Source organism: Phycisphaerales bacterium (assembly GCA_016699835.1).
In the GTDB taxonomy this organism is placed as follows: domain Bacteria; phylum Planctomycetota; class Phycisphaerae; order Phycisphaerales; family UBA1924.
Window position 1 is genome coordinate 1,671,391 of record CP064987.1, and the last position, 230,686, is coordinate 1,902,076.

At 64.5% G+C, this 230,686-nt stretch carries 181 protein-coding genes and 3 tRNA genes (2 of these 184 running past the window's edge); 90 read left to right on the forward strand and 94 right to left on the reverse strand.

What is annotated here, in order from left to right:
• The 8 genes from IPK69_07020 to IPK69_07055 all read right to left on the reverse strand — a co-directional run.
• Window positions 1-319: the 5' portion of a hypothetical protein gene (locus tag IPK69_07020; GenBank protein ID QQS10365.1), read on the reverse strand. Its footprint begins 38 nt before the window's first position; the window shows 319 of its 357 coding nt (coding positions 1-319); it begins with the start codon at window positions 317-319; its stop codon lies beyond the left edge, outside the window.
• Window positions 316-2,154, reverse strand: a complete 1,839-nt coding sequence (locus IPK69_07025; protein ID QQS10366.1) for an ABC transporter ATP-binding protein — start codon at window positions 2,152-2,154, stop codon at window positions 316-318. Before IPK69_07025 ends, IPK69_07020 begins: the two co-directional genes overlap by 4 nt.
• 80 nt (window positions 2,155-2,234) lie before the next feature.
• Window positions 2,235-2,840: a transcription termination/antitermination factor NusG gene (gene nusG, locus IPK69_07030; GenBank protein QQS10367.1), complete on the reverse strand. Its 606-nt coding sequence runs from the start codon at window positions 2,838-2,840 to the stop codon at window positions 2,235-2,237.
• A gap of 41 nt (window positions 2,841-2,881) precedes the next feature.
• A complete protein-coding gene (gene secE / locus IPK69_07035; protein ID QQS10368.1) occupies window positions 2,882-3,577 on the reverse strand; it encodes a preprotein translocase subunit SecE in 696 nt (231 codons plus the stop codon).
• Between the two features lie 131 nt (window positions 3,578-3,708).
• Window positions 3,709-3,781: transfer RNA gene (locus IPK69_07040), tRNA-Trp, on the reverse strand.
• A gap of 97 nt (window positions 3,782-3,878) precedes the next feature.
• Entirely contained in the window at window positions 3,879-4,061 is a 183-nt protein-coding gene (rpmG, locus tag IPK69_07045) for a 50S ribosomal protein L33 (GenBank protein ID QQS10369.1), read from the reverse strand.
• 316 nt (window positions 4,062-4,377) lie between these two features.
• Window positions 4,378-5,580 (reverse strand): elongation factor Tu, encoded by a 1,203-nt coding sequence (gene tuf, locus IPK69_07050; protein QQS10370.1) that lies wholly within the window; start codon window positions 5,578-5,580, stop codon window positions 4,378-4,380.
• Between the two features lie 127 nt (window positions 5,581-5,707).
• Window positions 5,708-5,779, reverse strand: a tRNA-Thr gene (locus IPK69_07055).
• Window positions 5,780-5,980: 201 nt separating this feature from the next.
• Here IPK69_07055 and IPK69_07060 point away from each other — a divergent pair.
• On the forward strand, window positions 5,981-6,670 hold the full coding sequence (locus IPK69_07060; protein QQS10371.1) for an RNA polymerase sigma factor: 690 nt from the start codon (window positions 5,981-5,983) through the stop codon (window positions 6,668-6,670).
• 5 nt (window positions 6,671-6,675) lie between these two features.
• Window positions 6,676-7,872: a hypothetical protein gene (locus tag IPK69_07065; GenBank protein ID QQS07774.1), complete on the forward strand. Its 1,197-nt coding sequence runs from the start codon at window positions 6,676-6,678 to the stop codon at window positions 7,870-7,872.
• A gap of 34 nt (window positions 7,873-7,906) precedes the next feature.
• On the opposite strand, the gene IPK69_07070 is transcribed toward IPK69_07065, so the two are convergent.
• From IPK69_07070 to IPK69_07085, 4 genes are all read right to left on the reverse strand, one after another.
• Complete coding sequence (locus IPK69_07070) at window positions 7,907-10,816, reverse strand: leucine--tRNA ligase (GenBank protein ID QQS07775.1); 2,910 nt, start codon at window positions 10,814-10,816, stop codon at window positions 7,907-7,909.
• 222 nt (window positions 10,817-11,038) lie between these two features.
• Complete coding sequence (locus IPK69_07075) at window positions 11,039-12,499, reverse strand: bifunctional folylpolyglutamate synthase/dihydrofolate synthase (GenBank protein QQS07776.1); 1,461 nt, start codon at window positions 12,497-12,499, stop codon at window positions 11,039-11,041.
• 180 nt (window positions 12,500-12,679) lie between these two features.
• Window positions 12,680-12,973 (reverse strand): hypothetical protein, encoded by a 294-nt coding sequence (locus tag IPK69_07080; protein QQS07777.1) that lies wholly within the window; start codon window positions 12,971-12,973, stop codon window positions 12,680-12,682.
• A 210-nt stretch (window positions 12,974-13,183) separates the two neighbouring features.
• The gene (locus IPK69_07085; protein QQS07778.1) at window positions 13,184-13,978 is read right to left on the reverse strand and encodes a pyridoxine 5'-phosphate synthase; all 795 of its coding nucleotides are present in this window, start codon (window positions 13,976-13,978) and stop codon (window positions 13,184-13,186) included.
• Window positions 13,979-14,973: 995 nt separating this feature from the next.
• Between IPK69_07085 and IPK69_07090 the strand changes: the two genes are divergently transcribed.
• Window positions 14,974-15,525: a TlpA family protein disulfide reductase gene (locus tag IPK69_07090; GenBank protein ID QQS10439.1), complete on the forward strand. Its 552-nt coding sequence runs from the start codon at window positions 14,974-14,976 to the stop codon at window positions 15,523-15,525.
• Between the two features lie 22 nt (window positions 15,526-15,547).
• Here IPK69_07090 and IPK69_07095 read toward each other — a convergent pair whose 3' ends face one another.
• Window positions 15,548-17,551: a hypothetical protein gene (locus IPK69_07095; GenBank protein QQS07779.1), complete on the reverse strand. Its 2,004-nt coding sequence runs from the start codon at window positions 17,549-17,551 to the stop codon at window positions 15,548-15,550.
• A gap of 78 nt (window positions 17,552-17,629) precedes the next feature.
• Here IPK69_07095 and IPK69_07100 point away from each other — a divergent pair, with 78 nt between their 5' ends.
• Window positions 17,630-18,589 carry a hypothetical protein gene (locus IPK69_07100; protein ID QQS07780.1) on the forward strand — a complete coding sequence of 320 codons (960 nt, stop codon included), beginning with the start codon at window positions 17,630-17,632 and terminating at the stop codon, window positions 18,587-18,589.
• Here IPK69_07100 and IPK69_07105 read toward each other — a convergent pair.
• Together IPK69_07105 and IPK69_07110 are read right to left on the reverse strand one after the other, a co-directional pair.
• Window positions 18,543-21,104: a ComEC/Rec2 family competence protein gene (locus IPK69_07105; protein QQS07781.1), complete on the reverse strand. Its 2,562-nt coding sequence runs from the start codon at window positions 21,102-21,104 to the stop codon at window positions 18,543-18,545. The two genes, IPK69_07100 and IPK69_07105, sit on opposite strands and share 47 nt — an antisense overlap.
• A 117-nt stretch (window positions 21,105-21,221) precedes the next feature.
• Entirely contained in the window at window positions 21,222-22,280 is a 1,059-nt protein-coding gene (locus IPK69_07110; GenBank protein ID QQS07782.1) for a prepilin-type N-terminal cleavage/methylation domain-containing protein, read from the reverse strand.
• A gap of 342 nt (window positions 22,281-22,622) precedes the next feature.
• Here IPK69_07110 and IPK69_07115 point away from each other — a divergent pair, with 342 nt between their 5' ends.
• A complete protein-coding gene (locus tag IPK69_07115) occupies window positions 22,623-23,789 on the forward strand; it encodes a hypothetical protein (GenBank protein QQS07783.1) in 1,167 nt (388 codons plus the stop codon).
• Entirely contained in the window at window positions 23,786-24,250 is a 465-nt protein-coding gene (rpiB, locus tag IPK69_07120; GenBank protein QQS07784.1) for a ribose 5-phosphate isomerase B, read from the forward strand. Before IPK69_07115 ends, rpiB begins: the two co-directional genes overlap by 4 nt.
• Before the next feature lie 6 nt (window positions 24,251-24,256).
• Here the strand turns inward: rpiB and IPK69_07125 are convergent, their stop codons facing one another.
• A complete protein-coding gene (locus tag IPK69_07125; protein QQS07785.1) occupies window positions 24,257-28,621 on the reverse strand; it encodes a PQQ-binding-like beta-propeller repeat protein in 4,365 nt (1,454 codons plus the stop codon).
• A 107-nt stretch (window positions 28,622-28,728) separates the two neighbouring features.
• Here IPK69_07125 and IPK69_07130 point away from each other — a divergent pair, with 107 nt between their 5' ends.
• Together IPK69_07130 and IPK69_07135 are read left to right on the forward strand one after the other, a co-directional pair.
• The gene (locus tag IPK69_07130) at window positions 28,729-29,172 is read left to right on the forward strand and encodes a hypothetical protein (GenBank protein ID QQS07786.1); all 444 of its coding nucleotides are present in this window, start codon (window positions 28,729-28,731) and stop codon (window positions 29,170-29,172) included.
• 31 nt (window positions 29,173-29,203) lie between these two features.
• Window positions 29,204-29,737 carry an LEA type 2 family protein gene (locus IPK69_07135; protein QQS07787.1) on the forward strand — a complete coding sequence of 178 codons (534 nt, stop codon included), beginning with the start codon at window positions 29,204-29,206 and terminating at the stop codon, window positions 29,735-29,737.
• Between the two features lie 1,467 nt (window positions 29,738-31,204).
• Here the strand turns inward: IPK69_07135 and IPK69_07140 are convergent.
• From IPK69_07140 to IPK69_07150, 3 genes are all read right to left on the reverse strand, one after another.
• Window positions 31,205-33,094: an NF038122 family metalloprotease gene (locus tag IPK69_07140; GenBank protein QQS07788.1), complete on the reverse strand. Its 1,890-nt coding sequence runs from the start codon at window positions 33,092-33,094 to the stop codon at window positions 31,205-31,207.
• A 510-nt stretch (window positions 33,095-33,604) separates the two neighbouring features.
• Window positions 33,605-34,288, reverse strand: a complete 684-nt coding sequence (locus IPK69_07145; protein ID QQS07789.1) for a hypothetical protein — start codon at window positions 34,286-34,288, stop codon at window positions 33,605-33,607.
• A gap of 344 nt (window positions 34,289-34,632) precedes the next feature.
• The gene (locus IPK69_07150) at window positions 34,633-35,796 is read right to left on the reverse strand and encodes a Nif3-like dinuclear metal center hexameric protein (protein ID QQS07790.1); all 1,164 of its coding nucleotides are present in this window, start codon (window positions 35,794-35,796) and stop codon (window positions 34,633-34,635) included.
• Between the two features lie 161 nt (window positions 35,797-35,957).
• Between IPK69_07150 and IPK69_07155 the strand changes: the two genes are divergently transcribed.
• The 4 genes from IPK69_07155 to IPK69_07170 all read left to right on the forward strand — a co-directional run bounded on the left by IPK69_07155 (window position 35,958) and on the right by IPK69_07170 (window position 41,067).
• A complete protein-coding gene (locus IPK69_07155) occupies window positions 35,958-37,034 on the forward strand; it encodes a hypothetical protein (GenBank protein ID QQS07791.1) in 1,077 nt (358 codons plus the stop codon).
• 64 nt (window positions 37,035-37,098) lie between these two features.
• Window positions 37,099-38,055, forward strand: a complete 957-nt coding sequence (locus IPK69_07160; GenBank protein QQS07792.1) for an ROK family protein — start codon at window positions 37,099-37,101, stop codon at window positions 38,053-38,055.
• Between the two features lie 69 nt (window positions 38,056-38,124).
• On the forward strand, window positions 38,125-39,894 hold the full coding sequence (locus IPK69_07165; GenBank protein QQS07793.1) for a hypothetical protein: 1,770 nt from the start codon (window positions 38,125-38,127) through the stop codon (window positions 39,892-39,894).
• A gap of 408 nt (window positions 39,895-40,302) precedes the next feature.
• Complete coding sequence (locus tag IPK69_07170) at window positions 40,303-41,067, forward strand: glycosyltransferase (protein QQS07794.1); 765 nt, start codon at window positions 40,303-40,305, stop codon at window positions 41,065-41,067.
• Window positions 41,068-41,211: 144 nt separating this feature from the next.
• Here IPK69_07170 and IPK69_07175 read toward each other — a convergent pair whose 3' ends face one another.
• Window positions 41,212-41,877, reverse strand: a complete 666-nt coding sequence (locus IPK69_07175) for a class I SAM-dependent methyltransferase (protein QQS07795.1) — start codon at window positions 41,875-41,877, stop codon at window positions 41,212-41,214.
• 20 nt (window positions 41,878-41,897) lie between these two features.
• Between IPK69_07175 and IPK69_07180 the strand changes: the two genes are divergently transcribed.
• The 3 genes from IPK69_07180 (at window position 41,898) to IPK69_07190 (ending at window position 45,713) form a co-directional block, all read left to right on the forward strand.
• The gene (locus tag IPK69_07180; GenBank protein ID QQS07796.1) at window positions 41,898-42,893 is read left to right on the forward strand and encodes a GDP-L-fucose synthase; all 996 of its coding nucleotides are present in this window, start codon (window positions 41,898-41,900) and stop codon (window positions 42,891-42,893) included.
• 296 nt (window positions 42,894-43,189) lie between these two features.
• Window positions 43,190-44,428 carry an NAD-dependent epimerase/dehydratase family protein gene (locus IPK69_07185; protein ID QQS07797.1) on the forward strand — a complete coding sequence of 413 codons (1,239 nt, stop codon included), beginning with the start codon at window positions 43,190-43,192 and terminating at the stop codon, window positions 44,426-44,428.
• Window positions 44,429-44,459: 31 nt separating this feature from the next.
• Window positions 44,460-45,713 (forward strand): glycosyltransferase family 4 protein, encoded by a 1,254-nt coding sequence (locus tag IPK69_07190; GenBank protein ID QQS07798.1) that lies wholly within the window; start codon window positions 44,460-44,462, stop codon window positions 45,711-45,713.
• Here the strand turns inward: IPK69_07190 and IPK69_07195 are convergent.
• Together IPK69_07195 and IPK69_07200 are read right to left on the reverse strand one after the other, a co-directional pair.
• Window positions 45,670-47,511: a glycosyltransferase gene (locus IPK69_07195; protein ID QQS07799.1), complete on the reverse strand. Its 1,842-nt coding sequence runs from the start codon at window positions 47,509-47,511 to the stop codon at window positions 45,670-45,672. The two genes, IPK69_07190 and IPK69_07195, sit on opposite strands and share 44 nt — an antisense overlap.
• A gap of 5 nt (window positions 47,512-47,516) precedes the next feature.
• Window positions 47,517-48,140, reverse strand: a complete 624-nt coding sequence (locus IPK69_07200; GenBank protein ID QQS07800.1) for a putative colanic acid biosynthesis acetyltransferase — start codon at window positions 48,138-48,140, stop codon at window positions 47,517-47,519.
• Window positions 48,141-48,256: 116 nt separating this feature from the next.
• Here IPK69_07200 and IPK69_07205 point away from each other — a divergent pair, with 116 nt between their 5' ends.
• The 4 genes from IPK69_07205 to IPK69_07220 all read left to right on the forward strand — a co-directional run bounded on the left by IPK69_07205 (window position 48,257) and on the right by IPK69_07220 (window position 53,548).
• Window positions 48,257-49,456 (forward strand): glycosyltransferase, encoded by a 1,200-nt coding sequence (locus tag IPK69_07205; protein ID QQS07801.1) that lies wholly within the window; start codon window positions 48,257-48,259, stop codon window positions 49,454-49,456.
• Between the two features lie 109 nt (window positions 49,457-49,565).
• Window positions 49,566-50,777: a glycosyltransferase gene (locus IPK69_07210; protein ID QQS07802.1), complete on the forward strand. Its 1,212-nt coding sequence runs from the start codon at window positions 49,566-49,568 to the stop codon at window positions 50,775-50,777.
• Window positions 50,778-51,006: 229 nt separating this feature from the next.
• Window positions 51,007-52,260 (forward strand): glycosyltransferase, encoded by a 1,254-nt coding sequence (locus IPK69_07215; protein ID QQS07803.1) that lies wholly within the window; start codon window positions 51,007-51,009, stop codon window positions 52,258-52,260.
• A 124-nt stretch (window positions 52,261-52,384) separates the two neighbouring features.
• The gene (locus IPK69_07220) at window positions 52,385-53,548 is read left to right on the forward strand and encodes a glycosyltransferase (GenBank protein QQS07804.1); all 1,164 of its coding nucleotides are present in this window, start codon (window positions 52,385-52,387) and stop codon (window positions 53,546-53,548) included.
• Window positions 53,549-53,558: 10 nt separating this feature from the next.
• On the opposite strand, the gene IPK69_07225 is transcribed toward IPK69_07220, so the two are convergent.
• Window positions 53,559-54,842 carry a hypothetical protein gene (locus IPK69_07225; GenBank protein ID QQS07805.1) on the reverse strand — a complete coding sequence of 428 codons (1,284 nt, stop codon included), beginning with the start codon at window positions 54,840-54,842 and terminating at the stop codon, window positions 53,559-53,561.
• Between the two features lie 242 nt (window positions 54,843-55,084).
• Here IPK69_07225 and IPK69_07230 point away from each other — a divergent pair, with 242 nt between their 5' ends.
• Window positions 55,085-56,458: a hypothetical protein gene (locus IPK69_07230; protein ID QQS07806.1), complete on the forward strand. Its 1,374-nt coding sequence runs from the start codon at window positions 55,085-55,087 to the stop codon at window positions 56,456-56,458.
• A gap of 22 nt (window positions 56,459-56,480) precedes the next feature.
• Here IPK69_07230 and IPK69_07235 read toward each other — a convergent pair whose 3' ends face one another.
• Window positions 56,481-57,920: a 3-deoxy-7-phosphoheptulonate synthase gene (locus IPK69_07235; GenBank protein ID QQS07807.1), complete on the reverse strand. Its 1,440-nt coding sequence runs from the start codon at window positions 57,918-57,920 to the stop codon at window positions 56,481-56,483.
• 267 nt (window positions 57,921-58,187) lie between these two features.
• On the opposite strand from IPK69_07235, the gene IPK69_07240 reads away from it, so the two are divergent.
• The gene (locus tag IPK69_07240) at window positions 58,188-58,553 is read left to right on the forward strand and encodes a hypothetical protein (GenBank protein ID QQS07808.1); all 366 of its coding nucleotides are present in this window, start codon (window positions 58,188-58,190) and stop codon (window positions 58,551-58,553) included.
• 106 nt (window positions 58,554-58,659) lie between these two features.
• On the opposite strand, the gene IPK69_07245 is transcribed toward IPK69_07240, so the two are convergent.
• On the reverse strand, window positions 58,660-61,194 hold the full coding sequence (locus tag IPK69_07245) for a glycosyltransferase (GenBank protein QQS07809.1): 2,535 nt from the start codon (window positions 61,192-61,194) through the stop codon (window positions 58,660-58,662).
• Window positions 61,195-61,598: 404 nt separating this feature from the next.
• Between IPK69_07245 and IPK69_07250 the strand changes: the two genes are divergently transcribed.
• From IPK69_07250 to coaD, 3 genes are all read left to right on the forward strand, one after another.
• Window positions 61,599-62,174: a TetR/AcrR family transcriptional regulator gene (locus IPK69_07250; GenBank protein ID QQS07810.1), complete on the forward strand. Its 576-nt coding sequence runs from the start codon at window positions 61,599-61,601 to the stop codon at window positions 62,172-62,174.
• Between the two features lie 77 nt (window positions 62,175-62,251).
• On the forward strand, window positions 62,252-62,917 hold the full coding sequence (locus IPK69_07255; GenBank protein QQS07811.1) for a hypothetical protein: 666 nt from the start codon (window positions 62,252-62,254) through the stop codon (window positions 62,915-62,917).
• A 49-nt stretch (window positions 62,918-62,966) separates the two neighbouring features.
• On the forward strand, window positions 62,967-63,536 hold the full coding sequence (coaD, locus tag IPK69_07260) for a pantetheine-phosphate adenylyltransferase (GenBank protein ID QQS07812.1): 570 nt from the start codon (window positions 62,967-62,969) through the stop codon (window positions 63,534-63,536).
• Between the two features lie 129 nt (window positions 63,537-63,665).
• Here the strand turns inward: coaD and IPK69_07265 are convergent, their stop codons facing one another.
• The gene (locus IPK69_07265; protein ID QQS07813.1) at window positions 63,666-64,898 is read right to left on the reverse strand and encodes a VWA domain-containing protein; all 1,233 of its coding nucleotides are present in this window, start codon (window positions 64,896-64,898) and stop codon (window positions 63,666-63,668) included.
• 200 nt (window positions 64,899-65,098) lie between these two features.
• Here IPK69_07265 and IPK69_07270 point away from each other — a divergent pair, with 200 nt between their 5' ends.
• Window positions 65,099-65,797 (forward strand): MBL fold metallo-hydrolase, encoded by a 699-nt coding sequence (locus IPK69_07270; protein QQS07814.1) that lies wholly within the window; start codon window positions 65,099-65,101, stop codon window positions 65,795-65,797.
• A gap of 123 nt (window positions 65,798-65,920) precedes the next feature.
• On the opposite strand, the gene IPK69_07275 is transcribed toward IPK69_07270, so the two are convergent.
• Window positions 65,921-67,576 carry a redoxin family protein gene (locus IPK69_07275; protein QQS07815.1) on the reverse strand — a complete coding sequence of 552 codons (1,656 nt, stop codon included), beginning with the start codon at window positions 67,574-67,576 and terminating at the stop codon, window positions 65,921-65,923.
• A 255-nt stretch (window positions 67,577-67,831) separates the two neighbouring features.
• On the opposite strand from IPK69_07275, the gene IPK69_07280 reads away from it, so the two are divergent.
• The 16 genes from IPK69_07280 (at window position 67,832) to IPK69_07355 (ending at window position 90,202) form a co-directional block, all read left to right on the forward strand.
• Window positions 67,832-68,356: an HIT family protein gene (locus IPK69_07280; protein ID QQS07816.1), complete on the forward strand. Its 525-nt coding sequence runs from the start codon at window positions 67,832-67,834 to the stop codon at window positions 68,354-68,356.
• A 389-nt stretch (window positions 68,357-68,745) separates the two neighbouring features.
• The gene (locus IPK69_07285; GenBank protein QQS07817.1) at window positions 68,746-71,094 is read left to right on the forward strand and encodes a hypothetical protein; all 2,349 of its coding nucleotides are present in this window, start codon (window positions 68,746-68,748) and stop codon (window positions 71,092-71,094) included.
• Between the two features lie 285 nt (window positions 71,095-71,379).
• A complete protein-coding gene (locus IPK69_07290) occupies window positions 71,380-73,266 on the forward strand; it encodes a PLP-dependent transferase (GenBank protein QQS07818.1) in 1,887 nt (628 codons plus the stop codon).
• Window positions 73,267-73,452: 186 nt separating this feature from the next.
• Entirely contained in the window at window positions 73,453-75,483 is a 2,031-nt protein-coding gene (locus IPK69_07295; GenBank protein ID QQS07819.1) for a hypothetical protein, read from the forward strand.
• Window positions 75,484-75,518: 35 nt separating this feature from the next.
• Complete coding sequence (locus tag IPK69_07300; protein QQS07820.1) at window positions 75,519-76,886, forward strand: hypothetical protein; 1,368 nt, start codon at window positions 75,519-75,521, stop codon at window positions 76,884-76,886.
• A gap of 174 nt (window positions 76,887-77,060) precedes the next feature.
• Window positions 77,061-78,278, forward strand: a complete 1,218-nt coding sequence (locus IPK69_07305; GenBank protein QQS07821.1) for a right-handed parallel beta-helix repeat-containing protein — start codon at window positions 77,061-77,063, stop codon at window positions 78,276-78,278.
• Between the two features lie 38 nt (window positions 78,279-78,316).
• Window positions 78,317-79,537 (forward strand): hypothetical protein, encoded by a 1,221-nt coding sequence (locus IPK69_07310; protein ID QQS07822.1) that lies wholly within the window; start codon window positions 78,317-78,319, stop codon window positions 79,535-79,537.
• Window positions 79,538-79,590: 53 nt separating this feature from the next.
• Window positions 79,591-80,808, forward strand: a complete 1,218-nt coding sequence (locus tag IPK69_07315; GenBank protein ID QQS07823.1) for a right-handed parallel beta-helix repeat-containing protein — start codon at window positions 79,591-79,593, stop codon at window positions 80,806-80,808.
• Between the two features lie 46 nt (window positions 80,809-80,854).
• Window positions 80,855-82,108, forward strand: a complete 1,254-nt coding sequence (locus IPK69_07320; GenBank protein ID QQS07824.1) for a right-handed parallel beta-helix repeat-containing protein — start codon at window positions 80,855-80,857, stop codon at window positions 82,106-82,108.
• A gap of 53 nt (window positions 82,109-82,161) precedes the next feature.
• Window positions 82,162-83,289, forward strand: coding sequence for a right-handed parallel beta-helix repeat-containing protein (locus IPK69_07325; GenBank protein QQS07825.1), 1,128 nt, complete (start codon window positions 82,162-82,164; stop codon window positions 83,287-83,289).
• Between the two features lie 53 nt (window positions 83,290-83,342).
• Entirely contained in the window at window positions 83,343-84,542 is a 1,200-nt protein-coding gene (locus IPK69_07330; GenBank protein ID QQS07826.1) for a right-handed parallel beta-helix repeat-containing protein, read from the forward strand.
• A gap of 63 nt (window positions 84,543-84,605) precedes the next feature.
• Window positions 84,606-85,298, forward strand: coding sequence for a hypothetical protein (locus IPK69_07335; protein QQS07827.1), 693 nt, complete (start codon window positions 84,606-84,608; stop codon window positions 85,296-85,298).
• Window positions 85,299-85,545: 247 nt separating this feature from the next.
• A complete protein-coding gene (locus IPK69_07340) occupies window positions 85,546-86,520 on the forward strand; it encodes a hypothetical protein (protein QQS07828.1) in 975 nt (324 codons plus the stop codon).
• Between the two features lie 775 nt (window positions 86,521-87,295).
• The gene (locus IPK69_07345; protein QQS07829.1) at window positions 87,296-88,144 is read left to right on the forward strand and encodes a lamin tail domain-containing protein; all 849 of its coding nucleotides are present in this window, start codon (window positions 87,296-87,298) and stop codon (window positions 88,142-88,144) included.
• A complete protein-coding gene (locus IPK69_07350) occupies window positions 88,141-89,394 on the forward strand; it encodes a lamin tail domain-containing protein (GenBank protein QQS07830.1) in 1,254 nt (417 codons plus the stop codon). Before IPK69_07345 ends, IPK69_07350 begins: the two co-directional genes overlap by 4 nt.
• A 415-nt stretch (window positions 89,395-89,809) precedes the next feature.
• Window positions 89,810-90,202: an RNA-binding protein gene (locus IPK69_07355; protein ID QQS07831.1), complete on the forward strand. Its 393-nt coding sequence runs from the start codon at window positions 89,810-89,812 to the stop codon at window positions 90,200-90,202.
• 69 nt (window positions 90,203-90,271) lie between these two features.
• Here the strand turns inward: IPK69_07355 and IPK69_07360 are convergent, their stop codons facing one another.
• Window positions 90,272-91,354 (reverse strand): alpha/beta fold hydrolase, encoded by a 1,083-nt coding sequence (locus IPK69_07360; protein QQS07832.1) that lies wholly within the window; start codon window positions 91,352-91,354, stop codon window positions 90,272-90,274.
• A 381-nt stretch (window positions 91,355-91,735) separates the two neighbouring features.
• Here IPK69_07360 and IPK69_07365 point away from each other — a divergent pair, with 381 nt between their 5' ends.
• The 4 genes from IPK69_07365 (at window position 91,736) to IPK69_07380 (ending at window position 96,205) form a co-directional block, all read left to right on the forward strand.
• Complete coding sequence (locus tag IPK69_07365; GenBank protein ID QQS07833.1) at window positions 91,736-92,437, forward strand: hypothetical protein; 702 nt, start codon at window positions 91,736-91,738, stop codon at window positions 92,435-92,437.
• A 134-nt stretch (window positions 92,438-92,571) separates the two neighbouring features.
• Entirely contained in the window at window positions 92,572-94,287 is a 1,716-nt protein-coding gene (locus IPK69_07370) for a hypothetical protein (GenBank protein QQS07834.1), read from the forward strand.
• 95 nt (window positions 94,288-94,382) lie between these two features.
• Window positions 94,383-95,216 carry a hypothetical protein gene (locus IPK69_07375; GenBank protein QQS07835.1) on the forward strand — a complete coding sequence of 278 codons (834 nt, stop codon included), beginning with the start codon at window positions 94,383-94,385 and terminating at the stop codon, window positions 95,214-95,216.
• Window positions 95,217-95,350: 134 nt separating this feature from the next.
• Window positions 95,351-96,205, forward strand: coding sequence for a PEP-CTERM sorting domain-containing protein (locus IPK69_07380; protein ID QQS07836.1), 855 nt, complete (start codon window positions 95,351-95,353; stop codon window positions 96,203-96,205).
• A gap of 48 nt (window positions 96,206-96,253) precedes the next feature.
• On the opposite strand, the gene otsB is transcribed toward IPK69_07380, so the two are convergent.
• From otsB to IPK69_07395, 3 genes are all read right to left on the reverse strand, one after another.
• Entirely contained in the window at window positions 96,254-98,821 is a 2,568-nt protein-coding gene (gene otsB / locus IPK69_07385; GenBank protein ID QQS07837.1) for a trehalose-phosphatase, read from the reverse strand.
• Window positions 98,822-98,835: 14 nt separating this feature from the next.
• Window positions 98,836-100,215: a trehalose-6-phosphate synthase gene (locus tag IPK69_07390; GenBank protein ID QQS07838.1), complete on the reverse strand. Its 1,380-nt coding sequence runs from the start codon at window positions 100,213-100,215 to the stop codon at window positions 98,836-98,838.
• A 96-nt stretch (window positions 100,216-100,311) separates the two neighbouring features.
• Window positions 100,312-100,839, reverse strand: a complete 528-nt coding sequence (locus tag IPK69_07395; GenBank protein QQS07839.1) for a hypothetical protein — start codon at window positions 100,837-100,839, stop codon at window positions 100,312-100,314.
• A gap of 343 nt (window positions 100,840-101,182) precedes the next feature.
• Here IPK69_07395 and recR point away from each other — a divergent pair, with 343 nt between their 5' ends.
• Together recR and rpoN are read left to right on the forward strand one after the other, a co-directional pair.
• Window positions 101,183-101,875, forward strand: a complete 693-nt coding sequence (gene recR / locus IPK69_07400) for a recombination protein RecR (GenBank protein QQS07840.1) — start codon at window positions 101,183-101,185, stop codon at window positions 101,873-101,875.
• Between the two features lie 42 nt (window positions 101,876-101,917).
• Entirely contained in the window at window positions 101,918-103,534 is a 1,617-nt protein-coding gene (gene rpoN, locus IPK69_07405; GenBank protein ID QQS07841.1) for an RNA polymerase factor sigma-54, read from the forward strand.
• Between the two features lie 92 nt (window positions 103,535-103,626).
• Here the strand turns inward: rpoN and IPK69_07410 are convergent, their stop codons facing one another.
• Window positions 103,627-105,474: an ABC transporter permease subunit gene (locus IPK69_07410; GenBank protein ID QQS07842.1), complete on the reverse strand. Its 1,848-nt coding sequence runs from the start codon at window positions 105,472-105,474 to the stop codon at window positions 103,627-103,629.
• Window positions 105,475-105,735: 261 nt separating this feature from the next.
• Here IPK69_07410 and IPK69_07415 point away from each other — a divergent pair.
• The 3 genes from IPK69_07415 to IPK69_07425 all read left to right on the forward strand — a co-directional run bounded on the left by IPK69_07415 (window position 105,736) and on the right by IPK69_07425 (window position 107,367).
• Window positions 105,736-105,823: transfer RNA gene (locus tag IPK69_07415), tRNA-Ser, on the forward strand.
• 59 nt (window positions 105,824-105,882) lie between these two features.
• Window positions 105,883-106,575 carry a hypothetical protein gene (locus tag IPK69_07420; GenBank protein QQS07843.1) on the forward strand — a complete coding sequence of 231 codons (693 nt, stop codon included), beginning with the start codon at window positions 105,883-105,885 and terminating at the stop codon, window positions 106,573-106,575.
• Window positions 106,576-106,893: 318 nt separating this feature from the next.
• A complete protein-coding gene (locus IPK69_07425) occupies window positions 106,894-107,367 on the forward strand; it encodes a hypothetical protein (GenBank protein ID QQS07844.1) in 474 nt (157 codons plus the stop codon).
• 16 nt (window positions 107,368-107,383) lie between these two features.
• On the opposite strand, the gene pyrE is transcribed toward IPK69_07425, so the two are convergent.
• On the reverse strand, window positions 107,384-107,938 hold the full coding sequence (gene pyrE, locus IPK69_07430; GenBank protein ID QQS10440.1) for an orotate phosphoribosyltransferase: 555 nt from the start codon (window positions 107,936-107,938) through the stop codon (window positions 107,384-107,386).
• A gap of 238 nt (window positions 107,939-108,176) precedes the next feature.
• On the opposite strand from pyrE, the gene IPK69_07435 reads away from it, so the two are divergent.
• Together IPK69_07435 and IPK69_07440 are read left to right on the forward strand one after the other, a co-directional pair.
• A complete protein-coding gene (locus tag IPK69_07435) occupies window positions 108,177-109,193 on the forward strand; it encodes a hypothetical protein (protein ID QQS07845.1) in 1,017 nt (338 codons plus the stop codon).
• A 257-nt stretch (window positions 109,194-109,450) separates the two neighbouring features.
• Window positions 109,451-110,386 (forward strand): hypothetical protein, encoded by a 936-nt coding sequence (locus IPK69_07440; GenBank protein ID QQS07846.1) that lies wholly within the window; start codon window positions 109,451-109,453, stop codon window positions 110,384-110,386.
• Between the two features lie 64 nt (window positions 110,387-110,450).
• Here the strand turns inward: IPK69_07440 and lysS are convergent, their stop codons facing one another.
• The 9 genes from lysS to IPK69_07485 form a co-directional block, all read right to left on the reverse strand.
• Window positions 110,451-112,049 carry a lysine--tRNA ligase gene (gene lysS / locus IPK69_07445; GenBank protein QQS07847.1) on the reverse strand — a complete coding sequence of 533 codons (1,599 nt, stop codon included), beginning with the start codon at window positions 112,047-112,049 and terminating at the stop codon, window positions 110,451-110,453.
• Window positions 112,050-112,205: 156 nt separating this feature from the next.
• Window positions 112,206-114,173, reverse strand: coding sequence for a hypothetical protein (locus IPK69_07450; protein QQS07848.1), 1,968 nt, complete (start codon window positions 114,171-114,173; stop codon window positions 112,206-112,208).
• Window positions 114,174-114,377: 204 nt separating this feature from the next.
• On the reverse strand, window positions 114,378-114,839 hold the full coding sequence (locus tag IPK69_07455) for an Rrf2 family transcriptional regulator (GenBank protein ID QQS10441.1): 462 nt from the start codon (window positions 114,837-114,839) through the stop codon (window positions 114,378-114,380).
• A gap of 60 nt (window positions 114,840-114,899) precedes the next feature.
• Entirely contained in the window at window positions 114,900-116,993 is a 2,094-nt protein-coding gene (locus IPK69_07460) for a heavy metal translocating P-type ATPase (protein ID QQS07849.1), read from the reverse strand.
• Window positions 116,990-117,934 carry an AAA family ATPase gene (locus IPK69_07465; protein ID QQS10442.1) on the reverse strand — a complete coding sequence of 315 codons (945 nt, stop codon included), beginning with the start codon at window positions 117,932-117,934 and terminating at the stop codon, window positions 116,990-116,992. Before IPK69_07465 ends, IPK69_07460 begins: the two co-directional genes overlap by 4 nt.
• 327 nt (window positions 117,935-118,261) lie before the next feature.
• Window positions 118,262-119,392 (reverse strand): hypothetical protein, encoded by a 1,131-nt coding sequence (locus tag IPK69_07470; GenBank protein ID QQS07850.1) that lies wholly within the window; start codon window positions 119,390-119,392, stop codon window positions 118,262-118,264.
• Window positions 119,393-119,443: 51 nt separating this feature from the next.
• The gene (locus IPK69_07475) at window positions 119,444-120,694 is read right to left on the reverse strand and encodes a PDZ domain-containing protein (protein QQS07851.1); all 1,251 of its coding nucleotides are present in this window, start codon (window positions 120,692-120,694) and stop codon (window positions 119,444-119,446) included.
• 123 nt (window positions 120,695-120,817) lie between these two features.
• Window positions 120,818-121,516 carry a hypothetical protein gene (locus IPK69_07480; GenBank protein ID QQS07852.1) on the reverse strand — a complete coding sequence of 233 codons (699 nt, stop codon included), beginning with the start codon at window positions 121,514-121,516 and terminating at the stop codon, window positions 120,818-120,820.
• A 149-nt stretch (window positions 121,517-121,665) separates the two neighbouring features.
• Window positions 121,666-122,310 (reverse strand): sigma-70 family RNA polymerase sigma factor, encoded by a 645-nt coding sequence (locus IPK69_07485; protein QQS07853.1) that lies wholly within the window; start codon window positions 122,308-122,310, stop codon window positions 121,666-121,668.
• 201 nt (window positions 122,311-122,511) lie between these two features.
• Here IPK69_07485 and IPK69_07490 point away from each other — a divergent pair, with 201 nt between their 5' ends.
• Both IPK69_07490 and IPK69_07495 read left to right on the forward strand, forming a co-directional pair.
• Window positions 122,512-123,534, forward strand: a complete 1,023-nt coding sequence (locus tag IPK69_07490; GenBank protein ID QQS07854.1) for a preprotein translocase subunit TatC — start codon at window positions 122,512-122,514, stop codon at window positions 123,532-123,534.
• A 193-nt stretch (window positions 123,535-123,727) separates the two neighbouring features.
• On the forward strand, window positions 123,728-124,180 hold the full coding sequence (locus tag IPK69_07495) for a nucleoside deaminase (GenBank protein QQS10443.1): 453 nt from the start codon (window positions 123,728-123,730) through the stop codon (window positions 124,178-124,180).
• On the opposite strand, the gene IPK69_07500 is transcribed toward IPK69_07495, so the two are convergent.
• Window positions 124,134-126,194 (reverse strand): S9 family peptidase, encoded by a 2,061-nt coding sequence (locus IPK69_07500; protein QQS07855.1) that lies wholly within the window; start codon window positions 126,192-126,194, stop codon window positions 124,134-124,136. The two genes, IPK69_07495 and IPK69_07500, sit on opposite strands and share 47 nt — an antisense overlap.
• Window positions 126,195-126,226: 32 nt before the next feature.
• A complete protein-coding gene (locus tag IPK69_07505) occupies window positions 126,227-126,481 on the reverse strand; it encodes a hypothetical protein (protein ID QQS07856.1) in 255 nt (84 codons plus the stop codon).
• 30 nt (window positions 126,482-126,511) lie between these two features.
• On the opposite strand from IPK69_07505, the gene crcB reads away from it, so the two are divergent.
• From crcB to IPK69_07525, 4 genes are all read left to right on the forward strand, one after another.
• Window positions 126,512-126,901, forward strand: a complete 390-nt coding sequence (gene crcB, locus IPK69_07510; GenBank protein QQS07857.1) for a fluoride efflux transporter CrcB — start codon at window positions 126,512-126,514, stop codon at window positions 126,899-126,901.
• 18 nt (window positions 126,902-126,919) lie between these two features.
• Window positions 126,920-127,951, forward strand: a complete 1,032-nt coding sequence (locus IPK69_07515) for an aldo/keto reductase (GenBank protein ID QQS07858.1) — start codon at window positions 126,920-126,922, stop codon at window positions 127,949-127,951.
• A 193-nt stretch (window positions 127,952-128,144) separates the two neighbouring features.
• Complete coding sequence (locus IPK69_07520) at window positions 128,145-128,627, forward strand: hypothetical protein (protein ID QQS07859.1); 483 nt, start codon at window positions 128,145-128,147, stop codon at window positions 128,625-128,627.
• Between the two features lie 114 nt (window positions 128,628-128,741).
• Window positions 128,742-129,701, forward strand: coding sequence for a hypothetical protein (locus IPK69_07525; protein ID QQS07860.1), 960 nt, complete (start codon window positions 128,742-128,744; stop codon window positions 129,699-129,701).
• Window positions 129,702-129,921: 220 nt separating this feature from the next.
• Here the strand turns inward: IPK69_07525 and IPK69_07530 are convergent, their stop codons facing one another.
• The 3 genes from IPK69_07530 to IPK69_07540 form a co-directional block, all read right to left on the reverse strand.
• Window positions 129,922-130,230 (reverse strand): type II toxin-antitoxin system RelE/ParE family toxin, encoded by a 309-nt coding sequence (locus IPK69_07530; GenBank protein QQS07861.1) that lies wholly within the window; start codon window positions 130,228-130,230, stop codon window positions 129,922-129,924.
• Complete coding sequence (locus IPK69_07535; protein ID QQS07862.1) at window positions 130,227-130,520, reverse strand: type II toxin-antitoxin system Phd/YefM family antitoxin; 294 nt, start codon at window positions 130,518-130,520, stop codon at window positions 130,227-130,229. The genes IPK69_07530 and IPK69_07535 overlap by 4 nt, the downstream gene beginning before the upstream one ends.
• 164 nt (window positions 130,521-130,684) lie before the next feature.
• Complete coding sequence (locus IPK69_07540) at window positions 130,685-132,211, reverse strand: SpoVR family protein (protein QQS07863.1); 1,527 nt, start codon at window positions 132,209-132,211, stop codon at window positions 130,685-130,687.
• Between the two features lie 226 nt (window positions 132,212-132,437).
• On the opposite strand from IPK69_07540, the gene IPK69_07545 reads away from it, so the two are divergent.
• Window positions 132,438-134,492 (forward strand): methyl-accepting chemotaxis protein, encoded by a 2,055-nt coding sequence (locus IPK69_07545; protein QQS07864.1) that lies wholly within the window; start codon window positions 132,438-132,440, stop codon window positions 134,490-134,492.
• Between the two features lie 96 nt (window positions 134,493-134,588).
• Here IPK69_07545 and IPK69_07550 read toward each other — a convergent pair whose 3' ends face one another.
• Window positions 134,589-134,963 carry a DUF721 domain-containing protein gene (locus IPK69_07550; GenBank protein ID QQS07865.1) on the reverse strand — a complete coding sequence of 125 codons (375 nt, stop codon included), beginning with the start codon at window positions 134,961-134,963 and terminating at the stop codon, window positions 134,589-134,591.
• Between the two features lie 170 nt (window positions 134,964-135,133).
• On the opposite strand from IPK69_07550, the gene IPK69_07555 reads away from it, so the two are divergent.
• Window positions 135,134-136,270: an ABC transporter ATP-binding protein gene (locus IPK69_07555; GenBank protein ID QQS07866.1), complete on the forward strand. Its 1,137-nt coding sequence runs from the start codon at window positions 135,134-135,136 to the stop codon at window positions 136,268-136,270.
• A gap of 67 nt (window positions 136,271-136,337) precedes the next feature.
• Here IPK69_07555 and IPK69_07560 read toward each other — a convergent pair whose 3' ends face one another.
• From IPK69_07560 to IPK69_07570, 3 genes are all read right to left on the reverse strand, one after another.
• A complete protein-coding gene (locus IPK69_07560) occupies window positions 136,338-136,697 on the reverse strand; it encodes a 4a-hydroxytetrahydrobiopterin dehydratase (protein ID QQS07867.1) in 360 nt (119 codons plus the stop codon).
• Window positions 136,698-139,439 carry a DNA gyrase subunit A gene (gyrA, locus tag IPK69_07565; protein ID QQS07868.1) on the reverse strand — a complete coding sequence of 914 codons (2,742 nt, stop codon included), beginning with the start codon at window positions 139,437-139,439 and terminating at the stop codon, window positions 136,698-136,700. It abuts the gene before it with no gap.
• Between the two features lie 155 nt (window positions 139,440-139,594).
• Window positions 139,595-141,496: a hypothetical protein gene (locus tag IPK69_07570; protein QQS07869.1), complete on the reverse strand. Its 1,902-nt coding sequence runs from the start codon at window positions 141,494-141,496 to the stop codon at window positions 139,595-139,597.
• An 823-nt stretch (window positions 141,497-142,319) separates the two neighbouring features.
• Here IPK69_07570 and IPK69_07575 point away from each other — a divergent pair.
• Complete coding sequence (locus tag IPK69_07575; GenBank protein ID QQS07870.1) at window positions 142,320-144,020, forward strand: tail fiber domain-containing protein; 1,701 nt, start codon at window positions 142,320-142,322, stop codon at window positions 144,018-144,020.
• Between the two features lie 106 nt (window positions 144,021-144,126).
• Here the strand turns inward: IPK69_07575 and dnaE are convergent, their stop codons facing one another.
• Window positions 144,127-148,089 (reverse strand): DNA polymerase III subunit alpha, encoded by a 3,963-nt coding sequence (gene dnaE / locus IPK69_07580; GenBank protein QQS07871.1) that lies wholly within the window; start codon window positions 148,087-148,089, stop codon window positions 144,127-144,129.
• A 166-nt stretch (window positions 148,090-148,255) separates the two neighbouring features.
• Here dnaE and IPK69_07585 point away from each other — a divergent pair, with 166 nt between their 5' ends.
• Complete coding sequence (locus IPK69_07585) at window positions 148,256-148,552, forward strand: hypothetical protein (protein ID QQS07872.1); 297 nt, start codon at window positions 148,256-148,258, stop codon at window positions 148,550-148,552.
• Window positions 148,553-148,570: 18 nt separating this feature from the next.
• On the opposite strand, the gene IPK69_07590 is transcribed toward IPK69_07585, so the two are convergent.
• From IPK69_07590 to IPK69_07610, 5 genes are all read right to left on the reverse strand, one after another.
• Window positions 148,571-149,719 carry a mechanosensitive ion channel family protein gene (locus IPK69_07590; GenBank protein ID QQS07873.1) on the reverse strand — a complete coding sequence of 383 codons (1,149 nt, stop codon included), beginning with the start codon at window positions 149,717-149,719 and terminating at the stop codon, window positions 148,571-148,573.
• Window positions 149,720-149,800: 81 nt separating this feature from the next.
• A complete protein-coding gene (locus tag IPK69_07595) occupies window positions 149,801-150,787 on the reverse strand; it encodes an aminotransferase class IV family protein (protein ID QQS07874.1) in 987 nt (328 codons plus the stop codon).
• A gap of 169 nt (window positions 150,788-150,956) precedes the next feature.
• Complete coding sequence (gene nhaA, locus IPK69_07600; GenBank protein ID QQS07875.1) at window positions 150,957-152,357, reverse strand: Na+/H+ antiporter NhaA; 1,401 nt, start codon at window positions 152,355-152,357, stop codon at window positions 150,957-150,959.
• Window positions 152,358-152,469: 112 nt separating this feature from the next.
• Window positions 152,470-155,199, reverse strand: coding sequence for an AAA family ATPase (locus IPK69_07605; protein QQS07876.1), 2,730 nt, complete (start codon window positions 155,197-155,199; stop codon window positions 152,470-152,472).
• Window positions 155,200-155,533: 334 nt separating this feature from the next.
• Window positions 155,534-155,719, reverse strand: coding sequence for a YjfB family protein (locus IPK69_07610; GenBank protein ID QQS07877.1), 186 nt, complete (start codon window positions 155,717-155,719; stop codon window positions 155,534-155,536).
• A 167-nt stretch (window positions 155,720-155,886) separates the two neighbouring features.
• On the opposite strand from IPK69_07610, the gene IPK69_07615 reads away from it, so the two are divergent.
• Both IPK69_07615 and IPK69_07620 read left to right on the forward strand, forming a co-directional pair.
• Window positions 155,887-156,159 (forward strand): hypothetical protein, encoded by a 273-nt coding sequence (locus tag IPK69_07615; GenBank protein QQS07878.1) that lies wholly within the window; start codon window positions 155,887-155,889, stop codon window positions 156,157-156,159.
• Between the two features lie 132 nt (window positions 156,160-156,291).
• Entirely contained in the window at window positions 156,292-156,666 is a 375-nt protein-coding gene (locus tag IPK69_07620) for a TfoX/Sxy family protein (protein QQS07879.1), read from the forward strand.
• Window positions 156,667-156,764: 98 nt separating this feature from the next.
• On the opposite strand, the gene IPK69_07625 is transcribed toward IPK69_07620, so the two are convergent.
• Window positions 156,765-157,238 (reverse strand): hypothetical protein, encoded by a 474-nt coding sequence (locus IPK69_07625; protein QQS07880.1) that lies wholly within the window; start codon window positions 157,236-157,238, stop codon window positions 156,765-156,767.
• Between the two features lie 287 nt (window positions 157,239-157,525).
• A complete protein-coding gene (locus IPK69_07630) occupies window positions 157,526-158,389 on the reverse strand; it encodes a ParB/RepB/Spo0J family partition protein (GenBank protein ID QQS07881.1) in 864 nt (287 codons plus the stop codon).
• A 171-nt stretch (window positions 158,390-158,560) separates the two neighbouring features.
• Between IPK69_07630 and IPK69_07635 the strand changes: the two genes are divergently transcribed.
• From IPK69_07635 to IPK69_07645, 3 genes are read left to right on the forward strand one after another with little or no spacing between them, the layout of a single operon-like run.
• Entirely contained in the window at window positions 158,561-159,016 is a 456-nt protein-coding gene (locus IPK69_07635) for an NUDIX domain-containing protein (protein ID QQS07882.1), read from the forward strand.
• A gap of 26 nt (window positions 159,017-159,042) precedes the next feature.
• Window positions 159,043-159,861 carry a hypothetical protein gene (locus tag IPK69_07640; protein ID QQS07883.1) on the forward strand — a complete coding sequence of 273 codons (819 nt, stop codon included), beginning with the start codon at window positions 159,043-159,045 and terminating at the stop codon, window positions 159,859-159,861.
• A gap of 36 nt (window positions 159,862-159,897) precedes the next feature.
• The gene (locus IPK69_07645) at window positions 159,898-161,421 is read left to right on the forward strand and encodes a PQQ-dependent sugar dehydrogenase (protein ID QQS07884.1); all 1,524 of its coding nucleotides are present in this window, start codon (window positions 159,898-159,900) and stop codon (window positions 161,419-161,421) included.
• Between the two features lie 199 nt (window positions 161,422-161,620).
• Here IPK69_07645 and IPK69_07650 read toward each other — a convergent pair whose 3' ends face one another.
• The gene (locus tag IPK69_07650) at window positions 161,621-162,298 is read right to left on the reverse strand and encodes a methyltransferase domain-containing protein (GenBank protein QQS07885.1); all 678 of its coding nucleotides are present in this window, start codon (window positions 162,296-162,298) and stop codon (window positions 161,621-161,623) included.
• Between the two features lie 328 nt (window positions 162,299-162,626).
• On the opposite strand from IPK69_07650, the gene atpD reads away from it, so the two are divergent.
• On the forward strand, window positions 162,627-164,066 hold the full coding sequence (gene atpD, locus IPK69_07655) for a F0F1 ATP synthase subunit beta (GenBank protein QQS07886.1): 1,440 nt from the start codon (window positions 162,627-162,629) through the stop codon (window positions 164,064-164,066).
• Window positions 164,067-164,182: 116 nt separating this feature from the next.
• Here the strand turns inward: atpD and IPK69_07660 are convergent, their stop codons facing one another.
• The 3 genes from IPK69_07660 to IPK69_07670 all read right to left on the reverse strand — a co-directional run bounded on the left by IPK69_07660 (window position 164,183) and on the right by IPK69_07670 (window position 167,173).
• Window positions 164,183-165,328, reverse strand: coding sequence for a Gfo/Idh/MocA family oxidoreductase (locus IPK69_07660; protein ID QQS07887.1), 1,146 nt, complete (start codon window positions 165,326-165,328; stop codon window positions 164,183-164,185).
• A gap of 207 nt (window positions 165,329-165,535) precedes the next feature.
• Complete coding sequence (locus IPK69_07665) at window positions 165,536-166,384, reverse strand: transporter (GenBank protein QQS07888.1); 849 nt, start codon at window positions 166,382-166,384, stop codon at window positions 165,536-165,538.
• 120 nt (window positions 166,385-166,504) lie between these two features.
• Window positions 166,505-167,173 (reverse strand): UbiX family flavin prenyltransferase, encoded by a 669-nt coding sequence (locus IPK69_07670; protein ID QQS07889.1) that lies wholly within the window; start codon window positions 167,171-167,173, stop codon window positions 166,505-166,507.
• A gap of 171 nt (window positions 167,174-167,344) precedes the next feature.
• On the opposite strand from IPK69_07670, the gene IPK69_07675 reads away from it, so the two are divergent.
• A complete protein-coding gene (locus tag IPK69_07675) occupies window positions 167,345-168,088 on the forward strand; it encodes a hypothetical protein (protein QQS07890.1) in 744 nt (247 codons plus the stop codon).
• Between the two features lie 51 nt (window positions 168,089-168,139).
• On the forward strand, window positions 168,140-169,129 hold the full coding sequence (locus IPK69_07680; protein QQS10444.1) for an aspartate carbamoyltransferase catalytic subunit: 990 nt from the start codon (window positions 168,140-168,142) through the stop codon (window positions 169,127-169,129).
• Between the two features lie 7 nt (window positions 169,130-169,136).
• Here IPK69_07680 and IPK69_07685 read toward each other — a convergent pair whose 3' ends face one another.
• Both IPK69_07685 and IPK69_07690 read right to left on the reverse strand, forming a co-directional pair.
• A complete protein-coding gene (locus tag IPK69_07685; protein ID QQS07891.1) occupies window positions 169,137-171,338 on the reverse strand; it encodes a multicopper oxidase domain-containing protein in 2,202 nt (733 codons plus the stop codon).
• A gap of 175 nt (window positions 171,339-171,513) precedes the next feature.
• Window positions 171,514-171,981: a nucleoside deaminase gene (locus IPK69_07690; protein ID QQS07892.1), complete on the reverse strand. Its 468-nt coding sequence runs from the start codon at window positions 171,979-171,981 to the stop codon at window positions 171,514-171,516.
• A gap of 121 nt (window positions 171,982-172,102) precedes the next feature.
• On the opposite strand from IPK69_07690, the gene IPK69_07695 reads away from it, so the two are divergent.
• Window positions 172,103-172,702, forward strand: coding sequence for a hypothetical protein (locus IPK69_07695; protein ID QQS07893.1), 600 nt, complete (start codon window positions 172,103-172,105; stop codon window positions 172,700-172,702).
• Between the two features lie 17 nt (window positions 172,703-172,719).
• On the opposite strand, the gene sucD is transcribed toward IPK69_07695, so the two are convergent.
• Entirely contained in the window at window positions 172,720-173,706 is a 987-nt protein-coding gene (gene sucD, locus IPK69_07700; protein ID QQS07894.1) for a succinate--CoA ligase subunit alpha, read from the reverse strand.
• Window positions 173,707-173,804: 98 nt separating this feature from the next.
• Between sucD and gatB the strand changes: the two genes are divergently transcribed.
• Entirely contained in the window at window positions 173,805-175,400 is a 1,596-nt protein-coding gene (gene gatB / locus IPK69_07705) for an Asp-tRNA(Asn)/Glu-tRNA(Gln) amidotransferase subunit GatB (protein ID QQS07895.1), read from the forward strand.
• Between the two features lie 17 nt (window positions 175,401-175,417).
• Complete coding sequence (gene gmk, locus IPK69_07710; protein QQS07896.1) at window positions 175,418-176,065, forward strand: guanylate kinase; 648 nt, start codon at window positions 175,418-175,420, stop codon at window positions 176,063-176,065.
• 113 nt (window positions 176,066-176,178) lie between these two features.
• Here gmk and IPK69_07715 read toward each other — a convergent pair whose 3' ends face one another.
• The 3 genes from IPK69_07715 to IPK69_07725 form a co-directional block, all read right to left on the reverse strand.
• Window positions 176,179-176,667 carry a nuclear transport factor 2 family protein gene (locus IPK69_07715; protein ID QQS07897.1) on the reverse strand — a complete coding sequence of 163 codons (489 nt, stop codon included), beginning with the start codon at window positions 176,665-176,667 and terminating at the stop codon, window positions 176,179-176,181.
• A 120-nt stretch (window positions 176,668-176,787) separates the two neighbouring features.
• Window positions 176,788-177,900: a hypothetical protein gene (locus IPK69_07720; GenBank protein ID QQS07898.1), complete on the reverse strand. Its 1,113-nt coding sequence runs from the start codon at window positions 177,898-177,900 to the stop codon at window positions 176,788-176,790.
• 228 nt (window positions 177,901-178,128) lie between these two features.
• Entirely contained in the window at window positions 178,129-179,043 is a 915-nt protein-coding gene (locus IPK69_07725) for an Mrp/NBP35 family ATP-binding protein (GenBank protein ID QQS10445.1), read from the reverse strand.
• Window positions 179,044-179,535: 492 nt separating this feature from the next.
• Between IPK69_07725 and IPK69_07730 the strand changes: the two genes are divergently transcribed.
• Together IPK69_07730 and IPK69_07735 are read left to right on the forward strand one after the other, a co-directional pair.
• Complete coding sequence (locus IPK69_07730) at window positions 179,536-180,510, forward strand: hypothetical protein (protein ID QQS07899.1); 975 nt, start codon at window positions 179,536-179,538, stop codon at window positions 180,508-180,510.
• 285 nt (window positions 180,511-180,795) lie between these two features.
• Complete coding sequence (locus IPK69_07735; GenBank protein ID QQS07900.1) at window positions 180,796-181,773, forward strand: SDR family NAD(P)-dependent oxidoreductase; 978 nt, start codon at window positions 180,796-180,798, stop codon at window positions 181,771-181,773.
• A 23-nt stretch (window positions 181,774-181,796) separates the two neighbouring features.
• Here IPK69_07735 and IPK69_07740 read toward each other — a convergent pair whose 3' ends face one another.
• On the reverse strand, window positions 181,797-182,087 hold the full coding sequence (locus IPK69_07740) for a flagellar biosynthesis anti-sigma factor FlgM (protein ID QQS07901.1): 291 nt from the start codon (window positions 182,085-182,087) through the stop codon (window positions 181,797-181,799).
• A 334-nt stretch (window positions 182,088-182,421) separates the two neighbouring features.
• Between IPK69_07740 and IPK69_07745 the strand changes: the two genes are divergently transcribed.
• Complete coding sequence (locus IPK69_07745; protein ID QQS07902.1) at window positions 182,422-183,294, forward strand: hypothetical protein; 873 nt, start codon at window positions 182,422-182,424, stop codon at window positions 183,292-183,294.
• A 9-nt stretch (window positions 183,295-183,303) separates the two neighbouring features.
• Here IPK69_07745 and IPK69_07750 read toward each other — a convergent pair whose 3' ends face one another.
• On the reverse strand, window positions 183,304-184,941 hold the full coding sequence (locus IPK69_07750) for a hypothetical protein (GenBank protein QQS07903.1): 1,638 nt from the start codon (window positions 184,939-184,941) through the stop codon (window positions 183,304-183,306).
• A 125-nt stretch (window positions 184,942-185,066) separates the two neighbouring features.
• On the opposite strand from IPK69_07750, the gene IPK69_07755 reads away from it, so the two are divergent.
• On the forward strand, window positions 185,067-185,369 hold the full coding sequence (locus IPK69_07755; protein QQS07904.1) for a DUF167 domain-containing protein: 303 nt from the start codon (window positions 185,067-185,069) through the stop codon (window positions 185,367-185,369).
• Window positions 185,370-185,386: 17 nt separating this feature from the next.
• Here the strand turns inward: IPK69_07755 and IPK69_07760 are convergent, their stop codons facing one another.
• From IPK69_07760 to IPK69_07775, 4 genes are read right to left on the reverse strand one after another with little or no spacing between them, the layout of a single operon-like run.
• Window positions 185,387-186,589: a DUF4340 domain-containing protein gene (locus IPK69_07760; protein ID QQS07905.1), complete on the reverse strand. Its 1,203-nt coding sequence runs from the start codon at window positions 186,587-186,589 to the stop codon at window positions 185,387-185,389.
• Between the two features lie 52 nt (window positions 186,590-186,641).
• Window positions 186,642-188,603, reverse strand: coding sequence for a Gldg family protein (locus IPK69_07765; GenBank protein ID QQS07906.1), 1,962 nt, complete (start codon window positions 188,601-188,603; stop codon window positions 186,642-186,644).
• 4 nt (window positions 188,604-188,607) lie between these two features.
• Entirely contained in the window at window positions 188,608-189,348 is a 741-nt protein-coding gene (locus IPK69_07770) for an ABC transporter permease subunit (protein ID QQS07907.1), read from the reverse strand.
• Window positions 189,345-190,358 (reverse strand): ABC transporter ATP-binding protein, encoded by a 1,014-nt coding sequence (locus tag IPK69_07775; protein ID QQS07908.1) that lies wholly within the window; start codon window positions 190,356-190,358, stop codon window positions 189,345-189,347. Before IPK69_07775 ends, IPK69_07770 begins: the two co-directional genes overlap by 4 nt.
• 297 nt (window positions 190,359-190,655) lie before the next feature.
• On the opposite strand from IPK69_07775, the gene IPK69_07780 reads away from it, so the two are divergent.
• Window positions 190,656-192,800, forward strand: a complete 2,145-nt coding sequence (locus tag IPK69_07780) for a S8 family serine peptidase (GenBank protein ID QQS07909.1) — start codon at window positions 190,656-190,658, stop codon at window positions 192,798-192,800.
• A gap of 3 nt (window positions 192,801-192,803) precedes the next feature.
• Here the strand turns inward: IPK69_07780 and IPK69_07785 are convergent, their stop codons facing one another.
• Both IPK69_07785 and IPK69_07790 read right to left on the reverse strand, forming a co-directional pair.
• Window positions 192,804-193,292, reverse strand: a complete 489-nt coding sequence (locus IPK69_07785) for a hypothetical protein (protein QQS07910.1) — start codon at window positions 193,290-193,292, stop codon at window positions 192,804-192,806.
• 168 nt (window positions 193,293-193,460) lie between these two features.
• Window positions 193,461-194,525 (reverse strand): site-specific DNA-methyltransferase, encoded by a 1,065-nt coding sequence (locus IPK69_07790; protein ID QQS07911.1) that lies wholly within the window; start codon window positions 194,523-194,525, stop codon window positions 193,461-193,463.
• Window positions 194,526-194,679: 154 nt separating this feature from the next.
• Here IPK69_07790 and IPK69_07795 point away from each other — a divergent pair, with 154 nt between their 5' ends.
• The 4 genes from IPK69_07795 to IPK69_07810 all read left to right on the forward strand — a co-directional run bounded on the left by IPK69_07795 (window position 194,680) and on the right by IPK69_07810 (window position 200,336).
• Window positions 194,680-196,248, forward strand: a complete 1,569-nt coding sequence (locus IPK69_07795) for a DEAD/DEAH box helicase (protein QQS07912.1) — start codon at window positions 194,680-194,682, stop codon at window positions 196,246-196,248.
• A gap of 39 nt (window positions 196,249-196,287) precedes the next feature.
• Window positions 196,288-197,841, forward strand: coding sequence for an adenylosuccinate lyase (locus tag IPK69_07800; protein ID QQS07913.1), 1,554 nt, complete (start codon window positions 196,288-196,290; stop codon window positions 197,839-197,841).
• A gap of 200 nt (window positions 197,842-198,041) precedes the next feature.
• Complete coding sequence (gene neuC / locus IPK69_07805; protein ID QQS07914.1) at window positions 198,042-199,241, forward strand: UDP-N-acetylglucosamine 2-epimerase (hydrolyzing); 1,200 nt, start codon at window positions 198,042-198,044, stop codon at window positions 199,239-199,241.
• A 210-nt stretch (window positions 199,242-199,451) separates the two neighbouring features.
• Window positions 199,452-200,336 carry an HDOD domain-containing protein gene (locus IPK69_07810; protein QQS07915.1) on the forward strand — a complete coding sequence of 295 codons (885 nt, stop codon included), beginning with the start codon at window positions 199,452-199,454 and terminating at the stop codon, window positions 200,334-200,336.
• Window positions 200,337-200,590: 254 nt separating this feature from the next.
• On the opposite strand, the gene surE is transcribed toward IPK69_07810, so the two are convergent.
• Window positions 200,591-201,409 (reverse strand): 5'/3'-nucleotidase SurE, encoded by an 819-nt coding sequence (gene surE / locus IPK69_07815; protein ID QQS07916.1) that lies wholly within the window; start codon window positions 201,407-201,409, stop codon window positions 200,591-200,593.
• Between the two features lie 51 nt (window positions 201,410-201,460).
• On the opposite strand from surE, the gene mutM reads away from it, so the two are divergent.
• Window positions 201,461-202,354, forward strand: a complete 894-nt coding sequence (gene mutM / locus IPK69_07820; protein QQS07917.1) for a bifunctional DNA-formamidopyrimidine glycosylase/DNA-(apurinic or apyrimidinic site) lyase — start codon at window positions 201,461-201,463, stop codon at window positions 202,352-202,354.
• 416 nt (window positions 202,355-202,770) lie between these two features.
• Here mutM and dnaA read toward each other — a convergent pair whose 3' ends face one another.
• A complete protein-coding gene (dnaA, locus tag IPK69_07825; protein QQS07918.1) occupies window positions 202,771-204,255 on the reverse strand; it encodes a chromosomal replication initiator protein DnaA in 1,485 nt (494 codons plus the stop codon).
• 516 nt (window positions 204,256-204,771) lie between these two features.
• A complete protein-coding gene (locus tag IPK69_07830; protein ID QQS07919.1) occupies window positions 204,772-205,713 on the reverse strand; it encodes a hypothetical protein in 942 nt (313 codons plus the stop codon).
• Window positions 205,714-205,941: 228 nt separating this feature from the next.
• Here IPK69_07830 and IPK69_07835 point away from each other — a divergent pair, with 228 nt between their 5' ends.
• The gene (locus IPK69_07835) at window positions 205,942-206,688 is read left to right on the forward strand and encodes a TVP38/TMEM64 family protein (protein ID QQS07920.1); all 747 of its coding nucleotides are present in this window, start codon (window positions 205,942-205,944) and stop codon (window positions 206,686-206,688) included.
• Window positions 206,689-206,702: 14 nt separating this feature from the next.
• Here IPK69_07835 and IPK69_07840 read toward each other — a convergent pair whose 3' ends face one another.
• The 3 genes from IPK69_07840 to rplM form a co-directional block, all read right to left on the reverse strand.
• Window positions 206,703-207,578 carry a hypothetical protein gene (locus IPK69_07840; protein ID QQS07921.1) on the reverse strand — a complete coding sequence of 292 codons (876 nt, stop codon included), beginning with the start codon at window positions 207,576-207,578 and terminating at the stop codon, window positions 206,703-206,705.
• Window positions 207,579-207,582: 4 nt separating this feature from the next.
• Window positions 207,583-208,017 carry a 30S ribosomal protein S9 gene (rpsI, locus tag IPK69_07845; protein ID QQS10446.1) on the reverse strand — a complete coding sequence of 145 codons (435 nt, stop codon included), beginning with the start codon at window positions 208,015-208,017 and terminating at the stop codon, window positions 207,583-207,585.
• A 113-nt stretch (window positions 208,018-208,130) separates the two neighbouring features.
• Window positions 208,131-208,592 carry a 50S ribosomal protein L13 gene (rplM, locus tag IPK69_07850; protein ID QQS07922.1) on the reverse strand — a complete coding sequence of 154 codons (462 nt, stop codon included), beginning with the start codon at window positions 208,590-208,592 and terminating at the stop codon, window positions 208,131-208,133.
• Between the two features lie 264 nt (window positions 208,593-208,856).
• On the opposite strand from rplM, the gene IPK69_07855 reads away from it, so the two are divergent.
• Window positions 208,857-210,362, forward strand: coding sequence for a CPBP family intramembrane metalloprotease (locus IPK69_07855; protein QQS07923.1), 1,506 nt, complete (start codon window positions 208,857-208,859; stop codon window positions 210,360-210,362).
• 25 nt (window positions 210,363-210,387) lie between these two features.
• Here the strand turns inward: IPK69_07855 and gatA are convergent, their stop codons facing one another.
• Window positions 210,388-211,872 (reverse strand): Asp-tRNA(Asn)/Glu-tRNA(Gln) amidotransferase subunit GatA, encoded by a 1,485-nt coding sequence (gene gatA, locus IPK69_07860; GenBank protein ID QQS07924.1) that lies wholly within the window; start codon window positions 211,870-211,872, stop codon window positions 210,388-210,390.
• Complete coding sequence (gene gatC / locus IPK69_07865) at window positions 211,869-212,225, reverse strand: Asp-tRNA(Asn)/Glu-tRNA(Gln) amidotransferase subunit GatC (protein QQS07925.1); 357 nt, start codon at window positions 212,223-212,225, stop codon at window positions 211,869-211,871. Before gatC ends, gatA begins: the two co-directional genes overlap by 4 nt.
• A gap of 547 nt (window positions 212,226-212,772) precedes the next feature.
• Here gatC and IPK69_07870 point away from each other — a divergent pair.
• Window positions 212,773-213,054 (forward strand): hypothetical protein, encoded by a 282-nt coding sequence (locus IPK69_07870; protein QQS07926.1) that lies wholly within the window; start codon window positions 212,773-212,775, stop codon window positions 213,052-213,054.
• A 6-nt stretch (window positions 213,055-213,060) separates the two neighbouring features.
• Here IPK69_07870 and IPK69_07875 read toward each other — a convergent pair whose 3' ends face one another.
• From IPK69_07875 to bamA, 7 genes are all read right to left on the reverse strand, one after another.
• Window positions 213,061-213,963 carry a hypothetical protein gene (locus IPK69_07875; GenBank protein QQS07927.1) on the reverse strand — a complete coding sequence of 301 codons (903 nt, stop codon included), beginning with the start codon at window positions 213,961-213,963 and terminating at the stop codon, window positions 213,061-213,063.
• On the reverse strand, window positions 213,960-214,763 hold the full coding sequence (locus IPK69_07880) for a prepilin-type N-terminal cleavage/methylation domain-containing protein (GenBank protein QQS07928.1): 804 nt from the start codon (window positions 214,761-214,763) through the stop codon (window positions 213,960-213,962). Before IPK69_07880 ends, IPK69_07875 begins: the two co-directional genes overlap by 4 nt.
• A gap of 74 nt (window positions 214,764-214,837) precedes the next feature.
• Window positions 214,838-215,443, reverse strand: a complete 606-nt coding sequence (locus tag IPK69_07885) for a hypothetical protein (GenBank protein ID QQS07929.1) — start codon at window positions 215,441-215,443, stop codon at window positions 214,838-214,840.
• A 204-nt stretch (window positions 215,444-215,647) separates the two neighbouring features.
• Window positions 215,648-216,571, reverse strand: coding sequence for a UDP-3-O-acyl-N-acetylglucosamine deacetylase (locus IPK69_07890; GenBank protein QQS07930.1), 924 nt, complete (start codon window positions 216,569-216,571; stop codon window positions 215,648-215,650).
• The gene (gene lpxD / locus IPK69_07895) at window positions 216,568-217,686 is read right to left on the reverse strand and encodes a UDP-3-O-(3-hydroxymyristoyl)glucosamine N-acyltransferase (GenBank protein QQS07931.1); all 1,119 of its coding nucleotides are present in this window, start codon (window positions 217,684-217,686) and stop codon (window positions 216,568-216,570) included. Before lpxD ends, IPK69_07890 begins: the two co-directional genes overlap by 4 nt.
• 21 nt (window positions 217,687-217,707) lie before the next feature.
• Window positions 217,708-218,343, reverse strand: a complete 636-nt coding sequence (locus IPK69_07900) for an OmpH family outer membrane protein (protein ID QQS07932.1) — start codon at window positions 218,341-218,343, stop codon at window positions 217,708-217,710.
• 88 nt (window positions 218,344-218,431) lie between these two features.
• Entirely contained in the window at window positions 218,432-220,870 is a 2,439-nt protein-coding gene (bamA, locus tag IPK69_07905) for an outer membrane protein assembly factor BamA (protein ID QQS07933.1), read from the reverse strand.
• A gap of 310 nt (window positions 220,871-221,180) precedes the next feature.
• Between bamA and IPK69_07910 the strand changes: the two genes are divergently transcribed.
• Complete coding sequence (locus tag IPK69_07910) at window positions 221,181-221,603, forward strand: hypothetical protein (protein QQS07934.1); 423 nt, start codon at window positions 221,181-221,183, stop codon at window positions 221,601-221,603.
• Here the strand turns inward: IPK69_07910 and IPK69_07915 are convergent.
• Together IPK69_07915 and lpdA are read right to left on the reverse strand one after the other, a co-directional pair.
• On the reverse strand, window positions 221,587-223,131 hold the full coding sequence (locus IPK69_07915) for a PKD domain-containing protein (protein QQS07935.1): 1,545 nt from the start codon (window positions 223,129-223,131) through the stop codon (window positions 221,587-221,589). The genes IPK69_07910 and IPK69_07915 overlap by 17 nt on opposite strands.
• A 166-nt stretch (window positions 223,132-223,297) precedes the next feature.
• A complete protein-coding gene (gene lpdA, locus IPK69_07920; protein QQS07936.1) occupies window positions 223,298-224,857 on the reverse strand; it encodes a dihydrolipoyl dehydrogenase in 1,560 nt (519 codons plus the stop codon).
• Window positions 224,858-225,217: 360 nt separating this feature from the next.
• Here lpdA and IPK69_07925 point away from each other — a divergent pair, with 360 nt between their 5' ends.
• The 3 genes from IPK69_07925 to IPK69_07935 all read left to right on the forward strand — a co-directional run.
• Window positions 225,218-227,710, forward strand: a complete 2,493-nt coding sequence (locus IPK69_07925) for a matrixin family metalloprotease (GenBank protein ID QQS07937.1) — start codon at window positions 225,218-225,220, stop codon at window positions 227,708-227,710.
• Window positions 227,711-227,756: 46 nt separating this feature from the next.
• Window positions 227,757-229,922, forward strand: a complete 2,166-nt coding sequence (locus tag IPK69_07930) for a hypothetical protein (GenBank protein ID QQS07938.1) — start codon at window positions 227,757-227,759, stop codon at window positions 229,920-229,922.
• A 74-nt stretch (window positions 229,923-229,996) separates the two neighbouring features.
• Window positions 229,997-230,686: the 5' portion of a glycosyltransferase family 2 protein gene (locus IPK69_07935; protein ID QQS07939.1), read on the forward strand. Its footprint extends 231 nt past the window's final position; only the first 690 of its 921 coding nucleotides appear in the window; it begins with the start codon at window positions 229,997-229,999; its stop codon lies off the right edge, out of view.

Below are 230,686 nucleotides of genomic sequence, written 5' to 3' on the forward strand. Positions count from 1 at the left end.
GGTCGCGCTCGAGCATGACGACCGATTGCTTTGCGCAGCGCTTGCACACGAGCGAGGCATTCATCGGCGAGGCCCACGCGGGGTCATCCCGTCGCTCGAGGCACAGAACGCAGGTCGATCCCTCGGGGATCGGCTCGCCCGCGAGCCGGTTCCAGAGTTCGTCGTAGGCGAGCGTGAGGCACTTGGCGCAGATCAGGCTGCCGCGATGGCCCTCGACCATCGGCCGATCCTCGGCCCAGCACTGCCCGCAGAAATCACAGAGGAAGTCCTCGGCCGTGGCGTTCTCGGGATTGATGCCCTCGCGATGCATGATGTTCACACGCTCTCGCCGATGATGCGACGATAGACCTCGCAACGATCCATGAGTTCGGCATGCCGCCCATCGTCGACGACGCGCCCGGCATCGAGGACCACGATGCGCTCGGCGTTCAGGATCGTCTGGGCGCGGTGGGCCACGGTGATGGTCGTTCGACCCTTGGAAAACTCGGCGAGTGCCTCTGCGATCGCGTGCTCGGACTCGGTGTCGATCATGCTCGTCGCCTCGTCGAGGAGGAGGATCCGCGGGTTGCGAAGGATGGCCCGCGCGATGGAGATCCGCTGGCGCTGCCCGCCCGAGAGGCCGGCGCCTTGCTCAGACAGGAGCGTCTCGTAGTCATTCGGTAATGCGCTGATGAACTCGTGGGCCCGCGCCTTGGTGGCGGCGGCGACGATGTCGGCGTCGGTCACGCCCTCGGCGCCATACGCGATGTTCGCGGCGATCGTGTCGGCGAAGAGCACGACGTCTTGCGTCACCGCGGCGATCTGCGAGCGCAGCGAACGGATCGAAACACTCTTCACGTCCACGCCATCAACCAGGACCACGCCCGAGTCGGGGTCGTAGAGCCGCGGGAGGAGCGAGAGGAGCGTTGTCTTGCCCGAGCCGTTCGGGCCCACGACGACCAATCGCTGGGCGTGGGGCACCGCGATCGACACGTCGCGGAGCGCGGGCGCCGGCGCACCGGGATATGTGAAAGTGAGGCTCTTGAACTCGATGGACCTGGAATGCGGCGGCAACTTGGGGAGCCGGCGATCGTGGCCGGACTCACGCTCGACGCCCAGCATCATCTGCAAACGATCGGCGGCGGGAGAGGCTGACTGGATGTCATTCACGATCCCCGTGAGCGGCTTGAGTGAGGCGCCCGCGACACCCAGCGCCATGAGTGCGAGCAGGAAGTTCCCCGGTGGGACGTTCTGGCGCTGCATGTACCACGCCGCGAGGAGCACCAGGGCGCAGAGCAGGAAGATCGAGAGCATCTCCGTGAGCGGGCTGGCGAGGGATCGGACGGTGCGCACGCGGTTCATCTCACGCATGACGTCCTTGTTGATGCGGTGGAATCGCCCGGACTCGCGGCGTTCGGCGTTGTTGAGTTTCACGACGCGGAGCGCCTGGAGCGACTGCTGGGCCGTGTGCAGCATCCGGGCCTGGGATTGGAGCGCGGCCCCGGCGGCCCGTCGGATGCGCTTGCCCAGTTTGCGGATGATCGTGTAGAGCACCGGCGCGACGAGGATCGCGCCGAGCGTGGCGCGCCAGTCGAAGTACAGCGCGACCACCATCGCGGCGACGCCCTTGAAGACCTGGAGCACGGCTTTGGAAAGGAGTTGGTTGAATCCGCCGCCGAGCGATTGGACGTCGTTGACGATGCGGCTCACCCAATCGCTCGTGCCATCCTTGACCGCCCGGCTGAGCGGGGCGCGGATGACGCTGTGGAAGGCGTCGCGCCGGATGTCGGTCATCACGCGGTGGACGATCGTCAGCGAGAAGTAGGCGTGGAAGAAGTTGGCGATCGAGCCTATGACCGCGAGCACGGCGAGCGAGGCCATGATCCAGACGAGGCCTGTGAAGTGGTTCGTGGGGAGTTGATCGATCCAGGTTTGGGGGATCTGAATGCCTCCCAACGCCTTGATGATCGTGTTGGTTGCGAGCGCCGTGTTGAGATCGAGGGCGAGGTCGGGGAGGGCCTTGGTGCCGCCGAGCAGGCCGTCGAGAATAGGCTTAGCCCCGGCGAGCCCGACGCCGAGGGTGAGGGACGAGACGCCGACCATAGAGAACGTGCCGAGCAGCATCGCCCGATGGCGGAGCATGCTCTTGGCGAATGTCCAGAAGGCGGATGGCATGGGGATTCAGGCACCAGGGATCGGGCGACAGGCATCAGGCGGACGAACCGATGCCCGATTCCTGATCCCCGATGCTTCTCTCACACGTTCTCGGCCTTGCCGATCTGCCACTCTTCGAGTTCGACGGGCGCCTGGCGGCCGAAGATCGTGACGAGGACGCGGACGAGACCCTTCTCGGGGAGGAGTTCGTCCACGGTCCCCTCGTAGCCCTGGAAGGGACCTTCCTTGATGAGAACGTGCTCGCCCTTGGCGAAGACGAGTTTGACGATCGGCTCGTCCTCGGGCTTGCGCGAGTCCTTGAGCATCTTCTCGATCTCGTGGTCGGCCATGGGCGTGGGGCGCCCCGCCGGACCAACGAAGTCGCCGACGCCGGTCGTCTCCTTGATGAGGAAGAAGACGTCCTGGAGGATTCGGCCATCGGGCTCGAGGCGCATCTCGACGAAGACATAGCCCGGGTAGAGCTTGGTCTCGGTGATCTTCTGCTTGCCGGCCTTGATGGTCTTGGTCTTCTCGGTGGGGACGAGGATGCGCCCGACGAGGTGGGTCATGCCCTCGATCTGGACCTTGCGGAGGAGCGTCTCGCGGACCGACGATTCCTTGTTGGACGCGACGCGGAGGACGAACCAGTTCATCCCCTCCTGGCGGAGCGGCTCGTCGTGGGTCAGGGTGCCGGTGGTCTCGGTCATGGGTCGTCCTTACGGGCGGGTCGTTCGGGAACGGGCGCGGACTACTTGGGCAGGAGGCCGATCAACTGGTACACGGTCGAGAAGGTCCAGTCGGCGACAAAGAGGAAGCCGGCAATGATGAACGTGGCGCCGACCACAACGATCGTCGAGTCCTTGATGGTCTTGTACGTCGACCAGTGTACACGCTTCATCTCCTCATCAACGGCGACGAGGAAGTCCACGCTGTGGTGCTTCCTGCCGACGTAGTAGAAGATCAGGACCACGCCCAGGATGAGCACGAGCGAGGCGCCGCCTACCGAGAGATAGGTCGGGTTGAGGAGCGGTATCCCCACGGGGTTGCGGACTGAGGCCGAGAGACCTGGCCCCGACAACGCACGGGCGTCCGTCACGGCGTGGTTCTTGTCGGCGAGCACGATGTCGCGGATGACGAGTTCACCCTCGGCTCGCTGGGTCGAGACCGAGGCGACGCGGTCGATGACGGCATCGGCGATCTTGAGCGGCGGCTCGGCCCGGTTGTCCACCAGTTCGATCGCCGCACCGGGTGCAGGCTCACCCTTGAGCGCCCCGAGCGTGATGCGCCACGTGGGCTTGGGGAGAAAGTTCGCCTGGGCGTTGATCTGCCCCGCGATCCACATGGAGGCGGCCACGACCAGGAGCCCGGCGAACGCGGCCGTGAGGACGCGAACCCAGTATCCCTGCCCGAATCGATAGAGTCCGTGCTCGACTTTCGTGCTCATGCGTCGATCCAACTCACTCTTTCGCCGACGGACCCGTGCCGGCGATGAAAACTCAATCACTCCACTCGTGACCACATCACTCGTGGCCAGTGCTCGCCTGGCGTCGGCCGCCAGGCCGCGCTGGATTCCAACACGCCGGGAGGGACTTGAACCCGCAACCTGCGGATTTGGAATCCGCTGCTCTACCAATTGAGCTACCGGCGTTCGACCTGTCGGGGCACGGACGCCCCACCAATCCTTCGATGCGGCGTGCCGCTCCGGGGTCCGATCGTGAACCGCCCGAGTCGCCGTGCACGATCGATTACTTGCGCTTGATCTTGTGCTTGGTGTGCTTGCGCAGCCGCGGTGAGTACTTCAGGAGGCCCTCCTTGAGGCCCTCGGGAAGGCCACCCTTCACGTTGACGCTGGTGCGGTAGTTGAGGTCGCCGGTCTCGGTGCACTGGAGCCAGATGTACTCACGCGCTAGAGATTTCTTCTTGGCCATGGGATGTTCCCGCTTTCAGAATCCGCGAAATCACAAAGAAAAGACCCACCACCAAGGCACCACGCGCTCCCGAACGTCCCGGCCGCCGAGCCCATCGGTCAACCCTGAACAACCGTCTTCCAGCCACCGGAAGTCGTTTTCTGAGTCGGCCGAGCCATCGGCACGGGGGTGCCGAGGGATGGGTGCCGGGTTCGGACCGCGTGGTCCCTTGTTGAAAGCGCCGTCCGGACCCATGTGGATCCGGACGGCGTCAGAGAACAGTAGGCGGGGCGAGGCCTCGGCTTGTGCCGACGCCGATCGCCCGGGCGTTCGGGGTTTAGTCGAGGATCTCGGTCACAACGCCGGAGCCGATCGTTCGCCCGCCCTCACGGACGGCGAAGCGGAGGCCCTTTTCCATGGCGATGGGCTTGCCCATGAGGTCGACTTCCATCTGGATGTTGTCGCCGGGCATGCACATCTCGGCGCCGCCGAGGAGTTTGGTCGTCCCGGTGACGTCGGTGGTGCGGAAGTAGAACTGGGGGCGGTAGCCGGAGAAGAACGGCGTGTGGCGCCCGCCCTCTTCCTTGGTGAGGATGTAGACCTCGCCCTTGAACTTGGCGTGGGGGGTGATGCTCTTGGGCTTGCAGAGGACCTGCCCGCGCTCGATGTCGTTCTTTTCGACGCCACGGAGCAGGGCGCCGACGTTGTCGCCGGCGATGCCGCGGTCGAGGGTCTTCTGGAACATCTCGACGCCGGTGACGACGGTGGGCTTGACCTCCTTGGTCAGGCCGACGATCTCGACGGTGTCGCCGACCTTCACCTCGCCGCGGTCGATACGACCGGTGGCGACGGTACCACGACCCTTGATCGAGAAGACGTCCTCGATGGACATGAGGAAGGGCTTGTCGATGTCGCGGACGGGCTCGGGGATGAAGGTGTCGATCGCGGTGAAGAGCTCATCGATCGGCTTGCAGATCGCGTCGTCCTTGGGGTTCTCGAGGGCGGCCTTGGACTGCCCACGAATGACGGGAGTCTCATCGCCGGGGAAGTTGTACTTCTTGAGGAGTTCACGGACCTCGAGTTCCACGAGATCGAGGAGTTCGGGGTCGTCGACGAGGTCGACCTTGTTGAGGAAGACGACGATGTGGGGGACGCCGACCTGGCGGGCGAGCAGGACGTGCTCGCGCGTCTGGGGCATGGGGCCGTCCGCCGCGGACACGACCAGGATCGCGCCGTCCATCTGGGCGGCACCGGTGATCATGTTCTTGACGAAGTCGGCGTGGCCCGGGCAGTCGACGTGGGCGTAGTGGCGCTTCTCGGTCTCGTACTCGGTGTGAGACGAGGCGATCGTGACGGTCTTGTTGGCGTCACGGACGGTACCACCCTTGGTGATGTCCGCGTACGACTTGATGATGCCGCCGAATCGGGCGGCCGAGCGAGCCGACAGGGCCGCGGTGAGGGTCGACTTACCGTGGTCGATGTGACCGATCGTGCCGACGTTCACGTGGGGCTTTGTGCGCTTGAACTCACCTTTGGCCATGACCAGAAACCTCCGAAACCAGTGGCCCGCCACCGCGGACCGATTCCACACTCCGCCGCTTCGTCGCACTCTCCAGCCCGGACTCCAAGCGCCAGGCGAGCCGACACGGCGGTCGATCACAAAGACAAGCCGCTGGTGGGATTTGAACCCACGACCTCACCCTTACCAAGGGTGCGCTCTACCACTGAGCTACAGCGGCCAGAGCTCCCGTTGAGGACTGTTGGGGAGGCCCCATCGGCGAGCGAACCGCGCACCGGCATTGCGGCTGGCGAACGGGCCAACATAATAGACCGCGCCACTTTCCGGTCAATCCTCCCCAACTCTCACCTTGAAACACGATCCGACCACTCCATTCCGCCGTTTCACCCCAACTCCCCCTGGCGTTCGATAGGATTGGGTCTTGCACTCCTCGAAGCCCAACTCCGAACGCTCTCCAGAGGCCACTCCGGCCCCGCTTCCCATCGAAGACGCACGCGAGCAGCACCTCGTCGCCGCCGCCCAGAAGGGAGACCAGTCGGTCTGGCCCGAGCTCATCCGGATGTACCAGTCTCGAATGTTCGGGTTGTGTTTGAAGATGGTTCATAACCGGGACATGGCCGCCGACCTGACCCAGGATGCGTTTCTCAAGATCATCAAGGGCCTGGACACATATGACGGGCGGAGCAAGTTCTCGACCTGGGCTTACCGGATCACGATGAATGTCTGCCTCTCGAAACTTCGGTCCGAGAAACTCCGTCGCCACGCGAGCCTGGATGCGCCGGGCAAGGACGTGGAAGGGGCGGCCGGGGCGGCCAGTTGGGGCGCCTCGATGATCCAGGAGCGGGAACTCTCGCCCGGCTCAGGTGTCGAAAGACAAGACGAGCGACGCCTTTTGTCGGCCGGGCTCCAGACGCTGGACCCGGAGCAACGGGCGATCCTCATCCTTCGGGACGGTCGGGATTTGGACTACGAGCAGATCGCGGAAACACTCGGGATCGCGGTCGGGACGGTGAAGAGCAGACTCTTTCGGGCGCGTGTCGCGCTCCGCGAGGCCATCGAGGCGATGCAGAAGCACGGGATCGGCGAGGTAGACGCCGACGGGGAATCGTGAGGCGTATGGCAGAGAGCCGGGCCAATCCGAACTTTGGACCATCGCTCGATGAGGGCGTGATGCTCGCGTGGATCGAGGGCGAACTCGCCCCTGACCGCCAGGCCGAGTTGGCCCGCGTCCATCCGGACATGGCGAGGGTCGTGGGTCGGATGCGTCGCGATCGCGCGATGCTCGCCGAGGCCTGCAACGAGCCGGCCCCCGCCGGATTGGCCGAGGGCATTCTGGCGGCGTTGGAGCGCGAGGCGCTCTTCGATGACACCCGGCCTGCCGCGCCACGCGGAACACACCGCGGCCTGGTCGAGCCGGAGACCGACTTCATTCCGGTCTCGCAGGTGCAGGTGGTCCGTGGTCCCGGGGTGCTCGCGCGGATCGGGCGGGCGCCGCGGGCGGTGATGGCCGCCGGTATCGCGCTGCTTCTTGGCGCGGGGGCGATGTGGGGCTACTTCGTGATGAATAGGGCCGGCCCGCTCCAGTTCCCGGGCAAGGGCACGATCGTCGCCGACGCGAACGATCAGAATCGCCTCAATCAGAACACCGATGGCATGACCATCGCGAACGCCGAGACCACGGACATGAGCCCAGTGGATGGGTTGCTCGGGCACGCCGACGCGGCGATGGTCCCCGCTCCTGCTGCCATGATCGCCGATTTCGGTCCTGTGGCGTCGATCGGGTTCGATGAGGCCGTGGACCTCGCGACGCGTGGGCGACTGGCCCTCCGCGTCGTCGGCGTGGACGCGTCGAAACTGCTCAAGAGCGCGAATCTCTCGCTCGCCGGCGGCGGCACCATGCGGTGGACCAACTCGATCTCGCCGACGACCCACGACGCGGTCGTCGCCTGGCTTGCCCAGCACGCGCCTCTCGCCCGCGTGGCAAAAGAGGCGTCAACGCCCGCCGATCCGGTGGTCGTCTCGCTCGGGCCTGGCTTGCCCCCGATCGTGCTCCCGAGGCACGAGGCGCCCCGTGCCGCGTTCGCTCCCGCCACGCCTCTCACGGCATCTGTCGAGATGTCGCCAACGCCAGAGTCGCTGCAGGCGCTCGCCGAGGCCTTGGCGCTCGAGGGTGCGGTCACGGTCGAACTCACAGAACTCCCGATTGCTGCCGAGGGCCCGCAGGACCTCGACGCCGAGTCGGTTTTCTGGTGGACGCGTCCGAGCGCTGAGTGGACGCCGAAGGTCACGATCCCGGTCATCTTTGAGCCCTGAGCACGAACACTGGGTCGCGGTGATTCCGTCGCGCTCACCCCGTCACGATATTCACCATCTTGCCCGGCACGACGATCACCTTCTTGATCGCCTTGCCTTCGATTTGTTTCTGGATCGCGGCGTCGGCGAGGGCCACCGCCTCCATTGTTCTCGCGTCGGCATCCGCCGGCACAACGACGCGCGAGCGCACCTTCCCCAGCACCGAGACGGGAATCTCGATCGATGAGTCCTTGAGCTTTGCCGGGTCGTGGATGGGCCATGGCGCGAGCGAGCAGCACGATGTATTGTCGTTCTCAAACCCGGCACGCTGCCAGATCTCCTCGGCCAGGTGCGGCGCAAAGGGACACAGCACCCGCACGAAGACACCGATCTGATCACGCGTGAGCGATCCCGAGCCGGAATCGGCCGACGTCGCGGCGTTCACGAACTCGATCATCGCGGCGATCGGCGTGTTGAAGGCCAGGCGATCGACGTCGCTCTCGACCTTGGCGATCAGGCGGTGGAGTTTGCGGTCCAGATCATCGCTCGAACCCTTGATGGCACGAATCTCACCCGTCTCCTCGTTCACGATGAGTCGCCACGCCCGTTGCAGGAACCGGAAGAGCCCCGTTATATCTCGTGGGTTCCAGGGCTTGGTCGCCTCGAGCGGGCCCATGTACATCTCATACAGGCGGAACGTGTCGGCCCCGAACTCGGCGATCACGTCGTCGGGATTCACGACGTTCTTCAGGCTCTTGGACATCTTCGCCGTGATCTGCGTGACGCGCTCGCCGGTGGAGCGCTCCACGAATGTGCCCTCGGGCGTCTCGTCCACGAGATCGACCGCGACGAGGCTCTTGTCGGATCGCTGGTACGCGAAACTCGTGATCAGCCCCTGGTGGAAGAGTGTGTGGAACGGCTCGCGGCAGGGAACCACGCCCAGATCGAAGAGCGCGTTGGTCCAGAACCGCGAGTACAGCAGGTGGCCCACGGCGTGCTCGCTCCCGCCGACGTACAGGTCCACGCCCTTCTCGCCCATCCACGCTTCGAGCGCGGCACGAGACGCGGGCGCGTTCTTGTTCTTCGCGTCGCAGTAGCGCAGAAAGTACCAACTGCTCCCGGCGCTCCCGGGCATGGTGTTGCACTCGCGCGTGACGGGCGTGTCGGGCGGCAGGAGCGCCGGATCGACGCCTGCTTCCTTCGCGGTGAGACGCGCCCAATCCGTCGCCTTCGCGAGTAGCGGCTTGGGGTCGTCGCTCTCGATGGGCGCATAGTCGGCGAGGTCCGGCAGGCGCACGGGCAGGTGCGAGTCCATCACGGGGTAGTGGTTGCCCGCGTCATCGAAAACGATGGGGAACGGCTCGCCCCAGTATCGCTGGCGCGAGAAGGTCCAGTCGCGCAGGCGATAGTTCACGCGGCGCGTGCCCCGGCCCGTGCGCTCGAGCCACTCGATCACGCTTCTCTTGGCATCGGCGGTTGTTAGACCGGTGATGGAGAACTCCGGGCCGGAGGAGTTCACCGAGAGCCCCTCGCCGCTGAAGCACTCGTCGGGCTTGAGAGGTCTAGAGCGTGCCGCGTCGCCCGCGGGCTCGACAACTCGAACCACGGGCAGGCTGAATACCTTGGCGAACTCGAAATCGCGTTCGTCGCCGCTGGGCACGGCCATGATCGCGCCCGTGCCATACCCGATGAGGACGTAGTCGGCGACCCAGATCGGGATGCGCGTGCCCGTCGCGGGGTTGACCGCGTTGAGACCGAGATCGACGCCCGTCTTGGTCTTGCTCTCCATTCGCTCGATGTCGGAACGATTGCGGGCGGCCTCGACGTACGCACGGACCTTGGAGACGTCGGTGCGTTCGCCGGGCGCGGCCAGCACGCTCTCGACGAGCGGATGCTCGGGAGCGACGACCATGTATGTCGCGCCGAAGAGGGTGTCGGGGCGGGTGGTGAAGACGCGGAGGGTGGGTGCGCCTGGCACCTCAAACTCGATCTCCGCGCCCTCGCTCTTGCCGATCCACTCGCGTTGCATCGCCTTGGTGCTCTCGGGCCAGTCAAGATCGTCGAGTTGGCGGAGCAGGCGCTCGGCATAGGCCGTGATGCGGAACATCCACTGGCGTAGCGGCTTTCGCACGACGGGATAGCCGCCGCGTTCACTGCGACCGTCGATGACCTCGTCGTTCGCGAGGACCGTGCCGAGTTTCGGGCACCAGTTGACCGTCGTCTCGCCGACGTAGGCGAGGCGATACGAGTTGATCACCTCACGCCTCGATTCGGCATCGAGCGACGCCCACTCGCCCAGGCCGGTCTTCGGCGATTGGGACTCGCGTCGTTCCTTGGAAATCTCGTCGGCGGCGGGGTTGAAACGGACGACACGCGCCCCTGACTCGAACTCGCGCACGAGGTCTTCGATCGGGCGTGCCGAACCCTTCGCCTCGTCGAACCACGCGTCGTACAGGCGCAGGAAGATCCACTGTGTCCAGTGGTAGTACTCCGGATCGATCGTGCCGAACTCTCGCGACCAGTCGTAACTGAAGCCGAAGCGCTGGAGTTGGCGGCGGAAGTTGTCGATCGCGCCGCGCGTGGTCTTCGCAGGGTGGACGCCGGTCTGGATCGCGTACTGCTCCGCGGGGAGACCAAACGCGTCCCAGCCCATCGGGTGAAGGACGTTCTGGCCCTTCATTCGGCGGAAGCGTGAGATGATGTCGGTCGCGGTGTATCCCTCGGGATGCCCGACGTGAAGCCCAGCGCCGCTGGGATACGGGAACATGTCGAGGCAGTAGAACTTGGGCCGAGACGCGTCGAAGCCCGGCTCACCCGGGTTGGGGGCGCGGAAGGTGTTGTGGTCACGCCAGAACGATTGCCATCGCGTCTCGATCTCGTCGGCGAGTCGCGCGGTGTATCGGAAGGGATTCTCCGCACGCGGCGCAGAGTCATGAGTGGGGCGTGGCAAGGATGTGTCGGTCATGGCGGGTCTCGATTCGGCGTTGGCGGGTATTCGAATAGCGAACTGGCAAGAAAAAACATGGCCCCGACGAGCGGGGCCTGATGTGGTCATAGGCGTGTGGGCCGCGTGCGTCAGTGCTGGAACGTGAGGCGCAGAAGCAGCGAGCGAGGCACCCCGAACCTCGGGCCGGCGTTGCGGCAATACGTTGTGCGTGCGGGGTGCGTCATGATGCCCACAGGATAGTCACGCGGTTCGCTTGGGCGGGCGCTCGCTCGGGTTTGTCGCCCCGGGCTTGGTCTCGGCGATCGTGTTCGGGTTTTCCGGTGGCCTCCGCTCGGCCTCGGCCTTGGATCGCTGCTCGAGCACGATCTGCTTGGCCTCTCCCGCGACATAGAACGACCCGGTGACGAGGATCACGTCGTTCTTGGTGATCGCCTTGGTCGCCAGGGCGAGCGCCTCGCGGACGGTGGGCGCGATTTGGGCGGATCGCCCGCCGAGTTCCTGGAGTTTCTTCGCGAGGTCCTTGGGGTCGCTCGCGCGCGGGTTGTGGGCGCTCCTGGTCAGGATGATCTTGTCGGCGCCAAGCCCAAGGTTCTTGAGCATGCCTCCTGCGTCCTTGTCGCTGGCGCAGCCGAAGATCGCCACGAGCGTGTCGGCGGAGGCGTGCGTGCCCAGGGCGCGCACCGTCGCCTCGATCGATTCGGGATTGTGCGCACCATCGACATAGATTGGCGGCGAGTCGCACACGCGCTCCAGGCGCCCGTGCCTGGGGGTGGACATCAGCCCATCGATCAGGCGATCGTCGGGGATCGAGAGGCCCTTCTGCGCGAGCACGTTCAGCGTCGCGAGCACCATCCCGCAGTTCCAGGCCTGGTGCTCACCGTCGAGGGGAACGGGGATGTGGTCGTAGGCCTTGCCGGTCGTGTTGAGCACGACCTGGTATCGCCGCCCGTGGTGGGCGCTGTGCTGGAAACTGTAGTTGAACTCGAGGGTCTCGCCGACGACGTGGAGCGTCGAGCCGCATCGCGTCGCGGTTTCCTGGAGCACGGCCATCGCCTCGGGCGCCTGCGGGCAGGTCACGACGGGAACGCCTTGCTTGATGATCCCGGCTTTTTCGCGGGCGATCTGGTCGAGCGTCGTGCCGAGCAACGCCGTGTGCTCGAGTTGGAGCGCGGTGATGATGCTCACCTCCGGGCGGATGACATTGGTGCAGTCCAGCCGCCCGCCCAGCCCGGTCTCGATGACGGCGATGTCGACGGCCTGCTCCTGGAAGTACAGGAACGCCACCGCCGTTACGACCTCGAAGTACGTCGGCGGGCCATGCTCCTTCTCGAGCGCCTTGCAGACCCGCGCCACACGCTCGGTGAGATGGCGCAGCGTCTCGGCGTCGATGGGCGTGTGGTTGATGCGGAACCGCTCGCGGATGTCGATCAGGTGGGGGCTTGTGTACAGACCCACGGTCAGCCCGCCGCCGATGAGCGTGGCGGCCGTCATCTCGCAGACGCTCCCCTTGCCCTTGCTCCCAGCGACATGGATGCTGCGGAACGTCCGGTGCGGCTCGCCGAGCGCTTCGAGGATGGCCTGGGTGCGCGTGAGTTTGAACTCGTGGCTGGCCTGCGTCGGCCGAACCCGCTCGAAGTTCGTCAGGCCGAAGAGATACTCAAGGGCGGCGTCGTAGGTCTCAAACTCAACGCGCGTGGACAACACCGCCCCCATCGGATTGGAAGGTGTTTGCTCTTTACTCGCGTCCTGTCCGGATCTCTCTCTCGCCACGGTCGTTCAGTATACCAGCGTTCTAAACAATCCCCAAATACTTTGATCCCTTCGCCCCGGCGAATCACGCGGTTCCAGACGCCACAGTTGCATCGCGGAACTTCGTATCGATCACAACTCTCGGCGTGTCATGAGGATCGCGTCGGTGTCCGCGCGCGTCCCGCCGGCCTCGACAACCAGCCGCGCGACCTGACCCCGGTGGTAGGTCGAGTGATTGAAGACGTGCGTCAGGATCTCGTGGAGCGTGCTCACAAATCGTCGGCCCTCAGAACTGGAATACATCACCTCGCGTTCGCCGCCATCCGTCGCGAGCGACGCCACCACGCCCGACCACGCGCCATCAAGACGTTTCGCCTCGGCCCGGATCCGCTCGGTCGTCCACGAGGGAAACCAGTCCTTGGGCATGTCGTACGCGGCACCCTGACCCTCGAATGCCAGACGTGCCTGGCGATCTGGACGTGGGCCATGATCTGGATCGCCCGAACGGCCTGGGGCGATGATCGGCGTGCCTCGGGGATCGAGTCGATCGAGACCAGCGTCCGATCCGTCGCCCAGAGGTCGTACTCCTGAAACCAATGGAAGTGTTCGGCGATGCCGATGCTCATTGTGTCGTCCTCACGCGTGCTCGCCACCGAGATCCATCAGGTGCGCGTCCTCGGCATGTTGGAGCAGCGCCTTCATCTCCCGCACCGACTCCCGCAGCCCCACGAAGACCGCCCGGCTGACGATCGCATGCCCGATGTGCAACTCCGCCACGCCCGGCAAGGCCGCAATCGGCGTGACGTTCGCGTGATTCAGCGCGTGCCCGGCGTTGAAGCGCATCCCCGCCGCCCCGATCTCACCTCCCGTGATCGCCACCGACTCGAGTTCCACGAGGAGCGCCTCGTTCAGGAGATCGCCGCCCGCCGCCCGGAATGCCCGGGCATACGGGCCGGTGTGGACCTCGCACACATCGAATCCCGCGTCGTGAGCCGCCTCAACCTGGCGCAGGTCCGCGTCGATGAACGCCGAAACGACGCACCCCGCGTCCTTCAATCGCTTCACGACCGTGGTCAGCGTCTTCTTATGCTTCACGACGTTCAGGCCCCCTTCGGTCGTGACCTCCATGCGTCCCTCGGGGACGAGCATCGCGGTGTGGGGCTTGATCTTCTTCGCGATGGCGACCATCTCGCTCGTCGCCGCCATCTCGAGATTGAACTTCACGCGGACGAACTCGCGGAGCCTCGCCACGTCGGCGTCGATCATGTGCCGCCGATCCTCGCGGAGGTGGACGGTGATGCCGTCGGCCCCGCCGAGTTCCGCCTCGTGGGCCGCACGCGCCACATCCGGCTCGCCATAGTCCTTGTCGTGGCGATATCGCGCCTGCCGGAGTGTCGCGACGTGATCGATGTTCACACAGAGTTGCGGCATGCTGAAACAGTATCCTGCCCCACTCGACGGTTGTGACACAACACCATGCCCACTCGACTACGCTCATGGGCAATCGCGCGACAATGGTGACTTCCATCGCAGGAACGCCACTCGCCAGGCGGCCTCATCCACTCAATGCCCCGGAGATCGAATCGATGCATCCACACGTTCTCGCCCTGACGGCTGCGGCCTTGCTGATCGTGAACCCTGGCGCACTCGCCCAGGAAGCCGCGCTGAAGCCCGCGCCCGCCGGCACGAAAGCCGACGAACCCAAGGTGAGCGTCGACAAAGTCGGCAGGGATCTCCTCGCGGCCATGCTCGAGGCGACCGGCAAGACGCGAACGATCGCCTGCAGCGTGGTCACAACCTCAACCCTCACGCCCAAGCCCGGCACGACTCCGCCCGCCGACGATCCCGCGGCCTTACCCCCAAAGCCCAAGACCAACGAGCACCGCGCCACCATCGTGCTCGGCGAGCATGTCGAGAATGGTGAGGGGCTCTTCGCCCGGAAGTTCCTCGTCACCGGCACGATCCCCGATATCGAGACGGGCGACTTCTCCAAGGCCCTCCCCATCCACACCGCCTTCGATGGCACGACCATCTTCGAGTTCAAGGATGAGTCCAAGGTCGTCCAGACCGCGGCCTTCTCGCCCGACAAGGTGCGCTTCGCCTTCCTCCCCGCGATGTTCGCCGTCCCCGGGGTGCTCGTGGGCGCCGAGGGTTCGATGCTCGCCCCGCCCGACGCGAGCGTGATGGTGCCCGGGCCGACGACGATCGATGGCGTCGAGTGCGACGTCGTCGAGGTCCACATCTCGGTTCCAGGCGATCTGGAGCCACTCACTACGGATGACGCGGCAGGTACAGACCCGGTCGTCAAGCAGAAGATGGAGACGCTCGTCTTCCGCTACACTATCGGCAGGAAGGACCACATCCTCCGCCGCCTCGACTACCCCGAGTTCGACATGCCCGAGGGGGCGATGGCCACGTCGATCGCCATGAAGGACCTCGTGATCGACGGCGCGGTCGACGCGAAGACGTTCTCGCCCGCGACGCCCGAGGGGTACAAGGCCGAGGAGTTGGTGCTCGATGATCCCTCGATGGGCATGCCCAAACTCGCTTTCGACGTCGGCGATACACCTGCCGATTTCACCCTCAAGGACGCGTCGGGCAAGGAGCACACGCTCTCGTCCTACAAGGGCAAGGTCGTCATGCTCGACTTCTGGGCCACATGGTGCCCGCCCTGCAAGGAGGCGATGCCCTACATCCAGAAGATGCACGAGGATCTCGCCAAGGTCGGGCTGGTCGTGCTGGGCATCGCCGTGGACAACCAGGGCGACCCCGCGAAGTTCATGGAGAAGAAGGGCTTCACCTACACGGGTCTGCTCGAGGGCGGCAAGGTCTCCAACACCTATGGCATCTCGGGCATCCCGCAACTCTACATCATCGGACGCGACGGCAAGGTCGCCTTCCAGGAGACGGGCTTCACCAGGGACAACGTGGTGAAGATCCGCGAGGCCGTGGAGACCGCGCTCAAGGCCAAGCCCTGAGCGTTGCCGCCTGCTCCGTCGCTCATGGCCCCATCTTCTTGAGGACCGCGTCGGCTCCATCACGCACGCTCGGCACTTTCGCGTGATCGCGAACACCCTGCAGCATCTGCACGGCGTCGTCCTTGCCATGCGCCGAACGCCACATCGACGCGAGTTCCGCGGCATCGCGCTCGGCCTGCTCGGGGCGAATGTTGTCGCGCAGCAGGCGGAGCAACTCGTCCTCGGGCCGCCTGGCGTCGTCGGCTCGGAACGACTTCAGCCAGAGCGCATCGCGGTGCATGCCGTCCGCCGCGTCGTTGGGCTTCAACTTCGCATAAACCCCTGTCAGGGTCTTCAGGTCCCCCGCGCGGAAGACCGGCATGACCGCCTCGGCCGCCACATCCTCGGTCAACTCCTCGGGCTTGTTCGCGATCATCGACGCCACCAATCGCTGCACGTCGGCGTCACGACCCATGACCGTCAGGATCCGCAGCACGTGGAAAAACTCGCGGCGTTCCACGCGGATCTGCAGCATCTCTTCCAGCGGCGTGCCGCCGGCGAGCGCGATTGGCGCCTCGCGCGTCTCGATCGGCGGGCCGAGCGTCACGAGCGGATCGCCCAGCGTCGCGATCTTCCACACTGGTCCATCGTCGAATCGCACCGCAACACCGAACGGCATGCCCGACGCGAGCCGTCGGGCGACCATCGGCGTGGGCACGAAGCCCTGCAAATACGGCTCCTCGACCGACCCCGCGTACGCGTACGCCCCACGCTCCAGCCAGCGACCTGCGACCGAGTTTCGGTTCGACGGACTCTGCGCCGACCACGAATGAACGAAGTGCACGATTGCCGGAATCTTGAGGAATGGCACATCGCCGGGCTTGCCCGTGCCCGGCTCGAGGTCGAAGAAGTCCGAGTTGCCCTTGGAGTTCACGAGGATCACGCCCGCGTCGATCATCCCCGCAGCCCGCGACCGCCACGTCGTGAGCGATTGGTCGGGCGTGTCATCGACAACGACCGAGAGCCCGCGATCGCGGAGGATCTTCGCCGCCTCGCTCGCGTCATAAGTGTTCCATGGTTTGGTGTCCGGGTAGCCATCGAAGCACCACGCCGACGAGGGAATCAGGAAGATCGCCGACATAGCGCGATACGACGCCACCGACGAGTTGCCGATGATCTCGCCGCTCCACGCCCAGCGTTTGGTCTGCTCCTTCGAATCCCGCCCCACGCGATCGGTAAGGGCGGCGACGTGCTTCTCACCCACGTCGAATCGCGCGGGCGCGTTGAGGCACAGGGTCACCGCTTCGATCTCGTCGCCCTGCTCACGCCACGAAAGACCCGTCGCCTCGCAGGCGCGCTCGATCTCGGCGCAGAGCGCACTGGCGTCGCTCGCACTCATCACGTCGCCGACGTTCCCCTTCACGCTCACGAGGGCGAGCGGCTGGCTACGTCCCGCAGCGAGCGCCACCGCCGCCGTCCACGCCGGGTCTTGAAGATCCGAGATCACAAGACCGGGGGACTGGACCCGCGCGTAGTACGCGCCGAGTTTGCCCGTCTCGCCAGGCCCAAAGCCGGCGCTCATCGCCAACACCACATCAATCTCGCCACGGGTCGGGCGATACGACCTCGCGTCCGCGGGCGCCTCGGCGGCGGCATCATCCCACGCGATGACCTGTCTGGGCTTGTACGCCCGCACGAATCGCGCGATGTTCTCCCGCGCGTCGCGCGTGCCATCATCCAGCAGCACGGGAAACTTCACGCCGGGCGTCCACGCGCCGATCGCCTTGAGATACGACCACCCGTTCCGCACGATCACGACCGTCGAGGCATGCGTGAACGACGCGCGCGTGCGATCCACGCGATACCCAAGCCGAACCTGCGGCGGCAGCGCCGCAGGGTCCGGAAGCGCCCCACCGTTCGTGCCAGGGGGCGTTTCGGGCGACTGGCCACGAGCAAGATCCGTGCCGACGTGAACCCCGACACCGAGGACCAATACCAGGAACCAATCTCGCATTGACGTGGCAACTTGAGTCGAACGCGTGCCCATGGCCCATCGTATCTCTATGGAGCACGCGACCAGCCGCGAAACCGACCATCACTCGCCGCATGGCGCTAGCCTTCAAAGGTGCCACGTCTCATGGTCCTCATCACCGAGCCCATCGACCCCGCCTGTGTCGCGTGGCTTCGCGAGCGCACAGACATCGTCGAGGCCAGCGTCGGAACAAGCGAGTTCCAAACCTCGCTTGCGAATGCTCAGGCGATGGTCGTGCGCACGTACACCATCGTCGGCCAGGAGTTGCTCGTGAGCGCCCCGAAACTCAAGGTCATCGGACGGGCGGGCGTCGGCGTGGACAACATCGACCTTGTCGCCTGTGCGGATCGGGGCATCCGAGTCGTTCACACCCCCGACGCGAACTCAACAGCCGTCGCCGAGTATGTCTTCGCCTCGCTCCTCGCGGCCACGCGTGCGATTCCCACGGTGATCCACGCCCCGCGCGATCGTGCCGAGTGGACGGACCTCCGGCGTGACGCGATCGCTCGCCGCGAACTCGGCGAGATGACCCTGGGCCTCGTCGGCCTGGGCCGCGTGGGCCGTCGCGTCGCCCGCATCGCCCGAGCCTTTGGCATGCGCACGCTCTACACCGATCTCCTCGATCTTCCAGAACCTGATCGCGAGGGGGCCGAGCCGGCGTCCATTGACCGAGTCCTCGCCGAGTGCGATGTCGTCTCGCTCCACGTGGACGACCGCCCGGGCAATCGCCACCTCATCAACGATCGCGCCCTCCAACGAATCAAGCCCGACGCCATCCTCATCAACACCTCGCGAGGCTTCGTCGTCGACGCGCAGTCACTCGCCGCATTCCTCCGCACGAACAAGGCCGCTCGCGCAATCCTCGATGTCCATGATCCCGAACCGATCTGCCCGGATTCACCACTGCTGGGCCTTCCCAACGCGATCCTCACGCCACACGTCGCCGCCGCCACCGCCGCCGCCCACGCGCGCATGAGTTGGGTCGTCCGCGATGTCTGGCGCGTCCTCACGGGCGAGGAGCCGCACCATCCGGCACCGACCGTTCACCGCTGATCACGCCCCCCGCCACAATCGATCCATCACGCCGAACCTCGGCCCACGAGGCCCCGTCCACGCTCGTGCACAGCCACGCACACCGCGACCGCACGACCTCCCACCGCGGATCATTCACGCGGAGGCTCCCTGTGGATTGCAGCGTCACACGAGGCCGAAGCCCCGCCACCCACGCGATCGAGTCCGTCGCCGCGGATCCATGATGCGGCACCTCCACGATCTGCGCCGACAGCGATGGATGCGCCGCTGTCATGTGCCGCACGCCCTCGCCCTGCAGATCGCCCGTCAGGAGCATGAGACACTCCGACACCGAACCACCCGGTCTGCGGATCGCCGCCACGATCGAGTGCTCGTTGTCGACCGCCCACGCCACGCCTCCCGGCGGCGAGAGGATCGCCATGTCCACCTCGCCCAGACGCATCACCTCGCCTGCCTTGAGCACGCGCACCACCACGCCCGCTCGCTCGAACGCCGCCATCGCCACGCCCGCGGCTCCATCAGGTCTCTCGCGCGCCTGTTCCACGAACCGCTCGCCCGTGCACACCTCGCGTACGCCAAGCGGCCTCAACAACTCGGGCAACTCGCCGAAGTGATCGAGATCCGGATGCGTCACGACAACCGTCGGCACGCGCCACGCCCCGAGCGCCCGGCATGCCGCGAGCACCTCGCCACGCCGCGCCCCCGTCCCCAGCCCGCCCGCGTCCCACAGCACAACATCCCGCCCGCTGCGCACCACGAGGCACGAGCCATTCCCGACACTGAGCGAGTCGACACGAAGCCGCACATCCGACCGGAGTCCGCCGGAGTACATCGCGACACCCAGCCACACCCCGACGACGCCCGCGAGCATCCACCATCGTGCCCTCCGCGCCGATCCTCGCCGCACCGCCGATACGATCAACGCCGAGGCGCACACGCCCCACAACATCGGCACCGGTGGCAAAGCGAACGAACTCCCCGGAAGCGCATCGAACCACGCCGCCAGTCCCACGCACCACCGCGCCACCGGCGCGAGCACGCTCCCTATTCCCTCCGCCAGCGCGGGCACCACCATCCCGCCCACCAGCGCCACATCACCCAGGATCATCACCGCCAGCACCAGAGGCGAGATCACGACGAGCACCACCGCCGAGAGCGGGCTGAGAAGGCCCGTCCGCGCGATCACGATCGGCGTCGCCGCCAGCGCACACATGAGCGTCGTCGAGAACGTCTCACGCGCGCCAAAGACAAGTCGTGCCAGGGGCCCGCTCGGTCGCCGGGTCACCACGCCCAACACCGGCCGACCAAACAGAATCTCGCGAAAATCTCCGGTCAACCAGAACAGAACGCCCGTGAGCAGGATCGTCAACTGATACGACAGCGACCACAGCGCCCCAGGCTCGACGACGAGCATTCCCATCGCGATCCACAGGAGCATCGTCAGCCGGTCGTACCGCCGCCCGATCGCCTCCGCCGCGAGCAGCAGCAGCACCATCGCCACCGCGCGATTGATCGGAGACGCCGGCGGCACGACGCCGGCGTAGAGCACCACGACCACCCCCACCACCACCGGCTCCAGCCACCCGCGATCACCGGTGAGTCGAAGCAACGCGAGCAGGACGCCCGCGAGCACCGTGATGTGGAACCCCGAGATCGCCAGGACGTGCGCCAAGCCGATCCGCGTAAAAACGCCGCGGACCTCGTCGCTTCCGGGCTCGTACTGCCCGAGCAGAATGGAGAAGAGCATCGCCCGTGCCGGTTCGTCATGCGCGAGCCTTCCACACGCCGCGTCCATCACGCGCATCGCCCGCGCCCGCAGCGCCGCCCGTGTGCGCCACGCGAACGCTCGCCAGCCGTCAACGGTCGACTCGATCGCGTCCGACCGCGGCAGCACCAGCGTCGCCGACGACGACGCGAGCGTGCCGATCACATCGCTCGAGTCCGGGCCTGTCGCCACGCCCGGATTTCGGGCTTCATCGGGCAGCGAGAACCGGCCCGTGATGCGAACGCCCGCGCCGGCCCCCGGCAACTCACGCACGCCGCCTCGTTCCACGACCACCCACACGCGCCCGCGAATCGATGTCGATGCCGAATCGCCGACGACTCGGCGTGCGCTCACCGGCATCACGATCGAGTCGCCCTGGTGCAGAAACGGCGCGAGCCGCGCCTCGGGCTTCCGCGCCGGGCGTGGATCCTCCTCAACAACTCCATCGATCGTCAGGACCGAGCCGTCGCCCACGAGCCGCGCCAGCATCTCGCGAGACCGCACAGCCTCACGATCGTGCGTGGATTGCACCAGGAACACGCCCCCAAGGAGCGTCACGCCTGCCGCGAGGAGCACCATCGTCGGGCGCCCATGCACGAGCGCCGCCGCGACCGAGAGCAGCATCACGCCGGCCAGGAGCCACCAGACGCCGTCGATCTCCAGCGTGTGCGCCCCCCAGATTCCGATCGCGAAGCACGCGAGCGCACCAAAGGCCCTCTGCCTCGCCGGCGCCACACTCGGACCCGACGCGTTGTCACTCGACAGGTGCATGCCCGCCAGCGTACGCCACGCCCGCCAGCACCCGTCCGCCCCACCAAACAACAACCGGCGCGACGCTCGAGCGCCGCGCCGGTCACATGGATCTCGAATTACACGTCATTGAGGGCGTTAGTTGCCGTAGACCACGATATCGTCGAACCCGGCGATCACGTCGAACGGCGTCTTGCCATCGGGCCCGACCGAGATGTTGTCGCCCGCGTTGTTCTTGAAGTTGTGCCCATATCGAAGGGTGCCGCCCGAACCGCCCGCGACCGCGCCGCCCTTGTCCTTGTTCCCCAGGAACAGCCCGTCGCGACCCCCCGAGTGCACGGCATACGAGCCTCGCGTTTCGGTCGCGTAGATCTGATCCACCGGCGCCTGGAGATTGCTGGGATACGCCGGGCTCCCCATGAGCGCGGCAAGCGCCGCCTCCTGTCGAGGGCCGACCACGCCGCCAAGCCCGAGGAAGCAATCGTCCTTCACGTTGGTCCCTTGCGCCCCGAACGAAACCGAGTTCAATGCCGAAGAGTTCGAAACGAGATAGAACTTCGCCCGACTCGTCGGGTTGCTCGGGTCCGCGATCAAGCCCGCGATCCGTGGTCCGCCAATGCCGTCAGCCGTGATTCGGCCGACCGCCGCATCGTCTTCCTGCCAGAGCAAGATGGGCTGCCCGAACGAATCGACCAACTCCTGGATGGGCGAGCCCACGCTATTCGCGAACTGCTTCTGCGAGGGCACAAAGTACCCAGTCCCCGTCCGCGTCGTGAGACCCACATAGGTCGGCGGCGCCCCGCCGCCGAGCGGGCTGGGAATCGAGGTGAATCCCGCGCCGCCGGTCGCCTGGGTCTTCATGCCCACCAACTCGACCATCGCGTTTTCCAGAGCGGTCATGCCGTTGGGGGTCGTCAGACTGTTCGTTGTCGCCAGGTTCGCGATCGGGTGCAGCCCCGGCAGGCGCCGGTTGTCATTTCGAAAAGACGTGATCGCCTGCGAGAGCCCATTGCACGTCGCCAGTGTGTCCGTCTTCTTCGCCGCGTCCCGCACCCGACCCAGCGTCGGCACCACGATCGATATGATCAGCGCGATGACGGCGATCACCACCAGCACCTCGATCACCGTGAACGCTCGGCGTCCCGCCAAGCCCCGCGAAACGACCGACGCCCGGTCCATGCTGCTCTTCATTGACATCGCCAACTCCTTCTTCATCGTCTCGTCGCACACATTGGGCAAGCCCGCCGGTGCGGATGTTTCTCTTGTTCAATCCCCAACCTCACCCCGACAAAGACCATCCCTTTTGCCCCCCCTAGTCCCAAACTCTCTACAGACTGTTCGTCCAGGTACACTCCCAAGTTTCTTCGGACGTTCCGAAGCATAACACAGAGTTCGGCCGGCTCCGAGTCAAACAGATAACGAACATCACCCCAATCTTCGCCTCTTGAACCGTCCATCGTTCAACTGCCGAGGTCAGACGAGACAACATCTCGTACCACCCTTCGTCCCGTCGGTTGCAGGACACCCGCCCCAGAGACCATGATGCCACTCGTCATCTTCCTCCGAGACAACCCCCTCGACGACCAGTACGCCAATGTCGAGCGAATCGCCGACATGCTCAAACATGGCAATCGCGTCGTTCTTCCCACCGAGTGCCACTACGGCGTCGTCTGGATGCCCACCCACGAACTCGCCATAGACCATCCAACGCTCCACAACCCACAACCCATCAATCCCGCACCGAACGAACCACCCGCGACGTGGTTGGCGCCCAGCATTCAGGTGGTCCAGGCCGCTGTTCGACTCACGTCACCGGTCCAGCGCCGGGCCGTCGCCAAACTCGCCTCACGAGGCGTCCGATTCATCCTCGAACTCCACGATCACTCACCCGACTCCATCGCCGGCATCCCGACCGGCCCCTTTCACGCCGATGGCCTGGTCGCCTTCATGGTCCCCGCCTGGCCGTATTCCCACAAGATCGTCGAAGCGGTGGGCACCCCCCTCGCCTTCATTCCCATCGACCAACTCGGCCTTGGCGACGCCACGCGACCTCCCACAAAGGCCGAAGTCGCCGCCATCGCCGACGCTGGGCCCACGACACTTGCCAAGGCCCCCACCACCATTCGCCTCCTCAAGAACGGCGGCTACTACGTGACCCGCGCCTCGACCATCTCCGAATCCGAGGTCAAGGCCGCCCTCGGCCGCACGATCCTCTTCGTTTGCACGGGGAATACCTGCCGCAGTCCCATGGCCGAACTCCTCGCCCGCCACGAACTTCACCTATCGCCGCCGACGCTCTCGACTGTCATCCAATCCGCCGGCATCGCCGCCGTCGACGGCTCGGACATGTCTCCCGAAGCCGCCAAGGCCCTCGCCAACCGCGGCATCCGCGACCATTTCCAAGGCTCGACCCACCTCACACGCGAGATGATCCGCGGCGCCGACGTCATCCTCGCCATGACCCGCGGACACGCCCGCGCCATCCACGAACTCGACCCCACCGCCGACGACCGCGTGTTTACACTTGATCCAGAGGGGAAGGACATCCCCGACCCCATCGGGGGACCGCTCGCTCTGTACGAAACAACGGCCGACCGCCTGCACGAACTGATCCGACACCGATTCGCCGAGATCGATCAACTCGACCCCGACCGCCTCGAACCCTCCGAACGCCCCACGACCACACGACGAGGACAAACGCCATGAAGATCATCCTGGGGGCTGACCACCGCGGCATCGACGCCATCCGTTCCCTCGGCGAGCGCCTCAAACTCGAGGGCCACAGCGTCCACGTCCTGGAACCCTGCACAGGCCTGGCCTGCGACTATCCCGAACCCGCCTTCAAGGTCGGGCACCAGGTCGCAGACGGCTCGCAGGACGCCGGCATCCTCATCTGTGGCACGGGCGTGGGCATGTCCATCGCCGCCAACAAGGTCCATGGCGTGCGCGCCGCCGTCGCCCACGACGAACTCACCGCCCAACTCAGCAAGAGCCACAACAACGCCAACGTCCTCTGCCTCTCCGCCGACCTCCTCGGGCAACGCCTCATCGAGAAGATCGTGGACGTCTGGCTGAAGACGCCCTTCGAGGGCGGACGCCACGCGCGCCGTGTCCGCAAGATCGCCGCTATCGAGCAGGGTCTCGATCCCGCGACGATCAAGGAATAACTCGGGCTAAGGCCGCGTGCCTAGCACCACGCTCGCGTTGTCGATCGAGAGGACCACGTGCCCGTCCACCATCGCCACCGAGCGCGGCTCGCCCGCCAACTCCACCTGACGCCTGTCCACCACACGACCCGTTGACGGCTCCATCACGTACACCGTCACCACCTCGCCCCCGGTCGCCTGGGGCGATCGACGCTCCAACGCCGACACGCCGACCACCGCGTTCTCGCCCACAACCGGCGGGAGCGCGAACGTGTCCCGCGGGAGCCCGTCGGCGCCGATACGTGTGCCCGTGGCATCGATCGTCATGAACCCACTCGTCGAGCCGATCACCACGCCCGACGCCACGCGCGCCAGCCGCAACGGATAGGTCAATCCGTTCCCGCCCGGATCCACCCGCCCCGGCGCGGGCGAGCCGTCCTTCAGCGAGTACACCCAGGGCGTGCGCGTGTCGTCGAGCACGACGACGTTTCCATTCCCGATCGCCGCCAACGCCGGCACGACAAGCCCCAACGGACGCGTCACCCAGACCGGATCGCTCTGCCCGGGCTCGATGAGCAGCATCGCGTCGTTCACGCCTACCACAAACCGCGCGTCCCGCGTCGCCCGCACCCAGCGGACATACTGCCCAAGTTCGCGGGTCTGCTCCGCGTTTGATCCGCCAAACGAGAGCGTTGTCGTGCCCGTCCGCTTGTCGAGGACGAGGATCAGCGGCACCAGGCTCGTGTCATCGGGCCGGCGCACGCGCTCGGCACTCACGACCGTCGCCCCGGCGATCATCACCTGGGTGCCGCCACCGGCCACGTCAAAGACCTGCTGCATATCGAGGAGCCGCTTCCACAGCACCTCGCCACGTTCGGCGTCGAACGCCGCCGCTCGTCCGCCTCGCTCCACGAGGATCACCGTCTGGTCATCGAGCGCCACCACCAGGTCGCCGAAGCGCACGTCCCCCGAGGCCGGAGTCTGCAGTTGCGTCGTCGCCGGGAACCGCGCCGGCTGGTCGGGCCCGAAGACAGCCCCGAACGCCGGCGATCGCCACGAGGTCTTCCCCGTCGCGTTGTCGATCGCCTCCACCAATCCGCCATCGGCGCTCGACCAGAACAGATACGTCCGGTCGAGATTCACCGCGAGTGTCGAAGGCGGCAGCGACTCGAACGGTCGCGTCCAGATCTCGCCCAGTCGGCCCGTCGTCGCGTCGACCCCGAACAGCGCCACACGCCTCGTCGCCGGCGACTGCATCATCACCACGTCCGTCGGCGTCCCGGGCCCCGCGGGCGTCAGAGGCTCCATCACCTCCCACCCCGTCAGGACCTGCGGCTCGCCCGCGGGATCGATCGACATCCCGATCGTCGCGCGCCCGGATGTCAACTCGAGCGTCGCTCGCAACTCGCCGAGCCTCGATCGGATCGGCGCCTCCTGCTCCGGCGTGGTCCACTCGACCACCCCGCGCAGCGTTCGATACGCCTCCGAGGTCCGCCCCATCCCCTCCAGCGCCGACACCAACGCCAGCGTGTCCTGCACGAGCACACCGTGAACATCCGCGTCGCCCGCGGCCGCCCTCGCGCGGGCCGTCCGCACGCCCGAGGCCAGCGCCCGCGACGATCCGCCGGCATCGCCACGCTCGCCACGGATCCGACCCACCGAGCGCCACGCCTCGATCGAAGAGGTCGCGAAGGGATACCGCCGCGCAACATCCTCGAGCGTCCGCTCGTCAGCCTCCGCCCCGAGCGCCAACATCGCCGACGCCTCCATGTCGAACGCCTTGTAGTCCACAATCCCGCGCCGACGCAGGATCTCCTCCGTCCGCGAGAGCGCCTGCGAACGCGTGTCGCGGGCCGTACGCTCCATCTCGCCAGCCGCGTCGAGCGTCTCGCCAGGCTCCATCGGCGGCGGGAGCGGCACGACCGACGACATCTGCGCGTCCGCAAAGATCTCCTGGTACGCCCGTAGCGCCCGCTGGTCCTCCTGCCTCGCCTCGTGCAGGTGCCCGATCTCCATGAACATCGTCGCCCGCTGCGCGCTCGTCTCGGCACACCGGGACATCGCCGACTCCACCCGCTCGATCGTCTCGATCGAAGCGCTCGCCCGACGCGCCGGATGCGCCGCGCCAGTCTCCGCCGGGAGGGCCGCCTCCCGCAGGTCCCGCACGATCCCGTGCAGCAGCGTGAAGAGCCGCGACCGCACCCCCGTCGAATCGGCGCTCCACGGCTCGATCCGCGCCAGAGTTCGGTCCAGCATCTCCCCGATCTCGTCGGTGTGTCCCGCGCGATGAGCCAGTTGCACGAACGTCATCGTCAGCGTCGCGTCATCCGGGGCCGACGCGATCCGCGCCAGCAGCGACTCGCGCGCCCGTTCCCACGGCGCGTACGTTCGGAGGCTCGCCGAGTCCGCCGCGATCACCTGCCCGCCCACACAGATCGTGTTCCCCGACCCCTCCATCGCCACGCCCTCGACCGACGCGGGATCCTGGGGATCGACCAGGCTGAACCCCGACGCGATCGGCACGAGCACGCGAGACCCCGCCGCCACCACGCGACCGAGGATCGTCTGGTCCCGCACGCTCGTTTGCGGATCACCAATCGAGGGCGAGAGCCGGATCGTGCCGTTCACAAAGTCGCTCGTGTCCACGAACGCCAATCGCGACCGCCCCACGCCGATAAGTGTTGACCCGCACGAAAGGAGATACACCGGCGAGTTGAACGCCGACGCGTCGCGAGCCCCCGATCGCTCGCCCGTCCGGGCGTCGATCCTGAGCACCTTCGCGTCGCCCGGCTCGAGGATGAAGAGATCCCCACCCACGATCACCGGCACGACCGCACTAAACGCCGGGTCCGCCGCCACGCGCTGCGCCATCATCGTCCGCCGCGGCCGTTTCGCGTTCATCCGTCTGACCCACAATGGCCGCCCGTTCGTCGTCTCATACGCCCCGATCAATCCGAAATCGTCGGCACGATACACGACGCCCTCATGGACCACGCTCGCGTCCGCACGTCTCGCTGCCCCACCCCAGGGCAGGAGGCCCGTGCTCCCCAGCAGTCGCATCCACCGCATCTCGCCGCTGTACAGGTCCAGCCCGACCATGTACAGGCTTCCCACGCGCGTGCTCACCGACGCCGATTTGCTCAGCGCCACCACCACCGTGTCGCCATCGATCACGGCAGGCCCGCGCACGCTCCCCGTGTTCAGACTTGGGTCCAGCCACGCCGCGTCCACCGACCACAGCACGCGCCCCGTGGCGGCATCGAGCGCGTGCACGCGCGGATCGCCGCTGCGAAACCCACCCCGCGCGAAACCCGTCGTCCCCACCACCACCCCGCCGCGCGCCGTTCCCGAGAACGCCACCGTCGCCGGGTCCTCGATCGTGTCGCGGAAGGAGCGATAGATGTTGTCCATCGAATTGGACTTCGGCCCGCCCCACTCGGGCCGCGTCTCCCAGCGGACCGCCAGCGTCTCGCGGTCCAGAGCCTTGAATGTCTCCCCGTCGTTGACATAGACAACGTTCCCAACAACGACCGGGAGCACGATCGATCGCCGCCACGGGTCGGCCTCGGGAATCGCATCAAAGGCCGGCGCGTTCGAGGCCAACGAAACCGCCTCGAGCGGCTCGGGGGAGACCCGCGACACGTCCACCGCCGCCTGCGAGCCATACACCGTCACCGGCCGGGGCAGTTCCGGAAGCACCGTCGCCCGATCGGGAATCTCGACAACCTTGCCCAGGCGCTGCGCGTCGCCCGCGAAGCGCGTGGCCAACTGGAGTGTCCGATCATCACGCAGATACCGCGCCAGAAGCGCAGCGACGCGCGCGCTCGCCTCGGCATCCGTCGCCGACGCCAATCGGTCCGGGTGCCGATCGAGCGATTCCAGAATCCTTGCCGCGGCATGGAACCGGGCGTGTTCGATGTTGGCCTGGGCGAGTCGCAACGCCGCTGTCAATCCCGCCGGCGTCAAGAGATACGAACGCTCGACCGTTTCCAGATCGCCGCGCTTCAGCAACTCCTCTGCCGCCACGCTCTGGGCGGCGCGATATCGCTCCAGGAGCGCCGGCTGCGTGAGCAGCACCTCGTGCACGCGCGCGCGCACCGGCAGCATCAGGTCCGTCTCCCCTTCGGCCTCGATCATCCGGTCGCCCTCGGTGTCGAGGAGCGACTGTACGTTCCGCACGGCCTCGCCCCACACCTGGGCCGCCGCCAACTCCTGCAAACGCGCCAGGCTCTCGCGGGCCAGCACCGAGTCATCCGGATACGCGATGATGACCTGGTCGTCCTCGGGCATCCCGCCCACAAACTGGGCTTGCGCCGACGATGACGGGCCCACGACCGAGAACACCGTGGCCAAAGTCGTGAAAATCGCCTTGATGTCCAGACCGCGTCTCATGAACTTCTCCGGGCATGCCGCCTGTGGCGGCCGGGAGGACGACCAAACCAACTCTACGAGCATCCCGGCTCGTGTCCCGCCCCCCCGCAACCGATGTATCGACTCGCATGGATCGCGTCTGTGCCGAACCTGCCCGGATTCCCTTCCTCCAGCGCCTCACCCGCGGCAGCACGCCTGGAGCGCGCCTGTGTGTCCTGCTCCTGGCCTTGAGCACGATTCTCGGACTCATCGACCTGGAACTCACGCTCCATTACGCCACCTCGGTGGGCCTGGCCGAATCCAACCCTCTGGCACGACTGGTCATGAGCCAGAACTCGCCGGTGTTGTTGACTCTGTTCAAGGTCTGTACGATGGGGACGGGGATCCTGATCCTGTACGCGTTGCGCGCGCGTCGAGTCGCCCAGTACACCTCGGTCGCCGTCTTCCTCGTGATGGCGAGCCTGGTCGTTCGCTGGGGGCTGTACGCGTCGGAACTCCCGACGATGGACATGCCCGGCTCTGGGCCTATGGCGGCGGATGACCCGCGCTGGGTGCTGATGACCGTTGAATGAGCCGGGACTCTCGCGCGGGGTACACTCGCCCATGCGCGCGCAGCGAAATCTCCCTGGCGTTGTTCTTGTGTCGATGGCGGTCGTGCTTGGCGGCTGCTCGGGGACGACGCCCCGCGTCTCGACGGGTCGTCTCGAACTCGGCACCCAGACCGACCAGGGTGTGGTCCTGAACCTCGTGGTCCTGGCCGAGAACCCCAATCGCGACGCCCTGCCCCTGGGCGATGTGCACTATGAGGTCGCCCTCGGCGACACGCGCGTCTTCAAGGGCACACGCTCGGCCCAGGCCACGCTCCGCCGATTCGGGCGGCACGAGATCATCCTCCCCGTCGCCCTGACGCGCGAGGAATGGGAGCGACTGGGTTCCAAGGTCGTGGCCGGCGCATCAGATGAAGCCGGCACGGCATCCGATGGCTCATCCGCCGCCAGGGCCTTGGACATCCCCTACCGCGCGACGGGCCATGTGCAGTACACGCCGCCGGGGCCATTGGTCAGCGTGCTGGAGGACTCGGGGCTGTGGATGCCGAGTGTGGGGTTTGATATAGAAGGAAACAAGGGCGGCCAATAACGAGAGGCCACCATCCCGGTCATGACATGACCTATTACGACATTACCTTTTCAGTCCTTCCCCCTCGACCAGGGCAATTGAATCGGGTCGATCTCCACCAGGCCGACGAAGAAAGACCCAAGCTCTGAGTGGGTTCATGTTCCCTTCTCGCCACTTCTTCCCAGTTACGCTCAGATGTGCCGTGCGGTAGTCCGCAATTGTCCATGACGAGCCCGATTTCTCGCAGTAGTGAGGGAGGCGTATCCGTACACCGGCTCTATCTTCATCATACAAACCAAGCGACATCGACCCGGGTGTACCAGACTCGGACAGAATACCGTCAACCACGCTCCCATTCGTCAATCGCGTCCGAATCGGAACGGCGTTCGGCAAGTTGGCCCAAGACACTTGCTCTGCCGACAGTTGCACGGACCACTCTGCGGCTTGCATATCGTACACAACACAACACGGGGGCTGGTACATCTTTGACTCATATGAACTACAGCTGAGCATTGTTGCAAATAGAACACACACCAATAGACGTCGCAACGTGCCAGCATTCATCAACGCATTGGAGTAGGTATTGTTCATACGGCGACCCCATGTCCACATGCGAATCCTGCGGATCTGGATAACGCACTATGGAACATCAGCACCCCACACCAAAGTGGTCAAGGTAGAACAGATAGTCATCGATCGCAACTCCCCCATCAGGCTGTGGATGCCAAGCGTGGAGCTTGAGATGGGGGGACACCAAGTGCACAATGCGCAGTAGCGATATTACACATGATATCACATACGGTTACCGATCACGCAGTATGTGTCTGTGAAACGTGTCATAATTGTAACTTTTCGCCTTCAATACTGCCGCTCGTTGTCGGCTTTGCCGACCCGGGACGCCGAACAGAAACGCAGGCTTCCAGCGGGACAAACTTCGCGACCTTCCACTCTTTGCCGCTAATGCTGATATAAGCACTACGATACTCAGTGATTTTCCATGACGAGCCGATATACTCGCAATATCTCGGTACTCTTATTCTTACGTTCATATTATCTGACATGTCGATTGCGATCGCCGCAGCTCCATTTGATCCCGGCTCGGGATATATGCCATCATACACAGTCCCGTTAGTTAGTCGCGATTGAATCGGAACAACATGTGGCAATTCAGCCATAGATATTACTTCATCGTCAACGTGAACCGACCACTCTCCTGTACCCATGTCGATTTGCACGCTTGTCGGTCTTTGCACTGAATACGTGCCGTCGGAGCTACACCCGGATACGATCAGAACAAGAGGTGTTGCACTTGCCACGCATCCACAATACAGTCGCCTCGGGTGCGATTTCAACATTCTCAACTCCTACCTGCTCAATGCGCCAGAGCCGATCCGCAAACCGTGGCTTTGCGTGTGTATTTACAAGCGGACTGGAACGTTTACGGATGGCGTCCATTGTCCGCGAAACACTAGTTTGTCTTGACTGTAATCAGCAGCCAGACGTGAACCGGCTAAGGTAGAATAAAAAATCGTCAACCGTGACCCCGCCGTCAGGAACTCCCTGGCCGGAGCCATCGTCCAGGTCTGCCTCTGATAATCCAGCCATGTATATAGTGTTATAATAGAGCAAATCATCGATCAGTACCCCGCCATCGGGGACGCCCGTCCCTGAGCCGTCGTCGACATCGGCCCAGCACGCCACGCTATACTGTCGTTCAACAGTGGCGAATCCCCTCGTATTGTTTGAGAACTGGCGCCACAGATACACATGGCCTGGCGTAAATGTGCTCTGTGTTACTACGTAAGTTGTCTCTGTGATTGACAACTGTGAATGCACCACAACGGGATCACTGGTGCCACTCTGCCCCAAGTCCAAGAGCACCACGCCGTAACTAACAGCGCCAAACGCTGGCTGCCACTCAAACAAAACATCGCCAGGACGTAACATCGCGCCTTGGCCTGGTGTTACAGGTATCACAGGCGCCGCTGGTGGTTGTACATTGCTCTGGAGGATATTGAATCCCATAATGTCGAACGCGCGTATATCAGACTCTTGAAGATACGCTCCATTCACCAGAAGGCTCTCACCACTTGCCAAGCCGGGCCTCATGATCCCAATGGGCGCACTGCCAGCATCTCGCCAGTGTGCTGCGCCATTTCCGTCCCCTTCTGTCACCGCACCCCGTGATACAAAGTACTGATATTGAGTCGTACCGAATCCTGTCACGCCCACTGCATCTTCTGACGGACGCAACTCTCGAGGGGTTGTTTCAAACGTGCTTGCACCAATTGGTGCGAGCGTCGCCGGCATTCGAAAGATGTCCCAGTTCGAAATGAAGTTATAGAACGAGTCTTGCGCCGGCTCGAGCTCCGACCAAAACCCGAGCCCATGTCCCAACTCGTGTACTATTGCGCCAACAAAGTCGTATTCCTCATTTGAAATACCTGGTCCAATCCGCTCGTCTAGCCTCCATCGTCTCCTAGGTCCCTGTGGCATATGCTCGTTGATCGGCCTGAGAGTATTGTTGATTTCAATATGTATTGGATCGTTTGAAGCCGAACCGTACCATTTCTTGAGAAGTGGAACACTCAAACATATTGACGATGTTTGAGTACTGCCATTCGCGCCCCATCGATATGGTACTGTTGGCCCCATCGGCAACGTGTCAATGATGTTTGTTTCAAAGGTCTCATCGTCGAAGAATGAGTCTGCGACAAACTGAATCCTGACTCCTGTCAGCCCGCTCCACGGACGAAAGTCTCTTACGAGATTTGATGTTTGCATCAAGACATTTTCATCGAGGGTCGCCCAGCGGATTTGCACAGTGACCTGAAAATCCTCACTCATCAGAATTGAGCGGTACACATCCAGGGCCCGCTCGATCGCGGCGATAACTTCTGCATCATGACCAACAAACTCCGCGGGCGCGAACTGCGAGTTGTAATCGACTGTGAAACTTGGTGCGCGTGGTGTGATCTGACGCTTGAGCGGTTCGAGCATGTCGAGCGAACGGTCGCGGGCGACCATCAGTCTCGCATCCTCGCCTCCAGCGATCTCGACGCAGTCGCCGGGCATCACCACGCCGTCCACCATGCCCCACACCATGTCGTCGATCGACCATACGCCGTCGGGCGAGATCACCACCATCGCGGGGCACCAGAGACGTGGCGATCTGTTCGGAGCGCTAGCAGTGTTGCAGAAACGGATGCCCTGATGGACAGCGCCGTCTGCTTCCTTTGAATACACCGGGATGGCATCCGGCAGTCTCTCGCGCAGCACTTCCAGAGTTGTCGGCACGATTTCGCGTAGCACGAGTTCGGACTTGCCCGTGGCACGATCGAAGAGAATCGACTCGGGAACTGTGGTGATGGCCGACAACCCTCCCGAACTCCTCTCCGGGCCAGTATCTTGGGCTTTCGTCACGTCATGCATGAGCATCCCGAGTCCGGCCACGAGAATGACCGGCATGTTTCGGGTGTGCGGGTGTGCGGGTGTGCGGGTGTGCGGGTGTGCGGGTGTGCGGGTGTGCGGGTGTGCGGGTGTGCGGGTGTGCGGGTGTGCGGGTGTGCGGGTGTGCGGGTGTGCGGGTGTGCGGGTGTGCGGGTGTGCGGGTGTGCGGGTAATGTTCAATGTCATCTCCAACGGTGGTGAGTGTGAGACCAGGAATCCGCAAGAATCTATATGCACATGCTGACTTATCCATCTGATGGGGCAGCCATTTGATGCTACAAAGTCGAGACCGCCGACGCAAGTGGAAACTGGGCTTGTTGCGCAATCTATTGCGTGATCTGGCCGGACACGCCGCCTGGGCCTTTGGTGAGCGTGCTGGAGGACTCGGGGTTGTGGATGCCGAGTGTGGGGTTTGAGGTGCAGGGAAGCGTTTCACAATTATTCGAGTAGAACACCCGGGCCGCTCCACGAGTTTGATTCGCAGTCATAAACGAGAACTCCGTTTGGTGTTCCGTCGGAGAGGACACCGCCGATCACCACGATTTTGGTCCCCAAGACGATCGATCCAGGCATCACGAGTAGTCGCGCGGGGCATGGCTCGACCGCGTGCCACGTGTTTGTAGAAGCGTGGTAACACAGGCTTGGACCTTCGGAGAAGATGTACAAGCGATCCCCGACAGTTGCGTGCACCGAGAACTTGGCCCAGACTGGTTCCGGTGTGCGTGTCGATTCGGACCATTCCGATCCACGTAGCACCCAATGCTGATTCAGTGGCACGAACCGCTCACCGTCGTATCCGCCGATGACGTGCAGTTCATTCATAAGGACCGCCACGATGCGGAAGTGGTCGCCCGGCTTGGCCCCTGGGATGTCGGGCACCTCGACGACGCGATTTGTTCTGGTGTCGAAGGCGACGGCCCGTCCTCGCTCGGCCGGATACCCGCCGATGACATAGATCAAAGAATCGACAGCACCCGCGCTTGTATGTGAGACAGGAAACGCATCGCCCTCGTACACACGCTCCCAGCGTGTCGCATCTCCTGTCAGACGTTCGACTCCTCCCGGTCCGATCGCGTAGACGACGCCATCCACGACCGCCGAGGCGGAGAACGTCTTTCCCATTGCGAGATCCGGGCCGCGAGTCCATTGCGGGCGACTGGCCTCAAGGTCCAGCATCCATGTCTGGCGAGTCTCACGATCGGGCGCCCCTGGGTCACCAAATCCACCGATGCAGACGAGTGTGGACCCAACTCGCTCGATGGTGTGTCCGTGTCGTTCGCCTTGGAGTGCGGGAATCGCCACTCGATCATTCTTCGGTGTACCAACGTGTTGAGCGGACCGGCTGCATGCGGACAGGACTGTTGCAATTGCAAGGACAATCGCGCCGATCGAAATGACGACCCCACTGAAAGATCGATTCGCTTGCATCACAAGGACATATCGACCCATTCAGCCCTCCTTGTGAATCACAACGAGATCAGCACATCCCGATCCGCCTTGCTAACGATCGTGTGGAGGCCGGGGAGTTCTCGCTGGATTTGCAGCGAGTATCTTGAGAGGTAGCCACGTTCGGTGGGGGTGTGCCCGCCGAGGATCACGCTCATGCCGGCGTTGAGGGCGCCCAGGACCTCGTGGTGCTTCATCTCGCCTGTGACGAAGACCTGGCACTGCTCGGCCCTGGCGAGCCTGGAGAGGGACTCACCCGCGCCGGGGACCACGCCGACGTGGGTGAGGGGCGGGTCGTGCGGCTCACCATCTGGGCCACGCTCGGCGAGGGCGTAGCGGACGCGGTCACGCTTGAGGAAGGTCTTGAGTCGCTCGGCGAGTTCGCGCACCGTGGCGGGGCGATCGAGGACCAGTCGCCGACCGGCACCGGCGCTGCGCGTGGGGACCGGTTCGAGATCAAAGACATCGATCGGCGGCTCCTCATACGGGTGGAACTGGCGGAGGGTCTCGATCGCCAGGGCGAGGGCGGAGCGCGAGCAGACCATCTCCAGCCTCATCTCACGGACACTCTCGATCTGGCCGGGGCGGCCGACGGTCGGCTTGGCACCATCACCCGCGAGGAAGGTACCCGTGCCCTCGCTGGCGAAGGAGCACAACTGGTAGTTGCCGATGATCCCCGCGCCGGCGGAGGCGAGGGCGTTGCGGATGCGGTCGGCGTCGGCGGTGGGGACGAAGGTCACGATCTTGACCTCCTGCGTCCGTCGGCGATGGGCGTGGGGCGAGAGGGCCCGGCAGTCGCCCGCGATCTTCCCCTCGCTCGAAGAGCCCGAGATCCCCTCGCAGAGCCAGTCGGTGATGCCGCCCTTCACGGCGTCGAGCGCGGTGTGCGGCGAATAGATGGCGATGCCGGCCTCGATGGCGCGGAAGATGACGCGCTGGCGGGGCGTGGCGCTGGTGACGCGGGAGAGCGGCTCGAAGATCGGCGGGTGGTAGGCGATGATGGCCGACGCCTTGGCCTTGATCGCCTCGTCGAGGACGGCTTCGGTGAGGTCAATCGCGAGGAGGACGGGCCCCTTGATCTCACGCGAACTGTCGCCCGCGAGCAGGCCGACCTTGTCCCAACTCTCGGCGAACTCGAGCGGGGCGAGGCGATTAAGGGCGCTGACGAGATCGGCGACGTTCATAGGGGGCTCTCCAACGCGGCAAGGGCAGGCCGCGCGACCGGTGGGAGTTTAGTGCGCCGATGGAGTGGGCTTACTGGGAGGAGTAGGCACCGGCGGGACACCTGAGCCACGAGTTGGAGGAGATTCATTCGAGGGCCTGTGCGTGCGGTGTACGATCGCGCATGACGACGCCCAACGCTTTGAGTCCGCGTGCCGTGTCTCGCCGGGCGTATGCGAAGGTGAACTTGTGCCTGTTCGTGGGCCCGCCCGAGGGCGAGGACGCGACCCACGAGGGTCGGAACGTCGCGGGGTATCACAAGATCGCGTCGTGGATGTCGGCGATCGAGGTGTGGGACGACGTGGTGGTGACGCCTGGCGGGGCATTCACGTTCGAGTGCGACTGGGCGGGGAATGCGCCGCGACCGACGCTTATCGACTGGCCCGACGAGCGTGATTTGTGCGTGAAAGCTCACAAGGCCCTTGAGGCGAAACTCGGGCGGTCGCTCCCCGCAGCGATCCGCGTCACGAAGCGCATTCCCGTCGGCGGCGGGCTGGGGGGCGGATCGTCCGATGCGGCGAGCACTCTGATGGCGCTCCGTGACGCGTTCCATCTTGATCTCGACAATGACGAGTTGTGCTCGGTGGCGATGGGCGTGGGGTCCGACGTGGCGTTCTTCATCGATGGCGAGAGCGAGGAGGATGCGCCGCCGCGCCCGGCGCTCGTGAGCGGCCTGGGCGAGCAGGTCGAGCGCGTGGAGGCGGTCACCAAGGAACTGATCCTCGTCATCCCGCCGTTCTCGTGCGAGACGAAGGCCGTCTATGGCGCGTTCGACGTGCTGCTCGCGGAGCGCGTCTCGAGGAAACGCATGGAGCATGGCCCGTCATACAACCCGGCTGCCGTGAACCCGGACCTCGTCGCGCGGCGGATCGGCAAGGCCCAGGGCGACACGATTCGTGATGGGCTGCTGGGGAACGACCTCTTCCAGGCGGCGGTCCGCGTGGAGCCGAGATTGGGGCGCCTCGCGACGGAACTCTCGCGGGCGACACGCCTCGACGCCCATCTCAGCGGGAGCGGGAGCACGCTCTTCTTCCTGACGGATGCCGATCGGGCACCCAAGGTCGAGGAACGCCTCCGGCGGGCGCTGGAGTCGATGGCGGCGTCGGCCGATGGAACATGGTGCGCGGGATGCGCCCTGGTCCGCTCGCGACTCGCTCCTGCGCGACAGGCCCATGTCGCCCGTCCCGTACAGTCCCGATAGAGCATCAGCAAGCGAACGAATCACCACTCTCGCCCCGCACGCCTCATCAAGGTTCACACGCGACATGCCCCCCAAGAAACCCTTCGTCGGCATCGACCTCGGCGGCACGAACATGCAGATCGGCGTGGTCTCGCCCGACTTCAAACTCCTCGGCTCCTCCAAGAAGAAGACCAAGGCCGAGGAGGGCGTGGAGGGCGTGCTCTCGCGGATCGTCGAGGCGACGCAGGAAGCGTGTGCCGCGGCGAAGGTCTCGGTGGGGGATCTCGGCGGACTGGGGATCGGCGCCCCGGGAGCCGTGGATCCGTACAAGGGACTTGTGCTCGAGGCCGTCAACCTCCGCTGGACGGAAGTCCCCTTGGCGCAACTGCTGACCAAGCAACTCAAAGTGCCGGTCTTCGTGGACAACGACGTGAACGTCGCCGTGGTCGGCGAGCACCGCATGGGCGCGGGCAAGGGTGTGGACGACCTACTTGGCGTGTGGGTGGGAACGGGGATCGGTGGCGGGCTGATCCTGAATGGCAAGTTGTACGAAGGGACGTTCTTCTCCGCGGGCGAGATCGGGCACACGATCGCTCTTCCCGGCGCGCTCGCGGGGCATCGGTCGCTCGAGCACAACTGCTCGCGCACGGCCGTCGTCGATCGCCTCGTGCGACTCATCCAGTCGAACCGCAAGTCGAAGATCATGGCCGAGGTTGAGGGCGACACCGAACGCATCAAGAGCCGCACCATCGGCAAGGCATATCGCGAGGGGGATGCGCTCGTCGTCGAGGTCGTGGATGAGTCGGCCGACCTTCTGGGGATCGCGATCGCGAATGTCGTGACGCTGCTCTCCTTGCCGAGGGTCGTGCTGGGCGGCGGCCTGACCGAGGCGATCGGCAAGGCCTATGTCGAGCGTGTGCAGCGCATGGCGCGGAAGACCGCCTTCCCCGAGGCCTGCCGAAAAGTGGATGTCGTCGCGAGCACGCTCGAGGACAACGCCGGGGTGTACGGGGCGGCCATGCTCGCGATGGATCGATCGTGATCCATTTTCAGACGCTGTGACGCTTTGTACATCCGGCGTCGGTCGTGGCGGTCCCGAATGATCCAGGGAATGCCGCCGAAGAAGAACACGAGCAAGTCCCAGAATCCCACGCCGCTCCCTCCGGCCTTAGCCCAAGCCGTTCAGGCCTCCAGGGCGGCGCTGAGTCGGGGTGATCTTGCCGGCGCCGATCGGCTCCTCGCGTCCGTGAAGGCTCGTGTTCCCGCCCATCCCGATGTACTAGCGACGAGCGTCGATGTGGCCATGGCGCGAGGCGATGCCGACGGGGCGCTCGCGCCCGCAACGATGGCACGAGACCTGGGTCACGAGGGAAGCCACGCCCGCCTCGCGCGCGTGCTGGTGGCGATGGGGAGCATCGACGACGCGATCGGCGTGCTCACGCCTGAGGCCGAGCGCTCGATCCAAGGCGCGCACGATCTGCTCATGCTCCAGTTGCACACTGATCGACTGGTCGAAGCGATCGCGACGACACGCCACATGCTCGATCTCGACCCCGTAAATATCGCGGCCATGCACGCGCGCGCCTCCGCCACGTTGAAACTCGGGCGCGCTGAAGAAGCGCTCGGCCACATCCGCGAGGCGGTCGACGCGGACCCTGACTCGGTCCCGCTCGCCCAACTCCACGCGTTTATCACGAACTATGTGCCATCGATGACGCCGAAGGATGTGCGCGATGCCCACACCCGCTTCGGCACGCTGCTCGCACAAGGCCAGCCGTCGATGCGTCCCGCCCACCCGCGTCCCGACACGCCACGCCGCCTGGGTTTCCTCTCGGCCGACTTCTTCGAGCACTCGGTCTCGTACTTTCTCCTGCCGCTGCTCGAGGGGCTCGACAAGGATCGGTTCGACATCGTTCTCCTCTCCATCACTCGAAAGCATGACGCGACAACGCTCCGATTCCGTGAACTCGCGACCGAGTGGGTCGATCTGTCGCGTGTGCCGACCGAGCAGGCCCTTTCCATGATCCATGCCGCACGCATCGATGTGCTCGTCGACATCTCGGGCCTGACCGCCGGTTCACGCCCCGATCTCCTCGCGCAGGCCCCGGCCCACCATTGCCTCTCATACCTCGGCTATCCGGCGTCGACGGGCATTCCACGCGTGCACGCACGGATTGGAGACTCGATCACCGACCCGCCGGGCACAGACGACCGTGTGCTGCGACTCGATCCATGCTTTCTGACGTACCAGCCTCCCAGGAATATACCGATAGCGCGTCGCGAACGCGCGACAGGCGACGGCATCACGTTCGGCTCATTCAACGCCCTCGCGAAGACCAATGACGAGGTCTTGGCCGTGTGGGCGAGGGTGCTCAACGCCGTCCCGAACTCGAGACTCGTGCTCAAGAACCCTGGCCTGCGTCAGGCATCCTGCCGAGTTGACGTCTCGAATCGCCTCATTCGAGCCGGCCTCGATCCATACCGTGTGGATCTCCTTCCGCCCGCACCCACGGTCCGTGAGCATCTCGATACCTATTCGAGGATCGACATCGCCCTCGACACGTTCCCGTATGCCGGCACGACTACGACGTGTGAGGCGCTGCTCATGGGCGTGCCCGTGATCACCCTCGCGGGCGATCGGCACGCGGGTCGAGTGGGGGCGAGCATCGGTGCCGACGAACCCGGCCGGATATTCGTCACTCACTCCCCGGACAGGGTCGTTCATTGCGTTACACGAATCTTGTCCGGGGAGAGACTTGTGCTCCACAGACATCAGCCGACTCATTCGAGCGACGCTCGAACACAACATCCATCCCACGTCCACTATGCCACCGCGTGGATCGAACAGGTTCGCCATTCGTGGCTCGATGATTCAGCGTGATACAACGCGATCCAGACCGTGCTCAAAGGCGTCACTACGTAGAACCCGCGATTCAACACCCACAACATTGGATTTGAGAACGCCCACGAGACCAAAGATTCATCGGCATAGATCGAGTTTGGATTGGGTTTCGTTCGGAATGCCTCCATTGAGCGATGTCGAAACTCATTCCGTAGCCACGCCGTACACGACTTGAACACATCCACGCTTGAGCAACTGTCGAACCAATTTGTCGCAGGCGCGGATGTCTCGAACACGGCGATCGTAAGTCCGTGTCCCCCAGTGATTTCTATCCCGAACAATTTTGAATGACTTCAATACACAACTACTTGGTGACGAGAGAGAGTTGCGGTATATTGGAATTCCGGTCGTACATCCGCAATCCCTCTTCCAGTCGAGCACCCACTAATGAGGCACCGCCCCGACGCGAGCATTGTCATCGTTACACGCAATCGTTGGCCGGAACTCGAAAAAGCGATCGAGTCCTCGAACGCCCAAGAGGGCGATGTCGAGGTCATCGTGATCGATGACGCGTCGACCGACGGCACGAGCGATCGCGTTCGAGCCCGGTTCCCCGGTGTCCGACTGGTGACCTCCTCGACTCCCGAAGGATACATGGGGCACCGGAATCGTGGCGTGGAGATGGCTCGCGCACCGATCGTGGTCATCATCGACGACGACGCTCTGTTCGCGACACCTCGCGTGGTCGCACAGACGTTGCTCGACTTTGACCACCCTCGGATCGCCGCGGTCGGTGTTCCGTTTCGTGACATGACCTACCAGGACACGAGCGTGAAACAGCGCTCACCGGACGATCACTCGATATGGATCCTCGATCGGTTCAAGGGAACGGCCCAGGCGCTCCGACGCGACGTCTTCCTTGCTCTTGGCGGTTTCCGACAGTCGCTTGTGCATCAGGGAGAAGAGGGTGATCTTTGCATTCGAGCCCTCGCCGCGGGGTACGTCGTGCGATGCGGGCGTTCGGATGAGATCCACCATTTCGAGTCGCCCAAGCGCGACCTGTCGCGGCAGATCCGTCACAACGCGAGAAACGTGCTCCACTTCAACTGGCGATACACCCTGGGCCTTTCCACGCCGTCGCACGCACGTTCGCGAGCAGCCTCCTGCTGTTACGCCATGGCATTCGCACCCGATATGTCCGGGCCACCCTGAAGGGATTGTGGTGGGGTGTTTCGGAGATTCTCACCGGTCGTGTCGCGCGTGAATCCCTCCCGAGCGATCTGTATGCTCTCTTTCGATCTTTGGGGAGTGTCCCCGCCACATCTCTGAGTTCCATCGAAACTCGCCTACCGACGATCAGGTCTGTGGACGTTGGAACATCATCAGATTCGTGGCGAGAAACTTCGACATTGGCAGACTCTCAAGTCGAGCCGAAACCCTTCCCGAGAGTTCCGGATCGTGCGACCAACCTCGGGATCGAAACTTCTCGATCCAGTACGACTGGGGCTGCTCGTTGATGTGACCCGTGCCACCCTGTCCTGGATGTGCGGCGGTGAGTAGCACGTGCGCCGCATCGCAGGACACGAGATAGTCCACGAATCGATCGGCGAGCGATTCGGGAAGGTGTTCCGCCACTTCGGTCGACATCGCCAGGTCAAAGGGACCGTCGGCGGGCGACAGGCCGCCCTCCACTCGCAGATCGAAAGGCCTGACTGGAACCCCGGCGCGATCGGCCCACCGCCGACCCTTCGCGTTGTGCTCCAAGCCCAGAACGCGGACTCCGCGCCTCTTGAACTCCGCGGCCATCGCCCCGGTGCCGCAGCCGACGTCGACGAGCGACGAGATTCCCGGAATCTCACCGAGAACCGCGTCGGCGAGGTGGGGTGCAGCGGCCGTGGCGCCTTGATGAAAATGCTCGAAGACCCCAGGGTTATACATAAGCCATTCCCAGCCGATTCGCTCTCCCAGACGCGAGAGCCTCATCCACGAGCCGAGGCGAATGTACCGGAGAATGTCTTTCACGCGCTAAACTCCTGTCCCATATGACTCTTGGAGGACTTCGAGTGACCTTGGATTCGAGAAGGAACGCTAGGATCATCCTCACCGGCGGTGCCGGCTTCCTCGGGCGCTTTGTCGTGGACCGCCTCAAGGCCCGCGGCGTGCCCGAGGCCAATATCTTCATCCCCCGTCGGCGACACTATGACCTGACCAACACCACCGATGTCGCCCGCCTCTATAGGGAAGCTTTCGCGCCCCACAAGCCCGACCTCGTCATCCACATGGCGGCGGAAGTCGGCGGCATCGGCGCCAACCGCGAGAACCCCGGACGCTACTTCTACGCCAACATGGCCATGGCCCTGCATCTGATCGAGCAGGCGCGGATTGACGGGCTGATCGAGCGCGGCGGCAAGTTCGTCCAGGTCGGGACCATCTGCGCCTATCCCAAGTTCACGCCCGTCCCCTTCCACGAGGACAACCTGTGGAATGGCTATCCGGAAGAGACCAACGCGCCCTACGGCGTGGCGAAGAAGGCCGCGTGGCAGATGCTCGATGCGTACAAACTCCAGTACCGCATGCGCTCGGCGTACGTGCTCCCGGTGAATCTCTACGGACCCTGGGACAACTTCGATCTCAACTCCAGCCATGTGATCCCCGCGCTCATCCGCAAGTGCGTCGAGGCCCAGCGCCGCGGCGATCCGAAGATCGTCTGCTGGGGGACGGGGAGCGCCAGCCGCGAGTTTCTATATGTCGATGATGCCGCCGAGGGAATCGTGCGGGCGGCCGAGGTAATGGACGATCCGACACCGATCAATCTCGGCGCCGGGTTCGAGATCACGATCAAGGACCTCGTGGAACTCATCGTGAAACTCACGGGCTTCAAGGGGGCAATCGAGTGGGACTCGACCAAGCCCGACGGGCAGCCCCGACGCTGCCTCGATACGTCGAAAGCCCAGCGCCTGCTCGGATTCAAGGCCCAAATGGACTTCGAGGAAGGCCTGAAACGGACCATCGACTGGTATCGCCAGCACGCCCAATGAGATCCGCGCAGATTCCATGCCCACCGTTCCGCCTGATCGGGCGATGTTCGACTCCGCGGTTTCCCCGACTCGCGTTTCAGTGCCCCGACCAAACCGCCGATGCAGGATGACCTCAATTCTCGGGCCCTGAACCGAAGTTCTCGGCCTGTTTTTGCACCGTCCCGCTATCATTTCGGTCCCGCGAGACGCTCTCACGGCTCGCGAACCCGTGTGACGGCACGGCGGTACTGGTTCCGCGTCGGGGCTCCCTCAGGCCCACGACTTTGACAGCACGTCTTTGAAAGCGAGATGAGCACATGGCGGTCGATCGTTCCCTGGCCGGCGGCGTCAAAATCAACAAGAACTCCTCCATCGTCGTCACCGGCGCCGGTGGGTTCATCGGCGGGCACCTTGTCGCCTTTTTCAGGGACATGGGCGTCAAGGACGTCCGGGCCGCCGACATCAAGCCGCTCGAGGAGTGGTACCAGGTGCACCGCGGCGTCACGAACCACGCCGGCCCGCTCCGTGGCGATTGCCGCGACTTCAAGGTCTGCCGGAAGATCTGCGACGGCGCCGACGAGGTCTACCAACTCGCCGCCGACATGGGCGGCATGGGCTTCATCGAGAACAACAAGGCGCTCTGCATGCTCAGCGTGCTGACGAACACGCACATGCTGCTCGCCGCTCAGGAGGCGGGGGTGAAGCGGTTCTTCTACGCCAGCAGCGCCTGCGTCTACAACGCCGACAAGCAGAAGAACCCCAAGATCACCGCGCTCAAGGAGGCCGACGCGTACCCGGGCCTTCCCGAGGACGGCTACGGCTGGGAGAAACTCTTCTCCGAGCGCATGTGCCGCCACTTCCGAGAGGACTTCGGGATCAACACCCGCGTCGCCCGCTTCCACAACGTCTACGGGCCCGAGGGCACGTGGGAGGGCGGGCGCGAGAAGGCCCCGGCCGCCATCTGCCGAAAGGTCATTGCCGCCAAGGTCTCCGGGAAGCACGACATCGAGATCTGGGGCGACGGGAAGCAGACCCGCTCGTTCATGTACGTGGACGACTGCGTCCGCGGGATCAACATGATCACGCACAGCCAGATCCTTGAGCCGATCAATCTCGGCAGCAGCGAACTCGTCAGCATCAACCAACTCGTCTCCATCGCCGAGGAAGTCGCCGGGATCAAACTGAAGCGTCACTACAAACTCGACGCGCCCAAGGGCGTCGCGGGGCGCAACAGCGACAACACCAAAATCAACCAGTATCTCGGCTGGGAGCCCTCCACACGCCTCCGCGACGGAATGGAGCGGACCTATCGCTGGATCTACGACGAGTTTGTCGCGAAGTACAACGCCAAGACCGCGCACCTCTCCTCCATCTCGACCTTCACCAAGGGCAGCCACCCGATCCCCGGCGACGGCTTCAACCCCGAGAGCCGGAACATGAAGACCTGGACCCAGGGCATCCCCGAGGGGTATGGCAAGAAGGCAGGTGGTTCGAAGGGTCGCTCGTCCAAGGGTGTGAGCGCGAAGGCCGGCTCGAAGAAATCTGCAAAGGCATAACGCGAACACGCCTCAGAGGCGGCATCGACCCGTGGCACCTCCGACCATCCTCATCATCAGCCAGGTCTACGTTCCCGACCCCGCGAGCGTCGGACAGCACATCGCCGATGCCGCAGAAGAGTTGGCACGACGGGGCTATCGCGTTGTCGTGTACGCCTCGGCGAACGGTTACGACGACCCCACCAGGAAGTATCCTCGCCGCGAGGCACTCAGAGGCGTCGATGTCCGAAGGCTTCCATTCTCCAGCTTTGGAAAGGGCAGCATCACCGTGCGGCTGCTTGCCCAATCCATCTTCGTGGTGCTCGCCTTTGTCCGAGGGCTCTTTACCAGGAACCTCGCGAGCATCCTCGTCTCAACCAGCCCTCCATTTTGTGGCGTCGTCGGGGCCTGGCTCAGCAAGATTCGCCGGGTCCCCGTGACCTATTGGCTCATGGATCTCAACCCTGACCAGATGCTCGCGCTCGGGAAGGCACGCCCCGACCAGGTGTCGGTTCGTGTCTTCGAGCTCTTCAATCGCATCATCCTTCGACAAGCCTCCAATATCGTCATGATGGATCGATTCATGCTCGATCGAGTCCAGAAGAAGGGCGTCGACGTCGCGAGCAAGACCACGATCGCGCCGCCCTGGCCCCACGACGAAGGGACCCGAAGCATCGCCCACTCCGTCAATCCGTTTCGCAGCACACACAATCTCGAAGGAAAGTTTGTCGTCATGTACTCGGGCAACCACAGCCCGGCCAATCCGCTCACGACGCTTCTTGATGCCGCCGAACGACTCCGTGATGACCCCAGACTTGTCTTCTTGTTCATCGGGGGCGGTGGTGGCAAGAAGGAGGTTGACGAGCGAATTGCAAGCGATCACAACGCGTCCAACCTGCGATCACTTCCGTATCAGCCCCTTGATCAGATCCAATACTCGCTCTCTGCGGCCGATGTCCATGTCGTCAGCATCGGCAACGAGGTGGTGGGCATAGTCCATCCGTGCAAGGTCTATGGTGCCATGGCCGTCTCTCGACCCGTACTGCTCTTGGGTCCGAGTCCATCACATGTGAGCGATCTCATCGCTACCCATTCCATCGGCTGGCATGTGGCTCACGGAGACGTTGATGGCGCCGTACGCACACTCCAAACAATGCTGGAGATGAGCGCGGACCAACTCCATGCCATGGGCGACCGTGCAGCGAGAGTGGTTTCGACCGATCTCGGCCGCGACAAACTCTGTGGTGAGTTCTGCGATGTCATCACTCACGACCTGGCGCCTGCTCCGGCGTCGTCGTCTGATTGACGAGTTTCCGTGCAAAATATCGCTTCTCTCGATAGAGCAGCTCGATCATGTACTCATAGGACGCCATCAATGCGGCGAGATGCCACCCCGCGCGACCATCGAGGAACCCCAGTCGCAGGAGATACATGTATACCCAACGAATGACCGGTTTCCCCGGTAATCTCGGCCAGACCTCACGACGAACCCATTGACGGTATCGAAGCCGGTCTCGAAACAACCTTGCGGGCGCGGCGCCGGCCCCCTGGCCCAGAGATGTTCGCAACCACTCGTCGCTTTCCATGTCCGCGTACCTCACGTGCTTGGAGATATACCCCGAGATGGTCTCGCGCCGGATGTGCACCATCAGGTGCTTCATGTATCCCGTCTCTCCGTCGCAGATCATGTGCTCATGAACCGATCGGTCCTCATACCGGCACGCGCCTCGCCTGAAGAACCTCAAGTTCCACGAGGGATATAGCCCCCCCCAACGGATCGGTCGACCCATGAACACGACGATCCGATTCACGAACCAGCCCGAGTTTCGCGTCTCCGACTTCGCGACGCGGATCGCTTCATCTCGAAGCGCGGGCGTGACGCGCTCGTCGGCATCGAGGATGAACACCCACTCCCCACGGAACGGCAGGTTCTCGAGACCCCAGTTCTTCTGCCGCGAATAGTTCTCGAATCGATGCTCCACGACTGTGGCGCCCGCCTTTCGTGCGATCTCCTGGGTTCCGTCGGTGCTGAAACTATCGAGCACGTACACCGGGCCCAATCCGAGCGCATTCTTCACGGCCTCTTCGATGTGAGCCGACTCATTCAGAGTGGGAATCATGACGTCGATGAGTGGCGTGCCATCCTCTCGACACGGATAACTCTTCGGCGCGACTGGCGGTGGATCGGGTCGCGTGTCCCCGGGCTCTCGCAGCAGGCGACGGACCCACCATTCCGTTCCCTCTCGCCACCTCCTCTGGGCCTCGGCGATCTTGACCTCGAGCCAGTACTCGTACATCGAGATCATCGTGGAATACCGGATCCCCGCCCAGCCGTCGAGGAAACCACCCTTGAGGATCACGTCGTGCAGCCAGCGGAGCACGCCCCGCAAAGGGAGGAGAAAACTGAGATTCTTCGCGGCGCGCCGCTTCGCCATGGGATCGCCCACGAAGAGTTGGCGGAGTTTCGGGAGACCCTCCGTCCGAACGCGCAGCGCCTCGAAGGCCTCACGATCGCTGTAGTAGTTGTGCTTGTTAAACCACCGAACCAGCCCCGACGCGAACGAGTTGTGCTCGAAATGTTCGTCGAGCGTGCCGACGCTCCCCTCCACGATCGGGTGCACGTTCGTGGCACGAATCTCGTACCGGACCTTGTCCGGACGCAGAAGACGGATGATCCACACGGGATATCCGCTCGATCGACGGATCCACTGGCCCAGGAACATGTTCTTGTATCGCAGCCGAAACGCCGAGTGCTCCTGATCGGTCCGGTTGATCTCGCGAAGTATCTCCTCGCGCAACTCCGGGAGCACCCGCTCGTCCGCGTCGCACACATAGACCCAAGGGTGGTGGTACGCGATCTCCTTGAGACCGAAGTTTCGCTGGAGGTACTCGGTGTCAAAGTGCCGCTGATACACCCTCACGTGAGCATACCGCCTCGCGATCTCGACGGTTCGATCGGTCGAGTAGCTGTCCAGCACCACGACATCGTCGCTGAACGAGCACGCCTCGATGCACGAGGCGATGTTCGCCTCCTCGTTGCGAGTCAGAATCAGGATGCTCGGTGGCGTTCGCCCGTCGCGGGTCGGAGATGTTGATGCCTCCATCGTCGTCAATCGCCCTCTCTCTCTCCACCAGGAGCGCCGACCAACCCTTCCATCACCCGCGCCCGGATCACCCGAGCCGGGTTCCCCGAGACGACGACGCCGGGAGGAACGCTGCGCATCACGACGGCTCGTGCCCCAACCACCGCGTTGTTCCCGATCTCAACACCAGGTCCCACAAAGGCATCCGCGCACACCCACACCCCGCTTCCGATACGCATTGTCGGGCGAATGAGCGGTAAATCGGGCTTCCGGTAGTCGTGTGTTCCGTTGCAGAGATGCGCATTCTGCGACACGATTGTGTGCGACCCGACGGAGACCGGACCGAGGTTGTACACCTCGACCCCCTCCGCGATCATCGAGTGCTCCCCCATCGAGAAGAGCCACGGGTGCTTGATGCGGGTGGACGCCTTGGTCCCGGCCGTCGCGGGCATGACCGCACCAAATCTCCGGAGCCAGAAGCGTCGCCACCCCGAGGCGCGGCGCCACGAGTACCGAATCAGCGTCGCTTGCACAAGCTCCCACAACGCGCGTCGCGCGTACTCGCCGAACGAATACGGGTACGACGCCGTCAAGTCCAATCGTTGGAATACATCCCCACGAGTCGACTCGACCCCGTCAGGCCTCGACATGGGAACCACGCCTGGGGGAGCGCCGCGCTCGGATTCACCTTCACCCATCATGACGCAATCTTTAGTCGCCCAATCCCAAAAACCCATGATCGATAGGCCTACTTTTCGTCGACACCATGTCGACCACCCGTCCCTTTGCCGTCCTCCACTTCATCGAAGCGATCGACCTCTCCCATGGCGGTCCCGTGAGAGCTGTGCTCGACCTTTCCCGGGGACTTGCCGAACGCGGGCACACGCAACGAATCCACACGGGGCGCATCGACGTGAACTCCGCCGAGTTTCCGGACAACTCGGCAATCACCGGAGCGGTTCTTCCAACGATTGTCCACCCCTCCATGTTCCGTGGATTCTTTGGCTTTCGCACGCAGAGTTCCGAGATTGAACACGCGATCCGGTCCACCGACGTCGTCCACTTCCACAACGTCTGGCAGCCGGCTCTTCCACGCCTTGCACGCCTCTGCCGTCGGATGGGCACGCCCTATGTCATCAGTCTTCGAGGCATGCTCGATGACTGGTCCATGGCCCAGAAGTCGTTGAAGAAACGGCTCTACCTTGGCCTCGCAGGAACCTCAACCCTCGAGCGTGCCTCCGCCGTCCACTGCACCGCACAGTTTGAGCTCGAGCAAGCACAAAAGTGGTTCCCCAAAGGCCGTGGTGTCGTCATCCCAAACCTCCTCGACCTGAACCCCTTTCGATCCCCCCCAGGCCCAAACCCGGCACAGCAGAAGTACCCAGAACTCCTCGAATCCAGACCCAAGGTTCTCTTTCTCAGCCGGGTGCACTACAAAAAGGGCGCCGATGTCTTCGTCCAGGCGATCGCCGAACTCACACGACGCGGCATCGACGTGCGTGGCGTCGTGGCCGGGCCAGGCGATCCGGAGTATGTCCGTCAACTGCGTGAACAAGTACGCACTTCGGGAATCGACGACCGCATCCTCTTCACCGGCCATGTCAACGGCGATCTGAAAATCTCTCTGTATCAGGCCTGCGAGATCTTCGCCCTTCCCACGCACCAGGAGAACTTCGGCTTCGTGATTCCCGAGGCCCTTGCCGCGGAGGCCGTCGTCATCACAACCAAAGGTGTCGACATCTGGCCCGAACTCGAGAGCAGCAATGCTGTCGTCATCACCGACCGGACACCAGCCGGCTTTGCCGATGCAATCGAATCGCTCGTCAAGGATCCGCCGCGACTCGCCCGGATGCGGGAGAATGCCAAGCCGTTCGTATTCCGTGAGTTCGACGAGAGCCGAACGCTCGACAAGTTCGAGCATCTGTACGAGCAGATCATCTTGGGCAAAGCCCGCTCTTCGTCCTAGAACCACAGCCCTCATTTGAGCACACTCCAACCCCGGTCGATCACTGGTATGCTGTACGTGCAATGCTGGCGTCGGTGCTCATAGTGCGTTGACATCGGGGTGGGATTTCGTGCGCATTCTCCATTACATCGACTCGTTGTCCGCGCGGGTCGGCGGCCCCTCGCGCTTCGTCCTTGACGCGACGCGCGTGCTCGCGAAGTTTGGCGTCCGATCCACGATCCTCACCCACGAGCCCCCCGACGCGGACTCGTTCGATCCCGCTGATCCCGCGTCGCCCCAGATCATCCATATCAAGTCCGACTCACCCGTCGATCTGTGGTTCGGCTCGCACATGAAGCGGACAACGAAGCGTGAGATCCAGCGGGCGAGCGTGCTCCACCTGCACAACCTCTGGGGTCCGCGCGATCTTCAGATCGCCGCGAACGCCCGGACGATCGGCACGCCATACGTCCTCTCGGTGCACGGCATGCTCGACGAGTGGTCGCTCCAGCAACGAACGCTCAAGAAGATGACGTACATCTCGCTGGCGGCACAGAACATGATCGATGGCGCGGCGAGAATCCACTGCACGGCCGCGGGCGAACTCCAGCAGGCCGCACGGTTCTTTGTGGCGAGCAACGCCGACATCGTGCCGCCGATTGTCGATCTCGCCCCCTATCGCGCGCTCCCCGGACCGGACCTCGCCCGAGCGCGGTTTGAGTCTCTCAGAAGCGGACGTCCGGTCGTGCTTTGTCTCTCGCGCGTGCACTACAAGAAGCGCCCCGAGTCATTGATCGCCACCGCCGCATCGCTCCGCTCGCGCGGGCTCGACACCACGGTGATCATCGCCGGCATGGGCGACGAGGACTACATCCAAGCGCTCAAGGCACAGGCCCGATCTATGAACGTCGACGACCTGGTCACCTTCACGGGCAGCGTAACGGGACAGGACAAACTCTCGCTCTATCAGGCCGCGGATCTCTTCGTGCTCCCCACAAGCCAGGAGAACTTCGGGCTCGTACTCATCGAGGCGATGGCCTGCGGCACGCCGGTTCTGACGACCAAAGGAACGGACATCTGGCCCGACATCGAGGCGAGTGGTGGCGGCCACGTCGCCGATCCTGAATCCACCGAGTTCGTCGAGTTGATCCAATCGATGTTCACGATTCCTGAGAAGCGAGCCCGAATGGGACAACGCGCCCGTGATTGGGTTCTGCGAACATTTAACGAATCCCAGATCAGCGCACGATTCGTGGCGATGTATCGCAATGCCCTCGATGCGAACACAAACCGTCCCCGTACGCCGATGTCCACGAACGGCACTTCTGGCATGACGGGATAAGCACATTCAGCATTTTGTTATCGGACAACTCAGATTGATGCTGTGATAGCACGTGCATTTCCGAACACGGACAATGACGTAACAGTCGCATTTACAGGCACATCGATCAAATCCGAAATATTTTCTCCATTTTCCTGGTAATTCTCATTTTTTGTTGCACATTCCACATTGTCCAAGACCGTCACGACCGAATCGATTGGTTAGGGTCGTGTTTGGAAAGGTGGAAGAGATGCGAATTCTGCACTACATCGACTCACTCGCGGCAAGCGTTGGTGGCCCCGCCCGGTTCGTGATGGATGCGGCGCGCGTCATGACAGACACGGGTCACCCTTCGTCGATTTTGACAACAGATCCGACCGATTGCCCCGCGGCTTGGGTTCACGTCAATCCCGTCCGTGGCGCGTTTCCCCGTGTACTTTTGACTGGACACCGTTCGGTTGGAAACCTGTTCTTTGCCCCTGCCCAGGTCTCGGAGATCCGGCGATCGATGAGCCGCGTCGACGTGCTCCATCTCCATAATGTGTGGGGGACGGCCGATCTTCAACTCGCGGCCACCGCTCGAGCGATGGGTCTTCCATACATCGTGTCGTTACATGGAATGCTGGACACATGGTCTATGGACCAACGCGGGATGAAGAAGCGGGCGTACCTGACGCTCGGGGCTCGCCACATGCTCGAGCGCGCTGCGGCGGTGCACTGCACGGCTCAAGCCGAGTTTGATCAGTCACGTCGATGGTTCCCGAAGGGGTCGGCGGCGCTCGTGCCCTATATCGTCGATCTCGATCCATATCGTGATCTTCCGGGTCGGGAACCTGCCCGTGAGCGATTCGAGTTTCTTCGTAATGGCCGTCCCAACCTGCTGTTTCTTTCACGTGTTCACTACAAGAAGTGCCCAGATCAACTCATCCACGCGGCTTCGATCTTCCGTTCGCACGGACTCGACGCCAACTTCATCATCGCCGGCATGGGAGATGAGGCGTACATCGCATCCCTGAAAGGCATGGCCAACTCGATGGGTGTTGGTGATCGGGTTTTCTTCCCGGGTTCGGTGATGGGTCAGGAGAAGTTCTCTCTCTATCAAGCTGCCGATCTCTTCGTGCTGCCCACCAGCCAGGAGAACTTCGGATTGGTACTGATCGAGGCCATGGCATCGGGCACACCCGTGGTGACAACGAAGGGGACCGACATTTGGCGTGATATTCAGGCAAGCGGCGGGGGCGAAATCGTTGACCACTCCCCAGTCGACCTGGCCTCGTCTCTCGTGGAACTGCTCCGTGATAAGCCTCGGCGTCTCGCCATGGGCAAGGCAGCTCGCGAATGGGCCCTGACAACATTCGACGAGTCGCACCTCTCGAACCTGTACGAAGGCATGTATGGCGAGAGCGCCTCGACCCGACCCCGCTTCGTCGCGCCAATGGCTGATCGTCAACGCTGGGAGCAGCTCTGTCCGCTCGTCCCGGCGCGCGGCGTCGCCATGGCGTGATCGACGAACCCCGTTGATTCTTCCCTGAGAGGTCCTCGACTCGCGCAGACCTATCCTCTGCTGCGTGCGCATTGTCCACTATCTGAAATGGCTCCGTTGGCGCGACGGGGGGACCGTGCGCGCCGTGCTTGATCTCTGCGCCGCACTCGCCGCCGCCGGACACGAGATCACCATCCTTACCGCCGATGACGAAGCGGCCCCGGCCCACTGGCCCCGTGGTGAACACACTCCCACTACTCTCGTCCCGCGATGCGTGCGTCTCCGCGTCTGTGATCGCCTTGCCGAGTGGCGGGGGACACCCACGGACGAAGCAGCATCCGACAGGCCTACCCAGTGGCTCGATCGACCGTCGCTTGAGATCGCGCGCCGCCTTATCGTCGGCAGCGACGTGCTCCATCTGCATGGCATGTGGGCACCCACCAACCTCCAACTTGCAGGGATCGCCCGTCACGTCCGTATGCCATACGTCGTGACGCTCCATGGCATGTTGAAGGACTGGAGCATGCAGAACAGCCCGATGCGAAAGCGGGCATTCCTCTCGATCTTTGGTCGGCGGTTTCTCCGCCACGCCGCCGCGGTTCACTGCACGACGAACGCCGAACTCGAGCAGAGTTCGCCGAGGGCACCGGGCGCGATCTTCCGTGTCATTCCATGGTTCTTCGTGCCACCAGCGGTGTTGCCAAGCGTCGAAGAAGCCGCGCGACTGTTTCCGCAGATGGCCGCTGCGAGCCACCGGATCCTATTCCTAAGCCGGCTGAACACCCAGAAGGGAGTCGACCGCCTGATCCTCGCAGCGGGCGAACTCCGTCGACGTCGAGTGCCGTTTTCTCTCTGGCTCGCCGGCCCCTCGGACCCTCCAGAATATCAAAATACACTCCAATCGCTCGTTCGTGAACAGGGGATCGAGGACGCCACAACATTCCTGGGTCTGATCCGAGGAGACGATAAGTGGTCGCTCTACAGACTCGCCGATGTCTTCGTCCTCCCAACCCGCCAGGAGAACTTCGGGTACGTGCTCTTGGAGGCCATGGCGGCGGGCGCACCGGTGGTCACGACCAAGGGCGCCGACCTATGGCAGGAACTCGAAACCATTGGCGCATGTCGGGTCGCTGACCCCGTCGATCGTCAACTGCCGATCGAGATCGAGAAAATTCTCGCTGATCCTGCTGCTGGAGCGCGGCTCTGTGCCGTCGCGACTTCACACGCCGCCCACGGGTATCGTCCTATTCGAATCCTCGCAGACTACGAGGAGATGTATGGTCGTGTCAGAGCGTCGAAGTTGTCGTGACGATGAGCACCTAGTGAAACTCGGTGTGGAGTTGCTCAAGACTTTGGTTGTGCTCCGCAGGCTCTTCGGTCGTGAGTTGCCTACTCCTGGCCGTCTGGATAACCATGTGGAGGATCGAGGCTGAGAATACCAGAAAGACGCTCATCACAGACACACGGGCGACGCCATAACCCTCGAAGTTCGAGCCGACAAAGTACGCAAACATGAGCCCGGCGGCTGTGTCCCCCAGGTTTCGCTCGTCCGAATGGAGCGACCATCGAACGATGAGGTACTTCAACCACATGACCGCCATGGCGGCGTAGAGCGCCAACATCAGGAGACCCGAACCGACTCCATAAGACGCGACCGCGAGCATGAGTGAGTTTTCTGACGAGCCCGCGAACGCCGTCCCGTTGCCCATGATCGGGCTATCGCTGGCCGACTCGATCATCCTGGTCCAGGCTCCCGCACGAGTGTTGTCGGTGGAGACCAATCGATCCGCAGTCAGGACGACACCGAACGATTCCAACAGTTGCAACCCGCCGAACACGCCGATGCCAATAGCCGGAGCGAAGAGAATCAATCGGCCGATTCTCGAGTAGAAGACCGCGGCCAGCCCGATCAGACCCATGAGTGCGGAAGTCCGTGACCCCGTCCAGACAATCATGATCCCGCAGGCGCCGCCGACCAGCGCCCAGAGCAATCTCCATCGGCGCGTACTCTCGTTCACCATCAACCACGAGCACACCGTGAGCGTCATGGCGAGATAGACACCCGCGTGCTGCGGGTTTCCGAGAAGTCCGCGAAATCGCCCCCCTTGACCCAGGGTCAACCCTGCCCTGTTTACGCCCAACTGAAGAACGACACCCACGGCCCACGCAAGCCCGACCCAGCCCACGGCTCGCATGCCCGCGCGAACGGATCCCGTAGTCCTGAACATCGCGGGGAGGAGCATGGCCAAGGGCACAATCGAGACGACCGCGCCCACAACGTTCTCTCCGACCCGAGCGGCCGATCCCTTGTGATATCCGTCGAGGACACCATCAAACATGCCGAGGAGAAGAAAAATCACCGCGACTGGAGACCAGTCCGCCATCGTGGTCCGACCAACGTGGACCAGCAACGCGATCACCCCGATCAGCGATAGACCAAAGAATGCCTCGGACCTCGCGGCTTGAACGGCGTGGAACATCGTCCTCGTCACTTCGCCGTGTCGAGTATCGGACTCTTCAACAATTCCCAACGCCGAAAAGAGCACCATGCCCGCAAAGAGCACGGCGAAGGCCCCGAGTCGTGACACGACCAAGGCGAGCATTATCACTCCGCCAACCAGCCCAAGGAGCAGGATCCAGATGTTGTTCGATTCGAGTCCGGGAATGTCTGTGACTCCTATAGTTGAACGTGCCCACCGGCTAAGTCGGTACCGACACCTTCAGTGTTCCCGGAATCATCGGCATGAACTGCCACCCGGTCGAGCGCCCGAAGTGGCACTGGCGCTCAAGATAATGCAATTTCTTCTGTGTCGGACCAACCGTGATTCGAACCCGAGGACTCCTCATGACCTGCCGCACGTCATCTGCCACGACCATCGCCGCCCTTATCGCGACTAGCGTGCTCCCCTGGGGTATTGCTTCGTGCATTGCGCAACAGGAAGCCGGGACTCAATCCGATGTCGGAGAAACCGCCACCTCACCAGCGTACGACATCCAGTGGGCTCCGGTTCTGCAGTACCTGCGGTCGTACAGCAATCCATCGACGGCGCCGCAACTGCCCACCGACAACGTTCCGCTTCGTGCGAACACGATCATCGTCTACGAGTTCGATCTACCGCACGATCTCCGTGAGGGTCCTCACATGGCGGATTCTCCCTCGGCACTCCAGGCTCTTCGTGATCATGTCCGCGCCTCGGTCGAGCGCCTCATCCCCGACCCGGCCTATTCGGGATATGGCGTGATCGATTGGGAATCGTGGTATCCCCTGTGGGTTGAGCCGCAACACCGATCCACGACCTATCCCACGATTTGGCCACGTTGGATCGACCATATGCGCACGCAGCGCCCAACGGAGTTGGCCGGGCTTCGCGGAACCAGCCTCGAAGCCAAGTATCGCGAGTCCTACGACGCGGCCTCACAGGCCATCTTTCTCGCGATGATCGAGACTGCGAAGGAAACACGCCCCAGCGTCAAATGGGGGTACTACTCATTCCCGAATCCCGTGCTGAGCGGATACACCACGACCAACAACGGAAACAACTTCTGGATGGATCGAAACGATCGACTCGCGTGGCTCTACAACGCTCAGACCGCGATCTTCCCATGCCTGTACATCCAGAAAAAATCTTTCCCCGAAAGCGTCAGGCTCACGAGGCCAACCCAGGCCCGTGAATCCGCCAACCTCTCGTTTATCCATACAAACATGACCGAGGCACGTCGGATCGCGGGCGACAAGCCCATCCTCCCCTTTGTGTGGATGCGTTACCACGATAGCAATCCGGACTATGGTCTGCAGCCCCTCAACGACTTTGATCTCCAGGTTTCGTTCGAGCGGCCGAAAGAATTCGGCGCAACCGGGATTATTGTGTGGGAGAGTGTTCAAGATGTTCCCACGTTCAATCTTGTCCGGAACTACATGAATCTCAAGTTCAATCCCCTTGCGCGTCGCATCGGCGACCCCTCCGCGTGGACTTCAACTCTCCTCCCGCCCCAGGATGCTCCTCCCGCCTCACCCACACCTGCCCCGGCCATGCTCCGCGCCACGAGGGTCGACGCTGGTGCTGCCTCGACAGGGAACTCCTCGGGTGCTGCCGCCACGAGCGGCAACGCCGCCACCCGTTCCTACCGTCGCGAACTCCGTGCCGAACGGCAGTCATCCGCCGGCAATCCAACAGCCGCCGAGGCTCGAGCCGCCCTTCGTCGGGCCAATCGACCCTGAGAAATCTCTCTCTTCCACCTCGCTACAGCCCCGCGCCCAACCGCTCCGCCACCACGAACGAGAGTTCCAGCGCCTGCTGATAGTTGAGGCGCGGGTCGCACACGCTGCGGTACCGTCCGTCGAGGTCCTCCTCACGGACGTTGGCCATTCCCCCCACACACTCGGCCACGTCCTCGCCCGTCACCTCAACGTGCAGCCCGCCCAGTGTCGATCCTAAAGCCCGATGCACATCGAGCGTGCGTTCGAACTCGGCCGTGATGTCCTCGAAGCGCCGTGTCTTGAGACCGCCGGATGTCGTACGCCCATTGCCATGCATCGGATCACAGATCCACAGCACCCGATGTCCCGCGCGCCGGATCGTGCGAATCAGCCCGGGGAGCACCCGCTCGACCTCCATCGCCCCGAGCCGAGTGATGAGTGTCACCTTGCCGCCCTCCTCGTGCGGGTTGAGCACGGCACAGACGCGCACGACCTCCTCCGGCGTCGCCGTCGGCCCGATCTTCACGCCCACAGGATTGCGGATCCCCCGCGCGAACTCAACGTGCGCCCCATCCACATGCCGCGTCCGCTCGCCGACCCAGGGCATGTGCGTCGAGAGGTCATAGAACCCCGTGCGTCTTGGCACGCTCCGCGTCGACGCCGCCTCATACTCCAGCATCAGCGCCTCGTGGCACGTGAAGAACTCCACACGAGCCAGTTCCTCGATCGTCCGCTCCCCCACCGACTCCATCAGTCGCACACCCTCGGCCACGCTCTCGCGCAGCCGCTCGTACCGCGCCCGGAGTTCCGGCGTCGGCGAGGCATGCCGGAGCGCGGGCAACTCCCAGTTCTCCGGGTGGTGCATGTCCGCGAATCCGCCATGCACGAGCGATCGCACGAAGTTCAACGTGGCCGCAGCATGCATGTACGCCCCGACCAATCGCGAGGGGTCCGGTGTGCGGGCCTTGGGCGTGAACTCGATCGAGTTCACCATGTCGCCGAAGTAACTCGGGAGCGAGACCTCTCGCCCGTCGATCCTCTGCACCTCGACCGCGCTCGTACGGGGTTTGGCATACTGCCCCGCGAATCGCCCCATCCGCACGACGGGTCGCTTCGCCCCGCGTGCCAGCACCAGCGACATCTGCAACAGGATCTTCAGTTTCGCCGCGATCGTCTCAGGCCGGCACTCCTCGATGGACTCGGCACAATCGCCCCCCTGGAGCACGAACCGCTCGCCCCGCTGCGCCTCGTCCAACTGTGATTTGAGCCGCTCGATCTCCCAACTCGTCACCAGCGGCGGAAGTTGCGCGAGCCGCGACGTCGACTCGCGCAGCGCCCGCGCGTCCTCGAATCGAACAACCTCGGCGCCGGGCTTCGCACGCCATGAGTCCACGCTCCAAGGCCCAGAATCGCCCCTCTCGGCCCCGTGAAGGCCGATTTTGCTCTCGTGATGCCCGCTCGTGCCCACCCGTGCGCCTCCCATCTCGCGTTCAACCAACGCAGTGTAGTGATCGAGATGAAAGATTTTTTCCCGGAAGATTTCAACTCGTGGGTCCGAGCGGTCGATTCCCAAGGTCGGATAGGCGGTTATCACTCTTTTTCCGCGGCATCGTGCCGCCAGACCGCCCACCACACGCGAGGCATGGACGCCCGCGAACGGGAACGACCGAGCGCGTGCTCGGCACCCACACCACCGCCCACGATGGGCACCCTCGAGCATGGAGGCTCGGTCTCAAAGGAGTGATCGATAATGGCTACGACTCGCACGAACAAGACCCGCACGGCTTCCCGCAAACGCACGACCACCAAGCGTCGCACCACCGCGAAGCGCTCCGCCACCAAGCGCACGACCGCCAAGCGTGCTACAGCCAAGCGCACCACGGCCAAGCGCCGCACGACCGCCAAGCGGACCACCGCGAAGCGCACGACGGCCAAGCGCACCGCCCGCCGCTCCACCGCCAAGCGCACGACCGCGAAGCGCTCGGCCACCAAGCGCACCAGCGCGAAGCGTTCCACCGCGAAGCGCACGACGGCCAAGCGCCCCGCCGCCAAGCGCACCTGGGCGAAGCGCGCCAGCACGGCCCGCTTCTTCTCTACCGCCCGCAAGGCCGCCTAAGCGTTCACCAACAGTCAAGCACACGCGGGCGAGTCTTGGACTCGCCCGCGGTCATTTTTGAGATTCATCACTCTCAGCCACGACGATGCCGATACGTGGCACACACTCAACCCGTGGGCAACGCATCCTGCCCCAACCCCACGTCATCGGCGTCGTTCCATCCCATCGACTCGCGCTCGCCCATGCCGTTCATGGACACTCGTCCATTTTCGCGAAGCGCCACGCCGCGATTCGTACGTGACGACCGCACGCCATGCGTCCCGAGTGTCTCGCGAGTGATGCCCTGGCGAGCGAGCGCCTCGTGGTGGGCGGCCACGTGGACCTCCCAGAAGTGCTCGAACGAGCGCTGCATCGAGTACTTCTGCATCGACTCGTGGGCCGCCTCGCCCATCCGCGCGAGACGCTCACGGTCCGAGAAGAGTTCGACGAGGCGATCGACCCACGCGCCGGCGTTGTCGCCGGGGAGCACATGCCCCGTCACGCCGTCTTCCACGACCTCCTTGGGCCCGCCCTGATCCGAGACCAGAACGCCAATCCCCGAGGCCTGCGACTCCATCACAACCTGTCCCAGCGTGTCCGTCAGAGACGTGAACGCGAAGAGATCGCACGAGGCATAGACCTTCGAGAGGTCCTCGCCATGCTTGAACCCCAGGAACCGCGTGCGCGTCCCCTGGAGTTCCTCCTCCATCGTCTTGCGATACGGCCCGTCGCCCACGATCACTAGTTCCGCCTTGATTCCCTTCGCCTTGAGCCGCCGATCCGCCTCACGCCACACCTTGCTCAAGAGCGGCATGTTTTTCTCGACGCTCACGCGGCCCACGAACAGCGCCCGGAGCGTCTGCGGATCGCCCAGCGAGGCCCGATCCTTGAATCGCGGATGGAACTCCTCGACCCGAATGCCCGGCATCAAGGGCAGCACCGCATCACGCTTGATTCCCAGGTTCGCCAGAGCGTCCACATAGTCCCGGCTCCGCGTGAAGATCGAGCGGAAGGGCGCGTAGAACCCCTTCATGAACTTCGAGCAGAGCCACGTGAGCGCCTCGTCCTCGAAGAGGTGCTCGATGTATGCCGGGAAGTCCGTGTGGTACACGCCGACCACCGGCACCTTCAGCATCTTTGCCGCCACGTATCCCACGCACCCCACCGGGCCCGGCGTCGAGATGTGCACCACGTCAGGCTGATTCTGGTCCAGCCAGCGCAGCATCCGCGTGAGCGGCGGGACCACGATCTCCAGGTTCTCGTACTTCGGCATCGCCGTCGCGAAGATCGGCGCAAAGTTCACGATGTTCTTCTGCTGAGGCAACTCGAAACGCGTGCTCGTAAGCACCGTCAAGTCACGCCCCGTCGCGTTCGCCTGATCCGCCGCGTTGCGGATGAACCGCGACACGCCGTTCACGTCTCCGAGCGTGTCCGTGAACAGAACGACTCTCATCGGACGCTCCATGACGCTCGTCCCGTTCCCCGGCCTGACCGACTCGTGCTCGATGCGATCCACGAAGGGGCGCTCCTTGTTCTGGTGGAACATGCTGAAGACATACGGCACCTGGGCCAACTCAACCATGAGCGCCGAAGATATCCCGTTCACGATCTCGCGAACCCGACGATCCTTGATCCCCTCTATCACGCCCGCGGCCAGGGCTTCCTGAACCGCCGACACGACACCGTCAGTGAAAGACGCCATCTCGTCGTGACTGGCCATCGCGCTCCCTCGGCCCAGGTCGCGACCGCCCAACGCCTCTCTGATCCCAGGATGGGCCGCCAGCCCCGCCGAGACCGCCGGTACGAGTGCCTCGAACAGCCCCGAGAACCGGGGCTTCCCGCGGCGCCACGAGACCTTCTGCCGGATCGCGTCGAAGAGCAATGCCGCCTTGCTCGGCGATGGAACCTCAACGCCAGAAAACCGCAGCAGCACGCTCGCCCGTTTCCTCGCGATCGGGCGAAGGTGCGGCACGATCCGACGCGCGGCATACTCAGCCCCCACGCTCGCCAACTGGTGCGCGAGCAGCGCCGAGTGCCCCACCTCGCCACCGACCCTGCTCCGGCCGGCCATGATCTCGCGAAGGAACTCCTTCGGCCCCATCTCGCCATCTCGAGGCAGGTCCACTTCCGTCCACGTCCGCCCGATGTTCAAGAGCGCGTGATCGTCCGAACCACCCGTCTTCCCCTTCTCCCAGATCCGAGGCCAGTGGATCGTCAGCCCGTGCTCCTGCGTCAGGCGATGGATTCGCCCGGGCGTCAAGGCCGACAGATACGCCTCCAGCCCGCGCCGATGCGTGCCGCTGTGCGCCCCGTTCAAGATCTCCCAGCCTTTGAAGAGGAGCGCACACCGATCCAGGTGCCACCGGGACAACGCCGAGTGCTGCATATAGAGCGGATGGGCGAACGAGTGGGCCAGGTTCCTCTCGTGGAGCCACGCGGCAAAGGCGTACACGTCATGCCGAAGCCCGAGTCTCTCGATCTCTTCGTGCCACTCGGGCGTCAGGCCCCAGACTAGAACGTGCAGTTTACACCCATCCTCAGGAAAAACGACCGTGACCTCTTCTCCCACGATCAGGTGGTCAAATCCTCGTTCGACCAAGGACATCGCCCCATCAATCGTGTCGTGATCCGTGATCGCGACCAGATCCATCCCGCGAGCCATGGCCTGTGCGTACACCAACTCCGGCGGCGAGTACGACTCCGGACACCCAATCCACCCTAACGCCCGGACCGCCGGTCCATTCGACGCTGAAGAATGACAATGGGCATCCACTCGAATCGTTCGTGTGAACAAATCCCCCAAATCGGCAGGAGACTGATGCTTCTGGCTTGCGCTGTCGGAAATCGTCATAGGTCAGCCTCCAGCATGGCCTTAGACTCCGTTCTCGACACGTACATCCATTTGAACGGCTCAATCATCGGCGCGCCGGTCGCCAAAGCAACGTAGGCCCAGGGATCACAACCCAAGGTTTCTCATGGGCTTGATATACCCTGCATGTGATCCGAATATTTCTGCATAGTCATTAACAACGAATCCACAAACAGACTGGTTGGTATACTTCCTGTATGAGCACCACTACAACGGCACGGACACTTCCGACTCGGGATAGCATTCTCGATGCCGCGGAACGACTGTTCTGTACTCGTGGTATCCAGACCGTTGGCGTGGATCTCATCGTCGCCGAGGCCGGCGTCGCGAAGATGACGCTCTACAAGCACTTTCACTCGAAGGACCTGCTCGCCGCCGAGGTCGTCCGCAAGCGCAGCCAGGCGATGCGCGACTGGCTGGTGAGCGAGTCGAAGCGACGCGGGCAGGACGCCGCCGGGCAGATCCTGGGCCTCTTTGACGCCCTCGCCGAGTGGTTCGAGAAGAGCGAGTTCCGCGCCTGCCTCGCGCTCAACACCACGCTCGAGATCGCCGAGCCCGAGCACCCCGCGCGAGTCGAAGCGATGAACCACAAGGTCGCCATGCGGGCGATCCTTGAGGACCTCGCGATCCGGGCTGGGGCCGAGCGCCCCAAGGAACTCGGCGACCAACTCCTGATCCTGGTCCACGGCTCGATCGCGTTGGCCGCCGCGTGGAAGTCCTCCGCCCCGGCCGTACGGGCAAAGCAGGTCGCACGGGTGCTGCTGGACGCGTGAACCTTTGAGCATTCATACATATCTAGTTTCTTGAGGATCCCCTGTATCGAGCTGTGATTCGTGTCGATGCTTGGTGCATGACTCCGAATATTCCAGAGTGGATCCGAACGAAAGAGATCAAAGGGTACAAGAACATCTTCGACCACGACATGTGCCCTAGCGAATCACATCTCTTTGGTACTGAAGATCTGTATGGCGACTGGGACGGCCATGTTTTGCTGCTTGCCAAGGACTTTGGACCTTCATGCCTCATTCACAAACGTCGAGCGGCTTCACAACCGCTCTACGTGCACTCACCGAGCATGAAGACCAACAAGATGCTCAAACGAGCGATTGAGCCTATCCGATCATCACGATTTTCATGCGATTGTGGATTTCTATATGGCTCAGCTGCAGTTTGCATGCTCCGTGACGATGAGGTGGTGAGCGGCAACCTTCCCAATCGTTCCGAGGTGATGCGGTTTGGCGCCAAGGTACTCAACGACTTTGTTGTTCCGCACATGCGAAATCTCCAAGTCATCGTGTGCCTTGGTCGTGATGCATGGGACTGTTGTGCTAAGGCCTTTGGCACAAACGACGATTGGGCTTCGCTGAGAACGCAAGACAGGCCATGGACCGCTACCCGTTCCGGCACACGACTGCTTGCGACAAAGCACCCCGCGTTCTCCACGAACAGCATGATGGATCAACTGCGGCACACGATTGCTAGCCTTCTGGCGAATCCGATTTTGGATGCCGCCTGACCATTGCTCAGTCACGGTTCGCAATCCAGTCGATATACACTTTCCCGCTATGCCTTCTCCCCACCTGGCCGTCTATCCAGGCTCCTTCGACCCGATGACCTTCGGGCATCTCGACGTCATCGCGCGCGGCAGGCACCTCTTCGATGAACTCATCGTCGCCATCGGACGCAACCCGGGGAAGGACGCCCTCTTCACGGCCGAGGAGCGCGTGGAAATGGCCGAGGCCCTCGTCGCCGAGATGGTCAAGAAAGACCCCCACGCCTCGCCCGTCAGCGTGCGCTCGTTCGAAGGCCTGACCGTCGACTTCGCGCGCGAGGTCAAGGCGACGGCTCTCCTGCGCGGCGTCCGCAACCTCTCCGACCTGCAGTATGAGGTCCAGACCGCGCTCACCAACCGCGAGGTCGCGGGGATCGAAACGGCGTTTGTCGTCGCCGGGCAGTCCTTCGCCTACACCTCGTCGAGCCTCATCCGCCAAATCACGGCGATGGGGCGCGACCTCTCGTCGCTGAAGTCCATGGTCCCGGATCTCGTCGTCAAGGCCCTGGCGAAGAAGAAGGCCGATCGACATCCCATGCTCGAGCGTCTGCGTTCCATCGAGGTCGATCGCTCCGACGCCTAGATCTCTCGTCAAAGGAAAAGGCGCGCCGGGCGCATGGATTGGACGGGAGGGGTGCCACGTCTCGGTTCCACGCATCGTGTGCCCGACGCGCCGGGGTGTTCATCGTGCCGCGTTGGCGGCGTGTGATCACTACTTCGACTTCTTCTCGAACGTCAGCCCGCAGCGGGTCGCTTGCTCACGCATCGCCGCGACGATCACGTCCTTGAGCAGCGAGGGGTCTTTCTCCTCTCGCTCGGCCTGAACCCTGGCGCAGAATTCCGCACGCTCCTTCTGCAGCGTCGCGATCTCCTTCTGGATCCGCTCGCGCTCCTCGCGCTGCTTGGCGACGTACGCCTTCTTCTCCTCGAGCGTCATCTTCCGCATCGCCTCGGGCAGGTCCTCGTTCTTCACGTCCTCGAGTTTGATCGTGCCGTCACGCACGCCATCGACGAGATCCCACGTCGAGTTGACGTACAACCCCGAGGCCTTGGACGCGGCCCGCTGCACGCCGACGCTCGTGCTCGCGGCAGTGTTCATGGTGTCGGCGAGCTCCTGCTGCTGCTTTGCCCATTGCCCCTTGTCGCCGCACGGCAGATACGTGTCGTTCATGAGCGTGCTCAGCGACAGAATCCTCGCGTCCTGCGGGGCGTCGATGTGCAACTCCGTCGCGTTCTGGTCGATGTTCGCGAACTTCCCCTCGCCCAGGCGCGCCCCGTCGAACCAGCCCGAGTTCTGCCCCTCGCTCATGTTGCCGCAGAAGATCGTGTTGATGATGATGCCGCGCTTCACGGCCGTCGGCACCGACGCCTTGTAGTCCACACCACCCTGCGTGAAGGCCTCGTTCCCCGCGACGACGATCACCTTGAGGTCGTCGGGATTGTCCGACCACGAGAGTTGGCGCGTCGCCACGTCGATCACGTGCCCGCAGAACTCGCTCCCGCCGTTGGTCGTGAGCGCGAAGAGTTTCGTCGAGACGGCGTCCAGATCATCCGTGAATCCGAGCTCCTGGCGGATGAAGCCCGCCTCCGGCGGGAGCGAGTCGTTGCCATACTGGTACAGCGCGATGTTGAGCATCGGTTTCGCGTCGCCCTTCTTCGCCGTCGCAAACTCGTTCACGATGTTCCACAACTGCGTCTTGGCCTGATTGATGAGGCCGTCCATGCTGTTGCTCGTGTCGAGCAGGAGCGCAATCTGCACGATCGGTCGGCGAACCGCCGGCTGGGCGGGCTTCGACTCGACCGGCATGCCCGCGGGCGCACTCGGGGGTACCGGCTCGCTCATCGCCGCAGCCAACCCGGCGACCATCGCCAACGCGGCACTCACGCCGATCGTCAGTGTCACACCACGCCGTCCCAGAACCGTCGCGTAACCTGTCGTGCCCATGCGAGCCTCCTTGTGCTTCATCCATCCTGCCGCCCCCACGATCCCCGGCGGCTCTCGACAGGAACCTACGCTGAACTCCCCACCGGGTTTGTCACCCCGGCGCAACCCGGGCGTTACAAACCAACGACATCGGACTTTTCGGCCCGCTCTAACCCGTCGCCTTCGAGGCCACTCCCCAGGGATTTCACACGGAACTGCCCATGAGCAAGCAACTCGACGTGCGCGTCATCTCCATCGGCACTCTCCCGGCCCACCCGCTCTGGGGCGAGCGCCAGCAGGCGCGCACGGGACACTCGACCACCACGCTCATCGCGGGAGACAACGCGCGCGTGGTCGTCGATCCGGGTCTGCCCGGGGCGGCACTCACCGCGCGACTGAGCGAGCGGGCCGGCCTTGCACCCGAGGACATCACCCACGTCTTCCTCACCAGTTTTCGCCCCGACACACGCCGCGGCATCGGAATCTTCTCGCGCGCTACCTGGCTCATCTCCGAGGGTGAGCGCGAGGCCGTCGGCGTTCCCCTCGCTGCGCGATTGCGCGACCTCGCCGACGATGACCAGGCGGACGAGGCCCTCCGCAAGGTCCTCGCCGAGGACATCGCCGTGCTCCAGCGCTGCACCCCCGCCGAGGATTCCATCGCGCCCAGCGTCGATCTCTTCCCGCTCCCCGGCGTCTCACCAGGGATGTGTGGCCTGCTCGTCGCGCAGGCGCGGCACACCACGCTTGTGTGCGGGGACGCCATCCCGACTGTCGAACACCTCGAGCGCGGCATGGTCATGCAAGGGGCCGTGGACCTCGATCGAGCGCGCGAGAGTTTCAAGGAGGCCGTCGAGATCGCGGACCTGCTCGTGCTCGGGCGCGACAACATGGTGGTGAATCCCACGCGCGGGCCCTGGTGAACGTGCGCCTGGCTCGCGACCCTCGCGCACGATAAACCCGCGAGCGTGAGGCTCGCGGGCTTGGGGTTTTCAACACGGGATCGCGACGGGAGTCTCAAACTCCCGTAATCGCGAATCGCTCGATCAGTTCACGCCCTTGGTGTACTCCTCGAGCGCCTTCTCGAGGTCCTTCTTCATCGGGCCGTCCTCGGCGTTGGAGATCGCCCGGCGCTGAGTCTCGATCGCCTTCACCGAGTCGCCCTTGAGGAAGTAGCACCGCGCGAGCGTGTCGAGGATCGCGGCGTCCTTGTCGCCCGTGAACTCGTTGGCCTTCTGGGCCGCCCGCAGCGCCAGGTCCACGTCACGCTTGCCGATCGTCGCCTCGGGGTCCACGATCGTCCACGCGTACTGGTTCAGTTCCTGCGCGTTCTTCGAGGCGATCGCCTTGTCGACCAGTTTCGTTCCCGTGGCATAGGCCTCGTCGTACTGCTCCGCCATGAGGAACGCCATGAACTTGCGCGACTCCATCATGCGGCCCATCACGGGGTAATCCTTCTCGGCCTTGGCCCACGCCTCGGCGCCCGCCTTCGCGTCCGACTGCAGCGTCTGCCCGGCGTTCATGAACGCCTCCTGGGCGGCCTTGATCTTCCTGGGGCCCTCGACCGGGTCCCACGTCCCGCCCGCGACCTCGGGAAGGACAAAGTCCAACTCCATCGGGTGCCCGATCCACGCGATCTTCCCGGAGCCATCGACCAGGAACGCGCTGGGGATCCCGTTGCGCTTCCCGGCCTTCATGTAGGCCTCGTCCATCCCCTTGGCGGCCCCGTCGAACGCCACGGTGTACGCCATCTTGTCCCCCTGCTTCTCGACAAACTCGCGCACCTTCGCCAGCGTCTTCTCGCTGTAGACCTTGTCCTCCCACACGTTCACGCCGATGAACGTCACGCCCTTGCTCTTGTACTCGGCCTGCAACTCCGAGAGGTGGGGCATGCTCGCGATGCACGGCCCGCACCACGTCGCCCAGAACTCGACGACATAGGTCTTGCCCTTCTCGAAGCCCGTGACCGGCTCACCCTTGACGAAGGTCTCGACGCTGATCGCGGGGGCCGCGTCGCCCACGCTCAGTTTGTTCGAGGCCGCGGGTTTGGACTCCTTCTTCGCGTCCTTCGTGCCGTCGCCCTTTTTCGCGTCGTCCTTGGCGAACTTCTTCGCGTTCTTGATCGCGGCCTGGAGTTCCCCGTCCATGCTCGCAGGGTGCCCGATCCACGCGATCTTCCCGTCGCCCCCGACGATGAACGCGCACGGGATCCCGTTCTTCTTCGCGGCCTCCATGTACGACTTGGCCATCGTGCCCGACTCGCCGTCGTACGCGACGGTGTAGGCCATCTTGTCGCCCTGCTTCTTCACGAACTTCTCGACCGTGTCCCTGGTCTTGTCGTTGTACCGCTCCCACACGTTGACGCCGATGAACGTCGCGTCGTCCTTGTGCTCGGCCTGCAACTCCGAGAGGTGCGGCATGGACTTGATGCACGGGCCGCACCACGTCGCCCAGAACTCGACGACGTATACGTGCCCGGCCTTGAACGACTTCACCTCGTCACCTTTCAGGAACGCCTCGACCTTGATCGGGGGCGCCTCGTCCCCCACGCCCAGCGTCGCCAGCGGCGCGCTCGCCATCGCCATCCCGCCGTGTTCGATCATGCCCGTGGGCATCGTCGCCGGCACCAGCGCGAGCGCCAGCCCCGCGAGCATCGCGTGTGTGCCCGCCTTGATCACTGTGTTCGTACGGTTCGTTTGCATCGGAGACTCCATTGGTCGCGGGAGAGGTGCTTTCCGCCGACCGCGACCCGTCCCGAGGCGGGAGTCGCGCGACGCCACTTCCTGTTGTCCACCCCTTCTGACGCACGAAACGCCCGAGGGTGTCCAAACCCCGGCCATCCTTGCCGGGTCTTCCTATCTTCATACACAATATCGAGTCTCACGGATGCTCGTCGGCCACCCCCACGCATCCCCAATCCCTCGAACCTCACCGCACTCCTCGCCTGGCGCGAATCCATGCCCCCCAGCACCCCTCAAAGTTCGGCCTCTGGTTGCCCCCTGTGCGATCGCGGCAAGGCCATCGACGCCAAGGACCCCGCCGCCCTCGTGGACCACATCGCCACGTTCACCCACTGTCACGCAATCCTGAGCGAGAACCAGGGCACCCTCGCCGGCCGCGGTCCCAACTCTCCATCCGGCTCCGGCGGCTGGGTCGTCCTCGTCCTCCGCCACCACGCCGCCTCCCACCCAGAGCACCTCGCCGACCTCCCCATCGAGACGCAAGCCGAGATCTTCGCCGAGGTCGCTCGCGTCGCCCACGCCATCCGCACGGTCTTCGGCCCTGTCCGAATCAACTACGAGTGCCTCGGCAACGTCGTTCCCCACATCCACTGGCACGTCATCCCCCGCGACCCGACCGACCCCAGCGACCCCGACCCCAGGAAACCCGTCTGGGGCTGGAGCGAAGCCCAACTCAAGGGCACCCTCACGCCAGCGCAGCGACTCGCCCTCCGCGACCGCCTGCGTGCCGCGCTTCGGTGAAAGGCAGAACGCCGAGGGACACAGAGGGCGGCGAGAGGGAGACGGAGGGAAATGCAAGGGAATGGGGAATCGGCTGGGTGCCACCAGTCGGCGGCTCCTGTGAAGGGCGGACCGCCGACTGGTGCCTGACACTCAGTGACGCCCGGCGCGCCTCCACGAATGCCGAATCACGAATGCCGCGTGTCGTTCTTGGTGTTCTCAAGAGTCAATAGACCCATACCACCCACCGAACACAACCTTAGTCTCCGGTTTCTTTCATCCACTCTTGGCGCGATGCAACCGGTCGTGTATCGTGTGAATCTCGGGGCTTTCATTCTGCTTTGAGAAGTGACAGGAACCACGCCATGCGAAAGACTCGGCTTTGGACCTGTGTCGCTCGTCGTTGCCTCATGAGCCTCACGCTCGGCGTCGTCGCCAGCCCTGCCGCCGCCCAATGCGAGCCGCACTGGATCCCCAACGGCTCGGCCCCCGGGACCGACGGCTCGGTCACCGCCTTCGCCTCCTTCGATCCCGACGGCCCTGGCCCACAGGCCCTCCAGGTCTACATCGGTGGGCAGTTCTCCCAAGTCACCGGCGTCCCCGCGAGCAATATCGCCAGGTGGGACACGGCCACGGGCCTCATCGAACCGCTAGGCACAGGCGTCAACGGATCCGTCAACGCGATCGCCGTCCTACCCAATGGAGACGTCATCGTCGGCGGAACGTTCACGACCGCTGGCAACCGCCTCTGCCGCTCCATCGCCCGCTGGAACGGCACGACCTGGTCCCCCCTCGCCGAGGGCGTCCGCCAGAACGACGTCGCGCCAGGGACCGTCAACGCCTTGGCCACGCTCTCCGATGGCACGCTCGTTGTGGGAGGGCTGTTCAGTCGTGCGGGGTCGCAGCCATGCACGAATATCGCGAGCTGGTTCGATGACACCTGGTCGGCGATGGGCTCCGATTCCGCCGGCGCCATTCGCGCGATCGTGGTGGACTCGCATGACACCATCTACATAGGCGGAACATTCGCCGTGACGGGACCACCGGCCACCTATGGACTGGCTCGCTGGCGAGGCGACACCTGGGAGGCCGTCCCTGGCTGGTACGGCGGCAACATCTATGGCATGGCCCTGCACGCCTCCGGAGATCTCATCGTCACGGGCGACATGACCGTGGGCACTTCGTTTTATAATTCCGCCCGGTTCGATGGAGCCGTGTGGACGCCTGCCTATCTCAACTCCGGCGGATTCAACCGGTCCTACGGGAGAACAGCGGCCCCACTTGCCAATGGCGACGTCGCCATTGTCACCGAGTATTACGACGGATATTCCACCAGTTCCGGCATAAGTCGATGGGACGGCGAGGCGTGGACAAACATCAACTTCATTTCTGTCTCATCGAACAACCCCATCGTCAAAGCCGTCTTCGCCCTCCCCAGCGGCGACCTCCTCGTCGGTGGCCTCTTCACCAACCCGAGCAATAGCGTGTCATCTCGAGGTCTCGCCCGGATCACCAACGCAGGGTGGGAGCGCTTCATGGGCGATTCCTTCAACGCCACGATCTCGACCGCCACAACGCTCTCCAACGGCGCCATCGTGGTCGGCGGGTCGTTCACACGAATGGGCGCTCGCACGATGAACCACGTGGCGCTGTGGAACGGCAGAACCTGGCAATCCCTGGGCGATGGACTCCCGTACATCGTCTTGAGCCTGGCTTCAACGCCCGACGGCGAGATCATCGCCGGCGGCTGGTTCAACGTGAATGGCATGAACGTCTCGAACGTCGTCTCGCGATGGACCGGAAATGCGTGGGAGCCCGTCGGCCCCGCGATGACCAACGGTGACGCTGGCGGAACCTCATCCCTCAACCCGCGCATCAACGACATCGCCGTGCTCGACACCGGCGACATCGTCGTCGCGGGACGATTCCAGCACGCCGGTGGCGCGTCCCTCAATGGCGTCGCCCGCTGGGATGGCACGCTGTGGCAACCCTACCAGGGAACCCCCACGCTCGAGTACTACTGCCTGCTCGCCCGGAGTCCCAACGACATCTACGCCGGCCCCGCCACCCAACTCCGCCACTGGATCGACAACCGGTGGCAACCTGTCCAGCCCGTCCTCCCCAGCGGCATCTCGGGAGCATTCATCTACGATCTCGCCGAAACACCCTCGGGTGACATCATCGCCATTGGTCGTTTCGGCGCAGCCGCCGGTGCCTCCACAGAGAACATCATCCGCTGGCGCGGCACCACGGTCATCCCCACCCCCGGCCTTGGCGTACCCAATAGCCCCTCACAATCCGCACGAACCATCGCCGTCGTCGGCAACGACGAGTATTACGCCGGCGGCAACTTCTACACGACCGCCTCAGGCTCCGCCAACAACATCGTCCACTTCCACGACGGTGCTTGGCACCCCATGGGTGCCGGCCTCAACGACGGCGTCACCAAAATCTTCCTCCTCCACAACGGCAACCTCTTCGTCACCGGCAACTTCACCACCGCCGGCGGCATGCCCAGCGCCTTCTACGCCACCTGGGGCTCCTCCTGCCTCTGCAAGGCCGACCTCGACGACGGCAGCGGCACGGGCACGCGCGACCGGGCCGTCACCATCGACGACCTGCTCTATTACCTCGACCGCTTCAACGCCGTCGCACTCGCCGCCGACATGGACGACGGCACCTCCACCGGTGCCGTCGACTTCGCCGTGACCATCGACGACCTGCTCTACTTCCTCGCCCATTTCAACGCGGGGTGTTGACGGAAGAAGGCACTGGGCATTGGGCACCAGGCACTCGGGATTGGGCCATAGGCCGTGGGCCATGATCGAGCGCCACCGACGGCCCTCTGTCTTTCCCCTCGCGTTCCGTCTCCGATCCATCCATTTCCCGCTTCTCCCCTCTGATTACCCCTTTGTCTTCCTCAGCTCGTCCTCTGTCTTCCTCTGTGTTCGCCTTCTCGTTCGCCGTCCGGTTCGCCATTGATTTCGCGTATCTCCTGTGCCGTGCGTCGCGTCAGGCCTGTCCCACCAATACAATCGCCCACGATGACCACCACGAACACACCCCGTCCCACCCCCACTCCTTCCGCCGCCAACCACAAACCCGCCAGCGACTTTGACCTCGCCCGCCAGATCTCGCCGCGGCGGAAGACCACCGAGGCCCACGACCTCGACGGGCTCGTCGCCGAGCAACTCGCCCACTTCGGCCTGGACCCCAAGAGCGACTTCGGGCAGACCATGGGCGACCTGGCCAAACACCTCTACGCCGGGCACGCCGACGTCCGCCGCCTCTGGGACGTCGGCGTCAAGGAACTCGCCGCCCTCTCGCGCAAGGACCGGGCCGAGAGGTTCGCGGCCCAGAAGTTCCTCTGCTTCCAACTCGCCAAGATGCTCGACACGCTCCAGCACGGCTTCCGCACCAACTATCAGTCGCTCGTCACCACGACCAGTCAGCGCCTCCCCAAGGGCCCGTACCCGATCTTCGACAACGTGACGGCCCTCTTCTCCGCCAAGCCCGTCGTCACGCGCACCGCGACGTACATCTATGCCTGTGCCGAGTGGGTCTCCGACGCCTTCGAGGGCAAGGAACTCATGCTCGAGGTCTACTCGCGCCTCCTGAACCCGACCAACGTCAGCCTCGCGAACCACATCGTCGACATCGAGGCCGGGCCCTACGCCGGCGAGTACTTCGCGTGGAACTTCAACTCCGGGATGGCCGCCGTCGACGCCATCCTCAGCCACCTCGTGGGCTACCAGGACATCATCCTCTCCACACGCAACGTCTATGGCGGCGTCTACCAACTCATGCACGACTGGTACGCCAAGAAGAGCAACCTCGACGTCAGCGTCAACTTCTTCGACGGCTTCACCGTCCAGGACTTCCTCGCCGCCCTCGAGAAGGTGAAGAAGGACAACGCCGACCGCCTCAAACAAGGCCGCGAGATCTATGTCTATCTCGAGTCCCCCTGCAACCCGCACGGCTACTGCGTGGACGTCCCCGGCATCTGCAAGGAGGCGCACGCGCGCGGGCTCAACGTCATCTGCGACTCGACCGTCGGCACGCCCTTCCTCCACCGCCCTTTACAGAAGTTGGACATCCTCGAGCGCCCCGACTTCATCATCCACTCCTACACCAAGGACCTCTCGGGCCACGGCTCGACCACCGCCGGCGTCGTCATCGGACGCAACGAGCGCATGTTCATGGGCAAGCACGACAGCATGCCCGGCACCGGACCCGACGGCAAGCCGCGGACGTACTCGTATGACGAGACGCTCTTCTGGAACGTCTACTACATCAAGGGTGCCTTCCTCGACAGCGACAAGAGCTACGAGGTGATCAACGGCATGCACACCCTCGAGATGCGCATGCTCACCAAGGTCGTCAACACCCTCGCCTTCGCCGAGTTCCTGGGGAGCCACCCCGACATCAACGTCAAGTGCTCCGCCGCCCCGGGCAACGAGAACGCCGCCATCCGCGAGAAGTGCCTGTATCTCGGCTTCCCCGCGCCGCTCTTCACCTTCGACTTCGAGGGGAAGAACGGCAAGAACAGGCCGAATATCGACCGCCACACCTTCGCCCGCTTCTTCGATTGCCTCGACCCGATCTTCGGACACCAGGTCTCGCTCGGCCAGCCCAACACCGTCGTCCTCTGCCCCGCGATCACCAGCCACAGCGAACTGTCGGACGAAGCACTCAAGGCCGCGGGCATCATGCCGACCACCGTCCGCGTCGCCGTCGGCGCCGAGGACCCGCGCACGCTGATGGCCCACCTCATCAAGGCCTCCGAGGCCACGCTCGACAGCGCGGTCCCGGGCTTCAGCGCCAAGTTCCCCAAGGCCGAGCAGTGCGACGCGATCTATCGCAAGCACTACAAGGCCGTCCACGACAAGTACGTCGAACACCAGCCCTCGATGGCGGAACTGTTGAAATAGGCCGTACCGAGACACGCTCATCTCGCCATCCGAATCGGCATATGAGCAGTATCTATTTTCTTGATCTTGCAGGCACATGCGTTCGCGACATGTACGGCGTCGATCCCGTCGCGGAATATCAATGAATCTTGACCTCATAGACGGCCCTGGGTAGTTTGGTGGAATCACCAATTCCTGGAGGTTGTCATGTCACTGCGCACCCGCCGCCTCTGCCTCGCCACAATTTCCTTTCTCTCGCCTGTCGCCCACGCGCAGTGCGGCTCCATCGTCTGGTCGAGGGTGGGCGATGCGCCCTATCGCGCCGGGCATGCGCTCGCGTATGACTCGTTACGCGGACGCATCATCATGTACGGCGGAACGGTGCTCTTCACGGGTCAGCAGTTCGGCAACGACACCCTTGAATACAAGGATGGGCACTGGACGAAACTCTTTCCGGCAACCCTCCCGCCCGGACGGACCGAAAAGGCCAACCTGTCGTACGACTCCGCACGCGACCGCGTGGTGCTCTATGGCGGCTTCACGTTCCCCACGCTCTTCGACACGTGGGAGTTCGATGGCACAAACTGGTCTCAGCGCGCCAGCGACGGCCCGCGGGTCACCGATGGTTTCGCAACGGTCTATGACTCCGCACGCCACAAAGTCGTGCTCTTCGGTGGGCAGCCGGAACTCTTCACCGATCCATTGAGCGACCAGACCTGGCTCTGGGACGGAGCCGCGTGGACGATGGCCACGCCGGCAACTCGTCCGCCCGGCCTGCGCTACGCCTCCATGGCCTACGACTCCGACCGCCAGCGCGTCGTGCTCTTCGGCGGTCGCCGAACCGACTTCTCGCACAGCAACGAGACCTGGGAGTGGGACGGTTCAAACTGGACCCTGGCCTCAACCACCGGGCCCACGGGCGGCGATTCGTACCCCATGGCTTACGACTCCATCCGCCACAAGACCGTCCTCGCCTATCGCGCACTCCCCGCGGCGTTCACCACATGGGAGTGGGACGGCACCACGTGGTCGCTCAGCCCGCAACCCTCGTTCAACATCTGTGGACCGGGACTCACCGGGAACGCGATGGTCTTTGATGCCGCCGAAGCCCAGTGCATCATGACCACGACATCCTCGCAGCAATCCACGCTCACGAACCGCTTCGGGCCCCTGGCCACTCCACCATTCACGCTCCAGCCCATAGGCGGAGTCGTTCCGCCGGGTGGGCAGATCAATCTGAGCGTCGACACCGCGTGCGTGGACAATCGAACATACCGATGGCGGCACAACCAGGTCCCGCTCTCTGACCTCACCCTCCCCGGAGGCGTCGGCGGCGTCTTCGGCTCCACAGGACCGGGCCTCACGATCTATGGTCAAGCGCTCACGAGCGCTCGGAGCGGGTCGTATGACTGCGTCGTCACCACCGCATGCGGGAGTCTCACCAGCGACGCCGCAACCATCGATGTCACCTGCGACCCCAGCGTGGTCACATACGAGATCGATCCCGCGGTCTGCAGGTTCATCCTCTCGGCCTTCGACGGCACCGAACTCGCCTCCGCCGTCGCCACGCTCCTGGGATCCATGACCGTCGCCTTCGATCCGTCGTGCGGATCGGACCCCGTCGGCACCCGCGCCCAAATCACCAACATCGACTGGCACACCTCGGAATCCAGCGTCCCCATGACCTGGGCCGGAGGCACCGCCACCTTGAACAACCTCCACTGCGTCTTGAACGACACGCGAGGCATGCGCCCCGAGCCCACGCTGATCTCCAACGCGTCCTTCGAGCAGACCGCCCAGATCGCATTCGATGGCACCATGGTGTACAACGCCTTTACGCTCAGCAACACGCTCGACCTGACCACCGCTCCACCACTCACGGTCGTCGCCACCACCGGCATCGGCGGCTCCCAGACGCCAAGCCTCACCATCCCCTTCGATGACGACTACGAGGTGGACGCCGGTCTCGGTGCGCTCAATCCGCGGCTGCGCATGATCACCACCATCCACGCCGTCGAGGCTTCCTCCACGTGCGTCGCCGACGTCGATGACGGCTCGGGAACCGGCGCGCCAGATCAGGCCGTCACCATCGACGACCTCCTCTATTACCTCGTGCTCTTCCAGGCCGGCTCTATCGGCGCCGACGTCGACGACGGTTCCGGTACCAACACCCACGACAACGCCGTGACCATCGACGACTTGCTCTACTTCCTGTCACGCTTCAGCGACGGTTGCTGATTCAATCCCTTCCTTGAGTCCAAAGAGGCCCACCGATGAACTCATTCACGCGAATCTCTGTGCTTCTCGGAGTCATGGGTGGCGTCGCGGCATCCCTCGCCCAGCCCGACGCCAAGGTCAGCGCCATCTCCTCCATCGCCCGCTTCGGACCCGTCGAGAACACCTACGGCTATTCCATCGCCTACTCCGTCTGCAACGACACCCCCACCACCGACACCCTCGCCTACATCGCGAGTCAGCCACGCCATCCGATCATCGGATGGAGCGTCTATCGCCTGCACGATGGCCGACTCGACCAGATCGGCATCTCCTGGTTGCACCACACCTTCGCCGCGCTCCAGACCCACTGCACCTCCTGCACGGCCACAGGCTCGTCCGTGAACGCGCTCTTCCCCGGTTGCGCCAGCCCCGAGAGCAGCGGCATTGCCGCCCAGGGTTCGCAACTTGGCCCGCGCTTCGAGGTCAATCCCGCGACCGGCGCCTTCGCCTATCCCTTCTCCAGCCCCGCGGGCGTCACGGGCAACGCGATCCACAAACTCTGCCAGATCCATGAGAACGACCTCATCCCCGGCGCGCTCTACTTCCTCGAGACACAGATCGTCCACCCCGACGAGTCCCCCGACACGCGCACCAACAACCGCTCCTATCGCCGAATCACTCTTGGCCCCAGCGCCTCGCTCCTCCCTACAGGCCCAACCGTCGTCGGCTCCTCAGCCCTCGACGCCTGGCGCGACCACGCCCTGGGCATCGACACGCCCGACCCTTCCATCGCCATCACCACCATCTCCATTCCCAACGATGGCCGCGTCTCCCTCGCCGCCAGCGCCACGGAGACCTCGCCGGGCACATACCAATACGACTACGTGATCGAGAATCTCGACTGCACCCGTGCGATCCGTGCCGTCACCATCCCCGCCACCGATGCGTCCATGCCTGAGTTCCACGACATCAACTACCACAGCGGCGAGCCCTTCGACAGCACGGATTGGTCTCTCTCGACCCCCAGTGCCGCCATCGCATGGTCCGCCGAAACCTTTGCCCAGAACCCCAACGCCAACGCCCTCCGCTGGGGCACAGCCTATCGATTCTCCTTCACCACATCCCGCGCACCCGTCGCTGGCGCCATCGCCCTCGACCTCTTCACGCCTGGCTCACCCGATCGCGTCGCCATCAACGCACCCATCCCCGCCCCGCTCTGTCCAGCCGACCTCGACGACGGCAGCGGCCTGGGCCTTCCCGACGCCGGCGTCACCATCGACGATCTCCTCTATTACATCATCCTCTTCAACACCGGCAACATCCGCGCCGACCTCGATGACGGCACCAGCACCGGAACCCCCGACGCCGGCGTCACCATCGACGACCTGCTCTACTACCTCACCCGCTTCAATGCCGGGTGCTGACACAACCCGACCAAAGCGTCCCAGAATCAGCGGTCTTTGCACCGTCTCAGACTGACGCATCCCCAACTCGCCTTCTCAATACACGCCATTTCTGTTACGCTGACCTCTCCAGCCCGAAGCCGATCGGCCATGCCGCGCTTTGTCTGCGCGCCAACATTCACAGGACACGTATCTATGCGTCATGCCAGAACCATCTTCGCCATCACCGCATCCGCGATCTTGCTCTCGCTCGCCACGCTCGCCCTCGCCGGCCCCCTCAACCCCCCCGCCGGGCCCATCATCAGCACGGGCAAGACCACGCAGGAAATCTTCGACAAGACCGCCGCCGCCGAGCCGCGCATCGCCATCAACGCCACCAACACCCCCGGCGATGCCGACAGCGTCTATCGAATCTCCGTCTCGGGGAGTTACTACCTCTCGGACAACCTGATCATCACCGCGCTCAACAAGCACGGCATCGAGATCGCCGCGAGCAACGTAACGATCGATCTCAACGGATTCCTCCTGGCCGGGCCACTTGGCGCCGGATTCGACGGCATCAGGACCTCCGTCGCAGGACTCCGCAGCCTCGAGATCCGCAACGGGACCATTACCGGATTCGGCGGCGACGGCATCGACTTCCAGACTTTCAACACAACAGGCTGCATCGTCCGGAACATCCGGTCCCAAGGCAACGGCAGCGCGGGCATGCGCATCGGCATCGCGTCCACGATCATCGGCTGCTCGGCGAACACCAATGGCAGCAGCGGCATCACAGCCGGCATCGTCAGCACCATCTCGGACTGCACGGCCTACTCGAATGCGTCCCATGGCATCCAGTCTCTCGGCAATGGGACAATCACCGGGTGCACGGCGAGTTCCAACGGCGCCTTCGGCTTTGCGATCAACTCCAACGCCACGATCACTGGTTGCACGGCAACCGACAACGGCGACATCGGAATCTCAGGAGGCAACTCGACAATCTCCAACTGCACGAGCAGTTCCAACGGCGGCGAGGGCATCGCCGCGAGCACGGGGAGCACCGTCACAGGATGCACCGCAAACTCCAACACGCTCGACGGCATCCTCGTTGATTCTCGGTGCCTAGTCACCCGGAGCACATGCAGTTCCAACGGCGTGAATCCCGGCGACGGCGCGGGCATCCGCGTGGTTGGGAACGACAACCGCATCGAGGGCAACCACTGCTCAAGCGCCGATCGCGGCATCGACGTGGACGGGACCGGCAACATCATCATCCGAAACACCTGCAGCGGCAACACGATCAACTGGACCATCGTCAGCGGCAACTCGTACCTCGTCGTTTTTGCTCCCGCCACCGTCGGCAACTTCAGCGGCAACGCGAGCGGAGCCGGATTTGGCACAACCGACCCCAATGCGAACTTCACATACTGATCCACCCCCCGCTTGAACCACGCCAAGGAGCACCCTCCATGATCATCCAATCACGAGTCGTCCGATTCGCCCCTGTCGCCGTCGCCGCAATCGTCGTCGGAGCCTTCACCCTCGCCGGCCCACTGAACCCCCCCGCAGGCCCGATCGCGGGCACGGGCAAGACGACGCAGGAGATCTTCGACAAGGTCGCCGAATCAGAACCGCGTATTGCCATCAACGCGACGAATACCCCAGGCGACGCCAATAGCCTCTTCAAGATCACCCAGCCAGGCTCCTACTACCTCACCGGCAATATCACCGGCGAAGTCGGCAAACACGGCATCGAGATCGCTTCCAGCGACGTGACCATAAACCTGATGGGATTCACGTTGGCGGGTGTGGCGGGATCACTCGACGGCGTCAACGTGGCGGTCACGTTCAACCAAGGGCTTTGTGTCCGCAACGGCACGGTGCGAGGGTGGGGCGACGAGGGAGTGGACTTCGGCACGGGTGGCGGCATCGGCGGCATCGTTGTTGAGGTGAGGGCGATCGAGAATCTGGGCAATGGAATCGCCCTGGGTTCCAATGCTGTCGTGAGCGGTTGCACTACTTTCGGCAACTCCCAGAGTGGGTTTCTCGCCAGCCTCGGCTGCACTATCAGCAACTCCACCGCGGCCAACAACTTAGGCAGCGGTTTCTCACTTTCCACATCCTGTACCGTGTCGAACTGTACCTCGTACAATAACGGATTGAACGGATTCTCCGGTGGCACGGCGAGCACCCTGACCGCGTGCACGGCCTTGTCAAACACACAGAACGGCTTCTCGACCGGGGACCGCTGCTCGCTGCAATACTGCACCGCCGAGTTCAACTCGATGAATGGAATCTTGGCAGGAAGCGGCTGCACCGTGATCGACTGCATCGCTACAAACAGCACCCTCAATGGAATCCAGGTCCTCAACGACTGCACAGTCCGCGGCAACCTCTGCGACACCAACGGATTTGGTCCCGGCGACGGCGCGGGCATCCTCGTGACCGGTGGGGACAATGTCATCGACGCGAACAAATGCTCCGGAAACGACCGCGGCATCGACGTCAACGCCGGCGGCAACCTCATCATCAAGAACCAATGCTCGGGCAACACCACCAACTGGGACATCGTCATCAGCAACGCCGTCGCACCGATCGTGAACGCCTCCACCAACGCCGCCGTCATCACCGGAAACTCCTACGCCGGAAACCTCGGCAGCACCGACCCCAATGCCAACTTCACGTATTGATTGACGTCATCCTCAAACTCGACAACTCCAGAGACACGCCAACGGAACTCACCATGAAAACCAACGCCCCTCGACTCGCTCGTTTCGCCCTGCCGGCCTTGTTGTTGACGAGCACGCTCCTCTACGCCGGCCCTCTTAACCCCCCCGCAGGCCCCATCACCAGCACCGGCAAGACCACCCAGGAAGTCTTCGACAAAGTCGCCGAAACCGAACCCCGCATCGCCATCAACACCACCAACACCCCCGGCGACGCCGACAGCCTCTTCAAGATCACCCAACCCGGCTCCTACTACCTCACCGCCAACATCACCGGCGTCGTCGGCAAATACGGCATCGAGATCGCCGCGTCCGGTGTCACCCTCGACCTCAACGGCTTCGACCTCGTCGGCGTGCCGAGCATGGGCGCCTTCGACGGCGTGGGCGTGACCGTGAACAGTCTGACCTCCATCGTCGTGCGCAACGGGTCCGTCCGCGACTGGGGTGATGAGGGCGTGGACCTTGGCTCGTTCGCCGCGCTCAACTCCACGGTGGAAGACATCCGCGCCAGCGGCAACACCGGAAACGGGATCTCGGTCGGGACCGGCTCCGTCGTCTCCGGGTGTACGGCATCCAGCAACGGCATCAACGGGATCGACACCGCATTCGGATGCGTCGTCACGGAGTGCACGGCATTCTCGAACGGGAACGATGGCATCTTTGCCCATTCCAGCAGCACCGTCTCGCAGTCCGTCTCCTACCTGAACACCGGCATCGGCATTGCCACAGGCGCGTCGTGCACCATCTCGGGCTGTTCGACGACCGACAACAACGCCGGCATCCAGACATCGTCCGGGTGTGTTGTGTCCCAATCCTCCGCGGGCTACAACGCGACTCGAGGCGTTACTACCGGCAGCGGATGCCATGTCGTCGACTGCATCGTCACCAACAATATCCTCGACGGTATCCAAGTGCTCAACGACTGCACCGTGCGGGGCAACACGTGCGACAGCAACGGCGTCGGCGCGGGCAGTGGCGCCGGCATCCTCGTCTCGGGCGGTGACAACGTCATCGAGGGGAACACCTGCACCGATGCCGACCGCGGCATCGACGTGGACGCCGGCGGAAACCTCATCATCAAAAACCGATGCTCGGGCAACACCACCAACTGGGACTTTGTCATCGGGAACGCCTATGGCCCCATCGTCGCGACGCCCTCCGGCGCGGCGGTGAGCGGCAATACCGCGGCCGCCGCCCTCGGCTCCACCGACCCCAATGCCAACTTCACCTATTGACAATCGTCCACAACACCCAGTCCCCGACACACCCACAGGATCCACCATGAAGACCAATCACCTCCGACTCGTCCGCTTCGCCCTCCCGGCCCTGCTCCTGACCGGCGCGATCCTTTACGCCGGCCCCCTCAATCCCCCCGCAGGCCCCATCACCAGCACCCACAAGACCCTCACCGAGGTCGAGCCTCGCGTTGCCATCAACAGCACCAACACGCCCGGCGACACGAACAGCGAGTTCCGCATCGCCTCCTCCGGAAGTTACTACCTGACGGGGAACATCACCGTAACGGCCGGACGCGTCGGGATCGAGATCGCCGCCTCGAACGTGACCGTCGATCTGAATGGGTTCTCGATCATCGGCCAGGCCGGATCCCTCAGCGGCGCGACCGCATTTTCCACACTTTCCAACATCACCTTCAAGGATGGGGCCATCTCGACCATCGCCGCCGGTCTCCAACTCGGATCCGTCTCGGCGGCACGCGTCGAGCGCGTGAACATGCAGGACATCACGGGCATCGGGCTCCAGGTCGGCACGAGGTCCATTGTTCGTAATTGCATTGTCCGGACGACCACCTCGACAGGAATCTCGGCGTCGGCAGGATCCCACGTGGAGGGTTGTATTGTGACCGCCGCGGGCGCGACGGGCATCTCCCTGGGCAACCAATGCGTGCTTGATGCATGCACCGTGAGCGACTGTGCCGGCGCTGGAGTTTCGTTTGCCGGCGGTTGCGTGATCACCGGATGCGCGGCCAGGACTAATGGCGACGACGGGTTCCTCGGCTCCGGCTCGGGCACGGCGTGCGTCGTGCGCGACTGCACCGCGGTCGACAACATCGGCGATGGATTCAGCTTTCAAGTCGATTGCGTCGTGACCTCATGCACCGCTCGCTCGAACGAGGGGCACGGATTCACCTCGGGTGTCAACTTCACGATCTCGAACTGCTCGGCCACGTTCAACACCCTCTCGGGGATCCGGGCCGGAGGCGGATCAGCCCTCATCCAAAGCAACACCTGCTCGTTCAATGGGAATAACCTCGGCGACGGCGCCGGGATCTGGGCACAAGCCTCGGTCTCTCGGATCGAAGGGAACCACTGCTTCTCCAACGATCGCGGCATCGACGTGGACTCCGCCGGGAACTTCATCGCCCGCAACACCTGCTCCGGCAACGCCACCAACTGGGACGTCGCCGCGAATAACAAGTGCTTGGTCGTCCTCGGCGTCAACGCCGGCGCCGTCGTCGGCAACTCCGGCGGCGTCTCTCCAGGATCCGCCGACCCCAACGCCAACTTCTCGTATTGATAGACCTCGTCCTCAACCACTCTCCAACGCCCGACTCACCCGCGGAATCCACCATGAAGAACAATCCCACTCGACTCGTTCGATTCACTCTCCCAGCCATGCTGCTGACCGGCGCCCTCCTCTACGCCGGCCCTCTCAACCCCCCCGCCGGCCCCATCACCGGCACCGGCAAGACCCTCACCGAGGTCGAGCCACGCATCGCCATCAACAGCACCAATACGCCCGGCGACGCCGACAGCCTCTTCAAGATCACCCAACCCGGCTCCTACTACCTCACCGGAAACATCAGTGGCGTCGTCGGCAGGAGCGGTTTGAAGATCCAAGCCGACGGAGTCACCGTCGATCTCAACGGTTTCAAACTGATTGGTGTTGCCGGGTCGCTCGACGGCGTAAATATCCCCAACGTCCAACGCTCGGTCACCGTTCGCAACGGCACCATCGCGGATTGGGGTGGGGACGGCGTCAACGGCGCCTTCTCGCTCGTCCTCGGGGAGTTCGAGAACCTCAACGTGCTGAACTGTGGCGGCTCCGCGATCTCCATCAACGATATTGGCGTCGTTCGCCACTGCAACGTCTACAACAACGCCACGGGCATCACCGTCGGAAGCCGGACGCTCATCACCGGCTGCACCGCCACCTTCAACTCCAGCACCGGAATCGCCATGGGCCACGCCTCCACCGTCATCGATTGTGTCGTGGGGAACAACACCGGACGGGGCATCATCGCCCTCGGCGGTGGCGGGGCGATCCTCGATTCCACCGTCTTTGGAAATGGCAACGAGGGGATCAACGCCGACACACGCATGACCGTCGCGAGGTGCACCGTCACCGTGAACTCTCTGCATGGCATCGTCCTCGGCACGGGCTGCGTTGCCAAAGACAATACCTGTGCCTTCAATGGAAACTTCGGCTTTGGCGCCGGAATCAACGTCATCGGCAGTGACAACCGCATCGAGGGCAACACCTGCACCACCGCCGATCGCGGCATCGACGTTGATGCCGCAGGAAACATCATCATCAAGAATACCTGCACGGGCAACACCACCAACTGGGACATCGTCGCCAACAACATCTATGGCCCCATCATCGACCGCTCCGCCCCCGCCAGCCCCGCCGTCCTCGGCAACGCTGCCGCCAGCACTCTCGCCACCACCGACCCCAACGCCAACTTCACGTACTAAGAACCGCCTCGCCTTCCTGCCATCGACCACACGCCCGTAACGGACCCCTCAACATGATCACACTCACTCGGAAAATTCAGTTCATCGCCATTCCAACACTTTTGATCTCGGCCGCATGGCTCTCTGCGGGCCCTCTGAATCCACCCGCTGGCCCCATCACCAGCACCGGCAAGACCCTCACCGAGGTCGAGCCACGCATCGCCATCAACAGCACCAATACGCCCGGCGACGCCGACAGCCTCTTCAAGATCACCCAACCCGGCTCCTACTACCTCACCGGTAACATCAGTGGCGTCGTCGGCAAGCACGGCATCGAGATCGCCGCAAGCGGTGTGACACTCGACCTCAATGGGCTCAGCCTTCAGGGTGTCGCAGGCTCGCTCGATGGCATCAGCGTCACCGTGAGCAACGCCTCCGGGATCGCGATCTCCAATGGCACCATCCGAGCATGGGGTGGCGATGGCGTCGACCTGCGAACGGTCGTCACCAACGCCACACGAGTCGAGCGAGTTTCATCCGTCACCAACGCGGGAACCGGCATCGGAACGTACAACAACGCCACCATCATCGACTGCAACGCGTTCAACAACAGCGGCAGTGGATTCGTCCTCGAGCGACACTGCACGATCACCTCGTGCACCGCGGGCACCAACTCCCTCCAGGGAATATCCGCCAACCGCGGTTGCACGATCACCAACTGCACCGCATCCAACAATCTCCAGAACGGCATCCTCGCGAGCACCGGATGCGCGATCACAAACTGCACCGCATACGCCAACACCCTCAACGGTATTGTCGGCTCCCATGAATGCGTGCTCACATCATGCGTGGCGGCCGCTAACGGTGCCGACGGCCTGAGCGCGGGCGGCGACGCGCTCATCTCAGGTTGCGTCGCCACCGAGAACGGAGGGGATGGTATCGAGGTCGGCGTCTCCTGCACGGTCCGCGGGAATCACGCCGGATCCAACGGCTCCATCCTCGCGGACAGCGCGGGAATACACACGCTCTCCACAGACAATCGGATCGAAGGAAACATCTGCCTCTTCAATCTACGAGGCGTCAGCGTCAGCTCGGCAGGCAACTTCATCGTTCGGAACAACTGCTCCAACAACACCACCAACTGGGTGATCGCTGCGAACAACCTGATCGGTCCCATCATGGACCGCTCATCCTTCTCCAGTCCGGCCGTGAACGGCAACGCCGCTGACAGCACGTTGATCACTTCTGATCCGCACGCCAACTTCACCTATTGACTCTTGCCTTACCTCGTTGCGCACCCTCTCTCGCTACTTTCACCCGATCGCAAGGAACCAGCAATGAAGATCCGTATGCCCCACACGCTCATGCTCCTCACCGTTCTCGCCCTCGCCCACGCCGCGACGGCTCAAACGAACATCTCGCCCTTTGACAAGTTCGCCTGGAGCGAGAACTGCGGCTGGCTCAACTTCCGCGACGCCGGCACCCCCGCCGGCGCCCAGGGCGTCCACCTCCACGCCGATCACCTCTCCGGATTCATCTGGGGCGAGAACCTCGGATGGATCAACGTCGGCAACGGCGGCGGACCCTACCTCAACACCTCAGGGCTGAACTTCGGTGTCAATCGCAACACCGCCAACGGATTCCTCTCCGGATACGCCTGGAGCGAGAACGCCGGGTGGATCAACTTCGATGGCGGCAACCTCGCCAGCCCGCGCAACCCCGCACGATTCGACGCCGCCGCCAACCGCTTCCGCGGCTACGCCTGGGCCGAAAACATCGGCTGGATCAACCTCGACGACGCCACCCACTTCGTCGGCCTCCCCTGCGTCGCCGACGTCGACGACGGAACAGGCACCGGAACCCCCGACGGCGGCGTCACCATCGACGACCTCCTCTACTACCTCAACATCTTCAACCTCGGCTCAATCGCCGCCGACGTCGACGATGGCAGCGGCACCGGAACCCAGGACGGGGGCGTCACCATCGACGACCTCCTCTACTTCCTCACCAGATTCAACGCCGGGTGCTGATGCACCACCATCCGATCCCATTCGGCATCGTGTAAACATGGGCAACTCAAGTCCGGAAATCTTCAATCTCGAGTAGCCAACTCCCCTTGATTTCCTTGGGAATCCGGTTTTTTTACTTGACCATTCGGCCGTTCGTTGTATGGTGGTAGATCCGTTCACAAGTTCATGTGCGTCGTTTTGCCTCGCTATTGCTTGTGCATCGTGACCGCACCCACCGTCTGACAGTCCATACACAGAGGTCTCCGACATGACACCAACGCGCCTGTCCCGGTCCGCCATCGTCTCATTCCTCGCGATCACGTCTCTTCCCGCGCTCTCGAGCGCTCAGGTCACCTACACCAACCTCACCTACCTCTCGCAATATCCCCAGACCGGCTCCAACCCGCCCACCATCACGACCGATCATTCCGTGACGCTCACGCTTGGTCTTACCAACACCGACGACGCCGCCGATGTCTACGTCACCGACAACATCTTCCTCAACGAGAGCCTCGGCTCGCCCGACGGTCTCTCCTACTTCTCGCAGGCCATCACCGCCCCGACCCGCGGCGCGCTCCTCGCCGCCTGGCCGGCCAATGACTATGACTGGACCATCACCGATGGAACGCTTGGCCAAGTGACCGAGACCATCACCCAACCCTTCGGGCTGGGTGATTGGCCCGCGCAGATCCCTGCCTTCTCCAGCACCACCTGGAACACCATCCACGGCATGCCGACCGACTCTCCCTTCACCCTCGTCTTCAACGATTTCACGCCAACCCCCAACGCCCAGGGCGGCACACTCATCGTCGTCTCAGAGATGAACGGCCCGGCCACGCCCGTCTTTGAGAATCTCCCCCCGACCGCGACCAGCCTGCTGATCCTCGCCAACACACTCCAACCCAACACCGACTACTTCGTCTCGCTCCACTTCTTCAACACCCACATCTCGAACACATTCGAGTTCGGAACCCACTTCCTTGAGTTCCAGCAGCAAACCTACATCGCCTTCACCACTGGCAATGGCACGCCCTCCTGCGTCGCCGACGTCGACGACGGCACCGGCACAGGATCACCCGACGGCGGCGTCACCATCGACGACCTCCTCTACTACCTAAACATCTTCAATCTCGGCTCCATCGCCGCCGACGTCGACGACGGCAGCGGCACCGCCACCCCCGACGGCGGCGTCACCATCGACGACCTCCTCTACTTCCTCACCCGATTCAACGCCGGGTGCTAGAGGTACAGACGACAGGCTTTGACACCGGGCATCATGGCGCGGGGACATGGCCTACAGGAATTGACCAACGGTGAGTGAGTGCGCCAAGGTTCTGCGCGCCGCATTTTCTGATCCCAATCTGCCTTTGCCCTCCATGTTCCCTCTTCCTTCGCGTTCTGGCGTTCTCCCTACCCCCTCCCAACCCCCGCGAAGGTCCGATTACCACACGAAGACTCTCACGACAAGGCCTTGGGGACACGGGAGTTGCGAACCCCACACCCGCATGGTCCCTTGCCTTCATCAATCCTCCGCGTCTTCCCCAAGTTGTGACCGCACAGACTATTACGGACGCGCAAAGATCGACATTTTCTGTTGTCCAACCCCCGAATCGCGTTGACATCACCCCCCCAATCCATACTCTAGTGGTGGAAGAGTCGAGATTGGGTGAGATGTGTGTCCTGGGGTCGCCAAGACCCGAACTGGAGTCCCAAAGGGGCCCGGTTCATATTCCGAGCCGTGAACCCTGGATTCCTCGCTGACCACGAGTCGGCGGAGGCTCCTTCGGGCGACCGGCCGGGTCCATCTCCAGAATCAACACTCGACCACGTTCGACGACGACCTCCCAAGGTCGGCCCATTCGATGGGGCCACCAAGGCAAGGCCGGCGTTCGTGCCCTTCTCTCGCCTTCAACCGCCACCCATCCGTCGTCTATCCACTCGCGGTCGTCGCGAGAGGAGCCGTTCGAAGCGTCTTGTGTGTGACCACGACGTCCACCATTTTTTCGAGAGGTTGATCCATGCGAATGTCCTTCAAAAACACGTGTCTCGCGGCGTGCGCCGCCCTCGCCTTCGCGGCGGGTAGCGCCAACGCCCAGGTCGTCATCAGCCAGGCCTACGGCGGCGGCGGCAACTCCGGCGCCACCTACACCAACGACTTCATCGAACTCTTCAATCGCGGCTCGACCCCCGTGGACATCTCCGGCTGGGCCGTGCAGTACGGCTCTGCGGGCGGCGCCTCATTCACCGCCCTGACCGCCATCCCCGGCGTCATCGGCGGCGGGACCGTCGTCCTCCAGCCCGGCCAGTACTACCTCATCCAGCAGGCCGCCGGCGCCGGCGGCACCACGCCCCTTCCCACTCCGGACGTCATCGGCACCATCGCGATGGGCGGCTCGGGCGCACGCGTCGCCCTCACCAACAACGCCGTCGCTCTCGTCGGCGCCTGCCCGAGCACCGATCCCGCCCTCGTCGACCTCGTCGGCTGGGGCAGCGGAACTGTCTCCTGCTTCGAAGGCACCCAGGCCGCCGGCACCGCCAACACCACCGCGATCCTTCGCGGCAACGACGGCTGCATGGACTCCAACAACAACGCGGCCGACTTCGCCGTCCTCGCCCCCAATCCGCGCAACAGCGCCTCTCCCTTCAACGTCTGCTCCGCCAGCACGCCCCCCTCGGGCATCGGCGCTTCTACGCCCAACCCCGTCTGCCTCAACGCCAACGTCGTCATGACTGTGGCCGTCACCCCGGCGCCAGCCCCACGTCCACGGGCATCGCCGTCTCCGGTGACACCACCGCCCTCGGCGGCGGCCCGGGCCTCGCCTTCCTCGACAACGGCGTCGCCCCCGATGCCGTCGCCGGTGACATGATCTACACCGCCGAAACCGCGGCCTCCTCCTTCTTCTTCGGCAACCAGAGCATCCCGATCACCATCACCGACGCCCAGAGCCGCACCGGCAACGCCTCGGTCGTCGTGACCGTCACCAACTGCAACCCCGCCGTCGTCTTCACCGGCTCCCTCGCCGCCTGCCAGGACATCCCCCAACTCCTCGTGGCCGCCGTCACCCCGGGCCAGCAGCCCGCCTCGACAGGCCTCACCGTCTCCGCTGACCTCACCTCCATCGGTGGCGGCATCGTGAGCATGGTCGATGACGGCACCAACGGCGACCCCGTCGCCGGCGACGGGTTCTATGGCGTCCTGTACACCATCCCCGCCGGATCCCCCGCCCTCGTCTCTATCACCATCAACATCGCCGACGCCCAGTCGCGCACCGCAACCACCTCCTTCGACATCACCAACGTCGGCGCCTGCACCTCCTCCGCCTCCACCGTCGTCATCAGCCAGCTCTACGGCGGCGGCGGCAACACCGGGGCCGACTTCACCAACGACTTCGTCGAACTCTTCAACCGCGGCACCACCCCCGTCGACATCACCGGCTGGTCACTCCAGCGCCTCAGCGCCAACGGCACCGCCCTCGACTTCCCCCTGCCCACCGTTGTCGCCAACTACTTCCAGATCCCCTCGGGCATCATCCAGCCCGGCCAGTACTTCCTCGTCCAGCAGGCCGCGGGCACCGGCGGCACCACGCCACTCCCCACGCCCGACGCGAGCGGCGCCATGACCATGAGCTCCTCCGACGGCATGATGTTCCTCTCCAACACAGGCGCGACCCTCACCTCCTTCACCGACCCGGCCATCATGGACCGTCTCGGCTACGGCAGCAACGGCGCCAGCCCCCTCGCCTCCTTCGAGGGACACGGAGCCGCTCGCTCGCTCGGCAACACCGTCGCCTCGTTCCGCTTCAACGGCGGCTGCCAGGACACCGACAACAACGACGTCGACTTCTACCGCTCGACCCCGGCGCCGCGCAACTCCGCCACGCCCATCAATGACTGCTCCGGCACCCCCGCATGCGTCGCCGACGTCGACGACGGCAGCGGCACCGGCACCCCCGACGGCGGCGTCACCATCGACGACCTCCTCTACTACCTCTCCATCTTCAACCTCGGTGATGTATCCGCCGACGTGGACGACGGCACCGGCACCGGCACCCAGGACGGCGGCGTCACCATCGACGACCTCCTCTACTACCTCGCCCGCTTCAACGCCGGCTGCTAAGCCCGACCAGACCCGAACTTGGGTCACATGTTGATCACTCGCCGCGGACCGGTTCACCCCGGTCCGCGGTCTTTTTGAGACGCCACAACCTCGATCTCGCATGAATCAAGACCGGACCTTCTACCTCTCGCGCGCTCCCGGAAACGGCCACCAAGCCCTCCGGGAGCGCACTTTTGGCCGCGTGACATTCCCGCAGTCGGACAAACTGCAAACGTTTACACGGCCTGACACACCGTCGTTCCACATGCTTCCCGTTGTGCCGCAACCGCACCGGTGGTATATTGTCCCGGCTCGGCTGGTGGTCCGGAGATGTTCCGTTCACCCGCCGGGATGGTGGACCGAAGCCGATCTAGCCCGAGTGTCCGCGGCGGTTCTGGTGTCTTGTTCAATCCTCGGGTAAAGGTTCGGTTAGTCGATGATGAATATCTTTGTTGGCAATCTCCCGTACTCCGCCACCGATGGCGACCTCGAACAACTCTTCTCACAGCACGGCCAGGTCGAGCGCGCCTCCGTGATCTTCGATCGCGAAACGGGACGCTCCAAGGGCTTCGGCTTCGTCGAGATGCCCAATGACTCCGAGGGGAATGCGGCGATCACAGCCCTCAACGGCTACGACCTCCAGGGTCGCAAGATCGTCGTCAACGAGGCACGCCCGCGCGAGCCGCGTCCGGCAGGTGGCGGCGGCGGCCGTGGCGGCTTCGGCGGCGGCGGCGGCCGCGGCGGCTTCGGTGGTGGTGGTGGCGGCGGTGGCGGCGGTGGCGGTGGATACCGTCGAGGCGGCGGCGGTGGCGGCGGCTCCGGCTGGTAAGCCACACACCCACAACTTCAATGCACTTCTCACGCGGCCCATCTCCAGGCCGCGTTTTTCATTCCCATCTCACTTCCACTCCCACCGCACCGCCTCTTTCGAGATCCCCTCGATCGCCTCACTCTCCAGATACTTCTTCGCCTCCTCATCACCCTTCGCCACCAAGTCCAGAAGCGCGAGCGTGCTCGATGCCACGGCATCGGTGATCACCTTCGAAGGCGTCGTCGCCTTCTCGCCCAGCAACTTCGACGCGCTCTTCCCGGCATAACTCGAGTGCGTCGCCCCTTCAATAAACAGCAAGTACGCCGCGGGCCCGCTCTTCGCTCGCCCGCGCGAATAGGTGAACGAATCCTGCCGACTCTCGGGCGTCTGATTCGACGCCGGCGATGTATCGAGTGATCCGGTGATCGTCAGAATTGGCTTGTCGATAGAGTCCCACGACTCCTTCGTGAGCGCCCCGCCTACCACGCCCTGCCCCGAGATGATGATCGCCCCCCTGAGCCGCGCGTCCCCGATACTCGTGAGCGAGAGCCCCCGCTCGCCGACAACCTGCTGCCCGCGTGCTTTCATCCCGATCGCGAGTTGGGCCGTGAACGCGCCGGCCGAATGCCCCGCCACAAAGAGTTGCTCGCGATCGATCGTCGCCTTCCCGGTCAGCCCCGCCTCCTTCTCGATCGAGTCAATCGAATCGAGCAGAAACTTCACATCGCCCACGCGCTGCGCCAGGTCCACCGTCCGCGTCGCCTCGCGCGGGCTGCGCACGAAGTCACGCCGCTCCTCGCGCGAACGGAACTTCAGCGAGTCCGCGTGCGTCGGCAGCACCACCACATACCCATGGCTCGCCCAATGCTCGGCCAACTCAGAGAACGTCTCCCCCGAGCCGCCCATCCCGTGCGAGAACACAATCATCGGAAACGCGACCGGCTCCGCCCCCTTCGCCGGCGTCTTCTCAACACGGGGCGATCGGATCACCACCTCAAGGTCCTTGTCGCGTGCCTCATCATGCACCGTCGCCCGCGCCACGCTCACGCGATACGGCCCACGCGACAACTTATACCCGCCCTCCAACTTCGCAGACGCAACCTCGTCTGCTCCAGGTGTGGGCGGGTCACCAAAGTGCCCGATCGCGGGCGAGCCCAAAGCCAGCAACATGGCAGAAGCGCACACACACGCCACCGACCGAGCTGCGCCCGACCGGAACACACCGCCCACAGATTGTCCTGCAACTCTCATCGCCCGCCTCCGATCCATGCCATCTCAAAACCCGCTCAACCAACCCCTCGTTCCAATGAATAAACGCCATCACACAACGTCGATTGCCCAACTTCAAGACCTGTCCTCTCGCCCTGCTCGTCCATCTTCGGCTCTCGTTCGGCCCTCTGACCACTTCCTCGACTCGGCATTCTCGGACGAAACGACTCTGAGACTCTGAAAGTCCAACCGCGAAGCACTTTCAATCCACCAAATCACAATTTCACTAGCATCCGTCACGAATCTCGCGCACAATTGAACACGTCATCGCCGGAGCACCCCATGCGCACCAACGCCCCAATCAAACTCCTCATCATCGCGGCCGCCTCACTCGCACTCGGCGTGAGCACCGCCCACGCCCAGACCTCCACGAGCATCAACCTTGCCGGCCTTCAGATTCGCAACGCCACCAACCAGTCCCGATCGAGCGCCCCCAACACCCTCACGCCCGCCTACCGGTACAGTTTCCGTTTCAGCGACGACACCATGGTCCAAGGTCAGGGCGTCGCTCTCGGCTCGCTCTACCCGCAGCCCACGCCCCTCACCACCGTCGTCGAGGGTCTCCAGCCCGGAGCCTCCCAGAATCTCCGCGGCTCCGGCAACAACCCCACTGCCACCCATCCCTACGCCCTCCCATCCCAGTCCTTCACCACCAACACCACCGTCAGCGGCATCCCTGTCACCTTCGGCCTCACCCTGAGCGCCTCCGCCAACGCCGACAACACCATCTCCTTCTCCCTCACCAACGTTGTCATCAGCCCCTCCATCCTCGTCGGCTACCTCGTCTTCACCCAGGGCTCGCTCATCGTCGAGACCCACTGTGCCGCCGACTATGACCTCGACGGCGGCGTCACCATCGATGACCTTCTCCTCTATGTGAGCCTCTTCCAGGCCGGCGACGCCTCCGCCGACACCACCGGCGACGGAGCCGTCACCATCGACGACCTCCTCGAATATCTCCCCCATTTTTATAGCGGATGCTAACAACTCCAAAGTACCCAGTGCCCATCTAAAATTATTCTCTAGAGAAATCTTCATATAGGCTTGCGGATTTCGTCCGTCCGAGAGACAATGTCCCAACACTCCGGCCCAGCGGCTGGAGGAGAGGAGACACTGTCATGATTTCGTGTGATCTGTATCGTCGTGCTGTTGGCGCTCTCGCGCTCGTTGCGGGCACTTCCGTGTCGCTCGCCGGCACACTTCCCGTGACCACCATCGCCCTCACCGGCACCGATGGCCCGCTTGGCCCAGGCATGGGACCGGGCGTGACCTTCACGTCGATCGGTCAGCATCAACCTTCCATCAACTCAAGCGGGGGCGCCGCATTCCGTGCCGTCGCTTCGAATGACGCCAGCCAGGGCATGTGGATCCACGCCGGCGTCGCCAACACCAACGTCGTCCTCGGCGGCGGCGCGATGCCCGGCGGCGGCACGTACATCACGGGCACGAGTGTCGTCAACTCGCCACAGATCAACAACTCGGGCGAGTGGGCCTTCCGTATGGGCGCGAGCACGGGACTCTTCGGCACCAACTCGGGCACCCCGACACGCGTCCTGCTCGCCGGCGACACCGCGCCAGGCACGGGCGGCGCAACCTACAACACAAGTGCGACCGGCATGCCCCTCTTCAACAACGCCGGACACATCGGCTACATCGGCTCGCTCACCACAGGCACGGGCTCGCCGCCCGTCACGATCACGGCGCCCAACGCCAACGCCAACGCCATCTGGACCGGCACCCCGGGCGCGACGACGCTCGCCCTCCGCCAGAACGACGCCGTCACCTCGATCGACCCGGGTGGGACGGTCCGCGTGGGCGCGTTCCAGAACCTCTCCCTCACGATGAACGGCTCGGGGCGCTTCGCCGTGAACTCGGCCCTCCAAGGCAGCGTCACCACAGGCACAGGCGTGGGCAGCAACTCCGCCATGATCTCCTCGAACCGATCGGGCTCGCTCGAGGTCATCGCCCGCAATGGCAACGCCGCCCCCGATGCGACCGGCGCACCCAGCACCGACCTCTACCGCAGCCTGGGCACCAGCGCCGTTGGCTTCAACAACGCCGGACACGTCTCGTTCATCTCCTCACTCCGAGACGCGGCGGCCGTGCAGACCAGCACCTCCTCACTCTTCACCGACGCCGGCTCGGGCACGCTCCGCCAGGTGGCGCGCCAGGGCACGTCTCTTCCCGCCATCCAGAACGCCAACGGCACAGAGTTCGCCGGCACGTCGTGGAGTTCGTTCTCGAATCAGGTCCTCACAGGCGCCGACGACCTCGCCCTCACCGCCTCGCTCACCGGCGCACCCACGGGCTGGCAGAACGTGCTCTTCACCATGGACTCCGCCACCGACACTTTCAGCAAGATCGCCCGCAGCAGCAACGCCACCACGCCCGGCGACATCGCCATCGTCGGAGGCGCGCCCCTCGGCGGTGACGCGTACTTCACCAGTTTCAGCAGCATCACCATGAACACCCTCGGGCAGGTCGTCTTCCAGGCGACGCTCAATGGCGCCGGCATCGCGGGCGGCGCCGGCGGCAACAACTCCGGTCTCTTCGCCTACGTCCCGGGCACTGGCATCTGCCTCATCGCCCGCACCTCCGATCTCTTCGAGGTCGCGCCCGGTGACTTCCGCACGATCAGCTCGCTGGGCGGTATCGCCCAGTCCGGCGGACAGGACGGCCGCACCCAGAGCCTCAGCGAGTCGGGCCTCCTCGCCTTCGAACTCGACTTCACCGACGGCTCTTCTGGCGTCTTCGTGACCACCATCCCCACACCCGGAGCACTCGCACTCCTCGGCGTCTCGGGCCTTCTCGCCACGCGTCGTCGTCGGAACTAAAAAACCCTTTACACCCACTCCCGCGAATGGCGAGAGCCCTCCGCGGAAGTTTGTCGAACAGCCTCGTGATGAATCCAGACTCCCCGGAGTGATCCATGAACCGCATGACCACCGCGCTCGCCCGCATCGTCCCCCTCGCCCTCGCCCTCGCCACCGCCGCCCACGCCGAGATCGTCCGCGTCACCGTCACCGGCGTCGTCGAGAACAACGCCTTCGTCAGCGGCACCTTCGCCGGCATCGGCCCCGGCGCGCCCGTCACCATGACCATCGACCTCGACTCCACCGACTTCCTCGACAGCTCCAACCTCCCGGGTGTCACCCGCGGCTACCGCTTCTACCCCAACACCTTCTCCCTCACCATCGGCACCGTCACCACCACCCTCCGATCCACGCCCTCCACGCCCCCGGCCTACTTCTGCCTCCGAAACAACGACCCGCGCGCCGACGGCTTCTTCATCTCCCAGGGCACCGACATCGACGTGCAGATCCCCCTCGAGATGACCCCCGCAAACTTCGGCATCGCCTTCCTCCGAACCTTCAACAGCATCCCCCCCACGCCGCCCGACCCCGATCCCACGCTCAACTCCGTCGACATCCTCGGAGCCGTCGGCTCGTGGGCCTTCAACAACCTCAGCGTCTACAACTTCAACATCGAACTCAACGAGAATACCACGCCCCTCATCATGGAGTACCAGACCATCACCATCACCGTTGTCCCCCAGTGCATCGCCGACGTCGACGACGGCACAGGTACCGGCACACCAGACGGCGGTGTCACCATCGACGATCTCCTCTACTACCTCGCGATCTTCAACCAGGGCCTCACCAGCGCCGACGTCGACGATGGCACGGGCACAGGCACCCAGGACGGCGGCGTCACCATCGACGACCTCCTCTACTACCTCGCCCGATTCAACGCCGGCTGCTGATCGGCGTCCTCCCGGTGGCCCGCCGTTTCGCGTTCTCGGACGATCAGCATGCCACGTTCGTATTCCTATTGACGCCAGCTCGTCTTCAAGTGACAATGCGCTCCCGCGGCACAACCGCCTGGGAGTCTCCCGCCATGTCACGCACAATCCAACGCGTCGCGACCGTGCTCGCGACCGCCGCCATTGGTCTCGCCTCCGCGAGTGCCGACACCGTGGTCTATTCCAACATCTTTGACTCGACCATCTCACCACAGATCGATCCCGGCGTTGCCACGCTCACCGGCGTCCAGGGATTCGCCGGCCTCGGGCCCTCGGGTGGACAGTTCTCCGGTCAGTTCCTCCGCTCCCCGACCGGGAATCCGGTGACACTCTCGCTCACGGGCATCCCACCCCACAACTCCATCTCACTGCAGTTCCTCTTCGCCGCCATCGACTCCCTTGATGGCACCGGCACCTTCCCTTCGGGCGACTTCTTCCGCATCACCATCGATGGCGTCCAGATCTTCCGCGAATCATTCGCCAACGCCACCTCCAGCCAGATCCAGAGTTACGTCCCGCCGCCCGGCGTCGAACTCGCGCGCCGCGTGGACCTCGGCTTCTCCGGCCCCGGCAGTTTCTACACCGACAGCGCGTACGACATGACCCTCGACCCGACCTTCACCCACATCCCCCACTCGGGCACCACGGCAACCATCGAGTTCCTCATGGAAGGCCCGGGCATCCAGCCCCTCGAAGACGAGTCCTGGGCCATCGACAATCTCACCATCCTCGTCGCCTCGGGCTGCACCGCCGACGTCGACGACGGCTCAGGCACAGGCACACCCGACGGCGGCGTCACCATCGACGATCTGCTCTACTACATCTCCATCTTCGCCACCGGCGCCATCGAGGCCGACATCGACGACGGTACAGGCACCGGCACCCGCGACGCCGGCGTCACTATCGACGACCTGCTCTATTTCATCACGAGATTCCAGGCCGGGTGTTGATCTGGTTTCTGTGGTCTTGGCGGCCCGCCTCACCGAGGTGGGTCTCCCCTATCGCCCACCCGCCCTCGTCAGCGCCAACACCGCGTTGATTACGCCAAGGTGCGAGTACGCCTGCGGAAAGTTCCCCAGCGCCATCGAATGAGCCGGGTCCCACTGCTCCGCGAGCAATCCCGTCGGGCCCGCCTGCGCGATCACGCCATCGAGCAGATCCTTCGCCTGACGCAGCCGTCCCAACGTCACAAACGCCTCAGCCAGCCAGCAGGCGCAAATCACAAACCCGCCCTCGTTCCCCGGCAATCCGTCATCACATCGATACCTATACACCGTCGCCCCCTCGCGCAATCCCTTGTCCACCGCGTCCACCGTCATCGCCCATCGAGGATCGTCGTGGGGCAGGAGCCCCGTCAGCCCGATCGTCAGCGCCGCCGCGTCCAGGTCCTCACACTGGTACGACGTCGTGAACGCCCGAGCCTTCTCGTTCCACCCCTGCGCCAGCACGTCGTCCCGGATCCGATCGCGCAGCGCGTGCCACTCGGTGTGATCCTTCCCCAGCACGGCCTCATGCACCACGAGCGCGCGGTCCACCGCGTGCCAGCACATCACCTTCGAGTGCACGTGATGCCGCCGGGCTCCGCGGATCTCCCAGATCCCGTGGTCGGGCTCCTCCCATCGCGCCTCGACCGCCTGCACCATCGAACGCACCAGCCGCCACGCATCTGGCGAGATCCCCACGCCACGCTCCGCCATCGTCGCCACCATGTCCACGATCGGCCCGAAGACATCGAGCTGCACCTGCTGCGACGCCGCGTTGCTGATCCGGATCGGCCGGCTCCCGCCATACCCGCGAAGATCCCCGATCTCCGCCTCGGGTCCGAGATCCTCGCCACGCACGGCATAGATCGGGCGCAGCCGCGCCGGCGAATCGAGTCGATCCACCACGCCCACCAGCCAATCCGTAAGGTTCATCGCCAACCCCGTGTTCCCAAGCCGCAGCAGCGCGCTCGCCGCCATCGCCGCGTCCCGAGGCCAGCAGAACCGATAGTCCCAGTTCCGCACGCCCCCCAGTTGCTCGGGCAGACTCGTCGTCGCCGCCGCCGCGATCGCCCCAGAGGGCCCGTGCGCCAGCGCCTTGATCGCCAGCGCGCTCCGCACAACCACATCCCGATACTCCATCGGCACGCGCAACGACTCCGCCCACCCCGACCACAGCCCCTGCGTCAATATCCGCCGCTGCGACTCGGGCACCACGCTCGCTTTGAGGTTTCCCGTGCCATACCGCAACTCGAGAACCACCTCGCCGCCGGGGATCGCGTCAAGATCCACAATCGCCTCGGCCGTGTGGTGCGTGCCATCGTCGTGGACATGCCACGCCACGCCCGGCGCGTGCACCACGCACGGGTCCGACCCCACCATCAACTCAAGCCCGAGCTCGTGCACGACGACCGTCGTCCCGCTGCGTCCGAAATCCTGCCTCGGCGCCAGACGCACGCGCACGCGCCCCTTCCCCTCGATCACTCGCACCAGATCCGTCCGCCCCGCGCGCTGATATCCGCGCCCGCTCGAGCAATCCAGATAATCCGTCACCCAGAACGAGCCCCAGTCCGTCCGCAGCAGCATCGAGTTCGGCAGGTACGCCTGCGACAGCGGCTTCCGCCCGTCCTCGGCCTCCACCGCAAAGAATCCCGCGTCCTCGCCGCCCAGCAGTTCCGCAAAGAGCGCCGATGAATCGATCCTTGGCGCACACAGCCACGACACTCGCGCATCGGGCGACACCAGCGCGATCGTCCGCTGATCCGACAGAATCGAATGGTTCTGGATCGGCACCAGCGCCCGCTCACCCAGCCACGCCTCCCGCTCGTGCGCCAAGGCCTCGAGCGCCGCCGCGACCTCCTTCACGCTCCCCACGCGCTCGACCGCGCTCGTCTCCCCCTCGCCGACCTTCACGCTCACATCGTGCTCGCTCAGCGCCAAGAACGCGTCCTCGTCGGTCGTGTCGTCGCCCAGAAAGACCACCTGTGAAGCGCCCGATCGATACGCCGCCCGCTTGACCGCGTCACCCTTGGTCTTCGTGGACGCCGCCGCTTCCACCACCATCGATCCATGCCGAACCACCACTCCGGGCACCGTCGCCGCCCGCTCCGCCTCCGCCACAATGTCCGAAACCGACGACGGGTCCGCCTGCCGATAGTGGAACGCGACCCCCACCGCCTTCCGCTCGACCAGACACCCCGGCCACTTCGCCGCGAGCGCGTCGAACGCCTCGCCCACACGCGCCACAGCCCCGTTGTCGCAAACATCGACCACGATGTCGCCATCTCCCGCCCTCGTCCCAATCACTTCTTCGGCCCCGTGGCTCCCATACAGCATCGCCCCGGGCATCGCGCGTGTCGCCTCGCGAAGCCACGCCGCCCCGCGCCCCGAGATCACCGCCACAAACGTGCAGGGCAGCGCCGCCAGCCGCGCCAGCGCCTCAGCACACCGCGCATCGATCCGCGCCTCCGAAGGCGTCGAAACCAAAGGCGAGATCGTCCCGTCAAAGTCGCTCGCCACCAGGAGCAGCGGCGATCGGGCGATCGACTGGAGACGCGTGAGCGACATCGTGTGGTCTCGGGACATGCGTGAAGAACCCACTACGAAGCCAGCGTGCCCATGAACTCCCGCGACCACACGTGCACGTCACGCCGTCGCACCACGCTCCGCAGTGTCGCCATCCGCTCGCGCTTCTCCTTCGCCGGCATGCGCAGCGAATCCAGGATCGCCCGCTTGAACGACTCGGTGTCCCGCGGGTTCACCAGGATCGCTCGACGCAACTCCTTCGCCGCCCCGGCAAACTCACTCAGCACCAGCGCCCCCGTCAGGTCGCTCCGACACGCGACATACTCCTTCGCCACCAGGTTCATGCCATCACGCAACGGCGTCACCAGCATCGCGTCCGCCGCCAGGTAGTACGCCACCAACTCGTCCCGCGCGAGCGATCGCCGGAAATAGTGCACCGCCACGCGCCCGGGCTGGCTGTAATCTCCGTTGATCCGACCGACGATGTGCTCGACCTCTTCTCTCGTCTCGTCGTACCCCGGCACATGCTCCCGGCTCGGCACCGCGATCTGCAACATCACCGCCTGGTTCGACGAGATCTTCTTGTCACGTAGCAACTCCTCGTACGCCTTCAATCGCAGCGGGATCCCCTTGGTGTAGTCCTGCCGATCCACTCCAAGGAGCAGTTTCCGCCCGCCGAGTTCACGCTTGATGTCCGCCGCCCGCTGGCGCACGATTGGGTTTGCCGCCGCTGCCTCAAACTCCGACGTCGGGATAGAGATCGGGCACGAGATCACCCGCACCCTCCGACCGTCCACGCGGAGTTCCTTCTCGTTCCCCTGCGCCCCGGCATATCGCTTCGCCGCGCGGACAAAGTTCTCCACGCCCAGCGGCGTGTGGAACCCGATCACGTCCGCCCCCAGCAGACCGCGCACGATCGCCCCACGCCACGGCAGCCACGCGAACAACTCGTCCGGCGGGAACGGAATGTGCAAGAAGAATCCGATCCTCGCCTTCTCGCGCCGCTCCCGGATGATCTTCGGCACCAACTGCAACTGATAATCGTGAACCCAGATCAGACTCTTGTCGTCGCTCACCCGGATCGCCGCCGACGCGAACCGCTTGTTCACCGTCTGGTACGCCTCCCACTGCGTCCGATGGAACTCCGGCGTCACAATCGCGTCGTGATACAAAGGCCAGATCGTGGTATTGCTGAAACCGCCGTAATACGCATCGACCTCCTCACGCGACAAACCCACCGCGCGGAGATCCAACCCCTCCACCTTCACAGGCCTCGGCGCCGTCCCAGTCCCACCATCCCACCCGATCCACACCCCGCCCCGCCGCTCCAGCACCGGCTTCAGCGCCGCCACCAACCCCCCGGGGCTCGTCTTCCACTTCGCGTTCGCTCCCTTTCCCACCACAGACGCGGGCAGGCGATTCGCAACGATGACCAGTGGAGCGCGTGTCGGCATGATCAAACAGAAGAACGGGCGATTCTAGCGGCACGAGCCAACCTCCGCACACACCTCGCACGCATTCACACGATTCTCACGACACACGCTCCAATCTCATCCGCCACGAGCGATCACGCCGCCGCATTCCGGGCATCGCTCGCTCGTCAACCCACGAACGTCGTAGCCGCACGAGTCGCACGCGCCATCCACCAATCGCTCGACCTCCGTCGCCGATGGCCCCAGCAGCCCCACCCTGACCCCATGCTTCTTCAGCAACTTCGTCGCGTGCGAACTCGTCGACACCAGCAACAACAACCCAATCAGCGGCACCACCATCAACAGCGACCCAATGACCACCATCACGATGTTCCGACCCATCGCGATGTTCAGCATCGCCGCGAGCACGATCACCACGATCCCCGATCCGAGAAGTCCAACCAACAGAAAACCACGAACCACGCCGAACAACTCGGCAGATACCGGGATCGACCCGGCCCCCAATGCGATCGCCCCGATGTACATCAACACCATCGCCAGAAACGCGAGCAGCAACCGCCGCTGACCCCGCGCCACCCCACGCAGACTGATCCGCTGCTTCCCCCGCCACCCCGCCGACACCATCCGATCCCCGGCCTGCGACATCGGGTCCACTCCATCACTAGACCATCCGTCACACACACAACTCCACCGCCGGCTCAGCATACCCCAAAAAGGACAACAGCCCTCCCTCTCTCCCTCGGGATAGGCTGCCGTCCTTGATCACGCACTCGCAAGCCTCGAAGTAGTCGAGGCCCGCGGCGTGGTTGAACTCATCCGACGAGCGCTTCCGCACGCCGAAGCACCAATCTACACCCATCTCGATCCGTTGCAACCCGAACAGCGCAAAGACTCCGCAAGACTTTTCAAGTCGTTGTGAACCAACACCCTGCGCGCGTCAGGGAAACCCGGAATTCCATCCACCGAAACTCGCCCCGTAGCATTCCCCATGCCCCCGCGACAGCCATACGCAACCGCACCCCGACGGCGACTGGCCTATCCCAAGCCCGTCGAAACGCTCATCGAACGCCTCGCCTCGCTCCCAGGCGTCGGACGGCGATCCGCCGAACGCCTCGCCCTCCACATCCTCAAGTCCGACTCCGCAGACGCCAAGGCCCTCGCCAGATCCATCGAGGATGCCAAGACAAAGATCCGCAACTGCCGCATTTGCAGCAACTTATCGGAGTCCGAGGCGTGCGCCATCTGCGAGGATCCCGCCCGCGACCGCGCTCTCGTCCTCGTCGTCGAGCAACCCAAAGACCTCATGGCCCTCGAAGAAACCGCCACTTTTAAGGGCATCTACCACGTCCTCCTCGGCCGACTCAACCCCCTCGAAGGCGTCGGCCCCGGCGACCTCACCATCAACGATCTCCTCGATCGCGTCAAAGACCCAGCCCACAACGCCGGTGGCACGCCCATCCGCGAAATTGTTCTCGGACTCAACCCAACCTTCGAGGGCGATGGAACCGCGGTCTTTCTCGCCCAGGAACTCCACACCCTCGCCGCGACGCGCAGAGAATCTGGAGAACCCGAACTGATTGTGTCGGGGTTGGCACGAGGTTTGCCGATGGGAGCACCGCTGGAGTACGCCAACAAGGCCGTGTTGGCCGATGCCATAGCAGGACGACGGCGATTGGAGTGATCGCTCGAGGAGCACGGCCCGGAGGCTCACAGGAAGGATTCCATGCGGTTCGAGACCTCCCAACACATGAAACTCGGCCAGCACATGAAGCTGGCCCCGAGGATGATCCAGTCCATGGAGATCCTCCAGATGCCCCTCGTCGAACTCGAGGAACGCATCGAACAGGAACTCGAGAGCAACCCCACCCTCGAGATGCTCGATGGCGACCCCGACGCCCTCCTCGAATCGCCCAACGGCCCCGCCGAGCCCGCCGAACTCGGCTCGCGCGCCGAACTCTCCATCGACGAGGTCCATGGCAACAACGACTTCGAGCGACTCGAGTCCTTCGAGCAGGCCGAGCCCGAGGCCGCAGAGAACGAGTTCTCCTCAAGAAGGCACGAGCACGAGTACGAACCGACCCTTTCCCGCGCCCGCGCCGTCGAGCAGTCCGAGGCCAAGATGGAGGCCATGGCCGCCGCCCCCGCGCGCGGCGCCTCCCTCCTCGAACAACTCCGAGGCCAGTGGGCCCTCGTGGACATCGACGCCCCCATCCGCGCCCAGGGCGAACTCATCCTCAACTTCCTCGATGACGATGGCTACCTCCGCACACCCCTCGAGACCATCGCCGAGCGCGCCGTCGTCGCCGAGGCCAATGGACACGCCAACGGTCACGCGACCACCGACCTCGCCGCACCGATCTTCAGCACCCGCCCCGACGTTCCCTCTCTCGAGCGCGCCCTCCACGCCCTGCAACTCTTCCTCGAGCCCGCCGGCGTCGCCGCGCGCACGCCCCGCGAGTGCCTCCTCCTGCAGATCGACGCCCTCGAAGACGACGCCGAGTCCTTGGGCTGGCCCAAGCCCACTCTCGCCGCGGCACGCCAACTCATCGACGCCCACCTCGATGACCTGATGCAGAACCGCCTCCCGAGGGTCGCCGAGAAAACCGGCCTCTCCCTCGACGAGATCAAGGAGGCCATCACCCTGATGCGCCGCCTGAGCCTCGCCCCCGCGCGCCGTCTCGTCAGCGACGCCGTCCGCCCCATCATCCCCGACGCCATCGTCGAGTACGACGTCGAGCAGGACCGCTACATCGCCTATCTCAACGACTCGCGCATGCCCAACCTGCGCATCAACCAGGAATACGCCCGCCTCTCCAAGGACCGCGCCCAGCCCCAGAAGGACCGCGAGTTCCTTCGCACCAACCTCGGCAACGCCCAGTGGCTCATCGACGCCGTCCAGCAGCGCCGCCGAACACTCCTCCGCGTCGTCGAGGCCGTCGTCGAGGCCCAGCGCGACTTCTTCGACTATGGCCCCCAGGCCCTCAAGCCCCTCCCCATGACCCAGATCGCCGAGCAACTCGGCATCCACGTCGCCACAGTCAGCCGAGCCGTCTCCGAGAAGCACCTCGCCACACCGCGGGGCATCGTCCCGCTCCGCAAGTTCTTCTCCGGCGGCGTGCAGGCCAAGAGCGAGGGCGGCGAGAGCGAGGACCTCGCCTGGGACGCCATCAAGGCCGCCCTCCGCGAGGTCATCGACGCCGAGGACAAATCCAAACCCCTCAGCGACGAGTCCCTCGTCGACGAACTCAAAAAACGCGGCATCGAGATCGCCCGCCGAACCGTCGCCAAGTACCGCGACCAACTTATGATCCCGGCTGCGCGACTCCGCAAGACCTTCTGAACGATCCGATTCGTACTACCAATTCTCGCGGCACAGGCGTCCCGTCTGTGTCTACTTCTTCTACTCGCATTGTTCTCCTTGGGCGGGCTTCTCTACCGCTGCCCCGCCAGTTTCCGCACCGTCATGTCGAACGTGCGGACCATCGCGCTGTGGATCCCATAGCACACCAGCGACCACGCCCCGATCGCCACGACCGCGCCCATCGCCAGCGCGATCCTCGCCGAGACCAGCCCGCCCATCCCCGACGACACCGTCTCGCTCATCGCCCGCTCGGGCGCGCAGCACGCCGACACCGCCGACGCCGGGCTGAGCGGGGCCAGGATCGGTCCCACCGTCGCGATCCCCGACGCCGCGTGCCACGCGCACAGCCCCACCGTCCCCGCGATCGCCAGAAGCACGCCCACCGTCCCCACCACCGACCCGATCGTCCCCTTGCTCTTGAGCGACCAGTTCAAACCCAGCATCACGCAGAACGCCATGAACGGCAGCACCGAGAACGCCAGGATCACCCCCGCCTCGGGCAAGACCACCGGCACCGCCCCACCACCGCTCTGCGAGATCTCCACCCCGCCGCTCCGCCCAAGCCCACCCACCAGCACATACAACCCCGCGAGCATCACCGTCCCCACAGGCACCGCGAGCAGCGGCAGCAGATACATGATCAGCCCGCGCAACTTCCCCTTGAGATACGCCGACGCCGTGATCGGTGTCGTCAGCAACAGGTCCAGTGTCCCGTCCTCTCGCTCGCGTGAGATCGCTGTCCCCGCTGTGTTCACCGCCACCAGCGCGATCGTTGCCAGTTCCGCCCACGCCGTCGCCGACAACGCCAGCCGGAACTCGTCGCTCGTCATCTGCCCGACGTGGAAGAGATAGATCAACAGCACGCCAAAGAGCGCGCCCATCCCGATGAAGACCCACCGCGCGACCGTCTTCCCCAAGGTCGCCTGCCGCGCCGCCGCCTCACGCCACGCGATCGGATTCGTCCACACCGCCCGCGGCGGCCTGTGCTCCGCGTTCGCCGCGCCAAACCCAAACATCTTGCGATACCATGGCACTCCCCCCCCGCCCTCGCCCGCGATCCCCAGGAACCCTCCCGCGCGAACCGTCACCGTCGAGGCGATCATCGTCACCAGACTCAGCACCGCGCTCCCCGCGCACCACGTCGTCACTGGCTTCTCCAGAAGCCACCGCAAAATCATCGATGTCTGGCTCCCCTCCGGAGCCCTCGGATACGACACCGGATCAAGCAGCGCCCGCAGCGTGAGGAACGGATTGAGGGCCGTCATCACCGTCACGCGGCTTCCGCCCACGCCCGCTTGCAAAAACTCGTCCACCGCCCACGTCGCACCCAGATACCCCACCACCGCGACATAAAAAATGAAAAACGCCCGCTTGCCCGCGGCCCGGCTCACTGAAAGCGCAATCGCGATCGCCCCAACCACCAACGCCGCACACACCGCGATCGCGTAACTCAAGAAAATCGACGACCCCGGCACGCCGCCGAAGTACTGCGTGAGCGCAAACAGCGGCAGGCTCGCCCCGAGCAGCGCCACCACGAAGAACAGCCGCCCGAAGAGATTTCCCAGCACGATCTGCGTCGCCGACAGAGGCGTCGTGAGCAGCACCTCCCACGTCCGAGGCGACGACTCCTGCGCGATCGCCGCCCCCATGAAGACCGGGGCCAGAATGCAGATCAGGAAGACCTGGACGTTGGCGATCGCCGCGAACGCCGTCGAGGCCGCCGCCGCCAGTTCGCGATAACTCAGGCTCCCAGCCGAGGTCTTGATGAGCAGCAGCCACAAGAGCGCCACGATGAGCAGGGCCAGGTACGCCGACCGGATGTACATGTGCCGAGCCCGCCGCGACCCGTTCTGCACCAGCCGAACCGCGATCGGGTTCAGGGGCACAAGCCGCAGCAGCCAGCGAAGGAAAATCGGCATGGGTTCAGGATAGGAAGGGGGGAAAACCAAATGGCCAAAGGGACAAATGGCCAAATTACCAAATGAAAGGCGACAAGCGAGTTCCATGGCCGGCGATCACCGCGATCGACGTTGGCTCCTCTCTCTACCGCCACCACATGCCCAAGGTTCCACACCACGACCCGCCTCATCTTCTCTGGTCATTTGGCAATTTGGCCATTTGCCCATTTGGAAATTTCCACACCCCCCTATCCTCCACTCCCCAGGGCTCGTGCCCGGCGTGGTGGGGTGGCAGAGCGGTTGAATGCGCCGGACTTGAAATCCGGTAGGGGGCTTGTCCTCCTCGGGGGTTCGAATCCCCCCCCCACCGTTCGTCTTGGTGGCCCGCCTCTCCAGAGGCGGGTCCTCAGAACTCTCCTCGGCCGGCCCATGAACCAACGCCAGGCACGAAGACTCACCGGTCTCCTCTTCTGGCTCGGCACCAGCCTCGGCCTCGCCATCGCGCTCACAGGCATGACCTGGTATCCCACCAGACCAACGACATCACCCGTCGCCGACATCCTCTCCTTTCTCACGTCCTCGATCATCGTGGCCACGGTGATCGCCATCGTCCTGGGCACGATCCTCGGCCTGGTCGCCGCCATCTCCCACACCTCGGGCCACATACCCCCCGAGGCCTATGGGTACACCACACCACGCCAGGTCGCCGACGCCCAACGCTCCACCGCCGCCAAGTTCGGAGCCTTCGGCCTCGCCATGCTCCCAACCAGCGCCCTCTTCGCGCTCTCCTCGCTCTTCGCACGACACCTCTTGCCAAACTCGACGCTGGTGCCCAATCACGTCCTCAGCGTGCTCGCCACAAGCGTCCTCCTGCTTGCCTCTCCCATCCTCCTCGCCATCGTCACCTGGCTCCTCGCCAAACCCCTCCGCACCTGGATCGCCAACAAGCCCCACGACGACCGCGATGATCCAGTCCCCCACTGCCAATCCTGTAACTACCCACGCACCGGCCTCGACCAAGATGCCCCCTGCCCCGAATGCGGCATGCCCTTCTCTCCACTCACTCCTCAGAATCCCGCGGCCCATGCTCCCTCGCCATCAGTTCGCTCTGCAGACGAATAGCCGCATCCTCGAGGCGATCCATACTTCAATTTCCCAGTTCAATACTGATACGCCACTGCGTATTCGCATATATTCAACTTGACCAACTAAAATCGGACACTATTATCCATATTGGTCGCTCGCAGTAGTGCTCTGGAGGCATTCCCCATGCGATCGGTCATGTGTTTCATCGCGTTCATTCTGTGTTCGAGTGTTGCGCACGCAGACCTGCGGCGCGAAGCCACAATTCCAATCAACTTTGACACCTCCACACCGATTGGTGGAGTTGTGATTGCATCATTCCAGTGGATCGACATTCCTGCGGATCGCATCCGTGCGATGAGTCTTGATGTGCTTGTGTCTCAGGATGGCGATGCGGACCTCGCCGGACTCTGGGACTGGGATGCGGATGCACCTCTCTATTTGGTCACCCTCGAAGGTCAGGGCTGGATGCACTCCAGCGCCAGCGTGCCACCACCCTTCGACCGATGGCACATCAACGGCCAAGGCTTTGTCCATCCTCAGTTCGCCTATCTCGCACAACCCGAGTCTCCACCAACCACGTATCTCCAGCGCGCCGAACTACGAGTGATCTATGTGCCTTGGTGTGTCGCCGATTATGACAACGGATCCGGCGCAGGCTTCCCCGATCGTGGTGTCACCATCGACGACCTCCTCTTCTACCTTCCACTCTTCGCCACTGGGAATACGAACGCAGACCTCGACGACGGAACGGCCACGGGCACGCAGGACGGCGGCATCACCATCGACGATCTCCTCTATTTTCTCACGCACTTCTACGAGGGGTGCTAACCCACTTTCTCGCCCTCTACTCAATCCCCAGATCCCGAATCGTGAACAACGACTCGAACATCAGCCCCGCGCCCTCGATGTTCTCTCTCGCCCCGCCCTGCGCCTCCAACCGATCGATCGTCGCGATCACGCCCAGCACCCGCGCTCCCGCCTCGCGCAGCACCTTGACGGCCTCGATCGCCTGCCCGCCCGTCGTCGCCACGTCCTCCACCAGCACCATCACGTCCCCCGCGTTCACCACGCCCTCCAACTGCTTCGACGTGCCATAGTCCTTCTTCTGGTTCCGCACGAACACGCTGGGCAACCCAGTCTCCAGACTCGCCACCGTCACCAGCGGGATCCCGCCCAGTTCCGCCCCAGCCAGCCGCGCAACCTTGACGCCCGCGCGCTCACCCATCGCCCGCACGCGCTCCGCAAACATCGGCCCCAGTCTCCGCAGCAACTCGGGCCGCGTCGAGAAGAGGTACTTGTCCAGATAGAACGAACTCGTCCGCCCCGACCGCAGCGTGAACATCCCACGAAGCAGCGCCACCTCCGCGATCGCCCGCGCCAGATTCTCCCGCTCGCTCATCGTCACGCTCCGCTTCCGCATGCCTTCCGCCTTTGTGTACCCCCACGCTCCGCGTGGGGAGTTCCTCGCCGACTCCCTCTCAACAAACGCTCTTCGGTCCTCGCCCGTGAATCTAGGCAACGCCCACACGCCATCGCCCGCAGATTCTCCGAGAATTCAACCGCCAACCCGAAACAGCCCCCGCGCTCCCACCCAATCATTCATTGGGCCACACACCATGGACCCAAAGGAGACCACCATGCGCACGCCCACTCGTCGCCTCTGGACTGGAGCCTTGCCTTTGAAGGCGCTCTCGCTTCTCCTCCTCGCGGGCGCACTCTCACCCATCACCCTCGCCGATCCGCCGGCTCCCGCCGCCGACCCCCTCGCCGGCCCGCGCGTCCCCGATCCCGACGCCGACCGCAAAGCCCCCACCCTCATCGAGCGCGATGCCGATGGCCACATCAAGCGCCTCGAGATCACCGCCGAGGAAGTCGCCCTCGACAAACTCAAACTCACCGCCAAGGAACGCCGCAAAGCCAACGAGATCGTCGATCGCCGGCGCGTCGGACTCGATCGCGTCGTGATTGGCAACGTCCCCCTCATCATCCGCCTGCACAACGCCGCCGAGGCCGGCGATAAGCCCGAACTCAAGTCCGCCTTCCAGGAGTTCATCCGCCTCTACGAGGCCGAGGTCGGCCAGGAAAAGGCCAAGGACCAGATCGCCGAAGTCCTCTCACGCGAGCATGCCACCCAGTTCAACGCCCTTATCGAGGCGTACTGGAAATCCATTGCCGAGGAGGCCCTCGCCGACGCCAATGACTCCGGCATCACACCCGCCGAAGCCATCGGCGCCGAGATCGCCAGCGCCATCGGCAAGGAGATCAAGCGCTCCTACGAGCGCCAGGTGCAATATCGCGCCGAGGACCTCGACCACTTCCTCGAGGTCGTCGAGGCGACTCCAAAGCAGGAAAGCACCATCCGCGCCCAGGCCCTCGAGTTCGCCCAGAAGACCCTCCAAAGGCCCACCATCGCCCAGCGCGAGGCCTTCATCAAGAAAGTCTTCGCCGAACTCACCCCGGCCCAACGTGCCAAGGTCATGAAGGAATACCTCGACCCCGCCAAGCCCGCCGCCGACACCCCCGGCGAAATGGGCGGCTCCATGGATGGATCCATGAGCGGGTCCATGGACGGCTCAATGGACAGCGACTCCAAAGACGCCAAGCCCGCCAACACCGACAAGAAACCTGATAAGAAATCAGACAAGCCAAAGTGAGTCGCGTCGGGGCTCACACCCACTCCACGCCCGAAAACTCCCTCGCCCGTCCCGATCCACAAGCCCCCACCACGCCTCGACCTACACTTTTCGCCCGTTCCCGCCCGAGCGTCGCCGGATCCTCCGGCCTGCCGCATCCAAGCGGGAACGCACCGAAATCGCGCCCGGAGTCCGTGCCCTCGCACGAGCCCCAGGCCGCCACGTCACGACGCACACGGCCCGGCACTCCCGCGCCCGATGAAGGAAGGATCGCCCCCATGCTCAGTCGCACCCGCCTGATGGCCCTCACCGCGACGGCCTCCATGGCCCTCTCGAGCCTCTGCCTCGCCCAACTCGTCCTTCCCCCCGTCGCCCCACCCCCCGAGAGCGACCCATCCTTCGAGATGCCCCCCAAGCCCATCGCCCCGCCGGTCGCGACGCCCATCAACCCTTCAAAGCCCAAGCCCGAGCCGATCGTCATCCCCGAGGGCGTGAAGTACACCTCCCTCGTCGAGCGTGACGCCGAGGGCAAACTCATCCCCCTCGCTGTCCCCACCGACTGGGCCGCCCTCAAGAACAACACGCTCCTCGACGACGCCCAGCGTCCCGCGATCGAGAAGTATCTCGCCGAGCGCAAGGCCCACCTACGCACCATGGTCGCCCAGAACCTCGACCTCATCGAAGAGATCGAGAACGGCGCCCTCAACAAACTCAACGCCGACAACCTTGCCGATCGCAAGAATGGCGAGATGCAGCGCGTCACCAACATCGCCCGCCCGCTCATGCCCCCCAAGTCCGCACCCGACCTCGCCAAGGACCTCACCGACAAGGGCCTCTTCACCCCCGTCCAGGGCGCACTCCACAAGAAGATCACCAAGGAATACGCCGACGCCCTCCTGAAGGACGCCAACGCCGCCGACAAGAGCCAGACCCTTGTCAACACCCTCCGCTCCATCTTCAACCAGGGCCTCGAAGAGACACGCACCATCCACCAGGAGATGCTCGCCGCCGCCGCCGCCCATGCCGATGACCTCGCCGCCAAGGGCGTCCTCTCCGACTCCGCGATCGCCAAGGCCCTCAATGCCATCGACGCCAGCGCACCCCTCGCCGCCAAGGCCAAGGCCGCCAGCGACGCGCTTGCCTCCCTCTCCCTCGATCAGCGCAAGGCCATCATGACCAGCCTCGCCGAGATGATGAACAGCGCCAAGAACTGATCGCACATCCAGCACTCAACCACAAGCCCGCTCCGGGTACCACCACGCTCCGCGTGGTGTTTTTTTACACCTCAGGCCGCATCATCGGAAACGCGATCACATCCCGGATCGTCCGCTGATTCGTCAGGAGCATCGCCAACCGGTCGATCCCCAGCCCCATCCCACCCGCCGGCGGCATGCCCACGCGCAGCGCCCGCAGGAAATCATGGTCCATCGTGCGATACGTGCTCTCCTCCGCCGACTTGTCCGTGTCCAATCCCTTGAGTTGCTCCCTGAACTTCGCCTCCTGCACGTCCGGATCATTGAGTTCCGTGTAGTGCGGCGCCAGTTCCATCCCCGCCACGAACAAGTCCGCCCGGTCCGCCAGGAGCGGATTCTCCCGCTTTGGCCTCGTCAGCGGGCTGATCGCGCTCGGATAGTCCGTGATGAACGTCGGCACGCTCGGGTCCAGTTGCGCCTCGCCACCCTTCTGCTTGTGCTCGAACAACTCGTTCACCACCATGATCTCGTCCATCGCGTCGATCGCCGCCCCCAACTTCGGCTCCATCTTCTTGAGGAGCGCCCGCGCCTTGCCGCCGTCCGACATCGGGAACCCATACGCCTTCTCGAACAACTCGGCATACGACCGCCGCGCGAACGCCTTGCCGTAATCGATCGTCAGATCCCCGAACGCAAGCACCGGCGCCGCTCCCGCCCCGCCCGCCAACTCCGCCACATACGTCGCCGCGTCACGGATGATCGACTCGGTCAACTCCATCACCGTCTCGACATCTCCGAACGCGTGGTACGCCTCCAGCATCGTGAACTCCGGGTTGTGCTGCTTGTCCAGCCCCTCATTCCGGAAGTTCCGATTCACCTCAAAGACCTTCGGCAATCCACCCACCAGCAGCCGCTTCAGATACAACTCCGGCGCGATCCGCATGTACAAGTTGATCTGCAGCGCGTTCATGTGCGTGACAAACGGCCGGGCCGCCGCCCCGCCCGCCAGCGTCTGCAGCATCGGCGTCTCGACCTCCAAGTACCCGCGAGTCTCCATGAACCTGCGGATCCGCGACACGATCCGCGACCGCATCACCAGCACCGACGCCGACTCCGGATTCGCCCACAGGTCCACATACCGCTGCCGATACCGAAGTTCAACGTCCGCCAGCCCCTCGTGCTTCGCCGGCGGCGGCTGCAAGCACTTCGCCGCAGGCCACAACTCCTGCGCCCACACCGTGATCTCCCCCGCCCGAGTCTTCATTACACGCCCCCGCGCCACCAGCACATCGCCAAGATCCGTGTACTTCGCCAGATCAAACCCGGGCGACGCCACGTCCCGCTGGCTCACCGCCACCTGGATGTCACCCGCGTCGTCCCGCACCTGCATCCACACCAACTTCCCCTGATCGCGATGCAACACCACCCGCCCCGCGATCGTCACGACGGGTCGCGGATCGACAAACCCCTCCGGCGGCGTCTTCCCCGCCGCCGCCACCGCCTCATCCGCGCTCGGGTCGTGACACGCCTTCGCCGCCGCAGTGCTCAACCGCTCGCCCGTCGCCAGTCCATACGGCTCCAGACCCAACGCGCGCACCCGCTCGCGATTCTCGCGGCGCTGCGCCTCCAGATGGTGCAACTCGTTCGACGACTCAGACTCTGGCTTGGGTGTTTCGCTCGACATCGCCGACATTCTTGGCGACCGCCACGCCCAACGCGCACAACCGTTTCCGATCGCAACCCGGATGCACCCCAAAGAAGAGACAGGCCCCGGTGGTGCTCCGGGGCCTGCCATTCGCGTTCGAAGGAGAAACGCGGGGAGTGCGCTCGAACGATAGTCTCAGCACCCGGCGTTGAATCGGGCCAGGTAGTACAGCAGGTCGTCGATCGTCACGCCGCCATCCTGAGTGCCCGTCCCAGTCCCATCGTCCACGTCCGCCGAGATGAGGCCCTGGTTGAAGATCGACAGGTAGTACAACAGGTCGTCGATCGTCACGCCGCCGTCGGGAGTTCCCGTGCCCGTGCCGTCATCCACGTCGGCGACGCACACCGGCCCGCCGCACGTCGTCCCGTTGCCCTGGTACACGCCGCCCAGCGTCGCGCACCGGTTCGCCAGTTCGATCGTGCAGAATCCGCCGCCAAAGTCGCACGCACCGGTCACAAACGTCACCGTCGCCGGATCACTCGTCACGCTCCCGCAGTCGTTGGTGATGATGCAGCGGTATCGACCGCCGCGGTCTCCGCCGCCCTCCGACATCCCGATGCGCAACTGGCTCTTGTGCGTCCCCTCATACTCCCAGAACGTCACCGAATCGAACCCGTTGCACGACTCGGGGCAGTCCGTCCACGTCCCAGAGCTCGTCTCGTGCTGCCACTGATAGTTCAGAGGCCCAGACCCCGACGCGAAGCAGTTGAGCGACACGCCAAAGCCCGTGTAGTTCGTCACCACGTTGTCCTTCGGCGGCATTCCGATCCGCGGCAACTCACACGCCACGCCCGTAAGATAAATCACACCCGTCGTCCCCGTGACATGACTCACGGGAAGACCCGGAGCGCACGTGTTCCGATCGTCCGTCGCGTTGATCAGGATCGCGTTCCCGTCGCCGCTCAGCCCGATCGGCTGACCGAAAGAAAACCCGCTCCCCAGGATCGGGTCCGACGGATTATCAATCGTCGCCAGATAGTCGTTCAAGAACATCGGAACGCCGCTATTGATCGATGGCTTCCAGATAAACGGCACGCCGCCAACACACGGCCCGCCGCTCGAATACCCCACAATCCCCACCGCCGTGTTCGCGTCGTCGCTCACACCCAGCACCGCGATGTTGCACAGCGATCCGCCCAGCGTCGGATGCGTCGACGGGAATGAGCCGAGCACCGTCGGCGTCCATGTCGTCCCCGAGCCCGTCCACTTGATCAGGTCAAAGGTCCCCTGAATGCTCCCCACGATCGCCGTCCCATCCCGCGTCGGGATCGAGTTGCGATACCCACCAGTATCCAAAATTGTCTGCGAGAAGTCGGCGTTCCCGTTCACGTCCGGCCCGCCGTTCCACGTCCACACGCACAACCGACGGCTCGATGTCTCATACCCCACGATCACGGTGCCGTTGTTGTTGACATAGTCCGCGCGTGTCGTCCCGCTCGTCAGGATGTTCCCACCCACGTCGAACGAGTCACCAGCCGAGGGCAACATCGCGAACGAACCGAGCACCGAGTCATACCGGAACGCCCGGAATCGACCACAGATCCCGCCAAACGGCGCCACCACATCGATGTATCCGCCGCCTACCACATATTTCCCGTCGCCCGAGATGTCATACGCGTCGTTGATAGTCGCATCACACCGCGTCGCATCAAAGAAGTTCCCCGAGCCAAGCGGAAACTCCACGTGATCGAACCCACGGATGTGCGACCATGTGCCGCCAGAGTACCGATGCCCAAGGTTCCGAATGGCACACGGCGGCGTCAGCGGCGGATTCGTACCGTTGAAGCAGTTCAGCGAGTGCCAATCCGAGAAGTTCCCCGCCTCGCCCAAGCCAACCACCGAGCCATCGCTCGACAGCGTCACGTTGCCGCCTTCCCAGAACGCGCCCGCGAGCGTCGACGTCCCGACGCCGCGAACATACTTCTGGATCACATACTCATTGATCCCCGCGTCATACACCGGTGCCGCGAACGTGTTCCCGTCCTGGCTGATGTCCTGCGCGTTCGACAACCCCGTGTGCACGAACGAGAAATGCGGCTGCGCCACCGCGCCCGCCGCCATCGCCAAGGCCCCGGTCATTCCAACAACGCTCCACGTCCTCATGTCCATCCTCCACATTCGTGCGCATCACCGTTGACAAAGTGATGGCGAGGTGATTCCAAAGTCAAAATCCACTTGGCGTTGCGCCTGGTGCGCCGCCCACACGCTCATGCTACTGAATACCACCAATCCTGTCAACATTTTCTCTAGAGAAAACTCTATGGACAATTGCCCGGTGTAAACACCGGGTATCAGCCGCTCACATGGTCAAGAAACTGGCTTCCCGCCCACAGATACCCCCACAACCGTCCGATCCTCGCACAACGGCGTCTTGGCCCCAGGCTCCTTCACCAAGTCTGCCAGCGTCGAACCCTGATAGATCTCGATAATCGCCGCAATGGCCTTATCCGCCCGCCGATGGAGCGGGCACAACGCCGAGCCGTGGCTCTTCAGCCCAAGCGGGCATGTCTCGATCCGTTTGAGGGTCTCCACCGCGTTGATCACGTCCAGGAGATTGATCTCCGACGCCGGCCTCGACAGCCGATACCCCCCGCCCACGCCCCGACGCCCATCCACGAGCCCCGCGCTCGACAACTGCTGCAATACCTTCGCCAGGTAGTTCACAGGTACTTTCGTCTGCTCGGCCAACGTCGACGTCGCCACCAGCGAGTCATAGAGCGCCAGGCATGCCATCGCACGCAACGCGTACTCCGCCGTCTGTGAGAACATCATGCCTCCGAAATCGACTCGAACTCCTAGACCAGTGGTCTACCCGCCAGAGGATGAATCCTAGCGGGCCCCGACCAGCACCGCATTCCCCGCAGGCTTTCCGGCCGCCATGCCGCGTCCACACGCGATCGCGCGTCCTAGCCCGGGAAATCGCAACAGCCAGAGCGAGTTCAACACCACCGCGAGCGTCCCGCCCTCGTGCGCCACCACACCCCAGCCCACATCAATCGGCCGCCCAAGGTACGACAGCACCAGCGTCGCGATCGACATCACCACGATCACCCCCAGCGCCAGCGAAAGGTTGAACGCCACGCGCCTTCGCACCGACCGCGCCAGCCGCACCGCCCAGGGCACCGTCCTCAGGTTGTCCGAGAGCAGCACGATGTCCGCCGACTCGAGCGCCGCCGCCGTCCCGATCGCCCCGATCCCGATCGACACGCTCGCCGCCGCCAGCGCCGGCGCGTCGTTCACGCCATCCCCGATCACACCGACCGACCCGTGCTCGCGCTGCATCGTCTCCACGATCCGCAGTTTGTCCTCGGGCAATAACTCCGCGTCCACGAGGTCGATCCCCAGCCGCGACGCCACCCGCGACGCCGTCTCCCGGTGATCCCCCGTCAGCATCCGCACCGGCCGAACCCCCATCGCATGCAACTCCTCGATCATCTCCCCCGCCCCCTCGCGCACGGCATCCGCCATGATGACCACCGCCGCCTCCCCGCTCCCCCCCCCGCTCCCTTCCGCGCCACCCCGCGTCACCACCACCGCGATGTGCCCCCGCGCCCGCACACGCGACAGCACCTCGTCGACCCGTGCCCGGAAGCACTCGGGGATCGACTCGCGCACAAACGCGGCGCTCCCCAGTCGCACCTCAACGCCCCCATGAACACCGCGCAGCCCCTTCGCCGTCGTGTGGTCCACGCGATCGAACACCACCGGCGCGATCCCGCGCATCGCCGCGCTCTCACGCACCGCCACCGCGATCGGGTGCGTCGAATCCGCCTCCAGACCCGCCGCCAGCGCCAGCAACTCCTTCCCATCCGACCACCCCACCGGATGCACCTCATACACCCGGGGCCGCCCCACCGTCAGTGTCCCCGTCTTGTCGAAGCACACCGCTTTCATCCCGCTCAGCCGCTCGATCGACTGCCCGCCCTTGAACAGCACGCCCCCACGCGCGCCGCGAGCGATCCCCGCCAGCGTCGCCGTCGGCGTCGCGATCACCAGCGCACACGGCGACGCCACAATCAAGAGCGTGATCGCCGTCGTCGCCGCCTCCGTCCAACTCTGGCCCACCCCATACCGCCACACCAGCACCACCAGCGCCGACACCACCAGCACGCCCACGGCATACGGCTCGTTCACCCGATCGATCACCCGCTGCACCGGCTCTCGCTGCTCCCGGGCCGTCGTCACCAGATTGAGAATCTTCTGCAGGCTCGACTCCGACACCCCCCGCAGCACCCTCGCCTCCAGGGGATCATCCGTGTTGATTGTCCCCGCGTACAACTCATCCCCCTCTACCACGTGCCGCGGCATCGCCTCCCCCGTCATCGCGCTCTGATCCATCGACGACTCGCCCTGCACCACCACACAATCCGCCGGCACGCGCTCCCCAGGCCGAACCTTCACCCGCTCCCCCGCCACAAGCGTCTGCGCGTCCACCTCCACCCACGCCCCATCGCGCAGCACCATCGCCCCCTTGGGCATCAGCGTGTGCAACGACTCGATCTCGCGCTGCGTCCGCGCCATCGCGAGATCCTCGAGCGCCCCCGACAGCACGAACAGAAAGAGCAGGAGCGCCCCTTCTTCGGGGTGCCCGATATACGCCGCCAGCCCCGCCGCCACCACCATCAATACATCAATATCCACCTTCCTCGACCGGATCGCGTGCCACGCCGCCCGTCCGCCGAAGACCATCCCGATCAACAGACTCGTCCAGTACAACCCCTCGCCGACGCGCGCCAACGCGCCCACATGCGTCAGCACATACCCCGCGCCCAGCAGAACCCCCGCCGCAATCGCCGCGCGCAACTCACCCTTTGGTGTGAACATCCCCGACGCCACACGCCCCGCCCCGCGCCGCTCGTTGGTGATGTCCACCTCGGGCCGTCCGCCTGTATCACCCGGCACTCGCGACATCACGCCGCTCATCGCATCGCCGTGTCCATCAGCCGTCGCTCCGACGCCGACGATCCCTCCACCGGCGTGTCCTTCACCAATCCGTCGATGATCGTGTCCACCGACACCTGGTCCGCCTCGGCATTGAAGTTCGTCATCAAGCGATGGCGCAGCACGGGCCTCACGATCGACCGGATGTGATCCACCGTCACGTGCCCGTCGCCACGAATCGCCGCCAGCGCCTGCCCGGCCCGCACCAAAAACTCGCTCGCCCGAGGTCCCGCACCCCACGCCACATAGTCGTGCACCAACTTCGGCCTCACGCGCCCGCCGTCCATCGCCTCCTTCACGCGCGTCGCCCGAACCAGCCGCAACGAGTACTCGATCACATGGTCCGGCACAGGAATCTCGCGCACGCACTGCTGGATCCGCCGAATCCCCAACTCGTCCAGCACCGCCTCCACAGGCGCCGACGACCGCGCCGACGACCGCCGCACGATCTCCAACTCCTCCGCCGCCGACGGATACCGGATGTCGATCTCGAACATGAACCGGTCCAACTGCGCCTCAGGAAGCGGATACGTCCCCTCCTGATCGATCGGGTTCTGCGTCGCCAGCACGAAGAACGGCGAGGGCAACTCGTGCCGTATGCCGCCCACCGTCACCTGACGCTCCTGCATCGCCTCAAGGAGCGCCGCCTGCGTCTTCGGGGGCGTGCGGTTGATCTCGTCCGCCAAGATCACGTTCGCGAACACCGGCCCGTGCACAAACCGCAACTCCCGATGCCCCGTCGACTTGTCCTCCTGGATCACCTCCGTCCCCGTGATGTCGCTCGGCATCAGGTCGGGCGTGAACTGGATCCGCGAGAACTTCAACGACAGCGTCCTCGCGATCGTCGAGATCAAGAGCGTCTTCGCCAGCCCAGGCACGCCCACCACCACCGCGTGCCCCCGGCAGAAGACCGCCATCAGCATCTGGTCGATCACGTCGTCCTGGCCCACGATCGTCTTGTGGATCTCCGTCTTCAGTCTCGCATACGCCTCGCGCACCTCGTGCGTCGTCGCGGCACCAGGAACAGACGGAATCTGGGAATCGCTCACGCCGGGCCTCCAATGCCGTTCGGTGCCCCCGCCACGCCCGTGACTCCGAGCACAACCAGGCGGCACACACAGATTCTAACGTCGGCATTCCGCCGCCGCGCATCGAGCCTTGCCGACCGCATTCCACCCCCAAAAACACACCCCGGCGCTCCAGAAGCGCCAGGGCGGTGCTAGGGGTCCTTCGTCTCTCACCGGCCCACGTCAGATGGGATCGCCCGGACGGTGCACAATCTCGTGCCCCTCCACGCCCATCATCTCCAGGATCTCCTCGGGGATCTCGTCGCTGAGCCCCTCCAACTCGATCTCAAATCGCTCACCATTGGTGTCCACGCCACCGACTCGTTGCCGTGCCTTCGGGGACGTCGGCCCGGGCGCGGGCTTCACACGCCGCTCCTCGAGCCGCAATCCATCCATCTCCCGGGGCGTCAACTCGCGCTTCTCGCCATCGGGCCCGATGATGAACCCGCGACGCTCCACCCGCACCTCCGGAGCCGAACCACGCGGCACCACCAAGGCCCTTCCCGGACCTTCACGATCCGGACCAGCCCGCATCACGCGCTCCTTCTTCGAGATCGCGTCAAGTTTCTTCTCAAGCCTTGCGATCTCCGCGTGGAGCGACGTGATCTTCGCCACGATCTCCTGCCGGGCCGCGTCCATCTCGCGCGATTCGGCCCGCTCCACCCGGCCAACCCCAGGCCAGCCAGTCTGTCCCGGCCGAGCCTCCAGTTCCATTCGCCTCCCGTCGGGACCGATCACAATCTGCTTCTTGAGCGTCTTCACCCGTGGCTTCCCAATGAACACGCCCTTGTCTCCCTCACGCAAGGAGAACATCTCAGGCTCAACACCCTTGAGCCGATCCACGAGCACATCAAGATCCGCGACCTCGCCGTCGAATGTCTCCACGAACTCTCCGAGCCGATCGGCATACAGGCGAACAAATGGATTCGTTTCTCTCTCGTCACCCTCCGCCCTCCCGCCATGCCGGAACACACGAACCTGCGGCTCACCAACCTCCCCCAGCATCAGCACGTTCCCCGAATCGTCCGTCCACGTCTCATCCGGCGGGCACGCCATCGCCGACCCCACGCCGATCGCCATCACGCCCACGAGTCCGCTCATCACCTTCTTCATCGCGTACTCCTTGTCATCTCTGGCGTCAGCCAGTCGGACACGCGCCGGCTCAGGGGTCAACGCCACACACGCCCGCCAGAGGCGGACGACACCATCCTGATGGTCGGTCCCGCCGAATCCCGTCACTCCGCCCACCATTTTTCCATTCCCCGTTACAAAGAGCCTTTTCAAAAAGCGGAACGGGCCGTATGGGGGTGGCATGCGGCCCGCTCCTTCGGAACATCCGTGGTCTCGCCAGCACAGCAGCGTGTCCTACTCCCGCGCGCCCTTCTTCTCCTGCTCGGCAAGCCGCTTCTCGATCGACGCCATCCGCTTCTCCAGCCGCTCCATCTGATCCGCGAGCCGGTCCAAAGAGCCCGCGAGCCGATTCGAGTCGTCCGCGACCATCCCCTCCGCGCCCGCCGCCGGCGCCGGAGCACGCATCACAAACACATCGCCATTCGGCCCGAGCAAGCGACGCATCGACTCGCTCATCTCGTCGCCAAACTCCGACCAGTCGGGACCCTTCTCCAAACTCTCGACGAGTTTCTGTCGCGCCTCTTCAAGAGCCTTCTTCGCCGCCTCGATCGTCTCGCCGGACTTGTTCCTTAGCGTGTCAAGGCTCTGGCTCTTCTTGATCTCCTCCATCGCCCGGTCCAGCGCCCTGAGTTGCTCATCGAACCACGCGCGATCCTTCCCCTCCGTCTTCGCCGAGAGCCTCGGCCTCGCCGGATTGAACTCCTTGGTCCACAACTTGTCGCGCGAGTACGCCTCAAGCCGCACCGTCAGGACTTTCGACTCTTCCCCACGAAGGACCCTCAGCGAAACATCATCCCCGGCGTCCTTCCCCTGAAGGATCTCCCGCATCTCCCCCTGGCTCGCCACACGCTGTCCGTCCACTGCCACCACCACGTCGCCGACCTTGAGCCCCGCCTTCGACGCCGGCAGCCCTTCCAGCACGCTGTCCACCACCACGCCCTCGCCCTCCGCCGGGTCACTCATCGTGATCCCCAGCATCGCCTTGGGCGGCTTCACCATCGCCAACTGATCCAGCGGCATCCAGTTCCCCTCGCCGCCGCGAGCCCCACCCGACATCCCGCCCGCAAAGGGCGCCGCGCCTCCCAATCGATCTAACCCCGCCACAACAGAAAACGACGCGATCTCCGCCCCGGATTCATCCAGAATCCGAACCCGATCGCCCTCGCGCTTGATCCGATCCGCGGGCACGGCCTTCCCATCCACCGTCGCCGTCGTCACGCCATCCTCGATCTTCAGCGTGACCTTCTTCCCGTTGATGTCCTGCACGAACATCATGCTCGAGCGCGACATCGAGTCACGCGACGACTCGCGCGCACCATCCCGTGCACCATGCAGCGGCTGATCGAACCCGCCCGACAACTTCGGCCCGCCGCTCGTGCCGCCCGCGGGCTCGCCCGCAGCCATCGCCATTCCCGCAGCGATTCCCACCGCCAACATCGCTGCCATCGCCTTCGACTTTATGCTCGTGTCCACCATCGCGCTCATCGAGATACTCCTTCGTCTTCCTTCGGCGTTCGTCCCAGCGTCTTTCACGCCTCACCCCGACCCCGCCATGGTGCGTTCAAACTGTCTCGTTCCGAATCCGATCCAACCACCACTCGCCCGTCCCTAGAGCGGCTGTTTCAGCGTGTCCAACCGCTTCGCCGAAGCCGGAGCCGTGTACCCCGCCGCCTCCAGCATCCCAGGCGCGATCGGCACGGGCAGCCGATGCCCCGCCTCGTCCCGAGAAAACCGGTACAGGTCATTCACCCGAGCCGACTCCACGATCTGCCGCACGAACACCACCCTATACCCCTCGTCCGTCGGCGTGCCATACACCAGCACCTTCGTCGGCATCTCCCCAAGCACCGTCCCCTCGTGCTGACCCTTCGACAGATACAAGTCCCGCGCCTGGTCCGCCGACACGCTCGTGTCCGTCGACAACCGATGGATCATCTCCGTCGGCGTAAGGCCCGCGGTCACCACTCCTCCCCCAGGCGACACCCCCGGCGTCCGATTCATCACCCCATTCGCCGCATACAGCGCCAGCCCGGCCGCCGCGACCCACCCCGTCCACGATGTCCAGCGCCGGCCCGCGGCCGAACCGCCACTCGCGTGCAACGCGTCCAACGGCAACTCGATCCCATCCGCTGCGGCGATCTCGCGACCCACCTGCTCGCTCAACAGCGCGTGGTCCCGCTGCGCCATCGCCACATCGCGCCACGTTGTCGGCTCCGCTGCCGCCGCGGCCTCCAGCGCCGCCCAGTCCGAGGCCGACGCCGCCCCATCCACCACTCGACTGATCAGAATGTCCACAGACTCGTTCATGATTCGCTTCGCTTCCCGTTCCACCCCAACCACCACACCATCCACTTCGACCGACCTACCCATCCTCGTGGGGCAGGCGGCCCGCCTGCCTCTACTTCCTCCTACTCCACGCTCATCCCGATGCGCCTGAAACCGAACTCCGTCACCACTCACCCCTCTCCCGCACCCAGTTTCTCGGACGCCGCCAACTCGCGCAACTGCCGTCGTGCCCGCGCAATCCGAGTCTCCACCGTCGTCTCGGGCAGTCCCAGAATCCGCCCGATCTCCCGGTACGACAGACCCTGCACCGCCTTCAAAAGCAACGGCTCGCGATACCCCTCCGCCAACTGCTGCGACAACTCCATCAATCGCCGACCCACCTGCTCATCCGCCAAGCGCTCCGGCGGCGGCGTCTGATCTGCGGTCAACCCCGTCGTCACTCCAGGACGGACCGTCTCGTCGTTCGCCGTCCCCGCGCTCTGACCCCGATGCTTCCCAGGCCGCGCCGCCGCCCTCGCCGCGTTCACCGCCACCGTCCGAAGCCACGGCCGGATCGCCGACGGATCGCGGATCTCCCCCACCTTCCGTACCAGCGACATCGCGACCTCTTGCAACAGGTCGTCCACATCCGCCCAACGCGGCTTGTGCGCCAACAGAATCGCCGCCACCCACCGCCGATGCTGACCCCACACCGCCTCCAACGCGCGGGCATCCCCCGCCACCGCCGCGGCAGCATGGATCTCCATCGACCCATCGCCTCCCAGCGACGCCGACTCACCCTCCGACGACATGTCCGGCTCACTTCGTCGTTTCACAGGCCTGTTCCGTCCCCATCAGGATGCCCCGCCCTCCAACCTCCGTCACCTCAACATTCCTTCGCCCTCATCCCCGCAAAATAACGCGCCAGTTCCAACCAAAACACGAATACGATCCGCCCTCACCAACCGTTCATACCTGCACCCAGAACCCATTCCTTATCGGCATCCCAAGCCCCACGCGACCTCCACCTTCTGCCCATGCCCCCCGCCACACGCACCAACTCCATGACCCTCGGCGAGCACCTCAATGAACTCCGCCGTCGTCTCATAGTCTCCATCCTCGGCCTCATCCCCATCCTCATCCTCGCGATGGTCTTTGGCCAGAAACTCCTCGCCCTCCTCCTCGCCCCTGCCCAGGAGGCCCTCCGCGAGCACAACTTCCCCGGCGCCCTCCAGACCACCAGCCCCCTCGAACTCTTCTTCACCTACTTCAACGTCAGCCTCATCGCCGCCGTCGTCGTCGGCAGCCCCTGGCTCCTCTTCCAACTCTGGCTCTTCGTCTCTCCAGGCCTCCACCACCACGAGCGCCGATACGTCTACTTCCTCATCCCTCTCTCCACCGCCCTCACCGCTCTGGGCATCCTCTTCCTCTTCAAGGTCATCCTCCCCTTTGCCATGACCTTCTTCGTCACCTTCGGCTCCGACATGGGCGCACGACACGCCACTACCGCCCCGCTCCCGCCCGGCATCGTCCTCCCCTCTATCCCCATCCTCGACGCCGATCCACCCGACCCACAGCCCGGCCAGCAATGGATCAACCGCCCCCTCACCGCCCTCCGCATCGCCTCCACAACCTCCGACGCCAAACCCGAGATCTACTCCGTCCCCCTCACACGCGAGGTCGGTGTCGTCCAGCAGTACCGTGTCGCCGAGTACATCCGACTCCTCCTCATGCTCTCCCTCGCCTTCGCCCTGGGGTTCCAACTCCCCGTCGTCATCCTCCTCCTCGGCTGGGCGCGCCTCATCAACATCGCGGCACTCAAGAAATACCGAAAGTACGCCCTCTTCGCCTGCGCCATCGTCGCCGCCTTCATCACGCCCGGCGATCCCACCTCCATGATCGCCATGTGGATCCCCCTCTATCTCCTCTACGAACTCGGCATCGCCCTCCTCCGCTTCTTCCCCGCCCACAAAGTCGCGGGCAAACCCGCACCCATCGACCGCATGCTCACCGCCGAACCCGAAGACATCCGCGAAAAATCAGACGCCGCCGACGAATAGCCGTGTCCGTTCCTACCCACCCTCGTGGCACAGGCGACTCGCCTGTGTCCTACTTCTCTTCTACATCTTCCATTTTCAAAGCCCCACAAACACCCTCTCCATGTCCCTCCTCTCCCGAATCTTCTCGCGACATTCCACCCCACCGCCCTCGCCGCGCCCGTCTCTCCCACCCACCGACACCGATCGCGCCATGATGGCCCGCGCCCTCACCCTCGCCCGCCACGCCGCGGCCCAGGGCGAGGTCCCCGTCGGCGCCATCCTCTACCAAACCTCAACATCCACCATCCTCGCCGAAGGCTTCAACCAGCGCGAAATGGACCATGATCCCTCCGCCCACGCCGAGCATCTCGCCATCGTCGCCGCCGCCAAAGCACAGCACGACTGGCGCCTCGAGGACACCACCCTCGTCGTCACCCTCGAGCCCTGCGCCATGTGCGCCGGCCTCATCGTCAACGCCCGCATCCCGCGCCTCGTCTTCGGCACGCGCGACCCCAAGGCCGGCATGGTCCGGTCCCTCGCCACCCTCTGCGACGACCCGCGCCTCAATCACCGCGCCGCCATCATCGAGGGCGTCATGCAGGACGAGTGCGCCAAAGTCCTCAGCGACTTCTTCCGCGCCCTTCGTGCCCGTCCACGATCGTCCTGAACAAGAACTTCGCCACCTCGCGCATGTACAACTCGCGATTGTCCAGTTTCGCGAACCCGTGCCCCTCATCGGGGAAGTACAACTCCACAGGCTCAAGCCCCCGACGCCGCAGCCCCACCGCCAACTGCATCGCCTCGCCCACAGGCACCCGCGGATCGTTCAGACCGTGCGCGATCATCATCGGCACGTTGATCTTGTCGATCTTGTGGATCGACGACACCGACTCCAGAAACTCCGGATCAGAGAGCGGCCCATACTCCACCTCCCGCAACTTCCGCCGATACCCGCTCGTCTGCTCCAAGAACGTCTTCAGGTTCACGATCCCCACCACGTCGATCCCCGCGCCGAACAACCGCTCCTTCCGCTCCCCCCGATCGACCGCCAACTGATCCTCAACGACGCACGCCACACTCATGAACCCGCCATACGACCCGCCATACGTCGCGATCCGCCCGGCCTGGGCATACCCCTGATCCACCAGCCACTTCGCCGCCGCCACGCCATCACGAACGCTGTCCCAGCGCCCCTTGTAATCGTCCATCATCAGGAACGCGCGCCCATACCCATCGCTCCCGCGCACGTTCGGCTGCATCACCCCGATCCCTTGCGACAGCAGATACTGGATCGTCGACGAGAACCCGGGCCGCGATTGCCCCTCCGGTCCGCCGTGATAGTTCACCACGAACGGAATCGGTGAACCCTTCTTCGCCCCCGCCGGCAGGAACACAAACGCCGGCACCTCCAACCCGTCAAAACTCGAGTACCGCACCAACTCCGCCAGCGGAAACTTTGAGAAGTCGATCCCCTGATCGTCCGATCGCGTCAACTCGCGCGCGGCACCAAGCACGCCATCCTCACCCACCGTCGCCATCGACGTCGTCCCCGGCGTGCGCGCGTTCGACAGCGACCAATACAAATCGCGCCCGCGGAACTTCACGCCAGAGACAACGCCCTTCTCCATCTCGGGCAGCCGAACCACCTCAAACCCAGGCAACCGATACACCGACAACTCCCCATACCCATCCACATTCGCCACCACCGCCAGGAGCGACCGATCGTCGTTCATCGTCGCCTCGTCCACCTGACGCCCCGCCAGCGCGGGGATCGCCAGCCGCAATGTTCCCGTGGCAAGATCGCGCACAAAGACCTGCTTGAGACCCTCCTCTGCGTCCGACGTCATCAGAACCTGCCGCTCACCCGGCATGTACCCGATCGGCTCCTGCGCCGCCGTCGGCGTCTTCTCGCCCACTTTGTCAGGCAGGATCGACAGGTCCCGCAACACCCCGCTCGCGACATCCAACTCCTGCACCACGCTGTGCGACGACGAGAAATACTGCATCACCAGCACCCGCGAACCATCGTCGCTCATGTCCGCCGCCACCCAGTACCCCGGCTTGCCGAGCAACTTCGTCCTCGTCCCCGCCTTCGTTGCGTCGCCATCCACAAAGTCGTAGCGATACAAATAGAAGTCGTTCGCGCTCTCGTCGTTCGCCGAGTACAAAAACCCGCTCGAGTCCTTCAGCCAGTGCATCGGCGTGAAGACGACCTTGTCCTGCTCCAGAATCGCCTTGACACTGGGCACGCGCCCGTCGCGATCCACCACGTACACCTGCGTGTTCTCGTTCCCGCCCACCGCCGCCGACGCCAGCATCACCTTCCCGTCGGGCGACAGCGAGTAACTGCTCGCCCCGTCCGCAAAGTCCGTCAGTGCGATCAGTTTCGATCCCGGCCCTGCCGTCGATCGACCCTTTTCCCCCGCGACGCGATACACCTGGAACACGCCATTCGGCCAATCGCGCACATACAGCGATCCATCCGCCCCCACCGTCGCCGCGCCCGGCGTCCGAATCCGTAAATACCGCGCAAGCAACTCCAGATCAGGCCCGCCAGCCGCCACCTCGGCCTCAACACCACGACCACCCGGCGCACCCGCCTCTCCCCACGAAACCGTTGGCGTCAAAGCGCCAGCCACCATCGCCAACACCAACGCGCCAACGCCCAGTGTCCGATTCATGCTCCACTCCTTCGTTCTTTCGCGCCCGCGCGTCACCGCCACACGTTCGCCAGCACCAGGATCACAAACGCCACCACCAGCACCACGATCACCGCGACGTGCCACCCCTTCGGCCCGCCGCGCCGATCCCGCGCCATCAGTGCGTGGCCGCACTTCCAGCACACCGCCACATCGTCATAGATCTCCGCCTGGCAACTCGGACACGAGCGCGTCACATCCCCGAACCGCTCCAGATCCGCCTCGGTCGGCCCGTCATCGATCTCCACCTGTCCGCGTCGTTTCGCCACGCGCCATCCTATTCTCAAACCGTGTCACACGTGCTCCCCGCCATCCTCGTCGGCCTCGGCGGCGGCACCGGCGCCATCGCGCGATACCTCGTCGGACTCGCCTCCCTCAAACTCCTGGGCGACCGATTCCCCTTCGCCACGCTCTTCGTGAATGTCCTCGGCTGCCTCCTCATCGGCGCCCTCATCTCCGCCTGGACCGGAGGCACAGGCGAGGCCCGCTCGCCTCACGAGCACGTCAGACTCCTCCTCGTCACCGGGCTCCTCGGCGGGTTCACCACCTTCTCCGCCTTCGGCCTCGAGACCTTCACCCTCTACAAACAACACCATCTCGCCCTCGCCGCGCTCAACATCATGCTCAACATCGTCCTCGGTATCGCCGCCGTCGCCCTCGGCATCAAACTCGGCCGAACCGTCGCCTGAACACCCCACGAGAAGCCCATGCGATACCGCCCCATCCCCCGCACCTCTCTCAAACTCTCCGAGATCGGCTTCGGCTGTTGGACCATGGGCGGACCCAACTGGTCAGTCTCCAACGGCCAGCCCATCGGCTGGGCCGACGTCAAGGAAGACGACATCCTCCAGGGCATCAAGACCGGCATCGACGCCGGCGTCAACCACTGGGACAACGCCGACATCTATGGCAACGGCAAGGCCGAAAGACTCCTCGCCCAGTCCCTCCACAAACTCGGCATCAAACGCGACACCCAGATCCTCGCCACCAAAGTCGGCCACTTCAAAGGCACCGCCCCCTACGCCTACGAACCACAGCACATCCGCCACCAGTGCGAGCAGTCACTCAAAAACCTCCAGACCGACCACGTCGATCTCTACTACTTCCACCATGGCACGTTCACAGGCCCCGACTACAACAACCAGACCCACGATTACCTCCACGAAGCGGCAGACACCATGCACGCCCTCGTCAAGGAAGGCAAGGTCGTCGCCATAGGCCAATCCGCCTACACCGACGAAGACTTCGAGCGCGTCGTCCCCGTCCTCAGGCCCCACATCCTCCAGAACAAGGCCAACCTCCGCTACGACGACTTCCTCCGCCCGGGCTCACGTCTCCAATCCCTCATGAAGACCCACGTCTGCGCCTTCGTCGCCTTCGGCCCCCTCGACCAGGGAATCCTCCTCGACAAGTTCGATCCCGCCAATCCCCCCAAGTTCGACGAAGGCGACTATCGCGCCAATCGAAAGGACTTCAACCCCAACACTCTCTGGGCCGTCCGCGAGAAACTCGCCAAGGCCCTCGCCCACTTCAATAAGGACAAACTCACCGCCGAGGACCGCGTCCGCGCCCTCGCCTCCATCGCACAGCGTTGGCTCCTCGCTCACGATCACGTCTGCTCCGTCATCCCCGGCTTCCGCAACGCACGACAAGCCGCCTGCAACGTCGCTGCCGCAAACGACACACCGATGTCCACCAACGACGTCGCCTGGCTCCGCGACCTCTTCAAACCCGTGTAACAACCGCAATGTGTGATCTCACACGCTGACGCGCGCCCCCGCGCCGTCACGCATGCATCCTTGACCGATCCACACGCCGGATCGGCCACACGCCACGACGGAGTCCTTGGCACTCCCGCATCGCCCGCGTGCACGCGAGCCTTGTCCCAACCACCACCACCCCGTTTCACCCCACGCGCCAAGGAGGCACGCCATGCTGTCCCCACGCCCACATCACCGCAAAGCACTCACCCTCCTCGAACTCCTCGTCGCCGTCGCCACCATGGCCCTCCTCACCGGCATCTCCGCCCCGGCCCTCTCCGGCGCCTGGCGCGTCACCAAACGCACCGCCTGTGCCGCCAACCTCCGCTCCATCGCCCTCGCCACGGTCGCCCTCGCCGATCAGCAACGCCAACTCCCCTTCGCCCCAGTCGGCACGCCCATCAACGACATCTCCACCAACCCCAGACTGTGGACGTGCCCCACAGACCACCTCGACCCGGCCAAAAACGAGACCTCCTACCTCTACGCCGTCGGCGACGGCCTGCCACGAGACCCCGCCGCCGCCATCCCCCTCCTCCGCCGCGAATACCACTTCCTCGCCGCAAACCCGACATTGGGCCTCTTCAAGGAACGCGAGCACCCCAAGTTCCACGCCCTCAACGTTGGTTTCGATGCCGTCGTCCGATCCCAATAAACGCGCAACTATCTACAAAATAGCGATTTATAATATTGTTGTACCAAACCAACTCGTCAAGTCAACTTGATAAGGGATAAAATGATCGTCATATCTCTTTTCAAGGAGAACTCGATGAGTCGTTCAACCCTTCTCGCCGCCATCGCGGCACTCGCCCTTGTCCCCACCGCCTTCGCCCAGGAAGTCGCCACAACCCCCACCAAGGCCCATTTCGCCCTCGGCGATCAATCCTGGTTCGGCGAGGACGACCCAAACTCCGAAGGCTTCATCACCGGCCTCCGCGGCTTCAGCCACTTCTACGAGCCCATCGGCAATCCCATCTACTTCGAATCCCCCTTCAACTACACCGGCGCCCGATTCATCTACCTCCACCACTCCTTCGCCGATGACAGCCAACTCGCCGGCGGCGAACTCAGCGTTTACGCACTCCAACTCCGACTCGCCATCAACGAACGCCTCGGCTTCATCGCCACCAAGGACGGCTACAGCGACCTCAAGGCCGACGCCCTCCCCAACGACAAGGGTTGGAACGACCTCGCCGCAGGACTCAAGTACGTCTTCTACGTCGATCGCGAGAACGACACCGTCGCCACCGCCGGATTCCGATACATGGTCGACTCCGGCGATGAGGAAGTCCTCCAGGGCGGCGTCGGTGAGTTCAGCCCCTTCATCTCCGCCGCCATGGGCTTCGATGAACTCCACCTCATCGGCTCCGCCTCACTCCGCGTCCCCATGGACAGCGACGACGGCAACACCATCTTCCAGTGGAGTTTCCACGCCGACTACGAGGTCAGCCCCGAGTCCATGCCCGGATTTGCCCCCGTCTTCGAACTCCATGGCCTCCACTACCTCGACGACGGCGCCCGCACGCCCCTCTCCGTCGGCGGCCTCGACTACACCAACCTCGGCTCCACCGACGTCGCCGGATCCACCGTCATCTGGGCCGGACTCGGCGCCCGCTACAAACTCAACCCCAACATGCAACTCGGCCTCGACTACGAACTCCCCCTCACCAACCGCAACGCCGACATCTTCGGCGATCGCATCACCTTCGATCTCCACATCATGTACTGATCCGAACGCTCCCGCTAGGGGCTGCGAAACTCCGTAAGCGAGCGATACGAGCACTCGATTCCACAATCATTTCACGCCCAGGGGCAGGCCACTCGCCTGCCCCTTTTCTCTTCACCCCGCAGTCACGATCAACAACAACTTTGGCACGACGCACATTGTCGATCCTGCACGGACTCCTTGACTCACCAAATCCCGGAGAACGACCGCCCCATCCACCCTCTCAGGAAAGAGGGCGCTGCCGCCCATGCCTAAAGGCGACAATCTCAACGGCATGCTCGATATCGTCGATGCGATAGAAAATCGCATCGTCGCCATGGTTGACGCGCCGCACCTCATGCCCCTTCGCCAACGACACCGCATCCGCAACAGGAAAGCGATGTGGTATCTCGCCCAACGAATGGACCACGCCAAGCAGACTCTCAAACCACGCCCCAATCCGATCGGGGGAAACACCCGCGTGCAAGAAGTAGACAATCTGCGCATCGATCGCACCAAGCACTTCGGGCGAGATTGCGACGCGATACGTCATGACGTGATGTTCAGGCCATGCTTCTTCGCAAGTTCGAGCAACGCCCCACGCGCCTCAACTCCCTTACCCGCCCTGAACTCGGCCTCGCTCAGACCGATCATCGCCAGAGTCTCACCAAGGTCGGCACGATCGGCCAACTCGTCAAAGGCCTTCGCGCTCAGCACCACCGCCTCCGCCACCCCATCGCTCGTCACATACAAAAGCCGGCCCGTCTCCTTCACATGGTTCAGGTGATCCCGAAGATTCTGCCGCAACTCCGTGAAGTTCGTGATGTCGCTCGTCCGAGTCATACAACTCCAATCGTCACGATGTACAACAAACTGTATGTACAATATCCTGTACAGTTCGATCTTTGTCAACAACGTGTTGTTTTATCGGACGTAATGGATGTGGGGTGGGGAGGAACCGCCCGAATCCCGGCCCCACCACGCGCCTTCACCCGACTTCCGCACACTCACTCCACCATCGACGCCGGCGGCGGGGTCTCATCCCCGATCCGCTCGCGTTTCACTTTGTCATCCTCCGACTCCAGCGACAACAGGCACATCTCCTCGTTGATCCGCGCCTGCAGATGCACCGGCCGCCCCCAGAGTCGCCGCAGGTGCCGCAGCACCTCGCTCGCCTTCTGCCCCTCCACCTCCAGCCCGCTGAACTTGTTCGCCAGGTACAACTCCCCGCGGTTCAGATAGTTCGCGTCCACCACATACACCATCGGCTGCCCCATGTTCGTCAGGTGGTGCAACAGCGTCATCTTCACGCGCTTGAAATCCCGCGACACCACCTTCACCTCGCCCGTGTTCGGGTCCATCCGGTGCTGGTACATCTTGTGCCGCTCGACAAACTCCTCCGTCAGAAACTCATCAATGAACGAGACGTCGTTGTAGATCCGGCGCACCTCAAAGATCTTCTCCCGCCCCATCATGCTCCGGTCGTCGTGCTTCTCCCGCGCCCCCATGCTCTCCAGGCTCTCCCACCGTGGGCCGTGCTGACCCTTGTCCCACCTTCGCTCGATGTCCTTGAAGATCTCCAGCCCGATCTTGTACGGATTGAACCCGCCCGGCGGCATGTGCACCACGCCCGAGTGCTGATCCGCATAGTGCACGATCTCCTTCGATTCGAGAAAGTGCCGCGTCATCAACTTGCTGTGCCAATACGTCGCCCACCCCTCGTTCATCACCTTCGTCATCCCCTGCGGCGCGTAGTAGTACGCCTCATCGCGCACGATCGACAGCACATCCTGCTGCCACTCCTCGAGAGGCGCGTGCCGCAGCAGAAACAGCAGCACATCCCGCGTCGCCCGCCTCGGGAATCGCCCCCGCTCGCTCCGCCGCGCCTCCTCGTGCTCCTCACGCTGCCGCGCCATCTCCTCCCGCGGATTGATGTACCGGTCCATGTAGTCCTTCGCCGGCAGACGCTGGGGCGAGAACTCCTCATTCGCGCCATCGCCACCCTCCCTCGCCACAAACATCGAGTGCGGATCGATCAGGTGCTCCAGAGACAAGCACGAATCAATGAACCGCTCCACCCGCTCCTGACCCTGCCGCTCGATGTGCCGACGAACCCGCGTCGCGTGGTTCGCCATCTGGTCCATCATTTTCCGGTCCGTCTTGCTGAACCACAGATTGTTCTTGAAGAAGTCCGCGTGCCCGTACACGTGCGCCATCACCAGTTTCTGATCCGTGACGCTGTTGCTCTCCTGCAGATACGCGTAGCACGGGTCGTTGTTGATCACCATCTCATAGATGCGCCCAAGCCCATACGCGTCGCGCTTGCTCAGCCGCTCATACTCCATCCCCCACCGCCAGTGCGGATACCGCACCGGAAAACCCCCATACGCCGCGATCTGGTTCATCGTCTCGAAGTCCAGAACCTCGAAGACGACCTCATAGAAGTCCAGCCCGTACTCGATCGCCTTGGCCTTGATGGCCTTCATGTGCTCGAGCAACTCAGGCGACAGATCCGTGTTCGGCAGCCCCGTCATACCACACTTATCGGCCGCACACCCCCTCCGGTTCGCCCCAATCTCATCGCCATAACCACAACTTCCTCGCCGCCCCCGCCCGTGATCCACACAAACGTCCCGTCCACCCACCCGGGGCGGGACATCTCCTAAACCAATCCGCCAGCGTGTCCGATTCCCTCCGCGCCTCGTTCCACAGCCGAAGAGGCCAGCCGTTCCCCGTCTCCAAGATTGGACACGCTCACCCATGAAGGTCAAGACCAAACTCCTCGTCGTCATGCTCGCCGCCGGGCTTCTCCCCGTCATCACCCTCTCGGGCATCCTCTGGAACCAACAATCCTCCAGACTCGTCGAGGACCAGGGCCACAGCCTCCAGACCGCCGCCCACAACATCCTCGACAAGATCGAGCGAAACCTCTTCGAACGCTACGGCGACGTCCAGGCCTTCGGATACAACGCCGTCGTCCTCGACCAGGACCACTGGTACCAGCCCGGCGACACCAACCCCATCGTCCAGTCCATGGACCGCTATGTCGCCGCATACGGCGTCTACGCCGCCACAATCCTCGTCGACACCGACGGCAAGGTCATCGCCGTCAACTCCAAAGACGCCTCGGGCAAGCCCCTCAACACCGACATCTTCTACAACAAGTCCTTCAAGCACGAGTCCTGGTTCCAGGACGCCACCAGCAACCGATTCCTCGCCTCCAACCAACTCACCGGCACCGTCGTGACTGACCTCCACGTCGACGACCTCGTCAAGCAGGCCTGTGGCGAAGACGGCCTCGTCCTCGGCTTCACCGCCCCCGTCACCGACTCCACCGGCACCACCGTCGCCGTCTGGCACAACGTCGCCCGCTGGGCTCTCGTCGAGGAACTCCTCGCCTCCGAATACGACGCGCTCAGCAAGGAAGGCCACAACAGCGCCGAGATCACACTCATCGACTACCAGGGCCGCATCCTTGCCGATTGCGATCCCGCCCACGCAGGATCCGTCAACCGCGACCTCACCAACGTCATCCTCCGTGAGAATCTCATCACCCAATCCAACGAGGCGGCCAAGAACGCCATCGCGGGCAACGACGGATTCCTCGAAACCACACACCACCGCCTCAAAACCCCGCAACTCACCGGCTACGCCCAGAGCGAAGGCGCCCTCGGCTACCCAGGCCTCAAGTGGTCCCTCCTCGTCAGCATCGACAAGGCCGAAGTCTTGTCCGACCTGAGCCAGGCACGCAATCAGGCCATCCTCGTCCTCCTCGCCGCAGGCGCCATCGTCGCCGTCGGCGCCTGGATCTTCGCACGCCAACTCACACGACCCATCCACGCCATGATCGCACGCCTCAAGGACATCGCCCAGGGCGAAGGCGACCTCACCCAGCGCGTCGACGACTCCCGAAAGGACGAGTTCGGTGAACTCGGTACCTGGTTCAACACCTTCGTCACCAACATCCGCGACGTCATCAAGGAAGTCGCCACCTCCGCCAACAGCGTCGCCGCCGCCTCCACCCAGATCGCCGCCTCCAGCGAGGAAATGTCCGCAGGCATCAACGAGCAGCGAAATCAGGTCTCCCAGATCGCCGCCGCCACAGGCGAGATGTCCTCCTCCGTCGTCGAGGTCGCTCGCCAGGCCTCCGACCTCCTCCAGAGCGCCCACAACGCCGGCAAGACCGCCGAGGCCGGCGGCGAGATCGTCTCCCAATCCATCGCCGGCATGCACGACATCAACCAGGCCGTCGCCTCCTCCGCCGATATCGTCCTCGATCTCGGCAAACGCGGCGAGCAGATCGGCAACATCGTCCAGACCATCAACGAGATCGCCGACCAGACCAACCTCCTCGCCCTCAACGCCGCCATCGAGGCCGCCCGCGCCGGCGAGCACGGCCGGGGCTTCGCCGTCGTCGCCGACGAGGTCCGCAAACTCGCCGACCGCACCACCAAAGCCACCGATGAGATCGCCGAATCCATCCGCACCATCCGCGATCAGACCGCCAAGGCCGTCTCCCACATGGAAGTCGGAACCCGGCGCGTCAAAGACGGCGTCTCCCAATCCGAGAAAGCCGGCCAGAGCCTCTCCGCGATCGTGGACAACACCAGGCACCTCGCCTCGCTCGTCCAGTCCATCGCCGCCGCCGCCGAACAGCAAGGCTCCGCCGCCGAGGAAATCAGCCGCAACATCGAGGGCGTCAGTTCCGTCTCCGCCCAGACCTCCCAGGGCGCATCCGAAGCCTCCCACGCCGCCCAGGACCTCTCCATGAAGGCCGAATCACTCAACCGGCTCGTCACCAGATTCAAACTCTGATTCAAAGCTCAACACAACCACGCCAAGGCACGGGCCAAATACCCGTGCCTTTCTCATTGAACTTAGCACATCACGCACGAGCGCCATCGCCAGCCGTCACACCACCCTGATCCGCTTCACCGTCGCCCCGCACGCCCGCTTGAGCACCGTCTCCCCGCCGCTCCTCAGCCACACACTCACCGCGCTCCGCGTCGACGAATCCTCCGCCCGAATCGTCAGCACCCCCGCGCGCAGCCCCTCAGGCCGAGCCCGCTCACAGATCGCCCGAGGCACATTCTCCTCCCACGCCCGCTCCACGCCCCCCACCGCCCGCGACACGCGCTTCACACTCCCCACCAATCGCTCGACCTCACGACCAACACCAACATCCTTCTCCGCTCGAACCCGATACCCGCGCACCCGTTCCACCGCCGCCAACCCGGGCATCAATCCCGGCGTCACACGCCCACACTTCGCGCCGCCTCGCTCCATGTCCTCATCCTACCCAGTCTCGTGGGGCAGGCGGCCCGCCTGCCTCTCCTTCTCCTACTCCTACTTCACGCCTCACAAAAGAGGGCATCCCACCTCTCTTCTCCTTCTTCCTCTTCATCATCCCCTCACACAACCCAATCCCACCCCCACGCGCGTACATTTCGCCTGTCATGTCCACAACCATCCGCATCCACTCCCTCACCAAGTCCTTCCCCGCCCCATCCGGCGGCACAACCACCGCCGTCGACCACGCCTCCCTCACCATCAACCCCGGCGAACTCTTCTTCCTCCTCGGCCCCAGCGGCTGCGGCAAAACCACACTCCTCCGAATGATCGCAGGCTTCATCGACCCAACCTCCGGCACCATCACCTTCGAAGACGCCAAAGGCACACGCGACGTCACCCACCTCGCCCCAAACCTCCGAAACACCGGCATGGTCTTCCAGTCCTACGCCCTCTGGCCACACATGACCGTCGAAGCCAACGTCGCCTTCGGTCTCAACATCCGCAAAACCCCATCCGACGAGAAAAAACAACGCGTCGCCGAGGCCCTCAAGGCCGTCCAGATGGACCCCTACGCCACACGCAAGCCCAACCAACTCTCCGGTGGCCAACAACAACGCGTCGCCCTCGCCCGCGCCCTCGTCATCCGCCCCAGCGTCCTCCTCCTCGACGAGCCCCTCTCCAACCTCGACGCCAAACTCCGAAACGACCTCCGCGCCGAGATCCGAAAAATCTGCAAGGCCTCAGGCATCACCACCGTCTACGTCACCCACGACCAGAAAGAAGCCCTCAGCATGGCCGACCGCATCGCCGTCATGCGCAGCGGCTCCATCGTCCAGATCGGCTCTCCCACCGACATGTACCGAAAGCCCGCCTCGCGCTTCGTCGCCGAGTTCCTGGGCGAGACCAATCTCTTCGCCGCCACCATCGCCGAGATCAAGCCCGCAAACGCCACCAGCCCAAGACTCGTCCGCCTCACCACTCCCGCCGGCGAACTCCTCTCCACACACACCGAGCACGCGCAATCACCAGGCACAAAGGTCACCCTCTCCATCCGCCCCGAAACCATCCAACTCTCGCGCGACGCCCACACGCCCTCAACCACCAACAGCCTCAAAGCCACCATCGAGGACACCACTTTCCTCGGAGAAACCGCCCAGCACACCGCCGCACTCGCCGACGGCACCCACCTCCGACTCGCCACCCTCCACCCCCTCGCCAACGCCAACCTCGATACAGGCCACAAAGCCACACTCACCATCAGCCCCGACGACGTCGTCGTCCTGCCGCAAGATACAAACTGATGCCTCCCCATGTGGCCCGCCTCTCCGAGGCGGGTCTCATGATGGCACCGATCTACAGAGCGGTGGCTTACTCAGGCAGAACTCGCGCCAACTCATCCGCCCGCCGTGCCAGTTCAAAGTCCTTCGCCGAGATCCCCCCCGCGTCGTGCGTCGTCAGCGTCAGCGTCACCTTGTTCCAACGGATCAGGATGTCCGGGTGGTGCTGGGCCGCTTCCGCCGCCTCCGCCACGCTGTTCACGAACTTGATCGACGCGACAAAGTCCTTGAACGCGTACGTGCGCTGGATCCCCCCGCCCGCCTCCGACCACTCGGGCACGCCCTCCAGGTTCTTCTGGATCTCCTCAGGCGTGAACTTCACAGGCCCCGCCGCCTCGCGAGCCGCGGCCTTCGCCTTCTTCCCAACTGCCGGTGTCGTGGGCTTGCTCATCTACGCCTCCGTGGGTTCCGCGCCGTCCTCGTCCTGCTCGGCCACCGGGGCCGCCGACACCACACTATCCCCTTCGTGCAGCGAGGCAACCCGCACCCCCTGCGTTCCACGCCCGCACTCGCGGATGCTCCCCGCCGGCACACGCACCAACTGCCCGCCCTTGGTGATCACCACGACATCCTCATTCTCAAACACACCGAGCGACGCCACGCTCCGTCCATTACGCTCGCTCGTGTCGATGTCCAGGCGGCCCTTCCCGCCCCGCGACTGGCTCCGAGGCTTGCCCGTCTCCGGATGCACACGATACTCGTCGATCGCCGTGCGCTTGCCATAGCCGTGCTCCGTGATCGTGAGCAGCGCCATCTCCGGCCTCACCGTCATCAAGTCTCCATCCGCGTCGGGTGACATCTCCACGCGAACCACCCCGATCACCTCGTCGCCGTCGCCCAGGTCGATCCCCTTCACCCCCGCCGCCGATCGTCCCATGAGCCGTGCATCCTGCTCATTGAACCGGATCGCCATGCCTCCGGCCGTGATCAGCAGCAGGTCGTCGTTCCCGCTCGTCAGCGTCACGCCAAGCAGCGCATCGTCCTCCTTCAGCCCCACCGCGATGATGCCCGCTTTGTTGACGTTGCGATACTCCTTGAGGGCCGTCCGCTTCACGATCCCCTGTCGCGACACGAACGTCAGGTAGTTGCTCCCCTCCTCAAAGTTCTTGATCGCCAGGTACGCCCGCGTCTTCTCCCCCTCGCGAAGGTCCACGAGGTTCACCATCGCGCGCCCCTTGCTCGTCCGCGACATCTCGGGCACCTCAAAGACCTTGATCTTGAAGACCCGCCCCGTGTTCGTGAAGCACAGCAGATCGTCGTGCGTGCTCGCCACGAACAGGTGCTCGACGAAATCGTCCTCCTTCGAGTCCGACGCGCGGATCCCCTTCCCGCCTCGCCCCTGCTGCCGATACGTCCCGATCGGCACGCGCTTGGCATACCCCGCGTGGCTGATCGTCAGCGCGACCTCCTCCACCGGGATCAACTCCGCGATGTTCACGTCCGCCCCGCCGTCCTCGATCGCCGTCAGCCGGGGCGACGAGAACCGCGCCCGCATCTCCTCGCAGTCCGCCTTGATCATCGACAGCACGCGCCCATGATCCGCGAGGATCGACTCATAGTCCTCGATCTCACGCACTTTCTCCGCATACTCAGCCACCAGCCGATCGATCTCGAGCGCCACCAACTGGATCAGCCGCATCGACCCGATCGCCTCGGCCTGCACCCGCGTCAACCGGATCGTGTACGCCCCACTCTTCTCCTTCTCGATGTTCCCGCTCCCCTCGCCCAATGTCCCCCAGCGATGCATCGGCAGCCCCGAGAGGTCCGCCTGTCCGGGCCGGATGAAATACTTCCCGGCCATCAACTTCTGGATCGCTTCCTCGCGCGTCGAACTGCTCCGGATCAACTTCACGATCTCATCAATATTCGCGACGGCAAAGATCATCGCCTCGAGCAGGTGCGCCCGCTTCTTCGCCTCGCGCATCAAAAACGCCGTGCGCCGACGGATCACGTCCACCCGGTGCTCGACATAGCAGTCGATCATCTCTCGCAAACTCAGCGTCTGGGGCCGGCGCTTCACCAGCGCGATATTCAAAATCGAGAACGTCTGCTGCAGAGGCGTGTACTCGTACAACTGCTTCTCGACCACCGCCGGATCCACGCCGCGCTTCAGTTCGATCACGATCCGCGTCTGCGCCTCGCGCCCGGACTCGTTCCGCACGTCTGACACGTCCGCAAGCTTGTCCTCCTTCACCGCGTCCACGATCGATTCCACCAGGGTCCTCTGCCCCAGCATGTACGGGATCGAATCGATCACGATCTGCTTGCGCTCGCTCTTCCCGGACCCCGGCACATCCTCGACGTGCACGCTCCCGCGCACCGTCACCTTGCCGCGCCCCGATGAGTACGCCTCCACGATCCCCCGCCGACCGAAGATCGTCCCGCCCGTCGGGAAATCGGGCCCGATCACGCCGCGACGCACGATCTTCCCGTCCACCACCTCATCCGTCATCAACTCCGCCAGCGTGATCGAGGGCCTCTCGATCACCCGCACGATCGCGTCCAGGATCTCCGTCGGGTTGTGCGGCGCCAGGCTCGTCGCCATCCCCACCGCGATCCCCACACCGCCGTTGATCAAAAGATTCGGCAACTTCCCGGGAAGAACCGTCGGCTCCTCGCGCGTGTCGTCGTAGTTCGGCACGAAGTCAACCGTGTCGAGTTCCATATCCCCCAGCATGTCCACCGCCGCGTGCGTCAGCCGCGCCTCGGTGTACCGCATCGCCGCCGGTGGATCCGGATCAATCGACCCGAAGTTCCCCTGCGGATCAATCAGCGGCACGCGCATCCGCCAGTCCTGCGCCATGTTCACCAGCGTCGGATAGATCACGCTCTCGCCGTGCGGGTGGTAATCGCCCGACGTGTTCCCGCAGATCTTCGCGCACTTGCGGTGCTGCCGACCCGGCCGAAGGCTCAGGTCGTTCATCGACACCAGGATCCGCCGCTGGCTGGGCTTGAGACCGTCACGAACATCGGGCAGCGCCCGGTCCATGATCGTGCTCATCGCATACGTGAGATAACTGTCCTGCAACTCACGCTGGATGTCGTGGTCGATCACGTTCCCGTGATTCACCCCCCCACCCCCGGCCCCGCCCTCGCCGCCGTCAATCCCACCAGTCTGGTCGATGTCGCTCATGGATGCTCGTTTCTGCCTGGCACACGGAAACACCGGGAATCAAGCCTCGAAATGGGCCCGCTCCGGCGCTCCGCAATCATAGGTTTCCCACCCTCGCGTGGCCCAAATCCACAGAACTTTCCATCCCCCAACGCGCCCCCAAAAACACCTGAAAATCAGGGGCGTTCCGCTCCCGTCGCATCTTCACCGCGACCATCCGTCGGCGTGTCCGGCGGCGCCGCCCACTCATCCAGCACGCGCACCGACTCGCACACCGCGATCAGCCCCATCGCCGACGCCTCGATCGACTGCCTCGGGTCCCACGTCGCCGCCCGGATCCCCCACCGCGCCCGCTCGACATCCACGAACAACGCCCCGCTCGCCTCGTCCGCCGCCAACTGGCGTGCGAACCGCAACGCCGAGAGCAGCCGCGACAACTCGGGCAGACGCTCCTCCTCGTCCGTCAATCGCCGATCACCAAGCATCGCCGCCAGAAACGACACGCCGCGCATCGAGTTCCACGTCGGCCTCGTCCCCACCACGCCCCCATCGAACATGAATCCGCCGGCAAAGTCCGGATCCGCGCCCGCCACGACATCCGGCACCTGCCGCGATTCCACCAGCATCCGCTCGTTCCGAAGCGCCTCCGCCGAACCAATCGCCGCATCGCCCGAAGCCGCGATCTCCGCCCACACGATCCAGGGCATGTGCGCCACCAGGCTCTTCCCCTCAAGGCTCTCGCGCAGAACCGACGAAACCATCGGCCGGAGAGACTCCCGTCCCGCCCCCTCGCGCACGCCACGCAACACAAGCGAATACGCCGCCAGCCCTCGCGCCGAACCCGGCACTCCCTCTCCCCAGCCGTGCTCCGCCGAGAACGTTCCCGCCAAGGCCGCCCCCACGCGAGTGACCACCGCTGCCGCAGGCTTCCCCTTCCACTCACCCCCCGCTTCCCCCGACAGCATCACCTCCTCATACGCCAGCGTCAGCATCGCGGCATCGATCGCCTTGATCGACTCTCCATGCCCAAAGTCGGCATAGAGCGTCGTCGTCAGCCGCCGAGCCATCTCACGCGCTGAATCTCGAGACTCTGCCGACAACGACGACACCCGGCTCATCCGCGCCAGCGCCACCGCCGCCAACGCCCGAGGCACGGCCTCCTCCGAATCCTCGGCCATCCGCGTCGTCGGCCATTCCATCCGAACGATCGATCCGCCGCCAATCCCACCGGTCTGACACCGCCGCTCGATGTGCTTGCCAAGCCCCTCGGCAAACGCGCGCAGCATCGCCCCGTCGATCCGCGACTTCGAGATCACCTCCGATCCGCGATACAGCACCAGAGGGCGAGCCCCGCCACGCGCCTGCACCAGATGGATCGTCCGGAACTTCCAGAATCGAATCCCCGTCCGATGCGCGATGTCGCCCGGCTGTCCCACCGCCGCCGTCGCATCCCCCGAAGCCCGTGAGATCGCCGCCTGCAAACCCCACGATGGAGACGCCCCGCTGATCAGCATCTCGCTCGGAAACGTCGCCGCCCGCTTCGTCTCGCCATCCTTCCCCTCGAGCGTCGCCTCAACGCCATCAAGCCCGGGCGAGAGATCCGCATCCAGCGACTCATACGTCCCAGGAGAGATCGGCACGCGATCCCCCGCCAACTCCACGCTCACCGCCAGCATCGGCAACCACTCGCGACGATGCTCCGCCGCCAGCGCGTCGTTCGCCACGGGCAACTTCAGCATCGCCCCCTCGATCGCCGCACGAGCCGCACGCACCACGCCGCACTCGCCGCCAACCTCCTCAACCTCCGCCCCGCGCCCGACAATCGATCCATCCAGACGGATCATCACGCACGCCCCACCCACGCTCCGAATCGCCGCCGGCACCTCCACCCCCTCCGCGACCGCGCCCGCCCGAACCCACGACTCCACCAACTCAAACGCACGCAGCCCCACATCGAGCGAAGGCACGCCGCCCACGACCCCGTCGACCACGGCGCCATCCTCGTGCGCAACGCCCGGCACCACCTCCTGTCCAGAGGCCACACCACACCCCACGCCGCACCCAAGCGCCAGAGCCATGAGTCCGAGAATCGATCGACGCGCGTTGTGACTCTTCACTCGTGTTGCTCCCTCGCGACGCCAGATGCTGCCCCAAGGCATCACCTAGCCCTCGCCCATTCCGGCTTGAAAGCCCGAGAACTCGGCCCAAACCCCGTTCCAGGCCGTTTCACGCCGGTTTCACGCCATCTCGCCCCCACAAGGCGACCAAGTGTGGTATGCTGGCATGCCGGTTGATTCTCTCCCCGCCATATCCAGAAACTCGAAAGGCGGACAGAAACAATGAAGATCCTGATGAACGTCACCGAAACCCACCGTCGCGTCGCCCTCCTCTGCCTCATCTCCTTCTTCGCCATGTGCTGAACCAGGTGGCACAACTCCAGAGTGGTGTCCGACTCCCCAAGGTGGCACGGCTCTCCAGAGCCGTGTTCCCGACCCTACGCAACTCGCTCGCAGAAACAGCCGCGAATGCCCCGCTCACCGCGAAGCACTCGCCCCGACTTCGACACCAATCGTTCATTGAGTCTCAACACACGCAAGCACACCGGATCGCGCCCATCGCGGCGCGGCCTTGCCATCCCATCGAACCCGCCCTCGCTCGAGAAGCCCATTCGCGGCTCCTCTCAACTCGTTGAGTCCGGAGGGGAGGGGGTAAGCCGGCGCTCCGCACGGAAACGTGCCGAGCGTCGTTTTTTTCATTCCACATCACACCTTCACTCACGAAACACACTCGCGTTGGGGTTGTGTTTCGTGTCCGTTCGCAACAACCCGTCTTGACGCGCCCGCCCGATTATGGGATGCTGGTTCTCGAATCTGATCCACTCATCTCTGCGGGGAACACGCCATGATGTACACGTCCACTCGTTGCGTCGCACGATCACTCATCGCCATCGCCGCCACACTCGCGCTCGCCTCGGCCGCCAGCGCCCAGACCTTCACCAACAACACCGCAATCACCATCCCCGCCGGCGCCCCGGGCACAACCAACGGCCCCGCCAGCGTCTACCCCAGCATCATCAACGTCGCCGGCGTCCCCAACATCGACTACATCGAGGTCCGACTCCTCGGCCTCACCCACACCTACGTCGGCGACCTCGACATCCTCATTGTCGCGCCAGGAGGGCAAGCCATTCTCTTGGCCTCGGACCAAGGAAACAACGTCCCGCTTACCGCCCAGGACGTCATCTTCACGTTCGATGCGCCGACCTTCTTCCCCACCCCAGATCCAACAGGTGTCCCCGGATACGTCTTCCGGCCCGTCGGCGGCAGCCAAACCGACCCATTCACCGCACCGGCCCCCGCAGGACCTTACACCGGCACCCTCAACGCCCTCAACGGCTCCGCCGGCAACGGCACCTGGGCCCTCTACATCATGGACGACGCCGCCGCCGACGTGGGAGCACTCGCCGGTGGCTGGCAGATCTCCTTCAACGGCTCGCGCGTCGACCAGCCTCGGCCCGAGGTCATGACCTACCAGGGACGTCTCGATTTCAACGGCACCCCCGCCAACGGCAACTTCGACATCCAGTACAACCTCTGGACGCACCCCACAAGCACGCTCGACGACGACCTCGTCTCGGGAACGCCCACCGTTTCCAACGTCCCCGTCGCCAACGGCCTTTTCTCCATACAACTCGACGGCCTCGCCACCGAACTCTTCGACCGCGAACTCTGGCTCGAAATCCGCGCCCGACAATCCGGCGGCGGCGCCTTCACGCCCCTCGCCGGACGACAGAAACTCACCGCCTCGCCCTTCGCCATCTCCTCCGCCAACGCCTTCAACGCCGCTCACGTCCCCTTCACCGGCATCACCGCAAACCCCATCTCCCTCGATGCCTCCGGCGACCTCATCACCACCAACCGACTCGCCGTCGGCGGCAACGGCGCCGATCTCCTCAACGGCAACACCCACTTCCAGGTCAATGGCGCCGCAGCTGCCAACGGCTACGGCGGAATGTACCTCAACACCTCCGACGCCGGATCCTGGCCGTTCTATGGCTACGCCACCAACAACGCCATCCAGATGTGGACTTACTACAACGGTACCGAGGATGATTGGCGAGTCTGGCACGGCGCCGACCGCCTCTTCCTCGAGTCCAACGGCTATCTCGGCATCGGCGTCAACAACCCCGCAAACCGACTCGAACTCCCCAACCTGGCCTCCGCCGACGGCCGCGCCCGCGCCAACGCCTGGCTCACCTACTCCTCCGAAAAGTTCAAAACCAACATCACCCCCATCGCCAGCGCCCTCGAACGACTCGAACGACTCCAGGGCGTCACCTTCGACTGGAAGCCCGAGCACGGCGGCCAGCACGACATCGGATTCATCGCCCAGCGCGTCGCCGAGGTCCTCCCCGAGGTCGTCGCCTTCGAGAACGGCGAACCAAGCGCCGTCGACTACTCCCGCATCACCGCGCTTGCCGTCGAGGCCGTCAAGGAACTCAAGGCCAAGCAGGACGCCAAGGTCGACTCACTCGTAAAGGAAAACGCCGACCTCAAGGCCCGCCTCGAACGAATCGAGGCCCTCCTCAAAGACCGCGAGTAATCACACCACCATCCCAATACCCACAAACCCGCCAAAACCAGGCGGGTTTTTCATTGACGGTTTCGTCCTTGGTGACCCGCCTCTCCAGAGGCGGGTTCCAGCCCCATCACTCCCCACCCCCGCCCCGCCGCCCCCACGCCCTCTTCCCGCCCTTCTCCGGCGTCTCCTTCGTCATCCCGATCACTTTCACCGTCGACTCCCCCAACTCCCCCTGGATCTCGCGCACCAACTCATCCGACAGCGCCACGCGCCACGTCGGGTCGCACTGCAGAAGCGCAAAGTGGTCCTCCGTCGCCACCACCAACTCCACATGGAACAGCGACTGCCCCTCGCCCAACTCCTTCCCCTTCCCGTTTGTTCCGGCCACGCTCGGCTCCGGTCCCTTCAGCATCGACGCCACCCGTTGCAACGCCAGACCCGCCGAACCATTCAGCCGTCGCTCGTCAACCACCACACGCACCCGCCCCGCATCGAACGGCACGCCATCGATCGGCACTACCCGCTCCACGATCACCTGTGGATCGCCCCGCGACAAGTCCACCCGCCCCGCCACGAACACCACCGCCTCCGGCTGTGCCAGATGCCCAAACCGCGCGAACTGGTCCGTGAACATCACCGCGTCCATCGACCCGCCCAGGTCCTCGATCGTCAGAATCGCCATCCGCTGCCCCGCGCTCCGCCCGTTGCGCACCACGATCGGCCGAACGCTCTGCACCATCGCCGCGATCACCACCCGCGCGTCCTGCGCCTTCTCCTTCACGCTCACCACCGTCGCGTCCGCGAACGCCGACGACCACGCCTTCCACCGCTCCAGCGGATGGCTCGACACATAAAAACCCAGGCTCTCCTTCTCGAACGCCAGCGTCTCCGTCTCGCCCCACGCCGGGACATGCGGCAGCGACACACTTGGCGCCGCCTCAGGCGCGGCCGCCGGCCCCTCGCCGCCCCCACCAAACAAGTTCCCCTGCCCCGCCGCCTTGTCCGCCGCCGCCTGGCTCGCCGCAGACATCGCCTGCTCGATCCCCGCCGCCATCGCCGCCCGCGACTCGCGCCCGTGCAAGGTGTCGAACGCCCCGCACTTGATCAGCGAGTCCAGCGTCGACTTCGTCACCGTTCCCGCCGGCGAGCGCTCGCAGAACTCGAACATCGATCGGAACGCGCCGCTCTTCTCCCGCTCCTCGATGATCGCCCTGATCGCCTTCTCGCCCACACCCTTGATCGCCTGCAACCCGAACCGCACATGCCCCCGGTGCGCCCGCAGCGCCTGCGCCGATCCATCATCCACCACCACCGCGAACGCCGCCTGCGACAACCCGATATCCGGCGGCCTCACCTCAACACCCACCCGCACCACCGCGCCAGACTTCGGATCCACAAACCGCGTCCGTCGGCAGTCGTCCAGATACGGGATCCACTCGCTCACCTTGTTCGCCTGGCTCTCATACGTCAGGAACGCCGCCATGTACTGGTTCGGGAAGTACGTCTTCAGATACGCCGTCTGATACGCGACAATCGCGTACCCCGTCGAGTGGCTCTTGTTGAAGCCATACCCCGCGAACTTCAGGATCAACTCAAAGAGTTCCTCCGCCTGCGCCCTCGCCAGCCCCTGCTTCTGCGCCCCATCGACAAACTTCGGGCGCTCCTTCTCGATCTTGTCATACTTCTTTTTGCTGATGTTCTTGATCAGCGTGTACGCATCGCGCAGCCCGATCCCGCCCAGGCCGTGCACGATTTGCATGACCTGCTCCTGGTACACCATCACGCCATACGTCTCGCGCGTGAACTCATCCACGATCGCGTGGACCCTGGGCACCTCCGCCTGCCCGTGCTTGCGACGGTTGTAATCCGGAATCAGGTCCATCGGGCCCGGCCGGAACAGCGCGTTCGCCGCGATCAGATCCTCCAGCCGGTCCGGCTTCATCTCGACGAGCAGCCGGCGCATCCCCCCCGATTCAAACTGGAACACCCCCGTCGTGTCCGCCCGCTGGAACAACTCGAAGACGCGCGGGTCGTCATAGTTCAACCGATCCAGATCGAGCGGGTCCGCCCCGCCGTCGCCCGCCTCGCGACCCACCGCCGCGTACACGTCCCCCTCATCCAGCCCCTCCCGGATCAACCCCTTGCACCGCTCGATCACGCTCAGCGTGCGCAGTCCGAGGAAGTCCATCTTCAAGAGGCCCATCTTCTCGCACGTCGGCCCGTCCCACTGCGTGATGATGTCGTTGCCGTCCGAGCCAGGCGGCCGATACAGCGGCACGATCTCATGCAAAGGCCGCGTCGCCACGATCACGCCCGCCGCGTGCACCCCCGCGTGCCGCGTGTGCCCCTCCAGGCGGATCGCGTGGTCCATCAGCCGCTGATACCGCGGGTCGTTGTCGCACGCCCGCTTGAGTTCGGGCTCCTGGTCCAGCGCCTCCTGGATCGAGATGTTGAGTTGCTGCGGGATCAACTTGCACAGCCGATCCACCTCGTTCAGCGGGATCGCCAGCACGCGCCCCACATCGCGGATCGCCGCTTTCGCCCCCAGCGTCCCGAACGTGATGATCTGCGCCACGTGCCCATACTTCTCGCGCACGTAGTTGATCACCTCGCCACGACCGTCCTGGCACAAGTCGATATCGATATCGGGATACTCGCTGCGATCCGGATCCGTGAACCGCTCGAACAGCAGCCCATACCGCACCGGGCACGCGTTCGACAGGCCCAGCACATACCCCACCATCGTCCCCACGCCCGATCCACGAGCATTCGCCGGGATCCCGCGCTGCCGACCCCAGTTCACAAAGTCCCACACGATCAGGAAGTACGCCGAGATGCTCTTGTCCGCGAGAATCTTCAGTTCCCGCTCCAGCCGCGCCCGCTTCTCCGCCCGTGTCGGGTCCGCCTTCTCGTCCGCCCCATACCGCCACACAAACCCCGCCTCCGCAAGCATCCGCAGCGCCTCGTCACACCGCGCCTTGCTCTCGTCCAACTGCTTCTTCGTCGGCGTCTCTTTGAACGGCCTCAACTCGAACTTCGAGCAGTACTCCCGATACCACGCCGACAAATCCCCCTCAAACCGAGCCTCCGACGCCTTGGGCAGCGTCCTCGCGCCCGGCACCTCAATCTCCACCGCCGGCGCGTTGTTCTCCCCCAAAGGCAGCGTCACCTCGCAACGCGACGCGATCGACGCCGCATTGTCCAGCGCCTCACGCCCCGCCTCCCCATACTCCGCGAACAGCCCCTCCATCTGCTCCGGGCTTTTCACGTACAACTCAGGCGTGTACCGCATCCGGTCCGGGTCGTCCTTCCCCCGTGCCGTCGAGATGCAGATCAGCGTGTCGTGCGAATCATGGTCCTCGGCCTTGAGAAAGTGCGCGTCATTGTCGCACACCAGGGGCAACTCGAGTTCCCGCGCCAGCCGGATCAGATGCGGATTGATCGCGTTCTGCTCCGGCACATGGTGCTGCATCTCCACAAAGAACCGAGGCCCCGTCCCCGAATCCGAGAACACCCGCGCGTGCCACCGCGCGCTCTCCACCGCCGCCTCCCAGTACTTCGCGTCCTGCGACCTGTGAAAATCCAGCAGGTGATCGCCGATCTCACTCCCCAGGTGCCCGTTGATCGCGATCAGCCCCTCGCCATGCGCCTCGAGCAACTCCCGATCGATCCGAGGCTTGTAGTAAAACCCCGTCAGATACGCCTCGCTGCAAAGCACAAGCAGGTTCCGCCACCCGACGTTGTTCTCCGCCAAAAGCACCAGGTGATACCCACCCTCGCCGCCCCCCGAATACGTCCGATCCGTCCGCGGCTTGCCCGGCGGCGTCACATACGCCTCCACCCCAAGCACCGGCCGGATCCCCTTCTCCTTACACGCCGTGTAAAACGCCGCCGTCCCAAACAGATTCCCATGGTCGGTGATGGCGCACGAGTCCATCCCCAACTCCTTGATCCGCGCCACCAACTTCTCAACCTGATTGCCGCCATCCAGCAGCGAGTACTCGGTGTGCAAATGCAGATGCGCAAAGGCACCCCGTCTCGCCGGGGCGGGCTTCTCCGCCGAACTCGACTTCACGCCCTCCCTGGCCATTCGCGCACACTCCTACCCAAGCTCGTGGGGCAGGCGGCCCGCCCGCCTCTACCACTTCGACCTCTCTCGCAGCATATCCGCCACACGATCCAACAACCGCTCTCGCCACGCCCAATAGCCCCTCCCACCGCCGCAATGCCCCTCTCCACTTTCCGAATACCATGCGATGATGGACCCGACCCCCACGGGCACTCCCCCGCACACGCCCCAGGACCCAACCCAGGCCCCGGGCCACTTCCCCAGAACCCAATCCCTCGCCGCCCTCCTCGTCTACCTCGCCCTCATCGTCCTCGTCGTCGCCGTCGTCATCGTCTTCATCCCCATCTTCCTCATCGCCGCCATCATCTTCGGCGTCCTCTCCGCCACACTGACCATCCTCGCCTGGTTCAAACGCCAGAAACGACCCAACGGCATCCTCGACGGCCGAAAAAACGTCCGAGTCCGCGGCCCCAACGAGCCATGATGCACACAGACACAACGACTACTCCGCCGCGGCGCTCTTCTCGATGAACACCGTCTGCGTCGGATACGCAAACTCCACCTTCATTTCCTCAAACCGCGCCGCCAGATCCAGGTTGATCCCCTGCTGGATGTCCATGTACTGGTTGTACTCCGCCGACAGCACCCAGTACACATACTCAAAGTCCAAGGAAAAGTTGCCGAAACTCTTGAAGTGCGCCCGATCAAACCGCACGCTCTTCTGCTTCTCGATGATCGCCTTGATCTCCCCAGGCAGCGCCCGCAGCGTCGCCACCGGCGTCTGATACGTCACCCCGATCGTCACCACGATCCGCCGCTCCTGCATCCGCTTGAAGTTGCGAATGCGGCTCGCGAGCAAATCCGTGTTCCGGAACACCAACTGCTCGCCCCACAAACTCCGCACCCGAGTGCTCTTGAGCCCGATGTGCTCCACCGTCCCCGCGCTCTCGCCGACGATGATGAAATCGCCCACCACAAACGGCTTGTCCAGCACGATCGACAGCGACGAGAACAGATCCCCCAGGATGTTCTGCACCGCCAACGCAATCGCGATCCCGCCGATCCCCAGCCCCGCCACCAGCGCCGTCACGTCGATCCCAAGATTCTGCAGCGCGAGCAGCACCGCGATCGCAAGGATCACCAGACGCCCGATGAACGTCACCGCCGGCACCGCCGTCCGCAACGACGCGTCGTCCTGACCCGACTCGGCCCGACGCTTCTTCAGATACGCCTCGAGCGCGAACTCCATCGCCGCCATCGCCCAGATCGCGCCCTGGATCGCCACCGCCACCGTCACCACGCCGCGGAGAAACTCCTTCCCCCGCTCGGGAATCGTCAGAAACTGCGAGCCCGCCCACAACGCGACGGCAAACACCACAAGAAAACTCGTCTTCGCCACCACCGCACCCAGCAGCGCGAACACGCCAACCTTGTGCGTCGTCCCGAACGATCTCGCACGCCCCACCACAAACTTCCGCACGATCGACAGTACGATGAACACGCCGATCGCCGTCGCCGCCCCAAGCCCCCAGTTCTGCACCGACGTCCCCAGCCACGTCGAGTCCAAAACCCCCTGCATATTCGTCCAGTCCACCGCGCCCAGCGAAACACCAATCGACGACATCAATCCACAAGCGTGAACGAGACCCATGCGCATCCCTTCAACATGTGTTCAATCTCAAGTGATCCGTGCACTCTAGACGCCCACGCCACGCGCGTCGATCATGCCACGTTACCCACCCTCGTGCCCACCCCGAACAAATCCGCGCCATCCACCAACCAATCCGCGCGTCACCTCACCCACCACCCCCCCGCCAATCCGCTCACGCTCCACGCCAACCACAGGCAGCACGCCCCAACTGCTGTTCGTCAAAAACACCTCATCGCTCGACAGCACATCATCAATCGACAGCATCCGTCGCTCGAGGGTCATCCCCATCGTCTCCGCCTGTTGAATCACCCACTCCCGCGTGATCCCAGGCAAGACCGGACTCGGCAACACCGCCCCACTGCCACCCGCCTGCCGTGCTCCATCGCCGAACCCTTCTTCCCCACGCGCAATCGGCGTGAGCAGCACGCCATCCCTCACACAGAACACGTTGCTCACGCACCCGCCGCTCAGGTGATTCGTCACCTGAAACACCAGCGCCTCTCCCGCGCCGCTCGCCGCCGCCCGCTGCAACTCGCGCAGACGCGACCAATACGACAGCGTCTTGTGCCCCGCCATCGCGTCCAGCGGATTCACCCGCCAGTCCGCCAGCACCACCGACACCCCGCGCTCGAACATCGCCTCGGGATACACCGTCGCCGGCGTCGCCGCGATCAACACCGTCGGCTGATGCTCACGCCCCACACCCTCCCCACGCTCGAGCAGGTTCAGATCACCCCCCGTGATCGTCAAACGCACGCGCCACGCCGAAACTCCATCGGAACTCCCACCCGAATCACCTCTCGAATCATCAACCGCGCGCTCCAACGTCCGCCGAACCGCCTCCACCAACGCCTCCACCTTCAGTGTCGTCGAAAGCCCCAACTCCCGCGCCGAGAACGCCAGCCGCTCCACGTGCTCACGCACCAATATCCCGCGCACCCCCGCGCCATCCCTCACCCCCAGCATCGTCTCGAACAACCCCACCCCATGCTGCAACCCGGCATCAAACGCCGACACCCGCGCATCATCCCGCGACACAAACTCGCCATCCAGAAACACACTCGACACGCACGTTCTCCCTACCCAATCTCGTGGCACAGGGAGGGGGGCGTCTTGCCTGTGTCCTATTTCGTCTACATCGCCTCAAGGCTCGGCGAGTGGACATCTCACCAGTGCACAGCATCATCAACAACACATGGAGCCCGACCGCCAGAGAGGGCCCGCACACCCCCACACCTCAATGCCCGGCCTCACCACCAGGCGCACCCGCCGCCTTCTTCGACCCCATCAGCACGATCGCGCCGCCCACCACACACGCCACCGTCGACGCCACCAGGATCCCCAGTTTCGCCGTCGCCAGGTGCGCCTCATCCTTGAACGCCAGATGCGCAATGAACAGCGCCATCGTGAATCCAATCCCGCCCAGCCACGCCGCCCCGTGCAACTGCACCCAGTTCACGCCTCGCGGCAGCGCCCCAAGCCCCACCTTCACCGCAAACAGAGACGCCAGCGTGATCCCAATCGGCTTCCCGATCGCCAACCCCAGAATCACGCCCAACCCTTCCCGGCTGCCCAGACTCCCGATCGATCCCGTGTCCACATGCACGCCCGCGTTCGCGAGCGCGAAGATCGGCACAATCAGGAACGCCACCCACCCCACCAGCCCATGCTCCAACTGGTGCAGCGGCGTCTGCACCTTGTCGCACGCATCCTCCACCGCCTGCACCAGCGCCTGCTGCTTCGCGCTCGAGATGATCGTCTTCCCGGGCTCCAGCGTGCCCCCGGCGTCCTCACGGAACGCCGCGATCGACTTCTCCGTGAAGTCCACGAACTTCTTCGAGTCCACCCGCGTCCGCACCGGGATCATCGCCGCCCCGATCACACCCGCGATCGTCGCGTGCACCCCCGACATCAGCACCATGTACCACAGCACCAGGCCCACCACAAAGAACGCGATCGCCTTGCGAACACCCAGCAGGTTCATCGCCAGCATCACGCCCGCGCACACCCCCGCACCCATCAGGTAGTCCGTCCGCAGGTCGTCCGTATAGAACACCGCGATCACCACCAGCGCGCCAAGATCGTCCGCGATCGCCAGCGTCGCCATGAACAGCCGCAGACCCATCGGCACCCGCTTCCCAAGAAGCGCGAGCACCCCCAGCGCGAACGCGATGTCCGTCGCCATCGGCACGCCCCACCCGTGGATCGTGTCGTGCCCCCAGTTCAGCGCCGCATAGATCCCGCCAGGCACCACCATCCCGCCCACCGCCGCAAACATCGGCAGCGCCGCCTTCTTGAACGACGACAACTCCCCGATCGCCATCTCCCGCTTGATCTCAAGACCGACGAGGAAAAAGAAAATCGCCATCACCGCGTCGTTGATCCACCACTCGAGCGAGCCTTTCAGCCCGATCTTCCCCCCAAGGTCCAGAGACACCTCCGTCTCCGCCCAGAAATGGTGCCACGCCTCGCCAATCCCGGAGTTCGCCGCAACCAGCGCCGCCACAAGGCACACCAGCAGGATGATCCCGCCCCCAGCCTCCATCCGCATGAACGAGTTGAATGGCCCAACTAGCCGATCCACCGGCGCCGGCGGAATCTCATCCCGAAGCCGCGGCACTCGCGCCCCATGAGCCATCCAAAGACTCCTCTCCAGGTGGACAACATCCAAGGTGGCACCGCTCTCCAGAGCGGTGTTCTCTAAACACAGCCCCACCGTAAGGGACGGCCTCCCCCACTTCAACCCACCCCTATCTCCCAAACTCAAACCGCCCACCGGCATATCCCACCCGCACCACATCCCCGCTCCCAATCTCCCCATTCAAAATCTTCGTCGCCAGCGCATTCTCCACCCGCTGCTGAATCACTCTCTTGAGTGGCCTCGCTCCAAACACCGGGTCCCACCCCTCCACACCCAACTGCTCCTTCGCCTTCTCCTCCATCTCCAGCACAATCCCCCGCTCCGCCAGCCGCGCCGTCAGCCGCGCCAACTGGATCTCCACAATCCGAGAGAGCGCCTCCTTCGCCAGCATGTGGAACACCACCACCTCATCGATCCGATTCAGCAACTCCGGCCGCATCAACCCGCCCGACATCGTCTGCGCCGCCTTGCTCATCACCTCCATCACCTTCGAGGGCAACCCCGCCGCACGCCCCACCTCCTCCGCCGCCAGCGCCGCCGGCCCGCGCTTCAGCATCTCCCGCATAGCTGCCTCGATCTCCCAGTCCTCCGCCCCGCTCGCCGCCAACTCCTGGATCTGCTGGCTCCCATAGTTGCTCGTCATCACCACGATCGCGTTGCGGAAGTCCACCGTCCGCCCCTGCCCATCCGTCAGCCGCCCATCATCCAATACCTGCAGCAGAATGTTGAACACGTCCGGATGCGCCTTCTCGATCTCATCCAGCAGCACCACGCAATACCCCCGCCGCCGCACCGCCTCCGTCAACTGCCCCCCCTCGTCATACCCCACATACCCCGGAGGCGCCCCGATCAGCCGCGCCACCGCGTGCTTCTCCCCATACTCGCTCATATCAATCCGCACCACCGCCTCGTCCGTGTCGAACAGAAACTCCGCCAGCGCCTTGCACGTCTCCGTCTTCCCCACGCCCGTCGGCCCCAGAAACAGAAAACTCCCGATCGGCCGATCCGGATCGCTCAATCCCGCCCGACTCCGCCGCACCGCGTCCGACACCGCCCTCAACGCGTGCTCCTGCCCCACCACCCGCTTCGAGAGTTGTTCCTCCATCCGCGTCAGTTTCTCACGCTCCCCCTCCACCAGCCGCGACACCGGAATCCCCGTCCACCGCCCCACCACCTCCGCGATCGCCTCCGCATCAACTTCTTCCTTCACGAGCGCATCGCCACGCTCCTGACGCACCGCCAACGACTGCTCCGCGGCCTTCAACTTCCCCTCAAGATCCCGCATCTCCCCATACCGGATCCGCGCCGCCGACTCCAGGTCCCCACGCCGCTGCGCCTGCTCCAACTCCACCTGCTTCTCGTCCATCGTCCGCTTGATGCCCTTCACGGCATCCAACTCCCGCTTCTCCTCCTCCCACCGTGCCGAGAGCGCCCGATTCTTCTCCTGGATCTCCCCCAACTCCCGCTCGATCCGCTCCAACTCCCGCTGCGTCCCCCCACGCTCGCTGCTCTTCTCGTCCTTCCCCTTCGACTCGATCTTCAGCGCCTCCCGCTCGATCTCCAGTTGCATGATCCGCCGACGCAACTCATCCAACTCCGTCGGCATGCTGTCGTTCTCAATCCTCAAACGGCTCGCCGCCTCATCCACAAGATCGATCGCCTTATCCGGCAGGAACCGATCCGCAATGTACCGATGGCTCAACTGCGCCGCCGCCAGAATCGCCTCGTCCTTGATCCGAACGCCATGGTGCGCCTCATACCGCGGCTTCAGCCCGCGCAAGATCGCCACCGTCTCCTCCACCGTCGGCTGATCCACATACACCGGCTGGAATCGCCGCTCAAACGCCGCGTCCTTCTCCACGTGCTTGCGATACTCATCCAGCGTCGTCGCCCCGATGCACCGCAACTCCCCACGCGCCAAGGCCGGCTTGAGCAGGTTCCCCGCGCTCACCGCTCCCTCCGCCGCGCCCGCCCCGATGATCGTGTGCAACTCATCAATGAACAGAATCACCCGCCCATCGCTCGCCATCACCTCACGCAAGACCGCCTTGAGCCGCTCCTCAAACTCCCCGCGAAACTTCGCCCCCGCAAGCAACTGCCCCACATCCAGCGCCACGATCCGACGATCCCGCATGCTCTCCGGGCAATCCCCATTCACAATCCGCAGCGCCAGCCCCTCCGCGATCGCCGTCTTCCCCACGCCAGGCTCACCAATCAACACCGGATTGTTCTTGGTCCGTCGGCTCAACACCTGCATGCATCTCCGAATCTCCTCGTCACGCCCGATCACCGGATCCAACTTCCCCTGCTGCGCCTTCTCCGTCAGGTCGATCCCATACTTCTTGAGCGCCTCATACCCGCTCTCCGCGTTCGCATCGCTCACACTCGACACCCCCGATGACTTCCGAATCTCCCCGATCGCCTTCTCCAGCCGCGCCTTGCTCGCGCCGAACGAGGTGAGAATCTCCTTCGCCTGCCCCGCCGAGCCGCCAACGTCGAGGAGCGCCAGCAGCAAGTGCTCCGACGAGACCAGCGCATCGCCCATGCGCTTCGCCTCGCTCTCCGCCTTCGCCAGTATCTCCATGAGCGCTCGGCCGGCGGCCCCAGCCCCAGACGACGTCGTCGGCAAGCGATCCAACTCGCTCCGAGCCACACGCTCGATCTCCCCCACATCCGCCCCGGCCTTCCCCAGAATCGACCGCACCGGCCCGCTCCGGTCCTCCAACATCCCCCACAACACGTGCAAGCCCCCAACCTCCGCGTGCGACTTCCCCATCGCCTCACGCTGAGCGTCCGCGAGCACCTGCTGAGCAACCGTCGTCAATCGATCCTGGCGCATGGAAATACCTCCACACACCCACCATGCAACCCGCGCACCAACCGACAACCCCATCACACAGGCCCTGTAGCCCCCGTGAAGACCAAACACAACCCAAAATAATGGTTCTCGCCGTCCACGGCCAGAGCATCAACCCGCCCCGCTGCCTCACTGGCAGTCCACGCCGCATGCCCCAACCTCCCACAGTTTCGGTCACAAATCACGACTCCAGCCGAACCGATCGCCTTCCACGCCGAATCGAACCCCACGCCGGTGCACGACAATGCCTACAACGGCTAGTGGGGCAGGCGGCCCGCCTGCCTCTACTTCTTCTACAGGCTTTCAAGAGAAGCACTTAGGCGAACAGGTCCAAGCCACCAGCCTTCGGCCCAGACCCGCCCGAAGGCCGAGCACCCCGAGACGAGCCCCGCCCCGTCTCCGCCGCCGACTGGATCAACTGGACCACCGCGTCGCCCTGCGACCGGGCCGTATCCAGGGCCTTCTTCGCCACCGCGACCGAGATCTTGGATCCCAGATCCACCGATCGGAGAGCACCCAACGACACACCAGATGACACGCCCTGTACGTCCATATCCTCACCATCGGCCAAAGCCCACCCAGGCTTCAGCCCAGACCGCGTTGACAGCCAACCCGCTCCCGCGGTATAACCCGACCTCCAAAACCTGTTCTCTCGTCGAAAGGCCCGATATGAACCGCAAAACCCTTCGCTCCGCCGCACTCCTCGCTCTCACCGCCGCCGCCCTCACCGGCTGCGCTGGCGGCCCCGACCGAGCCTCCTACGAAAAAGTCCGCTACGACATGACCCCCGAACTCCTCACCATCGATCAGCGCCCCGTCGACTACAACAACATGATGGGCATCACCATCAACACCAACAAGCGACTCTTCTGGGACGACCTCGCGCGGGCCATGCTCCTCGATCGCCCCAGCCGCCTCAGCAACCGCCTCATCCCTTATTGATCGCCCTCTCATATTTCAGCACACACCCATCGGCCCCGGCACGCTCGCCGGGGCCGTCTTGCTTTGTGCCCCACTCGTCGACCACAAGCCCACCCGCAACAGGCCCGAATCACCACCCTCGTGAGCATAACCATGCCCTACGACGAAACGCTCGCACAACGCATCAGAGACATCCTGGCCGACCGACACGATGTGGTCGAAAAGAAAATGTTCGGCGGCATCGCCTTCATGGTCTCAGGAAAAATGGCCTGCGGCCCACACGGGAAAAAACTCATCGTGCGCATCGGTGAAGAATCGGCCACAAGGCACATCGGCAAGCCCCATGTGAAGCCCATGGACTTCACGGGACGTGTGATGAAGGCCTTCGCAACCATTGAACCCGAGGGAATCCGAACCTCGCCACAGTTGAAACGATGGGTCATCATGGCCGCCGAGTTCGCCGCATCCTCCGCCACGCCAAAGGTGCCGCAGAAACGCGATCGGCGCGAACGCACCAGGAAATCGTGATCGGGCGACTCACGCCCTGCCCATCTCTTCCGGATGCTCTTGGAGTAAAAAAACGCCGGGCGTGCCCGGCGTTTTTCGTACCGAAATATCGAAATGTCTCACGAAGCCGTGTACTTCCCACGCCCCGCACGCTTGAACACCTTCGGATACTTGACCAGCGTCTGGTTCACGATCGTCCGGAAGTTCGGCGAGTTCGTCTTATACCCCGCCTTCTGAACCTCCACCACAATGTCCTTCACCCGAAGTGTCTTGCCCGACAGTAACTTCTTGAGCGCCGGCACCAGGGGCATGTCATTCACAGGACGCGTCCGTCCCCCACCACCGCGACGACCCGCGGGACGACCCGCAGGACGACCCACAGGACGGCCACGCTTCGCGCGAGCCGGCGCGGGACCCGCAGCCGCCGAACCACCACCGGCCGAAGGAGGACTCCCCGGCGCAAGGTCCGCGATCTGCTGCTCGATCTCCCGCAGTTTCGCCGTCAGCCGCTGACGCTCACGCTCCAACCGGCCCACCGAACTCTGCCGCCGAACCAACTCCGCCTGCAGTGCCCGGCTCGAAATCTTCGACAACGAATATCCACTACCACGCTTTGCCATGAAATGTCCTTCTCATCCAAGATGAAACACGCGGGCGAACGCCTTGGATCGCGTCACGCTGCCCTCGCGTCTTCGACGCTCAATACGCCGACACGCACGCGCGTCTCCCAATAGTCGCCGAACGCGCCCACATGCACGCCGGAGAGTCGCGGTGGGATGGCCGCAACAACGCGAATATTAGCGGAATCCACACCCCCATGCGGGATTCTTGACAAAAACCAATTGCAACTTCAACGACAGTAACCCCTGTTTGGTGTCCGTCAATAGTTCTCTCGCGAGAATCCAAGTTTCGAGAGCACGCCATCGAACTGATCGAGTGAGAAAAACGAGACTATCACTTGCCCCTTCGTGCCTCGACGATCCGTTCGAATCGATACCCGAGTGCCAAGATGTTGCGACAACCGCTTCTCAATATCACGCACAACCGCCTCACGAGGGGAATACGTGACCGGGTCCGGATTCGCCCCGGCAACCCGTGCCGCCTCGCTCGCGCCTTCTCCCGCCCGTCGCGACTCCTCCTCCACACGACGCACGCTCCAGCCGTTCGACGCCGCCTGCTTCGCGAGCGCCACGCGTCGAACGCCGGCCGGCGCCATCAACAGTGCTCGCGCGTGCCCCCCAGAGAGACGACCGTCCGAGACCATCATCGCGACCTCGTCCTCCAACTCCGTCAGCCGAACCAGGTTCGCGATCGTCGAGCGATCGATCCCAAGTCGTTCCGCCATCTGGGCCTGGGTCAATCCAAACTCGTCCGCTAGCCGCCGAAGCGCGTGCGCCCGATCCATCGGATTCAGGTCCTCACGCTGTACATTCTCAACAAGCCCCCACTCCGCCGAATCCTCATCCGTCAACTCACGAACCATCGCCGGAATATGCGTCAGCCCCGCCAACTTCGCGGCACGCCACCGCCGCTCCCCAGCCACCAACTCCAACTTCCCCCCAGCAATCGGCCGCACGATAATCGGTTGCATCAACCCCGACCGACGGATCGACGCCGCCAACCCCTCCACCGCCGCCGAGTCCATCACCCGCCGAGGCTGATACTCGCTCGGCACCACCCGTTCCACCGCAATACTCTGATACCCCTCACTCCGAATCTTCTCACCAACTTCCGCAGCGTTCATACCAGTCTGTATAGTCTGTGTTTGTTCGGTATGCGAAGCAACTTCGACTGGTTTGCTAACATTGATCAAGCTGCTAAGCCCGCGTCCAAGCCGCCGTCCCTTCACCGCTTCCGCGCCCTTGTTTGACTCGGCCATGAATGTCCTCCTGTAATAACCCGAATTGTACCGCTCATGCGCGCGCAACAGGGAGTGTTTCACGTGGCACAAATTGAACTCATCGCCAGAGGCATCTCCCGCCACCGCGGCAAAGTCCTGCTCTGTGGCCACGCTACCAAAAACTACTGGTACCTCCCAGGCGGCCACGTCGAACCCCACGAATCGGCCGCCGCCGCACTCGCCCGTGAGTTTCTCGAAGAAACCGGCCTGAAAGTCACCGTTGGCCCCTGTGTCGCTGTCGCAGAGCACATCTTCCGCCAGGGCAAAAAACACCGCCATGAGGTAAATCTTGTGTTTCACGTGAAACATCGGGAAAAGGATGCCCGCTCTCTCGAGCCAGAGATCGTGTTCAAATGGTGCCGCATCGACGAACTGGAGACGCTTGATCTTCGCCCTGCAGTGGCCGTGGATCTGGTGAAACTCCATCCTGGCGAGGTGCGGCATTTCCTCTGGAACTCGGACCAAAGTTGATTCGCTGACAACCCGATCCCAGATTGGTGGATCCGAATCAGCCCAAATCAGAACTGGACGTCGCGGGCCAGGTTGACCGCCTCCGCGCGCGTGTGGCCGAGTTGGAGCGATCGGCTTTGCTGGGCACCGTTCTGGCTGGCGTGGCCCACGAAATCAATAACATCCTCACACCCGTTCTGGCGTATGCGGAGATGGCCGTGCGGTCCACGGAGGATGATCCGGTTCGTGGGAAGTCGATCGAGCGGACTTTGGCTGGGGTGGGGCGAGCGGCGACGATTTCGCGGGCGGTTTTGAGTCTTGTGAGGCAGTCGGGGCCTGTGTCTGGGGATTTGGATGTGGCGGCAGCGGTGGACACGGCAGTTACCGCGGTGCGGGCGCACTACCCGACCACATTGTTCCACGTGAAACATTCCCTACTCACAGCGTCCGTGCCGGAGGCTCAGGTTTCGACGATACTGGAAAATTTGCTGATGAATGCGGCGCGGGAGAGTTCTCGGGTTGAGGTTGTTGCGCGCGCTGCGGGTATGAATGAGGGTCAGGATTTGTGGGAGGGGATAGAGTGTCGGACGGAAATTCCGAAGGGTGATGTTGTGTTTGTCGAGGTGTTTTCGCCTGGGAGTCGGATGGCCTTGGAGATGCTGGCGGCCGTGGCGCGTATGTTCCGTGGGGAGGCGTTTGGTGCCGGGCGTGAGGCACGTGGAACTGGGTATGGCCTAACAATATCCAAACTATTGGCTGATCAGATTGGGGCTGGGCTTGGGTTGGTTTCGGAGCCTGGTGGAGTTCGGGCAATTCTCGCGCTTCCTGTGTCCTCGGTGAAACAGGAAGCGGGTGCCATGCGATAGGTTAGATGGAACCCGAGTTGTATGAGGAGAGTAGTTATGGGACGTAGCGTGGCATCCGCGTTGGCGGCGGTTTGTGTTTTGGGCGCGGTTGCGGTGGGGCAGCCGGATTTGGGAAACCTGCAAGAGGTGGCGACGGGGTTGTCGGCGCCGCTGTATGCCGCCCATCCGCCGGGTGATTCGTCGCGGCTGTTCATTGTGGAGCAGTCGGGGAAGATCCGGCTCATGGTGAATGGCGTGATGCAGGGTCAGGCGTTCATTGACGTGGGGGCGTTGCTGACGCCGAATACCGGGACGATTGTGCTCTCCGGGACGACGTACTCGTTCGTGCGTGGGAGTGAGCAGGGGTTGTTGGGCCTGGCGTTTCCGCCAGACTATGCGACGAGCGGCGTGTGCTACGCGTACTTCGTTGGGCCTCGGCAGTCGTATGGCGTGAACAACCAGAACCAGACGGCGACGGACTTGGGGCGGTCGTACCTGATCAAGATCACCCGGAGCGATGCGAACGACAACGTGGCGACGAATCCGCTGCCGTCGTCGATCGGCGACGTTGATGTGATTTTCCAGACGGACCAGCCGTTCACGAATCACAACGGCGGGTGTTTGCAGTTCGGGCCTGACGGGATGTTGTATCTGAGCCTGGGTGATGGCGGCTCGGGGAACGATCCGCTCAACGCGGCGCTGAACCCCAACAACATCCTCGGGAAGTTGCTGCGGCTGGACGTGTCACGCGATGACTATCCGGCGGACCCCGCGAAGGACTATGGGATTCCATCGGACAATCCGTACGCGAGTGGTGGGGGGCTGCCTGAGATCTGGGCGCGGGGTCTGCGCAACTCGTGGCGGTACTCGTTCGATCGGGTGACGGGGGACCTGTGGATCGGCGATGTCGGGCAGAATGTGATCGAGGAAGTGAACTGGGTGCCTGGGAACGGCGGGCCTGGTCGGAACTATGGATGGCGTTTCCGAGAGGGTGATGCGGCCACGGGTCTCTCGACTGGCGGGTTCGATGTGTCGAATCTCACGGGTCCGGTGTACACGTACACGCATGGGGCGGGTTCGACGCAGGGATACTCGCTCACGGGCGGGTATGTGTACCGCGGGTCGGCGATCCCGAAGTGGCGCGGGCGGTACTTCTTCACGGACTATGTGAATCGGCGGATGTGGTCGGGGAAACTGGTGAATGGCGTGTTCACGGATTTCCAGGATCACTACGACGGGTTCTCGAATCTCGGGACGACGGCGGCGCTTCGATTGCAGAACGTCGCATCATTCGGCGAGGATCCCAATGGCGAGTTGTACATCGTGCAGTTGAATGGACGCGTGCGGAAACTCGTGGCGGACGCGAACCAGCCCTGCCCCGCGGACTTTGATGACGGGAGCGGCGTTGGACACCCGGACTTTGCGGTGACGATCGACGACCTGCTCTACTACCTCGGCGTGTTCCAGTCGGGGGCGCTCGAGGCGGACATGGATGACGGGTCGGGGACGGGGGCGTTTGATAATGCCGTGACGATTGATGATTTGCTGTACTTCATTGGGCACTTCCAGGGGGGGTGCTAAGAGAACGCAGAGGGCGCGAGGGGTGGGGAGGGAGACGGAGGGGAGTTGGGAGTTGGTGCGCGCTGGGGTGCCATGTGATGGGTGCGTTGCGGGCCGCCTGTAGCGCATTGCCCGAAGTGATGCTCAGAGCAGCCACCGCTCTGGAGAGCAGTGCCACCTTGGGGGCCGCCTTGGAGAGGTGGGCCGCCATGAGAGTTGTCTATCTTCGGGCGCGGATGAAGACGCCGCAGGTGAAGAGGGGGTCGTGGGTTTCGAGTTCGCGGGTGCTCATGTCTTCGACGGTGAGGCCGGCGAGGAAGGCGAAGGCGAGGCGGAGGTTGCCCCAGGATTCGATTCTGATGTGGTCGGCGGGGAAGTGTCGCTCGAAGACGAGTCTGGCGAGGTCTGGGGTGAGTCGCCAGTAGTGGCCTGGGATGTTTTCTTCCTGGCCATCGATTTTGCCGAGGGTGGGGAGGGTGACGAGCATGACGCCGCCGGGCTTCAGGACGCGTTTCATGTTGCGGATGGCGCCGTCGAGGTCGTCGATGTATTGGAGTGTTTGGGTGCAGATGAAGCAGTCGTAGGTCTCGTCGGCGATGGAGTGCATCGTCTTGATGTCGTCGTGGATATTGGCGAGGGTGTTGGAGGTGGCGATGTCGAGGACGTCGGAGTGGGTGACGTTCTGGCCGCCGAACTGTCTGGTGTAGTCGGGGTCCTTGATCTCGAGGACTCGGCCTTTGATGTCTGATTTGTATCGTTCGAGGAACTGCTCGATGTATCGGCGGTCGATGGGCGTGCCGCGGTCGGTGCCGACGAGGGGGCTGATGGGTCGGGTGGAGTGGGAGAGCATGTAGAGCCATCGGGGGCGGAGGAGGCGTTTAAGGGGCTTGTCGAGCATGGCGCTTGCGCGGCCGAGGGCTCTTTGGGCGAGACTTCGGCGCGGTTGGTTGTGGGTCGGAGTTGAGGGGTCTGTATTCGCCATGTGTTTGGGTTTGGGTGGTTGATGGGGGTCGGAAGAGAAGGTCGCGATCTCTGCTGAGGGAAGCCAATGGGCGGGACGATGCGTGGGCTGTTACCTATGCTTGTGGCCCAATCGACAGGCCTGGGTGTGTTCCCTTGGCCGAATCGATTGGAGCGTCCCACTTTACCCAGTATCGGCGGCGGTGTTTGCCCAATGGTGGCGGGCACGGGCCGCAACCACCTTCCAGAGTCGGCAGAGGACATCCATGGCGACCCACGGCACGATCACCCAAGTCATCGGTTCGACCTTCGACGCCCAGTTCCCCGAGGACAAACTCCCGGAGATCTTCAACGCGCTCGAGATCCATTCCGACACCAAGGTCGGACGCCTCGACCTTGTCGGCGAGGTGCAGCAGCACCTGGGCGGCGGTCGGGTCCGTGCGGTGGCGCTCGGCTCGACGGACGGTCTGGTTCGCGGGATGACGTGCGTGGATGTCGGCTCGCCGGTCTCGGTGCCGGTGGGCGAGGGCGTGCTGGGGCGCGTCTTCAACCTGCTCGGTCAGCCGATCGACAAGGGCGAGTCGATCCCGGCGTCGACGAAGCGATCGCCGATCCACAAGGCCCCGCCGGCGTTCGCGCAGCTGAACCCCAACACGGAAATCCTTGTGACGGGCATCAAGGTCATCGATCTGATGTGCCCCTTCGTGCGAGGCGGAAAGATCGGTCTGTTCGGCGGCGCCGGCGTCGGGAAGACGGTCGTGATCCAGGAGATGATCGCGCGCGTCGCCAAGAACTTCGGCGGGTATTCGGTCTTCGCGGGCGTCGGCGAGCGGACGCGTGAGGGGAACGACCTGTGGCGTGAAATGAAGGAGGCCGCGTACACCGACGAGAACGGGAAGACCGCTCACGTTCTGGATAAGGTGGCGATGGTCTTCGGGCAGATGAACGAGCCCCCGGGCAGCCGCCTTCGCGTGGCGCTCTCAGCGCTGACGATGGCGGAGGAGTTCCGCGACGCGTCGGGGAAGGAAACGCTGATGTTCGTGGACAACGTCTTCCGCTTCACGCAGGCGGGGTCGGAGGTCTCGGCGCTCCTCGGGCGTATGCCGTCGGCCGTCGGTTATCAGCCGACGCTCTCGACGGAGATGGGTCAGTTGCAGGAGCGGATCACGTCGACGGCGAAGGGCGCCATCACGTCGGTGCAGGCGATCTACGTCCCGGCGGACGACCTGACGGACCCGGCCCCGGCGACGACGTTCGCCCACCTGGACGCGTTCATCGTTCTGTCGCGCAGCATCGCGGAGAAGGGGATTTATCCGGCCGTCGATCCGCTGGCGTCGACGAGCCGCATTCTGGATCCGGGGATCATCGGCGAGCGTCACTATCGCGTGGCGACGCGCGTGCAGCGGATCCTGCAGCGGTACAAGGATCTGCAGGACATCATCGCGATTCTCGGCGTCGATGAACTGAGCGAGGAGGACAAGTTGACGGTGAGCCGGGCGCGCAAGTTGGAGCGCTTCCTCAGCCAGCCGTTCCACGTCGCCGAGCAGTTCACGGGGTTCAAGGGCGTGGACAGTCCGCTGGAGGCGACGATCGACTCGTTCGAGCGTTTGTGCAACGGCGAGGGGGACGGCCTGCCCGAGGGCGCGTTCATGTACGTCGGGACGATCGAGGACGCGAAGGCGAAGGCCGCGAAGATGGCGGGGTAAAGGCCGTCAGGTCGCGACGGTCGGACATCGAATGTTGATCCACACGCCCGGGGCGAGAGCTCCGGGCTTTTTCGTTGTCGTGAGCGCCTCGTGATTGCCGCATTCGGCCCGTGGCGTCACTTCGGCTGCACTTGACGCCGGGCCTCATCCAGAATTTCGGCGACGACCACGTTGTACTCGAGGCTCGACAGCGGGTCGACGGCACACTCGCCGCGCACGACCGCCTTCAGATACGACCACTCGTTCTCCAGATTCTTTGGCTTCGCGGCGGGCTGCACCTTTGTTGGCCCGGCGTTCTCCTGTCGCATGGCGAGATCGTCCCACTTGCCCGCGTGCAGCGACCATCCATCGAGGTACAGGTCCATCTCTTTGTTGTCGTGGGTCCAGGCCCACGATGCCTCGATCACGGCGGTCGCGCCCACGCGCGTTTCTTTACCCGGATAGGTGAGCACGATGGTGGCGTCGTCATCGACGTGTGGATATGCCGCGGGCTTGAGCGTCGTCGCGCTCGCCTTGATGCTTGAGGGGCGCGTTCCGTCCATCATCCACGTGGCGATCACCGCGCCGTAGCACCCGAAATCGACGATCGCGCCGCCGCCGTTCTTTGTTGGATCGGTCAGCCACGCCAGGAACTCCGCTGAACAGCCGATCTCTTTGGGGCCTTTGTGTCCGTGGCGGAAGATCATCTTGCGCAGGGTGCCATGCTCACCCGAGTCCGCGAGTCGCTTTGCTTCTCGCACCGACGCGTACCAACTTGTCTCGAAGTTTGTCAGGACCAGCACCTTGTGGGCGCGGGCCGCCTCCTGGATCGCTTTCGCATCTTCGCTGGAATACGCGAGCGGTTTCTCGAGCAGGGTGTGCACGCCCCTGGCGGCGCAGGCCTCGACGGCCGCCCGATGCCCGGAGATCGGGCCCATCACGCTGACGGCTTCGGGCTTGGTTGCGTTGAGCATCGCCTCCGTCGTCGCGTAATACAGCGACGCCTCGAGTATGTATTTGGCGGCCAGGCGATCGAAGAGGGCGCGATTCGGCTCGCTGATGCCGACGATCACCATGTCGTCGCGGTGCGTGGCGTTCCAGAGCAGCCCTTCGATGTGCCCGTGGTCCATCCCGATGATGCCGATCCGCAGCGGTCCTGCCTGCTTCGAGAGGAGAACGTCGGCGTGGTCCTTTGGCTCATCGGCGTGTGTTCGAGGTGCGCACGCCAGGCTCAGGGTCAATACCGTCAGGCCTGTCATCACATTCATCAGCATGTGCATCATGCGCGCATGGTATCAGAAGGGTTATGGTGCCGGTTTGTGGCCCCGCGTGAGTCCATCTATGGATCGTGCCTCGTGGGCGTGTGTGTGTTTCGGTTGGGTTGGCCATGGAGATGGAACCACCGCGACCTCGACGTGTGGTTGTCGCGAAGATTGCCTCCGAGGACGGCGGCTGTGTCGAAGTAGGCCGAGAAGTTGCACGAATCAGGATCAATACCGCCACGCCATCCCGGCGAAGATGCCGAGATCTTCCGCGGCCCCGGTCAGCCCGATGCGCACGCCCGCGTCGAGCTGGATATCCGGCGAGATTCCGAGGGTCATGCCGGTGTTGAGTGAGGCACGATAGCTGCTCTCGCCGGACGTGTCCGCGGCGCCCGCGTATTCCACAAAGAGGCCGAGCGTGTCGGTGAGCCCACGGGCGATCGTGGCGGTGTGCACGAGATCAAGCGTGTAGGCGTCGTCGGCCTCATTTCTCACGACATCGAACTCGAGCATGGCGCCGAGGTTGAACCCGTGGGCGAGTTCGAAGGCGGCCGGGACGATGATCCCGGCCTCGAGGTCGTCGTTTCCCAGACCGTCGCTGGCGGTGGGAATCTTGATGAATGGCATGATCGCGAGGGCGGACTCGCCGGTGTCGTTCCCGTGGAGGTTGATCTTCACGCGGACGATCGTGTCGCCGAAACCGTCAACCGTCTCGCGGGATGTCCCACTCTCCGATCGCTGAGAGGTGTAGGGAGTGAGGCCGACCTGGAAGTCGATCGATGGCGTGAGGCCGGCCTTGAGGAGGAGCGGGGCGATGTCGAGCGTGCGGACGTTCCCCTCGTTGTCACGTGAGTAATCTACGAACGAGAACTCGACCTGGTAGTGCCGGGCATCGACGGTGAAGGGGCTCTCGGTGGCGTCGGGGCGGTCGGTGCTGAGCCTCCGCATCTGGTCTCTGGGGACCGGGTTCCACAGGGAGAATGCCGCCGCGTCTGGGGTGAGCGGCTCGATGTCCGCGTGCGCACCGGGTGGACATTCTAGCAGGATCACGGCGCCGACGATTGATATGTAGTTCATGCTACATTGTAGCACATGCTACACACTCGTCCGACACCTCCTTGCAAGCCCTTGGCGGGGGGGGTGGGGGGGTGATTCGGCTCCGAACGTCGGGTGGGCGCCCGTTGTGTGGGGACTGGACTAGGCTCCGGAATCCCGCTTCGCTTCCCACCGCGTGTTCAGCGTGTGGTCGACCTTGAGGAGGTCGAGCACCTTGCCGACGACGAAGTCCACGAGGTCTTCGATGGACTTTGGGCCGAGGTAGAAACCGGGGTTGGGTGAGCAGAGCGTCGCGCCGGCGAGGGCGAGGCTTTCCATGTTGCGGAGGTCGATGAGGCTCAGGGGCATCTCGCGGTGGCAGATGATGAGCGGGCGGCGTTCCTTGAGCGTGACCATGGCGGCGCGGCAGAGAAGGTTGCTGCCGCTGCCGGTGGCGATCTGGCCGAGGGAGGTGGAGGAGCAGGGGATGACGACCATGCCGTCGTGGAGGAAACTCCCTGAGGCGATGACGGCGCCGACGTCCTTGTGGGGGTGGATGAACAGTCGATTCTGTGTGGAGACCATGTTGGGGGCATCGAGTTTCGAGGACAGGCGGGGGCAGAGTTGGGCGAGTTCGAGTTCTCGGACGCCGGCCTCGTCGAAGAGGAGGCGCCGGCCGTAGTCGCTGACGACGAGATGGACCTCGTGGGTGGGGTTCTCGAGGAGGAGTTCGAGGAGGCGGAGGGCGTAGGCGGCCCCGGAGGCGCCGGAGATGCCGACGACGAATCGACGGGTTCGTTGATCGGCGGAATGGCTGGAAGGGTGGGTCATCTGGGTCGTGTTCGGCTGACGCGGGCGTGCGGATGCTCAGCGTAGCCGCGTGCGGGATTCTATTTTCGATGGTGAGCGGCGAAGGGTGGCGTGTGGACGGGGGTTCACGTACGCTTGTGCACCTCGGCGTTTTCATCGGGTGCCGCGCGGAGCGCGGTCCTGGATGGGTTCATGGTGGACGGGACGCCGGCGTTCATGGAGGTGCGGGACATGCATTCGGCAGGGAAGTGCGTGGTCGTGGGCGTGATGATGGCGGCGGGTCTTGGCGGGTGCATCGGGTACTCGAATGTGGCGGAAGAGACCAGCCAGACGCCGTTGAAAACGCCGAACTATGCCTCGACGGATCCAAACGAGCCCGGCGTAGTCGAGATCATGACGGCGTCGTTGCTCGAGGTGATCGCGCGTCGGCCGGCGCCTGGGAGCGCGGCGATCGTGAACCTTCCCGAGGGGATGCGGAAGGTGTACTACGAGCGGGTGGCGGAGTCGTTGACGAAGGCGACGGGCGTGGAGTTCATGGCGATGTCGCCCGATGTGGTGGATCGCGGCCTCCCTGTGTACAGCGTGGGCGAGGTGCTTGTGCGGTACAACCGGGCCGAGTGTGATGTGTTCGCGCCGACGTCGGATGAGTTTGGGCAGATGGGGGTCCAGCGGATCCGCGTGCATCTCGATGGTGGACTGAACCCGTGGCGCGTGGTCCGGCCTCAGATCTATCTGGTGAACGCCTTTGCCGCGCCCGAGGCGCACTTCATTCCCGAGGTGGACAACCCGACGGAGTATCAGGATCTTCGCAAGCGTCAGAAGATGGCGAAGATCCCGCCTGCGTCGGCGCTTGAGCCGAAAAAGCCTGAGCCTCAACCGATGGAGGAGATGGATCCGGTGACGGCGGCAGAGGAGTTGCCGGCCGGGCAGCCGTGACGTGGTGACGATTCGGGGCGCGGCTGATACGGTTGGGACATGAACGCACCCATGGAGGCTCGGCCGACCGGCTCGATTTCACGCGAGCGTGATCTGCTCGCGCTGCGGGGGATGGACGCCCGAGAGATCCGGCGTCTTGTTCGGCTGGCGGCCGACCCCGCCGCGCTGCGCGAGGACGAGAATCCGCTGATAGGGCGGATCGTCGCGAACCTTTTCTTCGAGGACTCCACGCGGACGCGGCTGTCGTTCTCGGTGGCGGCGCAGCGGCTTGGGGCGCGCGTCGTGGATCTCGCGGGGCCTGGATCGAGCGTGAGCAAGGGGGAGTCGCTGGTGGACACGGCACTCACCGTCGAGGCGATGGGGGTCTCGGCGCTCGTCGTGCGCTGCAAGCAGTCGGGGGGCGCGGAACTCATCTCGCGCGCGGTGGACATCGGCGTCATCAACGCGGGAGACGGGCGGCACGAGCACCCGACACAGGGGTTGCTCGACATCCTGACGCTGGCGAGGGCGGCGGGGCGGCTCTCGACGCTGGATTTCTCGGGGATGACGCTGGCGATCGTGGGGGACATCGAGTCGTCGCGAGTGGCGCGATCGAACATCGCGGGGATGGGGGCGCTGGGGGCGCGGGTGGTGTGTGTCGGGCCGGCGAGCATGGCGCCGGCGTCGCTCTCGACGCTGGGGTGTGAGGTGTCATCCGATCTCGATTCGATCCTGCCGTCGGCGGACGCGGTGATGATGCTGCGGATCCAGTTCGAGCGGCACGAGGACTCGGCGAGGGGCGCGGAGGGTGTGCCGATGAAGTCGTCGCACGAGTCGATCCGGGAGTATCGCGCGGGGTACGCGCTCACGCGGGAGCGGCACGCGGTGATGAAGCGCGGGGCCTTCGTGATGCACCCGGGCCCCATGAACCGGGGTGTGGAGATCGATGCCGAGGTGGCGGACGCGCCGAACTCGCTGATTCTGACGCAGGTGGCGCGGGGTGTGGATGTTCGGATGGCGGTCTTGCTGGATCGGCTGAGGCCGGAGTTGACGCGAGGTTGATCGCTCGTTAGCACCCGTCGGCGAAGCGCTCGATGTAGAAGAGCAGGTCGTCGATGGTGACGGCGTAGTCGCCGACGCCCGTGCCGCTGCCGTCGTCGAGGTCGGCGATGGCGTCGCCGTCCTGGAATCGATCGATGAAGTAGAGGAGGTCGTCGATGGTGACGGCCCCGTCGCAGGCACCGGTCTGGGTGGCATCGTCGAGGTCGGCGGGGCAGTAGACGAGATCGGCGTGGTAGGTCCGGGTCTCGTCGCAGGGGTCCTTGATGGTGCACTCATAGCGGGCGACATCGAGGAGGGCGACGTTGTCGATGGTGAGCGTGGCGGCCTTGGCGCCGGTAACGGTGGAGCCTGTGCCCGTCGGGCCATCGAGGAGGGGAACGCCGTTCTTCTTCCATTGGTAGGAGAGGTAGGCACCGGAGGCCTGGACGGCGAACTGGGCCTGGGCGCCCTTGCAGACCTGGAGGTCGTCGGGCGTGGACTCGATGGTGAGTGGCGGGCAGATGGCCTCGAACTGGCGCATCATCTCGTGGTCCTCGTGCTCGAGGATGTGACAGTGGTAGGGGAAGAGGCCGGCGTAGTCCTCGAAGCGGGCGATGACGCGGACGATCTCGAAGGGATGGACCTGGACGGTGTCCTTCCAGCCGCGCTCGTTCATGATGGGTGGGACGCGCGGGCCCGTGGGGACGATCTGGCCGGCCTGCATCTGGAAGGGCTGGCGATCGAGGATCTGGAAGGCGACGAGGTGCATGTGCATGGGGTGGGTCATGCCCGAGCGATTGATCCAGGTCCAGATCTCGGTGGTTCCCAGGACGGGGCGCTCGACGATGTCGTCCCACATGAGGCCGTTGATCGTCCAGATGGACTGGGTGACGTTGTCGCAGGCGCCGATGGTCACGGGGGTCTTGCGGAGGAGGAACTCGCGTGTGACGGTGGCCTCGGCCTCGGGGATGACGGGGACGCTGGCGAGGGTTGTGGGGAGCGGATCGGTGTCGCCGGCATCGCTGCCGACGATGAACTTCATGACGTTGGGGATGACGCCGACGCCCGGTGAGCCTGGGAATGGCGCAGGGGCGCTGTTCTCAAGGATGATCTCGGTGCCCGGGGCGTAGGAGGCGAAGTTGATGACGACGTCGGCGCGTTCGCCGGGGGAGATGGTGAGCGAGTTGATCGCGACGGGGGCCGGGAGAAGGCCCATGTCGGTCCCGATCTGCCAGAAGGTGGCGTTGTCGGAGAGGGCGAGGGTGAGAGTGCGCGAGTTGCAGCCATTGAGCAGGCGGAATCGGTACTTGCCGCGTTTGACGTTGTGGTATGGCCAGACCTTGCCGTTGACGAGCATGAAGTCGCCGAAGAAGTTCTCCTGGTGGACGGCTGGGTACTTGAAGGAGCCGTCGGGGTTGAAGGCGCGGTCCTGGATGGCGAGGGCGATCTCGTTCTCGCCCCGCGGGATGTTGAGGGCGTCCTCGGCGTCGTCACGGATGAGATAGAACCCGGCGAGGCCCATGTAGACGTTGAGGCGGGTGATGCCCAGGCCGTGGTCGTGGTACCAGATGGTGGCGGCGGGCTGGTTGTTGGGGTAGGTGTAGAGGGGCGCGGATTGGCCGGGGGGATAGGAGAAATCGGGCATGCCGTCGCTGTCGGCGCGGAGGTGCCCGCCATGGAGGTGGACGGTGGTGAGGGGCGCGCTGCCGTTCAAGTCCGGGCCATGGAGGCACTCGTCCACGACGAGGTGGTGGGTGGTGAGGAGATTGCCAGCGGCGTCGCGGAGGTCGTTGGTCCAGAGGACGGTGTTTGGCTCGTTCCGTCGCGCCTCGATGGTGGGGCCGGGGTATGTGCCGTTGTATCCCCAGACGGTGGTCAAGGGGAGATCGCGGTGGAGACGCTGCTGCGTCTGGCGCATGGCGATCTCGTAGTGGGCAGCGTGGCCGGGCTGGCCGGTGACGGGTTGGGCGATGGCGGGGAGTGGGAGCGCATCGACGAAGGGCTGGAGGACGATGGGGCAGGAGGTGCCGGCGCAGGTGGTGGCGTTGCCCTGGTAGGCACCGCCCTGGGTGGCGCAGTTGGCGGCGGTGGTCTCGACGCAGATGCCGGTGGGCAGGCAGCAGGCGCCGGTCTGGGCGATCGCGGCGGAAGGAATGAGGGCCAAGCCGATCAACCCGGCGACGAGTGTTCGGAGGCGCGAGCCGCCAAGATACAAACAAAATCCGTTCATGTCTGCTCCAACCACGAGGCTGTATGCGAGTGCCGGTAAGAAGTCGGCAGGAATCGGGGCGCGGTTCATGCGCACTGTTCGCCGAGTGGTGAGTATCGGATCCAATAGAAGACCAGTCAATCCTTTATTGGCGCCGGCGTTCGCAATTGGTCGTAATTTGGGCCGAAAACCGGGGTTATCCCGGCACACCGATGTCCTCGGCCCAGAGATCTGGCCTGGCGGCGATGAACTCGCGCATGAGTTGGATGCAGCGCGGATCGTTCATGAGAACGACCTCTGTGCCCTCGGCTATCAGCCAGTCTTCCCGGCCCTGGAACGTCTCGTGTTCGCCGATGACGACGCGGGGGATTCGGAAGAGGATCGAGGTGCCGCTGCACATGGCGCAAGGTGAGAGGGTGGAGACGAGGGTGAGGGTGTGCCAGTCGCGTCGCCGGCCGGCGGCCCGGATGCAGGCGGTCTCGGCGTGGGCGGTGGTGTCGCCCTGTTGGACGCGGAGATTGTGACCGCGAGAGACGATGGTGCCTTCGGGGTCCATGAGGACCGAGCCGATGGGGATGCCGCCCTCGCGGAGTGATTTCTCGGCCTGCTCGATGGCGGCGTCGAGGGCGAGGCGGTCGAGTTTCGCCCTGTCAGTAGTGTTCATGCGGGCAGCGTAGCCGCAACGCTAAGGGAGAAAATCCGTATGGTGTAGGTGAGCGTGGCCGACACGGTGTCGCTTGTGGGACACAACGCGATGGCGAGAGGCTCTCAAGGAGGCGACGGCATTGAAGACCACGCGGCGTGGCGCGAATCTGCTGGTGTTGTCGGGCCTGCCGCATGGCGTGGGGTGGCCGATTTTCGCGGTCGTGCTCGCGCTTGGGCTGCCCACGTTTTTCTGGTTTCTTGAAGGGAAGACGCTGATGAAGCCCGGATTCCATTTTCAGTGGATCCCGGCGGGCGTGATCGTGCTGCTGTGCACGGCGTTTCTGATCGTCGGCGTGAAGTCGCTGCTTGATCGCGAGCGACTGACGCTCGACAGGGCAACAGGCAGGGGAACTTTCGAGACGTGGAACATCCTGGGCGGGAAGCGGAAGCGCCACGAGTTCGATCTCACACGCGTGGTGGAGGTGCGGATTGATGTCCGGACCGAGGCGACGCCCGGCGGCGGGAAGCGCGGCGGGCGGTCGATGCGCGTCTTCGAGGCGACGATCAAGCCAGGGAAGAAGATCGTGCTCGACACGACGTCGAACGGGCGAGACGAGCGCGTGCGGCGTGTGGCGAGGGACGTGGCGGAGTTTCTGGGGGTGCCTTTGCGGACGACGGATCGGTCGGGGACACGGGAGGAGGACACGGAGACGGTGGAGGAACCCGGTGAAGCGACCTGATTCCGTATGGCCGAAAGTTACGCGAGTGTCATGGCTCGCATGATCGCGTCGCCCATGTCGGCGGGGCTTTGGGCGACGGTGACGCCGGCGGCCTGGAGGGCCTTTATCTTGGCGTCGGCGGTGTCGTCGGCGCCACCGATGATCGCGCCGGCGTGGCCCATGCGGCGGCCCGGGGGGGCGGTCTTGCCGGCGATGAAGGCGGCGACGGGTTTCTTCACGTTGGCCTTGATGTAGTTGGCGGCGTCGATCTCGTCGCTCCCGCCGATCTCGCCGATCATGAGGATGGCGTGGGTGTCGGGGTCTTGCTCGAAGAGGCGGATGGAGTCGATGTGGTTGAGGCCTCGGACGGGGTCGCCTCCGATGCCGATGCAGGTGGATTGGGCGAGGCCTCGCTGGCTGGTCTGCCAGACGGCCTCATAGGTGAGGGTGCCGGAGCGGCTGACGATGCCGATGGACTTGCCGCGTTTGGCCTGGCTGATGTGGGTGTGGATGTAGCCGGGCATGATGCCGATTTTGCAGCCGGCGTTGGTGTAGGGGTCGCTGCCGCTGGTGGCGTTGCCGGACTTGGGGCCCGGGGTGATGACGCCTGGGCAGTTGGGCCCGATGAGGAAGACCCTGGAGGAGGGCGGGAACCCGTCGTCGCCTCGGCCGCCGTTCATCTCGTCGATGATGGCTCGGACGCGGACCATGTCCTGGACGGGGATGCCCTCGGTGATGGCGCAGACGACCTTGATGCCGGCGCTGGCGGCCTCGAGAATGGCGTCGGCGGCGAAGCCCGGGGGGACGAAGATCATGGTGGCGTCGGCGCCGGTTTCTTTGACGGCCTTCTCAACGGTGTCGAAGATGGGGAGGCCGTTGTCGTCCTTGGTGCCGCCTTTGCCCGGCGTGACGCCGCCGACCATTTTCGTGCCGTAGTTGAAGCACCCTTTGGTGTGGCTGGCTCCGAAGGAGCCGGTGATTCCCTGACAGATGACGCGAGTGTTGGCGTGGACGAGGACTGGCATGGTTGCAGGGTAGGGTGGGCATTCGGCATTCGGGAGATGGTACTGACTGGGGATGTTGGGATGGTCTTGATGGGCCTGTGTGATTCATACGATTGCGCGTGAATGAGAACGCGGGACAACCCCGGTTGGGAGATACCGGCGAAGCCCGGCGGCGCGAGCGGGTGGTCTCATCCACGCTCATCGTCGGGCTGGAGGTCCACGTCGAACTGGGGACAGCGACGAAGATGTTCTCGCGGGCGCGGAGCCCGGTGCTCGCGGGATCAGTCGGGCCGAACTCGCTTCTGGATCCGACGGTGCTGGGGTTGCCGGGGTCGCTCCCGACGATCAATCGAAGGGCCGTGGAGTTGGCGATCCGCGTGGGGTTGGCGCTGCGATGCTCGATTGCGCGGGTGACGAAGTGGGACCGCAAGTCGTACTTCTACCCGGACCTTCCCAAGGGGTACCAGATCAGCCAGTACGACCTGCCCTTGTGCTTTGATGGGATGGCGGAGGTGCCGGCGTTCGATGGGCATGGCGTGCCCGAGCCTCAAGCGTCGATGCGGCAGATCCGCATCGTTCGGGCGCACCTCGAGGAGGACGCCGGGAAGTTGCTGCACGAGGCGCCGGGGGGCGTGGCGATCGACCACTCGATCGTGGATTTGAATCGGGCGGGAACGCCGCTGCTTGAGATCGTGACCGCGCCGGACTTTCGGTCGGCAGCCGAGGTCGTCGCGTTCGCGCGGCTGCTGCGGCTGACGTGCATGCACCTTGGGGCGAGCCCATGCGTGATGCAGGAGGGACAGATCCGGTTTGAGCCGAATATCAACCAGGAGTTGCGGCTGGAGTCGGGTGCTCTGGTGCGCACGCCGATTGTCGAGGTGAAGAACCTCAACTCGTTCAAGTCGCTGGAGGGGGCGATCGAGCACGAGGCACGCGTGCAGGAGGAACGCTGGCGCGAAACGGGGCGCGAGCACGCACCCGGGGCGAAGACGACGCGTGGGTGGGACGACGCGCGGGGCGTGACGGTGCTGCAGCGCGAGAAGGAGGATGCGCACGACTATCGGTATTTCCCCGACCCGGATCTGCTGGCGATGCGTGTGACAGAGGAGATGATCGACAGAGCGCGGGCCGATGAGTCGGAGTTGCCCCTGGCGAGGTTCCGATCGCTCGTGGAGGAGGCGGGTGTGCCGGGGCGTGAGGCGTGGTCGCTTGTCGAGGATGTTGAGGCGAGCGTGCTGCAGGCTGGAGTTGCATCGCGGCTCGTCGAGCGGGGTGTGTCGGCGCCGCGCGCGGGACGTGTGGCGGCGAACCTGGTCTTGCAGCAGGGCCTGCGCGCGGCGAACGCGCGGGGCGTCAGTGTCGGCGCTCTTGGGCTTGAAGCGACGAGGGTCGCGACGCTCGGGATGCTGCGCGAGGCCGGCACGATCAGCAACCAGTCGCTCGATGCGCTCTTTGAGGCGCTGGCGGAGGACCCGACGATCGACGTCGAGGCCGAGGCGAGATCGCGGGGGATGGTCGTGGTGCGTGACGAGGGGGCGCTCCTGGCGTGGGTGGACCAGGCGATTGCCGCCCAACCTGCGGCGGCGGCGGACGTTCAAGCAGGAAAGACCCAGGCGATCGGGAGGCTCGTGGGCGAGGTGATGAAGGTCTCTTTGGGGAAGGCCGACGCGAAGAGCGTGCGCGAGGCGATCCTGTCGCGGCTTGGCGCCGAGTAGGCGTGTATCCTCGCTTCATGGCCCTGCCCGAACCCCACGACACGCCGACGCGCCGCCTCGAGACCGATACCGACGACGGCATGCTCGTCATCATCAGCGGGCCGAGCGGCGTGGGAAAGACGACGATCACGCGGGGCGTGGAGCGGACGATCGCCGGCGCGGTCTTCTCGGTCTCGTGGACGACGCGCGACAAGACGGGCGTGGATGTCGAGGGCGTTGATTACCACTTTGTCAGCGATGAGCAGTTCGAGGAGATGCTGGGACGGGACGGCTTCCTCGAGACGGCCGGTGTCTATGGGCGCCGCTATGGCACGCCCAAGGAGTGGGTGCGGACGCAACTCGCTCGCGGGCGGCTGGTGATCCTGGAGATCGACGTGGTCGGCGCGGAGAAGGTGAAGGGGCAGATCCCCGAGGCGTTCGCGATCTTTGTCCTGCCGCCGGATGAAGAGACGCTGCTCTCCCGCTTGCGCTCGCGCAAGCGTGAGGACGATGCGCAGATCCAGAAGCGATTCGCGCGGGCGAAGGAAGAGATCACGCACGCCCGGCGGTCGGGGGTGTACAACCACTTCCTTGTGAACAGAGATCTGAACGCGTCGTTGGACGAGGCGGTGCGGCTGATCGAGGGCGAGCGGGGGCGGCGGCGGGAGTTGCGGCGGAAGGCGTGACTGTCTGATGAAAAAGACACCGGCGGGACGCCTGTGCCACGAGAAGTGATAGAAAGAGAAGGGGCAGGCGAGCCGCCTGCCCCACGAGTTTGGGTAGATTCCGGCTGTCGAGATCACATCGTGCCGTACATGAACTCTTCGCGGATGATCTTGCCGTTCTTCACGGTGTAGACGCCGACCTCGTCGAACATTTTGCGCGTGCCGCTGTCGACCTGCTCGACGTCCATCTTGAAGCGGACGGCGAAGCCCGACGAGCCGACGAAGGGGCCTTCGGCGCTGGCGCCATGGATCTTGTTCTGGGCCATCCAGCCGGCGTTCTTGGCGTCGACGGCGGGCTTGCCGCGCCAGCCCATGCCGACGCCGAGGCCCTCGATGGACTCGATCTTGGGAGACCAGAACATCTTCTCGATCTCGGCGAACTGGCCGGTGTTGAACATCGAGACGAGTTTCGTGCCGATGTCCATGGGCGTGGCGCCCGAGCCGGTGGTGACGCGGAAGGAGCCTTTGCCACCGGGACCGGCGGCGGATGGCTTCTTGGCGGTGGCCTTGGATGACTTCGTGACGCTCTTCTTGGTTGCTTTCTTGGTGGTCTTCTTCGCCATGGTGGTGCTCCTTTGGACTGGCGCACTGTACCCCGGCGGACCCACGTGTCGCGTCACGACAACGCCCCGGGATTGCTCCCGGGGCGTTCGTGGTGCGTGGATTCGCGCGATCTTGACGGCTTAGCCGACTTTGTCGACGCTTCCCGCCGAGGCGAGGGCGTTCTGCCCGATGTCGCGGATGGAGTGGGTGTAGTTCTGGCGGAGGACGGCGAGTTTCTGGGCGAACTCGAGGTAGTTCGTCGAGCCGCTGGATCCGAAATCGTCCTGGAGTTTGGAGAGGGCGTCGCGGAAGGCGTTCTGGAGGTTCTCGACCTTGGTCTTCACGTCGTCGCCGCCGCCGAGTTGCTCGATGAGATCGCGTCCCTGGTTGTTGATGGCGGTGAGAGAGATCTCGGTGTCTCGCTTGGCGCGGAAGGCGGGCGAGTTCTGATCGCTGGCCACGGCTCCGGGCGCCGGGCTGGGCGCTGGATTGGTGGTCGGTGCGGGGGCGGAGGCCGTCGCCGTAGGGAGGCTGTCGCCGATCTCGCGGATGGAGCGGGAGTAGTTCTGGCGGAGGACCGCGAGTCGCTGGGCGAACTCGAGGTAGTTGGTCGACCCGGATGAGGTGAACTCTTCCTTCAGTTTGGAGAGCGAGTCGACAAAGGAGTTCTGGAGGTCCTCGACCTTGGCTTTAATGTCGTCGCTGCCGGTGCGCTCGACGAGCGCGTTGGCCTGGTTGCGGATCGCCTGGAGCGAGAGCCGCTCGTCGCGGGCGGCCCGGAAGGCGGGGGTCGGCTCGGCCTGGGCTGCGGGCGCGGGGGTCGGTGTGGGAGTGGGGGTGGGGGTCGAAGTCGTTGTCGTGGGCTTCAAGGATCCGGTCACGCCGAACGCCTCGCCGATCTCGCGGACCGACTGGGTGTAGTTCTGGCGGAGGACGGCGAGTTTCTGGGCAAACTCGAGATAGTTCGTGGAGCCCGAGGACGTGAACTCGTCACGCAGGCTCGAGAGCGAGTCGGTGAAGTTCTTCTGGAGTTCCTCGACCTTTGACTTGGCGTCAGGATTATCGATCTGGCGGAGGAGCGCATTGCCCTCGCGCTTGATGGCGCGGAGCGAGAGGCTCACGTCGCGGTTGGCGCGGAACGCCGCGGGCGAGGTCACATGGTCGGACTGATGCCCGGCCTCGGCGTGATGGTGATGCTGACGGCGGTGAGTGGCGTGGTACCCGTGGCTGTGGCTGCTGTCGCTGATCTTCATGGTGCGTACTCCGTTCTGAAAAGTGGCGTCGTGCCTCTTGTGTTCTCGGGCGTCCTGGGGAGCGACTTCAGGCTTTCTCGAACACCATCGAATCGCAAGGGGCGTGCCGCAGATCGACTCCCTCGGGCGGGCGTATGGAGTGCGCACGAACAACGCCCAACACGATGTCTCCGCGCGGTTCTTGCGCCCTGCTCAATGCCAACGCGCGTGCTTTCGCGTGCCGTCGTGTTATCGGATGGTGAGTGAGGGGCCGGCCTGGCTTATCGACGTGAGCGCGACCTGGTTCTCGACCTGGGTAACGACATTCTCGAGCGCGGCTTTGAGCCGCTTGCCGGCATCGTCCTTCCCCTCGAAGTTCGCGGTGGGGTCGCCCTTGTCGGAGTTGGCGCGGAGAGCCATGGTGATGGGGATGCTGCCGAGGAAGGGGAGGCCAAGCCGCTGGGCCATGTGCTCGGCCCCGCCACGCCCGAAGATGTCGTAGACCTTGCCGTCATCGCCGACGAAGAACGACATGTTCTCGACGACGCCCAGGACATGGACGTTGAGTTGCTGGAACATTTTCGCGGCCCGTGCGGCATCGTCCTGAGCGACCTTCTGCGGCGTGCAGACGACGACGGCGCCGGTGAGTTTCAACTGCTGCGCCATCGTGAGCGCGACGTCGCCCGTCCCCGGTGGGAGATCGATGATGAGGTAGTCGAGTTCGCCCCATTGGGTCTGCTCGGAGAGTTGCTTGAAGGCGCCGTGGGCCATGGGCCCGCGCCAGATGAGCGGCTTGTCGGCGTCGACGAGTTTGCCGATGGTCATGCACTTGATGCCATGGACGAGGAAGGGCTGGAGCATCCCCTCGCGGGCCATTGCTTCGAGCGAGTCGAGGGCGAGCATGGTGGGCATGCTCGGGCCATAGATGTCGCCATCGAGGAGGCCCACGCTGTGCCCGCGCCGCGCGAGGCCGACGGCGAGGTTGAGCGCGACCGTTGATTTTCCCACGCCGCCTTTTCCGGCGCCGACGGCGATGACGCGCGAGACGCCGGGAATGCCGCTCGGTCCTGTGCTCGTGGTCTGGGGGCGCAGGCCGGGGATTGGTGCGTGGCCCGCGCTCGAGGGTTGTGGCTGGGCCGTGGAACTCTGCGTGGAGGACTGCATGGGCGAGCCGAAGCGTCGCTTGGCGGTGATGCTTCCCGACTTGTCCACGAACTCGATGGTGAGGGAGGCGAGGCCGCCGCCCTTCTCTCTCGAGGCGGCGTCGAGGACGCGGCGTGTGTCGGACGCGATTCGATCCAGGTCGGCGTCACTGGGCGTGCCGGCGGGCTCGAGTTTCACGAGCACGTGTCCCTCGCTCGCGGTCGACCAGATGAACTGGCCGGCGGCCACAACATCCTTACCGGACGGGAACGCCCCGACACCCCGCATCGCCTCGGCAATCTGCTCCCGGCTCAATCCCATTCGCGTCGCTCCCGTGGCCTTGGAGGCCTCAAATTCCGCATTGATTCACAGTTCGTAGCAACGATAGTGCCCTTGTGGTGCAATGCGTGGCGTGGGGCGTCGTTCCACCGACGACGCCGCGACGTTCGGTGGTTGGACGACGCGGGATTGGACGACACATGCCGTGCTCCGCACGGTTTTCTGGAGGTATGGATGATGAATGCTCGCACACTGACGCTTGTACTCGCCGCGGGGTTGCTCACTGGTGTTTCGTTCGCCGAGCCGTCCGCCAAGGCCGATCCGCTCGCGGGCCCGAAGGTGACGGACCATTCTGTGCCGGGCGAGACCCGGACGCTGGGCACCTCGGAGACCAAGGCCCGCGTCCGCGCGATCCCGCACATGGCCTTCATGCGTGTGATCAACTCGCTGCGAGGCGAGGAGGCGGGTGACCTCCGCCTCTCGAGCGAGCAGTCGACCTCGATCGACGCGATCGCCGCCGATCTGCGCACGCAGTTCCAGGCCTTTCGTGCCGAGCACGAGGACGAGATCCGCACACTTCTCGACGAGATGCCCCCTGAGGCGCGGGAGCGCGTGCTGCAGCGGCTCGGGCAAGAGTTCGATCTTCGCGGCGAGCGCGGGCCGGGCGCCAACGAGGGCGCTCGTCGCGGCGGGGCGAAGGGTGGGCCCAAAGATGGCAAGGACGCGGGTGAGCGGGGACGCCGTGGACCCCGTGGCGATCGGCCCATGCCGCCCAAGGGTGATGAGATGATGGCGCCGCCTCGGGATGGTGGTCCGGGAGAGAAGGGCGGGAAGCGCAACGTCGATCCCGAGAAGGCCAAGGAGATGCGCGACAAGGTGCAGTCGCTGATCGAGAAGGCGCCCGACACGCGTGAGACGCACGCGAAGATCTTTGCGGTGCTCACCGAGGCGCAACGCGAGCACGTCACGCAGAAACTCGAGGAGGTTCGCCATCGCATGGAGGGGGCGGCCGACAAGCGCATCGGCGAGGAGCGTGCCAAGCGTGAGGGCGATCAGTTCGACAAGGGGCGCGAGGCCGTACGTGAGGCGCTCTCGAAACTCTCACCCGAGGAACGCCGCGCCATCATGGAGAAGATGCGGAGCATGTCTCCCGAGGAACGCCGCGAGTTCATCCAGCAGAAACTGGGCGAACTGAACGCAACGAAGTAGTCTCAGCGACGTCCGCGTGACCCACACGCGGTAACGACCCCTCAGGATTGCCCCGAGGGGTTGTTGTTTGGATTAAGTTTGTATATTAAGATCAGAAAAAACCCGACGAATGGCAAGTTGGGAAAACGTGAAGCCCGATATTTCGTATACTGAGACTGATCTCTCTCTCCTCCAGCGGGGCGCTGTCAACGATGGCGCCCTGCTTGATTTTTGGGTCGGGGCGACGCCGGGAGTTGATTTTCGGTTCGCGTCAGCCTGACCAGACACCAACGATTCGGCGTGTCCATGAGCACAACCGACAAGTCGGGATCGATTCTCGTCACCGGGGCGGCCGGGTTCATCGGGTCGCATGTGGCCGAGGCCCTGCTCAGGGCGGGGCGGCGTGTGATCGGGCTTGACAACTTCGACGCGTTCTATCCGCGCGAGGCCAAGGTCCGGAACCTGGCCGAGGCGACCTCGGGCTATGGTGATCGATTCGAGTTGGTTGAGGGGGACATCACCGACGCGCGCGCGATGGCGGACCTCTTCGCGCGGACGCGGCCCGAGGGCGTGATCCATCTTGCCGCGAAGGCTGGCGTGCGCCCGAGCCTTGTGGACCCGGCCGGGTACATGCACACCAATGCCGTGGGCACGGCGTCGATCCTGCAGGCGGCGAGCGGCGCGGGGTGCTCGCGGGTCGTCGTGGCCTCGTCGAGTTCGGTCTATGGCAACGCGCCGAGCGTGCCCTTCCATGAGGAACTCGACGTGTCGCGCCCCATCAGCCCGTATGCGGCGTCGAAGCGCGCGACCGAGATCGCGGCGTGGACGCACCACCACCTGACGGGCCTGCCTGTCTCGTGCCTGCGGTTCTTCACCGTCTATGGGCCACGCCAGCGCCCGGACCTCGCGATCAGCCAGTTCCTCCGGCGGATCGGCGCGGGCGAGTCGATCCGCATGTTCGGCGACGGGACGACCTCACGCGACTACACCTTTATCAACGACATTGTCCGCGGCATTCTCTCGGCGTACGAACGCACGCCGGAGCATGGATACCGCGTGTGGAACCTAGGCAACAGCCATCCCGTCTCGCTCAAGGAGATGATCTCGACCATCGAGCGCGTGGTGGGGAAGACGGCGTCGATCGTGCGTGAGGAGATGCAGCCCGGGGATGTGGAGCGGACGTATGCCGACGTCTCTCGGAGCGGGCGGGAACTCGGGTTTGTGCCGAGCACGGCGTTTGAGGACGGCGTGCGGGCGCAGTGGGCGTGGTTGAAAGGGCGGTGACTCGTGCCGGGCGAACCCGGTGATTACCAGTTCAGGTCCTTGGCGGCCTCTTCGATGGCGGCCTCGACCTTGTCTGGGGACTCGTAGGTGCCGGACTTGATCTTCGCCTTGACCGCGTCGACCAGATCCTGGCGGATCTCGGGGAGTTTGCGGAGGACGGCCATGAAATAGCCCACGTCGGAGACCTCGACCTGGTCCTCGGCGATTCGCCCGACGACCTCGGCATTGCGCCCGACATCGCGACGGCGAGAGGCCGACTCCGCCCTGCGGGTGCGCTCGACGTTGGAAAGGCTCATCGGAGTGAGTTCGGACATTGAATCTCCTGCAACGAAGCCGACAGTTGGATGCCGGATGTGGCCGTGCGAGCCGTGCCGGGGGGTAACTCCTACGGAGTCGAAGTTCCTGACTTCGGTGAGTCCTTCGGAGGAGCCGACCCTCGGCGGCGGCGTAGTGTGTATCGGAGCCTGCGCGCGAGCGGCTCCAAAATCGGGTGTGATGGAAATCGTCACCCTAACAGATTGCCAGGACGCACTTTGCGCGGATAACGCCGTGAGGACTCGACGCCATTTTTTTGGGGTGAATGAGGTGCCGGACACCCTCGGTGTGGCATGCCGATTATTTTTTATTGTTTTGTGTGTGTTTGGTGTTGTGTCGTGCCAATCCAAGCCGGCTGTGGAGGCGATCGAGGCGGATCCGGACGCGTCGAAGCCGTTGACCGCGTTCATCCGAGCGATGCCGGGTGATGCGACGATGGCGTCGGGCGAGACGCAGGGAGTGGAACTTGTCCGCAACGTTGGCGAGGGCAACGACGGCGTCTCTTCTGATCGCGCCAACCCTGTCCGCGGGTGGTCGATCGTGCTGCTGGTGGTTCGTGAGGGACGCGAGGCGGCAGAGGGAGTTGCCCGTCGGTATCGCGCGGTGGCGGGGCTTGAGGATGCCGTGGTGCAGGATCGCATCGGCGCGAGCCTGGTGACGGTGGGGGACTATCCGAGTGCCGAATCGCGCGAGGCGGTCGAGCGGCTCAAGAGCGTCAAGGCGCTCGATGTTGGTGGCGATCGCCCGTTCGCGTCGGCGATGCTCTTTCCGCCGCCCGAGGGCGCGGTCGCGGGGGCGAAGGCCGACCGGAACCTGTCGAACGTTCGGAGGGCGATGCGCGATCCGTCGGCGTCGGCGTTCACCTTGCAGATCGCGGTCTACAAGCGGCCCGACGGCGGCGCACCGAGCGAGCAGGAGCGGGGCGAGTTCGTGTCGGCGGCAGAAAAGGCCGCGGACGAACTCCGCGCCAAGGGCGAGGACGCGTTCTACTACCACGGGCCGACCGAGAGCAGCGTGACGATTGGGCTTTTTTCGGAGGGCGATCTCCCCAAGTCGAGCGAGGGGCGGACGGAGTCGGAGCCGCTGCGCCGGGCGAAGGAGGCGCACCCGTACCTGCTGATGAACGGCGCGGGGATGAAGGTGCGCGTCAAGGGGAGCGACACCTGGGTGATGCAGCCGTCGATCCTGGTGTCGGTGCCGAAGTGATTGACCGAATCAGGGGCGAATGTTGGTGAGGTCGGTGCGGTCGCCGGCGCGGATGGCCTTGAGGAGGAGTTGGCGATCGGCATCGTCGGCAACGCCGCTGCGGTTGATGTCCACGGGGTTCTGCGTCCAGTCGTGGAGGTCGTTGATGTCGACATCGAGATCGAGGTTGAGGTCCTCGCTGGTGCGGTGGAGGCGCGCGAGGGGGTCGCCCACGACGAGGTGCATCCAACTGAGGACGGGGATGGAGGACCAGGCGGCCTCGGCCCAACTGAGTTCACCGTTGACGAAGTTCTGGACGAGCACGGTGTTGTCGGCGATGGTGGCGGCGAGGGGTTCCCAGACGTGGGCGATGGCGAACGTGCCGCCCGCGGCGAGGAAGTCCGAGGCCTGCTGTTGGGGGACGCTGGGGTTGCCTCCCAGCCCGCCGAAGTCACGTCCGTTGTAGGACTCGATGGTGTTGAAGATGGCGCCGTCGCTGTAGTTGAAGGAGGAGGCGTAGACCGTCCCGGCGGAGCCGCCTGCGAGAAGCGTGGGCACGCCGTTGTGGTTGGAGCCATAGGACGCGAGGAAAAGGACGGGGGCGGTGATGAGTCGGCCCTGGCCTGGCGTGAACGAGAGGAGTGGGCCGACGAAGAAGTTGGAGGTTCCCGCGGCGGAGTCGAGCGTGACGCCGGCGGTTGGATTGGCGAGCACGGTCCCGGAAGCCGGGAAGCGCCCGTCGGCGATGATGGCGTTGGCGGCGGCGGTGTAGTCCTCGCCGTTGTCCAGGAGCGAGAAGGGCGCGGGGAGGTTGTCGAGGTTGGCGGGATCCTCGTCGAAGAGTAGCGCGACCTGGTTGACATCGACAACGAGGAACCGGGCGCGGTCGATCATGGCGTTGGCGTCGGCGACCGTCTTCGCATCGAGACGGCAGACCAGGTACATGTCGCCGGGCGTGGTGCGGAGGGCGGCGGTTCCTGTGGTTGTGCCCTGCCAGAGGGGGCCGGGCGTGTTGCCAAGGGTGATCGTCTTGGCGGACTGGATGTTGGCGGTGGACCACGTGGAGACGGGGAGGCGCGATCTCCAATATGGATTGAGGATCATGCCGTCGGCCTTGCTGTCGCTGGAGCCGCCGGCCTCGCCGGTGGTGAGGCTCTGCCACAGGAGCGTGAGCTCGCTGTCGACCGAGGCGCAGGTCGCGTCGCTGAGATTGATCTCGGTGACGAAGTTGACGGGGTTGTCGCCGACGTTGGCGTTGTCGGTGTCCTGGATGCGGTGGGGGAGGCCCTTGGTGAGGACAAGGCATCGGACATCGAAGACGAGGCCTTGATCGGTCAGGTACTGGCGGATGGGGTCGCGAAGTCGCGCGATGAAATCCGCGTAGGAGATGTTGCCGGGTGTCGTCGCGAGAGCGCCGGTGGAGGCGAGGTCGCAGACGCGCACGCCCGGGCGTGTGCCGGGGACGCCGCCGCTGCCGCCGGGAATCTTGAGCGAGCCGGCGTAGTGCTCGGCGACGGCGAGGGAGTCGGCGATGCGCGAGTCATAAATGACGAGCGTCTGGCCCTCGGTCAGCGTCTCTTGCGCGCGCGCGACGGACGATGCCGCGGCGAAGGCGAGGGTCGCGGCGGCAAGTCGGGTGTGACAGAGTTGCATAAATCCCGGGGGCATGGGTCCACACAATAATCGTTGGCCGAGGGCGTCGGCTTTGTTCCTTGTTCCTCTGATGCCAATGTACACCAAAGTGGCGTCTTTGCAAGGGCGTTCTCGGACTCTACACGCTCTAGAGTGGCTCCATGCACCAACCGTTCACACAACCGGATCCGAACGACGCCGGGGCGTGCCTCGTTCGGGTGAAGGTGGTGCCGGGGAGCAAGGCGACGGTGATCGTGGGGCGTTTGGGTGATCGATTGAAGGTGAAGGTGGCGGCGCCGCCGGAGGGTGGGCGGGCAAACGGGGCTGTGTGCGAACTGATCGCGAAGGCGGTGGGCGTGCGGTCGGCAAGTGTAGAGGTGGTACACGGCGCGACCTCGCCCGAGAAGGTCCTGCGCGTGCGTGGCGTGATCGCGGCGGAGGCCGAGTCGCGGCTCGGGGCGTGAGCCTCGGTTCGCCAGTCTTAGTTCACCGGGCCGACGGGTGTGTCGCTCTCGGGCGTTGTGTCGCTGGGCGCGGCGGTCGGTTTGAGGAGTGTGTCATAGCCGGAGGTGATCAGGCGCAGGGAGTAGGCCGGGATCGCGAAGGCCCAAGGCGCGAGGCGCGTGTTCTGCGATTGCACTTCCGTGGCGGTGGTCTCGCTCACGCTGCCGGTGGGTGTGGTCGAGGCATCGAAGGCGATCCATGAGGCGCCATTGGTGTCGAAGACGCGTGCGGTGATCGTGAGGCCGTCGTTGGTCTTGAAGGTGGTCACGGTTCGCGGCGAGGCGTCGCTGGTGACGATGCTCTCGCGGGGCTTGACGTCGTCGAACCGGAGCGCGGCGAGCGAGCCGGCGATGCTCGTGGGGATGAACGTCGAGTTGAGTTCGCGCCCCGCGGGGAGGCCGACGACCTCGAAGTCGCCCGTGGAGGGCGGTGTCGCGGGCGTGGGCGAGGGCCCCTGGGCTTCGGGCGCTTTGGGGCGTCGGGCGATCTCGACCGTCGAGCCCTCGGGGAGCGTGGCCTGCGGGCCTGTGAGATGCTCGATCGTCACGTGATCGACGCGGGCCTGCTCGATCTTCAGGAGTTCCGTGTCGAGCCACGTGGCCGCCTGCAGTGAGATTGGCGGGAGACCTTGTGCCGCCCAACTCTTCGCTTCTCCGGCCTTGCGCACGAAGCGCGATTCGCCCTGGGTCGCGGTGGTTGCCGCACCCTGCACCATCTTGCCGACGATGAGCGTGGCGAGGGGCTTGCCGCCGGCGTCGTGCAACGCGACGAGCGTGGGTTTCTCGGTTTCGTCGGCTGGGGTGGATGCGGTTTCGCTCGGACCCGGGTCCTGGACGCCCAGACGGGCGTAGAGCGCGGGATCGCTGGTGCGCTCGTCGATGGTGGTGGCGCGGGCGAGGCCTCGGACGAGGTCTCGAACGGCGTCGGGCTTGGCGGGATAGCCACCCTTGGACTCGACGGCCCAGGTGGCATCGGCAGCCTTGGAGATGGTGATCGCGGTGTCGCCCGATTTCAGTTCGATCTTCGCGACTTCGTCGGCGCCCGTCGCGAGCGCGGGCAGGAGAGGCGAAGGCTCGGCCTGTGGGGCGGAGGACTTGGAGCCGCCGACGACCACCATCCACGCGACAGCGGTCACGGCGAGGGCGAGCACGATCAGGATCAAAGTGGTCTTGTTCTTCATTGGAGGAACGCGGGGGGGCGTGAGTGGTGAGTGGTGAGGGGTGAGGGGGGAACTACTCCGCTTTGGTCTGGGCGTGGCGGCCGGACTTTCGGCGTGAGACTCGATACGCGCCCAGACCCAGGGCGGCGATGGCGACGAGGGCTGGGACGATGCCGATGTTCACAACCTTGAGGAGCGTGCCGAGTTTCTCGACGTCCTTGTTGAGGTTTCGCTGGACCTCGCGGAGTTGCTTCTGCGTCTGCGAGCGCTCCTCGCGGAACTTCTTGATCTCTTCCTGCTGCTCGGCGGAGAGGAGAATGGCTTGTCCGTCCTGCGGCTTGGCTCGCTGGAGTTCCTGGAGGCGCTGCTCGGTGGTGCGGAGTTTCTCCTCGAGTTGGGCCTGGGTGTCGCGATACTTCTTCGCAGCATCTTTGGCCATCTCATCGACGACCTCGAAGGGGCGCGACATCACGCCCCGCGCCTGGATGGAGATCAGGTCCTTGGAGCCGAGCAGGCTGTCGAGGGCGTTCACGACGAGGTCGCCGTTGTCCGCACCCTTCATCGCGCCGAAGATCGTCTTCTGCACCCAGAATCGATCGCTGAGGAGATCAACATCCGCGAAGAGCACGGCCTGGAGTTCGTCCTTGGATTCGGTGAGGGGTTGCGTGGTGTCCGCGGGGGGCGCCTCGCCCTCGGCGGGTGCGGGACGGCCGTTGGGGAAGGCCGATCTCACCTTGCCCGAGAGCCGCGCGACGAGTATGAGTTTCGTGTCGCCCGAGGCGAAGTCGGTGAGGAGTTTCTTGGGGTCGGGCATGAAGGCGAGGGCGGCCGCATCGACCTGCATGGAGTCGGCAGTGGTGGTGACCAGGGGCGTGATGGTGGCGGTGGGGCCTGAGGCCGGTGTGGGCGTGGCGCCCTCGGCCTTCGCCGGCTCGAATGGTTGGATGATGCCGCAATCGCCGAAGTTCACGGTCGCGAGTTGGCCCGTGGCGGGGTCGGCCTGGTTGAAGCCGGCTTTGGTGACGCCGATCCACGTGAGCATGGGGATTTGCTCGGGCTTCTGGCGTGTGCCAGCCTGGACGGGGAGCGCGAAGTCCATGTCGCCGGCGAGTTTGCCCGGGACGACCTGGACGCCCCAGACGCTGAGGAGCGTGGCAAGGTTCGAGGATCGGTCGGCGCCCATGGACTGCATGGGGTTGCCCGGCGGCGTGTCCTCGTTGCAGAGCGGATCCACGAAGATCGCGAGGCGGCCACCCTTGAGCGCGTACTGATCGATCGCGTAGAGCGTCTGGCTGGAGAGATTCTTGGGGTGGACGATCATCAAGACGTCGATGTCGTTGGGGATCGTCGTGGCGCTCGGTTCGATGTTCTGTATCTCGAAGGCCGAGCGCAGTTCAGTGTAGATCTGCCACGCCTCGGCCTGGCGGGGCTGCTGCGTGCGCGGATCCATCGTGAAGCCGCCGGCGATGGGGAGCGAGGAGATCAGGCCGATCTTCTTCTTCTCGGGATGGGCGAGGGAGTAGAGCAGTTTGGCGACGTCGTGCTCGAGGAATCGCTCGCGGCGGGGATCAAAGAAGGGGATGACCTCGCGTCCATCCACGGCGTTCGTCCCGACAAGGCCCAGGAAGATCGACTGGCCGGCATCGCCCTTGGGAATCGCGACGAGGCCCGCGGCGGTCGCCTCGTCCTCGTCGTCGCTGAACGCCTCGGGGTCGATGATGGTGAGTTGGATCTTCGGCGTGCCGTCGTGGCGCGAGAGGCGGACGAACTCCTGGAGGAGTTCCTTCACGCGGTTGCCATAGGACTGGATGGACGATTCGCCACGGGCGGCGTTCTCGCTGAAGTAGAACTTCAGTCGGACCGGTTCGGTGAGCGACCGGGCGACGTTCTTCGAGCCGTCGCTCAGCGTGAAGAGTTTGTCGCTGGTGAGGTCGAGGCGGGCGCTCGTGAGTTGGACGCGCGCGAGCGTGTTGATCGCGAGGAAGAGCACGATCGCGGCGAGGATGGAGACGGCAAGGACAACGCGGCTCTTCATGGGCTTAGGCCTCCCTCTTCGCGTCGAGGATGAGGACGTTGATCGTCAACGCCGCGGCGATGAGCGACCCGAAGAAGACGACGTGTCGGAGGTCGATCACGCCCTTCTTGATCGCGTCGAAGTTGCTCATGAAACTCAGGGAACTGATGGTGTCGAGCACGGCCGGGGGTGCCCACCCCTGGAAGAACCCCAGGACCGTGGGCATCCCCGCGAGGATGAACCCCAGGCAGATCACGGCGCTCATCACGAACGCGATCACCTGGTTCTTGGTCGCGGCGGAGCAGCACGCGGCGATCGCGAGGAAGGCCCCGGCCATCAGGAAACTCCCGATGTACCCCGCGGCGATCGCGCCGTTGTCCGGCGCGCCGAGGTAGTTCACCGTGATCCAGTAGGGGAACGTCAGCAGGAGCGCGACACCCGTGAACGACCACGCGGCGAGGTACTTCCCCAGCACCGCGCCCAGGCGCGACACGGGGAGCGTCATCAGCAGTTCGAGCGTTCCCTGGCGGCGCTCCTCGGCCCAGAGGCGCATCCCCAGCGCGGGGATCAGGAAGAGATACAGCCATTCATGCCAGAGGAAGAACGACTGCAGGTCGGCCTGACGCCGCTCGAAGAGCATCCCCAGGCGATCGGAGAAGGTGAAGACGCCCGCGAGCAGCAGGAAGACGATGATGAACACGTACGCGACGGGCGTGGCGAAGTAGCCCGCGAGTTCTCGCTTGTAGACGGCGAGCCAGTTGGTCATGCCGCGTCCTCCTCGTTGGCGTTTGCGGTGGCCGCGATCGAGGCCCCCATCGTCAGGTCGCGGAAGACGCCGTCGAGGCTTCCTGCATCGACGCGCATCTGATCGACCTGCCAGCCTTTGCTTCGGACGAGTTCGCCGACCTCATGGGCGATGACCCGGCCGCGGGTGGGGATGGCGGTGACCTCGACGCCGGTCGTGCCGGAGCGCTCGACCGCGCGCACGCCGGGGACTCGCTTGAGTTCGGCCATCGCCGCGTCGAGCGAGACGCCCGAGAGCGTGAGGGTGACAGCGTTGTAGTACCTGCTTCTGGCGGCGAGTTCGGCGGGGGTGCAGTCGGCGGCGACTTTGCCCTTGGCGATCAGGACGACGCGGGTGCAGACGGCCTGGACCTCTTCGAGGATGTGGGTGCTCAGGATGATCGCCTTGCCCTTCTCCTCGCCGCCGCGATTGGCCATGGCGCGGATGAGGTTGCGAACGTCGTGCTTCTGGTTGGGGTCGAGCCCGTCGGTCGGCTCGTCCATGATGAGGACCTCGGGGTCGTGGAGGATCGCCTGGGCGAGGCCCACGCGGCGCTTGAAGCCCTTGGAGAGCGTCTCGATCGGCTGGCGGAGGACCGAATCGATCTTGACCGCGTCGATGGCGGCGTCGATGGCGCGGGTCCGATCCGAGCCATGCAGTCCGCGCACCTGGGCGATGAAGGAGAGGAATCCCAGCGGCGTCATGTCGGGATAGGCCGGCGCGCCCTCGGGGAGGTAGCCGATGCGTCGCTTGGCCTCCAAGGGCTGCTCCACGACGTCGTGCCCGCAGACCTTGGCGCTCCCGGAGGTCGGCGCGATGAAGCCGGTGACCATCTTCATCGTGGTGCTCTTGCCCGCGCCGTTGGGCCCGAGGAAGCCGAGCACCTCGCCCGCACGAACGTTGAAGGTGACGTTGTCCACGGCGAGGATGCCGCCGACGCCGGCGGGGCCGAACCGTTTGGTCAGCCCACGCAACTCGATCGAACCTGCCATACTCGATGCGCCTCCAATCGGGACGGGATGGAGGTGGCGTTGCCGTCACCCCGACCGACACGTCCGAGAACCGCACATTTGCCCAAGGCCTCGACGCGCCGCGCGCGAGGGTGGGGTTTTAGAAGGGATGTTCCATCCGGGCAACTCCGTCATGCGAAACCCGAATCCATGGGCGACGACTTCCCGCCGATCTGCCAGCGAATCGGCACTGATTGAGATTGTGTTTGTTCTTTGTTCGCCGCGGAACCTCGCGGGGTCCTTCTCGTACGGACCTGAGTTCCTATCGAAGGTTTGGCCATGTGTCACGAGATGCTCAGAGCGGGAGTTGTCGCGCTGCTGGTTGGGGGGCAGGTGGTCCTTGGTGGTGACCTGCGCCTTCAGGCGGGTGATGTGGCGTGGTCGGAGTGTGTCGAACTGGCTGACGCGAAGGCAGCGCCATTGAGCGATCGGCCTGTGGTCGTGGTGTTTGACGGCCCCGTGTCCCGGGCGGCACGCGAGTCGATCGCGACGCTCGGCGGCACGATCCTGGAGTACATCCCGGATCACGCGCTCCTGGTTCGTGCAAAGAGCGTGACGGCGAGCGCCCTTCGACGCGTGGTGGGAGTGACTCGGGTCGTCGAGTTCGAACACGCGTGGGCGATCGATCCTCGGCTCCGCAACGTGCCCGGGCTTGTGTGGACCGATGCCGAGGCGCGCGCGATCGTGGAACGCGGACTGGTGCCGATCGATCTGTGGTTCTTCGCGGGGACATCACTGGTGGACGCCCGTGCGTCGGCGCGGAGCATTCCCGGCGTTGAAGAGCGCGAGGCCGAGGACGTTCTTGGGCAGTGGCGCCTCGCGGTGAATGTGCCAGTGAAGAACGCGGGCGATCTCGCATCACTCGACCACGTGCAATGGGCGGAGCCGTCGGCCCAGATCGTGCCACGGAGTTTGTCGACGGTTCGTTGGACGATCGAGTCGATGACGCCGCTCGACATGCCGCTCTACGCGCACGGCCTGCATGGCGAGGGGCAGATCCTCGGCGTGATCGACGGGCCGGTCTCGACGACGAACTGCGCCTTCGCGGACGTGAATCCGATCGGGCCCTTGCATCGCAAACTCCTGGCGTACAACGCGACGATCGGCGGCTATGACCCGCACGGGACGCTCGTCGCGTGCATCGCCGCGGGCGATGCGGGCGCGGACGACAACACGCGGGGCGTGGCATATGGGTCGAGAATCGTCTACTCGATCTGGCCGGCGCTCACGGAGAGTTCGGTCTTCTCGAAGTTGACGATCGCGCACGCGCAGGGCGCTCGCGTCCACACCAACAGTTGGGGCAACGACTCGACCGGGACCTACACGGGCATGACGCGCGCGGTGGACGCGTTCCTCCGCGCCAACGAGGACGACGTCGTGCTCTTTGCGATCTCCAACACGCCGATCCTTGGAAACCCGGAGAACGCCAAGAGCGCGATCGCGGTGGCGGCGACGCTCAACGGCGAGGACGCGGACTTCCGCTGCATGGGCGCCACCGGGCCGACGACCGACGGGCGCCGAAAGCCCGACATCCTCGCGCCGGGATGCTCGATCAGCGGCTCGGTGTCGAATGGCGATTGCCTGATCGGCACGCAATCGGGGACGTCGATGGCGACCCCGGCAGTGGCCGGCGCGATCACCCTGGCGCGCCAGTACTTCATGTCGGGCTTATATCCGAGCGGCGTGGGCACGCCGAGCGATTCTTTCACGCCGAGCGGGGCATTGCTCAAGGCCGTGGTCGTGAACTCGGCGGTGAATCTGATCTCGCAGCCGGGATATCCGTCTAATGAGGAGGGGTGGGGGCGCGTGGTTGTCGGACGAAGTCTGCCGTTCGCGGGCGACGGGCGGCGCCTGTGGGTTCGCGATGTGCGCACGAGTTCGCTCCGCGCGTTCGATGATGCCGGGCAACACGAGTATCGCGTGCACTGGTCGCCGACGACCTCGGAAGAGTCACTCCAGATCACACTGGCATTCACCGACGCGCCCGCGGGCGTGGGAGCGGCGAGCGCGCCCGTGAACAACCTCGATCTCGAGGTCGTCTCGCCGACAGGCAGCGTGTACCACGGCAATGTCTTCGCGAATGGGGCCTCGGCGACGGGCGGCACCACGGACGCGATCAACTCGGTGGAGCAGGTGCTGATCTCCTCGCCCGTGCCTGGCGACTGGACGGTGCGTGTCGTGGCGTCGGCGGTGAACGTCGAGCCACAGGGATACGCGCTGGTTGCCACCGGGGCCGAGGACGCGCTCGCGGACGTGTCTTGTGCTTCTGACACGAATCTCGACGGCGGCGTGACGATCGACGACTTGATCTTGTACCTGTCGTGGTTCGACATCGGCGCGGTCGAGGCGGACGTCACCCACGACGCGGGTGTGACCATCGACGATCTGCTCGATTATCTCGCGGCGTTCTCGAACGGGTGCTGACGATCACTTCAGATCGCGGCCTTTGACGCCATCGATCGTGAACGAGTACGGCAGTAGGCGTTCGATCGCGGGTAGGCCTTCACGTCGGATGGTTCGGCGTCCCGAGCCATCGACGAGCATGGTGCTCGCGGGGACATCGGGCGTGGAGCCGCCGATGGTCTGCCCGTATCTCGCCTTGCGACTGATGTCGCACATCGCGACCTGCTCGAAGAGGACGACTTTTTGGGATGGATACGCCGTGTCGGCGACGCGGTTGGGCTTGGGTCTGAGGTCGTCGAAGAGCGAGCCCTGAGCGAGGGTGCGCGGGTCGAGCCAGAGTGAGGCGCTCATCCACAACCAGATGCCCCGCTGGCCTGACCGTTGTGACTTGTCGCGCGGGCATTGAAGACCCGTGGGCCAGTAGCCACCGACCCACTCGTTGGGGAAGATGGCGATCCACGTGCCGTTGGCGAGCCCCCATTGGCCGCCGAGTGTGAATCGACCGGTGGGCATGTCGGCGCGCCAGAGCCGTTCACCGGCATAGGGCCAAGTGTCTTTCCAATCGACGGTGTACGACGCCACGACCTGCGAGGCGCTTCGGGCACGGGCGAGGCACTCACCCGCGACGATTCGGTGGCCGAGTCCGAGGACTCGCTTGCCCCGGTGCTCAAGGGCTGAGCGTCAATCGACTTCGGACATCGTCGCCGGAAATGTCTTGGGCACAGGCCGACGCGGGGCGTGGATGGCGGTACTCGCGCCGTGCATCACGCCCAGGCGGATGGGACCAACCTTGGTGATCCTGTTGAAAGCAAGCGTGGCGTTCTCGCGGCTGAACTCCGTGCCGATGAATCGGCGCTTGAGCGCGTGGGCCACGACACCGGTCGTGCCGCTGCCGAGGAACGGATCGAGAACGAGGTCGCCCTTGTTGCTCGTGGCGAGGATGACGCGCTCGAGATAGACCTCGGGGAGTTGGTTGTCGTGGTAGCCGCGGCGTTCCTTGTTGTTGCCCTGGATGCGCCCCCAATACGGGCCATACCACACGTCCATGGGCACGCGCTGCCCGGGCGGCATGCCGTCGGCCTTGTTGAGCGTGCGCGGGTCGAAGTACGTCGAGGCGCGATCGCTCGCCTCGAGCACCTGCTCGGCATTGAAGGTGCGCTTCTGGTTCTTTGACTCGCCCTCGGGCTTGCAGAAGTAGAGCGCGTGGACCTTGCTGTTGATGAATCGCGCGGTGGTGTTCTGCCCAAAGCGGTAGTGCCAGACGCACCAGTTCTCCATCTCCATCCCGACGCTCTTGAGATGGACGACGATCTCGGCGGCGGTGTCGTCGGGGATGTTCACCCACATCGCCCCGCCCGGGCGAAGAGCCGTCACGCACAGATCGAGCCATGTCCGCGTGAACGCGAGATATTCCTCGCGTGGCAGGCGATCGTCCCATTGGTCGTACGCGCGGTTCCAGTTGAAGGGCGGATCGGCGAAGATGAGATCGACGTCGTGATTCCGGACCTCGGGGAGGCTCGCGAGAATCTCGCGGCAATCGCCGACCCACACACGGCTCGTGCCCTCGTGAAAGTCTGGTTTGCGCGGCTCCTGGGCGCTCGTTTTCTGGCGAGAGGCGGCGCTCGAGGACGCGCGCGGCGTTGTTTGCTTTGGGGTGGTCTTTTTGCCCATGGTGCTGGTGCGTGCTCTTGCTGAGGCTTGAATCGTGAGGGTAGCGGGCGCGAGGCTCTTGCGCCAGGGCTTCATTCATGCCTTGGACCTACGATTCCTTGTCGGATGCTCCGCTTTGGGGACTGGGGCACGACATTAGAGAAATCGGGCACGAGCGCCCGTCACGCCGATCGGATCGTCCGCTCTGCGTCGGAAACGAACCATCGGCCCCCACTGACGACCCACCTCCATGAACGACCACCCCACCCACGAAGACCCCCAGATCAACAACTCGAACGAATCGCCAAACGACGAGAGTGTCGAGACCTCCTCGCTCGTCGATGAGCAAAGGGCCCCGGCCGAGGATGATCCCTCGAACGAGAATGGCCCCGCGAAGGGCGCCCACGAGATCTTCGACTCCTCCATCACCTTCGCCGACCTTGGCCTTCGCTCCAGCGTTCTCAAGGGTGTGGATGAGGCCGGCTTCGTCCATCCCACGGCCATCCAGGCGAAACTCATCCCCGTCGCCCTCACCGGTCGCGACATCCTCGGCCAAGCCAAGACCGGCACGGGCAAGACCGCGGCGTTCGGGCTGCCCCTGCTCCACATGTGCTCCAAGGACGTGCCCTTCCAGGCGCTCGTCCTCGCCCCGACGCGCGAACTCGCGATCCAGATCACCGACGAGATCGAGCAACTCGGCAAGCACACGCCGATCCGCGCCATGACCGTCTATGGCGGGCAGTCGATCGCGACGCAGACCAAGAGGTTGCAGCAGGGCGCGCCGATCGTCGTCGGCACGCCGGGACGCGTGATGGACATGGTCCAGCGCGGCGTCCTGCACTTCCGCAACATCCGCTTCGCGATGCTCGACGAGGTCGATCGCATGCTCGACATCGGCTTCCGCGAGGACATCCGCCGGATCCTCGAGTTGTGCCCCCCGCCCGGCCCGCCGGTGTTGCCCAAGCCCGATGGGACGAGCAGCGGACGCCAGACGATCTTCGTTTCCGCCACGATCTCGCCCGACATCGAGAAACTCGCCCGGCGGTATATGCACGACCCCGAGAAGATCGTGACGAGCGCCGGCTCGCTCACGGTCAGCCTCGTGAAGCAGTACTACCTCCCCGTGAATCCGTGGGACAAGAAGAAGTTGCTTGTGCACTTGCTGACGCACGAGGAGCCCGACCTGACGATCGTCTTCTGCCGCCTGAAGCGCACCGTCGACGATCTCGCCGCCGTGCTCACCAGGAAGGGGATCGAGGCCCACGCGATCCATGGCGACATGTCGCAGAGCAAGCGCAACGCGACGATGAAGGCGCTCCGTGGCGGCAAACTCAGCGTGCTCATCGCGAGCGATCTCGCCAGCCGGGGCATCGACGTCGAGGGGATCAGCCACGTCATCAACTATGACCTCCCCGAGGATCCGGACCTGTACGTGCACCGCATCGGCCGTACGGCCCGCGCCGGCCGCGGCGGGATCGCGTGGAGTTTCGTCTCTCCCGCTCAGGGCGAACTCCTCACGAGCATCGAACTGCTCATCAATGCCGAGATCCCGAAACTGGACTACACCGACTTCACGCCCTCGGAAAAGCCCGCGGACTGGCGCGACCAGGGCCCAAGGCAAGGGGGGCTCGTCCTCGCCGACGCGGGGAGCACGCCGCCGCCGCCCGCGACACCCAAGACCAACCGCATCGAGGCGTCGAAGCCGAATCTGCCGGTGGCCAAGGACGCGGTGGACCCGACCAAGTTCCCGGGCGGGATCGTGCCGACGAAACTCCCGCCGAAGCGGATGATGGGACGCCTGAAGGGACGCGGGCGGTAGCGGTGCCACGCGTGCCGGACATGCCGGTATGCTTCACCGATGACCTCACCCTACGACACGTACACCAGCCCGCTCGCCTCGCGGAACGCGAGTAAGGAGATGCTCCGCCTCTGGTCGCCGCGCCACAAGTTCAACACGTGGCGGCGGATCTGGCTCGCCGTCGCCGAGGCCCAGCACGAACTGGGCCTACCCGTGACGAAGGAGCAGGTCGAGGAGTTGCGAGCCGTCGTCAATCGCCCCGGCGGGATCACCGACGAGGAGATGAAGGCCGCGGAGAAGTATGAGCGGGAGCTGCGGCACGACGTGATGGCCCATGTCCACGCGCTAGGCGACTCGTGCCCCAAGGCCAAAGGGATTATCCATCTGGGGATGACGAGCCAGGATGTGGTGTGCAATGCGGAACGCCTGATCCTCGCAGATTCGCTCGGGCTCATATGCACGAAAGCAGGTCGATTGATCTGCGGTATGGCATCGCAATCAGCGGTGTACCTACGTACTCCCACCTTGGGCTTCACGCACTATCAACCCGCTCAACCGCTGACGGTCGGTCGACGAATTGCTCAGTGGGCGTACGAATTGAGCTTGTGTTACTCACGGCTAGATTCAGCGTATCGCTATAACTACTCGAAGGGGCTTCGTGGCGCAACGGGAACCCAAGCATCTTTCCTCGCGCTTGCTGCGGACGTCGCCAGATCGACCCAGCAAGAAGAATCTTCGGTCGTTGCCGGCCTTGAACAGAGGGTGTTTGAGTCGCTTGGTTTCAGCGGTCACGCTTCTCGATGGAGCTTTGACGGGTGGGACACCGATCGTCAACACGCGCTGACTACCCAAACCTACCCCCGCGTCGTCGACACCTTCATCCTCGCCGACCTCGCCTCCACAGCCTCTGTCCTCCACAAGATCGCCACCGACATCCGCCTCCTCTGCAACCGCAAGGAACTCGACGAGCCCTTCGAGGACAAGCAGATCGGCTCGTCCGCGATGCCCTACAAGCGCAACCCGATGCGCTGCGAGCGGATCTGTGGCCTGACACGCTTCGTCATGAACCTCGTCGGCAACGCCTACGACACCGCCGCCACGCAGTGGCTCGAGCGCACGCTCGACGACTCCTCGAATCGTCGCCTCTCGCTCCCCGAGGCCTTCCTCGCTCTCGACGGCGCCCTCGACCTCATGCACAATGTCGCGAGCGGCCTCATCGTCCACGAGGCGATGGTCAAGAAGAACCTGATGGCCGAACTCCCCTTCATGGCCACCGAGAACATCCTGATGGCCTGCGTGAAACTCGGCGGCGACCGCCAGCACTACCACGAACTCATCCGCGTCCACGCCCAGGCCGCGGGGCTGCGGGTCAAGCAGGAGGGGAAGGACAACGACCTGCTCGACCGCCTCAATGCCGACAAGAACTTCTGGTCCAAGGCCCGCGGCGGGCCGCTCGTGGCCGAACTTGATTGGGACGGTGTCATGGACCCGATGAAGTACGTCGGCCGCAGCGTCGAACAGACCGAGCGATTCTTGAAGGAAGTCGTCGAACCGCTTCGCGAGCAGTACAAGGACGCGCTCGCGGGGCTGGAGGAGAGTTCGCCGAGGGTGTGATGGTCTTTGGTGGCACTGGTCTCCAGACCAGTGTGCCTTGAGTGGCATCGATGGCTGATATGTAGAAGAAGTAGAGGCAGGCGGGCCGCCTGCCCCACAAGCACGGCTAGATCCGTCTGTGAGTCATTGATGGTTGAACACAGAACACCACTCTGGAGAGTGGTGCCACCATCGAACCCTCGCCGCTACCCTCTTCCCACATGATCGGCCCGGAGCATCTGCCAAGTCCAAATCCACGTCGCTCGAACGGCACCTCGCGCCCCGCACGCGTGGCCGTCGTCACCGGCACGCGCGCCGAGTTCGGCCTGCTCCGCCCCGTGATGCGCGCGATCGACGCGCACAAGGACCTTGAACTCCTCGTCATCGCCGCGGGCACACACCTGATCCAGCCCGCCGAGACGTTCCGCGAGGTGAAGGCCTCGTTCGACATCGCCGACTCGATCCCCATGCAGATCGCCGGGCGGACCGGGCGGTACGAGGACGCCGAGAGCGTCGCCCGAGGCCTCGGGCGCTTCGCGCGGAGTTTCGATCGTCTCCGCCCCGACTGGATCATCGTGCTGGGGGACCGCATCGAGCCGTTCGCCGCGGCCAGCGCGGGGGCGCTCCTGGGGATCGCCGTCGCCCACATCCATGGCGGCGACCGGGCCGAGGGCGTCGCCGACGACTCGCTCCGCCACGCGATCACGAAACTCTCGCACGTGCATCTCCCCGCGACGCCCGCCTCCGCCGAGAGGATCATCAGGATGGGTGAGCATGAGCACCGCGTTCACGTCATCGGCTCGCCCTCGCTCGATGAGTTGGGCTCGATGCCAATGCTCGACGCCGAATCGCTCAAAGAACTCGGCACGCCCGACACGGTCTTCCTGATGCACCCGATGGGTCGCCACGCCGAGCAGGAGGAGGCCGCCGCCGCCGAAGTCTTGAAGGGGCTCGAGGGTCGGCGTGTGCTCGCGCTCCATCCGAACTTCGATCCCGGGCGCGATGGGATCATGCGGGCGCTCGGGCACGCGAGCGTTGAAGGGGTGGTGGGGCGCGTCCGCGTCGTCTCGCACCTGCCACGCGAGAAGTTCGTCGGGTTGCTCAGGCACCTCGCCACGATGTCGGGTGGTGGTGTGCTGGTGGGGAACAGTTCCGCCGGCCTCATCGAGGCCGCGGCTCTCAAGGTCCGAGTCGTCGATGTCGGCTCGCGCCAGCAAGGCCGGGAACGGTTCGCGAATGTCGTGCAGGCGACCGAGTCCGCCCCGAGCGTGGCCGGCGCGGTCGAGAAGGCGTGCACCCTGGACCTCTCCACGCTGGCGCACGCCTATGGCGATGGACACGCCGGGCGTCGGCTGGCCGACGTGCTTGCGAGCCTTGATCCGCACGATCCGCGCCTGCTCCGCAAGATCAATGCGTATTGAGTTTTCTCGGACGCTCGTCTTGGTTTCCAAGAACCCGAATAGATCTGAGTTGTCGCGGTTGACGGCCTCCGATCCGGCATTTCCACCCAAACGGACCAGACCGCCCCGCACCCACGCCACGGGGATGTCCCCGTTCCTCTCTCTCCAAAGTCACGAGGCCCGGCGTCCGATCCATGGTGGTCCGGTGAACCCTTTGCGCGGAGCCATGGAATGAGCGTCCTCACCCAAGAGCGTGAACAGATTGTGACCTCGGCGATCCGTGAGATCAGCCACATCGCCACGCTCCCCGAGATCACGATGCGGATCGTCGAACTCGTCGAAGATCCCAAGTCCACCGCGCAGGATCTCCACAAGGTCATCAGCAACGACCCGGCCCTCTGCAGCCGCATCCTCAAGGTTGTCAACAGTTCGTTCTACGGACTCCCCGGGCAGATCGGCTCGATCAACCGCGCCATCGTGATGCTCGGGCTCAACGCCGTCAAGAACATCGCGATCGCCGCCAGCCTCGCCAAACTCTTCAAGGGTGGTGAACTGACTCCCGGCTTCTCCGCCAAGGACCTCTGGACGCACTCGAACATCGTCTCCGCCGCGTGCAAGATGATCGCCAACTCGCTGAAGCTGGGCCTCTCCGACGAGGCCTTCCTCGCCGGCCTGATCCACGACATCGGGCTGATGGTCGAGATGCAGTACGACCGCAACAAACTCGTCGACGTCTTCCGCCGCGTCGGCGCCGACAGCAAGGGCATCCCCGCGACCGAGATGCTCGCGATCGAGCAGGAAGTCTTCGGCGCGACCCACCAGGACTTCGGCGCCGGGCTGTGCGAGAAGTGGAAGTTCCCCAAGAGCTTCGCCTTCGTCACGGGCTACCACCACCGCCCGATGGATCTCCCCAGCGAGAACCGCACGCTCTCGTGCATCGTGTACGTCGCCGACCGCCTCGCCGCCGACACAGGCCAGGGCTTCCGTGCCGATCTGCTGCACACGACCTTTGACCCGGCCGTGCTCGAGCAGTTGAAACTCACCAACGAGAAGATCGATGAGATTCGCAAGAACCTCTCGACCCACGTCAAGGACCTGGGCGCCCTGCTCGGATAAGCCGAGTTCGCGCAAGACCCTACAGAACACCGGCAATCGTTGCCGAAATACCCAAACCGACTACGAAAACGAACCGGGGGATCGCCCCGGTTCGCTTCTTTTTGCATCAAAATTCGCGTGATCCACACGGGCGAGCGACCGATAGCCCTAGTGCCTACATGTGCTACTCATCCCGGATTGGCTCCCTCCAGTCCGGTACCCAAGCTCTCTCTTTCTCCCTCCGGGCGGCCGCGTGGAAACACGCGACCGCCTTTTCACTTGGTCCCAAGCCGCGTGCGCATCTCGTCGAGCATGCCGTGGCGCGTCAGGTCGTACATCAACGGCGTGACCGTGATCCTTCCTTGCAACAGGTGGTCGACGTCCGTCCCCTTCTCGGTTCCATGGAAATCCAGCCCGTGCCCCGAGGCCCAGTAATACACCTCGCCGATGGGGTTCATACGCCGTTCGTACTGATCCACGAGCCCGTGCGTGTTCATCGGGCACACCACGACGCCCGGCATCCGAGACTCCCCGCCGTTCTCCTCGACCGGTGGGACGTTCACGCTCACGCACTCGTGCGCGCGCATCACGTCGCCCGACATCAACCGCTCGACGGCCTTGCACGCCCAGCGCGCCGCCACGTCATACCGCGGCTTTCCCGTGCCGAGCATCAGGCTCATTGCGATCGACGGCACGCCCAGAAACGCCGCTTCGAGGGCCGCCGCCACCGTCCCCGAATAGATCACGTTGATGCCGCAGTTCGCCCCCGAGTTCAACCCGCTGATCACCAGGTCCGGCCTCGAACCCTTGCCGTGCTTCTCGGGCCAGATGTTGGAGATCGCGAGTTTCACGCAGTCCGCGGGCCTCGCATCCACCGCCACGCCGACCATCCTCGCCGAGACGCGCTCCTCGCGAACCATGATCGGGGTGTGAAACGTCACCCCATGCCCGGAGGCCGACTGCACCGTCTGCGGCGCCACAGTAAAGACCTCGAGCGGCGTGGAGGACGACCTGCCCCATTCGAGCAGCGCGTCATGCATCGCCTCGATCCCTGGCGCCCGGATGCCGTCGTCGTTGGTGAGAAGGATGCGCACGCCCAACGATAGCCAACGCCAGGAGTCACCCGGCAAGTCCAACAATCCCGCGTGCCCGAACTCCCCGAGGTCGAGTCCATCCGGAGATCCCTTGAGCCGACGCTCCGCGGCTCGCGCGTCACCAGCGTGGATCTCCGCCGAGCGGACATCGCCCATGACGAGCACGATCGCACGCCGTCACCGGAAGCCCTGCTCCAGGGCGCAACGATCGATCGCCTCGAACGCAAGGGGAAGCAACTCGCGATCGTGTCGAGCGATGGACGGGTGTTGGTGGTCCACCTGGGCATGAGCGGCAACCTGCGTCTGCTCGAGCAGTACGGAGGAGAAGTTGATCTTCCGCCACACACCCATGCCGTGTGGTCGCTGAAGTCCTCAAGCGGGCCAGCCACGCTCTTCTTCCGTGACCCGCGCCGATTCGGCGGGCTGACCACACTCTCATCGCTGGCCGCAGTCTCGGCACGATGGCAAGAACTCGGCCCCGACGCCCTGACTGTCGCGGCCGCATCCCTGGCCGAGCGCCTCAAAGGAACCCGGGCGATCAAGGCCGCCCTCCTCGACCAGAGCGTGATCGCCGGCGTGGGGAACATCTACGCCGACGAGGCCCTCTTCCTCGCGGGGATCCATCCCAAGCGGCGGGTCTCCACCCTGCGACCGTTTGAGATCGCACGCCTGGCGGATTCCATCCAGAACGTGCTCGAGGCGTCGATCCAGGCGGGTGGGACGACCCTGCGGGACTATGCCAACGCCGCAGGCCGTCCGGGCGGCTTCCAGAAGGCCCACAACGTCTATGCCCGTGCCGGGCGGCCCTGTGTCGCCTGTGGGGCCTCCCTGCGGGCGATCCTGCTCGCCCAGCGAACCACGACCTACTGCCCTACCTGCCAACCGGTGCGAACGCCAATTGGCCGCGGCTTCCACACCCGATCCACACTCCAATCGGGTGAATGACAGTGGAGATCAAACTCGGCAGACCTGCGCTCGAAGAACCCGATTACGTAAAGAAAACTCGTCGTCGTAGAAAAGAAGGGCGCACGGTTTGGGGATTCGTGCCACACGACGCGTGCAAATTATTCATCAACAAGCATTTACGAGAAAAGAACCAGTGAACAACCTGTCGGTTCGCGCGTGTGCATTGGCCGTATGAGTCCGTCGACGTGTCGGTTCTGAGACATCCGACCAAAGACCGGATTGAACCACCGAGCGCCCATGCCACCAACCGGCGCGTTATCCACAGCCTGTCCACCGCGCATGTCGGTTCGGCCAAGTATGCGCACCGCGAGTATTGCGAAAGAATGAACATGCTCTGGCACCAGGAGAGGCGACCCCTGCCAGCGGCATGTGCGCATCGATGCAAGGCACGAGTTCTACTCGTCGCCCCGGGCCATCTTGGACTCGATCTCCGCGATCACGCCCCGCAGTTCGCCCGTGTCGGTCTCCAGGCGCGACTCGATGGACTTGTTCGCGTGGAGAACGGTCGTGTGGTCGCGCCCACCGAAGTAGCCGCCGATCTCGATGAGCGAGAGTCGCGTGTGCCGCCGGGCGAGGTACATCCCGATCTGGCGCGGGAAGACGACCGAGCGCTCGCGCTTCTTCGACTGCAGGTCGCTGCTCTTGAGCCCGTAAAAGTCCGTCACGGCGGCAAAGATCGACTGGATGGAGACGTTCGGAGCCGTCTGGGGGACGGCCGTGCCCAGCGCCTCACGCGCCAGGATCATGTCGATGGGACGGGCGTCCACGCTCGAGTGGATCTGCATCTGGCTGATCGCGCCCTCCAACTCGCGGACGTTCGTCGTGCAGCGCTCGGCGATCAGGCACGCGACATCGTCGGGGATCGTGATCCCCCGGACCCGGGCCTTGCTCTTGACGATCGCAACGCGCGTCTCGAACACGGGCGGATGCATCTGCTCCACGACGCCCTGCTTGAACCGGCTCATCAGGCGGTCGGAAAGTTCGGGGATCTCGTCCGGCGGCGCGTCGGACGAGAGCACGATCTGCGAGCCCGACTGCTTGAGTTCGTTGAAGGTGTGGAAGAACTCCTCCTGGGCGCGGTCCTTGCCCTTGAGGTCGTGGATGTCGTCGACGACGAGCACGTCGACCTCACGGAATCGATGCCGGAGCGCCGTGTAGTCACCCTGCTCGACGCAACTGAAGAACTGAGTCATGAAGTTGTCGCACGAGAGGAACGCCACGGCGGTGTCGGGCTTCTTCCGCAGGATCTCGAGGCAGATCGCCTGGAGCAGGTGCGTCTTGCCCAGGCCGACCCCGCCATGGATGAAGAGGGGGTTGAAGTTCCCGCCGGGCTGGCTGGCGACGGACTTCGCGGCGGCGTGGGCGAAGCGGTTCTCCGGCCCGACGATGTAGTTCTCGAAGGTGAAGTCTGGAATGAGAACGACATCCCCCGTCCACGCCGGCCGACCGGCCTTGGGCGGCTCATGGGCGAGACGCCTCGTTGGATCGCCCGCGACACCTCCTTGATAAACCACAATCTCGGGCGTGGAGACGACACCACGTTCGGTGCCGCCCGTGACGCCCGCTCCGGCGCCGACGAGCACGCCGACTTTCGCGGGGCGTTCTTTCATCCGCACGCTTGTGGGCGCGGGGTCGTCGGGCCCGAGGAAGCGCACGGGCAGGAAGTTCCCGGTGACGGCCATCGCCGCCTCGGAGAACGCCTGGGCGCATGACGTCTTGAGATACGTCTGGTGTGTGGGGGATTCCGCCCGCAGGTTGAGCGCCCCCCCATCGATCCCCAGGGGCACGATCTCCTCGAACCACTGGCGGCACATGGTGGGGTGATGCCGGCGGAGATGCGCGAGCATGTCGCGCAACAGGTTTGCGTTGGTCTGGGTCATGGGACTCGTGGGAACCAAGAGGCGAAAGAGACTTCATGACGAGGAACACGGACATGTCGGTGGGTTATGTCCACCAGACCCAGTCGCGAGCGCCGTGGTCATGGGCACTCATCCCGGAGGAGTGAGACCGTGTTCCCCGTGGTGTTCGTGCGGGCCGCATCGGGCTTTGGCCTCGCGTCCGCGTGAAAACCCCTCGATCGCCGCCCCGTGCCGGCGCGACCTCCCATGCCGATCTCGATCGTCCACTTCGAGTCACGGCCGACTCCTCTCCCACGCCGACGCGCTGCCGCCCCCATCGACTCAGACCCCCAACTCTCGTTGAGAAGCCCATAATCCGGAAACGACCCGCCGCGAGAAACTCGTTGTTCGAACCACCAGTTCCTGAACACCATCGGCCTCGCCTCGATCTTCCACCGGCGGGCACCACTCAACGTACTAAGTGTCGCGACACGTGTCAACACCAACCACAAAGATTCCAATTCAACGCCGCGCCTTGACTCCGTGGACGATCCCGGACTATGTCGTCGAGGCCTTCCCCGTGCGCGCCCGCTCCTTGGCCTCGGCCTCGTGCAGCTGCTGGTCATAGCGCTCGCGGTTCCCCTTGTAGTCCGCGAGGAAGAGCACCTTCGCCGCCAGTTTCGGGCCCGCGACCTCGGCGAGACGCTTGCGCGCGTACAGGATGTCCGTCCGGCGTGATATGTGCACGATCACCAGGTGCTGGCACTCGAGCACGCGCAGCCACTCGGCGATGTCGTCCACGTGCATGTGCATCCCGATCTTCGCCCGTTGCTTGTGATCGGGCTCGAAGAACGTGCACTCGGCGACCACGATCTGGGCCTTGCGCACGTCCTCGCGGACCAGGTGCGGGCCCGGCGCGGTGTCCCCCGTGAAGGCGATCTGCGGGATCTCCAGGTTCCGCGTGATCTCCACGCCCCGGTCCTTCAGTTCGCGCAGTTTTTCCTGCGGGAGTTCGTGGAACTCCTCCTTGAGTTTCGTGCGCTTCTCGACCACGACATACCCGAACGAGGGGCACGTGTGCTCGGTGGGGAACCCGCGGAGGATGATGTTGTTCTTGATCTCGACGTGGTGCTCGGGCTCGATCCCGATGACCTCATACGGCGTGCGCTGCGACTCGAGGTCCACGAACCCCGCCATCATCTTGTGGATCGCCGGCACGATCCGAGCGTCGCACACGATCTTCGCGTTGCCCATCCCCTGGAAGCGGCGCTGCGAGCAGTAGTACGCGAGCGAGCCGATGTGGTCCATGTGCCCGTGCGTGATCGCCAGGTGCTTGCTGGGCAGCATCGCCCGCGGGCACGAGCCGATGTCCACCCCAAGGTCCAGTTCGGGGACCTGCAGGCACGTGATCTCCCCGGCGATCGATTCGCCAAAGAGCCGATACGGCGGCATGTACAGAAATCCGAGTGAGCCCTCGCGGGGCGGCGGCTTGGGGAGCATCGGAAAAGCCTCCTGTGGCCGGATTCTCATCCGTCCATGAGCACCACACGATCCATCAACCGCGAGATGGTAGCGCCCACGGCTCGGGGCGTCGGGTCAGATCAACGAACACGGGCCGAAGACCTACCCTCTGCCGTGCCCGATCCCGACACGCTATCAACAAGCCACACACAGTCGTCGAATGCCGCGTCCAACCCGGCGGAATCGTCGCCCGCCGAGCAGTCCCCCATGAAATCGGCCTGGGCGACGATCGTGAAACTCGGACCGGCCAGTTGGCTCGCGCTCGGCGCGTTGGTCCTTCCACCCCTCGGATCGATCGTTCTCTTCGCGTATCTCAAAACCATCGGCACGTGGTTGAAAGAACAAGGCGCCACCGGCATCTCGGCATACATCGTGGCCTTCATCCTCTTCGCCGGGCTGGCGCTGCTCCCGACATACTCCACCGCGATCGTTGGCGGATGGGCGTTTGGTCTGAAGGTCGGCATCCCCGCCGCCCTCGCCGGATTCACCGGCGGCAGCCTCCTCGCCTACGCCATCTGCAAGCCCACCGCCGCCGAACGTGTCGAGAAGGTCATCCAGGAGCATCCGCGCTGGGCCCAGGTCCGCACGGCCCTCATCGGCGGCTCGACGCTCAAGACCCTCGCGATCGTGTCGCTCGTGCGCCTCCCGCCGAACTCCCCCTTCGCCATGACCAATCTCGTCCTCGCGAGCACCAGGGTCCGCCTCTGGATCTTCGCGCTGGGCACGCTCGTCGGCATGGCGCCCAGGACCATCATCGCCGTCTGGATCGGCTCAAACATCCAGCAGCAACTCGAAGAGGGAGCCGACAAGAAGCCCCTCTGGCTCATCATCGGCGGCATCGTCCTGAGCCTGCTCGTCCTCGGCATCATCGGCCTGATCGCCAAACGCTCACTCGCCCACATGGTCTCGCAAACCCCCGCGAACGCGCCAGGCTCGAGCACGCCTCAGGCCTAGCACCGGCGATCGTCTCACCGAGCGCCCTCGGGCTTCACGCTCTCAGGCCGTTCCGTCCGGCACGTGAGTTCCAACCGCCCATCCACCGGCGACATCTTCAGCACCCGAACCCGCCGCCCGCCATCGAGCCGGATGTACGCGTCCGCGACCAGCGGCCGTTCCCCCAGGAGCGCATCAAAGAGCGCCCGAGACTCCGGTAGCGACGAGATCTGCGCCCCCAGCGGCGAGTCCGACCCCTTTCGAAGCCAGGAGATAATCACCTTCGGCGGGAGCGGCATGTTCCCGATCTCGATCCGCCGTGCCGGCATCCACAACGAGCCGTTCTCGTCGACGACCGGCTCGACCTCCGCCCAGACGACCTGCTGTCGCCCCTCGATCGTGAGGTTGACACCGACGCGGATCACGCCCGCCGCGAAATCTGTCTGGATCGACACGACATCCTTGGGCCAGCGGACGTCCTGATTGCCCATCCACATTTTCAGCCGCGATCCGAGCCACGAGTTCGCGTCGGCCTCCTGGAGCGACACGCGCCAGATCTCACTGCGCCACATCGCCGAATCCGCCGGAAGCGAGGGGTCCGTCGGACGGATCATCGAGAGTTGTGAGACGATGCCATGTTCCACGGCCTCGGCCGCCGCGGGGTCCGCGACGACACTCGCCCGCCACCACGACGGCGTCTGACGGATGAGGTTCCACCCGACGATCCCGATGATCCCAGCCATGAGCAGCGCGCCCGCAACCATCGCCCCGAGCCACAGGCGCAGGCGTTCCCATCGCAAGGCTTCCAGGAATGCCGCGCGCGAAGAAAACGCCCGGCGGAGTCGCTCCGCGGGCGTTGGGTTGGAAAACGAGGATGGATCGACCGCAGGGCGGTCGGTGGTGTCCGACACGCGATCAACGCTTCGAGAACTGGAAGCGGCGACGGGCGCCGGCCTGACCATACTTCTTCCGCTCCACGGCTCGCGAGTCACGCGTCAGCATCCCCTGCTCGCGCAAAATCGGCTCGGTCGTGGGATCATAATCCAGCAGGGCCCGCGCCAGCCCGAGTTTCATCGCCCCCGCCTGGCCCATGAAGCCCCCGCCGTGGCACTTCGCCACGACCTGGAACTTCCCGACCATGTTCGTCGCGATCAGGGGCAGCATCGCCTCCCGGCGGTCGCGGTCCTCCGAGAAGTACTGCTCGACCGTGCGGGTCTTCTTCGGGTCGTTCCCGATCACCTGCACCCCGACCTCCGACCCGCTGGCGGGCTTCAGGCGGACGCGGGCGACGGCCGTCTTGCGCCGACCCGTGCCCCACCACCAGCCCTTCTTGTCCGCGGGCTTGGCCATACGGGGCGGCTTCACACCCTCGACCGCCGGCGTCGCGGGGGAGGGGACTCCAAAGTTTCCAAGGTTCATCGTGCTCATCGTGTCTTCCGATTTCTCGTGTATGGGTCAGTTCGTTACGCGTTCGCGACCTTCATCACCGCCGGAGCCTTGTCCGAGTGCGGGTGCTCGCTCTCGCCATAGACATGCAGGTTCTTCATCATCACGCGGCTCAGGCGGTTCTTCGGGAGCATGCGCCGCACCGCGTCCTCGATGAGCAGTTCGGGCTTGCGATCACGCACCTGCCCATACGTCTCGGTCTTGAGGCCGCCCGGGTGGCTCGTGTACCGCATCTTCAGGCGGTGCTCGGCCTTGCGCCCCGTCAGCGCGACCTTCTTCGCGTTCGTCACGATCACGGGCTCGCCCGTGTCCACGTGGGGCGTGTACTCGGGGCGATGCTTGCCCATGAGGACCAGCGCCACCTCGCTCGCCAGACGACCCAGGGGCACGCCCTCGGCATCGATGTGACGCCACGACTTCTTCACCTGCCCGGGCTTGGCGAGATAGGTCTGCCGGCCCAGGGCCTCCGCGTTCTTCATCACACACCTCCGACGACTCGCGTGCCGATTCGGGTGGACAGCCACGCCGACGACACGAGATGGTCTTGCATCGCCGCCTACCGGGCGGGGCGGGCCTTGGGAAGCCCCATCCAAAGGGCGATCCAGGGCAAACTTGGCGTTCTCATCCGGACCCGAAAAGCCCGGCCACACCATCCAGTGTGGGGGCAGACATTAGCAGGGTGAAGACTTTCCTTCCAGCCGCCGCCGCCGATCCACCCCAAAACGCCGATACGCTCTCCACAAATGCTCCCGCCCGACCCCAACGCCAACCCGGACCAAAACCAAACACAGAACCCCTATCAGGTCACGCCGCCGACTATTCCAGGCCCGATGGGCATGCCCGGCGGCAATCCGCCAATCCGCCGAGAACGCGATGTGCCCGATCGTCGCTCGCTCCTGCCGCTCCCAGTCCTCTGGACCGTCGCGGCCGTGCTCGTCCTCACGATCTTCGGGATCCAGCAGGCGCCAAACTTCATCTCGCCCCCGCCGCCGGCCCCAGGCGCCACTGAGGAGATCGCGCCGCCGGACATCCAGTTCGAACTCACCGCGAAACTCGTCGTGAAGATGCACGGCGACTTTGGGTCCATGGCCGGGAGCATCGCCGACCTCGAGAAGGCGGCCAAGGAAAAGAACAAGGGCGCTCTCGCGCCGGTGGACGCCCTGCGACTTGCCGCCGTCGCCAATCAGTTCGGCGACTCTCCCGACCAATACCTCGAACTCGCCCGCGAGTCCGAGGACACCCAGGTGCTCGAGGACGCCGACCTCGTCGAGGCCGCACTCAATGGCAAAGCACTCACCCCCGAGCAAGCAGAGGGCCTGAAAGACCGACACGGCTACTTCGGCGAACTCGCCGCGATCCAACCCCTCCCCAAATCTGACTCTGTGAGACAATCACTCACGACAGGCGGCACACCGATCATCATCTTCTTCATCGCCGTCGGCCTGTTCCTGCTCCTCATCGCCCTCGCCTCGCTCGTCTGCTTCCTGTATGTCATCATCAACTGGAGCAAGGCCGAGCGCTCCTTCCGATTCGCCCCGCCCCAACCCGGCGGCGGGATCTACCTCGAAACCTTCGTCGTCTTCCTCATGTCCTTCCTGGGCATGCTCGCCATCTCGTCGATCGCGGCGAAGTTCATGGGACCGTCGAGCGCTGCCGTCCTCAGCCTCGTGCTCCAGTGGGGCGTCCTCCTCACGATTTTCTGGCCCCTCGCCCGCGGCGTGCACGCCAAAGACTGGCGCGCCCAGGTCGGCTGGCACACGGGCGAAGGAGTGGCCCGCGAGATCGTCATGGGACTCTTCGGCTATCTCGCCGGACTCCCACTCCTCGCCGGTGCCCTCATCGTGACGCTCATTCTCACGCTCATCGTCCAGCAGTTTCTCCCCGAAGGGGCCGGCGCCAACAAGATCGCCGACCTCATCGGTGCCGGCGGCCCACTCGAACTCGTCCTCCTCTTCGTCCTCGCCACCGTCTGGGCGCCCATCGTCGAGGAAACCATCTTCCGAGGCGGCGTCTTCCGCCATTTCCGAGGGCGCCTCGGCATGGTTGGCGCCGCCTTCCTCACCGCGTTCCTCTTCGGCGTGATGCACGGCTACGCCTTCTTCGCCCTCGCCCCCGTCATCAGCATCGGACTCATCTTCTCCTTCATACGCGAGTGGCGAGGCTCGATCATCGGACCCGTCGTCGCCCACGCCCTCCACAACGCCACCACACTCGGCATCGTCATCACCATGTTCACGCTGCTGAAATAAGGCGTCTCGTCGTCCCAGACCGGGATCATGCGCCAAGTGCCGCGTGGATCGGCGCCCGACCAACACCCGGCACAAGCCGCTCCACCATCGCCGCACACCGCAGCACGCGTGCATCCTCGAACACCGGCCCCACGAGTTGCACACCAACAGGAAGTCGCGTGCCGCCCACATCCGCCAACCCCGCCGGTACACCGATCGCCGGCAGTCCCGCGAGATTCACGCCGACCGTGTACACATCCTCAAGATACAGCGTCACCGGGTCGGTCGTCTTTTCCCCGAGTCTGAACGCGGGCGTCGGGGCCGTGGGCATGATCAAGCAGTCACACCCGCGGGCAAACGCGGCATTGAAATCCTCCATGATCTTCCGCCGGGCCTTCAGTGCCGTCGCGTAGTACGCGTCGTAGTACCCCGAACTCAGAACATGAGTCCCGAGCATGATGCGGCGTTTCACCTCGTCGCCCAGCCCCTCGCTCCGCGACCGCGCATAGAGCGTGTCGAGGCCCTCGCCCTCGCGGATCTCGGCCCGCATGCCGAATCGGATGCCGTCGTATCGCGCCAGGTTCGAACTCGCCTCGGCACAGCACACGATGTAGTACGCCGCGATCCCCGCGTCGGTCATCGGGAGGTTCACATCGACGATGGTCGCGCCCGCATCGCGAAGCCGCGCGACGGTCTCGTCGAAGACCCGTGCCACCTCGGGGTGGTTCGCGCCCGACCGCGCTTCGCGCGGCACACCAATCGTCCAAGTCGAAGCCGTCTCGTTCGAGCCGCGCACCACCTCTGCAAATCTCTCAACCTCGCGCGTGGAACACGTTGAGTCGTTCTCATCTCCGCCGGCTATCGCCTCGAGCACAAGCGCCGCATCGCGCACGTCCTTCGTGATCGGCCCGATCTGATCGAGACTGCTCGCGAACGCGACCAGCCCGAATCGGCTCACACGCCCATACGTCGGCTTGAATCCGACAACGCCGCACATCGACGCGGGCTGGCGGATCGAGCCGCCCGTGTCGCTCCCCAGCGCGACGGGCACCACGCCCGCCGCGACGAGCGCCGCCGACCCACCCGACGACCCACCCGGCACGCGCGACACGTCCCACGGATTCCGCGTCGCGTGGAACGCCGAGTGCTCCGTCGAGGATCCCATCGCGAACTCGTCGAGATTGCTCTTACAGATCGGGACGCACCCCGCACGAAGCAAACGCGTCACCACCGTCGCGTCAAACGGCGAGCGATACTCCTCGAGCATGCGGCTCGCACACGTCGTCCTGCCGATCGCCGTGCAGATGTTGTCCTTGATCGCGATCGGCACACCCGCGAGCGGCATCGACTCGCCACGCCGGAGTCGCGCGTCGACCTCGTCGGCGATCCGGAATGCTTCCTTCGCGAGCGTCTGTGTCGTCGCCCGGATCTTCGGCTCGACGTGCGCGAGGCGCGCAAGAGCCCCCTCGGCCTCGGCCCTCGCCGTGGTCTCGCCCCGCCGCACGCGCTCAGCAAGATCGAACACGTTCACGCGCCACCACCCTCGCCGCCGCCAAGCACCTTGGGGACCTTGAGGAACGCGTCGTGCATCGCCGGGGCGATCTTCGAGAGCGCGGCCGAATCAAGAAGCAAACCCGGCGGGGCCGCGGCATCATCTTCCCGCGTGCGGGCGTCCTCACCCGCGACATGCGTCAGCGGCTCCACGCCCGACAGATCGAGCCGCTGCAAACGCGCCATCAGCGCCAGAACCGATGCCAGATCCCGCCCGTATCGTTCGGCGTCGGCGTCTGTGAGTTCGAGCCGCGCAAGCCGCGCGACCTTGCGAACCTCGTCGATCGACAGCGGCGCCGCGGCATGAGATTGTGGATCGGCCGGATCGGACATGACCGAGTGTACGAGTGGGGCGATGGCGATGGAGTCGGGCACAACATCCAACGGCACAGTGAAAACGAAGTCAACAAATCGACTCCGAGGAGCATCTCGGACGTTTGTATCAGTATTGGCGCGCCCTTCAGTAGCGCTTCTTCTGTTCGGGCTCCTGATCGCAGACACACTCTGGCTGATCAGTGTTTCGAATCAGACCTCATTCCCTAGAAGGTTCTTTGGTCTTGAGGGTTCTGTGAGGATCAATGTTGATCCACTTTACGTCATAGCAGATGACGTTCGGTCAGAAGTCGTCGCACGCTCTGATGACTCTGCAGACTTGTTTCTCGGAGCGATTGATCCACCGTGGGGTCGTGGCTTTCATGTGTGGACTCAGACACAACCCCGCATCGCATGGTGTGTGTGGGGGAGACAGAACTCGATAGTGGTCGTTTCGCTCGATGGAGGCATGGAGCCGATCTCCGAAAAAACTCAAAGCAGAATCTACCACGCACTAGCTGTAGCAGATGGCGCGACAACAACCGAAGACATCAAACAGCACACACGCGTGCACACATCGCTTGATCTCGACGCCGGCGGCATTCTCCACAACGTCATTTCGCTTTCAACCCTCACACTCTTCCCCATATCCCTCACATGGATTCCAGCGGCCATCAGCCCAAGGCGCCGGCGACTCCGTCGCGGACAATGCCCCAAGTGCGCCTACACCCTCGCGGGCGTGCCCCGCGTCGGCACTGGCGTCCGCTGCCCGGAGTGTGGCACGACGTGGGACACCGTCGACTGGCGCGACGTGCGTCAGTTCGATTCGAACGCCAGCACAGCGGATTAACACGAACTACGAACCGCCGGTCTCGCCATCCTTTGGCGTAGTCGGTGTGGCTGGCGCCGGCGTCGGCGCGGGCTTGCCCGTCTCGATGTCCTCGCCCCGGAAGTGGCGCGACATGTCGCGGACCATCTGCGCGCCCCGATATCGCTGCTGGGGCGAGGCGCTCCCGCCGACCTTCCGGTCCATGAACTCGAAGAGCCGCCCGAGCGTCTCGCCGTCGGGCCGGGCGCTCGGGTCGCGCATCTGCTCGCGGTCGCGCTGGGCCTGGCGACGAGCGCGTTCGAGGCGCTTCTCGTCGGGCGTGTCGCGGACGCGCCCGCCCAGCGCCTCAAGCATCTTCTCAAAGTCGACGTACGCGTTCTCGAGGAACTTCGCGCGGTCCTCCTCGGGAACCTTGCCATAGTCCTTGGCCTTGTCGTCCCACGCGTCCACGACGAGCCGCGAGACGTTCTCTTCAAGTTGCGTGCGAGCCTGGCCCTTCAGTCCCGCCACGAACGCCGCCATCATTACCGAGTCGTTCGACGAAAGCCCCTTGAGGCGCGAGATGAGTTTGGAGAGAAGGTCCAGCCGCTCGCGCAGCGGCAGGTTGTTGAACTCGTTGGAGAGCAGCGTGTAGTCCAGCACCCCGGCCAGTTCGTCGTCGAGATAGTCGGGCGTGGGCCGCGGGCGCAACTCGATATACGCCCACACGCCGCCCCCCGCGAGCGTGAGCAAGGCGAGCACGCCACCGGCCCGCGCCACATTCTTCCGTCGCGTGGGCGACATCGAGCCCCACCATCGCGCCAGCGTCGCCCCCGCCGATTCTCGAGGGCGCTTCGCCGGCATGGAAACCGGCGCGTCACCAAGCCCGTCGAGAATGCTCCCGGCACGAGAACCAGAGGCCCCATTGCCGTCATTCGAGTGAACGCTCATCGCCCGTCTCCTCTCGCTCGCATCGAGCCACCCGGCAGCGGCGGCACGGTCTCCAATCCGCCGAATCGCACGACATCCTCAATGAGTCGAGTCCGCTCGTCGTCGGTGATGAAGAGCGCCTGGGCCGCGCTCCCGTCGCCGAAGTAGAGCGCGTTGCGGTTCCACCGGCTCTGCGTGTCGCCGCCCGTCCCCATGTCCTTGAATCGCGGGTTGTGCCAGTCGTCGGCATCAAACACAATCGGCAGCCGCGGCTGCGCCTCGAACGCCCGGGTCACGCCGTGCTGCACATTGGGCACCGTGAAGAGTTCCGCCGCGATCATGATGATCCCCGGGAAATACTCGTAACTGGTCCCGCTCGATTGCCACAACGGCTTGAAACTCGTCGCGGAATCGTGGGAGAAGAGATCGCTCGGGCAGCGATACGGCGCAAACGTCGTCCAATCCCCCATGCCGGTCGCCTGCACGGGCTTGGGCGCATCGATGTACTTTTCCATCACGTCGAGCAGCGACGGGTCGTTGGTGTTGGACCCCTCGTTGAGCGGGCGAACCTTGGGGAGCAATCCCTTGGACTCGGTCTGCAGGTACATCTGGAGTCCCTGTCCCATGGAGCGGAGGTTCACGAGGCACGAGGTTCGCCTCGCCGCCTCCTTCGCCTTCGCAAACGCCGGAAGCAACAGCCCGATGAGCAACGCAAGAATCGCGATGACGACGAGGAGTTCGATGAGCGTGAACGCGTCGCGTGCGCATCGCCTACGCCCGATGGCGGTGGGGGAGGTTGTCTTCGAGGTGAGTCGGGGCATGCGTGCCATCCTTCCACATCATCCATCGGCGTTGGCGAGCGAGCGGATTCGAAACCGAGCCGGGAATCTCCTGATCACCACGGGAACTTGAGCGCGACCGACCCGGCCTGAACCTGGTCCACGATCTGTTGGGCGACCGGCGTCTGGATCGTGCGTAGCGTCTGGGCGTTGGCCTTCACGCTTGTCTTGAGTTGCTCGTCGTCACGCATCGCGACCTCAAGACTCTTGGCGATCGACGCCAGCCCCGCCTTGAGTTGCCGCGCGCGGAGCACCGCCGCGACCAACGCCGCACCCAGCGCCACAGGCACTCGCCACGGCGTCGGCAGCACGCTCGAAATCGTTCCGGTCAGGGTGCCCACCATCCCCTCCGTTTCCGTCGGATTGTTGGCGTTCCCCAGCGCCCGATCGACCTGCTCGATCGCCGCCGACAGTGTCTGGGCGGCATCGTCCACGCTCTTGAGTTGCGCGTCAAGACCAGGTCGAGCAGGATCGTCGATGGGAAGTTGGGCAAGCACGCCGCGAATCTGTGTGCCCTCCTGGGCCAGTTGTTCCCGGACGTGGGCGGCCTGATCACGCAGTTCCAGCACGCGCCCCGTGTCCGTGCACGCGGGGAGGAACAACAGCCACACCGACGACACCACCATCACGAGCAACGCCAGTTCCGGGTTCCGTGTCTTCATCGCGTCAATCCTTTCGTGTCGCGCGGGCACACGCACCGATTCCGACAAACCGTTGTCGGGCATGGCACGATGCCGCGGAGCATCACGCTACCGCGTGCCGCGGCAAACACAAGAGGGCGCACGAGAACCGACGCGAACGAGCGCGCAACAACGATCAACGCGCAACGGATCGCGCGCAAAGGCGACGATCGATCGTCGTAACAACTACACCTCGCCGACGGTCTTCAGCAACTCGCGCACGAGGATGTGCGTCAGCGCGTGCCCCGACCGACGTGCCTCGACGCGTGCAAGAAGGGGCATACCCAGGAGCGCAAGATCACCCACAAGGTCCAGGAGTTTGTGCCGGGCAGGCTCGTTGTCGAAACGCAGCGCGTTGTCGATCGGCGTGCCGGTCGAGTCGAGCACGAGCAGGTCGCGGGGGGAGACATGCGTGAACAGGCCTCGTGACTGCAGCGCCCGCGCCTCGGGCTCAAGACTAAACGTCCGGGCCGGGGCGACGTCGCGGACGAACGCGTCGGCATCGCCCTCCCACACAGCCAGCGAGGTCGTCGGTACTCCCGCGATCGGAAGGACGAGTTCATAGGAGGCGTGCAGCCCGGTCGTCAAAGGTGTTCCGTGGGGCGTCGCAACAATCGAGGCACCGCTCGCCGCGTCCTCAACCCGCACTTCTCGATCAAGACGCAGCGCTTGTCCAAAGCCAACGTCCAAAGAGAGGTCAATCAGCCCCGCGCAACGGATCGCCTCGACGAACGCGACTGCCGAGCCGTCGAGGATGGGGATCTCTGGACCATCCACACGGACGATCGCGTCGGTGACGCCAAGCCCGGCAAGAGCCGCGAGCACGTGCTCCACGGTGGTCACGCCCGCGCGATCCCGGGCAAGGGTCGTGTTGCGAGCGGGCACACCCAACGGCATATGGGCGAGGGCCGCGTCCGAAGTCTGGTGGGCCACGTTCGCCACGATCTCGCCCATGACGGTCAGGAATCGCAGGCCTTGCGACACAGGCCCATCACGGGGCGTCGCCGACGGCTCGAGTGTGATGGCGCACGCCTTTCCCGAGAACAGCCCGACACCCTCGATTCGCCCGGTCGGCCTCGCAAGAGTTCGTCGAGGGTGCGCCACGATCATGCGGGACCGCCATCGGATTTTCCATCGCGAGACTTGCCGCGAACGAGTTTGCGGATCTCCGCAAGGGACTCGGCGAGGCGACCGAGCTCGATGTAGTTCCGCCGCCACTCCTTGATCGGACCCGCGGGAATGCCCATGTACGTCCCGCCCGCTTCGAGATCACCCGCGACGCCCGAGTGCGCGCCGATCTTTGCGCCGGCGCCGATCTCGATATTGTCCGCGATGCCCGAGAGCCCGCCGATCACGCAACCATCGCCGAGGACGGCCGAGCCGGCAATTCCGACATTCCCACAGACGATGCAGTGCCTCCCGATGCGGCAGTTGTGGGCAATCTGAGTGAGATTGTCGATCTTCGTCCCGTCGCCGATGGTCGTGGACCCGAACTTCGCACGATCGACGCACGAGTTCGCGCCGATCTCGACGTCGTGCCCAAGGACTACGTTGCCGATGTGCGGGAGGCGCTCGGCCCCTTTCTTCGTCGGTCGGAACCCGAAGCCCTGCGATCCCACGACACACCCTTCGTGGAGGATGCACCGCTCGCCGACCTCACAGCGCTCCATGACCTTCGCCCCGACGTGCAGCGTGGTCTGCTCACCGATCGACGCGTCCATGCCCACAAACGCGTGGGCGCGAAGCGTGACGCCTCGCGCGAGGCGCGCACCCGCCTCAACGACACAGAAGGGACCGATGGACACATCCTCGTCGATCGTCGCCAGGGGATCGACGCTCGCGCTCGGGTGCACACCGACACGTCGCGGCGGCGACGCCGGCATCAGCAGCCCCAGCACAATCGACGCCGCGTGATCGACATCGTCCACAAGCACCACACCACGCCGATTGTCACGCGGAACACTCGCTCCAAGATCACTCGGCACGATCGCCGCAGCCGCAGCCACATCACTCGTCGCCTCGAGCCACGCCTGCAGAAACTTCGGCGAGCGGACAAACGTGATGCCCCCGGCCCCGGCCTCGTGGGCCGCGTCGAAGCGTTCGACCACCATGTCCAAGGCGCCGTCGACCTCAACGCGAAGCCCCGCCGACCGCAGCGCCCCGACGATCCTCTCGATCGTCAGGGGCGTGCGTGTACGACACGAATCGGGCGTTGGGGCAGGCATGGTCCCGCGTCGGCCTCCCGATCACTTGCCCGCGGCATAGTTGTTGTTCATGCGCGTCGTCAGCGCATCGGTGATGTCCAACCGCTCCGAGACAAAGAGCATCGAGCGGTCCTTGATGATCGAGTTGTACTCGCCGTTGGTGCGGTTCGGAGGGAGCTTGATCTTTGACGTGTCGATCATGATCAGGTCAAACCCTTCGGCCTGGGCGAACTTCACGATCTCCGCGTTCACCTTCTCGTACAACTCGCGGATCACCTCGCCGCTCTCAACATCAGACCGACGCCGATAGAGCGCGACCTTCACCTTGAGCTGCTCGTTCTCCTCGTACAACTCCTGCTCGAGTTGGCGATGCTGATCGACCTGGTCATTGGGGAGTTCCGTGAGGCGCTTCGCCTTCACCTTGAGCGCCTCTTCCTTGGTCTCAATCTCGGCCTTGCGTTGCTTGGCGATGCCGTCGAGTTTTCCGTTCTCGTCCTTGAGTTCCTTGAGATTCCCGAAGAGTTTCTCCATGTCCACCACACCCACGACGGCCGGGGCGATCGATGCCTCACGTTTCGTCGCCGAGGCGCTGTGGATCTGAACACCCGCCAACGTCACCAGCGCAAGCGCCACGGCGAGAACGGTCGGCGAACGGAAGAGCGAACGAGTCTGGGTCATGATGATCTCCTGGTGCATTCTCCAGGCCTCTCGCCTGGTGCCGCCCGCGAGCAGGGGGGCGGCGTCTCCATGGGTCAATGATAGCGATTCAGCGGAACGGAACATCGACCGTGAACGTCAAGAGACGCTCGCGATCGCCCTCCTCCTTCAGGATCGGAAAGCCGAAATCGAACGCGAGCGGCACAGGGGAGAGCGGCGTGATCAGGCGGATCCCGAACCCCACCGAGGCGCGATAGTTGTCGAACGTGACATCGTTGTTCACCGTCCCCGTGTCCGCGAACAGAACCACAAGGAACTGGTCGGCGATGATGGGCTGTTGGAACTCGACGCCCGCCGAGAACTGGAAGGTCCCTCCGATCGGGTCTGAACTCGGAAGTCCGTTGTCGTTGCGTACGCCCCGGGGTGAGATGCCCCGCACCCCGAAACCGCGGAACGACTCACCGCCCAGGTAGTACCTCGAGTAGAACGGCACCTCGTCCGGGCTTTGCGGGATGTATCGAGAACCGATGTTGAACGCGAGCGTGCTGCGGTTGCCGAGGATGTCCTCATTCACCGGGACGATCAGACCGTAACTCGCGTTGAACGCGCTGTAGGTGAAATCACCCCCCAGCGCACCGATCTGCTCGACGCCCAGCGTGATCTTCGTCCCCTGCGTCGGGAGGATCGGTCGGTCGGTCGTCGTGCGCGTGATGCTGGCGCCGAGCGACGTCTGGAATGTCTCGTCGCCCACGGCAAAGTAATCGGTCGGCGCGCTCGCCTCGATCTGGTCCAGCGCGACCGACTGAAGGCCGAGCGTCGCGCTCCCGTTCCATCGCGAGCCGAATCGCCGACCCACGCTCAGTTCGGTCCCATAGCGAATGTCGTCGTACTCGCGGTACACGCGCCGGCGAGCATAGAGAGAGATGCCCCCGGAATAATCCGAGTCAAAGAGCGACGGCTCGCCAAGCGAGATCGAGAACGACTGCACGCGATCGCCCGGCGAGACCTCGACGCTAAACGTCTGCCCGCCGCCGCGGAACCCGCGCCCGCCAAAGTACTCCGAGAACGAACTCGGCCAGTCGAGAATGTCGAAGTTGCGCTGCTGGATGCTGAACCGGGCGGCCAGACCACCGTCCGATCCCACCGTCCCGCCGAACGCGATGCTCCCCGTGTTCGTCTCCTTGATCTCCACGAGCACATCGCGATACCAGGGCTCGTCTGCCGTCTCGGGCTGGATCGTCAGGCGCGGCCTGTCCTTGGGATTGTCCGTCGCAAAGAGCCGAGACCGCTCGAGCCGTCGGCGCGATTCCTCCACCGCCGACATGTCCAGCGGGCGATCCGGCTGGATCGTGACGTCCTTGCGGATCACCGAGTCCTGCGTGATGTCATTCCCCTGAATCGTGACAACGCCCGCCCGGAACCGGCCCCCCTCGCGGACAAGCAGCAGCAGATCCACCACGGGCCTGTCCGAATCTCGAATCTCGCGGACGTTGATCTGCGCGTCCACCCACCCCATCTTCCCATACGCCTCGGCCACTCTCTGGGCGCTCTCACGCACCGCCCGCTGCCCATACACGTCGCCGGGCTTCACCGACATCAGGCCCATCGCCTGCGCATCGCTGATCACCGGCGGCGCGTCCGACCCGGTCTCGATCTTCACCCCGCGAAGCGTGAACACCGGGCCCTCGTCGATCTCGAACGTCACGATCGCCTCGCGATTGTCGGGGCTGAGTTGCACGCTCCGATCGACGCGGGCGTCGAGATAACCCCGATCACGGTAATACTCAAGGATCGTGCCCACGTCCTCGTCGAGTTTCGTCTCGTTGAGCGTGGAACGCCGCAGGAGCGACCCCTCAACGGTCTTGAGTTCACGCAACAACTCGCGATCGAGGAAGGAGACATTCCCCCGGAATCGCACCGTGCGCACGTTGGTCCGTTGCCCCTCGCGCACGCGGAAGACCAGCGTCCCCGAGCGCTCGAGCGCAGGGATGTCGGCCGTCACCTGCGCGTTGAAATACCCCTCGTCAAGATACCGCTTCTCGATCGCGCGCGACGCGCGCTCGATGCGCGTGCCATCCACAGGCGTGCCCCGGAGCGAGCCGACACCCTCCAGCACCCCCGTGTCCGTCAGTACGCTGTTCCCCACGCACACCACATCCAGAATCACCGGCTGCAACACCATCGTGTACCGGAGTTCGACGCTCCCGTCGTCCAGCGGCACCACTCGCGTCTCGATCGTGCGGAACGGCCCAAGCCGCGTCAGAAGCCCGACATCGCTCGCCGAGACCGCCGTGGAATACGGCAGGCCCTCACGCAGCCGCAACTGGTTCCGCGCCAGACGATCGAGCGCGCCCTCCAGCGGAAACGCCGGCTCCTCGCTCGCCCCCGCCTTGGTCGCCAACAGGGACACACGCCGGACAGGCCGACCCTCAAACGGGCTCGCGCCCTCGACCACTCCTGCCCGGGCCGACGAAGGCCCGTTCGCCCCCGCCCCCGAATCCCCGGCCCCATTCTGAGCCAAGGCCGAGTTCGCCCCCGTGATCGTCACCACCAGACCAATGGCCGCGCACCACCCCCCACCCTTCCAGGCCCGAGCAGATCGCGAGGTTGGTGCACACTCACTCACGGGACGCAGACGATATCGCCATCCACCGCCAAACACCAACCGCGACCGAACACTTCCACGCCCACCCAACTTGCGGGATCACCGCCTTGATTCGACCCCCCCGAATCGGTATTCTCACCTCCCCAACCTACACCGAACCACGATCGGGCGTTTGTGTCGCCCGGCGCGTGGTGATTCGGGGAGTTGGTCGGCCGAGCGTGCGACTCGCCGCTCGTGTCGTCGGATGTGTGTCATGCCGAGTTGGATGCGTCGGGCAAGACGGGTTGGCATTGCCTTGGTCGCGCTTGCGTCCGTCGCTATCGGTCTGGCCGCGATGGGCTTCGCGCTCCGTCCCGATGTCGCACGCGAACTCCACACCTGGCGCCTCGCCTCGCTCCTCGGATTGATGCTGCTTCCCGCGGTCGTCTCCATCGTCTGGGGCATGGGACGGACCAACGCCACAAAGGTCTCCAGAGATCCCGCCGCCGCGGACACCAACGCCGAGGAATCCTCGGCCTCCCGAACCGTGACCATCGACGAGCCCGCGGTCGATCGATCAACACGGAACGCAGAGACGCCCGGGCGCCACGAGGACGAGACCTCGCCCGATCACGATGTCGATCGACACAACGACCGCACGCGATTCCCGGCCGGTCGCTCTAGCACCCCGCGTTGAATCGCGCCAGGTAGTACAAGAGATCGTCGATCGTGACCCCGCCGTCGGGCGTGCCCGTTCCCGACCCGTCGTCCACGTCGGCGCTCACCAGTCCCTGGTTGAAAATCGACAGGTAGTACAGCAAGTCGTCGATGGTCACCCCACCATCCGGCGTGCCCGTTCCCGTCCCATCGTCCACATCGGCCACACACACCGGCCCCCCCTGATTCACCACAATCGTCAGCGTGTCCGTGTCCATCCCGCCGAGGTTGTCGGTCACGGTCAGCGTCAGGTTGTGCGTCCCCACCGCAAACGCACCCTGATACAGCGCCGGCCCATCCTGCAGCACGAGCGCACCCTCCGTCCACGTGTACGTCGCGATGAACCCATCAGGGTCGGTGCTCGCCGACGCATCCACCGTGACCAGTTCCGTGCCGCTGTTGTCCGTGTCGGTCACGGTCTGATCATTCCCCGCGATCGCTGTCGGGAGTTGATTCACGGGTGCCGTGCAGCCCGGGAATCCCGACCCCGTGTTCGTGCCGCACACCGACCCAGGCCCCTTCCACGATCCGCCCGATGTTGTGCACGTCGATTGATCGGCGAGGAAGCACCCCGCCGTCCCGAAGCAGCACGCCCCAGTCGCCGGTGGACAGTTCGTCGGGTCCCACGTCGCCCGCATCACCCAATCACCACGCGGGCGGCATCCCGTCAGGCAAATGATGAACGTGCTGTCCGCTTGCAATCCGCTGAACCGCGTCCACCCACCATTCGGCGGGCATCCGGTCGCACCACAGTTGAGCGCAAAGAGCCAGTTCTCCGCGGGGAAGTTGAGGGCCCCGTATCCCGAGCCGCACCCGATCACCGTGTTGTCGGTGGTCGGGAAGGCGTTGCTCTCCGAGGGCGGCGCCGTGAAGCACGGGTTCGCCGTCTGGTTGTTGTGCTGATCGATCCGGAAGCCCACACTGAACGTGTGCTCCGTCGCGCCCGGCGGCAGGAAGATGAACACCTGATCCGGGTCCGCCGGATCGACCTGCGCCACCACGTTCACACCCTGCGTCCCAGGCTCCATCTGGATCGGTGGCAAAAGATCGTCCACCGAGTTGAACGACGCCACCAGCGTCCCTGTGCTCGGCAGCCCATCCCAGAACAGCACCGACCACTGCGTCGTCGTGTTCACCTGGGCATCCAACTGCGCGAAGATGCACTCCACCTGCGTCACCTTCAGAGGGAACATGCTCGCCGGAAGCGTGTACGAGACGGCCGCGATCTCGCCCTCCCCCATGCCCCCCTGCGCCGTGTACGTCCCACCCGAGAAACTCGCGCTCGTGTACGTCGAGATCTGCGGACACTCGCCGCGAGGCGTGATCATCCCCTGCTGCGCCTGCTGATCGTGCGAGAGCCGAACTCGCATCGTCTTGATCGCCGCGTTCTCGATCAAGAGTTCGTTGAGACGCGACTCGCTCGCCGGCTCCTCGGCCCATGCCGACGCCGCCAGCCCGCAAACCATCCCAAAGCACAGAGCGCCGATTCCCAGGGCACGAGTCTTCATCACGCGTTCTCCATCAATGCAAACAACAAGCGATAGCATGTGTCGGATCCCGAACCCCACCCTATTCGCGGCCCGACGCTCGCAGTATCAATGAAAATGGGCGACCCCGCAAGGGAAAATCGCCCAAAGTACACATTCTGTTTGGGGTTTCAAGTCCCAATCCGGCCTACATATGGATCGCTCGCCCCTCCGACGCCAAGGCCGCCTCGTGGATCCCCTCGTGCATCGTCGGGTGCGCGTGCACCGTGCAGATGAGTTCCTCGGTCGTCGCCTCCAGCCGCCGCGCCAGCGACATCTCCGCAATCAACTCCGTCGCCTGGTCGCCCATGATGTGCGCCCCCAGGATCTCGCCCCGAGGCAGCCCGCGGATGATCTTCACGAACCCCTCGGTATGGGCCGCCGCGATCGCCTTGCCGTGCGACATGAAGGGATACTTCCCGACCTCGTAATCCTGCCCCTTCTTGAGGCCCTGCTCGATGAGTTTCTGCTCCGTGGCCCCGACGCTCGCGACCTGGGGCAGGCAATACGTGCACCCCGGGATCACCGAGTAGTCCATCGGGATCGGCTCGTGATCGAGTTTCTTCTCGCGCCACGCGAGCCGCTCGACGCACAGGATCGCCTCCTCGCTCGCCACGTGCGCGAGCCACGGTGGCCCGATCACGTCGCCCACCGCATACACGCCCGGAATGTTCGACCGATAGTCAATCGCCTCGTCTTTGGTCACGCCGGGCTTGAAGTCCGTCACGATGTGGTCACGCTCGATCTTGAGCCCGAGCGACGCGTCGCACAACCCATCGGTCCGCCCCTTGACGCCGATCGCGACAAGCACGCGGTCGGCCTCGAGCGTCTCCTTCTTGCTCTCATCGGGCTTGCCATTGACGACCGGCGCGACCGTGACCTTCACACCCGAGCCTGTTTTCTCGACGCTCGTCGTCGTTGTGCCGGTTCGGATGTCCATCCCCGCCTTCTTGAAGTGCTTGCCCATCGCGTCGCCGACCTCGCGGTCCTCGATCGGCAGGATCCGGTCGAGCATCTCGACGACCGTCACCTTCGACCCCATCGAGTGATAGAAGTACGCGAACTCCATCCCGATCGCCCCCGCGCCGATCACGATGAGCCGCTTGGGCATCGCCTTGTTGAACATCGCCTCGCGCGCGCCCCAGACCTTGTCGCCATCGAATCGCGCGAACGGCAGGTCCCGCGCCACCGAGCCCGTCGCCACGATCACATGGTCACACGTGATCGTCTCGATCTTCTTCCCGGGTGTCGCCGGCGCGCTCGTCAACTCTTCCTTGACCGCGCACTCCTGGATCTCAACGCGGCACGTCTGCCCGGGCATCTCCTTCCCGTTCGCCGGCCCGCGCCCGCCAAGCAGTTTCGCGTTCCCCTGGATGTGCGTGATCTTGTTCTTGTTGAAGAGGAACCCGATCCCCTTGTTCAACTTCGACGCCACGTCCCGGCTTCGACCGATCACCGCGTCCCAGTCGAACGACACCTCGCCGTTGATCTTCAGCCCCCAGAAGTCACGCTTCGTGAGTTTCTCGAAGAGTTCCGCGTTGGAGAGCAGCGCCTTGCTCGGGATGCATCCCCAGTTCAGGCACACGCCCCCGAGTTTCGCGCGCTCCACGCACGCGACCTTGTACCCCAGTTGGGCCGCCCGAATCGCCCCGACATAGCCCGCCGGCCCGCCCCCGATAACCACAACGTCGAAATGCCGATCTGCCACGCGTGTCCCTCGCAATCTGGGTTTTGATTGGTGATTCAGGTTCCCGGCCGCGCCGGAAGGCACTATAGAGAACAGTCGCCCACAAGGATTGAGGGTTTTTCCTCACCACCACGCCGATTCCCCGCGCACGCATCGAAAATTTCGCTTGAAAACCACGCGAGATCGTGGATGATCCTCTTCGCAACGAATCGCCCTGGCCTTTGGCGTGGAACCCAAGCCCAGACGACGCGAAGGGTGCGTGCAGGGGGTGGCCCACGCGAGGGGTTCGCGTTGGGCCAGTCCAGGACCAAGGGGTAGGCCGCGGCGCCGGCACGCGGCCTGTGTCCAAGCAAGTTCATATCGCACAGATCGGAAGACTCAATGCCACAGATCGTTCCTTCGCACGCCGCCCTGGCGCTGGGTGTCCTCTTCGCTGCCACGGCCCACGCCTGCCCGGATCCTGACTGCGGCGATTCGCCCAAGTCCGAGGACCTCCTCCCGATCACGCTCGTCCAGGCCGCGCCCCTCCCCGATTCGCTCGCCGGCCTCATCGACGCCAGCGACTACGCCGCCCTCGATCCCGTCTATCAGGCGCTGATGCTCCGCTGGTCCAAGGACGGTGTCGCCGACGCCCCCTTCGCCATGTGCTTTGCCCCGGGGACCGACCCGTCCGTCGTCGCCGCCATCCAGACCACGCTCAACCGACTCACGCCCCGCGCCAATCCCGTGGACCGCTGGACCTCCACCGTCACCAATCCCTCAACCTCCCTCGGTGAACCCATCACCCTCCGCTATTCCTTCGTCCCCGACGGCACCCAGATCACCAACGGCGGCACCAGCGATCTCCAGGCTCGCCTCAACACCATCTATGCCAACAACACCGCCGCCTGGCAGTCCCTCTTCCAGCAGGCCTTCGACCGCTGGTCCCAACTCTCCGGGGTGAACTACGTCTTCGAGCCCAACGACGACGGTGCCGTCTTCCCCAACACCAACGGCTCCCTCAACGTCCGAGGCGATGTCCGCATCGGCGGCCACCCGATCGACGGCAACTCCAACGTCCTCGCGTACAACTTCTTCCCCAACCAGGGCGACATGGTCCTCGACACCGCCGACTCCTATTTCACCAACACATCGAACAACTCCAGAGCGCTCCGGAACGTTGTGATGCACGAGCACGGGCACGGCCTCGGGTTCGCCCACGTCTGCCCCGTCAGCGGCACCAAACTCATGGAGCCCTTTGCCAATAACTCGTTCGACGGCCCGCGCCACGACGACCTCCGCGCCGTCCAACGGGACTACGGCGACCCCTTCGAGCCCAACAACTCCGCCGCCCAGGCCACCGTCCTCGGCTCGCTCCCCGCAGGCACCACGGTCCTCGGCACGCCCCCCGCGCCCAGCATCCCCTTCGGCTCCACGCTCAGCATCGACGCCAACGCCGAGCAGGACTGGTTCCGCTTCACCGCCACCGCCAACACCCAGGTCGGTGCCACCGTCACCCCCGTCGGCACCAGTTACGACGACTCCGATCAGGACAACGCCACCGGAGCCTGCTTCTCCGGAAACATCATCAACTCCGCACAGATCGCCAACCTCGAGGTCCAGATCTTCGCGACCAATGGCACCAACATCCTCGCCAACGCCAACACCCAGCCACTCGGCGCCGCCGAGACCGCCACGGCAATCCTTCCCGCCGCCGGCGACTACTTCATCCGCGTCGCCGAGAGCGACGCCCCGCTCGAGGCCCAGTTGTACTCGTTGTCCATCCAGATCACCGCACCCAACATCGCCATCTCCCAGATCGGCGAAACCCCGCGCGTCGTCCCGCCAAACGCACCAGTCTCCGCAGACTTCGACATCGTCGGCAATCTCCAGGCCATCCAGCCCGGCTCGCCCACTCTCAACTTCCGCCTTCAGGGTGAGAGCACCTTCCAGACCGCCCCGATGAATCTCGTCGCCGGCAACCAGTACCGCGCGTCACTCCCCCTCATCGCGTGCGGCCAAACCATCGAGTACTTCGTCTCCGCGAGAGGGACCGCCGGCGCCATCGCCACCTACCCCGCCGACGCGCCCGCCACACTCCTCGCAACCTCCGCCGGCGTCGCCATCACCGTCCTCGAAGACGACTTCGAGTCCGATCGCGGGTGGACCGTCAACAGCACCGCGGCCACAGGCCAATGGGTCCGCGCCGATCCCGTCGGCACCACCGCCCAACCCGAGGACGACCATTCCGCGTCAGGAACAATCTGCTTCGTCACCGGCAACGGCACGCCCGGCGGACCGGTCGGCGCCGCCGACATCGACGGCGGCAACACCATCCTCCTCAGCCCCCCACTCGACCTCTCCGGTGCTCTCGACACCACCATCTCCTACTGGCGATGGTTCCACAACGCCACCAACTCAGGCCAGGCGAACTCCGACACCTTCCCCATCGAGATCTCCGGGACCAACGGCATCACCTGGAACCCCGTCGAGACCGTCGGCCCAACCACCGAAAACGTCGGCGGCTGGATCCAGCACACCTTCAACACCAGCGACATCCCGGGATTCGTTCCCTCGAGCCTCGTCCGTCTCCGATTCATCGCTCAGGACACGGGAAACGCCTCCGTCGTCGAGGCCGCCATCGACGATGTCGTCGTCACCAAAATCTCCTGTCCAACCGTTCCCACATGCGTCGCCGACAAGGACGACGGCAGCGGCACGGGCACGCCCGACGGCGCCGTCACCATCGACGATCTCCTCTACTTCGTCGCCGTCTTCAATCTGGGCGACATCGCCGCCGACGTGGACGACGGCTCGTCGACCGCCACGCCCGATGGTGCCGTTACCATTGACGACCTGCTGTATTTCATCGTCCGCTTCAACGCGGGCTGCTGATCTTGGATGAATCACGTTTCAACTCGTTCGGGGAGTGTGCAGAGCCATGACCAATCGATCGATCCGTCTCGCCGGCCTCATCGCCGCCGCCGTTGGCGCCGCCTCCGCCCACGCCCAGTTGCGCATCTGCACCTGGAACGTCACCAACTTCACCACCGACACCTCCCGAAACGCCGACTTCCAGGCCGCGTTCTATGGCGTCATCCCCACGGGACTCGCCCTCGCCGGAAAGTCCATGTCCCCCGACGTCATCATCGGCCAGGAGTTCATCAACCAGGCCGCCGTCAATAACTTCCTCGCCATGCTCAACACCGCCCCAGGCAGCCCCGGCGACTGGGCCGCAGGCGCCTTCAACGACGGCGCCGACACCGACAACGCCTTCTTCTATCGCACCAGCAAGGTCCAGTACCTCGCCATGACCATCACCGCCATCGGCTCCTCGAGCACCACCAACCAGCCACGCAACACCAACCGATACGACTTCCGTCCCCTCGGCTACTCCGCCCCGTCCGCCACCATCGGGCTCTATAGCGCCCACTTCAAGGCCCAGGGCGGCACAAACGACGCCGGCCGCCGACTCATCGAGGCCGAACGCCTCCGCGACAACGCCGAGGGACTGGACACCTCCTTCGTCGGCTCCGGACTCCCCGCCGGATACCTCGCCATCTTCGGCGGCGACACCAATATCACCACCTCCTCCGCCGCAGAATACCAGGAAATGGTCGGCGTCCAGGCCATCAACACAGGACGCTTCTTCGACCCCATTGCCACACCCGGAAGTTGGAACAACAACGCCGCCTTCGACATCGTCCACACCCAGGACCCCGCCGGACAGATGGACGACCGCCACGACCAGATGCTCATCACCGCCGGCCTCTTCGATGGCGCCGGCATCGAGTACATCGGCAACCCCGCCATCCCCTATTCCACCACCACCTGGAACGACCCCAACCACTCCTACCGCTCGTGGGGGAACGACGGCACCGCCTACAACCTCCCCCTTCGCACCACCGGCAACACCATGGTCGGAGCCGCCATCGCCCAGGCCCTCATCAACACCGCCGGCGCCGGAGGCCACCTCCCCATCATCGCCGACTTCAAGGTCCCCGCCAAGATCACCTCGCCCACCGTCATCAACTTCGGCCAGGTCCCCGTCGGCGGCCTCGCCTCGCAATCCATCTCCATCTCCAACGCCGGCAATACCGCCCTCTGGACCGCTGCCGGCATCTCCAACCTCACCTACACCCTCTCCGCCTCCTCGGGCTTCGGCGCACCAGGCGGATCCTTCTCCGACGCCGCAGGCGGCGGCACCAACAGCCACAACATCTCCATGTTCACCGCGACCCCCGGCATCAAAACCGGCACCCTGACCATCACCTCCAGCGACCCCGATCAACCCACGCGACTCGTCACCCTCATGGGCGAGGTCGTCGCGGGCAACCAGGATCCCGTCGCCGACGCCGGCCCGGACTTCGCCGTCACCGACAACGACAACTCCGGCTTCGAGACCGTCACCCTCGACGCCTCCGCCTCTTTCGATACCGACGGCACCATCATCGACTACCTCTTCCAGGAAGGCGCGACCAACCTCGCCCAGAGCGCCAGTCCCACGGCCAACATCTCTCTCCCCGTCGGCGTTCACACCATCACACTGACGGTGACCGACGATGACTTCAGCGTCGACACCGACACCGTCGTCATCACCATTAACCCCGCGCCCAACGCACCGCCCACCGCCAACGCCGGACCCGACATCACCGTCACCGACATCGACAACTCCGGCTCCGAATCCGTCACCCTCGACGCCTCGGCCTCCTCCGACACCGACGGCACCATCGTCCAGTACACATTCGCCGAAGGCCCCACCATCCTCGCCCAGGGCCCCAGCGCCACCGCCAACGTCTCACTCCCCGTCGGCGTCCACGCCATCACCCTCACCGTCACCGATGACGACACCGCCATCGATACCGACACCCTCACCGTCACCGTGAACCCCGCACCCGCCTGCGTCGCCGATGTCGACGACGGCACGGGCACCGGCACGCCCGACGGCGGCGTCACCGTCGACGACCTCCTCTACTACCTCACCATCTATGGCCAGGGAGCACTCGCCGCCGACGTGGACAACGGCAGCGCCACCGGCACACCCGATGGCGGCGTCACCGTCGACGACCTCCTCTACTTCCTCACACGATTCAACGCGGGCTGCTAAACCCGAGCCACGCGACATTCCGTGTCTCACGATCCAAGGTTGCGGCGGGGTTTCCCCCTCGATATCGTCCTGCCATGCCCATTGCCTGCTCGGTCATCCTCAGCACCTACAACGCCCCAAGCCTCCTCGAGCGCTCCCTCGCCGCCTTCGCCGCCCAGGACACCAAGGACTTCGAGATCGTCATCGCCGACGATGGCTCACGCCCCGACACCAAGGCCGTCATCGACCGCGCCCGCCAAGACTGGGCCCTCTCCATCACCCATTCATGGCATGAGGACCACGGCTTCCGAAAGTGCCGCGCCCTCAACCTCGCCATCCTCGCTTCCACAACCGACTACCTCATCTTCTCCGACGGCGACTGCCTCCCACGTCCCGACTTCGTCCACACCCACCTCGCCCTCGCCACAAAGGGTCGATTCCTCTCCGGCGGCTACCTCAAACTCACTGGTCAGGTCAGCGAACGCCTCACGATCGACGACGCACTCCAAGGCCGTGCAACCTCATACACCCACCTCCGCTCACTCGGCATGCCCCGAAGCCTCCGTTACGCCAAGCGACTCTCGACCTCCTCGTTCTTCGCCCGGCTCAGCGATCGAATCACAACCACAGCCCCAACCTGGAACGGCCACAACGCCTCTTGTTGGAAAGACGACGCCCTCAAGGTCAACGGCTTCGACGAACGAATGGAATGGGGAGGCGAGGACCGCGAGTTCGGCATGCGGCTCACCAACGCCGGCATCAAGGGCCTCCAGGTCCGCTTCCGC

Excerpts from the sequence above, each read along its gene's own strand:
- IPK69_07200 (QQS07800.1), bottom strand. The coding sequence starts at position 48,140 with ATGTCGAGGCCTGACGGGGTCGAGTCGACTCGTGGGGATGTATTCCAA.
- IPK69_07135 (QQS07787.1), top strand. The coding sequence starts at position 29,204 with ATGCGCGCGCAGCGAAATCTCCCTGGCGTTGTTCTTGTGTCGATGGCG.
- IPK69_07115 (QQS07783.1), top strand. The coding sequence starts at position 22,623 with ATGATGCCACTCGTCATCTTCCTCCGAGACAACCCCCTCGACGACCAG.
- IPK69_07925 (QQS07937.1), top strand. The coding sequence starts at position 225,218 with ATGCCACAGATCGTTCCTTCGCACGCCGCCCTGGCGCTGGGTGTCCTC.
- IPK69_07775 (QQS07908.1), bottom strand. The coding sequence starts at position 190,358 with ATGGCAGGTTCGATCGAGTTGCGTGGGCTGACCAAACGGTTCGGCCCC.
- atpD (QQS07886.1), top strand. The coding sequence starts at position 162,627 with ATGGCGACCCACGGCACGATCACCCAAGTCATCGGTTCGACCTTCGAC.
- IPK69_07885 (QQS07929.1), bottom strand. The coding sequence starts at position 215,443 with ATGAAGACACGGAACCCGGAACTGGCGTTGCTCGTGATGGTGGTGTCG.
- IPK69_07455 (QQS10441.1), bottom strand. The coding sequence starts at position 114,839 with ATGTTCTCACAGACGGCGGAGTACGCGTTGCGTGCGATGGCATGCCTG.
- IPK69_07495 (QQS10443.1), top strand. The coding sequence starts at position 123,728 with ATGGCCCGCGCCCTCACCCTCGCCCGCCACGCCGCGGCCCAGGGCGAG.
- IPK69_07910 (QQS07934.1), top strand. The coding sequence starts at position 221,181 with ATGCCGAGTTGGATGCGTCGGGCAAGACGGGTTGGCATTGCCTTGGTC.
- IPK69_07810 (QQS07915.1), top strand. The coding sequence starts at position 199,452 with ATGAGCGTCCTCACCCAAGAGCGTGAACAGATTGTGACCTCGGCGATC.
- IPK69_07930 (QQS07938.1), top strand. The coding sequence starts at position 227,757 with ATGACCAATCGATCGATCCGTCTCGCCGGCCTCATCGCCGCCGCCGTT.
- IPK69_07125 (QQS07785.1), bottom strand. The coding sequence starts at position 28,621 with ATGAGACGCGGTCTGGACATCAAGGCGATTTTCACGACTTTGGCCACG.
- IPK69_07630 (QQS07881.1), bottom strand. The coding sequence starts at position 158,389 with ATGAACGCTGCGGAAGTTGGTGAGAAGATTCGGAGTGAGGGGTATCAG.
- IPK69_07070 (QQS07775.1), bottom strand. The coding sequence starts at position 10,816 with ATGACCGACACATCCTTGCCACGCCCCACTCATGACTCTGCGCCGCGT.
- IPK69_07515 (QQS07858.1), top strand. The coding sequence starts at position 126,920 with ATGCGATACCGCCCCATCCCCCGCACCTCTCTCAAACTCTCCGAGATC.
- IPK69_07255 (QQS07811.1), top strand. The coding sequence starts at position 62,252 with ATGACTCCGAATATTCCAGAGTGGATCCGAACGAAAGAGATCAAAGGG.
- IPK69_07110 (QQS07782.1), bottom strand. The coding sequence starts at position 22,280 with ATGTCAATGAAGAGCAGCATGGACCGGGCGTCGGTCGTTTCGCGGGGC.
- IPK69_07240 (QQS07808.1), top strand. The coding sequence starts at position 58,188 with ATGGCTACGACTCGCACGAACAAGACCCGCACGGCTTCCCGCAAACGC.
- IPK69_07800 (QQS07913.1), top strand. The coding sequence starts at position 196,288 with ATGACCTCACCCTACGACACGTACACCAGCCCGCTCGCCTCGCGGAAC.
- IPK69_07265 (QQS07813.1), bottom strand. The coding sequence starts at position 64,898 with ATGGGCACGACAGGTTACGCGACGGTTCTGGGACGGCGTGGTGTGACA.
- sucD (QQS07894.1), bottom strand. The coding sequence starts at position 173,706 with ATGCCAGTCCTCGTCCACGCCAACACTCGCGTCATCTGTCAGGGAATC.
- IPK69_07785 (QQS07910.1), bottom strand. The coding sequence starts at position 193,292 with ATGCCCACCGGTCGATTCACACTCGGCGGCCAATGGGGGCTCGCCAAC.
- IPK69_07270 (QQS07814.1), top strand. The coding sequence starts at position 65,099 with ATGAGCAAGCAACTCGACGTGCGCGTCATCTCCATCGGCACTCTCCCG.
- IPK69_07490 (QQS07854.1), top strand. The coding sequence starts at position 122,512 with ATGCCCCCCGCCACACGCACCAACTCCATGACCCTCGGCGAGCACCTC.
- otsB (QQS07837.1), bottom strand. The coding sequence starts at position 98,821 with ATGTCCCGAGACCACACGATGTCGCTCACGCGTCTCCAGTCGATCGCC.
- IPK69_07420 (QQS07843.1), top strand. The coding sequence starts at position 105,883 with ATGAACCAACGCCAGGCACGAAGACTCACCGGTCTCCTCTTCTGGCTC.
- IPK69_07450 (QQS07848.1), bottom strand. The coding sequence starts at position 114,173 with ATGAGGACGTGGAGCGTTGTTGGAATGACCGGGGCCTTGGCGATGGCG.
- IPK69_07790 (QQS07911.1), bottom strand. The coding sequence starts at position 194,525 with ATGAAGCCCTGGCGCAAGAGCCTCGCGCCCGCTACCCTCACGATTCAA.
- IPK69_07680 (QQS10444.1), top strand. The coding sequence starts at position 168,140 with ATGGAGGCTCGGCCGACCGGCTCGATTTCACGCGAGCGTGATCTGCTC.
- nhaA (QQS07875.1), bottom strand. The coding sequence starts at position 152,357 with ATGGCTCATGGGGCGCGAGTGCCGCGGCTTCGGGATGAGATTCCGCCG.
- IPK69_07605 (QQS07876.1), bottom strand. The coding sequence starts at position 155,199 with ATGCGCCAGGATCGATTGACGACGGTTGCTCAGCAGGTGCTCGCGGAC.
- nusG (QQS10367.1), bottom strand. The coding sequence starts at position 2,840 with ATGACCGAGACCACCGGCACCCTGACCCACGACGAGCCGCTCCGCCAG.
- IPK69_07280 (QQS07816.1), top strand. The coding sequence starts at position 67,832 with ATGCCCCCCAGCACCCCTCAAAGTTCGGCCTCTGGTTGCCCCCTGTGC.
- IPK69_07180 (QQS07796.1), top strand. The coding sequence starts at position 41,898 with ATGACTCTTGGAGGACTTCGAGTGACCTTGGATTCGAGAAGGAACGCT.
- IPK69_07185 (QQS07797.1), top strand. The coding sequence starts at position 43,190 with ATGGCGGTCGATCGTTCCCTGGCCGGCGGCGTCAAAATCAACAAGAAC.
- IPK69_07720 (QQS07898.1), bottom strand. The coding sequence starts at position 177,900 with ATGAAGATCAGCGACAGCAGCCACAGCCACGGGTACCACGCCACTCAC.
- coaD (QQS07812.1), top strand. The coding sequence starts at position 62,967 with ATGCCTTCTCCCCACCTGGCCGTCTATCCAGGCTCCTTCGACCCGATG.
- lysS (QQS07847.1), bottom strand. The coding sequence starts at position 112,049 with ATGTCGAGCGAAACACCCAAGCCAGAGTCTGAGTCGTCGAACGAGTTG.
- IPK69_07765 (QQS07906.1), bottom strand. The coding sequence starts at position 188,603 with ATGAAGAGCCGCGTTGTCCTTGCCGTCTCCATCCTCGCCGCGATCGTG.
- IPK69_07025 (QQS10366.1), bottom strand. The coding sequence starts at position 2,154 with ATGCCATCCGCCTTCTGGACATTCGCCAAGAGCATGCTCCGCCATCGG.
- secE (QQS10368.1), bottom strand. The coding sequence starts at position 3,577 with ATGAGCACGAAAGTCGAGCACGGACTCTATCGATTCGGGCAGGGATAC.
- IPK69_07440 (QQS07846.1), top strand. The coding sequence starts at position 109,451 with ATGCTCAGTCGCACCCGCCTGATGGCCCTCACCGCGACGGCCTCCATG.
- IPK69_07305 (QQS07821.1), top strand. The coding sequence starts at position 77,061 with ATGCGTCATGCCAGAACCATCTTCGCCATCACCGCATCCGCGATCTTG.
- rpiB (QQS07784.1), top strand. The coding sequence starts at position 23,786 with ATGAAGATCATCCTGGGGGCTGACCACCGCGGCATCGACGCCATCCGT.
- IPK69_07645 (QQS07884.1), top strand. The coding sequence starts at position 159,898 with ATGGGACGTAGCGTGGCATCCGCGTTGGCGGCGGTTTGTGTTTTGGGC.
- gmk (QQS07896.1), top strand. The coding sequence starts at position 175,418 with ATGGCCCTGCCCGAACCCCACGACACGCCGACGCGCCGCCTCGAGACC.
- IPK69_07585 (QQS07872.1), top strand. The coding sequence starts at position 148,256 with ATGATGGACCCGACCCCCACGGGCACTCCCCCGCACACGCCCCAGGAC.
- IPK69_07085 (QQS07778.1), bottom strand. The coding sequence starts at position 13,978 with ATGCCGCAACTCTGTGTGAACATCGATCACGTCGCGACACTCCGGCAG.
- IPK69_07715 (QQS07897.1), bottom strand. The coding sequence starts at position 176,667 with ATGGCGAAGAAGACCACCAAGAAAGCAACCAAGAAGAGCGTCACGAAG.
- IPK69_07395 (QQS07839.1), bottom strand. The coding sequence starts at position 100,839 with ATGTCGCAGGCCGGGGATCGGATGGTGTCGGCGGGGTGGCGGGGGAAG.
- IPK69_07355 (QQS07831.1), top strand. The coding sequence starts at position 89,810 with ATGATGAATATCTTTGTTGGCAATCTCCCGTACTCCGCCACCGATGGC.
- IPK69_07590 (QQS07873.1), bottom strand. The coding sequence starts at position 149,719 with ATGGGTCTCGTTCACGCTTGTGGATTGATGTCGTCGATTGGTGTTTCG.
- IPK69_07165 (QQS07793.1), top strand. The coding sequence starts at position 38,125 with ATGCCGCCGAAGAAGAACACGAGCAAGTCCCAGAATCCCACGCCGCTC.
- IPK69_07225 (QQS07805.1), bottom strand. The coding sequence starts at position 54,842 with ATGCTCGCCTTGGTCGTGTCACGACTCGGGGCCTTCGCCGTGCTCTTT.
- IPK69_07520 (QQS07859.1), top strand. The coding sequence starts at position 128,145 with ATGCTGTCCCCACGCCCACATCACCGCAAAGCACTCACCCTCCTCGAA.
- IPK69_07345 (QQS07829.1), top strand. The coding sequence starts at position 87,296 with ATGCGAATGTCCTTCAAAAACACGTGTCTCGCGGCGTGCGCCGCCCTC.
- IPK69_07465 (QQS10442.1), bottom strand. The coding sequence starts at position 117,934 with ATGCTGATGGCGGTCTTCTGCCGGGGGCACGCGGTGGTGGTGGGCGTG.
- IPK69_07195 (QQS07799.1), bottom strand. The coding sequence starts at position 47,511 with ATGGAGGCATCAACATCTCCGACCCGCGACGGGCGAACGCCACCGAGC.
- rpmG (QQS10369.1), bottom strand. The coding sequence starts at position 4,061 with ATGGCCAAGAAGAAATCTCTAGCGCGTGAGTACATCTGGCTCCAGTGC.
- IPK69_07875 (QQS07927.1), bottom strand. The coding sequence starts at position 213,963 with ATGAGCGTTCACTCGAATGACGGCAATGGGGCCTCTGGTTCTCGTGCC.
- IPK69_07155 (QQS07791.1), top strand. The coding sequence starts at position 35,958 with ATGACGACGCCCAACGCTTTGAGTCCGCGTGCCGTGTCTCGCCGGGCG.
- IPK69_07855 (QQS07923.1), top strand. The coding sequence starts at position 208,857 with ATGCTCCCGCCCGACCCCAACGCCAACCCGGACCAAAACCAAACACAG.
- IPK69_07410 (QQS07842.1), bottom strand. The coding sequence starts at position 105,474 with ATGCCGATTTTCCTTCGCTGGCTGCTGCGGCTTGTGCCCCTGAACCCG.
- IPK69_07545 (QQS07864.1), top strand. The coding sequence starts at position 132,438 with ATGAAGGTCAAGACCAAACTCCTCGTCGTCATGCTCGCCGCCGGGCTT.
- IPK69_07170 (QQS07794.1), top strand. The coding sequence starts at position 40,303 with ATGAGGCACCGCCCCGACGCGAGCATTGTCATCGTTACACGCAATCGT.
- IPK69_07235 (QQS07807.1), bottom strand. The coding sequence starts at position 57,920 with ATGGGAGGCGCACGGGTGGGCACGAGCGGGCATCACGAGAGCAAAATC.
- IPK69_07335 (QQS07827.1), top strand. The coding sequence starts at position 84,606 with ATGAAGATCCGTATGCCCCACACGCTCATGCTCCTCACCGTTCTCGCC.
- IPK69_07620 (QQS07879.1), top strand. The coding sequence starts at position 156,292 with ATGCCCTACGACGAAACGCTCGCACAACGCATCAGAGACATCCTGGCC.
- IPK69_07740 (QQS07901.1), bottom strand. The coding sequence starts at position 182,087 with ATGTCCGAACTCACTCCGATGAGCCTTTCCAACGTCGAGCGCACCCGC.
- IPK69_07900 (QQS07932.1), bottom strand. The coding sequence starts at position 218,343 with ATGACCCAGACTCGTTCGCTCTTCCGTTCGCCGACCGTTCTCGCCGTG.
- IPK69_07560 (QQS07867.1), bottom strand. The coding sequence starts at position 136,697 with ATGAGCAAGCCCACGACACCGGCAGTTGGGAAGAAGGCGAAGGCCGCG.
- IPK69_07475 (QQS07851.1), bottom strand. The coding sequence starts at position 120,694 with ATGAGCGCGATGGTGGACACGAGCATAAAGTCGAAGGCGATGGCAGCG.
- IPK69_07725 (QQS10445.1), bottom strand. The coding sequence starts at position 179,043 with ATGCAGTCCTCCACGCAGAGTTCCACGGCCCAGCCACAACCCTCGAGC.
- dnaA (QQS07918.1), bottom strand. The coding sequence starts at position 204,255 with ATGACCCAGACCAACGCAAACCTGTTGCGCGACATGCTCGCGCATCTC.
- lpxD (QQS07931.1), bottom strand. The coding sequence starts at position 217,686 with ATGCCTGCCCCAACGCCCGATTCGTGTCGTACACGCACGCCCCTGACG.
- IPK69_07660 (QQS07887.1), bottom strand. The coding sequence starts at position 165,328 with ATGATGCACATGCTGATGAATGTGATGACAGGCCTGACGGTATTGACC.
- IPK69_07540 (QQS07863.1), bottom strand. The coding sequence starts at position 132,211 with ATGACGGGGCTGCCGAACACGGATCTGTCGCCTGAGTTGCTCGAGCAC.
- IPK69_07160 (QQS07792.1), top strand. The coding sequence starts at position 37,099 with ATGCCCCCCAAGAAACCCTTCGTCGGCATCGACCTCGGCGGCACGAAC.
- IPK69_07425 (QQS07844.1), top strand. The coding sequence starts at position 106,894 with ATGAGTCTTGATGTGCTTGTGTCTCAGGATGGCGATGCGGACCTCGCC.
- IPK69_07830 (QQS07919.1), bottom strand. The coding sequence starts at position 205,713 with ATGCTCCCCAAGCCGCCGCCCCGCGAGGGCTCACTCGGATTTCTGTAC.
- IPK69_07615 (QQS07878.1), top strand. The coding sequence starts at position 155,887 with ATGAACCGCAAAACCCTTCGCTCCGCCGCACTCCTCGCTCTCACCGCC.
- IPK69_07325 (QQS07825.1), top strand. The coding sequence starts at position 82,162 with ATGAAGAACAATCCCACTCGACTCGTTCGATTCACTCTCCCAGCCATG.
- IPK69_07665 (QQS07888.1), bottom strand. The coding sequence starts at position 166,384 with ATGAACTACATATCAATCGTCGGCGCCGTGATCCTGCTAGAATGTCCA.
- IPK69_07285 (QQS07817.1), top strand. The coding sequence starts at position 68,746 with ATGAGCCTCACGCTCGGCGTCGTCGCCAGCCCTGCCGCCGCCCAATGC.
- IPK69_07575 (QQS07870.1), top strand. The coding sequence starts at position 142,320 with ATGATGTACACGTCCACTCGTTGCGTCGCACGATCACTCATCGCCATC.
- IPK69_07330 (QQS07826.1), top strand. The coding sequence starts at position 83,343 with ATGATCACACTCACTCGGAAAATTCAGTTCATCGCCATTCCAACACTT.
- IPK69_07065 (QQS07774.1), top strand. The coding sequence starts at position 6,676 with ATGGCAGAGAGCCGGGCCAATCCGAACTTTGGACCATCGCTCGATGAG.
- IPK69_07675 (QQS07890.1), top strand. The coding sequence starts at position 167,345 with ATGGTGGACGGGACGCCGGCGTTCATGGAGGTGCGGGACATGCATTCG.
- IPK69_07105 (QQS07781.1), bottom strand. The coding sequence starts at position 21,104 with ATGCACCTGTCGAGTGACAACGCGTCGGGTCCGAGTGTGGCGCCGGCG.
- IPK69_07275 (QQS07815.1), bottom strand. The coding sequence starts at position 67,576 with ATGCAAACGAACCGTACGAACACAGTGATCAAGGCGGGCACACACGCG.
- IPK69_07690 (QQS07892.1), bottom strand. The coding sequence starts at position 171,981 with ATGAACACTACTGACAGGGCGAAACTCGACCGCCTCGCCCTCGACGCC.
- IPK69_07670 (QQS07889.1), bottom strand. The coding sequence starts at position 167,173 with ATGACCCACCCTTCCAGCCATTCCGCCGATCAACGAACCCGTCGATTC.
- dnaE (QQS07871.1), bottom strand. The coding sequence starts at position 148,089 with ATGGCCAGGGAGGGCGTGAAGTCGAGTTCGGCGGAGAAGCCCGCCCCG.
- IPK69_07380 (QQS07836.1), top strand. The coding sequence starts at position 95,351 with ATGTCACGCACAATCCAACGCGTCGCGACCGTGCTCGCGACCGCCGCC.
- IPK69_07370 (QQS07834.1), top strand. The coding sequence starts at position 92,572 with ATGATTTCGTGTGATCTGTATCGTCGTGCTGTTGGCGCTCTCGCGCTC.
- IPK69_07550 (QQS07865.1), bottom strand. The coding sequence starts at position 134,963 with ATGGAGCGAGGCGGCGCGAAGTGTGGGCGTGTGACGCCGGGATTGATG.
- IPK69_07480 (QQS07852.1), bottom strand. The coding sequence starts at position 121,516 with ATGAACGAGTCTGTGGACATTCTGATCAGTCGAGTGGTGGATGGGGCG.
- IPK69_07130 (QQS07786.1), top strand. The coding sequence starts at position 28,729 with ATGGATCGCGTCTGTGCCGAACCTGCCCGGATTCCCTTCCTCCAGCGC.
- IPK69_07315 (QQS07823.1), top strand. The coding sequence starts at position 79,591 with ATGAAAACCAACGCCCCTCGACTCGCTCGTTTCGCCCTGCCGGCCTTG.
- IPK69_07525 (QQS07860.1), top strand. The coding sequence starts at position 128,742 with ATGAGTCGTTCAACCCTTCTCGCCGCCATCGCGGCACTCGCCCTTGTC.
- IPK69_07250 (QQS07810.1), top strand. The coding sequence starts at position 61,599 with ATGAGCACCACTACAACGGCACGGACACTTCCGACTCGGGATAGCATT.
- IPK69_07090 (QQS10439.1), top strand. The coding sequence starts at position 14,974 with ATGAAGGACCTCGTGATCGACGGCGCGGTCGACGCGAAGACGTTCTCG.
- IPK69_07750 (QQS07903.1), bottom strand. The coding sequence starts at position 184,941 with ATGCCCCCGGGATTTATGCAACTCTGTCACACCCGACTTGCCGCCGCG.
- IPK69_07365 (QQS07833.1), top strand. The coding sequence starts at position 91,736 with ATGCGCACCAACGCCCCAATCAAACTCCTCATCATCGCGGCCGCCTCA.
- IPK69_07295 (QQS07819.1), top strand. The coding sequence starts at position 73,453 with ATGTCACTGCGCACCCGCCGCCTCTGCCTCGCCACAATTTCCTTTCTC.
- neuC (QQS07914.1), top strand. The coding sequence starts at position 198,042 with ATGATCGGCCCGGAGCATCTGCCAAGTCCAAATCCACGTCGCTCGAAC.
- IPK69_07795 (QQS07912.1), top strand. The coding sequence starts at position 194,680 with ATGAACGACCACCCCACCCACGAAGACCCCCAGATCAACAACTCGAAC.
- rpoN (QQS07841.1), top strand. The coding sequence starts at position 101,918 with ATGCGGTTCGAGACCTCCCAACACATGAAACTCGGCCAGCACATGAAG.
- rpsI (QQS10446.1), bottom strand. The coding sequence starts at position 208,017 with ATGGCCAAGCCCGCGGACAAGAAGGGCTGGTGGTGGGGCACGGGTCGG.
- IPK69_07435 (QQS07845.1), top strand. The coding sequence starts at position 108,177 with ATGCGCACGCCCACTCGTCGCCTCTGGACTGGAGCCTTGCCTTTGAAG.
- IPK69_07685 (QQS07891.1), bottom strand. The coding sequence starts at position 171,338 with ATGAACGGATTTTGTTTGTATCTTGGCGGCTCGCGCCTCCGAACACTC.
- IPK69_07780 (QQS07909.1), top strand. The coding sequence starts at position 190,656 with ATGTGTCACGAGATGCTCAGAGCGGGAGTTGTCGCGCTGCTGGTTGGG.
- IPK69_07215 (QQS07803.1), top strand. The coding sequence starts at position 51,007 with ATGCGAATTCTGCACTACATCGACTCACTCGCGGCAAGCGTTGGTGGC.
- IPK69_07835 (QQS07920.1), top strand. The coding sequence starts at position 205,942 with ATGAAATCGGCCTGGGCGACGATCGTGAAACTCGGACCGGCCAGTTGG.
- recR (QQS07840.1), top strand. The coding sequence starts at position 101,183 with ATGCCCCCGCGACAGCCATACGCAACCGCACCCCGACGGCGACTGGCC.
- IPK69_07310 (QQS07822.1), top strand. The coding sequence starts at position 78,317 with ATGATCATCCAATCACGAGTCGTCCGATTCGCCCCTGTCGCCGTCGCC.
- IPK69_07735 (QQS07900.1), top strand. The coding sequence starts at position 180,796 with ATGAGCACAACCGACAAGTCGGGATCGATTCTCGTCACCGGGGCGGCC.
- IPK69_07915 (QQS07935.1), bottom strand. The coding sequence starts at position 223,131 with ATGAAGACTCGTGCCCTGGGAATCGGCGCTCTGTGCTTTGGGATGGTT.
- IPK69_07150 (QQS07790.1), bottom strand. The coding sequence starts at position 35,796 with ATGAACGTCGCCGATCTCGTCAGCGCCCTTAATCGCCTCGCCCCGCTC.
- IPK69_07375 (QQS07835.1), top strand. The coding sequence starts at position 94,383 with ATGAACCGCATGACCACCGCGCTCGCCCGCATCGTCCCCCTCGCCCTC.
- IPK69_07650 (QQS07885.1), bottom strand. The coding sequence starts at position 162,298 with ATGCTCGACAAGCCCCTTAAACGCCTCCTCCGCCCCCGATGGCTCTAC.
- IPK69_07635 (QQS07882.1), top strand. The coding sequence starts at position 158,561 with ATGCGCGCGCAACAGGGAGTGTTTCACGTGGCACAAATTGAACTCATC.
- IPK69_07530 (QQS07861.1), bottom strand. The coding sequence starts at position 130,230 with ATGACGTATCGCGTCGCAATCTCGCCCGAAGTGCTTGGTGCGATCGAT.
- IPK69_07080 (QQS07777.1), bottom strand. The coding sequence starts at position 12,973 with ATGCCCAAGGACTGGTTTCCCTCGTGGACGACCGAGCGGATCCGGGCC.
- IPK69_07340 (QQS07828.1), top strand. The coding sequence starts at position 85,546 with ATGACACCAACGCGCCTGTCCCGGTCCGCCATCGTCTCATTCCTCGCG.
- IPK69_07730 (QQS07899.1), top strand. The coding sequence starts at position 179,536 with ATGATGAATGCTCGCACACTGACGCTTGTACTCGCCGCGGGGTTGCTC.
- IPK69_07500 (QQS07855.1), bottom strand. The coding sequence starts at position 126,194 with ATGAATCGGACACTGGGCGTTGGCGCGTTGGTGTTGGCGATGGTGGCT.
- IPK69_07290 (QQS07818.1), top strand. The coding sequence starts at position 71,380 with ATGACCACCACGAACACACCCCGTCCCACCCCCACTCCTTCCGCCGCC.
- IPK69_07205 (QQS07801.1), top strand. The coding sequence starts at position 48,257 with ATGTCGACCACCCGTCCCTTTGCCGTCCTCCACTTCATCGAAGCGATC.
- IPK69_07890 (QQS07930.1), bottom strand. The coding sequence starts at position 216,571 with ATGATCGTGGCGCACCCTCGACGAACTCTTGCGAGGCCGACCGGGCGA.
- IPK69_07760 (QQS07905.1), bottom strand. The coding sequence starts at position 186,589 with ATGAAGAACAAGACCACTTTGATCCTGATCGTGCTCGCCCTCGCCGTG.
- IPK69_07145 (QQS07789.1), bottom strand. The coding sequence starts at position 34,288 with ATGGGAAAGACGTTCTCCGCCTCGGCGGTCGTGGATGGCGTCGTCTAC.
- IPK69_07555 (QQS07866.1), top strand. The coding sequence starts at position 135,134 with ATGTCCACAACCATCCGCATCCACTCCCTCACCAAGTCCTTCCCCGCC.
- IPK69_07095 (QQS07779.1), bottom strand. The coding sequence starts at position 17,551 with ATGGGCACGCGTTCGACTCAAGTTGCCACGTCAATGCGAGATTGGTTC.
- gatC (QQS07925.1), bottom strand. The coding sequence starts at position 212,225 with ATGTCCGATCCGGCCGATCCACAATCTCATGCCGCGGCGCCGCTGTCG.
- IPK69_07535 (QQS07862.1), bottom strand. The coding sequence starts at position 130,520 with ATGACTCGGACGAGCGACATCACGAACTTCACGGAGTTGCGGCAGAAT.
- IPK69_07300 (QQS07820.1), top strand. The coding sequence starts at position 75,519 with ATGAACTCATTCACGCGAATCTCTGTGCTTCTCGGAGTCATGGGTGGC.
- IPK69_07320 (QQS07824.1), top strand. The coding sequence starts at position 80,855 with ATGAAGACCAATCACCTCCGACTCGTCCGCTTCGCCCTCCCGGCCCTG.
- rplM (QQS07922.1), bottom strand. The coding sequence starts at position 208,592 with ATGAAGAACGCGGAGGCCCTGGGCCGGCAGACCTATCTCGCCAAGCCC.
- IPK69_07570 (QQS07869.1), bottom strand. The coding sequence starts at position 141,496 with ATGGCTCTGGCGCTTGGGTGCGGCGTGGGGTGTGGTGTGGCCTCTGGA.
- IPK69_07230 (QQS07806.1), top strand. The coding sequence starts at position 55,085 with ATGACCTGCCGCACGTCATCTGCCACGACCATCGCCGCCCTTATCGCG.
- IPK69_07880 (QQS07928.1), bottom strand. The coding sequence starts at position 214,763 with ATGCCCCGACTCACCTCGAAGACAACCTCCCCCACCGCCATCGGGCGT.
- IPK69_07390 (QQS07838.1), bottom strand. The coding sequence starts at position 100,215 with ATGCCGACACGCGCTCCACTGGTCATCGTTGCGAATCGCCTGCCCGCG.
- pyrE (QQS10440.1), bottom strand. The coding sequence starts at position 107,938 with ATGAGCGAGCGGGAGAATCTGGCGCGGGCGATCGCGGAGGTGGCGCTG.
- IPK69_07770 (QQS07907.1), bottom strand. The coding sequence starts at position 189,348 with ATGACCAACTGGCTCGCCGTCTACAAGCGAGAACTCGCGGGCTACTTC.
- IPK69_07350 (QQS07830.1), top strand. The coding sequence starts at position 88,141 with ATGATCTACACCGCCGAAACCGCGGCCTCCTCCTTCTTCTTCGGCAAC.
- IPK69_07460 (QQS07849.1), bottom strand. The coding sequence starts at position 116,993 with ATGAGCGGCGTGATGTCGCGAGTGCCGGGTGATACAGGCGGACGGCCC.
- IPK69_07245 (QQS07809.1), bottom strand. The coding sequence starts at position 61,194 with ATGGCTCGCGGGATGGATCTGGTCGCGATCACGGATCACGACACGATT.
- IPK69_07755 (QQS07904.1), top strand. The coding sequence starts at position 185,067 with ATGCACCAACCGTTCACACAACCGGATCCGAACGACGCCGGGGCGTGC.
- gyrA (QQS07868.1), bottom strand. The coding sequence starts at position 139,439 with ATGAGCGACATCGACCAGACTGGTGGGATTGACGGCGGCGAGGGCGGG.
- IPK69_07360 (QQS07832.1), bottom strand. The coding sequence starts at position 91,354 with ATGTTGCTGGCTTTGGGCTCGCCCGCGATCGGGCACTTTGGTGACCCG.
- tuf (QQS10370.1), bottom strand. The coding sequence starts at position 5,580 with ATGGCCAAAGGTGAGTTCAAGCGCACAAAGCCCCACGTGAACGTCGGC.
- IPK69_07470 (QQS07850.1), bottom strand. The coding sequence starts at position 119,392 with ATGCCACCCCCATACGGCCCGTTCCGCTTTTTGAAAAGGCTCTTTGTA.